Annotated in this window: 218 protein-coding genes, 4 tRNA genes and 3 pseudogenes (1 of these 225 cut by a window edge); 106 read left to right on the top strand and 119 right to left on the bottom strand. The window is 62.0% G+C overall.

Features of this window, described 5'->3' with window-relative positions:
- The 3 genes and pseudogenes from ICI42_RS15815 to ICI42_RS15825 form a co-directional block, all read right to left on the bottom strand.
- Positions 1-448, bottom strand: a pseudogene (locus ICI42_RS15815) (SOS response-associated peptidase); the annotation flags it as partial.
- Between the two features lie 12 nt (positions 449-460).
- Positions 461-634 carry a hypothetical protein gene (locus ICI42_RS15820; protein ID WP_188165575.1) on the bottom strand — a complete coding sequence of 58 codons (174 nt, stop codon included), beginning with the start codon at positions 632-634 and terminating at the stop codon, positions 461-463.
- Complete coding sequence (locus ICI42_RS15825) at positions 631-948, bottom strand: hypothetical protein (protein WP_188165576.1); 318 nt, start codon at positions 946-948, stop codon at positions 631-633. The genes ICI42_RS15820 and ICI42_RS15825 overlap by 4 nt, the downstream gene beginning before the upstream one ends.
- 283 nt (positions 949-1,231) lie before the next feature.
- On the opposite strand from ICI42_RS15825, the gene ICI42_RS15830 reads away from it, so the two are divergent.
- The gene (locus ICI42_RS15830; RefSeq protein WP_188165577.1) at positions 1,232-1,546 is read left to right on the top strand and encodes a hypothetical protein; all 315 of its coding nucleotides are present in this window, start codon (positions 1,232-1,234) and stop codon (positions 1,544-1,546) included.
- On the opposite strand, the gene ICI42_RS15835 is transcribed toward ICI42_RS15830, so the two are convergent.
- From ICI42_RS15835 to ICI42_RS15850, 4 genes are all read right to left on the bottom strand, one after another.
- Complete coding sequence (locus ICI42_RS15835; RefSeq protein ID WP_188165578.1) at positions 1,527-1,784, bottom strand: DUF982 domain-containing protein; 258 nt, start codon at positions 1,782-1,784, stop codon at positions 1,527-1,529. The genes ICI42_RS15830 and ICI42_RS15835 overlap by 20 nt on opposite strands.
- Before the next feature lie 148 nt (positions 1,785-1,932).
- Positions 1,933-2,136 carry a hypothetical protein gene (locus tag ICI42_RS15840; protein ID WP_188165579.1) on the bottom strand — a complete coding sequence of 68 codons (204 nt, stop codon included), beginning with the start codon at positions 2,134-2,136 and terminating at the stop codon, positions 1,933-1,935.
- On the bottom strand, positions 2,133-2,726 hold the full coding sequence (locus ICI42_RS15845) for an SANT/Myb-like DNA-binding domain-containing protein (RefSeq protein WP_188165934.1): 594 nt from the start codon (positions 2,724-2,726) through the stop codon (positions 2,133-2,135). The genes ICI42_RS15840 and ICI42_RS15845 overlap by 4 nt, the downstream gene beginning before the upstream one ends.
- A gap of 231 nt (positions 2,727-2,957) precedes the next feature.
- A complete protein-coding gene (locus ICI42_RS15850) occupies positions 2,958-3,269 on the bottom strand; it encodes a hypothetical protein (RefSeq protein ID WP_188165580.1) in 312 nt (103 codons plus the stop codon).
- Positions 3,270-3,531: 262 nt separating this feature from the next.
- Between ICI42_RS15850 and ICI42_RS15855 the strand changes: the two genes are divergently transcribed.
- Positions 3,532-5,319 carry a right-handed parallel beta-helix repeat-containing protein gene (locus tag ICI42_RS15855; RefSeq protein ID WP_188165581.1) on the top strand — a complete coding sequence of 596 codons (1,788 nt, stop codon included), beginning with the start codon at positions 3,532-3,534 and terminating at the stop codon, positions 5,317-5,319.
- A 324-nt stretch (positions 5,320-5,643) separates the two neighbouring features.
- Here the strand turns inward: ICI42_RS15855 and ICI42_RS15860 are convergent, their stop codons facing one another.
- The 3 genes and pseudogenes from ICI42_RS15860 to ICI42_RS15870 form a co-directional block, all read right to left on the bottom strand.
- Positions 5,644-5,976, bottom strand: a complete 333-nt coding sequence (locus tag ICI42_RS15860) for a hypothetical protein (protein ID WP_188165582.1) — start codon at positions 5,974-5,976, stop codon at positions 5,644-5,646.
- A 197-nt stretch (positions 5,977-6,173) separates the two neighbouring features.
- A pseudogene (locus ICI42_RS15865) lies at positions 6,174-6,433 on the bottom strand (helix-turn-helix transcriptional regulator).
- Positions 6,434-6,568: 135 nt separating this feature from the next.
- Positions 6,569-6,925: a hypothetical protein gene (locus tag ICI42_RS15870; protein WP_188165583.1), complete on the bottom strand. Its 357-nt coding sequence runs from the start codon at positions 6,923-6,925 to the stop codon at positions 6,569-6,571.
- Positions 6,926-7,352: 427 nt separating this feature from the next.
- On the opposite strand from ICI42_RS15870, the gene ICI42_RS15875 reads away from it, so the two are divergent.
- Complete coding sequence (locus ICI42_RS15875) at positions 7,353-8,000, top strand: hypothetical protein (RefSeq protein ID WP_188165584.1); 648 nt, start codon at positions 7,353-7,355, stop codon at positions 7,998-8,000.
- Positions 7,997-8,473: a hypothetical protein gene (locus ICI42_RS15880; protein ID WP_188165585.1), complete on the top strand. Its 477-nt coding sequence runs from the start codon at positions 7,997-7,999 to the stop codon at positions 8,471-8,473. The genes ICI42_RS15875 and ICI42_RS15880 overlap by 4 nt, the downstream gene beginning before the upstream one ends.
- A gap of 355 nt (positions 8,474-8,828) precedes the next feature.
- Here the strand turns inward: ICI42_RS15880 and ICI42_RS15885 are convergent.
- The 3 genes from ICI42_RS15885 to phaC all read right to left on the bottom strand — a co-directional run bounded on the left by ICI42_RS15885 (position 8,829) and on the right by phaC (position 12,298).
- Positions 8,829-8,903 (bottom strand) — tRNA-Glu (locus ICI42_RS15885).
- Between the two features lie 79 nt (positions 8,904-8,982).
- Positions 8,983-10,260, bottom strand: a complete 1,278-nt coding sequence (locus ICI42_RS15890) for a D-Ala-D-Ala carboxypeptidase family metallohydrolase (protein ID WP_188165586.1) — start codon at positions 10,258-10,260, stop codon at positions 8,983-8,985.
- Between the two features lie 208 nt (positions 10,261-10,468).
- A complete protein-coding gene (gene phaC / locus ICI42_RS15895) occupies positions 10,469-12,298 on the bottom strand; it encodes a class I poly(R)-hydroxyalkanoic acid synthase (RefSeq protein WP_188165587.1) in 1,830 nt (609 codons plus the stop codon).
- A 158-nt stretch (positions 12,299-12,456) separates the two neighbouring features.
- On the opposite strand from phaC, the gene ICI42_RS15900 reads away from it, so the two are divergent.
- From ICI42_RS15900 to recJ, 5 genes are all read left to right on the top strand, one after another.
- The gene (locus ICI42_RS15900) at positions 12,457-12,786 is read left to right on the top strand and encodes a hypothetical protein (RefSeq protein WP_230980404.1); all 330 of its coding nucleotides are present in this window, start codon (positions 12,457-12,459) and stop codon (positions 12,784-12,786) included.
- A 63-nt stretch (positions 12,787-12,849) separates the two neighbouring features.
- Positions 12,850-14,067: an LL-diaminopimelate aminotransferase gene (locus ICI42_RS15905; RefSeq protein WP_188165589.1), complete on the top strand. Its 1,218-nt coding sequence runs from the start codon at positions 12,850-12,852 to the stop codon at positions 14,065-14,067.
- 53 nt (positions 14,068-14,120) lie between these two features.
- A complete protein-coding gene (locus tag ICI42_RS15910) occupies positions 14,121-15,434 on the top strand; it encodes a homoserine dehydrogenase (RefSeq protein WP_188165590.1) in 1,314 nt (437 codons plus the stop codon).
- Positions 15,435-15,585: 151 nt separating this feature from the next.
- The gene (gene glpX, locus ICI42_RS15915; RefSeq protein ID WP_188165591.1) at positions 15,586-16,563 is read left to right on the top strand and encodes a class II fructose-bisphosphatase; all 978 of its coding nucleotides are present in this window, start codon (positions 15,586-15,588) and stop codon (positions 16,561-16,563) included.
- A 58-nt stretch (positions 16,564-16,621) separates the two neighbouring features.
- The gene (recJ, locus tag ICI42_RS15920) at positions 16,622-18,415 is read left to right on the top strand and encodes a single-stranded-DNA-specific exonuclease RecJ (protein WP_188165592.1); all 1,794 of its coding nucleotides are present in this window, start codon (positions 16,622-16,624) and stop codon (positions 18,413-18,415) included.
- 50 nt (positions 18,416-18,465) lie between these two features.
- Here recJ and ICI42_RS15925 read toward each other — a convergent pair whose 3' ends face one another.
- The 3 genes from ICI42_RS15925 to ICI42_RS15935 form a co-directional block, all read right to left on the bottom strand.
- Positions 18,466-18,762: a DUF982 domain-containing protein gene (locus ICI42_RS15925; protein ID WP_188165593.1), complete on the bottom strand. Its 297-nt coding sequence runs from the start codon at positions 18,760-18,762 to the stop codon at positions 18,466-18,468.
- Positions 18,763-18,939: 177 nt separating this feature from the next.
- The gene (locus ICI42_RS15930; RefSeq protein WP_188165594.1) at positions 18,940-19,374 is read right to left on the bottom strand and encodes a pseudoazurin; all 435 of its coding nucleotides are present in this window, start codon (positions 19,372-19,374) and stop codon (positions 18,940-18,942) included.
- Positions 19,375-19,473: 99 nt separating this feature from the next.
- A complete protein-coding gene (locus ICI42_RS15935; RefSeq protein ID WP_188165595.1) occupies positions 19,474-20,586 on the bottom strand; it encodes a transporter substrate-binding domain-containing protein in 1,113 nt (370 codons plus the stop codon).
- A gap of 164 nt (positions 20,587-20,750) precedes the next feature.
- Here ICI42_RS15935 and dusA point away from each other — a divergent pair, with 164 nt between their 5' ends.
- Complete coding sequence (dusA, locus tag ICI42_RS15940; protein ID WP_269140782.1) at positions 20,751-21,743, top strand: tRNA dihydrouridine(20/20a) synthase DusA; 993 nt, start codon at positions 20,751-20,753, stop codon at positions 21,741-21,743.
- Positions 21,744-21,772: 29 nt separating this feature from the next.
- Here dusA and ICI42_RS15945 read toward each other — a convergent pair whose 3' ends face one another.
- Together ICI42_RS15945 and ICI42_RS15950 are read right to left on the bottom strand one after the other, a co-directional pair.
- Entirely contained in the window at positions 21,773-22,477 is a 705-nt protein-coding gene (locus tag ICI42_RS15945) for a TIGR02281 family clan AA aspartic protease (RefSeq protein ID WP_188165597.1), read from the bottom strand.
- A gap of 16 nt (positions 22,478-22,493) precedes the next feature.
- A complete protein-coding gene (locus ICI42_RS15950) occupies positions 22,494-22,712 on the bottom strand; it encodes a DUF1289 domain-containing protein (protein ID WP_188165906.1) in 219 nt (72 codons plus the stop codon).
- 159 nt (positions 22,713-22,871) lie between these two features.
- Here ICI42_RS15950 and ICI42_RS15955 point away from each other — a divergent pair, with 159 nt between their 5' ends.
- The gene (locus ICI42_RS15955; protein ID WP_188165598.1) at positions 22,872-23,873 is read left to right on the top strand and encodes a nicotinate-nucleotide--dimethylbenzimidazole phosphoribosyltransferase; all 1,002 of its coding nucleotides are present in this window, start codon (positions 22,872-22,874) and stop codon (positions 23,871-23,873) included.
- Here ICI42_RS15955 and ICI42_RS15960 read toward each other — a convergent pair.
- Positions 23,870-25,390 (bottom strand): sensor histidine kinase, encoded by a 1,521-nt coding sequence (locus tag ICI42_RS15960; RefSeq protein WP_188165599.1) that lies wholly within the window; start codon positions 25,388-25,390, stop codon positions 23,870-23,872. The genes ICI42_RS15955 and ICI42_RS15960 overlap by 4 nt on opposite strands.
- 72 nt (positions 25,391-25,462) lie before the next feature.
- Here ICI42_RS15960 and ICI42_RS15965 point away from each other — a divergent pair, with 72 nt between their 5' ends.
- The 4 genes from ICI42_RS15965 to ICI42_RS15980 all read left to right on the top strand — a co-directional run bounded on the left by ICI42_RS15965 (position 25,463) and on the right by ICI42_RS15980 (position 27,907).
- On the top strand, positions 25,463-26,080 hold the full coding sequence (locus ICI42_RS15965; RefSeq protein ID WP_188165600.1) for a thermonuclease family protein: 618 nt from the start codon (positions 25,463-25,465) through the stop codon (positions 26,078-26,080).
- A complete protein-coding gene (locus ICI42_RS15970; RefSeq protein WP_188165601.1) occupies positions 26,077-26,688 on the top strand; it encodes a glutathione S-transferase in 612 nt (203 codons plus the stop codon). Before ICI42_RS15965 ends, ICI42_RS15970 begins: the two co-directional genes overlap by 4 nt.
- The gene (locus ICI42_RS15975; protein WP_188165602.1) at positions 26,685-27,323 is read left to right on the top strand and encodes a uracil-DNA glycosylase family protein; all 639 of its coding nucleotides are present in this window, start codon (positions 26,685-26,687) and stop codon (positions 27,321-27,323) included. The genes ICI42_RS15970 and ICI42_RS15975 overlap by 4 nt, the downstream gene beginning before the upstream one ends.
- 92 nt (positions 27,324-27,415) lie before the next feature.
- Complete coding sequence (locus ICI42_RS15980) at positions 27,416-27,907, top strand: Lrp/AsnC family transcriptional regulator (protein WP_188165603.1); 492 nt, start codon at positions 27,416-27,418, stop codon at positions 27,905-27,907.
- On the opposite strand, the gene ICI42_RS15985 is transcribed toward ICI42_RS15980, so the two are convergent.
- From ICI42_RS15985 to moaA, 9 genes are all read right to left on the bottom strand, one after another.
- Positions 27,908-28,603 (bottom strand): DNA alkylation repair protein, encoded by a 696-nt coding sequence (locus ICI42_RS15985; protein WP_188165604.1) that lies wholly within the window; start codon positions 28,601-28,603, stop codon positions 27,908-27,910.
- The gene (locus ICI42_RS15990) at positions 28,600-29,472 is read right to left on the bottom strand and encodes an NAD(P)-dependent oxidoreductase (RefSeq protein ID WP_188165605.1); all 873 of its coding nucleotides are present in this window, start codon (positions 29,470-29,472) and stop codon (positions 28,600-28,602) included. Before ICI42_RS15990 ends, ICI42_RS15985 begins: the two co-directional genes overlap by 4 nt.
- Before the next feature lie 61 nt (positions 29,473-29,533).
- Positions 29,534-30,367, bottom strand: a complete 834-nt coding sequence (locus ICI42_RS15995; protein WP_188165606.1) for an ABC transporter permease — start codon at positions 30,365-30,367, stop codon at positions 29,534-29,536.
- Positions 30,364-31,077, bottom strand: coding sequence for an ABC transporter permease (locus tag ICI42_RS16000; RefSeq protein WP_188165607.1), 714 nt, complete (start codon positions 31,075-31,077; stop codon positions 30,364-30,366). Before ICI42_RS16000 ends, ICI42_RS15995 begins: the two co-directional genes overlap by 4 nt.
- 126 nt (positions 31,078-31,203) lie before the next feature.
- Positions 31,204-31,962 (bottom strand): ABC transporter substrate-binding protein, encoded by a 759-nt coding sequence (locus tag ICI42_RS16005; protein ID WP_188165608.1) that lies wholly within the window; start codon positions 31,960-31,962, stop codon positions 31,204-31,206.
- 218 nt (positions 31,963-32,180) lie between these two features.
- Positions 32,181-32,693, bottom strand: a complete 513-nt coding sequence (gene mobB / locus ICI42_RS16010; RefSeq protein ID WP_188165609.1) for a molybdopterin-guanine dinucleotide biosynthesis protein B — start codon at positions 32,691-32,693, stop codon at positions 32,181-32,183.
- Positions 32,690-33,331 (bottom strand): molybdenum cofactor guanylyltransferase MobA, encoded by a 642-nt coding sequence (mobA, locus tag ICI42_RS16015; protein WP_330999186.1) that lies wholly within the window; start codon positions 33,329-33,331, stop codon positions 32,690-32,692. Before mobA ends, mobB begins: the two co-directional genes overlap by 4 nt.
- Before the next feature lie 2 nt (positions 33,332-33,333).
- The gene (locus tag ICI42_RS16020; RefSeq protein WP_188165610.1) at positions 33,334-34,254 is read right to left on the bottom strand and encodes a DMT family transporter; all 921 of its coding nucleotides are present in this window, start codon (positions 34,252-34,254) and stop codon (positions 33,334-33,336) included.
- Between the two features lie 170 nt (positions 34,255-34,424).
- Positions 34,425-35,420, bottom strand: a complete 996-nt coding sequence (gene moaA, locus ICI42_RS16025) for a GTP 3',8-cyclase MoaA (protein ID WP_188165611.1) — start codon at positions 35,418-35,420, stop codon at positions 34,425-34,427.
- A 206-nt stretch (positions 35,421-35,626) separates the two neighbouring features.
- Between moaA and ICI42_RS16030 the strand changes: the two genes are divergently transcribed.
- From ICI42_RS16030 to ICI42_RS16040, 3 genes are all read left to right on the top strand, one after another.
- Positions 35,627-35,977, top strand: a complete 351-nt coding sequence (locus tag ICI42_RS16030; RefSeq protein WP_188165612.1) for a gamma-butyrobetaine hydroxylase-like domain-containing protein — start codon at positions 35,627-35,629, stop codon at positions 35,975-35,977.
- 151 nt (positions 35,978-36,128) lie between these two features.
- Positions 36,129-37,019 carry a protein-methionine-sulfoxide reductase heme-binding subunit MsrQ gene (locus ICI42_RS16035; RefSeq protein WP_188165613.1) on the top strand — a complete coding sequence of 297 codons (891 nt, stop codon included), beginning with the start codon at positions 36,129-36,131 and terminating at the stop codon, positions 37,017-37,019.
- Positions 37,020-37,207: 188 nt separating this feature from the next.
- Positions 37,208-39,079 carry a L,D-transpeptidase family protein gene (locus ICI42_RS16040; protein WP_188165614.1) on the top strand — a complete coding sequence of 624 codons (1,872 nt, stop codon included), beginning with the start codon at positions 37,208-37,210 and terminating at the stop codon, positions 39,077-39,079.
- Positions 39,080-39,093: 14 nt separating this feature from the next.
- Here ICI42_RS16040 and ICI42_RS16045 read toward each other — a convergent pair whose 3' ends face one another.
- The 4 genes from ICI42_RS16045 to ICI42_RS16060 form a co-directional block, all read right to left on the bottom strand.
- Positions 39,094-39,495, bottom strand: coding sequence for a type II toxin-antitoxin system HicB family antitoxin (locus tag ICI42_RS16045; protein WP_188165615.1), 402 nt, complete (start codon positions 39,493-39,495; stop codon positions 39,094-39,096).
- Positions 39,496-39,498: 3 nt separating this feature from the next.
- Positions 39,499-39,687: a type II toxin-antitoxin system HicA family toxin gene (locus ICI42_RS16050; RefSeq protein ID WP_188165616.1), complete on the bottom strand. Its 189-nt coding sequence runs from the start codon at positions 39,685-39,687 to the stop codon at positions 39,499-39,501.
- Between the two features lie 100 nt (positions 39,688-39,787).
- A tRNA-Val gene (locus tag ICI42_RS16055) sits at positions 39,788-39,862 on the bottom strand.
- A gap of 68 nt (positions 39,863-39,930) precedes the next feature.
- A complete protein-coding gene (locus ICI42_RS16060) occupies positions 39,931-40,614 on the bottom strand; it encodes a phosphoglycolate phosphatase (RefSeq protein WP_188165617.1) in 684 nt (227 codons plus the stop codon).
- 150 nt (positions 40,615-40,764) lie between these two features.
- On the opposite strand from ICI42_RS16060, the gene rpiA reads away from it, so the two are divergent.
- The 4 genes from rpiA to ICI42_RS16080 all read left to right on the top strand — a co-directional run bounded on the left by rpiA (position 40,765) and on the right by ICI42_RS16080 (position 45,072).
- Positions 40,765-41,463, top strand: a complete 699-nt coding sequence (rpiA, locus tag ICI42_RS16065; protein ID WP_188165618.1) for a ribose-5-phosphate isomerase RpiA — start codon at positions 40,765-40,767, stop codon at positions 41,461-41,463.
- 18 nt (positions 41,464-41,481) lie between these two features.
- The gene (locus ICI42_RS16070; protein ID WP_188165619.1) at positions 41,482-42,045 is read left to right on the top strand and encodes a DUF2059 domain-containing protein; all 564 of its coding nucleotides are present in this window, start codon (positions 41,482-41,484) and stop codon (positions 42,043-42,045) included.
- 112 nt (positions 42,046-42,157) lie between these two features.
- Entirely contained in the window at positions 42,158-43,552 is a 1,395-nt protein-coding gene (gene gor, locus ICI42_RS16075) for a glutathione-disulfide reductase (RefSeq protein ID WP_188165620.1), read from the top strand.
- A gap of 143 nt (positions 43,553-43,695) precedes the next feature.
- Positions 43,696-45,072, top strand: a complete 1,377-nt coding sequence (locus ICI42_RS16080; protein ID WP_188165621.1) for a class II 3-deoxy-7-phosphoheptulonate synthase — start codon at positions 43,696-43,698, stop codon at positions 45,070-45,072.
- Positions 45,073-45,139: 67 nt separating this feature from the next.
- On the opposite strand, the gene ICI42_RS16085 is transcribed toward ICI42_RS16080, so the two are convergent.
- Genes ICI42_RS16085 through ICI42_RS16095 form a run of 3 tightly spaced genes read right to left on the bottom strand, consistent with a single transcriptional unit; the run spans position 45,140 to position 48,509 of the window.
- Positions 45,140-46,348: an MFS transporter gene (locus ICI42_RS16085; protein ID WP_188165622.1), complete on the bottom strand. Its 1,209-nt coding sequence runs from the start codon at positions 46,346-46,348 to the stop codon at positions 45,140-45,142.
- Positions 46,349-46,351: 3 nt separating this feature from the next.
- A complete protein-coding gene (locus tag ICI42_RS16090) occupies positions 46,352-46,792 on the bottom strand; it encodes a GNAT family N-acetyltransferase (RefSeq protein ID WP_230980405.1) in 441 nt (146 codons plus the stop codon).
- 4 nt (positions 46,793-46,796) lie between these two features.
- The gene (locus tag ICI42_RS16095) at positions 46,797-48,509 is read right to left on the bottom strand and encodes an NAD+ synthase (RefSeq protein ID WP_188165623.1); all 1,713 of its coding nucleotides are present in this window, start codon (positions 48,507-48,509) and stop codon (positions 46,797-46,799) included.
- Positions 48,510-48,682: 173 nt separating this feature from the next.
- Between ICI42_RS16095 and ICI42_RS16100 the strand changes: the two genes are divergently transcribed.
- Together ICI42_RS16100 and ICI42_RS16105 are read left to right on the top strand one after the other, a co-directional pair.
- Complete coding sequence (locus tag ICI42_RS16100) at positions 48,683-49,240, top strand: DUF1003 domain-containing protein (RefSeq protein ID WP_188165624.1); 558 nt, start codon at positions 48,683-48,685, stop codon at positions 49,238-49,240.
- The gene (locus tag ICI42_RS16105) at positions 49,237-49,818 is read left to right on the top strand and encodes a DedA family protein (RefSeq protein WP_188165625.1); all 582 of its coding nucleotides are present in this window, start codon (positions 49,237-49,239) and stop codon (positions 49,816-49,818) included. The genes ICI42_RS16100 and ICI42_RS16105 overlap by 4 nt, the downstream gene beginning before the upstream one ends.
- On the opposite strand, the gene ICI42_RS16110 is transcribed toward ICI42_RS16105, so the two are convergent.
- Both ICI42_RS16110 and ICI42_RS16115 read right to left on the bottom strand, forming a co-directional pair.
- Complete coding sequence (locus ICI42_RS16110; RefSeq protein ID WP_188165626.1) at positions 49,815-50,399, bottom strand: hemerythrin domain-containing protein; 585 nt, start codon at positions 50,397-50,399, stop codon at positions 49,815-49,817. The two genes, ICI42_RS16105 and ICI42_RS16110, sit on opposite strands and share 4 nt — an antisense overlap.
- 11 nt (positions 50,400-50,410) lie before the next feature.
- Positions 50,411-50,770, bottom strand: coding sequence for a diacylglycerol kinase (locus tag ICI42_RS16115; protein WP_188165627.1), 360 nt, complete (start codon positions 50,768-50,770; stop codon positions 50,411-50,413).
- Positions 50,771-51,148: 378 nt separating this feature from the next.
- On the opposite strand from ICI42_RS16115, the gene ICI42_RS16120 reads away from it, so the two are divergent.
- Both ICI42_RS16120 and gltX (ICI42_RS16125) read left to right on the top strand, forming a co-directional pair.
- Positions 51,149-52,951 carry an ABC transporter ATP-binding protein gene (locus ICI42_RS16120; RefSeq protein ID WP_188165628.1) on the top strand — a complete coding sequence of 601 codons (1,803 nt, stop codon included), beginning with the start codon at positions 51,149-51,151 and terminating at the stop codon, positions 52,949-52,951.
- Positions 52,952-53,076: 125 nt separating this feature from the next.
- Entirely contained in the window at positions 53,077-54,450 is a 1,374-nt protein-coding gene (gene gltX, locus ICI42_RS16125; protein WP_188165629.1) for a glutamate--tRNA ligase, read from the top strand.
- A 37-nt stretch (positions 54,451-54,487) separates the two neighbouring features.
- Here gltX (ICI42_RS16125) and ICI42_RS16130 read toward each other — a convergent pair whose 3' ends face one another.
- Together ICI42_RS16130 and ICI42_RS16135 are read right to left on the bottom strand one after the other, a co-directional pair.
- On the bottom strand, positions 54,488-56,812 hold the full coding sequence (locus tag ICI42_RS16130) for an NADP-dependent malic enzyme (protein ID WP_188165630.1): 2,325 nt from the start codon (positions 56,810-56,812) through the stop codon (positions 54,488-54,490).
- 114 nt (positions 56,813-56,926) lie between these two features.
- The gene (locus ICI42_RS16135; RefSeq protein ID WP_188165631.1) at positions 56,927-57,706 is read right to left on the bottom strand and encodes an SDR family oxidoreductase; all 780 of its coding nucleotides are present in this window, start codon (positions 57,704-57,706) and stop codon (positions 56,927-56,929) included.
- A 166-nt stretch (positions 57,707-57,872) separates the two neighbouring features.
- Here ICI42_RS16135 and ICI42_RS16140 point away from each other — a divergent pair, with 166 nt between their 5' ends.
- Complete coding sequence (locus ICI42_RS16140; protein ID WP_188165632.1) at positions 57,873-59,087, top strand: MFS transporter; 1,215 nt, start codon at positions 57,873-57,875, stop codon at positions 59,085-59,087.
- Here ICI42_RS16140 and dgcA read toward each other — a convergent pair.
- Positions 59,057-60,043: an N-acetyl-D-Glu racemase DgcA gene (dgcA, locus tag ICI42_RS16145; RefSeq protein ID WP_188165633.1), complete on the bottom strand. Its 987-nt coding sequence runs from the start codon at positions 60,041-60,043 to the stop codon at positions 59,057-59,059. The genes ICI42_RS16140 and dgcA overlap by 31 nt on opposite strands.
- A 76-nt stretch (positions 60,044-60,119) precedes the next feature.
- Here dgcA and ICI42_RS16150 point away from each other — a divergent pair, with 76 nt between their 5' ends.
- The 4 genes from ICI42_RS16150 to ICI42_RS16165 are packed head-to-tail and all read left to right on the top strand — an operon-like array spanning position 60,120 to position 64,185.
- Entirely contained in the window at positions 60,120-61,307 is a 1,188-nt protein-coding gene (locus tag ICI42_RS16150) for an MlaE family ABC transporter permease (RefSeq protein ID WP_188165634.1), read from the top strand.
- Position 61,308: 1 nt separating this feature from the next.
- Positions 61,309-62,136 carry an ABC transporter ATP-binding protein gene (locus ICI42_RS16155; RefSeq protein ID WP_188165635.1) on the top strand — a complete coding sequence of 276 codons (828 nt, stop codon included), beginning with the start codon at positions 61,309-61,311 and terminating at the stop codon, positions 62,134-62,136.
- A gap of 7 nt (positions 62,137-62,143) precedes the next feature.
- On the top strand, positions 62,144-63,517 hold the full coding sequence (locus ICI42_RS16160; protein WP_188165636.1) for an MlaD family protein: 1,374 nt from the start codon (positions 62,144-62,146) through the stop codon (positions 63,515-63,517).
- A 20-nt stretch (positions 63,518-63,537) separates the two neighbouring features.
- Positions 63,538-64,185, top strand: a complete 648-nt coding sequence (locus tag ICI42_RS16165) for an ABC-type transport auxiliary lipoprotein family protein (protein WP_188165909.1) — start codon at positions 63,538-63,540, stop codon at positions 64,183-64,185.
- A 311-nt stretch (positions 64,186-64,496) separates the two neighbouring features.
- Here ICI42_RS16165 and ICI42_RS16170 read toward each other — a convergent pair whose 3' ends face one another.
- The 5 genes from ICI42_RS16170 to ICI42_RS16190 form a co-directional block, all read right to left on the bottom strand.
- Entirely contained in the window at positions 64,497-65,258 is a 762-nt protein-coding gene (locus tag ICI42_RS16170) for a hypothetical protein (RefSeq protein WP_188165637.1), read from the bottom strand.
- Between the two features lie 942 nt (positions 65,259-66,200).
- Positions 66,201-66,920 carry an AbiU2 domain-containing protein gene (locus ICI42_RS16175; protein ID WP_188165638.1) on the bottom strand — a complete coding sequence of 240 codons (720 nt, stop codon included), beginning with the start codon at positions 66,918-66,920 and terminating at the stop codon, positions 66,201-66,203.
- 26 nt (positions 66,921-66,946) lie between these two features.
- On the bottom strand, positions 66,947-70,759 hold the full coding sequence (locus tag ICI42_RS16180) for a vitamin B12-dependent ribonucleotide reductase (protein ID WP_188165639.1): 3,813 nt from the start codon (positions 70,757-70,759) through the stop codon (positions 66,947-66,949).
- Positions 70,760-71,375: 616 nt separating this feature from the next.
- Positions 71,376-72,917 (bottom strand): inorganic phosphate transporter, encoded by a 1,542-nt coding sequence (locus ICI42_RS16185; RefSeq protein ID WP_188165910.1) that lies wholly within the window; start codon positions 72,915-72,917, stop codon positions 71,376-71,378.
- Between the two features lie 350 nt (positions 72,918-73,267).
- Positions 73,268-73,921 (bottom strand): NUDIX hydrolase, encoded by a 654-nt coding sequence (locus ICI42_RS16190; protein ID WP_407945174.1) that lies wholly within the window; start codon positions 73,919-73,921, stop codon positions 73,268-73,270.
- Positions 73,922-74,141: 220 nt separating this feature from the next.
- Between ICI42_RS16190 and ICI42_RS16195 the strand changes: the two genes are divergently transcribed.
- Positions 74,142-75,281, top strand: a complete 1,140-nt coding sequence (locus ICI42_RS16195) for an HPP family protein (RefSeq protein ID WP_188165912.1) — start codon at positions 74,142-74,144, stop codon at positions 75,279-75,281.
- A gap of 24 nt (positions 75,282-75,305) precedes the next feature.
- Here ICI42_RS16195 and gpt read toward each other — a convergent pair whose 3' ends face one another.
- The 3 genes from gpt to ICI42_RS16210 form a co-directional block, all read right to left on the bottom strand.
- On the bottom strand, positions 75,306-75,803 hold the full coding sequence (gene gpt, locus ICI42_RS16200; protein WP_188165640.1) for a xanthine phosphoribosyltransferase: 498 nt from the start codon (positions 75,801-75,803) through the stop codon (positions 75,306-75,308).
- Between the two features lie 295 nt (positions 75,804-76,098).
- A complete protein-coding gene (locus ICI42_RS16205; RefSeq protein ID WP_188165641.1) occupies positions 76,099-76,926 on the bottom strand; it encodes a universal stress protein in 828 nt (275 codons plus the stop codon).
- A 100-nt stretch (positions 76,927-77,026) separates the two neighbouring features.
- Entirely contained in the window at positions 77,027-77,767 is a 741-nt protein-coding gene (locus tag ICI42_RS16210) for a competence/damage-inducible protein A (RefSeq protein WP_188165642.1), read from the bottom strand.
- A gap of 177 nt (positions 77,768-77,944) precedes the next feature.
- Between ICI42_RS16210 and wrbA the strand changes: the two genes are divergently transcribed.
- Positions 77,945-78,547: an NAD(P)H:quinone oxidoreductase type IV gene (gene wrbA, locus ICI42_RS16215; RefSeq protein ID WP_188165643.1), complete on the top strand. Its 603-nt coding sequence runs from the start codon at positions 77,945-77,947 to the stop codon at positions 78,545-78,547.
- Between the two features lie 75 nt (positions 78,548-78,622).
- Here the strand turns inward: wrbA and ICI42_RS16220 are convergent, their stop codons facing one another.
- Together ICI42_RS16220 and ICI42_RS16225 are read right to left on the bottom strand one after the other, a co-directional pair.
- Positions 78,623-78,868, bottom strand: a complete 246-nt coding sequence (locus ICI42_RS16220; protein ID WP_188165644.1) for a DUF2188 domain-containing protein — start codon at positions 78,866-78,868, stop codon at positions 78,623-78,625.
- 10 nt (positions 78,869-78,878) lie between these two features.
- On the bottom strand, positions 78,879-79,163 hold the full coding sequence (locus ICI42_RS16225; RefSeq protein ID WP_188165645.1) for a DUF982 domain-containing protein: 285 nt from the start codon (positions 79,161-79,163) through the stop codon (positions 78,879-78,881).
- A 366-nt stretch (positions 79,164-79,529) separates the two neighbouring features.
- Between ICI42_RS16225 and ICI42_RS16230 the strand changes: the two genes are divergently transcribed.
- The 3 genes from ICI42_RS16230 to ICI42_RS16240 are packed head-to-tail and all read left to right on the top strand — an operon-like array spanning position 79,530 to position 81,780.
- Positions 79,530-80,384: a VOC family protein gene (locus tag ICI42_RS16230; protein ID WP_188165646.1), complete on the top strand. Its 855-nt coding sequence runs from the start codon at positions 79,530-79,532 to the stop codon at positions 80,382-80,384.
- Positions 80,381-81,214 (top strand): 3-deoxy-8-phosphooctulonate synthase, encoded by an 834-nt coding sequence (gene kdsA / locus ICI42_RS16235; RefSeq protein WP_188165647.1) that lies wholly within the window; start codon positions 80,381-80,383, stop codon positions 81,212-81,214. The genes ICI42_RS16230 and kdsA overlap by 4 nt, the downstream gene beginning before the upstream one ends.
- Positions 81,214-81,780: an AAA family ATPase gene (locus ICI42_RS16240; RefSeq protein WP_188165648.1), complete on the top strand. Its 567-nt coding sequence runs from the start codon at positions 81,214-81,216 to the stop codon at positions 81,778-81,780. Before kdsA ends, ICI42_RS16240 begins: the two co-directional genes overlap by 1 nt.
- A gap of 211 nt (positions 81,781-81,991) precedes the next feature.
- Here ICI42_RS16240 and ICI42_RS16245 read toward each other — a convergent pair whose 3' ends face one another.
- Positions 81,992-82,966 (bottom strand): alpha/beta hydrolase, encoded by a 975-nt coding sequence (locus ICI42_RS16245; protein WP_188165649.1) that lies wholly within the window; start codon positions 82,964-82,966, stop codon positions 81,992-81,994.
- A gap of 195 nt (positions 82,967-83,161) precedes the next feature.
- On the opposite strand from ICI42_RS16245, the gene eno reads away from it, so the two are divergent.
- Entirely contained in the window at positions 83,162-84,436 is a 1,275-nt protein-coding gene (eno, locus tag ICI42_RS16250; protein WP_188165650.1) for a phosphopyruvate hydratase, read from the top strand.
- A gap of 67 nt (positions 84,437-84,503) precedes the next feature.
- On the opposite strand, the gene ICI42_RS23475 is transcribed toward eno, so the two are convergent.
- Positions 84,504-85,286, bottom strand: coding sequence for a GNAT family N-acetyltransferase (locus ICI42_RS23475; protein WP_210317308.1), 783 nt, complete (start codon positions 85,284-85,286; stop codon positions 84,504-84,506).
- Between the two features lie 100 nt (positions 85,287-85,386).
- Here ICI42_RS23475 and ICI42_RS16265 point away from each other — a divergent pair, with 100 nt between their 5' ends.
- The 13 genes from ICI42_RS16265 to lipA all read left to right on the top strand — a co-directional run bounded on the left by ICI42_RS16265 (position 85,387) and on the right by lipA (position 96,925).
- A complete protein-coding gene (locus ICI42_RS16265) occupies positions 85,387-85,737 on the top strand; it encodes an ArsR/SmtB family transcription factor (RefSeq protein ID WP_188165651.1) in 351 nt (116 codons plus the stop codon).
- Positions 85,738-85,778: 41 nt separating this feature from the next.
- Positions 85,779-86,306, top strand: coding sequence for an arsenate reductase ArsC (locus tag ICI42_RS16270; RefSeq protein WP_188165652.1), 528 nt, complete (start codon positions 85,779-85,781; stop codon positions 86,304-86,306).
- Positions 86,306-87,364, top strand: a complete 1,059-nt coding sequence (gene arsB / locus ICI42_RS16275) for an ACR3 family arsenite efflux transporter (protein ID WP_188165653.1) — start codon at positions 86,306-86,308, stop codon at positions 87,362-87,364. Before ICI42_RS16270 ends, arsB begins: the two co-directional genes overlap by 1 nt.
- A gap of 2 nt (positions 87,365-87,366) precedes the next feature.
- Complete coding sequence (gene arsC, locus ICI42_RS16280) at positions 87,367-87,789, top strand: arsenate reductase (glutaredoxin) (protein WP_188165654.1); 423 nt, start codon at positions 87,367-87,369, stop codon at positions 87,787-87,789.
- Positions 87,782-88,489 (top strand): arsenical resistance protein ArsH, encoded by a 708-nt coding sequence (gene arsH, locus ICI42_RS16285; protein WP_188165655.1) that lies wholly within the window; start codon positions 87,782-87,784, stop codon positions 88,487-88,489. Before arsC ends, arsH begins: the two co-directional genes overlap by 8 nt.
- A 118-nt stretch (positions 88,490-88,607) precedes the next feature.
- On the top strand, positions 88,608-88,934 hold the full coding sequence (locus ICI42_RS16290; RefSeq protein ID WP_188165656.1) for an FtsB family cell division protein: 327 nt from the start codon (positions 88,608-88,610) through the stop codon (positions 88,932-88,934).
- A gap of 219 nt (positions 88,935-89,153) precedes the next feature.
- The gene (pdhA, locus tag ICI42_RS16295; protein WP_188165657.1) at positions 89,154-90,203 is read left to right on the top strand and encodes a pyruvate dehydrogenase (acetyl-transferring) E1 component subunit alpha; all 1,050 of its coding nucleotides are present in this window, start codon (positions 89,154-89,156) and stop codon (positions 90,201-90,203) included.
- Between the two features lie 13 nt (positions 90,204-90,216).
- On the top strand, positions 90,217-91,641 hold the full coding sequence (locus ICI42_RS16300) for a pyruvate dehydrogenase complex E1 component subunit beta (protein WP_188165658.1): 1,425 nt from the start codon (positions 90,217-90,219) through the stop codon (positions 91,639-91,641).
- 18 nt (positions 91,642-91,659) lie between these two features.
- Positions 91,660-93,039: a pyruvate dehydrogenase complex dihydrolipoamide acetyltransferase gene (locus tag ICI42_RS16305; protein WP_188165659.1), complete on the top strand. Its 1,380-nt coding sequence runs from the start codon at positions 91,660-91,662 to the stop codon at positions 93,037-93,039.
- Positions 93,040-93,093: 54 nt separating this feature from the next.
- Positions 93,094-93,735, top strand: a complete 642-nt coding sequence (locus ICI42_RS16310) for an SGNH/GDSL hydrolase family protein (protein WP_188165914.1) — start codon at positions 93,094-93,096, stop codon at positions 93,733-93,735.
- A 47-nt stretch (positions 93,736-93,782) separates the two neighbouring features.
- The gene (locus ICI42_RS16315) at positions 93,783-94,406 is read left to right on the top strand and encodes a hypothetical protein (protein WP_188165660.1); all 624 of its coding nucleotides are present in this window, start codon (positions 93,783-93,785) and stop codon (positions 94,404-94,406) included.
- A 3-nt stretch (positions 94,407-94,409) separates the two neighbouring features.
- Positions 94,410-95,855, top strand: a complete 1,446-nt coding sequence (gene lpdA, locus ICI42_RS16320) for a dihydrolipoyl dehydrogenase (protein WP_188165661.1) — start codon at positions 94,410-94,412, stop codon at positions 95,853-95,855.
- A gap of 98 nt (positions 95,856-95,953) precedes the next feature.
- Positions 95,954-96,925, top strand: coding sequence for a lipoyl synthase (lipA, locus tag ICI42_RS16325; RefSeq protein WP_188165662.1), 972 nt, complete (start codon positions 95,954-95,956; stop codon positions 96,923-96,925).
- A gap of 3 nt (positions 96,926-96,928) precedes the next feature.
- Here the strand turns inward: lipA and ICI42_RS16330 are convergent, their stop codons facing one another.
- Together ICI42_RS16330 and ICI42_RS16335 are read right to left on the bottom strand one after the other, a co-directional pair.
- Positions 96,929-97,339 carry a type II toxin-antitoxin system VapC family toxin gene (locus ICI42_RS16330; RefSeq protein ID WP_188165663.1) on the bottom strand — a complete coding sequence of 137 codons (411 nt, stop codon included), beginning with the start codon at positions 97,337-97,339 and terminating at the stop codon, positions 96,929-96,931.
- On the bottom strand, positions 97,336-97,605 hold the full coding sequence (locus ICI42_RS16335) for an antitoxin (RefSeq protein WP_188165664.1): 270 nt from the start codon (positions 97,603-97,605) through the stop codon (positions 97,336-97,338). The genes ICI42_RS16330 and ICI42_RS16335 overlap by 4 nt, the downstream gene beginning before the upstream one ends.
- A gap of 170 nt (positions 97,606-97,775) precedes the next feature.
- On the opposite strand from ICI42_RS16335, the gene ICI42_RS16340 reads away from it, so the two are divergent.
- Positions 97,776-98,237, top strand: coding sequence for a type II toxin-antitoxin system RatA family toxin (locus tag ICI42_RS16340; RefSeq protein ID WP_188165665.1), 462 nt, complete (start codon positions 97,776-97,778; stop codon positions 98,235-98,237).
- A 6-nt stretch (positions 98,238-98,243) separates the two neighbouring features.
- Here the strand turns inward: ICI42_RS16340 and ICI42_RS16345 are convergent, their stop codons facing one another.
- The gene (locus ICI42_RS16345; protein ID WP_188165666.1) at positions 98,244-98,768 is read right to left on the bottom strand and encodes a CinA family protein; all 525 of its coding nucleotides are present in this window, start codon (positions 98,766-98,768) and stop codon (positions 98,244-98,246) included.
- Positions 98,765-99,994, bottom strand: coding sequence for a bifunctional 2-C-methyl-D-erythritol 4-phosphate cytidylyltransferase/2-C-methyl-D-erythritol 2,4-cyclodiphosphate synthase (locus ICI42_RS16350; protein ID WP_188165667.1), 1,230 nt, complete (start codon positions 99,992-99,994; stop codon positions 98,765-98,767). The genes ICI42_RS16345 and ICI42_RS16350 overlap by 4 nt, the downstream gene beginning before the upstream one ends.
- A gap of 186 nt (positions 99,995-100,180) precedes the next feature.
- Here ICI42_RS16350 and dusB point away from each other — a divergent pair, with 186 nt between their 5' ends.
- The 9 genes from dusB to hflX all read left to right on the top strand — a co-directional run bounded on the left by dusB (position 100,181) and on the right by hflX (position 111,653).
- Complete coding sequence (dusB, locus tag ICI42_RS16355) at positions 100,181-101,209, top strand: tRNA dihydrouridine synthase DusB (protein ID WP_188165668.1); 1,029 nt, start codon at positions 100,181-100,183, stop codon at positions 101,207-101,209.
- A complete protein-coding gene (locus ICI42_RS16360) occupies positions 101,206-102,348 on the top strand; it encodes a two-component system sensor histidine kinase NtrB (protein ID WP_230980406.1) in 1,143 nt (380 codons plus the stop codon). Before dusB ends, ICI42_RS16360 begins: the two co-directional genes overlap by 4 nt.
- Positions 102,345-103,802, top strand: coding sequence for a nitrogen regulation protein NR(I) (gene ntrC / locus ICI42_RS16365; protein ID WP_188165669.1), 1,458 nt, complete (start codon positions 102,345-102,347; stop codon positions 103,800-103,802). Before ICI42_RS16360 ends, ntrC begins: the two co-directional genes overlap by 4 nt.
- A gap of 116 nt (positions 103,803-103,918) precedes the next feature.
- Positions 103,919-106,204, top strand: coding sequence for a sensor histidine kinase NtrY-like (locus tag ICI42_RS16370; protein ID WP_188165670.1), 2,286 nt, complete (start codon positions 103,919-103,921; stop codon positions 106,202-106,204).
- Positions 106,194-107,555 (top strand): nitrogen assimilation response regulator NtrX, encoded by a 1,362-nt coding sequence (gene ntrX / locus ICI42_RS16375; protein ID WP_188165671.1) that lies wholly within the window; start codon positions 106,194-106,196, stop codon positions 107,553-107,555. Before ICI42_RS16370 ends, ntrX begins: the two co-directional genes overlap by 11 nt.
- Before the next feature lie 38 nt (positions 107,556-107,593).
- Positions 107,594-108,970 (top strand): Trk system potassium transporter TrkA, encoded by a 1,377-nt coding sequence (trkA, locus tag ICI42_RS16380; RefSeq protein WP_188165672.1) that lies wholly within the window; start codon positions 107,594-107,596, stop codon positions 108,968-108,970.
- Between the two features lie 56 nt (positions 108,971-109,026).
- On the top strand, positions 109,027-109,890 hold the full coding sequence (locus tag ICI42_RS16385) for a D-amino-acid transaminase (RefSeq protein ID WP_188165673.1): 864 nt from the start codon (positions 109,027-109,029) through the stop codon (positions 109,888-109,890).
- A 140-nt stretch (positions 109,891-110,030) separates the two neighbouring features.
- A complete protein-coding gene (gene hfq / locus ICI42_RS16390) occupies positions 110,031-110,273 on the top strand; it encodes an RNA chaperone Hfq (protein ID WP_188165674.1) in 243 nt (80 codons plus the stop codon).
- Between the two features lie 48 nt (positions 110,274-110,321).
- Positions 110,322-111,653, top strand: coding sequence for a GTPase HflX (gene hflX / locus ICI42_RS16395; protein WP_330999191.1), 1,332 nt, complete (start codon positions 110,322-110,324; stop codon positions 111,651-111,653).
- Between the two features lie 10 nt (positions 111,654-111,663).
- Here the strand turns inward: hflX and ICI42_RS16400 are convergent, their stop codons facing one another.
- The 3 genes from ICI42_RS16400 to mazG are packed head-to-tail and all read right to left on the bottom strand — an operon-like array spanning position 111,664 to position 113,262.
- Positions 111,664-112,086 (bottom strand): type II toxin-antitoxin system MqsA family antitoxin, encoded by a 423-nt coding sequence (locus ICI42_RS16400; RefSeq protein WP_188165676.1) that lies wholly within the window; start codon positions 112,084-112,086, stop codon positions 111,664-111,666.
- 2 nt (positions 112,087-112,088) lie between these two features.
- On the bottom strand, positions 112,089-112,394 hold the full coding sequence (locus tag ICI42_RS16405; protein WP_188165677.1) for a type II toxin-antitoxin system MqsR family toxin: 306 nt from the start codon (positions 112,392-112,394) through the stop codon (positions 112,089-112,091).
- Positions 112,395-112,437: 43 nt separating this feature from the next.
- Positions 112,438-113,262 (bottom strand): nucleoside triphosphate pyrophosphohydrolase, encoded by an 825-nt coding sequence (gene mazG, locus ICI42_RS16410; RefSeq protein WP_188165916.1) that lies wholly within the window; start codon positions 113,260-113,262, stop codon positions 112,438-112,440.
- A gap of 115 nt (positions 113,263-113,377) precedes the next feature.
- Here mazG and crcB point away from each other — a divergent pair, with 115 nt between their 5' ends.
- Genes crcB through ICI42_RS16430 form a run of 4 tightly spaced genes read left to right on the top strand, consistent with a single transcriptional unit; the run spans position 113,378 to position 116,221 of the window.
- Entirely contained in the window at positions 113,378-113,755 is a 378-nt protein-coding gene (gene crcB, locus ICI42_RS16415) for a fluoride efflux transporter CrcB (protein ID WP_188165678.1), read from the top strand.
- Between the two features lie 36 nt (positions 113,756-113,791).
- Positions 113,792-114,775: an RluA family pseudouridine synthase gene (locus ICI42_RS16420; RefSeq protein WP_188165679.1), complete on the top strand. Its 984-nt coding sequence runs from the start codon at positions 113,792-113,794 to the stop codon at positions 114,773-114,775.
- Positions 114,772-115,440 carry an HAD-IA family hydrolase gene (locus ICI42_RS16425; RefSeq protein WP_188165680.1) on the top strand — a complete coding sequence of 223 codons (669 nt, stop codon included), beginning with the start codon at positions 114,772-114,774 and terminating at the stop codon, positions 115,438-115,440. The genes ICI42_RS16420 and ICI42_RS16425 overlap by 4 nt, the downstream gene beginning before the upstream one ends.
- Positions 115,433-116,221 (top strand): ATP12 family chaperone protein, encoded by a 789-nt coding sequence (locus ICI42_RS16430; protein ID WP_188165681.1) that lies wholly within the window; start codon positions 115,433-115,435, stop codon positions 116,219-116,221. Before ICI42_RS16425 ends, ICI42_RS16430 begins: the two co-directional genes overlap by 8 nt.
- A gap of 72 nt (positions 116,222-116,293) precedes the next feature.
- Here the strand turns inward: ICI42_RS16430 and ICI42_RS16435 are convergent, their stop codons facing one another.
- The gene (locus ICI42_RS16435) at positions 116,294-116,491 is read right to left on the bottom strand and encodes a DUF2735 domain-containing protein (RefSeq protein WP_188165682.1); all 198 of its coding nucleotides are present in this window, start codon (positions 116,489-116,491) and stop codon (positions 116,294-116,296) included.
- Positions 116,492-116,594: 103 nt separating this feature from the next.
- Complete coding sequence (locus ICI42_RS23975; RefSeq protein WP_269140783.1) at positions 116,595-116,729, bottom strand: hypothetical protein; 135 nt, start codon at positions 116,727-116,729, stop codon at positions 116,595-116,597.
- Positions 116,730-116,885: 156 nt separating this feature from the next.
- Here ICI42_RS23975 and ICI42_RS16440 point away from each other — a divergent pair, with 156 nt between their 5' ends.
- The gene (locus ICI42_RS16440) at positions 116,886-117,926 is read left to right on the top strand and encodes a glutamine synthetase beta-grasp domain-containing protein (protein WP_188165683.1); all 1,041 of its coding nucleotides are present in this window, start codon (positions 116,886-116,888) and stop codon (positions 117,924-117,926) included.
- Between the two features lie 70 nt (positions 117,927-117,996).
- Here the strand turns inward: ICI42_RS16440 and ICI42_RS16445 are convergent, their stop codons facing one another.
- Positions 117,997-119,103: an acyl-CoA dehydrogenase family protein gene (locus tag ICI42_RS16445; protein WP_407945179.1), complete on the bottom strand. Its 1,107-nt coding sequence runs from the start codon at positions 119,101-119,103 to the stop codon at positions 117,997-117,999.
- 229 nt (positions 119,104-119,332) lie between these two features.
- Here ICI42_RS16445 and ICI42_RS16450 point away from each other — a divergent pair, with 229 nt between their 5' ends.
- Positions 119,333-120,025, top strand: coding sequence for a winged helix-turn-helix transcriptional regulator (locus ICI42_RS16450; RefSeq protein ID WP_188165685.1), 693 nt, complete (start codon positions 119,333-119,335; stop codon positions 120,023-120,025).
- Positions 120,026-120,183: 158 nt separating this feature from the next.
- Here the strand turns inward: ICI42_RS16450 and ICI42_RS16455 are convergent, their stop codons facing one another.
- From ICI42_RS16455 to ICI42_RS16465, 3 genes are all read right to left on the bottom strand, one after another.
- Positions 120,184-121,302, bottom strand: a complete 1,119-nt coding sequence (locus ICI42_RS16455; RefSeq protein ID WP_188165686.1) for a PDDEXK family nuclease — start codon at positions 121,300-121,302, stop codon at positions 120,184-120,186.
- Positions 121,303-121,476: 174 nt separating this feature from the next.
- Entirely contained in the window at positions 121,477-122,886 is a 1,410-nt protein-coding gene (gene glnA / locus ICI42_RS16460) for a type I glutamate--ammonia ligase (protein ID WP_188165687.1), read from the bottom strand.
- A 52-nt stretch (positions 122,887-122,938) separates the two neighbouring features.
- Positions 122,939-123,277: a P-II family nitrogen regulator gene (locus tag ICI42_RS16465; protein ID WP_188165688.1), complete on the bottom strand. Its 339-nt coding sequence runs from the start codon at positions 123,275-123,277 to the stop codon at positions 122,939-122,941.
- A 316-nt stretch (positions 123,278-123,593) separates the two neighbouring features.
- Between ICI42_RS16465 and ICI42_RS16470 the strand changes: the two genes are divergently transcribed.
- Positions 123,594-125,096, top strand: coding sequence for an NAD(P)H-hydrate dehydratase (locus tag ICI42_RS16470; protein WP_330999188.1), 1,503 nt, complete (start codon positions 123,594-123,596; stop codon positions 125,094-125,096).
- Here the strand turns inward: ICI42_RS16470 and ICI42_RS16475 are convergent.
- The 3 genes from ICI42_RS16475 to ICI42_RS16485 all read right to left on the bottom strand — a co-directional run bounded on the left by ICI42_RS16475 (position 125,084) and on the right by ICI42_RS16485 (position 128,164).
- Positions 125,084-126,232, bottom strand: coding sequence for a GGDEF domain-containing protein (locus ICI42_RS16475; RefSeq protein ID WP_188165689.1), 1,149 nt, complete (start codon positions 126,230-126,232; stop codon positions 125,084-125,086). The two genes, ICI42_RS16470 and ICI42_RS16475, sit on opposite strands and share 13 nt — an antisense overlap.
- Positions 126,233-126,361: 129 nt before the next feature.
- Entirely contained in the window at positions 126,362-127,177 is an 816-nt protein-coding gene (locus tag ICI42_RS16480) for a DUF72 domain-containing protein (RefSeq protein WP_188165690.1), read from the bottom strand.
- A 231-nt stretch (positions 127,178-127,408) separates the two neighbouring features.
- A complete protein-coding gene (locus ICI42_RS16485; protein WP_188165691.1) occupies positions 127,409-128,164 on the bottom strand; it encodes a hypothetical protein in 756 nt (251 codons plus the stop codon).
- 545 nt (positions 128,165-128,709) lie between these two features.
- Between ICI42_RS16485 and ICI42_RS16490 the strand changes: the two genes are divergently transcribed.
- Entirely contained in the window at positions 128,710-129,081 is a 372-nt protein-coding gene (locus tag ICI42_RS16490) for an endonuclease domain-containing protein (RefSeq protein ID WP_188165692.1), read from the top strand.
- A 156-nt stretch (positions 129,082-129,237) separates the two neighbouring features.
- Here ICI42_RS16490 and ICI42_RS16495 read toward each other — a convergent pair whose 3' ends face one another.
- The 8 genes from ICI42_RS16495 to ICI42_RS16530 form a co-directional block, all read right to left on the bottom strand.
- Complete coding sequence (locus tag ICI42_RS16495) at positions 129,238-129,582, bottom strand: hypothetical protein (RefSeq protein ID WP_188165693.1); 345 nt, start codon at positions 129,580-129,582, stop codon at positions 129,238-129,240.
- A gap of 26 nt (positions 129,583-129,608) precedes the next feature.
- On the bottom strand, positions 129,609-130,970 hold the full coding sequence (locus ICI42_RS16500) for a DUF3800 domain-containing protein (protein WP_188165694.1): 1,362 nt from the start codon (positions 130,968-130,970) through the stop codon (positions 129,609-129,611).
- A gap of 81 nt (positions 130,971-131,051) precedes the next feature.
- Positions 131,052-133,976, bottom strand: coding sequence for an excinuclease ABC subunit UvrA (uvrA, locus tag ICI42_RS16505; RefSeq protein ID WP_188165695.1), 2,925 nt, complete (start codon positions 133,974-133,976; stop codon positions 131,052-131,054).
- 194 nt (positions 133,977-134,170) lie between these two features.
- Positions 134,171-135,376, bottom strand: coding sequence for a molybdopterin molybdotransferase MoeA (locus tag ICI42_RS16510; protein WP_188165696.1), 1,206 nt, complete (start codon positions 135,374-135,376; stop codon positions 134,171-134,173).
- A gap of 7 nt (positions 135,377-135,383) precedes the next feature.
- The gene (gene moaC, locus ICI42_RS16515) at positions 135,384-135,869 is read right to left on the bottom strand and encodes a cyclic pyranopterin monophosphate synthase MoaC (RefSeq protein ID WP_188165697.1); all 486 of its coding nucleotides are present in this window, start codon (positions 135,867-135,869) and stop codon (positions 135,384-135,386) included.
- Positions 135,869-136,681 (bottom strand): indole-3-glycerol phosphate synthase TrpC, encoded by an 813-nt coding sequence (trpC, locus tag ICI42_RS16520; RefSeq protein WP_188165918.1) that lies wholly within the window; start codon positions 136,679-136,681, stop codon positions 135,869-135,871. The genes moaC and trpC overlap by 1 nt, the downstream gene beginning before the upstream one ends.
- Position 136,682: 1 nt before the next feature.
- Positions 136,683-137,693: an anthranilate phosphoribosyltransferase gene (gene trpD / locus ICI42_RS16525; protein WP_188165698.1), complete on the bottom strand. Its 1,011-nt coding sequence runs from the start codon at positions 137,691-137,693 to the stop codon at positions 136,683-136,685.
- Position 137,694: 1 nt separating this feature from the next.
- On the bottom strand, positions 137,695-139,584 hold the full coding sequence (locus ICI42_RS16530; protein ID WP_188165699.1) for a peptidyl-prolyl cis-trans isomerase: 1,890 nt from the start codon (positions 139,582-139,584) through the stop codon (positions 137,695-137,697).
- Between the two features lie 147 nt (positions 139,585-139,731).
- Between ICI42_RS16530 and tpiA the strand changes: the two genes are divergently transcribed.
- From tpiA to ICI42_RS16555, 5 genes are all read left to right on the top strand, one after another.
- Positions 139,732-140,496 (top strand): triose-phosphate isomerase, encoded by a 765-nt coding sequence (gene tpiA / locus ICI42_RS16535; protein ID WP_188165700.1) that lies wholly within the window; start codon positions 139,732-139,734, stop codon positions 140,494-140,496.
- 155 nt (positions 140,497-140,651) lie between these two features.
- Positions 140,652-141,173, top strand: a complete 522-nt coding sequence (gene secG / locus ICI42_RS16540) for a preprotein translocase subunit SecG (RefSeq protein ID WP_188165701.1) — start codon at positions 140,652-140,654, stop codon at positions 141,171-141,173.
- A 223-nt stretch (positions 141,174-141,396) separates the two neighbouring features.
- Positions 141,397-142,557, top strand: coding sequence for a L,D-transpeptidase family protein (locus ICI42_RS16545; protein ID WP_230980408.1), 1,161 nt, complete (start codon positions 141,397-141,399; stop codon positions 142,555-142,557).
- A 174-nt stretch (positions 142,558-142,731) separates the two neighbouring features.
- Complete coding sequence (locus tag ICI42_RS16550) at positions 142,732-144,360, top strand: CTP synthase (protein WP_188165702.1); 1,629 nt, start codon at positions 142,732-142,734, stop codon at positions 144,358-144,360.
- 77 nt (positions 144,361-144,437) lie between these two features.
- Positions 144,438-144,522 (top strand) — tRNA-Leu (locus ICI42_RS16555).
- Positions 144,523-144,552: 30 nt separating this feature from the next.
- Here ICI42_RS16555 and ICI42_RS16560 read toward each other — a convergent pair.
- A complete protein-coding gene (locus ICI42_RS16560) occupies positions 144,553-145,545 on the bottom strand; it encodes an NAD(P)H-binding protein (RefSeq protein ID WP_188165703.1) in 993 nt (330 codons plus the stop codon).
- 99 nt (positions 145,546-145,644) lie between these two features.
- On the opposite strand from ICI42_RS16560, the gene ICI42_RS16565 reads away from it, so the two are divergent.
- Positions 145,645-146,535, top strand: coding sequence for a LysR family transcriptional regulator (locus ICI42_RS16565; protein ID WP_188165704.1), 891 nt, complete (start codon positions 145,645-145,647; stop codon positions 146,533-146,535).
- 23 nt (positions 146,536-146,558) lie between these two features.
- Here the strand turns inward: ICI42_RS16565 and ICI42_RS16570 are convergent, their stop codons facing one another.
- Positions 146,559-148,463 carry an AI-2E family transporter gene (locus ICI42_RS16570; RefSeq protein WP_407945180.1) on the bottom strand — a complete coding sequence of 635 codons (1,905 nt, stop codon included), beginning with the start codon at positions 148,461-148,463 and terminating at the stop codon, positions 146,559-146,561.
- 317 nt (positions 148,464-148,780) lie between these two features.
- On the opposite strand from ICI42_RS16570, the gene ICI42_RS16575 reads away from it, so the two are divergent.
- The 3 genes from ICI42_RS16575 to ade all read left to right on the top strand — a co-directional run bounded on the left by ICI42_RS16575 (position 148,781) and on the right by ade (position 151,788).
- Positions 148,781-149,164, top strand: a complete 384-nt coding sequence (locus tag ICI42_RS16575; protein ID WP_188165705.1) for a hypothetical protein — start codon at positions 148,781-148,783, stop codon at positions 149,162-149,164.
- An 84-nt stretch (positions 149,165-149,248) separates the two neighbouring features.
- Positions 149,249-149,809: a copper chaperone PCu(A)C gene (locus ICI42_RS16580; RefSeq protein WP_188165706.1), complete on the top strand. Its 561-nt coding sequence runs from the start codon at positions 149,249-149,251 to the stop codon at positions 149,807-149,809.
- Between the two features lie 173 nt (positions 149,810-149,982).
- Positions 149,983-151,788, top strand: a complete 1,806-nt coding sequence (ade, locus tag ICI42_RS16585; protein ID WP_230980409.1) for an adenine deaminase — start codon at positions 149,983-149,985, stop codon at positions 151,786-151,788.
- Between the two features lie 61 nt (positions 151,789-151,849).
- Here ade and ICI42_RS16590 read toward each other — a convergent pair whose 3' ends face one another.
- Positions 151,850-152,920, bottom strand: coding sequence for an alpha/beta hydrolase (locus ICI42_RS16590; protein ID WP_330999189.1), 1,071 nt, complete (start codon positions 152,918-152,920; stop codon positions 151,850-151,852).
- 202 nt (positions 152,921-153,122) lie between these two features.
- Positions 153,123-154,604, bottom strand: a complete 1,482-nt coding sequence (locus ICI42_RS16595) for a TrkH family potassium uptake protein (RefSeq protein ID WP_230980410.1) — start codon at positions 154,602-154,604, stop codon at positions 153,123-153,125.
- 187 nt (positions 154,605-154,791) lie between these two features.
- On the opposite strand from ICI42_RS16595, the gene ilvA reads away from it, so the two are divergent.
- Positions 154,792-156,048, top strand: a complete 1,257-nt coding sequence (gene ilvA / locus ICI42_RS16600; protein ID WP_188165709.1) for a threonine ammonia-lyase IlvA — start codon at positions 154,792-154,794, stop codon at positions 156,046-156,048.
- 15 nt (positions 156,049-156,063) lie between these two features.
- Here ilvA and rimO read toward each other — a convergent pair whose 3' ends face one another.
- The 4 genes from rimO to ICI42_RS16620 form a co-directional block, all read right to left on the bottom strand.
- On the bottom strand, positions 156,064-157,383 hold the full coding sequence (rimO, locus tag ICI42_RS16605; protein WP_188165710.1) for a 30S ribosomal protein S12 methylthiotransferase RimO: 1,320 nt from the start codon (positions 157,381-157,383) through the stop codon (positions 156,064-156,066).
- 170 nt (positions 157,384-157,553) lie between these two features.
- Entirely contained in the window at positions 157,554-158,249 is a 696-nt protein-coding gene (locus ICI42_RS16610) for a TerC family protein (RefSeq protein WP_188165711.1), read from the bottom strand.
- 458 nt (positions 158,250-158,707) lie between these two features.
- The gene (locus ICI42_RS16615) at positions 158,708-161,530 is read right to left on the bottom strand and encodes a type I restriction enzyme HsdR N-terminal domain-containing protein (protein ID WP_188165712.1); all 2,823 of its coding nucleotides are present in this window, start codon (positions 161,528-161,530) and stop codon (positions 158,708-158,710) included.
- 358 nt (positions 161,531-161,888) lie between these two features.
- Positions 161,889-161,978, bottom strand: a tRNA-Ser gene (locus ICI42_RS16620).
- A 580-nt stretch (positions 161,979-162,558) separates the two neighbouring features.
- Here ICI42_RS16620 and ICI42_RS16625 point away from each other — a divergent pair.
- The 7 genes from ICI42_RS16625 (at position 162,559) to ICI42_RS16655 (ending at position 170,155) form a co-directional block, all read left to right on the top strand.
- Positions 162,559-163,908: a septal ring lytic transglycosylase RlpA family protein gene (locus ICI42_RS16625; RefSeq protein ID WP_188165713.1), complete on the top strand. Its 1,350-nt coding sequence runs from the start codon at positions 162,559-162,561 to the stop codon at positions 163,906-163,908.
- 94 nt (positions 163,909-164,002) lie between these two features.
- Positions 164,003-165,124, top strand: coding sequence for a D-alanyl-D-alanine carboxypeptidase family protein (locus tag ICI42_RS16630; RefSeq protein ID WP_188165922.1), 1,122 nt, complete (start codon positions 164,003-164,005; stop codon positions 165,122-165,124).
- An 87-nt stretch (positions 165,125-165,211) separates the two neighbouring features.
- Positions 165,212-165,868, top strand: a complete 657-nt coding sequence (tmk, locus tag ICI42_RS16635; protein ID WP_188165714.1) for a dTMP kinase — start codon at positions 165,212-165,214, stop codon at positions 165,866-165,868.
- Positions 165,865-166,920, top strand: a complete 1,056-nt coding sequence (locus tag ICI42_RS16640; RefSeq protein WP_188165923.1) for a DNA polymerase III subunit delta' — start codon at positions 165,865-165,867, stop codon at positions 166,918-166,920. Before tmk ends, ICI42_RS16640 begins: the two co-directional genes overlap by 4 nt.
- Positions 166,921-166,995: 75 nt before the next feature.
- Complete coding sequence (gene metG / locus ICI42_RS16645) at positions 166,996-168,549, top strand: methionine--tRNA ligase (RefSeq protein WP_188165715.1); 1,554 nt, start codon at positions 166,996-166,998, stop codon at positions 168,547-168,549.
- Between the two features lie 6 nt (positions 168,550-168,555).
- Positions 168,556-169,350: a TatD family hydrolase gene (locus ICI42_RS16650; RefSeq protein ID WP_188165716.1), complete on the top strand. Its 795-nt coding sequence runs from the start codon at positions 168,556-168,558 to the stop codon at positions 169,348-169,350.
- Entirely contained in the window at positions 169,343-170,155 is an 813-nt protein-coding gene (locus ICI42_RS16655) for an MBL fold metallo-hydrolase (RefSeq protein ID WP_188165717.1), read from the top strand. The genes ICI42_RS16650 and ICI42_RS16655 overlap by 8 nt, the downstream gene beginning before the upstream one ends.
- Positions 170,156-170,194: 39 nt before the next feature.
- Here the strand turns inward: ICI42_RS16655 and ICI42_RS16660 are convergent, their stop codons facing one another.
- On the bottom strand, positions 170,195-170,950 hold the full coding sequence (locus ICI42_RS16660) for a bestrophin-like domain (RefSeq protein WP_188165718.1): 756 nt from the start codon (positions 170,948-170,950) through the stop codon (positions 170,195-170,197).
- A gap of 190 nt (positions 170,951-171,140) precedes the next feature.
- On the opposite strand from ICI42_RS16660, the gene ICI42_RS16665 reads away from it, so the two are divergent.
- Entirely contained in the window at positions 171,141-172,514 is a 1,374-nt protein-coding gene (locus ICI42_RS16665) for an ISNCY family transposase (protein ID WP_188165719.1), read from the top strand.
- 189 nt (positions 172,515-172,703) lie between these two features.
- Here the strand turns inward: ICI42_RS16665 and ICI42_RS16670 are convergent, their stop codons facing one another.
- Positions 172,704-173,723: a cupin domain-containing protein gene (locus tag ICI42_RS16670; protein WP_188165720.1), complete on the bottom strand. Its 1,020-nt coding sequence runs from the start codon at positions 173,721-173,723 to the stop codon at positions 172,704-172,706.
- A 254-nt stretch (positions 173,724-173,977) separates the two neighbouring features.
- Here ICI42_RS16670 and lexA point away from each other — a divergent pair, with 254 nt between their 5' ends.
- A complete protein-coding gene (gene lexA / locus ICI42_RS16675; protein WP_188165721.1) occupies positions 173,978-174,703 on the top strand; it encodes a transcriptional repressor LexA in 726 nt (241 codons plus the stop codon).
- 74 nt (positions 174,704-174,777) lie between these two features.
- On the opposite strand, the gene ICI42_RS16680 is transcribed toward lexA, so the two are convergent.
- Entirely contained in the window at positions 174,778-177,204 is a 2,427-nt protein-coding gene (locus ICI42_RS16680; protein ID WP_230980411.1) for a ComEC/Rec2 family competence protein, read from the bottom strand.
- Positions 177,205-177,328: 124 nt separating this feature from the next.
- Here ICI42_RS16680 and gltX (ICI42_RS16685) point away from each other — a divergent pair, with 124 nt between their 5' ends.
- A complete protein-coding gene (gene gltX / locus ICI42_RS16685) occupies positions 177,329-178,753 on the top strand; it encodes a glutamate--tRNA ligase (RefSeq protein WP_188165723.1) in 1,425 nt (474 codons plus the stop codon).
- Positions 178,754-178,936: 183 nt separating this feature from the next.
- Positions 178,937-180,226, top strand: coding sequence for a citrate synthase (gene gltA / locus ICI42_RS16690; RefSeq protein WP_188165724.1), 1,290 nt, complete (start codon positions 178,937-178,939; stop codon positions 180,224-180,226).
- Between the two features lie 49 nt (positions 180,227-180,275).
- Here the strand turns inward: gltA and lpxB are convergent, their stop codons facing one another.
- From lpxB to rpsB, 13 genes are all read right to left on the bottom strand, one after another.
- The gene (gene lpxB, locus ICI42_RS16695) at positions 180,276-181,436 is read right to left on the bottom strand and encodes a lipid-A-disaccharide synthase (protein ID WP_188165725.1); all 1,161 of its coding nucleotides are present in this window, start codon (positions 181,434-181,436) and stop codon (positions 180,276-180,278) included.
- Complete coding sequence (locus ICI42_RS16700) at positions 181,433-182,329, bottom strand: LpxI family protein (RefSeq protein WP_188165726.1); 897 nt, start codon at positions 182,327-182,329, stop codon at positions 181,433-181,435. The genes lpxB and ICI42_RS16700 overlap by 4 nt, the downstream gene beginning before the upstream one ends.
- Positions 182,307-183,137, bottom strand: a complete 831-nt coding sequence (gene lpxA / locus ICI42_RS16705; protein WP_188165727.1) for an acyl-ACP--UDP-N-acetylglucosamine O-acyltransferase — start codon at positions 183,135-183,137, stop codon at positions 182,307-182,309. Before lpxA ends, ICI42_RS16700 begins: the two co-directional genes overlap by 23 nt.
- Positions 183,138-183,150: 13 nt before the next feature.
- Positions 183,151-183,618, bottom strand: coding sequence for a 3-hydroxyacyl-ACP dehydratase FabZ (gene fabZ / locus ICI42_RS16710; protein ID WP_188165728.1), 468 nt, complete (start codon positions 183,616-183,618; stop codon positions 183,151-183,153).
- Complete coding sequence (lpxD, locus tag ICI42_RS16715; protein WP_188165729.1) at positions 183,615-184,670, bottom strand: UDP-3-O-(3-hydroxymyristoyl)glucosamine N-acyltransferase; 1,056 nt, start codon at positions 184,668-184,670, stop codon at positions 183,615-183,617. The genes fabZ and lpxD overlap by 4 nt, the downstream gene beginning before the upstream one ends.
- Positions 184,671-184,746: 76 nt before the next feature.
- Positions 184,747-187,107, bottom strand: a complete 2,361-nt coding sequence (bamA, locus tag ICI42_RS16720; RefSeq protein WP_188165730.1) for an outer membrane protein assembly factor BamA — start codon at positions 187,105-187,107, stop codon at positions 184,747-184,749.
- 218 nt (positions 187,108-187,325) lie between these two features.
- Positions 187,326-188,465 carry an RIP metalloprotease RseP gene (gene rseP, locus ICI42_RS16725; protein WP_188165731.1) on the bottom strand — a complete coding sequence of 380 codons (1,140 nt, stop codon included), beginning with the start codon at positions 188,463-188,465 and terminating at the stop codon, positions 187,326-187,328.
- A gap of 84 nt (positions 188,466-188,549) precedes the next feature.
- Positions 188,550-189,380, bottom strand: coding sequence for a phosphatidate cytidylyltransferase (locus ICI42_RS16730; protein WP_188165732.1), 831 nt, complete (start codon positions 189,378-189,380; stop codon positions 188,550-188,552).
- Positions 189,381-189,386: 6 nt separating this feature from the next.
- On the bottom strand, positions 189,387-190,106 hold the full coding sequence (locus ICI42_RS16735; protein ID WP_188165733.1) for an isoprenyl transferase: 720 nt from the start codon (positions 190,104-190,106) through the stop codon (positions 189,387-189,389).
- A gap of 23 nt (positions 190,107-190,129) precedes the next feature.
- Positions 190,130-190,684, bottom strand: coding sequence for a ribosome recycling factor (gene frr, locus ICI42_RS16740; RefSeq protein WP_188165734.1), 555 nt, complete (start codon positions 190,682-190,684; stop codon positions 190,130-190,132).
- A gap of 39 nt (positions 190,685-190,723) precedes the next feature.
- Positions 190,724-191,446 (bottom strand): UMP kinase, encoded by a 723-nt coding sequence (pyrH, locus tag ICI42_RS16745; protein ID WP_188165735.1) that lies wholly within the window; start codon positions 191,444-191,446, stop codon positions 190,724-190,726.
- A gap of 93 nt (positions 191,447-191,539) precedes the next feature.
- Complete coding sequence (gene tsf, locus ICI42_RS16750) at positions 191,540-192,460, bottom strand: translation elongation factor Ts (RefSeq protein ID WP_188165736.1); 921 nt, start codon at positions 192,458-192,460, stop codon at positions 191,540-191,542.
- 117 nt (positions 192,461-192,577) lie between these two features.
- Positions 192,578-193,360 (bottom strand): 30S ribosomal protein S2, encoded by a 783-nt coding sequence (gene rpsB / locus ICI42_RS16755; protein WP_188165737.1) that lies wholly within the window; start codon positions 193,358-193,360, stop codon positions 192,578-192,580.
- 350 nt (positions 193,361-193,710) lie between these two features.
- Between rpsB and chrA the strand changes: the two genes are divergently transcribed.
- Positions 193,711-194,913 (top strand): chromate efflux transporter, encoded by a 1,203-nt coding sequence (gene chrA / locus ICI42_RS16760; protein ID WP_188165738.1) that lies wholly within the window; start codon positions 193,711-193,713, stop codon positions 194,911-194,913.
- Here chrA and ICI42_RS16765 read toward each other — a convergent pair.
- Entirely contained in the window at positions 194,910-195,188 is a 279-nt protein-coding gene (locus ICI42_RS16765) for a DUF4031 domain-containing protein (protein ID WP_188165739.1), read from the bottom strand. The genes chrA and ICI42_RS16765 overlap by 4 nt on opposite strands.
- A 13-nt stretch (positions 195,189-195,201) precedes the next feature.
- Complete coding sequence (locus tag ICI42_RS16770) at positions 195,202-196,032, bottom strand: cell envelope integrity EipB family protein (RefSeq protein ID WP_188165740.1); 831 nt, start codon at positions 196,030-196,032, stop codon at positions 195,202-195,204.
- Between the two features lie 148 nt (positions 196,033-196,180).
- Here ICI42_RS16770 and ICI42_RS16775 point away from each other — a divergent pair, with 148 nt between their 5' ends.
- The 4 genes from ICI42_RS16775 (at position 196,181) to ICI42_RS16790 (ending at position 199,146) form a co-directional block, all read left to right on the top strand.
- Positions 196,181-196,645, top strand: a complete 465-nt coding sequence (locus ICI42_RS16775) for a RidA family protein (RefSeq protein WP_188165741.1) — start codon at positions 196,181-196,183, stop codon at positions 196,643-196,645.
- Positions 196,646-196,649: 4 nt separating this feature from the next.
- Positions 196,650-197,381: a glycerophosphodiester phosphodiesterase gene (locus ICI42_RS16780; protein ID WP_188165742.1), complete on the top strand. Its 732-nt coding sequence runs from the start codon at positions 196,650-196,652 to the stop codon at positions 197,379-197,381.
- Positions 197,382-197,423: 42 nt separating this feature from the next.
- The gene (locus ICI42_RS16785) at positions 197,424-198,656 is read left to right on the top strand and encodes a GNAT family N-acetyltransferase (RefSeq protein ID WP_407945175.1); all 1,233 of its coding nucleotides are present in this window, start codon (positions 197,424-197,426) and stop codon (positions 198,654-198,656) included.
- A gap of 67 nt (positions 198,657-198,723) precedes the next feature.
- Entirely contained in the window at positions 198,724-199,146 is a 423-nt protein-coding gene (locus ICI42_RS16790) for an HIT family protein (protein ID WP_188165744.1), read from the top strand.
- On the opposite strand, the gene ICI42_RS16795 is transcribed toward ICI42_RS16790, so the two are convergent.
- The 5 genes from ICI42_RS16795 to ICI42_RS16815 form a co-directional block, all read right to left on the bottom strand.
- Positions 199,143-199,493: an AzlD domain-containing protein gene (locus ICI42_RS16795; RefSeq protein WP_188165745.1), complete on the bottom strand. Its 351-nt coding sequence runs from the start codon at positions 199,491-199,493 to the stop codon at positions 199,143-199,145. The two genes, ICI42_RS16790 and ICI42_RS16795, sit on opposite strands and share 4 nt — an antisense overlap.
- Positions 199,490-200,236 (bottom strand): AzlC family ABC transporter permease, encoded by a 747-nt coding sequence (locus ICI42_RS16800; RefSeq protein WP_188165746.1) that lies wholly within the window; start codon positions 200,234-200,236, stop codon positions 199,490-199,492. Before ICI42_RS16800 ends, ICI42_RS16795 begins: the two co-directional genes overlap by 4 nt.
- Positions 200,237-200,381: 145 nt before the next feature.
- Positions 200,382-202,862 carry an ATP-dependent Clp protease ATP-binding subunit ClpA gene (gene clpA, locus ICI42_RS16805; protein ID WP_188165747.1) on the bottom strand — a complete coding sequence of 827 codons (2,481 nt, stop codon included), beginning with the start codon at positions 202,860-202,862 and terminating at the stop codon, positions 200,382-200,384.
- Positions 202,863-202,869: 7 nt separating this feature from the next.
- On the bottom strand, positions 202,870-203,199 hold the full coding sequence (clpS, locus tag ICI42_RS16810) for an ATP-dependent Clp protease adapter ClpS (protein WP_188165748.1): 330 nt from the start codon (positions 203,197-203,199) through the stop codon (positions 202,870-202,872).
- 267 nt (positions 203,200-203,466) lie between these two features.
- Positions 203,467-203,796 (bottom strand): phasin family protein, encoded by a 330-nt coding sequence (locus ICI42_RS16815; protein ID WP_188165924.1) that lies wholly within the window; start codon positions 203,794-203,796, stop codon positions 203,467-203,469.
- A gap of 303 nt (positions 203,797-204,099) precedes the next feature.
- On the opposite strand from ICI42_RS16815, the gene ICI42_RS16820 reads away from it, so the two are divergent.
- The gene (locus ICI42_RS16820) at positions 204,100-205,443 is read left to right on the top strand and encodes an SPOR domain-containing protein (RefSeq protein ID WP_188165749.1); all 1,344 of its coding nucleotides are present in this window, start codon (positions 204,100-204,102) and stop codon (positions 205,441-205,443) included.
- Between the two features lie 55 nt (positions 205,444-205,498).
- Here ICI42_RS16820 and ICI42_RS16825 read toward each other — a convergent pair whose 3' ends face one another.
- The 5 genes from ICI42_RS16825 to ICI42_RS23980 form a co-directional block, all read right to left on the bottom strand.
- Positions 205,499-206,194, bottom strand: coding sequence for a DnaJ domain-containing protein (locus ICI42_RS16825; protein ID WP_188165750.1), 696 nt, complete (start codon positions 206,192-206,194; stop codon positions 205,499-205,501).
- Positions 206,191-206,913: a VWA domain-containing protein gene (locus tag ICI42_RS16830; RefSeq protein WP_188165751.1), complete on the bottom strand. Its 723-nt coding sequence runs from the start codon at positions 206,911-206,913 to the stop codon at positions 206,191-206,193. Before ICI42_RS16830 ends, ICI42_RS16825 begins: the two co-directional genes overlap by 4 nt.
- Positions 206,914-206,973: 60 nt before the next feature.
- Positions 206,974-207,411 (bottom strand): DUF1489 family protein, encoded by a 438-nt coding sequence (locus tag ICI42_RS16835; RefSeq protein ID WP_188165752.1) that lies wholly within the window; start codon positions 207,409-207,411, stop codon positions 206,974-206,976.
- Positions 207,412-207,479: 68 nt separating this feature from the next.
- Complete coding sequence (locus ICI42_RS16840) at positions 207,480-208,886, bottom strand: L-serine ammonia-lyase (RefSeq protein ID WP_188165753.1); 1,407 nt, start codon at positions 208,884-208,886, stop codon at positions 207,480-207,482.
- A gap of 162 nt (positions 208,887-209,048) precedes the next feature.
- Positions 209,049-209,180 (bottom strand): hypothetical protein, encoded by a 132-nt coding sequence (locus tag ICI42_RS23980; protein WP_269140784.1) that lies wholly within the window; start codon positions 209,178-209,180, stop codon positions 209,049-209,051.
- A gap of 278 nt (positions 209,181-209,458) precedes the next feature.
- On the opposite strand from ICI42_RS23980, the pseudogene ICI42_RS16845 reads away from it, so the two are divergent.
- Positions 209,459-210,207, top strand: a pseudogene (locus ICI42_RS16845) (DUF599 domain-containing protein).
- Here ICI42_RS16845 and ICI42_RS16850 read toward each other — a convergent pair.
- The 5 genes from ICI42_RS16850 to ICI42_RS16870 all read right to left on the bottom strand — a co-directional run bounded on the left by ICI42_RS16850 (position 210,153) and on the right by ICI42_RS16870 (position 214,102).
- Positions 210,153-210,953, bottom strand: a complete 801-nt coding sequence (locus tag ICI42_RS16850; protein ID WP_188165754.1) for a YdcF family protein — start codon at positions 210,951-210,953, stop codon at positions 210,153-210,155. The pseudogene ICI42_RS16845 and the gene ICI42_RS16850 overlap by 55 nt on opposite strands.
- A gap of 65 nt (positions 210,954-211,018) precedes the next feature.
- On the bottom strand, positions 211,019-212,500 hold the full coding sequence (gene gatA / locus ICI42_RS16855) for an Asp-tRNA(Asn)/Glu-tRNA(Gln) amidotransferase subunit GatA (protein ID WP_188165755.1): 1,482 nt from the start codon (positions 212,498-212,500) through the stop codon (positions 211,019-211,021).
- 12 nt (positions 212,501-212,512) lie between these two features.
- Positions 212,513-212,992, bottom strand: coding sequence for a GNAT family N-acetyltransferase (locus ICI42_RS16860; RefSeq protein ID WP_188165756.1), 480 nt, complete (start codon positions 212,990-212,992; stop codon positions 212,513-212,515).
- 7 nt (positions 212,993-212,999) lie between these two features.
- Positions 213,000-213,287, bottom strand: coding sequence for an Asp-tRNA(Asn)/Glu-tRNA(Gln) amidotransferase subunit GatC (gatC, locus tag ICI42_RS16865; protein WP_188165757.1), 288 nt, complete (start codon positions 213,285-213,287; stop codon positions 213,000-213,002).
- A gap of 107 nt (positions 213,288-213,394) precedes the next feature.
- Positions 213,395-214,102 carry a metal-dependent hydrolase gene (locus tag ICI42_RS16870; protein WP_188165758.1) on the bottom strand — a complete coding sequence of 236 codons (708 nt, stop codon included), beginning with the start codon at positions 214,100-214,102 and terminating at the stop codon, positions 213,395-213,397.
- Positions 214,103-214,177: 75 nt separating this feature from the next.
- On the opposite strand from ICI42_RS16870, the gene ruvX reads away from it, so the two are divergent.
- Together ruvX and ICI42_RS16880 are read left to right on the top strand one after the other, a co-directional pair.
- Positions 214,178-214,663, top strand: coding sequence for a Holliday junction resolvase RuvX (gene ruvX, locus ICI42_RS16875; protein WP_188165759.1), 486 nt, complete (start codon positions 214,178-214,180; stop codon positions 214,661-214,663).
- Between the two features lie 70 nt (positions 214,664-214,733).
- On the top strand, positions 214,734-214,988 hold the full coding sequence (locus ICI42_RS16880) for an energy transducer TonB (RefSeq protein WP_188165760.1): 255 nt from the start codon (positions 214,734-214,736) through the stop codon (positions 214,986-214,988).
- 21 nt (positions 214,989-215,009) lie between these two features.
- Here the strand turns inward: ICI42_RS16880 and ICI42_RS16885 are convergent, their stop codons facing one another.
- Positions 215,010-216,638: an acyl-CoA dehydrogenase family protein gene (locus ICI42_RS16885; protein WP_188165761.1), complete on the bottom strand. Its 1,629-nt coding sequence runs from the start codon at positions 216,636-216,638 to the stop codon at positions 215,010-215,012.
- 164 nt (positions 216,639-216,802) lie between these two features.
- Between ICI42_RS16885 and ICI42_RS16890 the strand changes: the two genes are divergently transcribed.
- From ICI42_RS16890 to dprA, 4 genes are read left to right on the top strand one after another with little or no spacing between them, the layout of a single operon-like run.
- Complete coding sequence (locus ICI42_RS16890) at positions 216,803-217,765, top strand: aspartate carbamoyltransferase catalytic subunit (RefSeq protein WP_188165762.1); 963 nt, start codon at positions 216,803-216,805, stop codon at positions 217,763-217,765.
- Positions 217,762-219,048, top strand: coding sequence for a dihydroorotase (locus tag ICI42_RS16895; RefSeq protein ID WP_188165763.1), 1,287 nt, complete (start codon positions 217,762-217,764; stop codon positions 219,046-219,048). The genes ICI42_RS16890 and ICI42_RS16895 overlap by 4 nt, the downstream gene beginning before the upstream one ends.
- A 39-nt stretch (positions 219,049-219,087) precedes the next feature.
- The gene (gene plsY, locus ICI42_RS16900) at positions 219,088-219,699 is read left to right on the top strand and encodes a glycerol-3-phosphate 1-O-acyltransferase PlsY (RefSeq protein ID WP_188165764.1); all 612 of its coding nucleotides are present in this window, start codon (positions 219,088-219,090) and stop codon (positions 219,697-219,699) included.
- Positions 219,696-220,826 carry a DNA-processing protein DprA gene (gene dprA / locus ICI42_RS16905; RefSeq protein ID WP_188165765.1) on the top strand — a complete coding sequence of 377 codons (1,131 nt, stop codon included), beginning with the start codon at positions 219,696-219,698 and terminating at the stop codon, positions 220,824-220,826. The genes plsY and dprA overlap by 4 nt, the downstream gene beginning before the upstream one ends.
- Here the strand turns inward: dprA and ICI42_RS16910 are convergent.
- Entirely contained in the window at positions 220,803-220,994 is a 192-nt protein-coding gene (locus ICI42_RS16910) for a hypothetical protein (RefSeq protein ID WP_188165766.1), read from the bottom strand. The two genes, dprA and ICI42_RS16910, sit on opposite strands and share 24 nt — an antisense overlap.
- A 290-nt stretch (positions 220,995-221,284) precedes the next feature.
- Between ICI42_RS16910 and topA the strand changes: the two genes are divergently transcribed.
- The 4 genes in view from topA to ICI42_RS16930 are tightly spaced (at most 52 nt apart) and all read left to right on the top strand, a layout consistent with a single transcriptional unit that may run on beyond the window.
- Positions 221,285-223,951 carry a type I DNA topoisomerase gene (topA, locus tag ICI42_RS16915; RefSeq protein WP_188165767.1) on the top strand — a complete coding sequence of 889 codons (2,667 nt, stop codon included), beginning with the start codon at positions 221,285-221,287 and terminating at the stop codon, positions 223,949-223,951.
- Positions 223,952-223,956: 5 nt separating this feature from the next.
- Positions 223,957-226,275, top strand: a complete 2,319-nt coding sequence (gene rnr, locus ICI42_RS16920) for a ribonuclease R (protein ID WP_188165768.1) — start codon at positions 223,957-223,959, stop codon at positions 226,273-226,275.
- Positions 226,275-226,712: a DUF983 domain-containing protein gene (locus tag ICI42_RS16925; RefSeq protein ID WP_188165769.1), complete on the top strand. Its 438-nt coding sequence runs from the start codon at positions 226,275-226,277 to the stop codon at positions 226,710-226,712. Before rnr ends, ICI42_RS16925 begins: the two co-directional genes overlap by 1 nt.
- 52 nt (positions 226,713-226,764) lie before the next feature.
- Positions 226,765-226,939 carry the start of an NUDIX hydrolase gene (locus ICI42_RS16930; RefSeq protein ID WP_188165770.1) on the top strand. Its footprint extends 566 nt past the window's final position, so only the first 175 of its 741 coding nucleotides appear in the window; it begins with the start codon at positions 226,765-226,767; its stop codon lies beyond the right edge, outside the window.

Genomic DNA, 226,939 nt, shown 5'->3' on the forward strand with positions numbered 1-226,939 from the left:
CGAACCAGGCGTTCGGTGTTCGCCCACCCTCAACCTTGGCGCTGGGATTGGGCTCGGCAAAGCTGGTAAGCGGCACGACACATCGATTTTCGATGCCAAGCCAGCGCGACCAATGGCGGGAGGCGGTGTTGCGGACATTGGTCGTGCCGCCGTCCGGCTCCATCTTCAGCAGTTCCTGAAAAGCGGCATCGTCTACGTCCCGACCCTTGGCCCGAAACTTGTCCGCCCGCTTCTTTGTCGCCTCGAACAGAGCTTGGCTGGAGCTGGGAAGCCCCCAGCGAACGCGCGCAAGCTCGCGGACCCCATCCGGCGCGTTGCGGACGATCGGTCCCATCTGGTCGGGGTAGAGATCGAGTGAAGGCTGGATGTTGCCGGCGATGTCGCGGAACGTCTTCGACAGCTGCCGGATAGCCTCCTGTGTGGTCGTGACATTGTACAGATTACACAAACGCCTCTCCCTTCACGCCCGGAATGGTTCGCCCTCGTCGCGGTGCTCGAAACAGAACCAGTGCGGCGCCTCTTTGGCGCGGGCGAAACCGAAGCTGCCCCACTTCGCGCAGCCGTCGTGCTCGCAATAGTGCTCATACAAGCCGGCCGGCGTCGAGTGGGGGAGGGCGTTGGGTTCGTCGCTCATAGGTCGGGCTCGTCGTCTTCGGGTGTCAGCAGTTCCAGCGTCCCCTCCGGTTCCGAGCCATCAACCGAGCAGGCGAGCAGCGCGGCCTTGGTCGCGGCCAGCCAGACGTCGGCAGCGGCAGAATCCTCATCGCTGAGCGCATGCTCCTCGCCCTCTTCGGGAAAGCCGGCATCATCCCACGCCTCCAGGGCGGAGAAACCTTCGGCTGCCGTGAGCGGGTGCATGTCCGCAGCTTTGAAGACTTCAACAGCCGCCGCCATGCCGGCGGCAAGCTGTTCCTCTGTTGCTCCTTTCACATCAAGTAGCAGTTTCATCCTCGCCTCCTATGATGCCATCCGCGGGAGAAGCCGTGTGAGACGGCGGCCCGCGTCAGCAACAGTTCTGTTTTGGTCTCATCCAGCTCCATCGCCAGAGCCATGGCGGCCGCCCATAGATCGCCCCTGGCAGCCGCAATCGCGGCATCAAGGCGCTCTTCGGGCAACAGGTTGTCATCCGCTGCCGGTGAGGCACGGTGGCTGTGCAAAGCTGGTCTTGTCATGTGCTAATCATGCACTCGTCAGATTGACTCCGCAAGACGTTTGTTCTTATTCCGTTCTCATGCCGGAGCAGTACCCATATCGTCGCTATCCCGTCCAGATGCTCTCCAAAGCGGATGAGATCGGGCAGGTGGCCCACATTAGTTGCGGGCTCTGCAATCTGCGCAGAAACTACCTGGCAGGCGATCTGTTGAAGCTGCTCGGGAACGTCTCAATCTTCGATGTGGAGCGGCACATGCGCTGCACGCAGTGTGGCCGCAAGGATTACATGACGGTCAAGTTCGACCTGCCGCCACCGGGCGACCGGGTGAAAATGAAGTTCCGGCGCCTGGTCGAGATCAAGATGGTGCGGAAATTTATCTGGCAGGACGATTGATCAGCACGCCTTCGTCTTCGGCCGCTTTGGCGAAGGCTCGACGCGCGACGATTGACTTCTTCTGGCCTTCCAGAACGGCCATGCAGGCCTTGCGCGCTGCGAGGTGGCTCTTGCAGCCCGAGCTGGGCCAACGGAATAACAGGCACTCCGCAGCCTCCCTTGCTGACGAGACCATCCGGACCTTGCCCGGCCCCTCGATCATCACCGAGACCGGATCATCGAACCATCCATCGTCCATACTCGAACACTCGCACTCAACAAAACTGCGATTCAATGCGCGAGCGTCGGGGAGGTTGCCAACGCATAGGCAGATATGATTTCACGCCAAGCCGACGCAAGCTTCAAGAGATGGAGCGCTGCGTCGGCGAGCCTTTCCTTGCGGGACGTCAATTTCGTCTCTTTTTCCTTCTGCCATTCTCAGCAAGCACAAACCATTCAGGGGCAATGCCGCTTGTCCATGACACCTCCGCCTCTTGGTCGTGCTGCTCTTCAAAGGGCTCTTCCTCAAGGTCTGGATCACCGTCAAACCCATCCAAGATGGTGAGAAGCCTCTCAATCTCAGCTTCAATTGCTGCTCGCTTGAGGTTCATTGATATTCTCGCCAGCAGATTTCAATGCTGCCATCGAGCGCAATAATCGCTCTTCCGATTGCCCCATAATTGTAGTTGCCGTTAATCCAGCCGGCCCCTTTGAAATATCTTTTTGACTTGGCCAAGATATCTAGGTCCCCCATCGTGTACCCAAGCGCGAAACATCTATCGCGTATCTGGTCGATGATTTTCGAACCCGTTGGGGCATAGGGCCGCCTACTGATGGCGATACCATGGTATTTTCTGGCGGCGCTAATCTGCTCAAGCGAGCGAGTAGGAAACGCCTGCTGAAGTTCTTCGCGAGAAGAACCTTTGGCCGAAAGTCGCCGCAATCTTGAGAGCTCGCCGGCGGTGAACATCTCTCGCTTTGGTCTCAGGCCGAGACGCTGGCACCTAAATCGAAGTGCCCAGTAAGTGCGATTAGGCAATTGCTTTCGAAGAAGTGAGTAATCATGTCCAAACTGACGACAGATTTGGTCTTCTTCCGCGGTCCAAACTCGTGCTCCGTTTGGCGCCAAGCCGCGATAGCGTATGGTCCGCCGACCGCGTTCAGCGGACATCGCATGTGAGTTGATTTCGCTCAGATACATCCTGTTCTCCTCAGGTGCTTGAGCCCTCCGCCAATAGACGAAACCAACGATCGGGAAACTTAACAACAAGCTTACGGGCCGATCCCCGCTACCCCCGCTCTTCAGAATAAAAGGTGTGGACTCTTGTTGATAAACCCATGAGCTGTTGACGTAACCTATTCATCTCCGGAGAGACTATGCTGCCAGTGCGCGTGCGGTGAGTGAATTTTTGACTGTAGCCCGAACAGCGTATCAGTCACCGCGACGGCCGCGTCGTTGCTCCAGCAGCGCGGGCAACCATCCGGCCTCGGCCCTCAACAAAGCCTGCCTCTGCTGGATCGCTCTCATCAGCATGGCCACTAGCACCGCCATCGCCAGTTCGTGCGCCTCGTCGATTATTGGGCCTGCAAGGAACTCGTTCAGGTCGAGACGCCGGGGCTTGTCCGGCGCCGCCTTGTCGGTGAGTTGAATGTAGATGCCAGGGGCAGTGGGGAAATCGTCATCGAAAACTAGTTCCCAGGTGCGCTTGGCGTCGGTGGTGAGCAGTGCGGTGAGATCGTTCATCGGGCAACTATGGCGCATGCTCCGCGCACCGGCTACTGGGGTTTTTCCTAGTTCACAACGCCTTGTTGCGCCGGCTGCGGCGTGAATGGATGTGGAAGAAAAACTGCATAGGAAAATATTCGATCAAGGGATTCAGAAAGTTATGAAAATCTAAGCCCCATTTTGTCCACACCATCCGAACCTCGCGTCTAATGGACCCGTCGATAAGGCGAGCCGCCACCTGCGGCAATAATCTAAGGCGGCGTGATGGAAGGACTGAACAATGGCAACGATGATGACTGAAATTTACGATCCCGAAAATCTGGAAAAACCGGTCGGGGTCTTCGGCGATGCAACATACCAACTCGACAGCCTCGACGGCGTCGCATCTGTAGATCTCAGCGGCTTTGATCTGGTCGAAGTGAAACGTTGGAGCGGAAACTCCGACATTTGCCCGGCTCTATACCATCGGGCTGTATCTATGCCCACTCACGGACTTGCGTGGCAGGACGCCACTGGATCGTGGTTCCAACGTGTCGACAGCGTTATCGATGCTAGATCGACGGGAGTGCAGGTCAGTGCCGCTTACACAATCACACTCGGGAATAACAACCGCTTGGCCATTCAGCGCGCTATCGACTATTGCGAGGCCCGGCTTGGTGGCCAGGTTGTTCTGCCAGCGGGTGTAATTCTGGTTTCTTCGTCAAGCAGCATCTGTATCCGAATGAAGTCCCATGTCTGGCTCAGGGGAGTGGGGAAGGACGCGACCATTATAAAGGTTGGGCCTGAGCAGTCCGAGACCGCTCATGTAGTCAACCACTTCGACACCAGGAATTCCAAGATCAGTGATCTTTGTATCGATGGAAACCGTTCGGGTCAAAATCCAGGAATCGGCGGTCACGGGCTTCGAGTTGGAGGGAGTAGTACCAAGATTGGTTGCGATGGTTTGACCGTCCGAGATGTGGAAATTAGAGACTGCTCCTATGGACTAGGGTTTCAAGATGGCGCGATCATGAACGTGCTAATTGACAATTGTTGGATCCATGAGACTTACAGAGATGCAGTAGACATCAAGGATTACCCGTCAACTGTAAACAGCGTCTTCTACCCTAGTCAAAATATTATCATTCGGGATTGTCTAATAGAGCGCTGGGGACTTAGCAGCGCTCTCGACGATCAGAATGGTATCCACACTCGCTCGCAGAAGACGCAGATTTTTGGCAACACGTTCAAGCCAAACGGAGGAGGCTGTGCTATCTATCTTTCTGCTGTTAGTTCGCAAGGACCGACAGGCGCGAAAGACTCCATAGTCCGAGACAACGTCATCTATCTCCCCGATCCTGCGGTGGACGGCGTGAATATGTCGGGCATTAAGTGCTATGCGGACAAATGCAACATTGATGGGAATGTTATTTATTCTGGTCAACGTGGCATTCGCATATCGGGTGACTACTGCACCGTCAGCAACAACAAAATCTTCGATTCGACATCCTCGGGTCTGTTCGCGTCTTCGGATGGTGCTTCTCCCTCGGCTGGCCCTAGAGAGCTTACGGCTGTCGGAAATGTCCTGATCGGGCGGGGCCGGGCTGGACCTCCTGCGGTACCCTTCGCTGGTTCTGGCATCTATCTCTCCTCCGATAGCGGCGCACGCTTTTATGGCGGTTTTATCGAAGGGTGGGGCAATGGCCTCGATGTTGTCGCTGGTACGCTCAATGGGCTCGCCAACAGTGTCAATTTCGGAGCTAACACGAATGCGGCCTCTGGTATTACCGGTGCCGTGCGAATGATCGACTGCAACGGCTACAAGTCAGTTGGATCGTTTCAGTCGTCCACGGTCAGCGTAGACGCTGTCGGATCTCAGACGGTTGTCATGTCTCATGATCTTGCGAGCACGCCCAGCCTTATACGGAGCGATGCTTACGTTTGGGGCAGCGAGACTACATTCCAGGCTGTTGTGCGCCTCATCTCGGTCAACTCGACCACGGCAACCGTGCTGCTGACTGTACTTTCATCCGGCCCAAGTGGAACGGTTGCCCGAGTGGGCGTGACGCTTAGGACGTCGACCTCATAAGGACAGAGCAAAGAAGCTGAGATATGTAACCAAGGAATCGGCCCACGTTTTTCGTGGGCCGAGAGTTCTCCGATGCCGTATTGAACATGCTGTGGCCGGTGCAGTTCTTCGAAGAGATGTGCCGCCTCATGGTGAGTAGATTTCCTAGATTGACCAGAAGCCTTTTTATGCAAGGGCGTTTGGGTGCTGGTGGCTGCCCTCCTTTAGTAACGCCGTATCAGTCACTGCGACGGAGGCGCCGATGCTCCAGCAGCGCAGGCAACGCGTTGGATAGCTGATCCTTGCGAACGAAGCGCAAGTTTCGGCAGAAAGCAGGCGCATTGATCATCGGCAGCCCTTGGCTTTGATGCTCGATTCAATGGCGTTGACCTTGCCCTTTGATACGGCAACCTGGCCTTCTTTGTCGCCGCCGAGCGTGCTGGACATCGGCACGCCGACCAAGAATACACCGACCGCATCGCCTGTGGCAGCTTCGTGCTGTTGTTTGGACAGGCTGGTGAGCGCGTTGCGCTCCTTTATCAGTTCCTGAGCCAGGCCTGCGCAGTCCAGATTGCCATAAGCGGCCATCGGAATGTCTACCGGCACGATTGCATCCGGTCGTTTGGCGCATGCGTTAAGGGCCAGCGCAGCGGCCAGCATCGCAAGATACGGTTTCATGAATTCCCCCCAAGTCCAACCTAGAATTGCGCACTACGGGGAACAACGCAAGGCCGTTGAACTATCCTAACAGCTAGACCGTCTTCACTCGCCATTCCGTTCAGTCACGCAGGCCACGAAGCACCCAAGGCGAACGCCTGGAATTCCCGGAAAGCCGAATAAGCTGCAATCATCATTGTGGTGTTCGGAGGTTGCATTCAGATCGATCTGCGAAACTTCGTCGGCGTCCTGATCCCTTCGAAGTAATTCCGCTTGCCGTCTTCTGGCAGATCGGTGAACGAGGCGTCGAGCTTCAACCTGTCCCAGACGACCCGGCCGTCGATGCGTTTAGGTTTCGGCATCCTCCCATCACGAATCAGTTCATCGAACTTCGATGTCCCCCCCCGATGTACCGCGCCGCGTCTTCCCGGCAAAGCCCGCGCGGCGGATAGGAGAAGCTGTCGCGGACAGGGGACATGTCTGATCTCGATTAAGCAGAAAGGGATACGCTGCCGTCGCTTCTGCGACATCCGTCCCCGTGGCGTGTTTGAGGTCACTTTCTTAGCTGCCGCTCGTCTTCGACTACCTGTTCAGACAGGCGGCTTGGGGAATTTCATTTTAGAGTTTTCAGCCTCGGCGGCAGTGTGGCGATGCGGGACGGGAGCGCGTTGATCTTCGGGGACGGCTTACGTGGACGTTTGTCGAGTGCAGAAAAGACCGCAGTGCCGAGTGCTGTAGTGCGATAACCGATAGCGCCCGTATATGTATTGGCGGTGCCTTTTTCGGCCAAACCCAGTTCCGCGAGCCTATCGACCATTGGCTCTCGGATGCCGGGCATGCCGCTTAGTTTCTCGAAACTGCCGATCGATGCCTTGAACAATATTCTTAGGGCCTTCACTTCGTGCGGCTCTAAGCTCTGGGCAATTATAGCGGCCTGTCGCGTCAAGCGTTCCTTTTCCTGGTCAGCCATGGCTGTTCCTTTAGAAGCCGTTCTTCACAGCGAACCGTGCAGTAAACCCCACGTGCGCGCAAGCGACTTCCCCGGGAGGGGAATGCTTGACGGTTCGATCAAATAAGGTGATGTTGTCCGTGGGCTTAGCAACCCGGACCGCGATAGGCAGACCGTTCGATTGGCGTCGAAAGGCTTGCTGAGGCGCTAGGAGCCTTGGCGGGCTTCGATGCGCATAGGATACGCCTTGGCGGGCGTTCCAACCTGGCTAATATGGCCGGGGGCGAACGCTATGTCCAGAGGGGTAACCCTTAAAATCGTTCGGCCTGTCTCGCGGCAGGTTGCTAACCCCCGGCTGCTGGTCTGCCACCAGCATTGGCGCGGGCGTCCGTAGCAAGACGACGCGCCACCGACCGTAGCAAGTCGGTTTCGAACCGCGAGACTGAAAATGAACATCCATAATCCCGAGGGCATGCAAGTGCCCGATTTCATACCGACCTTCGATAGCGAAGGCGGCTTCATCTTCATCACCATCAAGGAAAGCCACCGGCTGGCGCTCGAAACTACTATCGAGCGGCTTATCAACATGCTTGACGACATGGACCCCGACCCGGACCTGGAGCCGTATCTGGCCGGTTCCTACGGCGACGACCGCGAGGAGGTCTGCGAAGATGAAGGCGCGCAGGACGACCGGGAAGAGGTCAACGAGGACGGCGGCGACATCCAAGACGAAGGCCACGACGAGGAGCCCGACAGGGAGCCGTTCCTAGGCTGGGATGAACAGTGCAGCCAAGGCCGGGGCAACGATGACCCCAACGTGCAGATATTGGAAGGCCGCGCCGACAGCGCCGAAGACGACAATTCGGCGCTGATCTTCACCGGGGAGGGCTATAAAGCCTACAAGAAGGAACTCGTGCGGATCAAGCTCACCAAGCGCGACATGCTCGGAGACCCGCGCGCCGAACGCCTGCATATCATGCCGGACGGCAAGCAGTTCCGCACCATCGTCTATGCCGATCTAATCCCCGAGCTAGATCACCGGGCGCACTATCTGGCCGCCCACGGCCTGATGCCCGGTGGGAGGGCTGGCCGATGAGCACGATTGACCGACATAGGTTCGACGCCTTCCTCCATGCCGTGCTGGAGCCGCTTCCTGATGCGGTGATGCTGGACACGGCGCACAATAGTGAGTTGAGGCGAGCCACCTACAATAAATTCATCTGTATGCGGAGGCGGGTTGATTACTACGAGAGCCTAAGGGCTGCATTCGATTGTACGGTTGCTTGGGACTGGTATCCCGAAGAGGCCCAGCAGTTCGAGCCTCTTCTGGTGCATTTCCCAAGGCGGTCCATCTTGGAGAAGCATTATCACGCAGCGCTTTACGACTGCCTCATGACGCTCGTAGGCGACAAAGTTTGCATCGAGTGGAAGAAGCGCAGGGTTGGGCAGATCGGATACCCCGACAAGAAGGCGGATGTCGAAGCTGCGATTGCGAGAGACGAGGCCTTTTGCCTGGCGCATCCGGTCAGGGCGAAAGGCCGGACACCAAAGGGCGGCGAGCCGTCATGATCCGACATCTTCCCGAGTGCCTTCAACCATCTGCGTTCGATGGCACAAAGCTTCTGCAGGATGTCCAAGAGACCGCCGAAAAACTCGCTCGTCTCATGACGCAAGCGCACGGCGGCAAGTGGCGACTCCTAGTCGATCATGACGCCCATCTTATCATGGTCGTAAGACGAGCGGGCGAATGACCTATCTCAACATGTTCCCGACCTTGAGTCCTGCGCTCGGGCTTCTGGTTCACCGCCTCATAGCGGGCTGACACGATCAACCCCGGCTGCAATCGTGGCCGGGGTATTCCGAACCGATATTTGATGGATATTTGACAAGTTCAGGAAGGATGCAGCTAAGTGCTTGAAAAACCTGGTACGCCCAAGGGGAATCGAACCCCTGTTACCGCCGTGAAAGGGCGGTGTCCTAACCGCTAGACGATGGGCGCGCTCAGGTGAGGCGGGTTATAGTAAGCTTCTTTGACTCGGGCAACCCGTCTTTTGCTGCCTGTGGAAACTTTTTTCGCTTTATCTTTTGCGACGGCAGCGCCAGTTCCAGTCGCGTTCAGGCCCGACGTCGATATGAACCGAATTCGTGTGGCAATAGGTGCCCACGCCGCCACGGCCAGGCATGGCGCGGAAGTAATTCGCCAGTTCCAGCTTGCTAACACCGGGGATCTGAACATCCGCGGCTGCGCAATACATGTGAAGCGAGTTCTTGGCGCCGCGGGCTCGACGATTCCGATCCGGATTGCGATAGCCGGACGTGATAACGACCTTCTTGCCATAGCGTTGTTCTGCTGCCTTCAGAACCCTGACCAGCGACGGCTTGAGGCAGGCCACGTCGACGCTTTCGGTCTGCTTGATGAGCCCATTGGGCGCGAGCCGGGCAAATCCGGCGGCGGATGCGACCTGGAAGGAGCCGTCGTCTTCATCTTCGTGCAGATCGACATCGCTGTCGTCATCGAGGCCGGAACGGCGCTTGATCTCGAACAAAGCCGACTGCCGTACGCCGGGCAAGGTATCCATCGCGCCGGATCCGGGCGATGACAGCGAAGCCATGGCAAGCGCCTTGCCTTTGTCGGTTCTCGTCGAAGCGAGCGTCACGACCGGCTTGGCCTCTTCGGCCTCTGCTGTCACAGGCTTTGGCGTATTTTTCAGGATTTGTTCAGGTTTCGCGGCTGCTTCGGCCACGATAGGATTCGGTTTTTCAGGTGCTTTCGCTGACGCAGGCGTTGAGCGGAAGAGGGAGGCGAAGAAGCCTTTTTTCTTCGGCGGCTCTTGTAAGGTGCCGTTCGTCAGAATCTGCCCTGAGCCTTGCTGCTGTGGCACGGAATCCGCCGTGGCTGCAGCGGCTGTCGCTGTCTGCTTCTCAGGCTTTGCTTCAGCGGTCGTTTCGGTAGTTTGCACTGGTGTTGTGCTTTGCGTTTCGGCTTGTTGCACGGGCGCCGGCTCTTCCGGCTTCTGTTCTTCCGCCGTGACCGCTTCCGCAGCCTTTTCGCCCGGCTGCGTTGCGGGGTTGGTGGCGGGCACATAAGCCATCTGGTCGGGCAGGGCGGTGTCGCCTTCCTTGCTCATCGCCAGCTGATAGCCCTGGGCGGGAATGGCGCTGCCTGCAAGCGTCGCGGAACTTGAAGCACCGGCTTCCACAGTCGGTGCAACCGCGGCATTGAAACCCGGCATGCCAGCCTGAAGGTCGGGATCGGTGGTGGACGTACAGGATGCCAGGAGCACACTCATGAGAGCCGCGGCTATCGCGCGTCGCTCTCCCTTGCCGAGTAGCAATTCGTGTGCCTGCAAAACCATCCCCTTCTCGGCGTCCCAGCCGGTACGTATCCGGCTCCCTTGCGGCGTCGAGACCACCGCTGAATCACGCTCTCTCCGGAGCTCAATTCCGATCCAGTAAGCAAAACCCTTCAGGAACAAGGGAACTAAGAAATGAGAGTGCTTAAGATCGAGGCACCCATTTCGCCCGCTTTTTAGGCGTCGTCAACTCACCGCACATTACAGCGCGTTACACTCTAACCTTGACGTAGGTGCCGGGCGCATCGCCAAGCGTTGCTTCTTTCGCGCCGGGGCTGCGCGCGTCGACGCGGCTGTTATCTTTGGCTTCTATCCAGCTTTGCCAATGGGGCCACCAGGAGCCCGTGGTTTCATCAGCTTTTGCGACCCACTGCTCGAAATCTCCGATCGGTTTGCCGTCGGTCCAGAATTGATACTTCTTGGAGGCCGGCGGGTTCACGACACCAGCTATGTGACCCGACCCCGACATCACGAACTCGACGTCGCCGCCAAAGTACTGGCACCCATAAAAGACCGACTTTGCCGGTGCGATGTGATCTTCCCGCGCCGAAAGATTGTAGACCGGTATCGTCACATCCGACAGCGACACGGTTTTCCCGGCCAGTTCCATCCGTCCCGCGGACAGGTTGTTCTCAAGATAGCAATTGCGCAGATAGAAGGAGTGGTTCGCGGCCGCCATGCGCGTGGAATCGGCATTCCAGTAGAGCAGGTCGAACGGCAGCGGGTCCTTGCCGCGCATGTAGTTGTTAACGACATAAGGCCAGATCAGGTCGCCGGAGCGCAGCATGTTGAAGGCGGTCGCCATCTTGGTGCCGTCGAGATAACCCTTCTGCTTCATCGCTGCTTCGAGCGCGCTGACCTGGTCGGCATCGACGAAAATCTTAAGGTCGCCCGCATAGGAGAAATCGACCTGAGTGGTGAAGAAGGTTGCCGAGCGGATGCGGTTGTCGCCCTCCTGCGCCATCAGGGCCAGAGCCGCGGCAAGTAGCGTGCCGCCGACACAATAGCCAATCGCATTGACCTCGTTTTCGCCCGTCGTTCTCTCGATGGTGTCGAGGCCATATTGCAAGCCTTCGCGTATATACGCTTCCCAATCCTTGCCGCCGTGGCGGCTGTCCGGATTGACCCATGAAATGACGAACACAGTATGTCCCTGTTCTACGGCCCAGCGGATGAAGGACTTCTGCGGGTTAAGATCGAGGATGTAGAATTTGTTGATCCACGGCGGGCAGATCAGCAACGGCCGTTTTAGCACCGTCTCAGTCGTGGGATCGTACTGGATGATTTCGGCGACATCGCTGCGCCCGACCACCTTGCCTGGCGACAGAGCGATGTTCCGGCCGATCTCGAAGGGCGAGTAGTCGGCCTGCCGCAGCTTGAGATCGCCCTTTCCGGCGACGATGTCCTCGGCCAGCATTTTCATGCCGCGCACCAGGTTCTCGCCGTTAGACGAGACCGTTTCACGAAACAGCTCGGGATTGGTCAAAAGGAAATTTGACGGCGAGATCGCGTTGGAAAGCTGCTTCATATAGAAGCCGGCCTTGTGCTTGGTGCTTTCGTCGAGATCGGCGTGCTCGACGAGATCGTTCGCCCAGCGACTGGTTACCAGATAGGCCTGCTTGACGAAGTCGAAGAAGGCGTTGCGGCCCCATTCAGGATCCTGAAAGCGCTTGTCGCCCTTTTCCGGCTTGGCGACGTCCTCTATCGGCTCCGCCGAGTTCACGCGCTGGATGGCATTGCTCCAGACATCCATATAGCCTGAAAACAGCCGGGTCTGCGCCTCCAGAGCGCGCGAGGGCTCTGAGAGCCAATATTCTGTAAGCTTCGAAAAAGTCCGGACCATGTCGGTCACCGGTTCGGAAACGCTGTCGCGCACCTCGCCCTTTTCACGCGGTTCTGCCCAAGCTGCGGCCGCTTTGCCGGCCTGTTCCATCATGCGCGCCATGTTCAGCGCAAAGCGCTCGGGATCCTTGACGAGATATTGCTCGATAGGAGAGGCGGAATCGTCGGAGGGTTTGCTCGAATCAGAATTCTTAGTCATGTTTCGCGCAGAGCCTCCCAGGCGGCCTTTTCTTGACATATTATCGTGGGACGTCCTACCGGTCCAATGCGGTCTACAGTGACCGTCAAGGAATTATTATGACATACCGAACCGCTTTACCCGCACTTTCTGCAATTCGCGTCGCCTCGAGTGCATTATTGCTTGTTGCCGCTCTCGCGCTTACGGGATGCGGGTCCACGCAGATGCAGGATGGCGTCACCGCGCAGAACGCGCTGGACGGTCCTGTCGATACCGGCACCTATCCGAATATGAACATTCCCCCGCGTTCCGCCGCGGCACCGTTCACCGAAGCGGAAAAAACGGCCAAGTTCGCTGAACTCAGGTCCCGCCAGGAGTCGCAGGCGTCGCAGCAGGTCAAGCCGGAAGCAAGCGAGGCCCAGCTGAAGGCGCTGGCCAAGAACCACGCCAAGAACACGCTGAACGTCATCGAGGGCCGGTGCAAGGCTATCGACCCGGCATGTGAATAAGTATATATCGCGCCAGCAAAGCGCCGCCCAATTCCAATGCCTTTCGACTGCGTGGAACCGACCATGGAAGAATTTCATAAAGTCCGACGTCTTCCGCCCTATGTCTTCGAGCAGGTGAACCGGCTCAAGGCCTCTGCCCGGTCGCGGGGCGCCGATATCATCGACCTCGGCATGGGCAACCCGGATCTGCCGACGCCCAAGGCCATCGTCGACAAACTGTGTGAAGTGGTTCGCGACCCGCGCACGCATCGTTATTCGTCGTCGCGTGGCATTCCAGGGCTGCGTCGCGCCCAGGCGAACTATTATGCACGTCGCTTCGGCGTGAAGCTCAACCCGGACACCCAGGTCGTGGCGACACTTGGTTCCAAGGAGGGTTTCGCCAACATGGCGCAGGCGATAACCGCGCCCGGCGATGTGATTCTGTGCCCGAACCCGACTTATCCGATCCATGCTTTCGGCTTCATCATGTCGGGAGGCGTCATCCGCTCTTTGCAAGTCGAGCCGAACGACCAGTTCATTCCAGCGCTTGAACGCGGCTTTCGCCACTCGATCCCCAAGCCGCTGGCGCTGATCCTGAACTATCCATCGAACCCGACCGCTCTGGTCGCATCGCTCGATTTCTACAAGGACGTCGTCGCCTTCGCCAAGAAGAACGACCTCATCATCTTGTCGGATCTTGCCTATTCGGAAATTTATTTCGACGGCAATCCGCCGCCTTCCGTCCTGGAAGTGCCTGGCGCCATCGACGTCACCGTCGAATTCACCTCGATGTCCAAGACCTTCTCCATGCCCGGTTGGCGCATGGGCTTCGCGGTCGGCAACGAAAGGCTTATTTCGGCGCTCACACGCGTCAAATCCTATCTCGACTATGGCGCGTTCACACCCATCCAGGTCGCTGCGACTGCGGCGCTCAATGGCGACGGCTCGGACATCGCCGAGGTTCGCGAGGTTTATCATAAGCGCCGTGACATCATGGTCGATTCCTTCGGTCGCGCCGGATGGGATATCCCACCGCCCGCCGCATCGATGTTTGCTTGGGCGCCGATTCCAGAGGCTTTCCGCCATCTTGGTTCGCTGGAATTCTCCAAATTGCTGATCGAGCATGCGGACGTCGCCGTCGCACCGGGCATCGGTTTCGGCGAGCACGGCGACGATTTCATTCGCCTCGCCTTCGTAGAGAACGAACACCGCATCCGGCAGGCCGCGCGCAACATCAAGCGGTTCCTGCAGACTGCATCGGTGCAGCCCAACAATGTCGTGCCGCTGAAGGTGACCCGCTAGGTAGCGCCGCAGCACGATTTCCGAATACTGAAAACAGAGGGGACGGCACCCATATGGCCGAAGCATTGCGTGTTGGAATCGCCGGTCTCGGCACTGTGGGCGCATCCGTTGCGCGCGTTCTTAAGAGCAAATCGGAGGAACTCACCCGCCAATGCGGCCGCGAGATCGTCATCACAGCAGTCTCCGCGCGCGATCGCAGCCGTGATCGAGGCGTCGATGTTTCGGGCGTCGAGTGGTTCGACGATCCGGTCGCCCTTGCCCAGAACGCCGACATCGACATTTTCGTCGAACTGATAGGCGGAGACGAGGGTGCAGCGCGTGCGTGCGTGCGTGCAGCATTGGAAGCCGGCCGCCATGTCGTCACCGCCAATAAGGCGCTGCTTGCCAAGCACGGCTTGGCGCTTGCCGAAATCGCCGAGAAGAAAGGCGTGCTGCTGAACTATGAAGCGGCCGTGGCGGGTGGCATTCCCGTCATCAAGACGCTGCGGGAATCGCTCGCCGGCAACACTGTTACGCGCGTCTTCGGCATCCTCAACGGCACCTGCAACTACATCCTGACCCGCATGGAAGCAGAGGGTATTTCCTTCGAAGAATGCCTCAAGGATGCGCAGCGGCTCGGCTATGCCGAAGCGGATCCAACCTTCGACATCGAGGGTCACGACACCGCTCACAAGCTTGCGATCCTGACCAGCCTGGCATTCGGCACGAAAATCGCCGCCGGCGACATCTATATGGAAGGCATCAGCAACATTTCGCAGGCGGATATCCGCGCCGCCGAGGAACTGGGCTACCGGATCAAGCTGCTCGGCGTCGCCCAGCGCACCGATAGCGGCATCGAACAGCGTGTTCATCCGACCATGGTTCCGACTGCCTCGGTCATTGCGCAGGTCCATGGCGTGACCAATGCTGTGGCCATCGAGACCGATATTCTCGGCGAGTTGCTGTTGTCGGGTCCCGGGGCGGGCGGCAATGCAACGGCCTCCGCTGTTGTCGGCGACATCGCCGACATTGCCAAGAGCCGCCCTGGCTTCCAGCACGGTCCGGTCTTCGGGCGGCCGGCCAAGGAATTGCGCCCTTACAAGAAGGCACAGATACGGTCTCACGCCGGCGGATATTTCATCCGTCTGACCGTCCATGACCGTATAGGCGCCTTCGCAGCCATTGCGCGGCGCATGGCGGATAACGACATTTCGCTGGAATCCATCGTCCAACGCGCAGACGCCTCCAATGATGCCAGCCAGAAGACGGTCATCCTCGTGACACATGAGACGACGGAGTCCGCTGTGCGCAAGGCCGTCGACGGCGTCACCAAGGATGGGCACTTGGTCGACAAGCCCCAGGTGATCCGGATCGAGCGCGCGGAATAGCATCGCGCCTCGGCTGCGCCTTTTAATCGATTGGATTTGCTTCGCTTTTCGATAAACCGGGCAACGGCACTTGCCGTCGTCATTCGGGTTTGACAAAAGGATGCTAACCCCTTCGGGTAGAGCGCAATCCCTTCTTTCAGGATCCACCAACATGCCGAAAAGCGTACTTGCCGGTCTCGACCGGATACTCACCATGGAGTTGGCCCGCGTAACCGAACGCGCCGCTGTTGCTGCTGCGCGTCTGCGTGGGCGCGGCGACGAAAAGGCGGCCGATCAGGTCGCGGTCGATGCCATGCGGCAGGAACTGAATCGTCTGGCCATTCGCGGTACCGTGGTGATCGGCGAGGGCGAACGCGACGAAGCGCCGATGCTCTATATCGGCGAGAAGGTCGGCACTGGTGAAGGTCCCGCGGTCGATATCGCGCTCGATCCGCTCGAAGGCACCACCATCTGCGCCAAGAACCTGCCGAACTCGCTTGCCGTCATCGCGATTGCCGAGAAGGGCAGCCTTCTTTATGCGCCGGATGTTTACATGGACAAGATTGCCGTCGGTCCGGGCTATCCGGAAGGCATCATCAATCTGGATCTGTCGCCGGCTGAGAACATAGCCGCCGTGGCCAAGGCCAAGGGCGTTCCGGTCAACGAAATCACCGCCTGCATTCTTGATCGTCCTCGCCACGAAGCCTTGATCGATGCGGTGCGTGAGACGGGTGCCGCCATCCGCCTGATCGGCGACGGCGACGTGGCCGGCGTCATCCACACCACCGATCCCGACGAGACGGGAATCGACATCTATCTCGGCACCGGCGGCGCGCCCGAAGGCGTTTTGGCTGCGGCGGCATTGCGCTGCACGGGTGGCCAGATGCAGGGCCGTCTACTGCTCGATTCGCAGGAAAAGATCGACCGCGCGGCGACCATGGGCATCTCCGATCCCAACAAGATCTACACCGTGAACGAGATGGCCAAGGGCGACGTGCTGTTTGCAGCGACCGGTGTGACCGACGGCAACATGCTTGCGGGCGTCAAGTTCTCCAAGGATTCGATCCGGACCCACACGCTGGTGTTGCGCTCCTATTCGCGCACCGTGCGCGAGATCATCGCCCGTCACCAGGACCTCGACAAATTCTGAGCATTCCACAGCCCTGCGCCGCTTGCCTGACCGAGGCGATTGGCGCAGGAGTTTCCCGATGACATCCGAACGCCGCATATTTCTGGGGGTCCGGCGTTCGGCCACTGGCCTGACGTGGGAGCACAGGCTCACGGAGCGCGACGACCGCGTTGCGCTTGCTATGGCCCAAGGGCATGGCGTTCCGGAAATCGTCGCTCGCGTTCTGGCCGGGCGCGGGGTGACGGCGGAAGAGACCGAGCGTTTTCTCGATCCCACCATACGCGATTTGTTGCCAAATCCGTCCAGCCTGACGGACATGGACAAGGCGGCGGAGCGGCTGGCTACAGCGATCCAGCAGCGCGAGCGCGTCGCCATCTTTGGCGACTATGATGTCGACGGCGCCGCTTCATCCGCGTTGATGGCTCTGTTTCTTGATCATTTCGGCGTCCGCAGCGAAATCTATATCCCCGACCGTATATTCGAGGGTTATGGACCGAACCCGGAAGCCATGCGCGAATTGGTCGCGCGCGGCGCCTCGCTGATCGTCACCGTCGACTGCGGCACCAACAGCGCGCCGTCCATCACCGCTGCGCGCGAGGCCGGCGCGGATGTCGTGGTTCTCGATCACCATCAGGTCGGCGGTACGCTCCCTGAGGATGCCGTCGCCGTCGTCAATCCGAACCGGGAGGACGATCTTTCGGGGCAGGGGCATCTTTGCGCGGCGGGGGTGGTGTTCCTGACGCTGGTGCGTACGGCCAGCATACTGCGGCAGCGTATGCCCGATGCGCCGCGCCCCGATCTTCTGCGCTATCTCGATCTGGTCGCGCTCGCCACCGTCTGCGATGTCGTGAAACTGACAGCCGTCAACCGCGCTTTCGTCGTCAAAGGCCTGCAGGTCGTGCGACAACAGGCCAATCCCGGCATTGCGGCACTGGCCCGGGTGTCGCGCATCGGCGAGCCGATCAACACCTTCCATCTCGGCTTCCTGATCGGACCGCGCATCAATGCCGGTGGGCGCATCGGCGACGCCGCGCTGGGCAGCCGGCTGCTAGCCACAGACGATCCGGTTGAAGCGGGAAAGATTGCGGAGACGCTCGACCTGCTCAATCAGGAACGTCAGGCGATGGAGCAGGCGATGCTTGCGCAGGCGCGAGCCGAGGCAGATGTGGAGCTGGCCGGTGGGAAGGGGCCTGCGGTCATCGTTACCGCGAGCCAGGACTGGCATCCCGGTATTGTCGGGCTCATCGCCTCGCGGCTCAAGGATCATGCGCGCCGCCCAGCCTTCGCCATCTCCTTCAATGCCAGCGGCACCGGTTCCGGTTCCGGTCGCTCCATCCCCGGCTTCGATCTCGGCCGGCTGGTTCGCGAAGCCGTCGATATGGGTTTGCTCGTCAAGGGCGGAGGCCATGCCATGGCGGCCGGGATCACCGTCGAGCGGCAGAAACTCGGCGAATTCCGCGCATTCATTGAAGACCGCGCATCGGCCGACGTGTTCAAGTTGCGCGAAGAAGAGGTGCTGAAAATCGATGGGGCGCTGACGGCCGAAGGCGCGACATTGGCGCTGGTCGACTCGCTTGAAAAGGCCGGGCCGTTCGGTTCGGGGCATCCGTCGCCGGTGTTCGTGCTGCCGCGCCACCGCATCCTCGCCGCGCAGCCGGTGGGGACCGGTCATCTGCGGGTTGACCTGCGCTCGGAACTCGGCGGTCGTATCCAGGCCATGGCATTTCGTGTCGGGGATACCCCCCTCGGCGATTTTTTATCCCGAAGTTCTGGAAGGCTGGTGCATATCGCCGGCTCGCTGTCGGCTAACCACTGGAACGGAAACCGCAGCACCCAATTCAGGATTTCGGACGCTGCTGCCGTAGAGCTATGATATTAGCCGTCCATATGGGCCGAAGCGTTAACCAAGGGCGGATAACGCCCTTATTTGATCAGGGCCCCATGTGATGCACGTCCGCCCATCATCATCGGCATCGCCATTTCGCGGTTCAATATTCCGGAGATTCTGGCGAAGCTGACGAACCCTTGTCGGGCGGCTTCGACCTCGATGCTGCCATCCATCGCACCTTGGCAACAGTTTACCGCGCAGCGATAGACCGGTCCTCTACGGCCCTGCGGCCACCGCCGCAAAAATTCGATGGCCTGTGTCACCGAGCTGATTTCCTCGGATTCCTCATCGATTGTCACAAAAACCGGCGACGCAAAGTCGAAACGTTCCATGCTGCTTCCTCCCGTCAGGTAGGGGCTGCTCATCTCCCAGGCGGACCGTCCGAACTACGGACCTGCTTTTTTATGAAGGGAAGCCGTACCAAAAAACACTTCGGCATGATGGCATCGCCTATCAATGCATCAAACGAACGTTGGTTCCACGCAAAGAATAATATTGTGTCCTCCGGTTCAGTCCGATGGCACGGCTGCAAAGAGCGCTTCAAACTTCTTTTTGGCGTTACCGACCTGCTTCACCGCCATGGCGCTGGCCAGATTGGTCGGCTTGCCGACGACAATGAGAGCAACCATCCCCATTCCATAGTGCGGGCTGCATTTGACGCCGTAAACGCCTTCAACATCGAGTTGTACGGTGATCTGTTCGTTCAGCTTCCCTTTGAAGGGTGCCGCCCCGTCCGGTATCATGCCCTTGATGCTCTCGGCGTCATGCAGCCGATCGGTTGGGAGGAAGGTGACGGTATCGCCGGGTTGCGCCTGAATGAAGTCGGGCTGAAACACCATCGCGCCTTTCTCGCCCTTGTTCAGCATCTGGATCTGGTGGTCGGCGGCAAATGCCTGGCCTGCAAGCGACAGGATAGCGGCAGCGGCGATCAATATTCGTTTCATGGGAGCCTCACTTCAGTTGAGGCTTCCCTATATCGTTGTCGCATCTCGGCGGATTTGATCCAGCGCAAGCCGAAGCTTAACTCGATACGGCTCACCGGTTCATGGCGAGTTGCCGAAATATTTCTGCTTGATGATGGCGAGCGTGCCGTCTTCCTGCATCTCGAGCACCTGCAACGTGACTGGCGTGGTCAGATCGCTGTCATAGGGGAAGGCAAAGCCATATTTGTCGGGGTGGAAGATGCTTCCGACAACGGCCATCTTCTGCTCGGGATTGCTATGGTCGTAGTGCTCGAGGATCGGCGCATCGGCGACAATGGCATCGATATGGCCTGCCTTGAGGGCTGGTACCGCGTCCGTCAGGTCGTCATAGGAAATCGAACTGATGCCGAGGTCGCCGATGAAGCGTTCCGCGACACTGCCGGTGAACACACCGACGGTCTTGCCGGGCAGGTCCGCCAGCGAATTGATGTTCTGGGTCAGCGATATGGCTGTCATGACGCTGGTGACGGACGAGGTGACATAGGCGAGGGTGGCGACGCCGCAGATCATCCAGAAAGCGGCTATGAGCCGTCCGTGCCAGCCGAAGAGATTTTTGCGCGTCGTTTTTCCGGAGGTGACCAGCGAGACGACGTGGAACAGGCTTTCCGCGATACCCTCTCGCCATCTCTGTGGAAAGTCCCGGTCAAATCGCCGGTCGAAGAGGGTCAGCGCCAGCGTCGCTAAAAGCACGATGACCAAAAGCGAGGCGTAGCCCCGCAAGTGACCGGCATCCCGCAGCCCGTTGAACAGATCGGAAAACCCGCTGCCAGCGTTGTTTACGACCATGATGCGCAGCCCGGCATCGTACCACGGCTGAGTGTAGGAAATGGTCTCGGCCCGCTCGCGCGTGATGGTCAGATTGGTGACCGCGATGTCGATCTGAGAACTGCGCGTGGCATCCAATAGGCCGCTGATCGTGGGATAGGGCACGTAGCGATAGGCGAGCCCGGTATGGGCTGCGACACTTTCCCAAACATCGATGGCCATGCCGGAAAAGGTGCGATCCTTGCCCGCCATGACAAAAGGCGGGCTGACGTAGACACCGACATTGACGACGCGTCCGCTCTGTTGCGTTGGCGACTGTTCCGCCGGCGCCTGCTGCGCGACAGCGCCCACAGTGCCAAAGCACCAGATCGCGAGTGCCCAAACCAGAACGAGCCAGGAACGTCGCATTTCCGCAGGTTTCCGGCAGAGGCTGGAACTGGTCAAGCGCAAGGGGGCGGGCAAACTGGTGGTCTCCATCGACGATCAATGTCCAAAAGTGGCATAATGCGCATAACAAGTGTAAAGGGACGTCTTCACTGCTGCCCCAACTTTTGACGGATCGCAATAAGCCTTTGTATTCGAAGCAGAAAATTTTCGCCGTCGCGCCCATGATCGATTGGACCGATCGGCATTGTCGGTTTTTTCACCGGCAGTTGACAGCGCGCGCGTTGCTCTACACCGAAATGGTGGTGGCCGATGCGATCCTCCATGGGCCGCGCGACCGGCTGCTTGGCTTCGACGCCTGCGAGCATCCCGTAGCGCTGCAGCTTGGCGGTTCCGATCCGGAAAAGCTTGCCAAGGCGGCTCGCATCGGTGCGGAATACGGCTACAACGAGATCAATCTCAACGTCGGATGCCCCTCCGACCGCGTGCAGTCCGGCACGTTCGGTGCCTGCCTCATGCGCACGCCCGACGTGGTGGGTGCTTGCGTCGCTGCGCTGAAGGCCTCCGTGACGATCCCGGTCACGGTGAAATGCCGCATCGGCGTCGACGATCAGGATCCTGAAACAGCGCTCGATGCCGTGGCGGAAACCGTATTCGCGGCGGGCGCGGATGCCTTGTGGGTGCATGCGAGAAAAGCCTGGCTGCAAGGCCTGAGCCCGAAGGAAAACCGCGAAATTCCGCCGTTGGATTATGATAGGGTACATCGGCTGAAAATGGCGTGCCCCAATAAATTCATAGGGATAAATGGTGGATTTCACACCCTTGATGAGGTGAAGTTGCAGCTATCGGTCATGGATGGGGTGATGATGGGCCGCGCCGCATACCAGACCCCTGCTATACTTGCTGGGGTGGACGCGCTGCTTGCCGATCAAACGCCGCAGGATCTCGATTTTCCCGGATTGATCGACAGCATGGCCGAGTATGCCGATCGTCACGTCGCGTCTGGCGGGCGCCTTGGACATGTGACGCGACACATGGTCGGCTTGTTTCAGGGGCGCCCCGGTGCGCGCCGATACCGCCAGATCTTGTCGATGGAAGCGAACCGCCCCGGCGCCGGATCGGAGGTTCTGCGCGAGGCTTTTGCCGCGGTCGACCTCAGCGTTGCCCAAGAGGCTGCCTGATCTGCCCGCTCGGCGGATGCCGTCGCACATTAGTCTCTCAAGATCATCCGGTCGCCGCGCACATCGAAACCGGACAGGCTGCCGATGAAGTTCATGCCGAGCAGGCTCTGGCCCAACATGCCGGCCTCGGCCACGAGCAAAGGCAGCCGCTCCCGCTCGATCTCACCGACGGCGACCCTGTCGGCGGTGATCCTTGCGGCCTGTGCTCTGCCATTGGCAGTGTAGATAGGGACGTTGTAGTTCAGGGTCTTGGGATCGTAGCCGGCAGCGGCTGCATCCGCCGCCGTCAGGACGGTCGTTGTCGCACCAGTGTCGACCATGGCGCGGATCGTCGTGTCGTTGATCAGCATGCGCGCCTCGAAATGGCCGTTGGGTGCTTTTTCGAGCGTGACGGAAATCCGGCCGTCGCTGTCGGTGACGGAAAGAGGGCTGCCCGGCACAAACCCTGCGGTCAGACGGCTCACGACGTCCTGAAGCTCGTAGCGATATTGATATCCAGCCACCAGCACCAGAATCAGCAACAGCCACAACGCCGCCTGGCGAAGCGTATCGCTCAGGCGCACGCGCCTCGTGAGCATGCCCGCGCCAATGACCACAACCAGTGCGCCGAGATAAACGAAACGTCCGAAATCGTCATTCGCAATTCCGAACACTTCGCCCGAACTATCGTTCACCAAGAGCAGAATCAGGCCTATTCCGAGAATGGCAATAGCGATCCAGAACAGACGGTTCATGCAGCGGTTCCAATGGTCAAAGGCTGTTGTCCCGCGCCATGCGTGCGCGCCGTGTTTCGCGCCGGGGCTTTCGCACGATTCCCGAGAGCCGAGCCGGCAAGGCGTCCATGACGGCGCGTCGCATGTCCGGTGTCATCGAGGTCCACGCGCCGATTTCGTCGCGCGTACGCCCGCACCCGAAGCAATAGCCGGTGGCGTCGTCGATGGCGCAGACCAGTATGCAGGGTGATTCGATGCTCATATCCGTTTCGGTGGAGGTCATTCGGGCACCGCGAGCGGCCTTTACCAGATGGGACAGCTGCGACGAGGATGCAAGCCCGTTTGTGCCGCAGCGATTGTCATCCCGCCTTCCGCCCTTTATGGCCTGTGCAGCAGAATACGAGGCCAATCCGACATGACCAGCGCTCTTCCGTTCGACGATTTCCGCCAGCTCATCGGCAATCTGCCTCATGGTGACCGGGCCAAGGGCGAGGCCGTGCGCGATGTGTTCGCTCGGTCGGAAAAGCCCTCTGGTTCGCTGGGTCGGGTCGAGGATATCGCGGCCTGGCTGGCGGAGTGGAGCGGCAAGGCGCCACCCATCGTTCTGCGTCCGCAGGTGGCCGTATTCGCGGGCAACCATGGCGTCGCACTCGCCAGGAGCATTTCGCCGCGTTCGGTCGAAGCGACCGCGCGCGAGGTCGAGCTGTGCGCGGCCGGCGGTGCGGCGATCAACCAGATCTGTATCGCCAACGACATCGGGTTGAAGGTCTTCGATCTGGCGCTGCATCTCTCTACGGCCGACTTCACTGTCGAGGCGGCGCTGGATGAGCGTGGCTGTGCGGCGACCATGGCCTTCGGCATGGAGGCGATTGCCGGTGGCACCGATCTCATGTGCATCGGCGACATGGGCGTTGGCAACAGTACCGTTGCCGCGGCTCTTTCGGCGGCCGTGTGCGGCGGCAAGGGCAAGGACTGGGTCGGCGAGGGGTCGGGAGCCGACGGCGCCATGCAGGCCCGCAAAGCCGAAGCCGTCGATGCCGCGCTGAAACTCCACGCGGCCCACCTGTCCGACCCTCTCGAAGTGTTGCGCCGCCTGGGTGGACGGGAATTCGCAGCCATTGCGGGGGCAATTCTGGCTGCTCGCATGGAGCGCATTCCCGTGATCCTGGACGGATATGCCACCACCGCCGCTGCCGCTATCCTGCACACAGCCAATCCGACCGCGCTGGATCATTGTCTTCTGGCCCAGATCACGACCGAACCAGGTCATGCCCGTTTGGTGGATGAGTTGGGGCTTGAGCCCTTGTTCGATTTCAACATGGCCCATGGCGAAGCCGCGGGCGCTGCCCTGGCCGCTGGCGTGGTCAAGGCTTCCGCAATGGTCGCTTCGGGACTGGCGGCTGCCCTGCGCCGCTAGAAACGACCGCCGGAGGCGGTTGCCGCCGCGGGGCGATCCGAAGCGTCTTCCATGACGCGCGATGCGGGGAAGATGGCGATGGCTTCGGTGCCCTCGCGCAGCTTCGACTTCAGCTCGAACTCGCCGCCATGAAGCGCCAGAAGCCCTTGTGTGATCGGCAGGCCGAGCCCGGTGCCTTGCTCCGCACTCTTGATGGCGATGCTGCCTTGGCCAAAGGCTGCGAGCACGACCGGAAGCTCTTCCGGGGGGATGCCGGGGCCGTTGTCCTTGACCGAAACATATTGGCCGCCGCCGACCGTCCAGCCCACCCGTACCAGGACGTTTGTGCCGGACGGCGAGAATTTTATCGCGTTTGACAAGAGATTTAGCGTGATCTGCCGAATGGCGCGCTCGTCGGCGAAGAGGTTCGGCAGGAAATGCTCGAAATTCTGCTCGATGCGGATGTCCTTGTTCCGCGCCCGCAGTTCCATCATATGGCAGCAATCCTCCACGACGTTCAGCAGCGCGACCGGTGCTTCATTGAGCTGATAGCGCCCTGCCTCGATGCGCGACAGGTCGAGAATTTCGTTGATGAGTTCTAGGAGATGCTGGCCTGAATCGTGGATGTCCTGCGAGTATTCGCGATAGGACTTGTTCCCCATCTTGCCGAGAACCTCGTTGGCCATCACTTCGGAGAAGCCCAGAATGGCATTGAGCGGCGTGCGCAGTTCGTGGCTCATGGTGGCGAGAAAACGCGATTTTGCCAGATTGGCATCCTCGGCGCGGCGACGGGCCTCGTCTGAAAAGGCTTTCGCGGTCTCGAGCTCGGCCACGAGCGAGTCCATTTCAGACCGCAGCGCCAAAGTCATCAGAGCCGAGCGGCTCATGGTTCTGACGACATAGGCGAAGAAGGGAAGCGCCACGATCAGAAGAAACGCCATTGCGCTCTCTATGGACACGCTGCTTGCGGTACCCGTGACGGCAAAGACTGCGATGGGAATCAGAAAGGTCGCAAACAGCGCGCCGCGATAGGAGGAACTGAGCATGGCGGTCGCCGCCATGGCCACGAGCAACACCACGGCCTTGATGACGGCGAGATCGTCGACCGCGCAGCTTGCGCAGCCCAGCGAGGCATAGAAAGACCAAGCCAATCCGGTCATCAGATGACCCAGAAAAAACTCCATGCGCACGCCGGCCGGGTTCATCTCCGCCGCGGGTAACGCAGACACCCGCTTGGCGATGACGGCGAGAAAACCATAGGCAATAATTGTGAGGGCGGCCCACAGCAGGGTTGCCTGTCCCATGCCCAGCAGGTAGCTGACGACCGCGACCGCAGTCACCAAAAAGGGCACGGATAGAAAACCGCTGACCACAGTGCCGGCATGCTGTTTCAGCAGCTCGCGTTCGAAGGTCGGGTTTTCTGGCTGCTGCAGCAGACGGTCCCGCGTCTTGCGAACGGCGCGCGCGACATCGCTGTTGCGATGGCGTTTGCTCCGATCCACAATGAACTTGTCGGCCGTGTTGGCGCTCAACGGCATGGGGCTTGCGAGACTCTGACTAGGACACAAGCCGCCACGCTAAGGTGCAATCATTAATACACTGTTTGCCACATGAGCAGATTTCGCTTTACCTCGGCGAAGCCCACGAAACGGCGGAGATTTCTCGATTATGCGCTTGCTGCGGCGGTGCTTTTCATGACGGGCGTGGTGGTTTTGCGCCTGAACGAGGCGGCAAAACAGACGCTTGCCGGCGCGGTCGATGTCAACGACGGCGACAGCCTCACGGTGAAGGGTGCGCGCATCCGGCTCTGGGGTCTCGATGCGCCCGAACTGAACCAGATCTGCGCCAGGGACGGACGCGACTATCCCTGCGGGCGCATGGCACGCGAGACGCTCAAAGACATGATCGGCACCGCGTCCATCCGCTGCGAAGGATGGGAACATGACCGCTACGGACGCCTGCTGGCGGAGTGCTGGAACGGCCAGGCCAATCTCAACCGCGATCTGGTACGCAAGGGATGGGCTGTTTCCTATGGAGGGTACGAGGCGGAAGAAGCCGCCGCGCGGCAGGATCTGGCCGGTCTCTGGTCCGGCGATTTTGATCGGCCCCGTGACTGGCGAAGCCATCATGGCGGCATGACGGAAGAGTACCACGGCCTCTATGAGCGCATTGCCAACTGGCTGCGCGGAATTTTCAGAATTTCCAACATGCAAGGAGCAACCACATGAAGCTGTTCGACGGAGGCAAGGCGCCCAATCCGCGCCGGGTGCGCGTGTTCCTGGCGGAAAAAGGCATCGACGTGCCGCTTGTGCCCGTCGACATGGCCGCGATGGAGCACAGGGGCGACAGCGTGTCTTCGCGCAATCCGCTGCAGCGGCTTCCTGTGCTCGAACTCGATGACGGAACGATCCTCACCGAATCGGTGGCGATATGCCGTTATTTCGAGGAACTTCACCCCGAACCCGCTTTGTTCGGTACAGGAGCTTTGGGCAAGGCGCAGGTCGAAATGTGGCAGCGGCGTATGGAGATCAACTTCATGTTCTGCGTCGCCGCCGCTTTCCGCCATGTTCACCCTGCCATGGAGGGATGGGAAGTGCCGCAAATCCCGCAATGGGGCGAGGCCAACAAGCCCAAGGCGCTCGAGTTCCTGCATTTTCTGGATGGCGAACTCTCCAATCGTGAGTTCGTCGCCGGCGACAGCTACACCATTGCCGATATCACTGGCATGATCGCTGTCGATTTCATGAAGCCGGCGCGTATCGTTCTTCCCGAGGATTTGACCCACGTCTGGCGCTGGTACAAAGCCGTCACGGCGCGCCCCAGCGCCAAGGCATGACCGCAAGGCCTGCGCTCGACCGGCTCGCCAACGATATCCGCGCGTGCAGGATTTGCGTTGAGACGCCTCTGGGCAAGCCTCTGCCGCATCAGCCGCGCCCCGTTGTGGTGCCGTCGGCGACGGCGCGCGTTCTGATCGCGGGGCAGGCGCCGGGGACCAAGGTTCACGCAACCGGCCTGCCGTTCAACGACGCGTCCGGCGACCGCTTGCGCGATTGGCTGGGTGTCGGTCGCGAGACCTTCTACGATCCTCGGTACTTTGCCATAGTGCCGATGGGTTTCTGCTTTCCTGGCCAGGATGCCAAGGGCGGCGACCTGCCGCCTCGACGTGAATGTGCGCCGGCTTGGCGCAGGCAACTGGTCGACCTGATGCCGCAAATCGACCTCGTGCTCGCCATCGGGCTTTATGCCCAGGCGTGGCACCTCGGCTCGATGCGCCGCGCATCGCTGACCGACACCGTGGCCGACTGGCGCGCCATCTGGGACGAGACATTCGCGCCCCATGTTCTTGCCCTTCCGCACCCATCCTGGCGCAACACAGGCTGGCTCAAAAAGAATCCTTGGTTTGAAATGGAATTGCTGCCCTTTCTGAAGCTGGAAATCAGGCGTCGCATTGCTGCGATTGCTGAGAACTGAAAATTACGAAATCGCATATCTGAGAGAATTTTTTTCTTGTTACCGCGGCAAATTCGCCGGATTATCGCGAGGATTTTTTCTGGAGCTCATTCATGGATCGTCTCGATCGCAAAATCCTCCGTCTCCTGCAGGAGGACTCGACCCTTGCTGTGGCCGATGTCGCCAAGAAGGTCGGACTGTCCACGACCCCGTGCTGGCGCCGAATCCAAAAGCTGGAAGAGGAAGGCGTCATCAAACGGCGTGTCGCCGTACTCGATCCGGAAAAGATCAATGCGCGCGTAACTGTCTTCGTGTCGATCCGTACCAATTCGCACAGCCACGAATGGCTGCGTCGCTTCTCGGAAGTCATCCAGGAGTTCCAGGAAGTGGTCGAGTTCTATCGCATGAGCGGTGACGTAGACTACCTGCTGCGCGTCGTAGTGCCCGACATCGCGGCCTACGACGCCTTTTACAAGCGGCTCATCGCCAAGATCGAGATTCGTGACGTCTCGTCTTCCTTCGCCATGGAGCAGATCAAGTACACGACCGAGATGCCGCTGGACTACATGATCTTGGACAAGGAATCGGGGTCGAACGCGGCCTGATCAGGCCTTTTTCGACAGCCGCTCCAACATCTTTGCCGACGTCAATTCGCGGACCGCGTCGCTGCCGATCCATCGGGCGGCCTTGCCGGACGAGGCGGCAAGCCTGCGGGCCAGCGTCACTGCCTCTGCATGGCAGGCACGGTTGCGTTTGCCGATATTGCGCAGCGCCCAGTTGACTGCCTTGCGCACGAAATTCCGCTCGTCGCTCGAATGTCGCTCGATGAGCGGAAGCCATCCGATGAAGGTTGCGTCGGGTTCCCGCTTCAGGTGAACCGCCGCACCCGCTATCATGGCAAAGGCGGTTCTGCGGACGAATTCCCGCTCATCCGCTGCGAACTCCTCTATCAGCGACCGGTGCAATTCTGCCTCGACGAAGAGGTCGGCGGCCGTATCGACGATTTCCCAGGAGTTGAACGCATCCGCCCATTGCCGTGCCAGCGCCTCGTTGGTTTGTGCTGGGTCGGCAGTGTAAAGGCCAAGCAGGCGCGCCTCGCGAATGTCGCTGTCCCACAAATGCAGCGCGCGAGCATGGTTGCGCTTCACTGCACGGGCAATCCCCCGCAGGTCCGGGTTGGAAATGCCGAGCGCAGTCTCCGTGCGGATGCCGAAACGCGCCATGCCGACAATGTTTTCTTCCGAGCGCAACGTCTGAAGATGCGCCACGATGTCGGCTGCCGTGGAGGAGGGGCCGATCATTGCCTTTCGAGGCGGGCGAGCAGCGACGACGTATCCCAGCGCTTGCCGCCCATCTTCTGCACGTCCTTGTAGAACTGGTCGATCAGAGCGGTCACCGGCAGGCTGGCGCCATTGCTGTCAGCCTCCTCAAGGCAGATCGCCAGGTCCTTGCGCATCCAGTCGACCGCGAAGCCGAAGTCGTATTTGCCCTGGTTCATGGTCTTGTGGCGGTTTTCCATCTGCCACGATCCAGCGGCGCCTTTGGACAGAACGTCCATCACCTTCTCGATGTCCAGCCCGGCCTTCTTGCCGAAATGGATGGATTCGGCGAGGCCCTGGACCAAGCCTGCAATACAGATCTGGTTCATCATCTTGGTGAGTTGGCCCGCGCCCGAGGGTCCCATCAGGCCGACCATCCGGGCGAAGGCATCGATCACGGGCTTGGCCGTGTCGAACACGGCCTGCTCGCCGCCGACCATGACGGTCAGCACGCCATTTTCCGCACCGGCCTGACCGCCTGAAACCGGCGCGTCGAGGAACTCGAAGCCGGCGGCCTTTGCCGCTGCGGACAACTCACGTGCGACCTCGGCCGAGGCGGTCGTGTTGTCGACGAAGACAGCGCCCTTCTTCATGGCCGAGAACGCGCCGTCCACGCCAATGGTGACGGAGCGAAGGTCATCGTCATTGCCTACGCAGCAGAAGACGAAGTCCTTGCCTTCGGCTGCCTCGGCAGGCGTCAGCGCCATGGCGCCGCCATGCTGGGCGACCCATTGATCGGCTTTTGCGGCGGTGCGGTTGTAGACCGTGACGTCATGGCCGCCCTTGTTCTTGAGATGTGCGGCCATGGGATACCCCATCACGCCAAGTCCGAGGAAAGCAACCGAAGCCATGACTAGATCCTTCCATTTTCAGGTTGGCTCTTGATAATCGATACGGGCAAAAAGGAAAGAGTTAGCGGCGAACCAGGTGCCTGGTGAGACGGCCTTCGATCCGCTCAGTGACGAATCTCAAGACCTCGACGATCAGAAGATAGATGATCGCGGCCCAGATGTAGGTCTGAAAGTCGAAGGTGCGCGAAAATGCCCGCCTGGTTTCGCCCATCAGATCGTACACCGTGATGATGGAGACGATAGCCGAGCCCTTGATCATCAGGATGATCTCGTTGCCGTAAGGCCGCAAGGCGACCAGCATCGCCTGGGGCATTACAATGAGCCGCAAGGTTTTCAGCCGGTCAAGGCCGAGCGCCTTCGATGCCTCCCATTGGCCCTTGCTGACACTCTGGATAGCGCCGCGCAGAATCTCGGCCTGATAGGCTGCGGTGTTGAGGGAGAACGCGAAGATCGCGCAATACCACGCGTCGCGGAAGAAACTCCAGAGCCCTACCGCCTCCAGCTGCGGCCGGAACGAGCCGAGGCCGTAATAGATCAGGAAGGTTTGTGCGAGGAGCGGGGTGCCACGGAAGAAATAGACGTAGCCATAGGCGAAGCCCCCGAGCCAGCGATTGCTCGACATGCGCCCATAGGCGATGGGGACCGAAAGGATTGCTCCGATGACGATCGAGATGAGAACGAGCTGGAGCGTTACCCAAAGACCGGACATGTAGGCCGGGAAGTACCGGTCGAAGAGCGCCGGATTCCAGACTTCAACGAGATATACGACGATCCCTCCAGCAACCGCTCCCCAAAACAGCATGAGCGTCCAGCCGAGAATGCGCGTCGCCGGCCAGCCACGGCGCGCCTCCGGCGGCTTTTCGGCTGCGGCACTGTCCATCGCGACCGCGCTCATTTCGGCGCTCCACGCTGGGCGACGCTGCGTTCGATGGCGTTGATGCCGAAGGACGAGATGATCGCCAGCACCAGATAGACGAGGCAGGCGATGCCGAAGAAGAGGAACTGCTGGTTCGTGACGCGCGCAGCGATGCCGGTCTGGCGCAGGATGTCGGACAGTCCGATCACCGAAACCAGCGCGGTATCCTTCAAGAGGTTCAGCCAGAGATTGGACAGGCCGGGCAGGGCAATGCGGATGATCTGTGGCAGCACCACCAGCCGCATGGTCTGGAAGCCGGTGAGGCCGACAGCGTAGCCGCCTTCATACTGGCCGCGCGGTATGGCGCGAAACGCCGACAGAAACACTTCGCTGGCGTAGGCCGAGAACATCACGCCCAGCGCGATCATACCCGCCAGGAAGGCATTGATTTCGATCGTTGTTTCCTGCCCCAGGGAGCGCATCAGGGCCTGCAGCGCGATCTGCCCGCCATAATAGACCAGGAAGAGGGTGAGAAGCTCAGGAAGCCCACGGAATATGGTGGTGTAGATGTTGCCGGCGAGCCGCAGGGAGGGTTCGCCCGATTGCTTGGCCAGTGCGACGAAGAAGCCGGCGACCAACCCGAACGGCAGTGTCGCCAATGCCAGGCAAACGGTGATCAGGGTGCCAAGGGCAATGTTGTCGCCCCATCCGTCGGGGCCGAAACTCAGGAGCGTCAGGGCGCTGTCCATAAAGTGCCAGGATCCTTCGACCGGCTTGGAGTGTGCTCAGGTGAATGCCACCGTTGCAGGATCAGGTGAAGCTAAAGCGAATGGCGGAAATGTAAATATCCGCCATTCGTTTCCGTTCATGCCGGTTTAGCCGCCGAACACGTCAAACGAGAAGTACTTGTCGTTGACTTCCTTGTATTTTCCATTCGCACGGATGGCGTCCAGCGCCGCATTCAGCTTGTTGACGAGCTCAGTGTCGTCTTTGCGGACGGCAATGCCGATCTTGTCGTCGGACGCGACGGGTCCGCCCTTGATGTCGCAACATGCGCCGTCGGCACCCTTGAGCCAGCCATATTGCGGGCCGAAATCGGCGAGAACGGCATCGAGACGGCCGTTCGACAGATCGGTATAGGCCTCAACCTGCGTCGGGTAGGCTTTCACATCGGCGCCGGGATAGGTTTTTTCAGCGAAGTCGGCAGCGATCGTGCCCTGCTGGACTCCGATGGTCGTGCCGTCAGTCGTCTCGGCGGAGAATTTGGACTCCTTCGGCGCGACGAAGACCAGCGAATTTGTGTAGTAGGGATTGCTGAAAGCAACCTGCTCCTGGCGCTCGGGCGTGATCGACATCGACGCGATGACCGCATCGAACTTCTTCGCCTGCAGCGCGGGGATGATGCCGTCCCAATCCTGGGTGACGAACTCGCACTTCACCTTCATCTCGTCGCAGAGAGCCTTGGCGATGTCGATGTCGAAGCCTTCCAGTTCGCCGCTGGAAGTCAGGTTGTTCATGGGAGGATAGGCACCCTCTGTGCCGATCTTCAGAACTGTCTCCTGCGCCTGTGCCGAACCGGCGGCAAGGGCAAGAACAGCGGTGGCTGCGAGCGCGATACGCGTGAAAGTCCGCATTTTAGTCCTCTCATGTGATGGCGTTGGCATAAATTGCTCTATCCGCCTGACGGCATCGCTGCCGCTTCATGATCTAGATACTCCCATTGTTTCCGCTCAAAAATCAATCACAAAAGAGAATGCCGAAATTGCGCGCATAGCAGGAAATCTCCCTTGGAAACCGATGCTTGCAGGGTAATCTGAAAAAAGAGGATCATCGGTGTGGAGATTTCGCAGCGTTACGTCGACTTTAGTCCCGTCGTGCTTTCAACAAAATTCGCAATCGTGGCGATGTCGTTAAGATCGAATATCGGCACAGCCTCGCCTGATACTGGATGATCTGCAGCAACCGCGACAATATGGGCGTCCTGCTGGGTCAGGGGCATGCGATCTTTCGCACTAAGCCGGCGTGTTTCGATCTTGGCATGAGCCTCGCGCTTGTAGCCTTCGACAAGCACCAGATCGCAGGGCGCCAACCGGGCAAGAATGACGTCCATGGCGGGCTCATTCTCCTGCCGCAACTCATGCATCAGCGCCCATCGCCGGCCGGAGACGATGGCGACTTCGCCGGCACCCGCCGCCCGGTGGCGGAAGCTGTCGGTGCCTTCCTTGTCGATATCGAACTCGTGATGCGCATGCTTGATGGTGGATATCGTCCAGCCACGCCGCGTCAGTTCAGTGACCAGCCGTTCAGTGAGTGTGGTCTTGCCGGAATTCTTCCAACCGGTAATGCCGAGAATGCGCTGGGTCATGCCATGTCGATGTATTGAGCCGCCTCGGTCAGGTCCCGAGGTGTGTTGATGTTGAAGAACGGATCGACAGATTGATCGCCGCAGCGAATAAAATCAAATGAGACAGAGACATATCCGCAGTTCCTTATGAAGGCCATGACGCTTCGGTCCGATTGCGTCTTGAGGAAATGCGCCAGTTTTTTCTCCACGCCAAGTGGCCAGAGGGCGAAGACGGGGTGATGGCGTCCGTTCGAAGCTGCGATAACGAGGTCGTTGTCACGCTGGCGCGCCGCGAGAAGTCTTGCCGTCAGATCGGTTGGAAGAAACGGCGTATCGCAGGTGACGGTCACCAAATCCGAGAAACGGTTCTGGCTGCGCGCCCAGATGATGCCGGCAAGGACCCCCGCCAGCGGACCTTGCCGATCGGGCAGTGTGTCGGCAATGACGGGAACACCCAGCGATGCGAAGAGATCCGGTTCGCCATTGGCGTTCAGCGCAACGACGTCGACCTGCGGAGCAAGTCGGTCGGCCACACGCTGCAACAGAGTCTTGCCGCCCAAATCGAGCAAGCCCTTTTCGCCGCCGCCCATCCGGCTGGCGCGACCGCCTGCGAGAATGACACCCGCAACTCGCCTATGCTCTGGGTTGGCGACGGCCACATCTACACTCCGTCAGGCGCCATGGAGGGGCTGGTGCTTTTTGCGGCCGGAAGCTGGCTGTCCACAGCGCGCTCGCGATAGAGCATGTAAATTCCCGAGGCGATGATGACGATGGAGCCTGCCAGCGTGAACATGTCGGGAATCTCGCCAAACACCGCAAAGCCCAGCGCGATAGCCCATATCAGAGACGTATAACGGAACGGCGCGACAAAAGAGATGTCTCCGCTGCGCATGGCGGCGATGACGCACTGATAGCCGATGATAAGCATTCCGGCGCAAAGCAGCAGCAAAAACACCGTCGATAGCCCCATCGGTCTCCACCCACCCATGGGCTCGATCATGACGGCGCCGAGCAGGCACACGGATGCTGAGGATACGGACGATATAAGCAAAGTTGGAACGGAACCAGGGACTTTTCGGGTCACCAGATCCCTGACGGCGCAGAAGAACACCGACAAAAGCGTCAGCACGGAAAAGCTGTTGAAACCTTCCAGGCCGGGTCGAACGACGATCAACACCCCGATGAATCCCACCGTGATCGCCAGCCAGCGCCGCCAGCCCACTCTGTCGCCGAGAAACAACGCCGCTCCCATGGTCACGGCGAGCGGCAAGGCCTGCAGCACCGCCGAGATGTTGGCGAGCGGAAGATGGGCGATTGCTATCAGAAACGTTCCCGTGGCGCACATTTCGGCCAATGCGCGGACGAAGACCAGCTTGCTGGTTGCCCGCAATGAGACGTTGAACGCTCCGGCCCTCCAGGCCAGCAGCACGATGAAGATCGTGGCGAACAGTCCGCGCACGAACATGATCTGGCCAACGTTGAGCTCGGAGGAGGTGAACTTGGTGATGGTATCGTTTACGACGAAGCCGGCCATGGCCATGGTCATATAGACCGCGGCGCGCGCATTCTCACTCTGTGCCAAGGACTTTTTCCATGTCGCGCTGCTCCCCCGCATATCCGCTGCCCGTCATGAACCTTTGACGCCAGCCGTCAATGGTCCAAAGCCTGGGTCGTATAGGGCCTTGATATGGGAGGGTATCGCAAAACGGCAATGGACGAGCGGTGGGGAGAAAACACCTCGATGATCCGAGGTCAGCCGCCGGTCACGCTCATGTGCCGAGAGACGGAGGGCCGGTTGGTGCGCCGGTCGATGACGAAATCATGGCCTTTCGGCTTGCGGCCGATGGCCTCGTCGATAGCCCGGGAAAGCAGTTCATTGCCTTCCGACGCGCGGAGCGGGCCACGCAGATCGGCCGCGTCGTCCTGACCCAGGCACATATAGAGCGTTCCCGTGCAGGTGATGCGGACACGATTGCAGCTTTCGCAGAAATTATGCGTCATCGGCGTGATGAAGCCCAGCCGACCGCCGGTCTCCGCGACGGTCACATAGCGCGCCGGCCCCCCGGTTTTGAACGGAATGTCGGTCAGCGTGAAGTCGCGTTCGAGCTTGCCCCGCAACAGCGACAAAGGCAGATACTGGTCTGTGCGGTCGCCCTCGATATCGCCCATGGGCATGGTTTCGATGACGGTCATATCCATGCCGCGACCATGCGCCCAGCGCATGATGCCGGGAATCTCAGCATCGTTGAAGTCCTTCAACGCCACCGCGTTGATTTTCACCTTGATGCCCGCCGCCTGGGCTGCGTCGATGCCGGCGATCACCTTGCCGAGGTCGCCCCAGCGTGTGATGGCGCGGAATTTTTCGGGATCGAGCGTGTCGAGCGAGACATTGATGCGCTTGACGCCGCAATCGGCCAGTTCGCTGGCGAAGCGTGCGAGCTGTGAGCCATTGGTGGTGAAGGTCAGTTCCTCCAGCGCACCGGTTTCGAGATGCCTCGACACCTGGCGCACGAGGTGCATGACGTTCTTGCGCACCAGCGGTTCTCCGCCGGTCAGCCGAAGCTTTTTGACGCCTTTTTCGATGAACACGGTGCACAGCCGCTCGAGTTCTTCGAGCGAAAGCAAATCCTTCTTCGGCAGGAACACCATGTCTTCCGCCATGCAATAGGTACAGCGGAAATCGCACCGGTCCGTCACCGACACCCTGAGGTAGTCGATCGAGCGGCCGAATGGGTCGATCATGGTCATGACCAGCGGTTCCGTTCCCTGTTGCGATCCTGCACGCGGCAAGACCGTCCTTGTATCCTTATTTTGTATCTCATGCGCCTGCAATCAAGCTGAATCGATCAAGTCGAAGCAGAACTTTGGCACAGAACACGGTCACGGACCTTCAAACCCTTCTGCGCGAGGCGGCTTGCGGCTACAGTCGCGGTCTCTGGAATCGGAATACAACTATGATCCCTCCCAAGGAATTACGGGTCTCAAAGGACCGCCGCACGCTGACGGTGACTTTTCCTGACCATGCGCCGGTCGAACTGCCGGCAGAATTCTTGCGGGTTCTGTCACCCTCCGCCGAGGTGCAAGGGCATTCTCCCGAGCAACGTGTGACGGTGCCGGGCAAACGCATGGTCTCGATCTTCAAGATCGAACCTGTCGGCAACTACGCAGTTCGCATCACATTCGACGATGGCCACGACACCGGTATTTTTACCTGGAGCTATCTGCATACGCTCTCCCATGAGAAACAGGAGCGCTGGACGAGCTATCTCGATGAACTGGAAGGGAAAGGGCTGTCGCGTGACTGATCGGCATAGGCCAGCCAGCAGTGCGCCGAGCGCGGAGATCGCCTGGAGAGTTCAAAACTATGTGATGCTTTTTGTGCGCAACAAACCGGGCGCGGCTGCCGTATAAGCCTCGTAGGCCTATGTTGAGGCCCAGTGCAGGAGACGTGCCTGAATGAAGCCTTGGACCGACCGCGCCGGAAAGGTCTCGCCGCTGAAAGCGGTGGTGTTTTTTGGAACGCTGGTGCCGATAGCACTGCTGGCTGTTCGTGCCGCCACCGGCGGTTTCCAGGGCGCGCCGGGGCTGGCTGCGCTTGGGCCGCGCCCTTTGACCGAGGCAATCCACCAAACCGGCGATTGGGCCATCCGCTTTCTGATGCTGTCGTTGGCTGTCACACCGCTGCGGCGCATTCTCCAGTTCCCGAAACTAATCAATGTCAGGCGCATGCTCGGCTTGGCGGCGTTGTTTTACGCGCTTGGCCATTTCGCGCTCTACATCACCGACATGAAATTCGACCTTCTGCGGGTGGGTAGCGAAATTCTGCTTCGCATCTATCTCACCATCGGCTTCGTCGCTCTGCTCGGTCTTGTCGTTTTGGGCATGACGTCTACGGATGCGGCCGTCCGCCGACTTGGTGGAAACTGGAACCGCCTGCACAAAATCGTCTACCCCATCGGTATTCTCGCGGTGCTGCATTATTTCATGCAGTCGAAGGCGGATGTTTATCAGGCCACCCTGATTGCCGGATTTTTTGTTTTGTTGATGAGCTATCGCGTCGCGCAGGGGCGCGGCTTCAATCTGCAATCGCCGATCACGCTCGCAATCATTGCCGTCCTTGGCGGGCTGCTCACCGCCGCGCTCGAGTTTGCCTGGTATGCGATTGCCACCGGAGTGCCGCCGCAGCGTGTTTTGGCCGCAAATCTGCAGTTCGCCTTTGCCATCCGCCCGTCATGGTGGGTTCTGGCGACAGGGCTGGCGGTTGCCTTGGCCTGCGCGGCGCGGCCGCTTATTCCCGCGGGGCAGGGGCGCGGGCGCAGGGCCAAGCCGGCGCGTGGCGTTGCCTGATTGGCACAGCACTTAAGTTTCGATCTCGCAAAGATGTGAAATCATTTCGAAACGGTTCTGCGAGAATTTATACAAATTTAACGATGAAGGTATGAATCGATGGCGTGATGCCATGCGTCCGCATCGCGTGCGGACAAAAACCCGTCGACAGGATTGATGCCTGGCTGGCGACGGTTGAGGGGATAGAAATGAACGTTTTCCGCAAGACCTCCGCAGCCCTGCCGCTCGCAGCCCTTGTTGCGAGCCTGACCGTGACCACCGCGCCGGTCCAGGCTCAGGGGCTGTTCGACAAACTGTTCGGCGGCGGCTTGCGGCGTTCCGAGCGCACTGAATTCCCGCCTCCGCCCCCTGCGGCTCAACCACGTCAGGCTGCGCCCAAGAAAGCCGCTGCCGCCAAGCCGGTGAAGATTTCGGCGCCGTCCTATTACACCTATAAGGCCGAGGCGCTGGCCAAGGTGGACTTCTCGCCGCTGGCTGCGAAATCGCAGTCGGCTTCGCTGGAGCCTGTGATGAGCAGTGCATTCCGCGAGGCTCTTTCCGGGCTTGAGGGGTTCGACATGCTGGCGGAGCCGGAAATCGGCAAGGCCGTCGTGGCCTACTACTCGGATCATCCGGAGTTCGTTTGGGTCACTGACGGTGCGCTTAATGCAAAGGCGGCGCAGGCCGCTCAGGTCCTGGGCGACGCGGGCAGCTACGGCCTGGATGCCGCCGATTACAAGGTCCAGTTGCCCGACGCAGGGTTGACTGTCGAGCCCGGCAAGCTGAACGGCCTGATCCGCTATGAGATGGAACTGTCGGCGCGGGTGCTGCGCTATACGCGTGACGCACATGCTGGGGTAATCAATCCCAACAAGCTCTCCGGCTATCACGATTTCCCGGCCAAGCCTCTTGATCTGGCAGGTGTCTTGTCAGCACTCTCGTCGGGGGAAGACACGGCTGCCTTGCTCGAAGCCCAGCATCCGCAAAGCCCCGAATACAAGGCGCTCCGCACCGAGTTGGCAGCACTCCACGCCAGCGAAGAAAACGAGATCGTCGTCGACGCCAAGCTGCTTTTGAAGCCCGGCGAGACGAGCCCCGAACTGCCCAAGCTGCTGCAACTGATCAATCGCGATCTCGACGACCAGATGCGCAGCGAGTTCGGCGACCTGCTCTCCCGGTTGTCGACCACCGAAACCTACACCGACGAGCTCATTCCGCTGATGAAGGCGGTTCAGAAGCGCGAGGGGCTGAAGCAGGACGGCGTGATCGGGCCGCGTACAGTCGCCATGCTGGCGGGTACGTCCAAGGCCGACCGCATCGGCAAGGTAGTCGTGGCGCTGGAACAGTTGCGCTGGCATCCCTCCGAACTGGGCGACACCCGCGTTTTCATCAACCAGCCGGCCTTCACCGCAGCCTATATCGAAGGCGGCCAGGAGAAGCTGAAGACGCGCACGGTGATCGGCGCCAAGGGCACCCAGACCACTTTCTTCTTCGATAAGATCAAGCAGGTCGACTACAATCCCTATTGGGGTGTGCCGCAGTCGATCATCGTCAACGAGATGTTGCCGCGCCTGCGCAACGACCCCGGCTATCTGGATCGTGCCGGCTATGAGGTGGTCGATGCCAAGGGCAAGCGCGTTCCGTCTTCGGCGATCAACTGGAGCCAGTATGGCGGAAAGGTGCCCTTCGGCGTCCGGCAGGCGCCAAGCGAAGCAAACGCGCTGGGCGAGTTGAAAATACTGTTCCCCAACAAGCATGCCATCTACATGCACGACACGCCGCAGAAAGCGCTGTTCGATCGCGACATGCGCGCCTTCAGCCATGGTTGCGTGCGGCTTGCCGATCCGCGCGGCATGGCAGCGGCCGTTCTCGGCACGTCTGTCGACTACATCGCCGACAAGCTGAAGAAGGGACACTCCACCGAGAAGGTCAATCGCGACATTCCGGTTTATGTGGCCTACTTCACCGCATGGCCGCTGGCCGACGGCAGGATGGAGTATTTCACCGACGTCTACGACCGCGACAGCCGCGTCCTTGAGGCGATGAAACGCACCGTGGAGGTGAGGGCGCCCAGCAGCTGATTCTGCTGGTTGGGTCAGGCCGCTTCGGAATTGATCGCTTTCTTCGCTGCCTGAGCCAAAAATCCGGACCGAGTATAACCGTGTGCCGCGGCGAAAGCGTCTATTTCAGTCAGAATGTCTTTCGGCAGGGTGATGTTGATACGCACCGATTGGCGTGGCTCGGTTCTGACGGCAACGAGAATGGCGACGGCAGAGCGATTCTGCTCGTTGTTCATTACCTGCTCCAACGTCGAAGGTTCGGGCAAAGCCTCTCCGTCTTCGATCAAGCCGTCGATATGCAAAGCCAAGGCCTCTTCTGCCATGCGCCTTGCGTCGTCGAGATCGATGCCGGCCGTGATGGCACCCGGAAAATCGGGGAAAGAGACCCCGAAATCACTATGGGCTTCTTTATGAATCAAACCGATATATTGACGCATCTGCTACCTCAACTTGAGCCCGGATTGCATTTCGATGCTTTTGAGAGTCCCAATAGGAACATCGCGTTTGGGATGAGGAACGGTCACCCGGCCAGGTTTATGAGGATGTTTGAACTGAACATGGCTACCTTTCCGGGCTACTTCGCGCCAACCGTCCTTTTCCAAAAATGAAATGATTTCGGCGCTCTTCATATGTGTATTTATACACATAAACGCAATTTGGGGCAACGAGCGGCTGGCGCCGAACAGCACAAGCTGGCTTGAAAGGTTATCTCGGAGAGTGAATAGAAAATGGTGGGCGATATAGGGATTGAACCTATGACCCCACCCGTGTGAAGGGTGTGCTCTCCCGCTGAGCTAATCGCCCGTCGCAGCCTTATCGGCCGAACGCGCCGCGATATAAGATAGGGCGGCGCGTTAAGTCAAGGATGACCGTCAGCGATTTGCTGCGGCGATCAATCTTTCTGCCAGGTCGACGGTCAGTTCGTCGAAATGGGAGATAACAGCGGACGGCTCGAACTCACGCACATGCCGGTCGGTATAGCCGAAGTCGACGGCGACGACCGGAATGCCGGCAGCCTTCGCCGTGTCGATGTCGGTTTGCGAATCGCCGATCATCACGGCGCGTGTCGGGTCGCCGCCGGCCAGGGCAATCGTCTCGGTCAGGTGGCGCGGGTCGGGCTTGCGGAAGCCGAACGTGTCCGGTCCGGTAATCGCTGCGAAACGCGGCCCGAGGCCGAGCGCGGCTATCAGGCTGATGGCGAGTTTTTCGTATTTGTTGGTGCAGACCGCAAGCAGATAACCTGCCTCGGTGAAGCGGTCCATGGCAGCGATGACGCCGGGATAGGGCTGCGACTTGCCCGGAATGTTCGCCGAATAGTGGTCGAGGAACACCGAGAGCAGACGGTCGTGCTCGATTGCGTCGAGGATCCGCTTCTGGGCATTGTAGGCGCGTTCGATCATCACCTTGCCGCCATGACCGACGAATCGGCGAAATGCAGCATCGTCGACCCGGGACAATCCGCCGGCCACCAGGCTTTCGTTGAGGCTCTCCAAAAGGTCGGGGGCGGTGTCGACGAGCGTGCCGTCGAGGTCGAAGACGATGATGGGTTTTTTCATGAAAAGCGTGCCCGTTGTTGAGGTGACGTTGCGATAACCCGTGCGGACAGACGAGGCAAGGCGACCGGCCGTGACGTGGGATAAAGCCTTTGACCCAACCGGCAAAAATGCTAGAGCCAGCCAGTTTCCGGTTCTCAGGCGATTTTCTTCATGGATGCAAGAGCCCTCAAGATAGAGGCGGCGCGAGCCGCGCTCGATCATGTCGAACATGGCATGCGACTCGGAATCGGCACCGGTTCCACCGCGGAGGAATTCGTCCGCCTGCTGGCCGAGAAGGTTGCTGCGGGCATGGAGATCGTCGGTGTGCCGACCTCCGAACGCACGGCTTCATTGTGCCGCGAGCTTTCCGTGCCGCTGTCGACGCTGGAAGAAACCCCCGAACTCGACCTGACCATCGACGGCGCCGACGAGATCGATCCCGCGCTGTCGCTCATCAAGGGCGGCGGTGGCGCATTGCTGCGTGAAAAGATCGTCGCCGCAGCGTCTGCCAAGATGATCGTGATCGCCGACGCCACCAAGCTCGTCGACACGCTGGGCCGGTTTCCATTGCCCATCGAGGTCAATCCGTTCGGTCTCGCGTCCACGCGTATCGCCATCGGCGCCGCGGCCGAAAAGCTCGGCCTTTCTGGCGCCATCGTACTGCGTGAGCGAGAAGGGAAAACCTTCGTCACCGATGGGGGCCATTTCATCCTGGATGCATCTTTTGGCCGCATTCCCGATCCAAGAGCGCTGTCAGATGCGCTGCATGCCATTCCAGGCGTTGTCGAGCACGGGCTTTTTCTCGGTCTCGCATCGCTTGCAGTCATTGCCGGTTCCGATGGTATAAGAACCGTCGTTCCGGCTCGCTAACAGGGGAGACCTTCCACAATGATCCTGACCACCAGGCTGCGCCGCTTTTCAACCATGGCGACAGCGTCCGCCTTCCTCGCCATCGCATCCGTCGCCCAGGCGCAGGAAGTGTCGGAGACCCACCTGAAGGCGGCGCAGGCCGCCATCTCAGCAATTCATGCGACCGATTCCTTCGACATGATCCTGCCGCAAGCAGCCGGCGCTCTGAAGGAGCAACTCATTCAGCAGAGCCCGGACCTCGACGCTCTCATCACCCAGACGGTCGATGAAAAGACGCTGGCTCTGGCCTCGCGCCGCGCCGATCTCGAAAAAGAAGCCGCGCTGGTCTATGCGCGGTCCTTCACCGAGCCGCAGCTCAAGGCAATCGCCGCCTTCTACAACTCGGAAGCGGGCAAGAAGCTGCTTTCGGATGGTCCGATTGTCTCGCGTGAGATCGTAAAGGCCGCCGACATCTGGCAGAACGGCATCGCGCGGGATCTGGCCGAGCAGGTCGGCGAAACGCTGCGCGCACAAGCTCCGAATTCTCCGGCCGCCAATGCAGCAAGCGGCGCAACGCCGGCCGTTCCCGCGACGCCGAACTGAGCGGTCCAACTCACTGATCCACTGAATAAAAGAATAGCCCGGTACAGCCGGGCTTTTCTTTGTCCGTCCCAGCGCATAACTGAATACCGTCTTTCTTCCAGGAGCATTCCGTATGACCCAATACGACTATGACCTCTTCGTCATTGGGGGCGGCTCTGGCGGTGTAAGGGCATCGCGCGTGGCGGCGGCTTTGGGAAAGCGGGTCGCGGTCGCCGAAGAATTCCGCTTTGGCGGCACCTGCGTTATCAGGGGCTGCGTGCCCAAGAAGCTCTATGTCTATGCTTCGCAGTTTCACGAACAGTTCAGGGACGCGGTAGGCTACGGCTGGTCGGTGCCCGAGACCTCGTTCGACTGGAAAAAGCTGGTCGAGGCCAAGGAACGCGAAATCACTCGCCTTGAGGGCATCTATAAGCGCAATGTCGAGGCATCGAGCGCGATCGCATTCGACACCAGAGCCACGCTCGTCGATGCGCATACGATCCGGTTGGAAGTCGATGGACGGTTGGTGACCGCCGATCAGATTTTGATCGCCACCGGCGGCCGGCCCAGCGACCGGCCTGCGCTTCCGGGCTATGAGCACTGCATCACCTCGAACGAAGCCTTCGATCTGCCTGAACTGCCCAAGGCCATCGTTGTCGAGGGCGGGGGCTACATCGCCGTCGAGTTTGCCAACATCTTTCACGGTCTCGGCGTAACCACCACGCTGGTCTATCGAGGTCATGAAATCCTCAATCGTTTCGACATGGACCTGCGCAAGGCCCTGCATGAGGAGATGGAGAAGAAAGGCATCCGCATCGTCTGCCATGCGGTGAGCAAGCAGGTGGTCAAGCGCGGCGATGGGCGTCTGGAGGTCCACCTCAACACCGACGAGGTTCTCATTGCCGATCAGGTCATGCAGGCTGTCGGCCGCCGACCCAACACCGAGGACCTTGGCCTTGAAGACGCCGGCGTAAAACTCGACGAGGCGACCGGTGCAATCTTGGTCGACGATTATTCCCAGACCAATGTCGAGAATATCTGGGCCATCGGCGACGTCACCAACCGCGTCCAGCTGACCCCGGTGGCGATCCACGAGGCGATGTGCCTGATTGAGACCATCTTCAAGAACAACCCAACCAAGCCGGACTACGATACCATCCCGACGGCCGTCTTTTCCCAGCCCGAGATCGGCACAGTCGGCCTGTCCGAGGACGATGCGGCGCACAAATATCCCAATCTCGAAATCTACCGCACCAGCTTTCGGCCGATGCGAAACATCCTGGCCGGGCGTGATGAGCGCATGCTGATGAAGCTGGTCGTCGATGCCGATACCCGCAAGGTCATCGGTGCGCATGTGCTCGGACCCGACGCGGGCGAGATGGCGCAGCTTCTCGGCATTTCGGTCAAGGCCGGGCTGACGAAGGACGATTTCGACGCGACCATGGCGGTTCACCCGAGCGCTGCGGAGGAACTGGTAACGCTCTACAAGCCAACCTATCTGGTGAAGGACGGAAACCGCATCGGCTGACTGTGCTTTCCCCGTCTGGCGTCGGCTGCGTTCCGGGGGTGGTATAGATCAGTAGCTTCGTGTATGGGAGCCGCGTTCCCCGCACGATTGCGGGCAATCAGTTGCGGACAAAAGGATCCGTACTTTCAAGTTAGGTTACGAACATGACGAAATGGTCACCGAATTCCTGGAGAGGCATGCCCATCCAGCAGGTGCCGGCCTTTCCGGACGCGGCAGCGCTTGCCGAAACCGAGGCTCGTCTCGCGACCTTTCCGCCGCTTGTTTTTGCAGGTGAGGCGCGCAAGCTGAAGAAACAGCTTGCTGCCGTGGCCAATGGCGAAGCCTTCCTGCTCCAGGGCGGGGATTGCGCGGAGAGCTTTGCGGAACATGGCGCGGACAACATCCGCGACTTCTTCCGCGTGTTCCTGCAGATGTCGGTCGTGCTCACCTTCGCCGGGTCGCAGCCCGTGGTGAAGGTCGGCCGCATCGCCGGTCAGTTCGCCAAGCCGCGCTCGTCCGACAATGAGACCAAGGGCGACGTGACCCTGCCGTCCTATCGCGGCGACATCATCAACGGCATCGACTTCGACGAGAAGTCGCGTGTGCCTGATCCCGCGCGTCAGGAAATGGCCTACCGGCAATCGGCAGCCACGCTCAACCTCCTGCGCGCCTTCGCCCAGGGTGGCTATGCCAGCCTTGAGAACGTGCACAAGTGGATGCTCGGCTTCGTTTCCAACAGCCCGCAGGGCGAACGCTACGAGGTGCTGGCCAACCGCATCACCGAGACGATGGACTTCATGCGGGCCGTAGGCATCACCTCGGAGCACAATTACGCGCTGCGCGAGACCGATTTCTACACCAGCCACGAAGCTCTCCTGCTCGGTTACGAAGAGGCGTTGACCCGCGTCGATTCGACTTCGGGCGATTGGTACGCAACCTCGGGCCACATGATCTGGATCGGCGACCGCACCCGCCAGCCCGACCATGCGCATATCGAATACTGCCGCGGCATCAAGAACCCGCTCGGCCTGAAATGCGGCCCGTCGCTGTCGCCGGATGGTCTGTTGCAACTGATCGATCTGCTCAACCCCGAAAACGAGCCGGGCCGTCTGACCCTGATCGCACGCTTCGGCTCCGACAAGGTCGCCGACCATCTGCCCAAGCTGATCCGCGCGGTGCAGAAGGAAGGCCGCAAGGTGGTCTGGTCCTGCGATCCGATGCACGGCAACACCATCACGGCCGCAGGCTACAAGACACGTCCGTTCGACCGGATCATGAGCGAAGTGAAGAGCTTCTTCGAAATCCATCGCGCGGAAGGGTCTCACCCCGGCGGCGTCCATGTCGAGATGACCGGCAAGAACGTCACCGAATGCACCGGCGGCGCCCGCGCCATCCGCGACGAGGAACTGCAGGACCGCTACCACACCCACTGCGATCCCCGCCTCAATGCGGATCAGGCGATCGATCTGGCGTTCCTGGTGTCCGACCTGCTCAAGAAGAGCGTGCCGGCCCAGGACAAGAAGACTGCCGACGCAGCCTGAAGCTTTGCGAATTGGCGATCGAAGAAAGGCGTCGGAGCGATCCGGCGCCTTTCTTGTCAATCCTTGGTCAGACTGCCGCGCGCGCTTCGACGCGGCGCGTGACGTAGAACAGCACGCCCGAGATCAGAACGCAGTAGAGGCCCATGGCGACGATCTGCGCCGGGTAGGGCACTCCGGCATCGATCAGGACGCCGGTCAGGCCAGGGCCTGCCGCCGAGGCAAAAACCGTTGCCGAGACGATCAGCGCACGGATCGAGCCTAGATGCTTCAGGCCATAGATTTCCGGCCAGACCGCGCCGAACAGCGTCGTGGTCAGGCCGTTGGAGATGCCGAGGAAGATCATGAAGGCGGCAACCGCCCACTGCGCCTCGACCAGTCCGAGGACGAAACACGCCGCTCCCAAAGGCAACAGTACGTAAGGAAACAGCGCGACGCCGGAGAAGCGGTCGATCAACTGGCCCGAAACGAGCGTAAAACCCGAATTCACAAGGGCGGTCAGCGCAAAGGACGCGGCAAACAGTTCCAACGACCAGCCACGCAACTCCACCAGATAGACCTGATGGAAGAACACGGTGGTGACGATGAAGCCCGGTGCCATCACGCCCATCATGGCGAGGTAGAAAACCGGGTCGCGCACGACTTCCCTGCGCGTCCAGTCTCGCGCATCGACGATCCGGCGCGGCGGCTCGGATGCACTGGGCTGGCGGTCGATCCTCACCAGCATGGCGATGACGGGCAGGGCGGCGAAGACCAGTATGCCGGCGGCAAGCAGCCAGCCGTTTCGCCAGCCGATTGCGGCTACGATGGAGACGAAGCAGAACGGCAACACGGCATCGCCCGCATTGTGACCGAGGATGATGAAGGACAGCGCGCGGCCGCGCTGGGCCGAAAACCACCGGGCGGCAGCCGTATAGGCGACATGAACCATCATGCCTTGGCCGAACAGGCGCAGGAGGTAGATAGCGATCAGCAGCGTTACGAGATGCTGCGACAGCGCCATGGCCAAAGCCGCCACACCGAGCATCGGCACCACCAGCAGGACAACATTGCGCACAGTCCTGCGGTCGACGATCTGGCCGAAGGTGGGGAGCGTGAAGGCGCTCGCCAGCGTGGCCACCATATACACCGTGCCGAAACCCCCATGGCTCAGGCCATATTCCTCGCGGATATGGCCGGCAGAGAGCGAAATGAAGGAGGTTTGGCCAAAGGTCGAACCGAGCGTCAGCAGAAAGCCGCCCGCGATCCATCGACCGTTCTCGCGGACAAATCCCAGCATCTGCTATCCCTGGCTCTGCGCGCTTGGCAGCTGCCTCATGCGCTTCATATGCATACCGTCGGCCACGCGCTTGAAGCCGAATTTCTCGTATAAACTATGCGCATCGGCGGTGTTGAGGCTGACCGACGGGACTTTCGCGATTGTCGGGTGGTTCAGCAAAGCCTCGACCAGTGCCACGCCGAAACCATGCCCGCGGTGCTCCGGCCAGACCAGAATGTCGGAGATATGCGCGAACAGCGCATGATCGGTGATCGCCCGGCCGAAAGCCACCTGCTTGCCATTGAGGTAACCCGCTACGCAAAGCGAGTTCTCGAAAGCCACGCGGTCCAGTTCCAGCGTTCGACCTGCTCCCCAGTAAGTTTCGCGCATCAGCCGGCTGGTTTCGGCGATGTCGATGCGCGCCGGATCGAAGCTGATTTCCAACCGTTCTTCTTTCAAAGACAAGGGCTTATCCCCTGTCTCTGAACCTGTTTGTGATCGGATAGCGACGATCGCGGCCGAAATTCTTGCGCGTGATCTTCACCCCCGGTGCTGCCTGGCGGCGCTTGTATTCGGCGATGTAGAGGAGATGTTCGATGCGATGCACAGTCGCCTCGTCATGGCCACGCGCTACGATCTCTTCCGTCCCCATCTCGCCCTCCACCAGGCATTCGAGGATATCGTCCAGCACCGGATAGGGCGGCAGAGAATCTTGGTCGGTCTGGTTCTCGCGCAACTCTGCCGAAGGCGCCTTGTCGATGATGTTGGTGGGGATGACGATTCCCGATGGGCCGAGCGCACCCGCAGGCACATTGGCGTTGCGCCAGCGCGACAGCGCGTAGACCTGCATCTTGTAGAGGTCCTTGATCGGATTGAATCCGCCATTCATGTCGCCATACAGCGTGGCGTAGCCCACCGACATCTCCGACTTGTTGCCGGTGGTCACCACCATCGACCCGAACTTGTTGGAAATCGCCATGAGGATGGTGCCGCGCGCGCGGCTCTGCAGATTTTCCTCGGTAATGCCCTGCTCGGTGCCTTCGAAAAGCGGCTCCAGCGCCTTCATGAAGCCGTCCACCGGCTCGAAGATCGGCACGATGTCGTAGCGGCAGCCCAGCGCCTTGGCGCAATCCTCGGCATCCTTGAACGAATCCTTGGAGGTGTAGCGGTATGGCATCATCACGGCCCGCAACCGCTCTTCGCCCAGGGCATCGACGGCAAGGGCCGCGCAGATCGCCGAATCGATGCCGCCCGACAGGCCGAGCACGACGTTCTTGAAACCGTTCTTGTTGACGTAGTCCCGCAGCCCGAGAAGACAGGCGCGATAGTCGGCCTCTTCCTTTTCAGGAATGCGCGACATTGGCCCGTCCGTGCAGTCCCAGCCATCAAAGTCTTCTGCTTGCGCGCCTTCGGCGGCGCGGCGGCGCTTCCAGGTGGTCAGCGCCACCGTCTCCTCGAACTGGCTCATTTGGAAAGCCAGCGACTTGTCGGCGGAAATCGCGAATGACGCGCCGTCGAAGACCAGTTCGTCCTGCCCGCCCAGCATGTTTGCGTAAAGCATCGGCAGTCCGGTCTCGATCACCTGCCTGATCGCGACCTGATGCCTTATGTCGACCTTGCCGCGATAATAGGGCGAGCCGTTGGGCACCAGCAGGATTTCCGCGCCGCTCTCGCTCAGCGTTTCGCAGACGCCGAGCTCGCCCCAGATGTCCTCGCAGATCGGGATGCCCAGCCGCACGCCACGATAGTTGACAGGTCCCGGCATGTCCGGGCCGGGCTGGAACACGCGCTTCTCGTCGAATTCGCCATAGTTTGGCAGATCGATCTTGTAGCGTTCGGCGATGACCTTGCCGCCATCGGCCACGATGACGGCGTTGTGGATCCCGCTCTTGCGCTTGAGCGGCACGCCAATAATGATCCCGGGACCGCCATCCGCCGTGTCGCTAGCGATGCTGTCGGCCGCATCCTCGCAGGCTTTCAGGAATGCCGGCTTGAGCACGAGGTCTTCGGGTGGATAGCCGGCCAGAAACAGTTCGGTGAACAAAACGAGATCCGCGCCCTGGCGCGCGGCATCCGCGCGCGCTTCCCGCGCCTTGGCAAGATTGCCGGCGATGTCGCCCACGGTCGGGTTGAGCTGGGCGACCGCGATGCGGAGGATATCAGGATCGGACTTTTTCATCATTTCTGGGGTTTAGCGCGAGGCCGGCGATGGAGCAACACGGTTCGTTTGTGCCACTGCGTTCCAGCGAATGTTCAGGCCTTCAGGATGTGATGGTTGGTACCATGCAGCCGTTTTGGTGGCTGTCTTGCAGGTCTCTCCGTATAAGGTAGCATCGCTGCGGGAGGGACGAGTTCATGGCCAAGACAGTAGAGGATCTTGCGGAACGCTGGTTGACCCGGCGCCCGGATAGTCTCAGCGAACTGGACCAGAAGGTGTTGCAGAGTGCAATCGATCGCCACGCGGTCACGCAGAACGTCAACGACCACCTCGATAAATCCGAGAGCAAGGGTCAACGGCTTGCCGATGTCATTGCGCGTGTTGGCGGCTCCTGGAGCTTCATCATCACGTTTCTGGTATTCCTGCTGATCTGGACGGTCGGAAACGTCTACCTTCTTGCCGGCGATGCCTTCGATCCCTATCCCTTCATTTTCCTCAACCTGATCCTCTCCATGCTCGCGGCGCTTCAGGCGCCGGTGATCATGATGTCGCAGAACCGCCAGGCCGAACGGGATCGTGTCGACGCTTCTCACGACTATGCGGTCAACCTGAAATCCGAGATTGAAATCATGGCCTTGCACGAAAAATTTGATGAGTTGCGGCGCCAGGAAATTATCGCAATGCGGGAGGAGTTCGCCAGAATAGCCGCGCAGCTCGACCGCATCGAAAAGCAGGGCGGGAAGACCAGCGCATGACCGACACGCTGCATTTCCTCATCGAGCGCTATGGTTTGATCGTCGTCTTCATCGGCTGCATCGCCGAAGGCGAAAGCGTCGCCATCATCGGCGGCTTTTTCGCTCACCAGCATGTGTTGCATACGGCGGCGGTCTATATCGCCGCTTTCATGGGTGCCTTTATCGGCGATACCGGATTCTTCGTGCTTGGCCGACGCTTTTCCGATCACCCGCGCGTGCTTGCGATGCGCGAACGCCCCGGCTTCAGCCATGCCTACGAGATGGTCAGGAAGCACCCGGACTTGTTCGTGCTGTCCAACCGTTTCATCTACGGCATGCGGCTGGTGGGCGGTGTCGCTGCCGGGCTCTCCGGCATCGCTGTCTGGCGTTTTTTGGTGTTCAACGCGGCGTCATCGGCTGCATGGGCGGCACTGTTTGTGACGCTCGGCTATTTCTTCGGCCTTGGCGCGGAACAGATCCTCGGCAAGGCGCTGCTGCGGCATGAAAAGCTGTTCATCGGTCTCGGTATCGGACTTGTCGTGGCTGTTATCGCGGCCATTGCGGCGCACAAGCTGGCGAAGCGCCAGAAGATTGCCTAGGCGGAGGTGAGCGCGTCGTCGCCGCGATCGAGCATCAGCGGGATGATCAGGTCTTCCTCATCAGTGAGATGCCGGGTCAGCATCGCCACCAGCCGCTCGTTCTCCAGGGCATAGGCATCGGCGGCGAAACGCTGTCGGTCTTCGCTCTCCTGCAGGGCGCGGATGAAGCCATTGGCGGTTTCGGCATTGCGTTCCAGCGCCTCGTGAATGCTGTGATGGTCGGCATCCAGAATCTCGAACCCGCGCTTAAGCCGGCTTTCGGCTCGGGCGAAGGCCGGGAAATAATGATGATCCTCGACATTGTGATGCCCATCCAAATCTCCCAGGAAGCGGTTGAGACGGGGTGCGAACCAGCGGGCGAAATCCGGAGCGCTCAGCCGTTCTTCCCGGTAGTCGGCTATGCCGCCGGTCAAGAGCGTGCCGAACTCGCGGAACATGTCGTGCCGCTGCAGCCAGAACGAAGCCATGCCGCCGATATTGTCGTGCTGCACCCACTCGCTGCGCGGATAGCGCGCCAAAAGCCATTTCAGATCGTCTGGTAGCCCAAGACGGCGCTCAAGCTCGGTTTTGACAGGGGCCATGCTTCTTCCGTTCATATCGGGCCGCCGACGATACGCTCGATGACAGCGATAGCCCAGACCGCGCCGGCAATCAGGATCGTGATCAGCACGGCCAGGGAACCGCAGTCCTTGGACAACTGGATCTCCGGATGGAACTCGCTGGAGACCGCGTCGCAGGCCGCTTCGATAGCCGTGTTCAGCACCTCTACCAACATCAGGAGCAGGATCACGCCGATGAGCAGGGCATAGCTGCGCCAGGAGGTGGCGACGAACCAGCCGACCGGAATCGCCGCCAGCAGCAGAACCACCTCCTGCTGGAACGCCGCTTCGCTGCCCAGCAACCTGCGAAACGCACGCGCCGAATTCCTGAACGCACCGATAAGCCTCAGCATTCGCAATCCTCGTCTCTCTGGGTGGCGAGCTTTAGCGCAAGATCGCCATACAGGAACAGACAGGAAGAGCTTTATTCATTCATGGCCATCCCGAAAATTTTCTACATGCCGGCCCACGCTTGTTCAGTTTCTTGCCGGTCGGGGTTGGCTTCGACCGTCCTATAGGCTATAGCGATTTTCCATCGTGTCTCCAGAAAGGGAGGTTTGCATGCCAGTACCCGCATCGTCTCCCATGGTTCAGACCGCGAAGTTTTATCGCGCCCTTTGAACCCCGCGCCTGACCGTCAGGCGCTCTGAACCGCGACACGATTTTTCCAACTTTGTCGCTTTCCGATCCTTCCCAAGGGATGACGCTGTTTTTTCGCGTCTTTGTTCGTCATGTCACGTTTTCGCTTTGTCTTGCGCGGTGGCGCATTCCGTTCCGTCCTCGGCTTCACGATGCAGCATTGGCAGTTGCAGCCGCTGCGCCTCACCTTCATCGTCGTCCTTGTTTTGACGTCCACGCTGGCCGACGTGCTCACGCCGCTCTATTCCGGGCGCCTGGTGGACGCCGTCGCCTCGGGAACGGCAAGCGATCCGGCAAACTGGAACAGCGCGCTCGCAGCGTTTGTAACGATGCTGCTGCTGTCGCTGTCGGCCGTCGTGGTGCGCCATCTGGCGTTCCAGGCGATCGTCACGCTGACGCTGCGGATGATGAAGGACATCGGTGCCGATGCCTTCCACCGCATCCAGCGCTTTTCGACCGACTGGCACGCCAACAGCTTCGCCGGCTCGACCGTTCGCAAGGTGACGCGCGGCATGTGGGCGCTCGACCTGCTCAACGACACGATCCTGATCGCGCTTCTGCCGTCCTTCGTGATGCTGATCGGCTCGACGCTGCTGTTGGGTTGGCACTGGCCGATGATGGGCCTGATCGTCGCGATAGGGTCGCTCGCCTATGTCGCGCTGACCGTCACCTTGTCCCTGGGCTATGTCGCGCCGGCCGCCAGCCTCGCCAATGCCTGGGACACCAAGCTCGGCGGCGCCATGGCCGATGCGGTCAGCTGCAGCGCGGTGGTCAAGGGCTTCGGCGCCGAGCATCGCGAGGATGCGCGGCTCGGCAAGGTCATCGACAAGTGGAGCAAACGCACGCGCCGCACATGGACGCGCGGCACCATAAACGGCACGGTTCAGGGCGTGACGCTGCTTGTCCTGCGCATGGCGGTGATCGGTTTCGCGCTGTTCCTCTGGTCGTCCGGCCAGGCGAGCGCGGGCGACATCACCTTCGTGCTGACATCGCTGTTCGTCCTGCAGGGCTATCTGCGCGATGTCGGCATGCACATCCGCAACCTCCAGCGTTCGGTGAACGACATGGAGGAACTGGTGGACCTGCATGCCCAGCATCTGGGCGTCGCCGACAAGCCTGGTGCAGCGGAGATCGATATTCGCGACGGGGCGATCGAGTTCCAGAATGTGACTTTCCATTACGGAAATCACCTTCAGCCGCTCTATCGCGACTTCTCGGTGTCGATCCCGGCAGGCCAGCGCGTCGGTCTCGTGGGTCATTCCGGATCGGGCAAGACGACCTTCGTCAAGCTCATCCAGAGGCTCTACGATGTCAGCGGTGGCCGGATCACGATCGACGGCCAAAACATCGCCGATGCCACGCAGTCCTCGCTGCGCTCGCAGGTCGCCATCGTGCAGCAGGAGCCCATCCTGTTCCACCGGTCGCTGGCGGAGAACATCGCCTATGGCCGGCCGGATGCGACGATGGCTCAGATCGAGCATGCCGCGAAGCTTGCCAGCGCGCATGACTTCATCATGCGGCTGCCCAAGGGCTACGCCACGCTGGTCGGCGAGCGGGGGGTGAAGCTGTCGGGCGGCGAGCGTCAGCGCGTCGCCATCGCGCGGGCGTTCCTCGCGGATGCGCCGATCCTGATTCTGGACGAGGCGACCTCGAGCCTGGATTCTGAATCGGAGGTGCTGATCCAGCAGGCTATGGAGCGGCTGATGGTCGGCCGCACCACGCTGGTCATCGCCCACCGCCTGTCGACGGTGCGGTCGCTCGACCGGCTTCTGGTCTTCGACCGTGGTCGTGTCGTGGAGGAGGGCACTCACGCCGAACTGGTGCGGCGCAATGGCGGCATCTACCGGCGCCTGTTCGAGCGGCAGGCGCTGGAATTGACCCAGGGCCTGGCCTGATTGCGGGCCTGAAAGAGGCGGCGGCGCGTCCGCCGCCTTTTTTTCGCTGCTTCCGGCTTTTATAGCCGGCCCGGGCTTTGGAAGCCTCCCTTGTCAACTGAGAAAGCATCGGCTACGGCCCGACCATGACAGTAACCGTTCGTTTCGCCCCGTCGCCCACCGGCCGCATCCATATCGGCAATGCCCGCACCGCTCTGTTCAACTGGCTGTTCGCGCTCAAAAACAAGGGCCGCTTCATCCAGCGCTTCGACGACACCGACGTCGAGCGGTCGAAGCAGGAATATGCCGACGGAATCCTCTACGACATCCACTGGCTGGGTATCTTCCCGGATGCCACCGAGTATCAATCCAGGCGTTTCGACCTTTATGCCGACGCGATGGAGCGGCTGAAGGCGGCGGGAGTGCTCTATCCCTGCTACGAGACGCCCGAAGAGCTCGACCTGCGCCGCAAGGTGCGGCGGACGCGCGGCCTGCCGCCCGTCTACGGCCGCGAAGCGCTCAAGCTCACCGCCGACGAGCGCGCGGAACTCGAAAGCGAGGGTCGCAAGCCGCATTGGCGCTTCCTGCTGCCCAATTTCACCGCCGACCCGTTCGAGACCGAGCGCACCGAGATCACCTGGAACGACCTCATTCGCGGCGAAGAGACCGTCGATCTCGCCTCGCTGTCGGATCCGGTTCTGGTTCGCGCCGACGGCACCTATCTCTACACGCTGCCTTCGGTGGTCGACGACATCGATATGGGCGTCAGCCACATCATCCGGGGCGACGATCATGTCACCAACACCGGCGTGCAGATCGCCTTGTTCAAGGCGCTGGGCGCCGAACCGCCGGTCTTCGGTCATCACAATCTTCTGACCACCACATCGGGCGAGGGACTGTCCAAGCGCACCGGTGCGCTCTCCATCGAAAGCCTGCGCAGCGAAGGCATCGAGCCGATGGCGGTCGCATCGCTGGCGGTTCTGGTCGGCACCTCCGAGAACGTCTCCGCAATGGCATCGATGGACGAGCTTGCGGAAAAGTTCGAGCCTGCTTCGACGTCGAAATCCGCCTCGAAATTCGACCCCGACGAACTCGTCGTGCTCAACAAGGCGCTGCTGCACGCCATGCCCTTCGAGGCGGTGCGTGACCGGCTTGCCGCACTCGGCATTTCGGACGAACGGGCGGAAGCCTTCTGGCTGGCCGTGCGCGGCAATCTCGAGAAAGTCTCGGATGCCGCCATCTGGTGGCGTATCCTGCGCGACGGACCTGACGAACTGCCGGCCCTGCCGATCGACGACCGCATCTTTCTGCGCGATGCCTTCGACTTGCTGCCGGAAGAGCCCTGGAACGGCTCTGTCTGGCGGGATTGGACCGGTAAGGTCAAGGAAGCCACCGGCCGCAAGGGCAAGGCGCTGTTCATGCCATTGAGGCTTGCGCTCACCGGGCGGGAGCAGGGGCCGGAGCTCGCCGATCTCCTGCCGCTTCTCGGTCGGGAAGGAACATTGGCCCGGCGCCCTTGATAGCGGGAGTCCCGATGCGAATTTCCGCCTGACGAGGTCAGGCGGTTTCGATGAGCGTCGCCTGCGCCTTATGCGCGGCTTCCGCCACTGCGAGCGCGGTCATGTTGACCACGCCGCGCGAGGTGACCGACGGGGTCAGGATATGAGCGGGCTTGTCTGTGCCGAGCAGGATCGGTCCGACATGCAGCGCATCCAGCATCGTCCGCAGCGCCGTCAATGTGATGTTGGCTGCGTCGAGGCTCGGAAACACCAGCAGATTGGCCTCGCCCGTCAGCCGCGAATGCGGATAGACCCGCTGGCGGAGCGCTTCAGACAGTGCGGAATCGGCATGCATTTCTCCGTCGCATTCCAGGTCGGGCACGCGGCTTGCGAGAATCTGGGCGGCCTTGCGCATCTTTTGCGCGCTTTCGGCATCGCGCGATCCGAAGTCGGAATAAGACAGAAGCGCTGCCTTGGGCTCGATGCCGAAGCGGCGGATTTCCTCGGCCGCGAGGATTGTCATCTCCGCGATTTCCTCGGCACTCGGATCGATCGTCACATAGGTGTCGGTCAGAAACAGCACGCCGCGCTGCGAGATCAGCATCGACAGGGTGGAGAGGTCGTGATCGGTAATATGCGGACGCGGGCCGATGATCAGGTTCACCTGCCGCAGATGCCGGGCGAAGCGGCCTTCGAGGCCGCAGATCATGGCCTCCGCCTCACCGCGTTTCACCGCGAGCGCAGCGATTACGGTGTTGTCGGTGCGCACCATGTTGCGGGCGGCTTCGGGCGTGACACCGCGTCGTCCGCCGAGTTCAATCAGCAGGTCGACATAGACGCGGTAGCGTGGATCGTCCTCCGGGTTGATGAAGTCGAAATCGGTGCCGCGCCGGATGCGCAGGCCATAGCGCTCGAGACGCGCATCGATGACCTGCGGGCGGCCGATCAGGATCGGTTGGGCGATGCCTTCCTCCAGCACCACCTGGGCCGCGCGCAGCACGCGCTCATCCTCGCCATCGGCATAGACGACGCGTTTCGCCGATGCCGCCTTCGCCGTCGAGAAGATCGGCTTCATGATCAGGCCGGAGCGGAACACGAATCGCGTCAGCTTTTCGACATAGGCCGCCATGTCGGCGATCGGGCGGTTTGCTACGCCGGTTTCACAGGCTGCCTTGGCGACGGCCGGCGCAATGCGCAGGATGAGGCGTGGGTCGAAGGGCGAGGGGATCAGGAAATCCGGCCCGAAGATTGGCGTCTCGCCCGAATAGGCTCGCGCGGCGACATCCGATGGTTCCTCGCGTGCAAGGGCTGCGATTGCGCGTACCGCCGCCATCTTCATGTCTTCGTTGATGGCGCGCGCGCCGCAGTCGAGCGCACCGCGGAAAATATACGGGAAGCAGAGGACGTTGTTGACCTGATTGGGAAAATCGGAGCGTCCGGTGCAGATCATCGCGTCGGGCCGCGCCGCACGCGCTGCCTCCGGCATGATCTCGGGATTTGGGTTGGCGAGCGCGAGGATCAGAGGCTTGTCGGCCATGAGATGCAGCAAGTCGGGCTTCAGTACACCCGCAGCCGACAGGCCGAGGAAGACGTCTGCGCCGCCGATCACATCGGCCAGCGTGCGCGCCTCGGTATCCTTGACGTAAGGGTCCTTCCAGCGGTCCATCTCGTCGACGCGGCCCTTATAGGCGACGCCGAAACGGTCGGTGACCCAGATGTTGCCGATCTCGGCGCCGAGCGAGACGAGCAGGTTGAGGCAGGCGAGAGCGGCCGCGCCGGCGCCGGAGGTCACGATCTTGACCTTGCTTATGTCCTTGCCGGCCAACTCCAGCGCGTTGAGGACGGCGGCGGCAACGATGATGGCTGTGCCGTGCTGGTCGTCATGGAACACCGGAATGCCCATGCGCGCCTTGAGCTGTTCCTCGACCTCGAAGCACTCGGGCGCTTTGATGTCCTCGAGATTGATGCCGCCGAAAGTCGGCTCCAGGGCTGCGACGGTTTCGACCATGCGGTGGATCTCGGGGGCGTCGATCTCGATGTCGAAGACGTCGATGCCGGCAAATTTCTTGAACAGGACGGCCTTGCCTTCCATCACCGGCTTGGAAGCGAGCGGTCCGATATTCCCGAGACCCAGGACGGCCGACCCGTTGGAGACGACGCCGACGAGGTTGGCTCGGGCCGTGTAATCGGCAGCGGTGTCCGGATCGTCGCGAATCGCAAGGCACGGCGCGGCGACGCCGGGCGAGTAGGCAAGAGCAAGGTCGCGCTGGTTGCCGAGCGGCTTCGTCGCCTGAATCTCCAGCTTTCCCGGAGTCGGGTATTTGTGGAAGAACAGAGCCGCCTCGTCGAAGTCGGCTTTCTTGTCTGTCTCGGGTGTATTCATCGCACGTATGTCCTTGTCCTGCCGGACCGGTCGGCAGCGGCCGACTTTTGTCCCAGAGCGCCTGAGCTATCAAGCGGTCTGGCGAGAGTTTGCGAAGCGTCGGGAGCCGCCGCGTCAGAATGCGCTCACATAGTGTCCGCCGTCGATGGGGATGTTCTGGCCGGTAAGGTATCCGGCATGAACCGAGCAGAAGAATGCGCAGATCTGGCCGAACTCCTCAGAGGTGCCGAGCCTGCCGGCGGGAATGTCCGCGCTGATCCGCTTCTTGCGCGCTTCGGCCTCCTCCGGTGTCTCGACGCTTCCCGGCTTGTGGGGGCCGCGCAGGCGGTCGGTGTCGATCTTCCCCGGCAGCAATTGGTTGATCGTCACGTTCTTGTCGGCGACGGTTCGGGCAACGCCGGCGAGGAAGGCGGTCAGGCCCGCGCGTGCGCCCGACGAAAGGTCGAGGCCCGGGATCGGCTGATAGACCGAGAGCGAGGTGATGTTGACGATCCTGCCGAAACGCCGCTCCGCCATGCCGTCGATGACGGCTTTGATCAGTTCGATCGGCGTCACCATGTTCTGGGTAACGCCCTGCAGGATTGCCGCGCGGTCGAGTTCGCGGAAATCGCGGAAGGGCGGGCCGCCATTGTTGTTGACCAATATGTCGGGCTGCGGACAGGCGGCGAGCAACGCTTCCTGGATCTCGGGTCGCGAGATATCGCCCGCGACCTCGTTCACGGCAACGCCATAGGTCTTGCGAAGCTCTTTCGCGGTCACCGCCAGCACTTCGGCGCTGCGCGCGTTCAGCGTCAGGTCGCAGCCGGCTTCCGCCAATGCCGCGGCACATCCCTTGCCGATGCCCTTGCTCGAGGCGCAGACGATCGCTTTTTTGCCGCGAATACCCAGGTCCATGATCACGCTCCCTTGTTTCCGCCGACCCTAACGAACAGGCATACGGACTGGCAACCTCGCACTGTCGAAGTCGTTTGAAATTATCCGTTGGACCAACGGCTTATCAGCCAAACCCATGCGTGATACAGCACCTTGAGGCGCAGGAATCGCGCCGTGAATCCGGGTCATGTCGCTTCCGCCGCTAACAGCCGAACAGATGGTCAGGCCGCGCGCTTTCGAGCTGCGGATGTCCTTCATCTATGCCGCCGGATTTCTCTCTGGCGGTATCCATTTGCCCTATCTTCCGCTGTGGCTTGAAGCCAATGGGCTCGGACCGGAGCAGATCGCCGTGATCCTGGGCGCCCCGATCTTCCTGCGCGGATTCACGACATCGCTGATCACCGCCTTCGCCGATCGTGCGAGGGATCGCGCCAATGTCATGATCGTCCTGGCCGGCGGGTCGCTTATCGTGTCGCTGGGCTATTTTCTCGATCATTCCTATCTGACGGTCCTGATCGTCTCGCTGCTGCTGGCGATCTTCATGACGCCGCATGCCACCGTCACCGATTCTCTGGCGCTGTCGGGCGTTCGGCGTTTCCGTTCGAATTACACCAGCATGCGGATTTGGGGCTCTATCGCCTATTTCTGCGCCAATTTCGTCGGCGGGCTCATCCTTGCCGTTGCCGGGGTTGGGTCGGTGCCGATCATGATTTCGTTGACATTTGTCGCATGGCTCGCCGCGACTTTGTTCGCACCCCGGCTGGGGCCGCCGCGAAAAGCCATGCCTGTGCCCGATGTCTCTTTGCAAAAGGTTGACGACGCCCTGTTCGAGCCGCGTTTGCTGCTGCTGGTCATCGCGGCCGGCCTTATCGTCGGCAGCCACGGCTTTCTCTATGCCTTCAGCTCGATCTACTGGAGGTCGATCGGTCTAAGCTCTCCCATGATCGGCGCGCTCTGGACCTCGGCGGTGGTCGCGGAAGTGGGCATGTTTCTCGCGTTCAACCGTGTCTTCGGGCGGCGCAGCGTTGGAATGATGCTTGCGGTGTCGGCGGCCATGTCGATTGTGCGCTGGTGCCTTTATCCGCTCGTCCTTCCGCTCGGCCTGGGCACTGTCGGCTTCTTCCTCGCCCAGTCGCTGCATGCCTTCACCGTTGGCCTGATGCTCATCAGCTTGCAGAAACTGATCGCTGAGAGCATCGCCGAAGAGAAGACGGGCAGGGCGCAGGCCGTCGCGTATTTCGCCAATGGCATGGCGATGGCCGCTGTCACGCTCATCTCCGGCCCGCTCTACCAGCGTTTCGAGCAGAACGGCTTTTATGTCATGGCAGGGGTGTCAGCCATCGCGCTGGGGATGGTGCTTTACAGCCGACGCTATCCCCACAAAGCCGGCAAGGGCGGATAGACCAGGGACCCCTCGTAACGAAGCCCGGGCTCCCGGTCCCGCGCCAGAAGCAGCGGCCCGTCGAGATCGACGAATTCCGCATCTTGCGCAAGAAGCACAGCCGGCGCCATGGCGAGCGAAGTGCCGACCATGCAGCCGACCATGATCTGAAATCCGAGTTCGCGCGCCCTTTTATGCAGGACAAGCGCTTCGGTGAGGCCGCCTGTCTTGTCCAGCTTGATGTTCACCGCATCGTAGCGGCCGACCAGCGCCTCCAGCGTCGCGCTGTCATGAACGCTCTCGTCTGCGCAGATCGGCACCGGATGCGGGATTTCGCCCAGCATTGCATCGGAGCCGGCAGGCAGCGGCTGCTCGATCAGCGCGACGCCCAGTTCGGCCGCAGCCTGCACGTTTTCCATCAACGTCTCAGCCGTCCATCCCTCGTTCGCGTCCAGGATGATTCGGGCATTGGGCGCCGCTTGGGAAACGGCGCGGATGCGCTCGATGTCTTCCGCGCCGCCGCCAATCTTGACCTTCAGCAGAGGACGGGATGCGTTGTCGCGTGCCTGCGCTGCCATCGTCTCCGGTGCGCCCAACGAAAGCGTATATGCCGTGGTGAGCGGCCTCAGTGCACCCAGGCCCGCAAGGTCCTGAACGCTTTTGCCCGTCATCTTGGCTTCGAGGTCCCAGAGTGCGCAGTCGACGGCGTTGCGCGCCGCGCCCGCAGGCATGAGCCTCAGCAACTCCTGTCTCGTCGCGCCCTGACAAATTGCCTCGCTGGCCGACGCCAGGCTCTGCCGAACGCTGTCCAGGGTCTCGCCATAGCGGCGATAGGGAACACATTCGCCCCGGCCCGAAAAGCCGTCTTGCGTGATGGTGCAGGCCAGAACCTCGGCTTCGGTCTTGGAACCGCGCGAGATCGTAAACGTTCCTGCGATTGGAAAGCGCTCCGCTTCGACCGAAATGCAACGCGCCATAATTATTCGCTCCTTTCAACCCGGCTGGGTTGCGAGCTAAATCGACACCTCGCACCGGGCAGTTTAAGAGTGAATCATGTTGACCATCGGCAAGCGTGACGCAAGCGGCGCGGGCGCATCTGAAAGCAATCACCGTCCCGCCGTCACGGCGGAAGAGCGCGATGGTGTGCTCGAATGCGCTTTTACCGGCATCTGGACCACGCGCACCGTCTCGCTGGTGGATGCCGATATGCGTGGCATCGAGGCTGGTAATACCGGCAAACGCGTCAATCTCGACCTCGCCGGCATCGAGAAGATGGATACGGCCGGCGCCTGGCTGATCGACCGCATGGCCCAGTCGATGGAAACCAAGGGCGCCGAGATCACCATTTCCGGCAAGAGCGAGGTCGCCGACATCCTGTTGAACGCCATTGCCGAGGCGACGCGCGGCGGCGAACAGAAGATCGAGGACGTTCAGCCCAACCTGCTCATCCGTTTCTTGGAAGCCATCGGCCGCGGCGTCTACGAGATGCGCGACGATTTTCTCGCCGCCATGAATATTCTGGGCTCGACCATCAGCGGCGCGCAGATGAAGCTTGGCCGCGGCTATTCCATCAATCCCGCTGCGATCTTCAACCAGATCGACCGCATGGGCGTCGGCGCCATTCCCGTGGTCACGCTGATGTCGGCCATCGTCGGCGCGATTGTGGCGCAGCAGGGCGCCTTCCAGCTCTCCTATTTCGGCGCCGATATCTTCGTCGTCGATCTCGTCGGCGTGCTCGTCCTGCGCGAAATGGGCGTGCTGCTCACCGCGATCATGATTGCCGGCCGCTCCGGCAGCGCCATCACCGCCGAGATCGGCTCGATGAAGATGCGTGAGGAGATCGACGCGCTGAAGGTAATCGGCCTCAACCCGATCGGCGTGCTGGTCTTTCCGCGTCTCGTGGCGCTGATGGTGGCGCTGCCATGCCTTACCATCCTGGCCAATTTCGCAGCCCTTGGCGGCGGCATGGTCACGACATGGGCCTATTCGGACATTCCGCCCGCGGCATTTCTGGACCGGCTGCAAACCGCCATCGACTTCAGCACGCTCGCCGCAGGCCTCATCAAGGCGCCGTTCATGGCCTTGATCATCGGCACCATCGCGTCGGTGGAGGGCATGAAGGTCGGCGGCAGCGCGGAATCGCTGGGCAAGCAGGTCACAAGCTCCGTGGTCAAATCCATCTTCGTCGTCATCGTTCTCGACGGCTTGTTCGCCATGTTCTACGCGGCTATCGACTTCTGACATGACGGACACCCTCGAAGCCATCAGAGAACTGGACGCCACCGACGCCGAGAGCGACGAGATCGTGCTGTCGGCCCGTGATGTCACCGTCGCGTTCGGCGACAAGGTCATTCTCGACAAACTGTCGCTCGACATCACGCGCGGCGAGATCCTCGGCTTCGTGGGCGCGTCGGGCGCCGGCAAGTCGGTCCTCCTGCGCACGGTGCTCGGCCTGAACAAGAAGCAGTCGGGAACGATCAAGCTGTTCGGCATCGACACCGACAAGGCGAGCGATACCGACAGGCTCAAGATCGACATGCGGCTCGGCGTTCTCTTCCAGCACGGCGCGCTGTTTTCCGCGCTGACCGTTCTGGAAAACGTCCAGGTGCCGATGCGCGAATATCTCGACATGCCGAAACAGCTGATGGACGAGCTGGCCTTGCTCAAGATCGAGCTGGTCGGGCTTCCCGCCGATGCGGCGCAGAAATTTCCGTCCGAATTGTCGGGCGGCATGATCAAGCGCGCAGCCCTTGCCCGGGCGCTGGCGCTCGACCCCGACATCGTTTTCCTCGACGAGCCGACCTCCGGCCTCGACCCCATCGGAGCGGCCGACTTCGACGAACTCGTCGCCAAGCTCCGCGATACGATGGGGCTGACCGTGTATATGGTGACCCACGACCTCGACAGCCTGTTCTCCGTCTGCGACCGTGTCGCGGTGCTGGGCAAGAAAAAGGTGCTGGTGGAGGGGACGATCGAAGACATGCTCAAGAGCGAAGAACCTTGGGTGAAATCCTATTTTCGCGGAAAACGCGCGCGCCAGCTCGATCTTTCTGGACGCGAGAAGGCCTGATTGAACGATGGAAACACGCGCCAACTACGTCATCGTCGGTATCTTCACGCTGGTCGCCGTGCTCGCCGCCTTCGGCTTCGTCTATTGGAGCGCGGCGATCGGCGACCGCGGCGAGATCACGCAATTGCGGATCAGGATCCCGGGTTCGGCATCGGGCCTCGGCCGCGGCAGCTTCGTGATGTTCAACGGCGTGAAGGTCGGCGACGTGCGCCGTGTCTATATCGATGTCAACAACCCCGCAGTGGCGATTGCCGACACCGAGGTCGACGCCTCGACGCCGATCACCAAATCGACCCAGGCCGATATCGGCCTCGCCGGCCTCACCGGCCAGGCGAATATCGAGATGAAGGGGGCCAGCACCAACGAGCCCAACCTGCTCGCCGAGGCCGAGGCCAACGGCACCATCGCCGAGATCACCGCCAACCCCTCGGCGGTCACGAACCTGCTGCAGATGGCGCAGAACATCTTCACCCGCGCCGACAATGTGGTCACGCAGCTGGAGAGCTTCACCACCGACGTGCGCGGTCCGCTGACCGAAACGGCCAAGAACGCGCAGACCTTCTCCGATGCCTTGGCCCGCAATGCCGACGGAATCGACAAGTTTCTCGCCAGCGTCAGCGCGCTTTCAGAGGAACTCGCCGGCGTTTCCGGCAAGCTGGACGGTACGCTCAGCGCGGCCGAGGATATCCTGAATGCCGTGGACAAGGACAAGATCGCGTCGATCGTCACCAATGTCGACGCCTTCACGCAGGAGCTGAGCCAGTCGAGCCAGCAGCTGCAGGACATCATGACCGGCGTCAACCGGACGGTTGCGACGGTCAACCAGTTCGCGCAGCAATCGCAGCAGACGCTCGCCAAGGTCGACGGCATTCTCGACGGCGTGGACGCAAACACGGTGCGCGATTCGCTCAACAGCATTCGCGAGGCCAGCGAAGGCGCCAACAAGGCCGTCGCCGATGTCAGCAAGGTGACCGAGAAGATCGGCGACCGCGCCGACGATGTCGACCAGATCATCTCCGACGCGCAGCAACTGGCCGGCCGGCTCAACCAGGCCTCGACGCGGGTCGACGGCATCCTGGTCAAGGTCGACAATCTGCTCGGCTCGGGGCAGGCGGACGGGCTGATCGCCGATGCGCGCTCGACCTTGCTGGCATACAAGCAGGTCGCCGATACGCTGAACTCGCGCATGGCGACGATCACAGACGGGCTGGCGCGCTTCTCCGGCCAGGGGCTGCGCGACGTCGAGGCGCTGGTGCAGGACAGCCGGCGTTCGATCACACGCATCGAAAACGCGATTTCGGACCTGGAACGCAATCCGCAGCGGATCATTACCGGCGGTGACGGCGCGGTTCGCGAATATGACGGGCGGGCACGCCGTTGAGTGGGGGGACAGCCTTGACCATGACAGATGACGAGCATGCCGCCACTGCGCGGCAGCTGAGGCGCGGGGGATATCGGGTGAAGCGTTTTGCCGTTCTTGCCTTGCTGGCGGCCGGATTGTCGGGCTGCGCGCTGCTGCCCGGCGGGGGGCCGGCGCCGCTCGACACCTATGAGCTGACCGCACCCCGCCTCGACGCCACCAGCCAGCGCAGCCGCCGGCAGATTCTCATCGCCGAACCTTCCGCGCTCAAGGCGCTCGATGGCGAGCGGATCGTCATCCGCTCCGCGCCCGGCTCGATCGAATATCTCTCCGGTGCGCAATGGGCCGACCGGCTGCCGCGCATCGTCCAGGCCCGGCTTGCCGAGACGTTCCAGCGCTCCGGCCGCTTCTCCGGCGTGGGCCTGCCCGGCGACGGGCTGGCGATCGACTATCAGGTCATCACCGAACTGCGCACCTTCGGCGTCGATGTCCGGGGCGGCACGCATGCCCAGGTCGAGCTGTTCGTGCGCATCCTCGACGACCGCAACGGCACGGTTCGCGCCTCCCGCCTGTTCACCGCAAGCGCGCCTGTCGGCGGCACCTCGAACAATGCCTATGTCGCGGCCATCGACACGGCGTTCGGCACCGCATCGGCCGAAATCGTCGCCTGGACCGACGGGCTGATCTGAGGGCAGGCATAGAGCGACCCCGGCTGACGTTTGACGGGGCGTTCGTCCTTCGAGGCTCGCCCTTCGAGGATTTTGACCCGATCTGCAGCGTCTTGCAGGCTCGCGCCTCGGGATGAGGGCGGTCGGCGCGGTTTTGGGAGTGCGGTGGTGAGCCGTTGAACCGCCCGCTCCGCATCTCCCGGATTTGTCCAACTCCGCTGAAACTTTGCTGACAGAAACGTCGGACCGCGCACAATCGGCCAACGGTTTTGGCGCGCGCAGGCGTGGCTGCGCGGCAGCGGACACAGCTGTTCTGTCGAGACGACGGCCGGTCATGAACTGTCGGGGTGCTCCAGCGTCCACAGCGCCAGGCCGTGCACATCGTCCAGCGTGCGGTCGACCTCGCGGGCATGGCGCAAGCCCCGTGCCCGCAAGCCCGGCGGCGGCCCGCCGCGCAGCGGCGACAGGCGATGAAACGCCCCACGCCGCCGCCGTTGCCGCCAGCGCACGAAGCGTCGGGCCTGGCGCGGCAGGTCGTCGAGCGCGCGGCCAAGCGCCGCGAGCCTGAGCCGCAGGCGGTCGGCATCGAGCGGATCGTCTGGCTCCGGCACCGGTCGGGCCGGGACAAGCGAGGGCGCGTCAAGCCCAAAACCGAAGCCGCGAATGCGCGGCACGACGGTCGGGCGCGACGGCTTGTGACGGGGCAGGCGCAGCGGATCGAGCAGCGGCAACGCCATGGACTGGGGCGCGGGGCGGGGCGGCAGGGCTCCTTTCGGCATCACGATGCCGGTGCCGCCGGGCGCGCGCAGGAAGGCGGAATGTTGCTGCGAAGGTCCAAGACGCGGGCGCGGCGGTGGCACGATCATGCCGCGCGCGGCGAGAATGATCAGCCGCCGCGCTGCCGCCTCTGCGGGACGCAGCAGCCGGAGAATGGCGCGATGCAGATGGCGCGGCAGGGTGTTTTGGCCAACATCAATGCCGGCGGCACGTTGGCTTTCGCCAACCGTAACCGTCATGCCGGCCATGGCGACGAGCAGGGCGAGCAGGCGCTTGAGCGCTGCCTGATGCTTGTCGATCGCCCCTGCCCAATCCATCGCCGCCTCCTTTCGTTTGTTCGACGCGGTGGGAGTGTAGAGCGGGGGGTGGGGAGTGTGGATAAACTTTTGCGATTTGGCACTCTTCCTTCTCCCCTTGCGGGAGAAGGTGTCGCCCTCGGACTTGCGCAGCAAGGACGAGATCAGGCGACGGATGAGGGGTGCTGGACGGAGCGAGAGGCTGGAGAGTATCCGCCGCCAGCCTTTCGGTTCATCACCCGTCCTCCATCGCCTCGTTTCTTCCAACACCCCTCATCCGCCCCTTCGGGGCACCTTCTCCCGCAAGGGGAGAAGGGGGGCGCCCCTTTCTGCCTTCGCAGGTGTATCTCGTAAGTCACGGAATGGATTCCCGGGTTTCCGCTTTCGCTGCGCTCGGCTCCACCCGAGAATGACGAAGGCGCGGGGGTGGCAGATGTCAATCGCCAGCGTCGGAGCTTGGCCGAGCCAACCCCACCTTCGTCATTCCTGGGCAAGCGAGGCGAAGCCGAGTGCGACCCGGGAATCCATTCCGTGACGCGTCAGACACGCGACGAAGGCAGAACAAGGCGCCCGCTATATCCCCCCACCAAGAGGGAGATAAGGCCGGCATCGACGTCGCCGATTCTTGCGGGAAATGAACTCGGTCTGCGATACCATCAACGCATTCGTACGAGACAGGAATTTGCAGCCTTGGCGGTAGTGCGCCGTCAGCGCCGACGTCCCCTTCTCCCCTTGCGGGAGAAGGTGCCCCGAAGGGGAGGATGAGGGGTGCTGGAAGAAACGAGGCGGCGATGGGAGGAAGGGGAAGCTTGGGTTAGCGCGGGCAATCTCAAGACGCTCACTCCGTCCATCACCCCTCATCCGACCTCGCTCTCGCTGCGCTCGGCTCGGCCACCTTCTCCCGCAAGGGGAGAAGGCAGGGTGCCAAGCTTGGGACGGTCAGAGCTTATCCATACGCCAAAGTTATTTCCGTTTTCGTTGATACCGCAGATTCGAACCCTGCGGCTTCAGCCACTCAGGAAAGACATAGTCGGATTCTCTAAAGTCTCCTGCGCTCAGTCTTTTTCGTTGCTCGTCTTTGGCATCTCGACCTCGCCTCAGTTGATGCAACAAATTAAATGCAGCGTCATTACCTATCTCGAGCAGAGCGAGATCGCCCTCGCGATAATCCATGCAGATAGGGCGCAGCACTTCATGAATGGCAACTATTGCAGCCGTCACTCCAAGCCTCGTAGCCGGCTCAAGTGGGGGAGAAATTTCAGTATATCTGCCAAGATCATTGTGCGCGATGAAACGGTTTCGCCAGTCTCTGCTGAATTGCGAAGCCGATATTGCATCCGAGACAGCTTCAACCACGGCCTCCTTACAGCTCGACCGAACCAAAAATGGCAATCGCTGAACGGTAAGGTTCTCCTTTTTTCCGCTTTGGGGAGGGTCGGTTAGTCTACATATGCCAAGTAAAACATGATTGAAAAATATATCCTGGACATTTCGGAAGAAGTATCCGCCCGATTCGTTCAGAAGTGAAATACGCTCCTTATTGCCATAAAGCGTTTCATATTGATCCCAAACAGAACTTAAGTGCCAAGTCTCTTGGAGTAAGTGATGGAAAATGACACCAAGTTCATCGCCCATCACTTTTTTATAGTCAGCAAGCGCTTCAGAACTAGTGCGCTCAGTCAACGCTTACTCCCTATTATAGGCAAACCTCAGCTGCACCCGCTCGTAGCGCCGCAGGTGTCGCACTTCTCGCAGGTGCCGTTCCGCACCATGGTGAAGTTGTGGCATTCCGAGCATTCGTTGCCGGTGTAGCCCTGCATCAGCGACTGCTGGCGGCGGGAGGCGGAGAGTTTCTTGGCATCCGCGGCGTCCTTGGCGGCGGCGTCGGTGAAGAGGGCCGCGGCGGGCGTCGCGTCCTCGACCGCCGGAGCGGCCTCGGTTTCGCGGGCGGTTTCCTCATAGTCGCGCTTGAAGGCGGTGGCGCCGTCGGAGACTTCCGAAACCACAGGCTTCAGGCTTGCCGACGAGATCGGCCGGACATTGCCCGAGAACGCCGTCGGCGCGCTGCGGGCAGGGGTCGCCGAGCCGCCGGCGAAGCCCTTGGGTTCCGAGCCCGAGACGACCTTGAGCGGGGAGGCGCCGCGCGTCAGGCCCTTGGAGAAGGGCGACGCGTTGCCTTCGGTGATGCCCTTGCCCAGCGAGGTGTTGGAGAAGTCTGACGTGTCGACATGGGCGAGGTCGTTGCGGCCGAGATAGGAGACCGCCAGTTCGCGGAAGACATAGTCGAGGATCGAGGTGGCGTTCTTGATGGCATCGTTGCCGATGACCATGCCGGCCGGCTCGAACTTGGTGAAGGTGAAGGCCTCGACATATTCGTCCAGCGGCACGCCATATTGCAGGCCGAGTGAGATCGAGATGGCGAAGTTGTTCATCATCGCGCGGAAGGCGGCACCCTCCTTGTGCATGTCGATGAAGATCTCGCCGATGCGGCCATCGTCGAACTCGCCGGTGCGGAGATAGACCTTGTGCCCGCCCACAACGGCCTTCTGGGTATAACCCTTGCGGCGGTTAGGCAGCTTTTCGCGCTCGCGGTAGAGACGTTCCACCACGCGCTCGACGATCTTTTCGGTGACCTGCACGGCTTTCGCAGCGGCGGGGGCGGCGATCAGGGCCTCGACGGCCTCGTCTTCATCCTCCGCATCGTCGGCTAGCAGCGAGGCGTTGAGCGGCTGCGACAGCTTGGAGCCGTCGCGGTAGAGCGCGTTGGCCTTCAGCGCGAGCTTCCACGAGAGCATATAGGCCGACTTGCAGTCCTCGACGGTCGCCTCGTTGGGCATGTTGATGGTCTTGGAGATGGCGCCCGAGATGAAGGGCTGGGCAGCGGCCATCATCTGGATGTGGCTGTCGACCGACAGATAGCGCTTGCCGATCTTGCCGCAGGGGTTGGCGCAGTCGAACACCGGCAGATGCTCGGGCTTCAGGAAGGGCGCGCCTTCCAGCGTCATCGCACCGCAGACATGGATGTTGGCGGCTTCGATGTCCTTTTTGGAGAAGCCCAGGGCGGGCAGCATCTCGAAGGAGAAATCGTCGAGCTGCGCATCGGTCAGCCCAAGCGCCTGCTTGCAGAACTCCTCGCCCAGCGTCCACTTGTTGAAGACGAACTTGATGTCGAAGGCGGATTTGAGCGCGGCGTTGACGGCGGCGATCTTCTCGTCGGTGAAGCCTTTGGCCTTCAGCGAGCCGGGATTGATGCCCGGCGCCTGGTTGAGATTGCCGTGGCCGACCGCATAGGCGTCGATCTCGGCGATCTGGCTTTCGGTGTAGCCCAGCGTGCGCAGGGCTTCCGGCACGGCTGCGTTGATGATCTTGAAATAGCCGCCGCCGGCGAGCTTCTTGAACTTCACCATGGCGAAGTCGGGCTCGATGCCGGTGGTGTCGCAATCCATGACCAGGCCGATCGTGCCGGTGGGCGCGATGACGGTGGCCTGGGCGTTGCGATAGCCATGCTCCTCGCCGAGCTCGATGGCGCGGTCCCAGGCAGCCCTGGCGTGGTCGGCAAGGGCGGGCTGCTTGAGGTCGGAGGCAACCAGCGGAACCGGGTTGACCGCCAGCTTCTCGTAGCCGTCCTTGTCGCCATAGGCGGCGCGGCGATGGTTGCGCATGACGCGCAGCATGTTGGACGCGTTGCGGTCGTAGTCGGGGAAGGCGCCGAGCTCGCCGGCCATTTCGGCCGAGGTTGCATAGGCGACGCCAGTCATGATCGCGGTCAGCGCCGCACAGATGGCGCGGCCTTCGGCGGAGTCGTACGGAATGCCCGAGGTCATCAGCAGGCCGCCGATATTGGCGTAGCCGAGGCCCAGCGTGCGGTATTCGTAAGACAGCCTGGCGATTTCCTTGGACGGGAACTGCGCCATCATCACCGAGATTTCCAGCACCATGGTCCAGAGGCGGACGGTGTGCTCATAGGCTGCGATGTCGATGTCGCCGGCCTTCTGGCCCGGAGCTGCGTCAAGTTCCTTGCCCGTCTGGCGATAGGGCAGCAGGTTGATCGAGGCGAGGTTGCAGGCCGTGTCGTCGAGGAACATGTATTCCGAGCACGGGTTGGACGCGCGGATCGCACCCGCCGAGGCGCAGGTGTGCCAGTCGTTCATGGTGGTGTTGAAGTGCAGGCCCGGATCGGCCGACGCCCAGGCGGCGTAGCCGATCTTCTCCCACAGGTCGCGGGCCTTGAGCGTCTTCATGACCTTGCCGTCCTTGCGGGCGGTGAGGTGCCAGTCGGCATCCTGCTCGACGGCGCGCAGGAAGTCGTCCTTCAGCGAGACCGAGTTGTTGGAGTTCTGGCCCGATACGGTGAGATAGGCTTCCGAATCCCAGTCGGTGTCGTAGGTCTTGAAGTCGAGCGCGGTGTAGCCCTGGCGGGCGAACTGGATGACGCGCTTGATGTAGTTTTCGGGCACCGAATTCTTCTTGGCGGCCTTGATCTCGCGCTTGAGCGCGGAGTTCATCGCCGGGTCGAAGCGGTCGTCATCCTCGCCTTCGGAGTTGACGCAGGCCTTCATGATGGCGGCCATGTGCTGCTTGACGATCTTGGAGCCGGTGACCAGCGAGGCGACCTTCTGCTCCTCCTTCACCTTCCAGTCGATATATTGCTCGATATCGGGGTGGTCGATGTCGACCACGACCATCTTGGCCGCACGGCGGGTGGTGCCGCCCGATTTGATGGCGCCGGCGGCGCGGTCGCCGATCTTGAGGAACGACATCAGGCCCGACGAGCGTCCGCCGCCCGACAGCTTTTCGCCTTCGCCGCGCAGATAGGAGAAGTTCGAGCCGGTGCCCGAGCCGTATTTGAACAGGCGCGCCTCACGCACCCAGAGGTCCATGATGCCGCCTTCGTTGACGAGGTCGTCGGCGACGCCCTGGATGAAGCAGGCATGCGGCTGGGGATGCTCGTAGGACGACTTCGACTTGGTCAGCTTGCCGGTGAAGGGGTCGACGTAGAAATGGCCCTGGCCGGGACCGTCGATGCCATAAGCCCAGTGCAGGCCGGTGTTGAACCATTGCGGCGAGTTCGGCGCGACGCGCTGGGTGGCCAGCATGTAGGCAAGCTCATCGCGGAAGGCGAGCGCGTCTTCCTCGGAATCGAAATACTTGCCCTTCCAGCCCCAATAGGTCCAGGTGCCGGCCAGGCGATCGAAGACCTGGCGGGCGTCGCGCTCCGAACCGTAGCGCTCGGCCTCGGGCAGCTTGGCAAGCTCGGCCTCGTCGGCCACGGAGCGCCACAGGAAGGAGGGGACATCGTTTTCCTCGACCTTCTTCAGGCGCGCTGGAACGCCGGCTTTGCGGAAATATTTCTGGGCGAGGATGTCGGCTGCGACCTGGGAGAACTGCACCGGCACGTCGATGTCGTCGAGCCGGAAGACGATGGAGCCGTCGGGATTCTTGATCTCGCTGAGTGCCTTGCGGAACTCGATCTCCGCATAACGCGACTGACCCGCCTTGGTGAAACGCCGTTCGATCCGCATCGTCTCGTCCTCTTCCTCGATCTATATGTAGCGTCTCGCCAGGGGAACTAACCCATTTCGTGCGCGCGACGCCGTTCCGCATTTCCTGGCCGCCGCAAAGACGGCCGAGCCTTGTTCCGCGAACCCTTCTCCGGAGTGCCGCACGCCCTGAAAGGCGCAGCAGCGGGCCGGAGCGAGCCCTCGCTGGGTGCATGATCCAACGCTTGATTGGTGAGTCATTGCCCGTAAGCCAACTCACAGTATCTAGCGAAGACCCTAGCCGCAAACACTAAATATAGTGTTACCCGAAAAATTTACACCAACGCGAATCGACTCTGCTGCCAACTCCCGACATGCGAAAACAGCGCTGCCCACCGCTCGGGTGAGCGGGTGCAATGCGACGGGAACGCGCGTAATCGGGGAGAAACAACAGTCCGGGCCAAGCCCGAACACATGCTTCACAAGCATGCCGAACCATAAAACGCTCAGAGCCAGTGAGTCGTCAAGAGTTCGTTCGTGAGGTTTTTATGAACCCCAACATCTTGTGTGCTGGAAGTGTGGATAACGGGGAGAAGCAGAATCGCTGTGGACAGTGGCGGATAAGACGCAGCCGGCTAATATCGCTTTCGCAGGCCTGTCAAAGCAGGACGCTGCTCGCCCAGAACACAAGCGCCGAGAACAGTGCGGCGGCCGGCACCGTTGCGAACCACGCGGCGACGATGGTGCGCACATGGGCGCGGCGGACGAGCCGGCGGCGGATCACCTCCTGCTGTGAATTGGCCTTGCCGGACTTCTGCTTGCGCGGCTTGGGGGCGTCCTCGTCTTCACCGTCAACAGCGTTCTCGCGCAGCCGCTTGCGCTCGATGTAGTTGCGACGCTGCTGCGAATTGGCGGTATACCATTCGCGGAAGAAGCCCACGCCGAACACGCCGCCGACTGCGATGTGGGTCGTGCTGACCGGCAGGCCGAGCCACGACGCCACCAAAACGGTGAAGGCGGTGGCAAGCGCCACGCTGAAGGCGCGCATCGGGTTGAGCCGCGTGATCTGCTCGCCGACCATGCGGATCAGGCGCGGGCCGTAAAGCAGCAAACCGACGGAAATGCCCATGGCGCCGATCACCATCACCCAGACCGGGATGTTGAGGGTATCCGTCTGTATGTTGCGCTCGACCAGCGCATGCACGATCGCGGCGAGCGGGCCGACGGCGTTGGACACGTCGTTGGCGCCATGCGCGAAGGAGAGAAGGGCGGCGGCGGCCACGAGCGGGATGCGGAACAGCACCTTCAGCGACTGATTTCGGTTTTCCAGGCCGATCGACTGCATCTTTACCAGGCGATGCGCGACGATCCAGGCAAGCACGAAGGTGGCGGCGCCCACGGCAACCGAGACGAGCGACGCCCCGTCGCCTGCGAAATTCATGCCGAGCAATGTGAGATAGGCAGCGAAACTGCCGGCCATCAAAGCGATGAGCAAGGGCACGTTGCGGCGGGCGGCTGCGATCTTGTCGTCCTGGTAGACGATGGACGATTCGATGAAGGCCAGAAACAGGGCCGCCATGGCGCCGCCGATGAGCGGCGAAGCGGCCCAGCCAAAGGCGATGGTGCCGATGGTGAGCCAGTCGACCGCGCCTATACCGGCCGCGGCCAGCCCGGCGCCCAGTACAGCGCCGACGAGGGAATGGGTGGTGGACACCGGCGCGCCGATCCAGGTGGAGAAATGCACCCAGAGCGAGGCGGAGATGAGCGCCGCCATCATCATATGGACGAGCAACGCCGGTTCATCGATCAGGGCAGGGGGGATAATGCCGGCCGAAATCGTCGCAACGACGTTCCAGCCGGCGATCAGTGCTCCGGCGCTTTCGAAAATGGCAGCCATGATCAGCGCGCTGCCCATGGTGATGGCTTTGGCGCCGACCGCGGGACCGACATTGTTGGCGACGTCGTTGGCGCCGATGTTCAACGCCATGTAGCCGCCGATCGCGGCGGCCGCGACGATGACGACCGCGCCGGGCGCTCCCGACACCGTCAGCGCGGCATAGACCACTGCGAGCGCCAGGAACAGCAACGCAATGCCGGGCGCGACCAGCGACCGCGCGACGAAGATCGAGGCTTCCTCGACGTCGGAGAACTTTTCGAGGTCCTTGTCGAGCGTGGTTTTACGGGACTTCCGGTCGGCCATGGTGTCGTCAGTGGCCGGCTGAGGCGGTGATTTGGCCGCAAGGTTGGCGATGCTGCCCCTGACTGTCCTGCCGGACATCTCTCCCCGTAAAACGGGGAGAGAGCCGCCATCCTCGACCCTTGGCGAAGATCGTGATGAGGGCAGTCTTCTCCCCGTCAATGGGGAGAATGTCCCGGCAGGGGGATGAGGGGCGGTTCAGACGCCTGGATGGGAAAATAGGTCCCGAGGCGGCGGAGGCATGTCCATATCCAGAATCAGAAAACGCCAGACGGCCCATAGTGCAAAACTCCAAGGCGAGCACACCGCACGAAAGCGGAGCTTAGCCGCCTTTCATGACATGCGTTTGGCGCTCAGGCGGCGACTTCGTTCGTCGCGGGAGCCTGGAAGGTTCTGATCAACGCGCCGAGATCGGGCTCGGCAACGAGCCGACCGGCCACCTGGGGCGAAAACCAGCGCCGCTTGCGGCTTTTCTCTTCCGGCCATTTTTCGGCGACACCGGTGACCTGCATCGGGAAGACGCGGACCTCGCACAGCCATTGCTCGCCCGAATCGCGTGCCTTGCGGTAGTAGAAACTGCCGGCTTCGCTGGGCAGGATCTTGCCAGACAGGCCGGCTTCCTCGGCGGCTTCGCGCCTGGCGGCTTCGCAGAGCGGTTCGCTGCCTTCCGGCCAGCCCTTGGGCAGCACCCAGCGGCCGGTGCCGCGGCTGGTGATGAGCATCACCTCGAGGCCGTTTTCACCGGCGCGCCAAGGAAGAGCGGCCACCTGCACGCGGCAAGGCATTCCGCCGAAAAGGCGGCGAATCCGATCATGGATGCGCTTGCGTGCGGGAAGGCCGAGCATCGGTGGCGTGGTCCTTTCGAAGTCGTTTGCCGTCTCACTTTTATTACGGTTAATCGTCCGTAATAAAAGTAAAAGTTTTATAAAAGCCCGACTTGGCATGTCAAAATTAAACGCAGGGAAGCGTCGAAAGCCATTTTGTGGGCGAAAATCATCCGAAAGCAACAGGAAGCCAATCCGAAAACGCCTTCGGCCCTCCGATATAGGCACTTTTCCGGGAAGTGAAAGGGCTGATTCGGGATAGCGCTCGTCCGTCGGCCGACGCGCTGCCCGCTCACGAAAAATATGGACTGGCCAGCCCGGCACGATCTATCAGACTGTCCGGTCCCGCATGCGGTCAGGGGATGCGGGGGGCGCCAGGATGGCGGAAAGGGCAAGCCTCATGGTGCGCAAACAGATCGAGCGGCTTTTGCCGAAGGCCGGCCTTGTCAGCGCCCAGGAACGGGTTCGCTCGGCGACGGGGGCTTTGCTCGGCCTTCTGGCCACGGGACTGCTCGCCACGCTCGTGGCTGGCGAGATGTCCTGGCCGCTCGCGCTGATCGCGCCGATGGGCGCGTCCGCCGTGCTGCTGTTTGCCGTTCCGTCCAGTCCGCTCGCCCAGCCTTGGTCCATCCTTGGCGGAAACACGGTCGCAGCCCTTGTCGGCGTCAGCATGGCAAAGCTTGTCGACGACCCTTATATCGCCTCGGCGCTTGCCGCCGGCATCGCCATTGCCCTGATGATGAGCCTGCGCTGCCTGCATCCCCCCAGCGGCGCCATCGCCCTGACCGCGGTGCTGGGCGGCCAGGCCGTCCACGACCTCGGTTATGGCTTCGTGCTTTGGCCGGTGCTCGGCAATTCCGTGCTTCTGCTTTTGGCCGCACTCGTCTTCAACAACCTGACCGGACGGCGCTATCCGCATGCGGCCAAGCCTGCCCTGTCCTCTCACGGCACCGCCGATCCGCCGCCCTCGGCGCGGGTCGGCTTCAATCGCGCCGATCTCGACGCAGTGCTGGACGAGTACGACCAGGTGCTGGACATCGACCGCGACGATCTCGAAGCGATCCTGAAGCGCACGGAACTGCGCTCGTTTCGCCGGCGTTCCGGCCAGACCGATTGCGGGCAGGTCATGTCGCGCGATGTGATCGGCGTCGCACCCGACGACCCACTGGCGGAGGCGCACCATTTGCTGAGGACGCATCACATCAAGGCCCTGCCGGTGACCGACGACAATGCGCGCGTCATTGGCATCGTCACGCAGACCGACATTCTGAGCCGCGCCGACTGGCTGCGGGGGCGGCCGGTGATCGGGTTCCGGCGCCGGCTGGAGCGGGCGTTTTCCGGCGCCAGCGCGCCGAACGGCACGGTCAAGGACATCATGACCAGCCCGGTCAGAACCGTGCGGCCGCAAGACTGGATCTCGGAAGCGATCGTGCTGTTTGCCGAGGAGGAGCTTCACCACTTGCCGGTGACGAACGAGGACGGACGGCTGGTCGGAATTTTGTCGCAGTCCGACGTGCTCGTGGCCATGCTGGCGGAGGGGTGAGGGCTGGAGTGTCAGCCGCCCGTGTCAGCCGCCCTGGTGGTCGGAAATCGGCTTCTGGTAGGTGAACCCCATGTCCCAGGGGAAATAGATCCAGGTGTCCTGCGACACCTCGGTGACATAGGTGTCGACCAGCGGCCGGCCCTTCGGCTTGGCGTAGACGGTGGCGAAATGGGCCTTGGGCATCATGGCGCGGACGATGGCCGCCGTCTTGCCGGTATCGGTGAGGTCATCGACGATCAAAATGCCTTCGCCGTCGTTTTCCAGCATGGAGGGCGTGACGTCCTTCAGGACCTCGAGTTGTCCCTGCGCCTTGTAGTCGTGATAGGAGGCGACGCAGACCGTCTCGATCATGCGGATGCCGAGTTCGCGGCAGATGATGGCGGCAGGCACCAGCCCGCCGCGCGTGATGCAGACGATGCCGCGCCATTCGATGCCGAGCCCTGCCAGCCGCCAGGCAAGCGCGCGCGCGTCGCGGTGGAACTGATCCCAGGATACGGGAAAGGCTTTTTCGGGCAGGGACACGTAGGCGCACTCCGATGCAGGCGCGGCTTTCCGGGGTAAACTCCGGCGCGCGGTTGCGAATGCAGCCGGAATTAGCCGGAAAGGCCAGGGTTTGGCAAGCGGGCGGCTGGACGTGGCGCGGGATAGGTCATCGCAGGTGCTTTCCATCGCCGCCGATCCCGGTCTAAAATCTGATTCTGGCCTGGCCCACGCCTCCTCCCTCCATCGGGGCAGGACAGAGGGGGCAACATGGATGAGCGCAGGTAATTTGCAAAAGAGGCGGTCGCCCCCCATGGGCGGATTGCGAAGCCGAAGCTCAGCGCGACAAAAAGACCGCGGTTTCGCCGGACTGCAGCACGTTGCGGGTGACGCCGCCGAACAAAAGCTCCCGCAGCCAGGAATGGCTGTAGGCGCCCATCACCAGAAGGTCGGCGCCGCTTTCGGCGATGTGATGGCGGATCGCCTCGTCGACATGGCGGCCGCCGGAGCGGCGGGTGGCGATGGTGACGGTCGCGCCATGGCGTTCGAGCGCCGCAGCCAACTGGCTGGCCGAGAGCGTGCCGCTCTCTTCGACCGGATCGACGACGAGGATGCGCGTCTCGCGCGCCTGGCTGATGAAGGGCAGGGCATCGAAGGCGGCGCGAGCGGCTTCCTTGCTGTTGTTCCAGGCGATCAGCACGCGCGCGTAGGACGCCAGCAGCGGTCCCGAATGCGGCACCACCAGGACCGGGCGGCCGGCCTCGTAGATAAGGCTGTCGACATCAGCCTGAAAACCGTCGCTGTCGTCGGAGCTGTTGCGCGCGGCGATGACGAGATCGGCGCAGCGGGCGCTGTCGACGCCCGACAGGGAGCTGTCGCCGGCAAAGCTTTCGAAACTGCGAAACTCGTGGGAAATGCCGGTGCGTTCGAGCCGCGCGAGAAACGCCGCCTTGATGTGGGCCGCGCGCTCGGCAGCGATCTTGACGTTGACCTCGATCATCTCGGTGTCCGGGAAACCGCCGGCCGAGGCATAGGGCACCGGCAGCGCTTCGGAATGGACGCCGACCAGATGGGCCTCGTGGTCTTCGGCGAGCGGCAGGGCGACGTCGAGAACGCGCTGGATATCCTTGTCGGTCTGGACGACGGCAACGATGGTCTTGAACATGGCAAGCCTCCGAACTGTCTGTCTCTAACAACACGCAAACCCGGATTCGGGTTTCTCCGTGCGGCGAGCGATGGGTCGCGGGTGCGCTCGGTCCGGCATTTTACGCCGCTTTGGCTAGCTCCGCCACCATGCTCTCGACCGCGATGCGCGCGGGCTCCAGCGCCTCCTGCGAGCGGGCGCGCACCACCAGTTCGGTCCAGTAGGTGCCGTCGGCATATTTCGGATAGGAGCCGATCACCGTATCGGGATGCTCCTTCTGGATCGCGGCGAGCGGCCCGCCGATGGTGCCCTCGCCGAACGGGCAATGCACGGTCGCCGACAGCATCTTCGTGCCGGTGCGCAAGGTCGGCACGACATTGTCGAGCATGGCCTGGAAGATCGACGGGACGCCGGCCATGACATGCACGTTCTCGACGCGGAAGCCGGGCGCCGTGGAAATCGGGTTGTCGATATGCGCCGCGCCGCGCGGCATGCGCGCCATGCGCTTGCGGGCCTCGCTGAACTCCATGCCGCGCGCGGCATAATTCGCCTCGAGCATGGCATAGGCGCGGTCATCATAGTCGCAGGGCAGGCCGAATGCCTTGGCCACCGAATCGGCGGTGATGTCGTCATGCGTCGGGCCGATGCCGCCGGTGGTGAAGAGATAATCGTAGCGGACGCGCAGCGCGTTGATGGCGGCGACGATCTCGTCCTCCTCGTCCGGAACGATGCGGACCTCCTTGAGGTCGACGCCGATCATGGTCATGACATCGGCGAGGTGGCCGATGTTCTTGTCCTTGGTGCGGCCGGAAAGGATCTCGTCGCCGATGATCAACATCGCGGCGGTGACGATTTGTGCCATGACAGTGCTCCGGAACGGGGAAGGCTGGAATAGCGCGCGGCGCGACCCGCCGCAACAGTCATCGGATTGTGAACGATGTGTAACGCATTGGAACGCTTCCATTGAACGACGAGACGGTTACATTGGCCGTCGATGCGCCAAGCATGGCCGCGACCGAATTCGAATGGAGACAAATCGATGACCAAGATTCTCGTGCTTTATTATTCCAGCTGGGGCCACATGGAACAGATGGCCAAGGCCGCTGCCGAAGGCGCGCGCGAAGCCGGCGCCGACGTGACCATCAAGCGCGTGCCGGAACTGGTTCCGGAATCGGTCGCGAAAGAGGCCTACTACAAGCTCGACCAGGACGCGCCGGTGATCACCGACCCGAACGAACTGGCCGACTATGACGGCATCATCATCGGCAGCGCCACCCGCTACGGCACGATGGCCTCGCAGATGAAGAATTTCCTCGACCAGACCGGCGGCCTTTGGGCCAAGGGCGCTCTGCTCGACAAGGTCGGTTCGGTGATGATGTCGACCGCGACCCAGCACGGCGGCGCGGAACTCGCTTTGATCAATGCGCAGGTCTTCCTGCAGCATCAGGGCATGATCGTCGTTCCGTTGTCCTATGCCTATCAGGGCCAGATGGGCAACGACGTGGTTCGCGGCGGCGCGCCTTACGGCATGACCACCACCTCGGACGGCGACGGCTCGCGCCAGCCTTCGGCTCAGGAACTGGAAGGCGCCAAGTTCCAGGGCAAGCGCACGGCCGAGATCGCCAAGCGCCTGCACGGCTGATCAGTCCTACCCAACGCAAACAAAAACGGGCGGCCGCACGGCCGCCCGTTTTGCGTTGGCTGAACCAGGTAAAAATCAGTCCTTGTCGGACACTTCGGTCTGCGGGCGGTCGTCGCCGCGAGCGACTTCGCCATGCCACTTGCCGGCGGAATCTTCGTATTCGATGCCGCGCGCGACATCCGGGACCTGCTGCTCACCGGCAGCCGTCTCCGCCGCGCGACGTGCGTGGTCGTGGGTTGGGAACGTCTCGGAAAATGTTTCGCCGACCTTGTAGGCCCAGCCGCCATCGTGCTCGACGATTTCATAAATGACTTTGCTCACAAATTTCTCCTTATGCTCGCGCGGAGCTGGGTTCACTGGGTTGGGACCGACCGGCAAGCAACCCGGCTTCCCGGGCGGCTTCTATAAGCGCCATGCGTGCATCCTCGGCGGATCGATGCCCATCCAGAACTTTGAGGCATGTTTCTACAGCATCCCGATGCCGCGCGCCACGCTGGCTCGGCCACAGAGAGGTGAGGCTGTTCAAAGCCTGGCTGGCGTCACGAATATGAACGTCGCGTTTGATGGACGGAATGTGCAGGACTACGGGTTGTGAAAATGACTTGTCTTCGCTCATGGGCGAAGAACGCAGCGCCACCTGTTTGGTTGCGTCGATGACGCGACGCGTCCGTTAAACGGCCGAGAGGGGCGAAGCTCTTAAGCGGCTCAGAATGGCAGTGCCGCGACCAGCAGCGAACCCAGACCAAGCGCGGCGGCAACCCCGACACATGCTGTACAATACCGCTCCCAAAAGCGGGGCTCGCGATCCCAATTGTAACGCATGACGCAACTAACCCTTAGATTCGACACGGTTTTCTAACAGAAGCAAAGGCGGGTTGGCAATTCTTGACCTGTGACGCGGTGCAACACCGCCATGCTGCACATGCAAAGCAAAAGGTCTACCGGTTGAAACGCGGCCTGAATTAGGGCAAGGCCTCCTATCATGGCTATCACGACTTCTCCGCGTCCCCTCGATCATCTGGTCCTGCCCACGGCCACAGCCGCCAGCGCGCGAAACCGGCTCGAGCAACTCGGCTTCACCGTCGCCCCCGACGGCATTCATCCGTTCGGAACACAGAATTGCTGCGTCTATTTCGCGGACGGCACCTTCATCGAACCGCTTGCGGTGGTGGACCAGGCGCTTGCCGATGCGGCGATATCCTGCGGCAATGTTTTCGTCGGCCGGGACCGCAGCTATCGTGCCCGCAATGGCGATGAGGGTCTGAGCGCGCTGGTCTTGGCGACCGAAAACGCCGATGCCGATCATGTCGAATTCGCAGGCGCGGGCATCTCGGCCGGCGACCGGCTCGATTTCTCGCGGCCTTTCATCGACGCCGAGGGCGCTCGCGACACCGCCTCGTTCCGCCTGGCCTTCGCGGCGGAGGCCGGCTCGCCCGACAGTTTCGTTTTTTCCTGCGAGCGCGTGAATGCGCCGAAGGTCGACCGCAGCGCCTTGCAGGCGCATGCCAATGGCGTGACACGGATACGAAGAGTTCTGGCAACCGCGCAGCACCCTGAAGCCTCCGCCGCCTTCCTGGCGCAGGCAGCGCGCAGCGCGGTCAAAAACGACCATGGCAGGACGACGGTCGACCTCGCCAATGCCGTTATAGACGTGTCGTCAACGCTGGACCAGGAAGGTTTCCGCTTTGCGGGAATCGTATTCGGCGTCGCCGATATCGAAACCACCGCGGAGCTTTTCAGCCGCAATGCGGTCGAATTCCAGACGCAAGAAAAAACCTTGCGAATCGCCGCGGCCGACGGCCAAGGCGTTCCGTTCCATTTTGAGGCAGATCGATGAGCAAGCCGAATCCCACCGTCAGCGTTGGCGCAACGCAGTTCTCCAACACCGCGCCGCTCGCCCTGATCGCGGGTCCGTGCCAGTTGGAGACCCGCCAGCACGCTTTCGACATGGCCGGCGCGCTGAAGGAGATGTGCGGCAAGCTGGGCATCGGGCTGGTCTACAAGTCGAGCTTCGACAAGGCCAACCGGACGTCGCTCTCGGGCAAGCGCGGTGCGGGACTGGAGGCGGCGCTGCCGATCTTCGCCGACATCCGCAAGGAGTTCGGCCTGCCGGTGCTGACAGACGTGCACACCGAAGAGCAATGCGCTGTCGTCGGCGAGGTGGTGGATGTCCTGCAGATTCCCGCCTTCCTCAGCCGCCAGACCGATCTTTTGATCGCCGCCGCCAACACCGGCAAGGTGGTCAACGTCAAGAAGGGCCAGTTCCTGGCGCCGTGGGACATGAAGAACGTCGTCGCCAAGGTGACGGATTCGGGCAATGCCAATGTGATGGTGACCGAGCGCGGCGCCTCCTTCGGCTACAACACGCTGGTCTCCGACATGCGCGCGCTGCCGATCCTGGCGGAACTCGGCGCGCCGGTGATCTTCGATGCGACCCATTCGGTGCAGCAGCCGGGCGGGCAGGGCGGTTCCACCGGCGGCGAACGCCGCTTCGTCGAAACGCTGGCGCGTGCGGCGGTGGCCGTGGGCGTGGCCGGCGTGTTCATCGAAACGCACCAGGACCCCGACAACGCTCCTTCCGACGGGCCCAACATGGTGCCGCTGAAAGACCTGCCGGCTTTGCTGGAAAAACTCATGGCCTTCGACCGGATCGCGAAAGGCACCTGATGGGCGTCGTCATCCATCTCAATGGATGGCCGGGCAGCGGCAAGCTGACGATTGCCCGGGAACTCGCCGCGCGGCTGGACGCAAGGGTGATCGACAGCCACACCTTGCTCAACCCTTCCGAGGCGCTCTATGAACGCCACGACCTCGCCTATGGGACGCTGCGCCGCGAAGTTCGCGAGCTGATCTTCAGCCATTTGCGGCGAATGGACCAGCGCGTTCCGCTGATCTTCACCGACGCGCTGTCGGATGACGCCTGGGATACGAAGATGTTCGACGAGTACCGCGCGCTTGCCACCGCGCGCCGGGCGCGCCTGGTGTCGGTGGTGCTGCAATGCTCCGAGGAAGAGAATGAGCGGCGGCTGGTCTCGCAAGGCCGCGCCGCGCAGCAGAAGCTGACGCGCATCAGCACGTTGCGGCACCTGCGCGAAAACTATCGCCTGCTGCGGCCGGCTGAGGTGGAGTGCTACACGCTCGACGTCAGCGTGATGACGGTGGATGACGCAGCCGGCTGGATCGTGTCGAGCGCGGGCCTTTCGCAGCCGGAACGGCGTATGAGCGGCGGGTAGTGATTGCTCACCGCAATCGCTGTGATTGATGCCCCCTCATCCGGCCCTTCGGGCCACCTTCTCCCCGCTGGGGAGAAGGGACTGGCGCTGTGCCCACCGCTTTCCTCTCCCCAGCGGGGAGAGGGTGGCCGAGCGTAGCGGAGGCCGGGTGAGGGGGAAATATCTGTGTGATAGCCGCCATAGGGCAAAGCGACTGTCAGTGAAGACAATCCTACTGCTCCACGCCCTCAGACAAAATAAAATCCGCGACTGCCGGCACCACGCCGGGCGCGAGAGGCAATGCGGGATCGGCGTAGGTCGCGACATTGGCGGCGGGGTCGTCGGTCGCGACCGCCTTCAGCACGTGGTTGGCATCAGGCAGAAGCCGAAGCACCGCCTGCGCATTGGCGTCCTTCAGCGAGTAGGCGTCTTCGGTGCTGACCTGCAGGTCGCGCTCGCCTTGCACGATCAGCGCCGGCCCCTTGTAATCCGACATCATGCGAGCGGGATCGTGCGCAAACAGATCGATCCAGAAGCGCTGCAAATGCGGCGCGAAGAACGCTGCGACGTTCGGTGTCAGGTTTGAGACGTCAACAGTCCTGCCCGCATCGAGATCGTCGATGACACCGTCGGTCTGGTTGAGGATCGAGGCATTGGCCGGGTTCTTGCGCAACTGTTCGCGCAGCACTTCGGCCAATGGCCTGCCGGGCACCGCCAGCAGGACCACGCCGCATATGTCGGGAGCATGCCGTGCCGCGGCAAGCGCGATCAGCCCGCCCTCGCTGTGGCCGACGATCCAGACGCAAGCCGCGCCGGTTTCGCGGCGGATTTCGGCAATCCAGTTCAGCGTATCGCCGGCATAGGCGCGGATGGACACGTCGTAGGGGTCTGGAACGGCATCTCTGCTGCCGCCAAGGCCGCGCTTGTCCGTGCGCACTGTGGCGATGCCTCGCGCAGCGAGACCTTCCGCCAGCAGCCGGTAGGTGGAGGCCCGGACGCCGAACGCGCTGTTGCCGTCGCGGTCTGTCGGCCCGGAACCCGGCACGATCAGCGCTATCGGTGGGCGCTGCACAGTTTCCGGCGCCAGCATGGTTCCGCGAAGCGGCCCGCGCGGGCCTTGGGTCTCGACCTCGGAGGCAATGGGGCCGGCAAAGGCGGTAAGGCTTGCTCCAAGCGTGAGGCCGAGAGCCAGGAGTGGGATGCGCATGCGGTCTATCCGGCTTGAGTTCGCCCTCCCATACCAATCGCCGACGCGCGATACCATGGCAGGAAAGCGACGTCTTGTCGTTCCGGGACGACTATTTGATGTCGCGACATTGCGTTTTTCGCTGCTTTGGCTAAGACGGGCGCGCAATTCCAACCGATCCGCAATCTGCGCCCAAGCCTCCGGGGGATGCCTCACATGACAGCAATCATCGATATCGTCGGCCGCGAAATTCTCGACAGCCGTGGCAATCCAACCGTCGAGGTGGACGTCGTCCTCGAAGACGGCTCCATGGGCCGCGCGGCGGTTCCTTCCGGCGCCTCGACCGGCGCGCATGAAGCGGTCGAGCTTCGCGACGGCGGCTCGCGCTATCTCGGCAAGGGCGTCGAGCGCGCCGTCGAAGCCGTCAACGGCGAAATCTTCGAAGCCATCGGCGGCATGGAAGCCGAGAACCAGATCCATATCGACCAGACCATGATCGAGCTGGACGGCACACCCAACAAGAGCCGGCTCGGCGCCAACGCCATCCTCGGCGTGTCGCTGGCGGTGGCAAAGGCCGCCGCCGAAGCGTCCGGCCTGCCGCTCTACCGCTATCTCGGCGGCCCGAACGCCCGCGTCCTGCCGGTGCCGATGATGAACATCATCAATGGCGGCATGCATGCCGACAACCCGATCGACTTCCAGGAATTCATGATCATGCCGGTGGGCGCGCCGACGCTGCGCGATGCCGTGCGCTGGGGTTCGGAAATCTTCCACACGCTGAAGAAGGGCCTGAAGGACGCCGGCCACAACACCAATGTCGGCGACGAGGGCGGCTTTGCGCCGAACCTGATGAGCGCCCAGGCAGCGCTCGACTTCGTCATGGCCTCGATCGAAAAGGCGGGCTACACGCCGGGCGAGGATGTCTATATCGCGCTCGATTGCGCCTCGACCGAGTTCTTCAAGGACGGCAGCTACGTCTATGAAGGCGAGAAGCAGACCCGCGCCCCGAAGGCCCAGGCCGAATATCTCGCCAAGCTGATCGCCGACTACCCCATCATCTCCATCGAAGACGGCATGGCCGAGGACGATTGGGAAGGATGGAAGTACCTCACCGACATCGCCGGCTCGAAGTGCCAGCTGGTCGGCGACGACCTGTTCGTCACCAACTCCGCCCGTCTGCGCGACGGCATCAAGATGGGCGTCGCCAACTCGATCCTGGTCAAGGTCAACCAGATCGGTTCGCTGACCGAGACGCTGGACGCGGTCGAGACCGCTCACAAAGCGAGCTACACCGCGGTGATGTCGCACCGTTCGGGCGAGACCGAGGATTCCACCATCGCCGACCTCGCGGTCGCCACCAACTGCGGCCAGATCAAGACCGGCTCGCTGGCGCGCTCGGACCGCACCGCCAAGTACAACCAGCTCATCCGCATCGAAGAAGAGCTGGGCAAGCAGGCGCGCTATGCCGGGACGTCGATCCTGAAGGCGTAAGACGCCAAGGCGAGATTGAACGGAAAAGGCGGGGAGAGATCCCCGCCTTTTTGTTTTTCCTTTGTTCTCAAGGCTTCTCTGGTTTCGCGCCAATGAGTTTCGCCAGGTATTTCGATCTTGATCCGTCCCAGCCGCAGCGAATGCAATGATCTCGAACAAACATGTGTTCGCAGTTGTCATAGCCATAGAGATGGTGTGAGCAGTCAGGACATAGGGACGCCATCTTCGAAGACGAGGACAAGAACTGACTGCCGCATTCATCGCAAACGGTGGCGGTCGGCCCGCTCGGCGTGGAGCAGGCGGCATTGTCCAGCTTCAGATACACACTATCCACCCATCGCCCGGCGATCTCAAAGGTGCGCTCGGCGCGGCCGGTTTCGCCGAATCCAAGGCGGGCGAGTAGGGCCAGCGAAGCCGTATTGCGCGGGTCGACATCGGCGATGACAGACGGCAGGCGGTGCACCGTGAAGGCGCGATCGAGGATCGACCGCAACGCCTCCGTGGCGAAACCCTGTCCCCAGACGTCGGGGTGAAACAAATAGCCGATTTCGGGAAAACGGTAGAGGCCGGCCTTGCCGATCACCCGGCCGTCGTGCTCGACGATGAAATCCTCACCTTCGTCGGGCTCGATGTCGATCATCCGCCCCAGCCATTCCCGCGTCATGTCGAGCGATGCGTGCGGCTCGGTCGACCAGTAGGCCATTGCCCTGGCATCAGACAGGAGAAGATGCAGCGGCTCTAGGTCGGTCTCTCTGGCGTGTCGCAGCTTAAGACGCGGTGTGCGTATCTCGGTCATGAGCGGAGGCGTAACATGGTGTTCACGCCCGGAAAAGCGTTTGGCAGCCGGCATGAGCCGCGCTGCGTTGTCAAAAGAATCTCCAGCGTTAGCTTATGGCGAATTCCGGCAATTCGGCTATTGACCAAATCAATATATCCATTATTCTGGATATATGGAATCAAATGATGCTATCGCGGCTCTGGCAGCCCTCGCACAGCCGACCAGGCTGGAAACGTTCCGGCTGCTGGTGCGGCACGAGCCGGAAGGCATCGCCGCCGGCGAATTGGCTCGGATGCTCGATGTGCCGCAGAACACGATGTCTGCGCATCTCGCGACCTTGGCGCGGGCAGGGCTGGTGAGTCATGAGCGCCAGAGCCGGTCGATCATCTACAGGGCCGATCTCGATGGGTTTCGCGCGCTGACCTTGTTCATGATCAAGGATTGCTGCGGTGGGCGTTCGGAACTCTGCGCGCCGCTGGTCGCCGAGCTGACGCCGTGCTGCGCGCCAAAGGCGATGTGCTGATGGATCATCCACTGTCTTCAAGTTAACCACGGAAGAAATCCATGACCGAGAGAGTCTACAACGTGCTGTTTTTATGCACGGGCAATTCCGCACGGTCCATCCTGGGCGAGGCGATCCTCAACCATGAGGGGCAAGGCCGTTTCCGCGCCTTCTCGGCCGGCAGCCATCCGAAAGGCGAAGTCAATCCGCTCGCCTTGAACGAATTGCGGGCTCTTGGCTATGACACACGGGACCTGTCGTCAAAAAGCTGGGAAGCATTCGCCGAGCCGGATTCGCCGCAGATGGACTTCATCTTCACCGTTTGCGACTCGGCGGCGGGCGAAGCCTGTCCGGTCTGGCTTGGCCACCCCATGACGGCGCATTGGGGGATCGAGGACCCGGCTGCCGTCGAGGGTTCCGAAGTCGAACGGCAGCGCGCCTTCGCGCAGGCCGCGCGCTTTCTCAAGAACCGTATCTCGGCCTTCCTCAACCTTCCGCTCGCCACCATCGACCGCATGGCCCTGGCGCAGCGCCTGCGCCAGATCGGCGCCTCGGAAGGCTCGACGCAGCTTGCGGAGAAGACCAGCTGATGTCCGTCTTTGAACGTTACCTCACCGTCTGGGTGATGCTGTGCATCGTCGTCGGCATCGCGCTCGGGCATCTCATGCCGGGTGTCTTCCAGGCCGTCGGCAGCGCCGAAATTGCCAAGGTGAACATCCCCGTCGCGCTGCTGATCTGGCTGATGGTCATTCCGATGCTGCTCCGGATCGATTTCGGCGCGCTGTCGAAGGTCGGCCAGTATTGGCGCGGCATCGGCGTGACGCTGTTCATCAACTGGGCGGTCAAGCCCTTCTCCATGGCGCTGCTGGCGTGGCTGTTCATCGGCTGGCTGTTCCGGCCGATGTTGCCCGCCGACCAGATCGATTCCTACATTGCCGGCCTGATCATCCTGGCGGCGGCACCGTGCACGGCGATGGTGTTCGTCTGGTCGAACCTGACCAAGGGCGAGCCGCATTTCACGCTCAGCCAGGTCGCGCTCAACGACGCGATCATGATCGTGGCTTTCGCGCCGATCGTCGGTCTGCTGCTGGGGCTCTCCGCGATCACCGTGCCGTGGGATACGCTGATGATCTCTGTGGCGCTTTACATCCTGGTTCCCGTGGCGATTGCACAACTGCTGCGCCGCAGTTTGATGGCGAACGGGGATTCGCGCCCGTTGGACAGGCTGATAGCAACCCTCCAGCCGATCTCGCTGGTCGCGCTGTTGGCGACGCTGGTGCTCCTGTTCGGCTTCCAGGGCGACCAGATTATCGCCCAGCCCACGATCATCGCGCTGCTCGCTGTGCCGATCCTGATCCAGGTCTATTTCAACTCGGGTCTCGCCTATCTGCTCAACCGGATATCGGGCGAGCAGCATTGCGTGGCCGGACCCTCCGCCCTGATCGGCGCGAGCAATTTCTTCGAGCTCGCGGTCGCCGCCGCCATCAGCCTGTTCGGCTTCCAATCGGGCGCCGCCCTTGCAACCGTCGTGGGCGTGCTCATCGAAGTGCCGGTGATGCTGTCCGTGGTCTGGATCGTGAACCGTTCGAAGCGCTGGTACGAGGCCGGCATTTCCGTTTCCAAAACCCCCGCCAGCGAGAGGGCGTGAGCATGAACGTGACCATTTTTCACAATCCGGAGTGCGGCACGTCGCGCAACACCTTGGCGATGATCCGCAACGCCGGCATCGAACCCACCGTGGTCGAGTATCTGAAAACGCCACCGGCCCGCACAGCGCTTGAGAGCATGATCGCGGATGCCGGGTTGAGCGTGCGCGAGGCGATCCGCGAAAAGGGCACGCCGTATGAAGCGCTGGGGCTCGGCGATCCTTCGCTGACCGACGAGCAATTGCTCGACGCGATGATGGAGCATCCCATCCTGATCAACCGTCCCTTCGTCGTCACGCCTCTGGGCACGCGACTGTGCCGCCCGTCCGAAGTGGTGCTCGACATCCTGCCCGATACGCACAGGGGAGCTTTTGTGAAAGAAGACGGCGAACGGGTGCTGGACGAAAAAGGCGAGCGCATTGTCTGATCTGCCCGCCGCAAGCCGCGAGCATTTGGCGCAACCGGATTTCGGCGCGCTGCGGCCCGCCTTTTCCAGCCATAGACCGCGCATCCTCATCCTCTATGGCTCCCTGCGGGAGGTGTCATACAGCCGGCTGCTGGCGGAGGAAGCGCGGCGTCTGCTGGAGCATTTCGGCTGCGAGGTCAGGCTGTTCGATCCGAAAAGCCTGCCGCTGCCGGACGATGCACCAGCCTCCCATCCCAAAGTGCAGGAGTTGCGGGAATTGTCGCAATGGTCGGAAGGGCAGGTCTGGGTCAGTCCCGAACGTCATGGCGCCATGACCGGCATCATGAAGGCGCAGATCGACTGGATCCCCCTTGCGCTCGGCGCGGTGCGCCCGACGCAGGGCAAGACTTTGGCCGTCATGCAGGTATCGGGCGGTTCCCAGTCGTTCAACGCCGTCAACCAGATGCGTATCCTCGGCCGCTGGATGCGGATGATCACCATCCCCAACCAGTCGTCCGTGGCCAAGGCCTTCCAGGAATTCGGGACGGACGGCAGGATGAAGCCCTCGGCTTATTACGACCGTGTTGTCGACGTCTGCGAGGAACTGGTGAAGTTCACCTTGCTGACACGCGACGCGTCACCGTATCTGACGGACCGCTACAGCGAGCGGAAGGAAGATGCAGCCAGGCTTGAGAAGCATATCGGACTGCGATCCATCTGAGGCGCGAAAGCAAATAGGCGCGGTGTTTTATGCGCTTCGGCAGGGTCCTTGCCTCGCTCCGTAACCGTCCATTAAGCACAATTCTGCGACAAAGGCGGGCGAAAGGAATCCGACCGCCATGTGGACACGCCAGCACAAACCGAGACATACGGGCAAGCTCATCGTACCGACCCTGTGCGTGGCATTCCTGTCCTATTTCGGATTCCATGCCTATAATGGCCAGTACGGCATCTATGCGAAGTATCGCTATGAGGAGCAGGCGGTCTCGCTGCAGAAGCAGCTCGACCTTCGCCGCGCCGAGCGAATGGAGATCGAGCGCCGGGTGCAGCTGGTCCATGACGGCAGCATGCAGCGGGATATGCTGGACGAGCAGGCGCGGCGCGCGCTGAACGTCTCCAAGCCCGATGAGGTCACCATCATGCGTACAGGGCGTACCCCTTATTGATGAAAATGCTGCACGGCACAGTCGAAATGGTGCAAAGCAGCAATTAACCTGAAAGCGGTTAACCGGCAATATTTGTAACGATTAGAGCGTCTTAACTGCATGTCAGCCATGCGTTTTTTCGCATGGATTAGGTGTCTGCGCCGTGTTAGCGTCAAGGCAATGGTGGGGAGGTTTCATCTCCTCCAATGTCCGCCAAGAGACGTCAACAGGGAGTGATGCATGGCTACCGCAGCCCGAAAAGCGCCTGCCAAATCCAAAGCCAAATCAGATACCAAACTCAGTTCGGCGCTGTCCGCGCCCGCTCCGCTCGATTTCGACAAGAGCCAGGAACTCGACGCCTATCGCGGCATGCTGCTCATCCGCCGCTTCGAGGAAAAGGCCGGCCAGCTCTATGGCATGGGCTTCATCGGCGGCTTCTGCCATCTCTACATCGGCCAGGAGGCTGTCGTCACCGGCCTCGAAATGTCACTAAAAGACGGCGATCAGATGATCACCGCCTATCGCGACCACGGTCACATGCTCGCCATGGACATGTCGCCACGCGGCGTGATGGCTGAGCTGACCGGACGCAGGGGCGGCTATTCCAAGGGGAAGGGCGGCTCCATGCACATGTTCTCCAAGGAAAAGAACTTCTATGGCGGCCACGGCATCGTCGGCGCGCAGGTGTCGCTCGGCACCGGTCTCGCCTTCGCCAACCGCTACCGCGAAAACGACAATGTCTGCCTCACCTTCTTCGGCGACGGCGCGGCCAACCAGGGCCAGGTCTATGAGAGCTTCAACATGGCGGCGCTCTGGAAGCTGCCGGTGATCTATGTGATCGAGAACAACCGCTACGCCATGGGCACGGCGGTGTCGCGCGCTTCGGCCGAGACCGATTTCTCCCATCGCGGCCTGTCCTTCAAGATCCCCGGCATCCAGGTCGACGGCATGGATGTACGCGCGGTCAAGGCCGCCGGCGACATGGCGGTGGAATGGTGCCGCTCGGGCCAGGGCCCGATGATCCTCGAAATGCAGACCTATCGCTATCGCGGCCACTCGATGTCCGATCCGGCCAAGTATCGTTCCAAGGACGAAGTGCAGAAAATGCGCTCCGAGCACGACCCGATCGAGCAGGTCAAGGCGCGGCTGATCGAGAAGAACTGGGCAAGCGAAGACGAGCTCAAGGCCATCGACAAGGAAGTGCGCGACATCGTCGCCGATGCGGCCGATTTCGCGCAGACAGATCCGGAGCCGGATGCATCCGAACTCTGGACAGATATCGTCCACTAAGGGAGGGCCGACCATGCCGATCGAAATTCTCATGCCCGCCCTTTCGCCGACCATGGAGGAGGGCAACCTCTCCAAGTGGCTGAAGAAAGAGGGCGATACCGTCACCGCCGGCGATGTCATCGCTGAAATCGAGACCGACAAGGCGACCATGGAAGTGGAAGCCGTCGACGAAGGCACGATGGGCAAGATCCTGATTGCCGAAGGCACCGAGGGCGTGAAGGTCAACACGCCGATTGCGGTGCTGCTGCAGGAAGGCGAGAGCGCCGATGCAGCGGCGGCACCCAGCGAAAGCAAGCAGGCCGAGGCGCCAAAGGCAGCCGAGGCGCCGGCTTCCGACGCCGCCGGCGGCAAGGCGCGCGAAGCTGCCGATGAGCCGACCGCCAAGGCCGACAACAAGGTCGCCGCTGCGCCGAAGACCGAGGTGGCCGCCGATCCCGACATTCCGGCTGGCACCGAGATGGTGTCGACCACCGTCCGCGAGGCGTTGCGCGACGCCATGGCCGAGGAAATGCGCCGTGACCAGGACGTGTTCGTCATGGGCGAGGAGGTTGCCGAATACCAGGGCGCCTACAAGATCACGCAAGGGTTGCTGCAGGAATTCGGCGCCAAGCGCGTGGTCGACACCCCGATCACCGAACACGGCTTCACCGGCGTCGGCGTCGGCGCTGCCATGGCCGGCCTGAAGCCCATCGTCGAATTCATGACCTTCAACTTCGCCATGCAGGCGATCGACCAGATCATCAATTCGGCGGCCAAGACGCTCTATATGTCGGGCGGCCAGATGGGCGCGCCGATCGTGTTCCGCGGCCCCAACGGTGCCGCGGCGCGCGTCGCCGCCCAGCACAGCCAGGACTATGCGGCTTGGTACAGCCACATCCCCGGCCTCAAGGTCGTCATGCCCTATACGGCAGCCGACGCGAAGGGCCTGCTCAAGGCTGCTATCCGCGACCCCAACCCGGTCATCTTCCTTGAGAACGAAATCCTCTACGGCCACTCCTTCGACGTGCCGAAGCTGGACGATTTCGTACTGCCCATCGGCAAGGCGCGCATTCATAAGACCGGCAAGGACGTCACCATCGTCTCCTTCGGCATCGGCATGACCTATGCGGTCAAGGCGGAAGCCGAGTTGCGCGAGATGGGCATCGACGTCGAGATCATCGACCTGCGCACGATCCGCCCGATGGACCTCGATACGGTCATCGCCTCGGTGAAGAAGACCAACCGCCTCGTGGTGGTGGAAGAAGGCTATCCGCAGAGCTCGGTCGGCGACTTCATCGCCAACCAGGTGTCGCAGCGCGCCTTCGACTTCCTCGACGCACCCGTCATCACCATCGCCGGCAAGGACGTTCCGATGCCCTATGCGGCGAATCTGGAAAAGCTGGCGTTGCCGAATGTCGGCGAGGTCGTCGCGGCGGTCAAAGCCGTCACCTATCGCTGACGCGGACGGGAGGATCTCATGCCGATCAACATCACGATGCCGGCCCTCTCTCCGACGATGGAAGAGGGCAATCTCGCCAAATGGCTGGTCAAGGAAGGCGACAAGGTCGCACCCGGCGATGTGATCGCCGAGATCGAGACCGACAAGGCGACGATGGAAGTGGAAGCCGTCGATGAGGGCACGGTCGCCAGGCTGGTCGTTCCGGCCGGCACCGAAGGCGTCAAGGTCAATGCGCTGATCGCCATCCTGGCTGGCGAGGGCGAGGACGCCTCCGCTGCCGCCAAGGGCGGTGATGCGCTTGCGAAGACCGAAGCCAAGGCGGAAAAGCCTGCCGAAGCCCCTGCGAAGGCAGAGGCTCCGGCTCAAAACGAACCTGCCAAGGTGGAAGCTGCGCCTGCGCCCAAGACGGAAGCCGTTCCTGAAAAGGCTGACGGCAGCCGCACCTTCGCCTCGCCGCTCGCCCGCCGCATCGCCAAGGATGCCGGCGTCGACCTTTCCGCTCTGACGGGTTCCGGTCCGCATGGCCGCATCGTCAAATCGGACGTCGATGCCGCCGTCTCCGGCGGCGGCGCAAAGCCTGCGCCTGCCGGCAAGGCAGCGCCGGCACCGGCAACCGCTCCCGCCGCGGCCCCCGCTCTGGCCAAGGGCGGCTCCGACGACGCCGTGCTGAAGCTGTTCGAGGAAGGCTCCTACGAGCTCAAGCCGCATGACGGCATGCGCAAGACGATTGCCGCGCGGCTCACTGAGTCGCACCAGACGGTTCCGTCCTACTTCGTCTCGATGGATTGCGAGATCGACGCGCTGATGAAACTGCGTGGCGAAATCAACGCCTCGGCGCCGACGACCAAGACGGACAAGGGCGAGGTTCCCGCCTTCAAGCTGTCGGTCAACGACTTCGTCATCAAGGCGATGGCGCTGGCGCTGCGCGACGTGCCGCTGGCGAATGCCTCGTGGACCTCGACCGCACGCGTCATCCACAAGCATTCGGATGTCGGCGTGGCCGTAGCGATACCCGACGGGCTGATCACCCCGATCATCCGCAAGGCCGAGCAGAAGACGCTGTCCGCCATCTCCAACCAGATGAAGGACCTGGCCAAGCGCGCCCGCGACAAGAAGCTGAAGCCCGAGGAATTCCAGGGCGGCACGACGGCCGTGTCCAACCTCGGCATGTTCGGGGTGTCGAACTTCACCTCGATCATCAACCCGCCGCACGCTTCGATCGTGTCGATCGGCGCGGGCATCGAAAAGCCGGTGGTGAAGAACGGTGAGATCAAGGTCGGCACGGTGATGACGGCGACCTTCGCCTTCGACCACCGCGTCATCGACGGTGCGCTGGGCGCGGAGCTTGCCTCCGCCTTCAAGCGCTACATCGAAAACCCGATGGCGATGCTGGTCTAATGCCCAAAAGCCCTTCCTCGTGGAAGGGCTTTTTCCTGCGAAAAAGGCATGCCGATGAAAACGGTTCTCTGTTACGGCGACTCGCTGACCTGGGGCTACGATCCGTCCACGGGCGGCGGGCGCCATGCGCTGGAAGACCGCTGGCCGACCGTGCTGCAGAAGGCGCTGGGCGAGCGCGTCCATGTCATCACTGAGGGGCTGAACGGTCGCACCACCGCTTTCGACGATCATCTCGCCGGTTCCGACCGCAACGGCGCGCGTGTGCTGCCGACGATTCTGAGCAGCCATGCGCCGATCGACCTCGTCGTCATCATGCTCGGCACCAACGACATGAAGTCCAACATTGCCGGCAAGGCGATCTTCGCCCGCAAGGGGATGGAGCGGCTGGTGACCATCATCCGCAACCACGACTATCCCGGCGATGCCGAGGTGCCTGACATTTTGCTGGTCGCTCCGCCGGTGCTGAAGCCCACGGGCAATGCGATCTTTGCCGAGACGTTCGCCGGTGGTGCGGAAGCCTCGATAGAGCTCGCGAACCATTATGAGGAACTGGCAGACGAGGTGGGCTGCGGCTTCTTCGATGCGGGCTCGGTGGCCGAAGCGTCGCCGCTCGATGGCGTGCATCTCGACGCCGAAAACACCCGCCGCATCGGCGAAGCGCTGGCTTCGGGCGTGCGCGTGATGCTGGAACTGTAATGTCTGATCCGGTGCCAACAGGTCGCCGGTCGGCAAGGGAGAGGTGGATGTCGCACGCAGCGTCGCACAGTGCAAAGATAGGCCTTGCCGCCGGGCTGGCTTTGCTGCTGGCCGGATGCCAGTCTTTGCCGCCTCCCGGCGCGGATTGGCGGGACGATTCCAAGCCTTTCGTCACCGTGGAAAAAGTGCCGGGCTCGAAAATCGGCGTGCTGCGCAAGCCGTTCCGTATGTCCCCGCTCGGCTACACGCCCGACAAGCTCAGCCAGTTCAAGGCTGGACTTTCGGGTCAGACCATCCAGGCGTGGAATGGCGGGCACGGTACGCAGGTGGAATATCTGGCCGCTAACGGTCGCTCGTATCTCTGGTATCCCGGCAACGACAAGGTGGTCGTGGGAAGCTGGAGCGTGCGCAATCGCGACCAGAAGACGATTGGCGGCGGCAGCTACCAGATACCCGAAATCTGCTACACCTATTCCAAAGCGACCTACAATCCGGTGACGGGAGAAAGCGGCGGCGAACTGGAATGCAGCCCGCTGAGCACCTTCTCGATCTACATCAACGAAATGGCCCCTGGCGACCCGTTCCGGCTCGCCTCCGGCTCCGTGCCATTTCCCCTCGACAAGCGATCGACCACGCTTGACGCTCTCTATGCCAAGAAATCTGGAGGCTGATCCATGGCCAACGCCTACGACGTCATCATCATCGGCTCAGGGCCGGGCGGCTATATCGCCGCCATCCGCGCAGCGCAGCTGGGCCTCAAGACCGCGATCGTGGAGCGCGAGCATCTGGCCGGCATCTGCTCCAACTGGGGCTGCATCCCGACCAAGGCGCTGCTGCGTTCGGCCGAGATCCTGCATTTCGCTGAACACGCCAAGAATTATGGCCTGACCCTCGAGGGCACGGTGAAACCGGACCTCAAGGCCGTGGTGGGGCGCTCGCGCGGCATTGCCGAGCGGATGAATGGCGGCGTCGGCTTCCTGATGAAGAAGAATAAGGTCGACATCATCTGGGGCGAGGCAAAGCTGACCAAGGCCAATGAGATCGTCGTCACCAAGACGACCAAGCCGCCGATGCAGCCGCAGGCGCCTTTGCCCAAGAACGCGCTGGGCGAGGGCACCTACACCGCCAAGCATATCGTCATCGCCACCGGCGCGCGGCCGCGTGCGCTGCCCGGCATCGAGCCGGACGGCAAGCTGATCTGGACCTATTTCGAGGCGCTGGTGCCGCAGGAGATGCCGAAGTCGCTTCTGGTGATGGGCTCCGGCGCGATCGGCATCGAATTCGCGTCGTTCTACCGCACCATGGGTGTCGATGTGACGGTCGTCGAGGTGTTGCCGCAGGTCATGCCGGTGGAAGACGCCGAGATTTCGGCCTTCGCCAAGAAGCAGTTCGACAAGCAGGGCATGAAGATTTTGCTCGAAGCCAAAGTGACCAAGGTCGAGAAGGCAGCGAACTCCATCACCGCTCACGTCCAGACCAAGGACGGCAAGATGCAAACCATCACCGCCGACCGGATGATTTCGGCCGTGGGCGTGCAGGGCAACATCGAAAACATCGGCCTGGAAGCGCTGGGCATCAAGACCGAGCGGGGCTGCATCGTCATCGACGGCTACGGCAAGACCAATGTGCCGGGCGTCTATGCCATCGGCGATGTCGCGGGCCCTCCCATGCTGGCGCACAAGGCCGAGCACGAGGCTGTCATCTGCATCGAGAAGATCGCCGGCCTGCCGAATGTGCATGCGATGGACAAGCTCAAGATCCCCGGCTGTACCTATTGCAACCCGCAGGTGGCGTCTGTCGGCCTCACCGAGGCGAAGGCCAAGGAGGCCGGTTTCGAGGTGCGCGTCGGCCGCTTCCCCTTCGTGGCCAACGGCAAGGCGATTGCGCTGGGCGAAGACCAGGGCATGGTCAAGACCGTGTTCGACAAGAAGACCGGACAGTTGCTCGGCGCGCATATGGTGGGAGCCGAGGTGACCGAACTGATTCAGGGCTTCGTCGTCGCCATGAACCTGGAGACGACAGAGGAAGAGCTGATGCACACAATCTTCCCGCATCCGACCCTTTCGGAAATGATGAAGGAAAGCGTTCTCGACGCCTATGGCCGCGCGCTGAACGCATGATAGCCATTCGTCGCGCGGTCTTTTGACGGCAGCGGCGATGCATTATATGCCTTGAAATCAAAGGTCGCCTTTGGCGGTGACCGCAATAGGAACTGCTGATGGTCACCGTTCTCGACCTCGTCAACAACAGGCCCAAGGCGCGCCACCCCGAAAAGGCCCACCGGCCCGATCAGGAAGTGCTGCGCAAGCCGGACTGGATCCGCGTCAAGGCGCCGACCTCCAAGGGCTATGCCGAAACGCGCGAGATCGTGAAATCGCACAAGCTGGTGACGGTCTGCGAAGAGGCTGGGTGCCCGAATATCGGCGAGTGCTGGGACAAGAAGCACGCCACCTTCATGATCATGGGCGAGATCTGCACCCGTGCCTGCGCCTTCTGCAACGTCGCCACCGGCATTCCGACCAAGCTGGATGCCAACGAGCCCGACAGCGTGGCCAAGGCAGTCAAGCAGATGGGTCTGCAGCACGTCGTCATCACCTCGGTCGACCGCGACGACCTGAAGGATGGCGGTGCCGAGCATTTCGCTGAGGTGATCCGCGCAATCCGCGCCGCAACGCCGCAGACCACCATCGAGATCCTGACGCCCGATTTCCTGCGCAAGGACGGCGCGCTCGAAATCGTCGTGGCTGCCAAGCCCGACGTGTTCAACCACAATCTCGAAACCGTGCCGTCCAACTACCTGACGGTAAGGCCCGGCGCACGCTACTTCCACTCAATCCGTTTGCTGCAGCGGGTCAAGGAACTCGACCCATCCATCTTCACCAAGTCCGGCATCATGGTAGGCCTCGGCGAGGAGAGGCACGAGGTGCTGCAACTGATGGACGACCTGCGCACCGCCAATGTCGACTTCATGACCATCGGCCAGTATCTGCAGCCGACCAAAAAACACCACCCGGTCAAGCGCTTCGTTACGCCCGAAGAATTCGAATCCTACGCAACCGTCGGCAAGACCAAGGGCTTCCTGCTGGTCGCATCCAGCCCGCTGACGCGCTCCTCGCACCATGCCGGCGACGACTTCGCCAAGCTGCGCGCTGCCCGCGAGGCCAAGCTGGGGTTGGTGGCCGCAGAGTAGGCGCTACTGCTCGGCCCAGTTCTCGACTGTGAGCAATTCGCGCGGAATTTGTGCGAAAGCTCTATCGGCGGTTACAAGCGTTGCTTCTAGGGACCGAGCATGCGCGGCGATCATCATATCGAGAGCGGAAAGAGATATTCCCTTCGACTGGCATGCGGCGCGCAACTCGCCGTAACTCGCGGCGGCCTTTCGGCCCCAATCCAAGGTCGCCACACGCAACAGCAACTGGTTGACCCGCTCGGCCAGCGCCGATGGGTGGCCGCGCTTTGCGAGGCCATAGAGAAGCTCGCCTTCGGTAACAGTGGAAATCGCCAGAGCATCCATCGGAACTGCGATCAGCCTTTCAAGAATTCGCGGATTGTCGCCGCGAATGATATGGCTGACGATGTTGGTGTCGAGGAGATAGCGGGTCATTCAGCATCGTTCGCGAACGGGTCGCGGTCTTCATCCACACCCCCGGCGCGGTCTTCCGAACCCATGAAGTCAGATGGGATGTCGGCATTCGCGTAAAGAGCGAACAGACCGTCCCAACTGTCGGGTCGCTTCGACAAGATGACGTCACCGCTTTGCGGGTCCCGCCGAATGAAGACATCCTCGCCTTCAAAGCGGAATTCGGCCGGCAGCCGCACAGCCTGGCTGCGGCCAGTCATAAAAATCTTCGCTGTCTTCTGGGCCGTCATGTCGCCCTCCGTATCCATTGAGGCCTGCTCGAAAGATAGAACCGGCAACGATACATATCAAGATAGCTATCATAAGGCAGCAAACTGTTGCATTCCGTATGAAACATTGAGACGGCTTTGCGGTATCACCCCACTTGCCCTTCGCGGCCTGGCACATTAACTCGATTTCCATGCCGCAGTTCGAAACCCGCCGTCAGGTTCCCCATTCGCCGCAGAAGATGTTCGCCCTGGTGGCGGATGTCGAAAGCTACCCGCAGTTCCTGCCGCTGTGCGAGGGGCTGGTGGTGCGGCAGCGCCGCGAGCGCGAGGGTCGCGAGATGCTCGTGGCCGACATGACTGTGGGCTACAAGGCGATCCGCGAGACGTTCAGCACGCAGGTGATGCTCAACCATGCCGAAGAGGCGATCGACGTCAAATATCTCGACGGCCCGTTCCGTTATCTCGACAATCGCTGGCGCTTCGAGCCAGGCCCGGATGGCGGCTGCGCGGTGCATTTCTTCATCGATTACGAGTTCAAGAGCCGCATTCTCGGCGCGCTGATGGGGTCGATGTTCGACCGCGCCTTCCGCATGTTCGCCGAGGCCTTCGAAAAGCGCGCCGACCACATCTACGGTCGCCCGCCTGCGGCGTAAGGCAGTTCAGGTCTCCCGGCTAAGCGCCCTCAGCCCCATCTGCAGCGCATGCCGCACCGTCTCGCGGCGGATGAAGTCGCGGCCTCGGTTCTCAAAAATGCGTTTCTCGGCGATTGCCGCCTTGCCTGAAAGGGCGAGGCCGAACCAGACGAGACCGACCGGCTTTTCCGCCGATCCGCCGTCGGGACCGGCAATACCGGTGACCGCCAGCGTAATGCCCGCGCGCGAATGAGCAAGCGCGCCGGCCGCCATCTCCAGCGCCGTCTGTTCCGAAACCGCGCCATAGGCGTCCAGCGTCGCACCGGAGACGCCCAGCATCTCCTGCTTGGCGTCGTTGGAATAGGTGACGAAGCCGCGATCCACCATGGAGGAAGAGCCGGGGATGTCGGTCATCGCCGCGATGATCAGGCCGCCGGTGCAGCTTTCGGCAGTTGCCGCCAGGATGTTGTGGGCGGCACACGCTTTCAGGAATCGGTCGGCGAGATCGCCGATTTCGGTTGCTTTGACTTCTCCGACGCCCGGTTCTTTCATTCCGGCAGTTCTCCTGGATAGATGACGCTGGCGGTGGCGATGGCTGCAATGCCTTCGCTCCGCCCGACGAAACCGAGCTTCTCGTTGGTCGTCGCCTTCACGGAAACCCGGTCGTCGGAAACGCGCAACATGGCCGCAAGTTTCGCCGTCATCTCGGCGCGGTGAGGTCCGACGCGCGGCGCCTCGCAGATCAGCGTGATGTCGGCATTGGCAATGCGGCCGCCGCGCTCGCGCACGATCCTGGCTGCGTGCTCGACGAAGATGTGCGAGGACGCGCCCTTCCATTGCGGGTCGGACGGCGGGAAATGCGTGCCGATGTCGCCCGCTCCGCAGGTGGCGAGCAGCGCATCCGTCAGTGCATGCAGTGCCACGTCGGCATCGGAATGGCCATTGAGCTTCTTGTCGTGCGGGATGGCGACACCGCACAGCGTGACATGGTCACCGTCCTCGAAGGAGTGGACGTCGTAGCCATTTCCGGTGCGCACATCGGGGAAGAAAGGTGTGCTGCCCGAAAGGCGTTCGTCGGCCATGGCGATATCCCTTGCCCAGGTAAGTTTGACATTGTCGGGGGAACCCAGCACCAGCCGCACCGGGATTTTCGCCCATTCGGCAATCGCCGAATCGTCGGTGAAATCGCTGCGCCCGGCTTCGAAGGCGCGTTGATGCGCCTCGAAGATCGGCGCGAAGGGGAAACCCTGCGGCGTCTGGGCCGAATGCAGCCCGGCGCGCGGCACCGTATGGGCCACCGTCTTGTCGTAGGCTTCCTGCTTGAGTGTGTCGGACACCGGCAGCGAGGGCAGGGAGCCGCAATTGTCTGCGATGCCGTCAATGGTGCGGTCGATGACCCCGGTGTCTACGAAGGGGCGCACCCCGTCGTGGATCAGGACGGCGTGAGGGCGATGCGTGGCCAGCGCCAGCAAAGCCAGCCGGGTCGAATCCTGCCGCGTCGCGCCGCCGACCACGGGGATGATCTGGTTGCCGAAATTGGCCGCGGCCTTTTCGTACAGTTCGGTGTCGTCGGGATGAATGGCAATGACGATGCGGCCAATGCGGGGATGTTCAGCAAAGACCTTCAACGTGTGCCAGATGACCGCCTTGCCGCCGATGCGCCTGTATTGCTTGGGGCCTTCGCCCTGGCCGGCGCGCTCGCCACGCCCCGCGGCCACGATGACTGCGGCATATTCTCGGGACGCTTTGACGGCTTGTTGAAGCGGTGTATTAGTCATGTCGCCCGTCTACAGCATCGCTTTGCAAAGCGGAATGAAATTTGAGTGGGCGCGAAACGCCTATATCTGACGCAATTGCATAGGAAAAACCGGCCGTCGAGGCAAATGCCATGCATTTCACGGTTGCCTAAAATCTGAATGCTGTCTAGAGATTGTGCAAACAGTGGGTTTGCTTCGTTTTTGTGCATGATTGCGACTTCCACCCTTGCGGAACCGCTTATGATCGGCGGCATACCGATCCGCAACCGAGTTTTCCTCGCTCCAATGTCGGGTATCACCGACGAAGCGATGCGTAAACGCGCCTATCGTCATGGAGCAGGCCTCGTCGTGTCGGAGATGGTGGCGAGCGGCGAACTGTCGAAGGGACGCGAGGGCTCGAACCTGCGCATTCGCCATTCCGGCCTTCCCGTTCACATGGTGCAGCTTGCCGGACGCGAGGCGGCCCACATGGCCGAAGGCGCAAAGATCGCAGCAGGCGAGGGCGCCGATATCATCGACATCAACATGGGGTGCCCGGCGAAGAAGGTCACCGGCGGATATGCCGGATCGGCGCTGATGCTGAATCTCGATCACGCGCTGACGCTGATCGAGGCGGTTGTCGAGGCCGTCGACGTACCAGTTACGGTCAAGATGCGACTCGGTTGGGACGAGGGCGCGCTGAATGCGCCCACCCTCGCGCGGCGGGCGGAGGACGCAGGTGTCAAGATGGTCACCGTGCACGGCCGCACGCGCTGCCAGTTCTATCAGGGCAAGGCTGACTGGAAGGCGATTGCAAGGGTCAAGCAGGCCGTGTCGATACCGGTGGTGGCCAATGGCGACGTCAACTCCTTGGACGATGCCAAGACGGTGCTGGAGCTATCCGGCGCGGATGCGGTGATGGTCGGACGGGCACATTACGGCGCACCCTGGGCTGCCGGGCAGATCGCGGGAGAAGCGATGGGACTGGGCGCCGAAGCGATGCCTGACACGCCCGAGGCGCTGGCCGACTATGTGGTCGAGCACTATGAGGACATGCTGTCGCTCTACGGCATCGAAAGCGGATTGCGCCAGGCGCGCAAGCATCTGGGCTGGTATCTCGACCGCCACGCCGGCGGCGGCAGCGAGGATCTTCGCAAGTCTGTTATGACCGGCAAGACGCCTGCCGAGGTGGTCGCGGCCCTGAAAATCGCGCTGATAGAAGGCGCTGCAACCCACACAGAAAGGCGCGCAGCATGAAGCAGCCGTCCGGCAAGCCGATGGACGGGTCGGCCGCGGCCGCGCAGATCGTGCTCAACACGATCCGCCGGCCCGTCATCATGATCGATTTCGACGGGTTCATCACCTTCGCCAATGCCGATGCTGAAGACTTCTTCCGCTCCAGCGCCGCCATGCTGTCGCGCAACCAGCTGTCGCGCTTCGTGCCGTTCGGCAGCCCGATCCTGGTGTTGATCGAACAGGTTCGCGAGCGCCGGTCGCCGGTCAACGAGTACCGCGTCGACCTGTCGTCGCCCCGGCTCGGCATTGAAAAGGTGGTCGATATCTATGCAGCACCGGTGACCGAGATGCCAGGTTCGGTGGTGGTGATGTTCCAGGAACGCTCGATGGCGGACAAGATCGACCGCCAGATGACGCATCGGGGTGCTGCGCGCTCCGTCACCGGCCTTGCCGCCATGCTGGCGCATGAAATCAAGAACCCGCTGTCGGGCATTCGCGGCGCCGCCCAGCTTCTCGAACTCAACGCCTCCGACGAGGACCGCTCGCTCACACGGCTGATCACCGACGAGACCGACCGCATCGTCTCGCTGGTCGACCGTATGGAAGTGTTTTCCGACGAGCGGCCCATCGACCGCTACCCCGTCAACATCCATGTCGTGCTCGACCATGTGAAGGCAATCGCCAAGAACGGCTTTGCCAGCCACATCAAGTTCATCGAGGAATACGACCCCTCGCTGCCGCCGGTCTACGCCAACCGCGACCAGCTGATCCAGATCTTCCTCAATCTGGTGAAGAACGCCGCCGAGGCCATCGGCCACGATCCGGCCGGCGAAATCACCTTGTCGACGGCCTTCCGTCCCGGCATCCGCATGTCGGTTCCCGGCGGCCAGGACCGTGTGTCGCTGCCGCTTGAATTCTGCGTCAAGGACAATGGCTCCGGCGTATCCGAAGACCTGCTGCCGATCCTGTTCGACCCCTTCATCACCACCAAGCCGAACGGCTCCGGCCTCGGCCTGGCGCTGGTGGCCAAGATTGTCGGCGAGCATGGCGGTGTCATCGAATGCGATTCCACGCCGCGCGGCACGTCGTTCCGCATCCTCATGCCGGCGTGGAAAGAAGCACCCGGATCACATGACGACATTCATGGAGACTTGAAATGAGCACTCGCGGACACATTCTGGTGGCCGATGACGACGCGGCCATCCGCACGGTGCTCAACCAGGCGCTGTCGCGCGTCGGGCATGAAGTGCGCGTCACCTCCAACGCAGCCACGCTGTGGCGCTGGGTGGCGGCGGGCGAGGGCGATCTCGTCATCACCGACGTGGTGATGCCGGATGAAAACGCCTTCGACATGCTGCCGCGCATCAAGAAGGCGCGGCCCGAACTGCCGGTCATCGTCATGTCGGCGCAGAACACCTTCATGACCGCCATTCGCGCGTCAGAGCATGGCGCCTACGAATATCTGCCAAAACCCTTCGACCTGACCGAGCTGCTCAACATCGTCAATCGCGCTTTGTCCGAGCCGCGCCGGCCGAAGATCGAGCAGCGGCCCGAGGACCAGCCCGAATCCATGCCACTGGTGGGCCGCTCGGCCGCCATGCAGGACATCTATCGCATGCTGGCCCGCATGATGCAGACCGATTTGACGGTGATGATCACCGGCGAGTCGGGGACCGGCAAAGAGCTGGTGGCGCGTGCGCTGCATGAATATGGACGCCGCCGCAACGGTCCCTTCGTCGCCATCAACATGGCCGCCATTCCGCGCGACCTGATCGAATCGGAGCTGTTCGGCCACGAGAAGGGCGCCTTCACCGGTGCGCAGAACCGTTCGACCGGCCGTTTCGAGCAGGCCGAGGGCGGCACCCTATTCCTCGACGAGATCGGCGACATGCCGATGGAAGCGCAGACCCGGCTGTTGCGCGTCCTCCAACAGGGCGAATACACCACCGTTGGCGGCCGCACCCCGATCAAGACCGATGTGCGCATCGTCGCCGCCACCAACAAGGATTTGCGGACGCTGATCAACCAGGGCCTCTTCCGCGAGGATTTGTTCTATCGTATCAATGTAGTACCGCTGCGTCTTCCACCGCTGCGCGAACGTTCTGAGGATGTGCCGGATCTCGTCAGGCATTTCTTCAAGGTCGGCGAGGGCGAAGGGCTGCAGACCAAGCGCATCTCGTCCGGCGGCATCGAGCTGATGAAGCGCTACCCCTGGCCGGGCAATGTGCGCGAGCTGGAAAACCTCATCCGGCGGCTTGCCGCACTCTATCCGCAGGACGAAATTTCCTCTGAAATCATCGAGACCGAGCTGAAGACCGGCGAGCAGGTCTCGGTGCCGGGCGGCAATCTGATCCCCGACGACCTGTCCATCGGGCAGGCGGTCGAGCATTTCCTGCAGCGCTATTTCGCGACTTTTGGCGACGACCTGCCGCCGCCGGGGCTCTATCAGCGCATCCTCGCCGAGGTCGAATATCCGCTGGTCTTGGCATCGATGACGGCGACGCGCGGCAACCAGATCAAGGCGGCGGAACTGCTGGGCCTGAACCGCAACACGCTGCGCAAGAAGATCCGCGAACTCGGCGTCAACGTCTATCGCGGCGCCCGCCAGGGGTGAAATAACGGGGAATTGTCTCTGGCAAAGCGGCAGAAAGTTTTCCACCGCGCCACATTTGTTGCATAATCGCCACAATGCGTTGCATAGCTACCACGCATTAAGCGCTGAAAGGCAACATGGCGATTCCAGCATTATCCTCAGTCGAGACGCTTTACGCGGCCAACCGGCCACAGGACGGCCGGCGGCTCCTGGCGCTTCCGGGCGTCATCGCCATCGTTCTGGCGCTGGTCTCGGCCGCGGCGTCCTTCGCTATTCTGGTCGGCGCCACGCCGCTTCCACCCACCGCGAACACGACATGGTCGCTGATCGCCATCAATGCGCTGTTCGTCTTCGTGCTCGTCGCTCTGGTCCTGCGCGAAGTGCATCGCATCGTCATGGCTCGCCGCAAGGGCAAGGCGGCGTCGCGGCTGCATGTGCGAATCGTCGCCATGTTCGCGCTGGTCGCGGCCATTCCGGCGCTGCTCATCGCCATCGTCGCGGCAATCACGCTGAATGTCGGCCTCGACCGCTGGTTCGAGATCCGCACCAAGACCATCGTCAACTCGTCGCTGTCGATCGCCGAGGCCTATGTCGCGGAGAATGCGCGCAATCTCCAAGGCACCACTTTGTCGATGGCCAACGACCTCGACAACAACCGCACGCTCTACGGCCTCGACCGCACCGGCTTTCTCGAACTGATGTCACGTCAGGCGCAGTTCAGGGGATTGGCGCATGCGGCGCTGATCCGGCCGGACGGTTCGTTCGTCATGAGCGCGCAGACGGGCGCGGATTTCGCCATGCCCGAGCCGCCGTCCAACGCGGTGGAGACCGCCTCCGACGGCCGGCCGGTGCTGATCGAGCCTAAGACGCGCAACATCGTCGGCGCGATCATCAAGCTTCGTGAGCTCGATGACATGTATCTCTACACCATCCGGCTGGTGGACCCGGAAGTGATCCGCGCGCGCCAGATCGTGACGGCCAACACTGACGAATATCGCGGCATGGAGGCCAACCGGCGCACCTCGCAAGTGGCCTTCGCACTGCCCTATGCGTCGCTGACGCTGATCATCGTGCTGTCGGCGATCTGGACCGGCATCGCGGTGGCCGACCGTCTGGTGCGTCCGATCCGGCAGCTCATCGGCGCCGCCGACGAGGTTTCTACGGGAAATCTCGACGTGTCGGTGCCGGTCAGGCCTTCGGACGGCGACGTCGCGAACCTGGCCGATACGTTCAACAACATGCTGATGCAGCTCAAATCGCAGCGCAACGAAATCCTGCATTCCAAGGATGTCGCGGACGAGCGCCGGCGGTTCTCCGAGGCGGTGCTGGCGGGTGTCACGGCCGGCGTCATCGGCGTCGATCCGCACGGTTCGATCACCATCGTCAACCCGTCCGCCGAGCACATGCTGGCCATCTCGGGCAAGGATGTGATGGGCGAGAACCTGTCCATCGTGCTGCCGCATGTCGGCCGCGTGTTCGAGATCGGCCGCAAGTCGGGCCGGCCGGTCTATCGCGAGCAAGTCACCTTCTATCGCAGCGGGGCGGAACGCACCTTCAACGTGCAGGTCACGGTCGAGCAGGAAGAGCACCCCGCCGAGGAAACCTCCTATGTCGTCACCGTCGACGACATCACCGACCTCGTGCAGGCGCAGCGTTCGTCGGCCTGGGCGGATGTGGCGCGCCGCATCGCGCATGAAATCAAGAACCCGCTGACGCCGATCCAGCTTTCGGCCGAGCGCATCCGTCGCCGCTACGGCAAGGTCATCACCGAAGACCGCGAGGTGTTCGATCAGTGCACGGAGACCATCATCCGGCAGGTCGGCGACATCGGCCGCATGGTCGACGAATTCTCCGCTTTCGCCCGCATGCCCAAGCCTGAGATGCGCTCCGTCGATCTGCGCGAACCGCTGCGCGAGGCATCGTTCCTGATCGAGGTCAGCCGCTCCGATATCGCTTTCGAGCGCGATTTTCCCTCGACGCCGCTCAAGGGCACCTATGACAGCCGGCTATTGGCGCAGGCGTTCGGCAACGTCATCAAGAACGCCGCAGAGGCGATCGACGGCGCGGACCGCGAGGACGGGACTACCGGCACGATCCGCGTCCGCGCCACCCAGCAGGGCGGCATGATCCGCATCGATGTGATGGACAACGGCAAAGGTCTGCCGCGCGAGAATCGCCAACGGCTGCTCGAGCCCTATATGACCACGCGAGAGAAAGGCACGGGTCTCGGTCTCGCCATCGTGAAGAAGATTGTCGAGGATCATGGCGGCAGGCTCGAGCTGCATGACGCGCCCGCCGATTTCCATGGCGGCCGTGGCGCCATGGTCAGCGTGATCCTGCCGGCTTCGGAAGACACCACGCTCGCGTCGGCCGGACAGCAAGCGGAAGAGAACACAACGGAAAAGGTCGCAAATGGCATCTGATATTCTCATCGTCGACGACCAGCAGGACATCCGCGAACTCGTTGCAGGCATCCTCAGCGACGAGGGCCACGAAACCCGCATCGCCCACGACGCCGATTCGGCGCTGGCTTCGATCGCGGACCGCGTGCCCCGGCTGGTATTCCTCGACATCTGGCTGCAGGGCTCGCGATTGGACGGTCTGGCGCTGCTCGACCAGATCAAGACCATGCATCCCAGCCTGCCGGTGGTGATGATCTCGGGTCACGGCAATGTCGAGACGGCGGTCTCGGCCATTCGCCGCGGCGCCTACGACTTCATCGAAAAACCGTTCAAGGCCGACCGGCTGATCCTGATCGCCGAGCGAGCGCTGGAAACCTCGAAGCTCAAGCGCGAGGTCTCCGATCTCAAGCTGCGCAGCGGCGAGACCTTCGACCTGATCGGCATGTCGTCGGCGATGACGCAACTGCGCCAGACCATCGACCGTGTCGCGCCGACCAACAGCCGCGTCATGATCATCGGGCCTTCCGGTTCCGGCAAGGAACTCGCCGCGCGCGCGATCCACGCGCTGTCGGCGCGCAAGACGGGCCCGTTCGTCACGCTGAACGCGGCGACGATCACGCCGGAGCGCATGGAGATCGAGCTGTTCGGCACCGAATCGAATGGCGGCGAGCGTAAGGTCGGGGCGCTGGAGGAAGCGCACAAAGGCATCCTGTATCTCGATGAAATCGCCGATATGCCGCGTGAGACGCAGAACAAGATCCTGCGTGTGCTGGTCGACCAGCAGTTCGAGCGCGTCGGCGGCACCAAGCGGGTCAAGGTCGACGTGCGCATCATCTCGTCCACCGCGCAGAATCTCGAGGCGATGATTGCCGAAGGGCGATTCCGCGAGGACCTCTACCACCGTCTCGCCGTGGTGCCGGTGATGGTGCCCGGGCTTGCCGAACGCCGCGAGGACATTCCCTATCTCGTCGACAATTTCATGCGCCAGATGGGCAGGCAGGCAGGCATCAAGCCGCGCCGCATCGCCGACGACGCCATGGCGGTGCTGCAGGCGCACAATTGGCCCGGCAATGTCCGCCAGCTTCGCAACAACATCGAGCGCCTGATGATTCTGGCGCGCGGCGGCGAAGCAGACCAGCCGATCACCGCCGACCTGCTGCCGTCCGAAATCGGCGATATGATGCCACGGACGCCCAACCAGTCGGACCAGCACATCATGGCATTGCCGCTGCGCGAGGCGCGCGAGATGTTCGAAAAGGAATATCTCATCGCCCAGATCAACCGCTTTGGCGGCAACATCTCGAAAACCGCCGAGTTTATTGGTATGGAGCGGTCCGCGCTTCACAGGAAGCTCAAGTCCCTCGGCGTCTAGGATCGGTCCTGGCGCCCCTCCGCAGGTAAGAAGTATCAATGCGTGTCATCATCTGCGGAGCCGGACAGGTCGGATACGGCATCGCCGAGCGGCTTACAGCCGAAAAGAACGACGTGTCGATCATCGACACCGCGCCCGAGCTGATTCACGCCGTGCGCGACTCACTCGATGTGCGCGGCTTCATCGGCCATGGCGCGCATCCGGACGTGCTGGAGGCCGCGGGCGCCGAAAACGCGGATATGATCATCGCCGTCACCTTGTACGACGAGGTCAACATCGTTGCCTGCGAGGTGGCGCATGCGCTGTTCAATGTGCCGATGAAGATTGCCCGCATTCGCGCGCAATCCTATCTGCGGCCGCATTACCAGGACCTGTTCTCGCGCGACCATCTGCCGATCGACGTCATCATTTCGCCGGAGCTCGAAGTCGGCGACATGGTTCTGCGACGCATTTCCTTCCCCGGCGCAACCGATGTGGTGCGTTTCGCCGAGGACAAGATCCTCATGGTGGCGATCGAGTGCCGGGATGACTGCCCGGTCATCAATACGCCGCTGTCGCAACTGTCCGAACTGTTCCCAGACCTTCCGGCAACAGTGGTCGGGGTCAACCGCGCCGGCAAGGTGTTCGTGCCGCATTCCGCCGACCAGTTGATGGCAGGCGATCTCGCCTATGTCGTCAGCTCGAAGGATCAGGTGCGGCGCACGCTCGGCCTGTTCGGCCATGACGAGCAGGAGGCAAACCGCATCGTTATCGCCGGTGGCGGCAATATCGGCCTCTATGTCGCCCGCACGCTGGAGCAGCGGCAGAGCCGCACGACGGTGAAGATGATCGAGGCCAATCGGGAGAGGGCGGTGAAAACCGCCGACGAGCTGCGCAAGACCGTGGTCCTGCATGGCAGCGCGCTCGACCAGCGGCTGTTGTCGGAGGCCCATGCGGAAGATGCCGATCTGATGCTGGCTTTGACCAACAACGACCAGGTCAACATTCTGTCCAGCGTCATGGCCAAGAGCATGGGCTGCAAGTCCAATCTCGCGCTGATCAACAATCCCGCCTATCACGACCTCGGCCGCACGCTCGGCATCGATGCACACGTCAATCCGGGGCAGGTGACGGTGTCGCGCATCCTGCAGCATGTCCGCCGGGGCCGCATCCGCGCCGTCCATTCGATCCAGAAAGGGGCCGCAGAGATCATCGAAGCGGAGGCGCTGGAGACCTCGCCGCTGGTCGGCACGTCGCTGCGCGACCTCGACCTGCCCGACGGCATGCGCATCGGCGCGATCTACCGCGACGGAGCCGTGATCAAGCCGAACGGAAATGTCCGCATCAAGCCCAAGGACCGGGTGGTGATCTTCGCGCTCAACCGGGCGGTCAAGCAGGTCGAACAGATGTTCCGTGTCAGCCTGGAGTTCTTCTAGCCGGGAATTGAAGACAGGCGCGAACCATGGCGCGCCGGACGATGAGGGAAAGAAAGATGCCGCGCATTGCCTATGTGAACGGACGCTATGTCGCTCATGCCGACGCCGCCGTGCATATCGAGGACCGGGGCTACCAGCTTGGCGACGGCATCTATGAGGTCTGCGAGATAGCGCACGGCCAGGTCGTCGACATGACACGGCATCTCGACCGGCTGGAGCGTTCGCTGCGCGAGCTGTCGATGCGCGCGCCGATGTCGCGCAAGGCGCTTTCCGTCGTGCTGCGCGAGGTCATCAACCGCAACCGCGTGCGCGACGGCATGGTCTATCTGCAGGTCACGCGCGGCGTGGCTCCGCGCGATCACGCCTTTCCGTCCGACTCGGTACAGCCGGCGCTGGTGGTCACCGCCAAGCGGATGGACCGCGCGGCCGGCAGCCGCCGCGCGGACACCGGCGTGAAGGTCATCACCGTGCCGGACAACCGCTGGGACCGCGTCGACATCAAGACGACGGGGCTTTTGCCCAATGTCATGGCCAAGCAGAAAGCCAAGGAGGCCGGCGCCTACGAGGCATGGTTCGTCGACGCGAAAGGCGAGGTGACGGAGGGCGCTTCGACCAATGCCTGGATCGTCACCAAGGACGGCATGTTGGTCACCCGCGCAGCCGAGCACGGCATTCTGCGCGGCGTCACCCGCACCACGGTTCTGGATGTGGCGAAGCAGCTCGGCCTCAAGGTCGAGGAGCGCGGCTTCAGCGTCGAGGAGGCCAAGGCAGCGCGCGAAGCCTTCCTGACATCGGCCACCAGCCTGGTCACGCCGATCGTCGCCATCGACGGTACGACGGTGGCCAACGGACATCCCGGCTCGGTAGCACTTTCCTTGCGTCAGGCTTTTTTTGACGTTGCGGAAAAGACTCCGGCCTGATAACCGCTGAAGGGAATAGGCTTAACGAGGGTCTAATTCGACTTGCCGCACGACGCGGCAAGGGGGTGGTTTGCGTTCTTGACATGTGCCGATTTCTTTGGCGCATTGGGGGCGCAACCGGGATCGGCGAAAGAAAAACAATGGCGGAACGATCGCAAAATCTTCAGGACCTGTTCCTGAATTCAGTACGCAAGACCAAGAATCCTCTGACGATTTTCCTGATTAACGGCGTGAAATTGACGGGAGTGGTAACCTCCTTCGACAATTTCTGTGTGTTGCTTCGCCGTGACGGACATTCGCAACTTGTCTACAAGCATGCCATCTCCACGATCATGCCGAGCCAACCGGTTCAGATGTTCGATGGCGAGGAAAGCCAGGGCTGATTGACGCGCGAAGATAAGGCGGCGCCCGACAAGGGCGACTCCGGCGGAATAGCAAGCAGCAAGACCGGCGCCACCAAGGCGGTGGTCATCGTGCCTGTGCTGACCCGCTATCAGCAGCGGAAAGAAGACGAGTCGAGCCGGCCGCGTTTGGCGCGGTCGTCCGATGCGCGCCGCGAGGAGGCTTTGGGCCTTGCGCTCGCCATCGATCTCGATCCCGTCCACACGGCTGTCGTGACCATCAACGACCCGCGCCCGTCGACGCTTCTCGGCGCCGGCAAGGTCGAAGAATTCGCCACCATCGTCAAGGACACGCATGCCGAGCTGGTGATCGTCGATCACCCGCTGACGCCGGTGCAGCAGCGCAATCTCGAAAAGGAACTCAACGCCAAGGTGCTCGACCGCACCGGGCTGATCCTCGAGATTTTCGGGCGACGCGCCCGCACCAAGGAAGGTACACTGCAGGTCGACCTGGCCCATCTGAACTATCAGAAGGGCCGCCTGGTCCGGAGCTGGACCCACCTGGAACGCCAGCGCGGCGGTGCCGGCTTTCTCGGCGGTCCCGGCGAAACCCAGATCGAGGCCGACCGCCGCATCCTGCAGGACAAGATCGTCAAGCTGAAGCGCGAGCTGGAGACGGTGCGGCGCACGCGCGACCTGCATCGCGCCAAGCGGCGCAAGGTGCCGTTTCCCGTGGTTGCCATCGTCGGCTACACCAATGCCGGCAAGTCGACCCTGTTTAACCGGCTGACCGGCGCCGGCGTGCTGGCCGAAAACATGCTGTTCGCAACGCTCGACCCGACGCTGCGCCGGGTGCGCCTGCCGCATGGCACGCCGATCATCCTGTCCGACACGGTGGGCTTCATCTCCGACCTGCCGACGCATCTGGTCGCTGCCTTCCGCGCCACGCTGGAAGAGGTGGTGGAAGCCGATCTGGTGCTGCATCTGCGCGACATTTCCGATCCCGACACCGCCGCCCAGGCCGAGGATGTCGAGCGCATCCTGTCCGACCTCGGCGTCGACGCGACCGATGCCGAACATGTCATCGAGGTCTGGAACAAGATCGACCTGCTCGACGACGGCAACCGCGAACGTCTTCTCGACGAGGCGGGCAGCGCGAAGCACGCGCCTGTCGCCGTTTCGGCGGTCACCGGCGAGGGGCTTCCGGCACTGACCGCACTGATCGAACAGCGGGTCTCAGGCGAGCTGGAAACGATCGAGCTTTCGCTGTCGCCTGACCAGCTTGGCCAGCTCGACTGGCTCTATCGCAACGGCGAAGTCGTCTCACGCACCGACAACGAGGACGGCAGCGTCAGCCTGTCGCTCATGGCCACCAAGAGCGCGCGCGAGGAAATCGAAGCAAAGGTCATCGGCAAGCGATAGCGTGGTTTTGTTATCCGCGTAGATCGTCGACCAATTCCGGATGCTGATCGAGAAGCCGCAGCAGTTGGCTGGTCGGTCCGCTGGGCTCGACCAGGCCGCGCTCATATTTGTCGAACGCATTCTCGCCGACCTTCAGCAGTCCGCCAGCTTCGCGCTGTGACAGTTTCAGCTTTTTACGAACCCGGCGGATAGTGGATGGCGACGGGATGCCTTCGATATCTTCTTTCAAGGACCGCAGAGCGTCATCCGTGATGGCCATGTCATTGCCAACATGGATACCCTCATCGCCATGCTCGGGGTAGTAGCCGGGGAGGTCGACAGTCACGGACTTGCCCTTATACGTAACCACGAAAGGTCGAACCCCGCGGCGCAGGGTCTCTCCCGATTCCGGGGAGATCATGGTATTTGGAAGAGGATCTTTACTCTGGGCCATCGTCATTTCTCCTTGAACGACATCACCCTGAACTCGGTAATGATGTCCGCCTGGAATTTCACGTAGAGGATCAAGTCGCGGGCCGGAACATGGTAGACATCCTGCCAGACGCGATGATCGGAAAAAGTCGTCATCGACTTGAAGAACATCGACCGCTCGATACTTGCGATTGTCACGATCACTGCGTGCCGGTCGAATCCCAGCCCGATTGCGTCCCGAAGAGCTGATGACGTCATCGCAAGCGTCTCTGCCGATCCGAGAACGGTACGGATCGCGTCAAGATCGTAAGTTGGACGCCTTTTCTCCATCGGCTAAATAGTGCCACCATTAAGGTGGCGAAGCAAGAGCAGCCTAGTCCCCCGCCTTGGCCTTCTGCCAGAGCGCTTCCATCTCCTCCAGCGTCGCGGCTTCGAGCGTGCCGCCGCTGTCGACAACGGCTTTTTCCACTGCATGGAAGCGGCGGCGGAACTTGTCGTTGGTGCCGGCCAAGGCAGCCTCGGAATCGAGTTTGAGATGGCGTCCGAGATTGACCAGCGCAAACAGCACGTCGCCGAATTCGTCCTTGATCGACGCCGAGTCGCCCTTGGCCATGGCTTCGCGCATCTCGGCGATTTCCTCTTCGATCTTGTCGAGGATGGGAGCGGCTTCGCCCCAGTCGAAACCCACCTTCGCGGCCTTTTCCTGAAGCTTCAGAGCGCGGGTGAGAGCCGGCAGGTTGACCGGCACGCTGTCCAGAAATCCCTTGCCGTGGTCTTCAGGATCGAGCCCGCGTGCAAGGCGTGCCGCGCGCTTTTCGGCGCGTTCTTCTGCCTTGATCCGGTCCCACATGCCCTTGGCCATACCAGCGCCGCGCGCCGTCTCGTCGCCAAAGACATGCGGATGACGGCGGATCATCTTTTTTGTGATCGCTTCCACAACATCGCCGAACGCAAAATCACCGGCCTCTTCAGCCATCTGCGCGTGGTAGACGACCTGGAGCAGCAAGTCGCCGAGTTCGTCGCGCAGATCGTCGCGGTCGCCGCGCGCAATCGCGTCGGCCACCTCATAGGCCTCCTCGATCGTGTAGGGCGCGATGCTCTTGAAATCCTGCTCTATATCCCACGGACAACCGCTCTGCTTGTCGCGCAGCGCGGCCATGATCTCGATCAGGCGGGAAATGTCTTTGGAAGGCTTCATCGCCGGATAGTACATCCAGACGGGGTCGGCGCGCCTGCCGGACGGCGGCGTTGTCCACAGGGTTGTTGGCGCGCAAAGCCGTTGACGCGGGCGGATGACGGGAGCAGGAAGAGCCATGCTCAACATTGCTTTCGTCGCTGTCGGCGGCGCCATAGGCGCTACGCTTCGTCATCTCATCAACGGCCTTGCGCTCAGGCTGCTCGGCCCCGGCTTTCCATGGGGCACCATGGCGGTCAACATCGTCGGCGCTTTCGTCATGGGCGTGTTCATCGAGATGCTGACGCGGCGCTTCGGCGCGTCGAACGAGTTGCGCTTGTTCGTAGCCACCGGCATTCTCGGCGGCTTCACCACCTTCTCGTCCTTTTCGCTCGATTTTGCCGTTTTGTGGGAACGCGGCGCGGCTCTTCCGGCGCTCGGCTATGCGCTGGCGAGCGTGATCGGCTCCATATTGGCGCTGTTTTTGGGATTGTGGCTCGCAAGAGCGGTCGCATGATGCTATCTGGCCGGTTTGAGAGAACAGGCGAATACGATGGCAGGCGTCGAACAGATCAAGGTTGAACCCGGTGAATCCGGCATGCGGCTCGACCGCTGGTTCAAGACGCATTTTCCGGGGCTGGGCTTCGGGCATTTGCAGAAGCTGCTGCGCTCCGGCCAGATCCGCGTCGATGGCGGCCGGGTGAAGGCCGACACGCGCGTCGAGCCTGGTCAGCTCGTCCGCATCCCGCCGCTGGAAGTGGACAAGAAGGGCGCCGATCAGATGACCGGCCACAGCATCCGCCACCAGGACGACGCCGACGTCCTGGCCAAGATGCTGATCTATGAAGATCCCAAGGTGTTCGTCTTCAACAAGCCCGCCGGCCTCGCCGTGCAGGGCGGTTCCGGCGTGTCGCGCCATGTCGACGACATGCTCGAAGCCTGGCGCTCCAAGAAGGGCGAGAAACCGCGCCTGGTGCATCGGCTTGACCGCGATACATCGGGCGTCCTGGTCGTGGCGCGGACGCGTCTGGCGGCGATGAAGCTTGCCGAATCCTTCCGTCACCGCGAGACCAAGAAGACCTATTGGGCGCTGGTGAAGGGTGTACCGCCCAAGCGCGAGGACAAGATTTCGACCTGGCTGATCAAGGAATCGACCATCGACGGCGACCGTATGCGTGTGGCCGATCACGGCGAGAAGGGCTCGGATCACGCCGTCACCTATTACCGCGTCATCGAGCAGGCCGCCCGCACCATGACCTGGCTGGAGATGGAGCCCTATACCGGCCGCACCCACCAGCTTCGCGTCCATGCCGCCCATATCGGCTGCCCGATCATCGGCGACCCAAAATATTTCGAGGCCGACACCAATTGGGATTTCCCCGGCGGTCTGCAGAACCGGCTGCACCTGCATGCCAGGCGCATCGTCATTCCGCATCCCGACAAGGGCACGATCGACGTCACCGCGCCGATGCCGCCGCATATGCGCCAGAGCTGGAACCTGATCGGCTTCGACGAGGCGAACGCGGAGCCGGAATGAAGCTCGTTCTTTTCGATTGCGACGGTACGCTGGTCGACAGCGCCGGGATCATCCATGACTGCATGGTCTCGACCTTCCGCGAAGCCGGCCTGCGCGAGCCGGACATGGCCGAGACAAAGGGCGTTATCGGCCTGACGCTGAACCTTGCCATTGCGCGCCTGCTGCAGCGCGCGCTTGATCCTGAGATCGAGCATCTGACGGCGCGCTACAAGTACAATTTCCAGGCGCATCGCCTGCTGCCGGGTTTCCACGAGCCGCTCTATGACGGCATCGCGCCGCTGCTCGAAAGCCTTGCGCGCCGCGATGACATCCTGGTCGGCATGGTGACGGGCAAATCGCGCCGCGGCGTGCAATCCGTGTTCGCCACGCATGGCTTCGGCAGCCAGTTCATCGCCGTCCGCACCGCCGACGATTGCCCGTCCAAGCCGCACCCGGCGATGGTTCTGGAATGCTGCGCTGATACCGGCATCGATCCGGCATCGACAATCGTGGTCGGCGACGCCATTTATGACATGCAGATGGCACGCAGCGCCGGTGCTAAGGCGCTCGGCGTCGCCTGGGGCTATCACCACGCCGAGGGCCTGACGGCCGCCGGCGCCCACGCAATCCTGCATGCGCCTGCCGATCTGGCGGCCCATCTCGGAGAGGAGACCCGATATGCGTGACATTCTCACCGATCTCGACGCCGGCTTCGTGTCCGATCCCGATCCGGTGCGCCGCGCGCAGATCCAGATGCGCACGCCGCTGCCCAAGCGCTTCTACAAAGAGGCCGGGGTGGCCGAGACCGAGCACGGCTTCGCCGTCCAGCTCGACGGCCGGCCGGTGCGCACGCCGGGCAGGGCGGTTCTCGCGCTGCCGACCCACGCCGCCGCCACGCTGGTCGCGCAAGAATTCGCCGCGCAGGCCGAGCACATCGATCCTGTATCGATGCCGGTGCTGCGGCTGGTCAACACGGCCATAGACGGCGTCGCCGACGACCCGCAGGCAGTGCTGGAAGATATTCTGCGCTTCGCCTCCACCGACATGCTCTGCTACCGCGCCGACAGCCCGGAACGGCTGGTGCAGCGGCAGAACGACATCTGGGACCCCGTGCTTGACTGGGCGCGCTCAGCGCTCGGCGCGCGTCTGGTTCTGGCCGAAGGCGTCATGCATGTCGAGCAGCCCCGCGAATCGATCGCAGCACTCGGCGTCCATCTGTCCCTGCGCCAGGAGCCGCTGCGACTGGCCGCGCTTCACCTCATGACCAGCCTGACCGGCTCGGCGCTTCTGGCGCTGGCGGTGGATTTCGGCGAACTGACGGGCGACGAAGCGTGGCTGGCCGGCCATGTCGACGAAGACTGGCAGATCGAGCAATGGGGTCATGACGCCGAGGCGGTGGCGCGCCGGGCCGCCCGCAAGCGCGACATGATGGCGGCCGTCGCCCTCCTGGAAGCGCTCAAGGCTTGAGATCAGAAATCCGGCAATAAAAAACGGCCCTGGGGGTCTCCCGGGCCGTTCACAGGCAAGCGTATGGTACAGTCAGTGGCTGCGGCTGGGATCGTCCTTGTCGAGCGCTGCCTCGTGATACCATCCGTCGATATCCACGAAATCAGCCGAGCGGCGGACGAGCAGGTCCGTGACCGGAAGGCACTGGCCCTGGAAACGATCGGCGGTTGGACGCGTCCGCTTCGGGAACGCGAAAATCTTGGCCGACTCTCTCTGAATGTTTGCAGTCATGTCGGTTCTCTCGGTTCGGTGACGTTAAGTCTGTGTACCTTGAATCCGATATAGGGCATGCACGTTATTTGTGCAATATGCCTTAAAAATTATCAGTTTATGCCTATTTTTTAGACTCGACTTTATCTGCTGAATCCTCAGGCAATATTGGGCTAATTTTTGGGCAGGATGTTTTTGCAGAATCGGATTCCGCCTTGTCGGTAAAACGCCGCACATCGATTACGGTTGCATTTTTCATCGATTTTCCAAAAGCTTATAGGAATAGAGCCGAAATCTCGCGGTGTTTTTCCAGACTGGCACGCTCATTGCTTAACAAGGGAGGGGTCGGTCCACTGAGACCGGCATACGCGTCCAGCGTGTCCAATTTCTTTGAACTGGTTTACGAGAGGCCGGCATGACTAAGTACAAACTCGAATATATCTGGCTCGACGGGTACACCCCGGTTCCGAATCTGCGCGGCAAGACGCAGATCAAGGACTACGATGAGTTCCCGACGCTGGAGCAGCTTCCTCTCTGGGGTTTCGACGGCTCGTCCACGATGCAGGCCGAAGGCCGTAGCTCTGACTGCGTGCTGAAGCCGGTTGCGATCTATCCCGATCCGGCCCGCACCAACGGCGCCCTGGTGATGTGCGAAGTGATGATGCCCGATGGCGTCACGCCGCATTCGTCCAACGCCCGCGCGACCATCCTTGACGATGAAGACGCCTGGTTCGGCTTCGAGCAGGAATATTTCTTCTACCAGAACGGCCGCCCGCTCGGCTTCCCCGAGCAGGGCTATCCAGCGCCGCAGGGTCCGTACTACACCGGCGTCGGCTACTCCAATGTGGGTGACGTTGCTCGCGAGATCGTCGAGGAACATCTCGACCTCTGCCTCGCCGCCGGCATCAACCACGAAGGCATCAACGCCGAAGTGGCCAAGGGCCAGTGGGAATTCCAGATCTTCGGCAAGGGCTCCAAGAAGGCCGCCGACCAGATCTGGATGGCCCGCTACCTGTTGCAGCGCCTGACCGAGAAATACGGCATCGACATCGAGTATCACTGCAAGCCGCTCGGCGACACCGATTGGAACGGTTCGGGCATGCACTGCAACTTCTCGACCAAATATATGCGCGAAGTCGGCGGCAAGGCCTATTTCGAAGCGCTGATGGCGCAGTTCGAAAAGAACCTCCACGCCCATATCGATGTCTACGGCCCCGACAACGACAAGCGCCTGACCGGCAAGCACGAGACCGCCCCGTGGAACAAGTTCTCCTATGGCGTTGCCGACCGTGGCGCCTCGATCCGCGTTCCGCACTCCTTCGTCAAGAATGACTACAAGGGCTATCTGGAAGACCGTCGTCCGAACTCGCAGGGCGACCCCTACCAGATCGCTTCGCAGGTCCTGAAGACGATCTCGGAAGTTTCGACGGAAGCTTTCGCCAAGGCCGCTGCGTAAGCGCACCGCGAGCTAGATAAAAAGCCCGCCGGGACTTTCCCTGGCGGGCTTTTCTTTTGTCCGCAAACGCTCAGAAAATGTTTGCCGTCGGCAGCCCGAGCGCGGTGGCTCCCGCATATTCCGACTGCGGGCCGGACTGCATCGGATGGTAGCGCGCGCCCTGAATGTCGCGGAACCGGCGCTCCAGGCCCTGGTCGCGATAAAAACCCGCGCCTCCGGCCAGTTCCATTGCAAGCTCCACGGCCTTGATCGCGTTCTCCGCCACCAAATTCCGCCCGATCATCACCTCGTTGACCGTGTCGGCCGATGGCGCGTTGCGCTCCACGGTGTCGAGCATCCATCCATGGGCCAGTTGCGCGGCGCGCAGGGCGGTGTCCATCCGCCCGGCAAGCGTCAGCGTGTGCTGCGTTTGGCGCTTCTTCCTGGCAAGCTCGATGGCGATGTCACGTGCGCTCTCGGCGACGCCGAGATAGGCGGCGTAGATCAGCGGAAAGGCAACTGTCGCAATGACCTGGAACAGTGGATGCCATTCGCCGGCGGTGCGGGTGACGGCTACGCTGGTGTCCGGAACGAAGAGGCCTTCGATCAGCACGTCGTTCGAGCCTGTGCCGCGCATGCCCAGCGTGTGCCAGGTGTCGAGCACCTTCACCTCCGGTGCCTTCATCGAAACCGGGAAATGGATCACCATGTCCGGCCCGCCGTCGCCCTTGACCACGGCCGTCGTCATCAGCACGTCGCCAGCTTCGGCGCCGGAGGTGAAAACCTTGCGCGCGGTGATGCTGTAGCCGTTCTCAACCTTGACGGCCCAGCCGGAGCCGCCGATCCAGTCGGACCCGCCGCTCGACAAGAGAACGATGCGGTCATTGGCGATCCGCTTCAGCAACGGCTCGACGGCCGCGACTTTCTGATGCCGCCACCGCCATGCGGGAATCGCCACCTGATGGGTGTGCATGGCAAAGGCCAGAGCGGTCGATCCGCAATGGTGGGCGATCTCACGCAGCATGCCCGCCAGGTGCCGGACATCGGCGCCGCCGCCGCCCAGCTCAACCGGCACGCCGGCCTCGATCAGCCCGGCCTTTTTGAGATCGGCATAATTGTCAGCGACGAAACGGTCATTGTCGTCATGCGACGCGGCGCGGTCGGCGAAATTCGGCCCAAGCGCGCGGACGACAGTCATCAGATCGTGGCCGGGTGTATCGGCCGTTTCCGTCAACAACGGATTGGTCATGGTCTCCTCCTTCTGGGATCGTGATGCAGGCAGGTTGGCGCAATCCTCACATCGCTTCCAGTTCACGAACTGTACTGGTCGTGCCCTGTCGGCGCTGGCATCCCCCAATCGAGCTGCTTGGCAGGGAGGCTCCAGAGGCGTATCCTTACTCTGCACGATGTCTGAGGAGGACATGGCGATGGAGGAGCGCGGAGGCTACGGTCAGTTCTGCCCGGTCTCCATGGCTGCGGAAGTTCTGTGCACGCGCTGGACGGCTCTGGTGATCCGCGAGCTTCTCTGCGGCACGACACGTTTCAATGATCTTCGCCGCGGCGTACCGCGAATGTCGCCGGCGCTCCTTTCGAAGCGGCTGAAGGACCTCGAGAAGGCCGGCATCATCGTCGCCGTGCCGCGCGGCACAGGTGCGGTCGAATACCATCTGTCGCCGGCCGGCGAAGATCTGCGACCGATCATCATGAGCCTGGGCTTCTGGGGCCAGCGCTGGGTGGAATCCGAACTTTCCCTGAAAAACCTCGATCCGTCTCTGCTGATGTGGGACATGCGTCGCAACCTGAACCCGGAGCCGTTGCCGCCCGGACGCTGCACGATTCAGTTTCAGTACCCGGAACTGCCGGATTCGCGGCAGAATTGGTGGATGGTCATCGACGGCGGCGAGGTCGATCTGTGCGGCTTCGATCCCGGTTATGAGATCGACCTTCTCGTGCGCAGTTCGCTGAAGACCATGACCGCGATCTGGATGGGTTTCGTGAAAATCCCGCAGGAGCTTTCAGCCGGCCGCCTGGAACTTGAGGGCGATCGGCAGGTGGCGGGCGCCATGCAAAAATGGCTTTCGCTCAGCCCCTTCGCGCCGGAGCCGAGACGAGTGGCTTGAGGCCGGGCGGAGCTTGTTGAGCGTCGTAATTTTCAAAAAAATTTTGAGAAGAAAGAAATTTATAATAAAATATTCATCGCACAAAAATCGCAGTATGTTTCCCAAAAATTCTAATTAAAGAAGTATTTAATAAATAAATTAATAACATAAAATTTTGTTTAACTATAAATTTTTTCTTTAATATCCTTAGCAATATTTGTAAAGGATTCAAAAAAATCTGGTTCGAGAATATCTTTGATTTCAAACGACGGCCAGCTGGTGAGTTTTTTTGTAGAGCGGAGCGTAGATGTTGGCATGGCATGTAACTTATCAATTAATATCTGCCGTGACTGCTCCGTTGTAAACGCTTTTGTGTTTGCTAGATAACTTAAGGCTGTCTCAATTCTGCCTGAACTTCGACGTATAAAGAAAGGCCAAGCCGGCCTTGCATCAGGCTGAGGCACATTGGCGAAAACCGAATCCTGGCTCTCTGTCAGCCCAACGACAAATCCATTTTGCCTAAACCAAGACATAATTTGCATTGCCCCTGCTCGATAAGGCTCGCCAAACTTTGCTGCCAACATTTCGAGCCATTCCGTTTCAGAGATTGAAGCTTTGGGCTCCGTGACAGCTTTTGCAAGAATTGCTCTTTCGGTCTGTCCAACCAATTTTGGAACCAAAGTTCGCACACCGGTACTGCTGGTAAATTGCTCGATCTCAACTGCCAGAACTTCAGCAGGACGCATCTGCTCATTCAAAAATTCGACGATTCTGGCAAGTTCCTTTGGAATTCGGTCAGCTACGAAAAGCATCCTAACGCGTCCGGATTTTAGATTCGCTTCAACCGCTCGCCAAAACGTCTCTGGATCGGTTCCATCAAGAAAATCGGATAACGCACTATCTGGCTGCAACCCTGCATGAGTAGCTGTCCGGTGAAAAGCTTCTATCAAACGCTCAATAGGCCAGTACGCTACGCCGTTTGCTGCATAGTCCAACATTTGCGCGACAACCTCACGTCTTGATCGCGTATCGCTTGCCTGTTTCACTTCCACAAGAACTGGGACGCCTTGGCGGTCCAGGAACAGGTGGTCGAGCGACCATCGTCGTGAGTTGTCATCGGAATCCGGTACAGGCTGTTCGCGCTGGACAAGGAGAAGTCGCCCCTCGGGACCTGAAGCGGACCTTAGGAGACTGGGATGATCTGCAAGCAGCCGCTGAAACAAGTCCTCGGAACTGTAGGCTGTGCGCGTCAACTCGGTGAGCGAGTTGTCTGGGCCAATAATAAATATATTAGTCATTTCACCGCACCTCCAAAGTCAATCCGACGTTCACAACGCTACCTTGCTTGTCGCGAGCAGTCATTATTTCGGTGTAGCAACCCAAACGAAACGAGAAAGGTTGGAATAGAGCGTCAAAAAAAACCCGGCGGATTGCTCAGCCGGGGTTTTGTTCGTCAACATCCCAACGGTCGATCAGACCGAATAATACATGTCGTATTCGACGGGATGCGGGGTCATTTCGAACCGCATGACCTCGGCCATCTTCAACTCGATATAGGCGTCGATCTGGTCGTCGTCGAACACGCCGCCGGCCTTCAGGAAGCCACGGTCCTTGTCGAGGTTCTGCAAGGCTTCGCGCAACGAACCGGACACGGTCGGGATTTTCTTGAGTTCCTTCGGCGGCAGGTCGTAGAGATCCTTGTCCATCGGCTGGCCGGGGTGGATCTTGTTCTTGATGCCGTCGAGGCCGGCCATCAAGAGCGCTGCGAAAGCGAGATACGGGTTCGCGCCCGGATCGGGGAAGCGGACCTCGACACGCTTGGCCTTCGGGTTCGTTCCGAACGGAATGCGGCACGAAGCCGAGCGATTGCGCGCGGAATAGGCAAGCAGGACCGGAGCTTCGTATCCGGGCACCAGACGCTTGTAGGAGTTGGTCAGCGGGTTGGTGAAGGCGTTGACCGCCTTGGCATGCTTGATCACGCCGCCGATGAAATACAGGCAGCTTTCCGACAGGCCGGCATATTCGTTGCCTGCGAAGGTCGGCTTGCCGTCTTTCCAGATCGACATATGCACGTGCATGCCCGAACCGTTGTCGCCGAAAATCGGCTTCGGCATGAAGGTGGCCGTCTTGCCATAGGCGTTGGCGACCTGGTGCACGACATATTTGTAGAGCAGCATCTTGTCGGCGTTGCGTGTCAGCGCGTCGAACTTCACGCCGAGCTCATGCTGGGCGGCGGCCACCTCGTGGTGATGCTTTTCCACGCGCACGCCCATTTCGGTGAGCACGGTCAGCATTTCAGAACGCATGTCTTGGCAGCTGTCGATCGGCGGAACCGGGAAATAACCGCCCTTGACGCGCGGACGGTGGCCGAGGTTCCCGGTCTCATAGTCGGTGTCGTCGTTGGACGGCAGTTCCGTCGAGTCCAGCTTGAAGCCCGTGTTGTACGGGTCGGCTTTGTACTTGACGTCGTCGAACACGAAGAACTCGGCTTCCGGGCCGACGAAAATGGTATCGCCGATGCCTTCCGCCTTCATATAGGCTTCGGCCTTCTTCGCGGTGCCGCGCGGGTCGCGATTATACGCTTCGCCGGAGACCGGATCGAGAATGTCGCACAGGATGACCATGGTTGACTGCGCAAAGAACGGATCCATGTGGACAGTCTCAGGGTCGGGCATCAGCACCATGTCGGATTCGTTGATCGCCTTCCAACCGGCGATCGAGGAGCCGTCGAACATGACGCCGTCGGCGAACATGTCCTCGTCGACCTCGGCGATATCCATCGTCACATGCTGAAGCTTGCCCTTGGGATCGGTGAAGCGCAGGTCAACGAACTTCACGTCGTTGTCCTTGATCTGCTTCAGGATGTCTTTGGCTGTCGTCATATTTTTCGTCCCTAGTGTGGTGATGCTGTCAGTCTACCGAATGGAACCGCGCTTAGATAGCGTCGATGCCTGTCTCTCCGGTACGAATGCGCACGACTTCTTCGATATTCGACACAAAAATTTTGCCGTCGCCGATACGGCCGGTCTGCGCTGCCTTGCGAATCGCATCGATGGCCGCCTCGACGCCTTCGTCGCCCAGCACCACCTCGATCTTCACCTTGGGCAGGAAGTCGACGACATATTCAGCGCCACGGTACAGTTCGGTATGGCCCTTCTGCCGACCGAACCCCTTGGCCTCGGTTACGGTGATGCCTTGGAGGCCGGCTTCTTGCAGAGCTTCCTTCACTTCATCGAGCTTGAACGGCTTGATGATCGCTTCGATCTTTTTCATGCGGTTGAATGCCTCCTCGTCGGTTCTGGCGGGCCCGCCGACCCTGCTGACCGGAGTTAAGCAGGAACCGTGCCAGTTGCCCAGCCCCGCAATGGCATCGCTCGAAACCGGCGAATTTCGGCGCAGACTGGATGTTTACCACCGGCATGACTGCGTTATGGCGCGGTTTGATGCAGTTCGCGACGATGCACATTGCTTGATCTGATTAATTTATAATCATTATGCCTATTATCTAGGCTGATAGTGCCGCTTTCGCGGCTCTGGACCTTGCCGCCACTTTGGATAGAGTCTGGCGCTAAGGCGGCAGGAGAGTTGTGTGCGGGAAGTTTTGACACCAAGTGAAATGGCGGAAGCCGACCGTCGAACCATCGCCGAAGGCAACATAAGCGGCATCGAGTTGATGCGCGCGGCCGGCTCGGCCATAACAGCCGAAATCCTCGCGCGTTATCCCTGCCCATTGGCCCATATCCTGTGCGGGCCTGGCAACAATGGCGGCGACGGCTATGTCGTCGCGCGGCTGCTGGCTCAGGCCGGCGTGCCAGTGAAAATCTGGGCAAGTGCGCCGCCACGCGAGAGCTCCGACGCTGCGATTGCCGCTGCGGAGGCCGAGGCGATCGCCGCCCCGCTTGCCGAGCTGAGCGTCGAGCCGGGCGCTCTGGTGGTCGATGCGCTGTATGGAGCAGGTCTCTCAAAGCCCTTGGGTTCATTGGAAGAAGCGGCGTTTGCCAAATTACACGATGCCGGAGCGATCATCGTCGCCGTCGACCTTCCGTCCGGCGTGTCCGGCGACAGCGGCGCTGTCCTCGGCGCTGCGCCGACGGCCACCTTGACGGTGACCTTCGCGCGGAAAAAACCGGCGCATCTGCTGCTGCCCGGAAAGGTCCTTTGCGGCGAAGTCGTGGTCGCCGATATCGGCATTCCAGACCAGATCGTCGAGGGGCTGAACGTGGCCTGCTTCGAGAATGATGTAAGGCTTTGGGGAGCTCAGTTCCCAAAGGCGGCGGTCGATGCGCACAAATACCGGCGCGGACATGTCGGCGTCTTTTCCGCCGGCCCCTCGGCTACGGGAGCTGCGCGCCTGTCGGCCATGGCTGCGGCAAGGGCAGGGGCAGGCGCCGTCACGCTTTTGTCGCCGGCAAACGCGCTTGCCATCAACGCCGCTCATCTGACCTCGATCATCCTGCGGCGGTCGGATGGACTGCCGGAGGCGGTCGAGTTCTTGGAGGCCCGCAAGCCCGACGCGCTTGTCTACGGGCCTGGGCTCGGTCCGCACCCGGAGACGGGACGCTTCGCGGTCCACCTGCTCAACGCAGCGCGCGGACTGGTCGGCCATATCGTGCTGGACGCCGACGGGCTGACGGCCTCAGCGCCGTTCGCAGCTGAGCTGTTCGCAGCCGCCCGCGAGAAAGATGCGTCCAGCCTCGTGCTGACGCCGCATGAAGGCGAGTTCGGCCGCCTCTTTCCAGCCATAGCCGCGGACAAGAGCCTGTCCAAGCTCGAAAAATCGCGAAAGGCCGCGGCGGAGGCCAACGCGATCGTCCTCTACAAGGGGGCGGACACCGTGGTGGCGGCGCCTGACGGTCGCGCGTCCATCAGCACCAACGGCACGCCCTTGCTGGCGACGGCAGGCTCAGGCGATGTGCTGTCCGGCATCGTCGCAGCCCTTCTGGCGCAGAAGATGCCGCCCTTCGAAGCGGCGAGCGCTGCCGTCTGGCTGCATGCGGAGGCTGCGCGGCGTTTCGGTCCAGGGCTGATCGCCGAGGACCTGCCCATGGCGTTGTTGCCAGCGTTGCGCGCGCTGGACGCTCAGCTGGCCTGACGCTGACCCGTTGTGGCGATCCGGTTCCTGCCGGCACGCTTGGCGCTGTAAAGCTCCTGGTCGGCGGCGTTTAGCACGCGGTCGAACGGGGCGCCGTCCTTGCTACCGAAGGCAATGCCGGCGCTCACGGTGCAGTACAGCGCCGACGTTTCCGCCGGGATGACCGTATGGGCGAGCGCGCTGCGGATATGCTCGGCGATTTTGAAAGCCTTCTCCGGCTTGATGCCGGTCAGCACAAGAGCAAACTCTTCGCCGCCAAGACGCGCCGGCACGTCGAGAGGCCGGCGGTCGCTCGCCAGAATGCGGGCGAAGACCCGCAGCACGTCGTCGCCGGCAGCGTGGCCATGCGCGTCGTTGATCGATTTGAAGTTGTCGAGGTCGAACACGATGACGGCCGTCTGTTCGCCGATGGGCGCATGGAACCGTTCGAACAGCGCGCGACGGTTGGGCAGGCCGGTGAGCGAGTCGGTGAAGGCCTCGAGGCGATGGCGTCGCGTCAGGCGCGTCTGGTTGAGCGTGAGCGACAGCGCGCCGATGCCGGTGAGGCAGGCGGTGACGACGATCAGGCTGAGGTTCTCCGCCCAGTTGTTGGGAGCCGCGCCCAGCACCAGCCGGCCGTCCATCGCAAGGACCACGCCGCAGAGCAGGAAGGACAGCGCGGTCACGGCGTACAAGGCGGCCAGCGCGAGAAGGAGCGCGGGCATCTCGCGCCGGCCCTTCCAGTATTCGCGCGCCGTGGCCAGGAGCAGGAGGGTCGCCGCGGCATTCTCGGCGATGAGGGCGAGGCCGTCATAACCGAAGGCCAGCGGCACGAGGCAGGCGCCGATCGCGACGGCGGCGGAGAGGACGACCGTCTTGCGCGGGAAATTATTGGTGCGGAACTGCCGGGCGGCGCCGAACAGGATGGCGAAGCTGGCCTGCAGGGCGGTCAGCCCGATAGCCAGCAGCAGCAGGTTCGGCGCGGCGACATAGGCGGCGTAAAGGAAGACGTAGAACACGATGAGCAGGGCGCTGACGGCCCATTTCAACAACAGGCCTTCCTTGCGCATGGTGAGCCACGAGCCGAACATGGTGATCGCCAGGCAGACGCCTGAGAAGCCGATGGCCAGGAGCAGCGAACCATAGTCGAGCGACATGCGAACCCTATTGCGCACAAGCCCGCACTCAAACGCCAGGCAGGCCGCAGTGTGGCTCAAAGGGGTGTCGATATCGTTACACTGCCGTCATAAAATACCTCATAACGCTTGCCGCGCCAAGATGCCGCCCTAAGAAGCCGCGACGCGCTTCATGAGCGCCTGGGCGCCGAAGGGGGCGCGCACCTTGCCCTCCGAGATGAAGTAGACGAAGACGTCGCGCGGCTGAACCTTCGCCGTCGTGTCCGGATCCGCGTAGCGCAGATCGTCGGGAGCCTTGCCCGCGGCCCATTGCTCGGCGCGGGCCGCCCATGCGTCCAGACCCTTGTCGGTATAGCAATCCGGATTGTCGTCGGAACCGGTCTGCAGCCTGAGATAGACGAAATCGCCGGTGACATCGGCAATGCCGGGATAGGTGGCATGGTCGGCATAGACCAGCGTGACCTTGTATTTGCGCAGCAGGGCGGGGAATTCCGGCACGACAAAACTGTCGTTGCGCACCTCGACCGCATGGCGCAGTTTGACCCCGTCCTGCTTTTCGGGCAGCAGCTTCAAAAAGGCCTCGAAATCCTCGGCGTCGAATTTCTTGGTTGGCATGAACTGCCACAGGATCGGGCCGAGCTTGTCGCCCAAGGCGGCCACGCCCGACTCGAGAAACCGCGCCATGGACTCGCCGGCCTCGCCGAGCACGCGGCGGTTGGTGATGAAGCGGTTGCCCTTGAGCGAAAAGACGAAGTTTTCGGGCGTCTCGCTCGCCCATTTGACGAAAGTCGGCTCCTTGAAGGACGAATAATAGGTGCCGTTGACCTCGATGGTCGGCACCTGGCGGGCGGCGAATTCGAGCTGTTTCTTCTTGGCCAGCTTTTCGGGATAGAAGGACGTGTCCCAGGGCTCGAAGGTCCAGCCGCCCATGCCGGCCCGAATGGCGCCGCTTGCGGATTTGGTCATGATCTTCTCCCGATTTTTTGTCGCGATGGATGTCTTCGACCCCGAAACCGGTTCCACTTTCGGGAGACATGCAGCGACCGCGAAAATGCTCGGCCCGGCCGGCTTTGTCCATCGCCCGAAAAACGCTGCTGACAAAATAGTCGGACCGCGCATAATCGGCCAACATTTTTGGCGCGCGCGAGCGTGGCTGCGCGGCGGCGGACAAAGCTGTCCTGTCGAAAGACTTGTAGGTCATGAACTGTCGGGGTGCTCCAGGGTCCAGAGCGCCAGCCCGTGCACATCGTCCAGGGTGCGGTCGACCTCCCGGGCGTGGCGCGAGCCCGGTGCCCGAGCGCCGGGCGGCGGCCCGCCGCGCAGCGGCGACAGGCGATGAAACGCGCCGCGCCGCCGCCGTTGCCGCCAGCGCACGAAGCGTCGGGCCTGGCGCGGCAGATCGTCGAGCGCGCGGCCGAGCGCTGCGAGCCTGAGCCGCAGGCGGTCGGCATCGAGCGGATCGTCGGGTTCCGGGGTCGGGCGGGCCGGGACAAGCGAGGGCGTATCAAGGCCAAAGCCGCGAATGCGCGGCACGATGGCGGGCCGCGAGGGCTTGTGGCGGGGCAGGCGCAAGGGATCGAGCAGCGGCAGCGCCATGGATTGGGGCGCGGGGCGGGGCGGCATGGCTCCTTTCGGCATCACGATGCCGGTGCCGCCGGGCGCGCGCAGGAAGGCGGAGTGTTGCTGCGATGCGCGAACAGGCGAGTGCTGGTGCGGCACAATCATGCCGCGCGCGGCGAGGACAATCAGCCGCCGCGCTGCCGCCTCGGCGGGACGCAGCAGCCGGAGAATGGCGCGATGCAGATGGCGCGGCAGGGTGTTTTGGCCAACATCCGTGCCAGCCGTGCGCTGGCTTTCGCCAGCCGCAACCGTCATGCCGGCCATGGCGACGAGCAAAGCGAGCAGGCGCTTCAACGCCGCCTGATGCTTGTCGATCGCCCCTGCCCAATCCATCGCCGCCTCCTTTCGATTTTCCAAGGCGGTTGGAGTGTAGAGCGGGTGCGGAGAGTGTGGATAAACTTTTGCGATTTGTCACTCTTCCTTCTCCCCTTGCGGGGTGAAGAGCGGTCGGCGAAGCCGCTCAATCGACAACGATTTGTCGATTGATCGATGAACGCCCGGAGCCCTGGCGTTAGTGCATCGTCAGCGCCGACGCCCCCTTCTCCCCTTGCGGGAGAAGGTGCCCCGAAGGGGCGGATGAGGGGTGCTGGAAGAAACGAGGCGATGGAGGACGGGGAGGCCAGGGGTATTAGCGCGCAATACGCAGCCTCTCACTCCGTCCAACACCCCTCATCCGTCGCCTGTCTTTCGCTCTCTGCGTTCGCTCAAGGGCGACACCTTCTCCCGCAAGGGGAGAAGGGGCGCGCTCCTTTCTGCCTCCGCAGGTGTATCTCGTCGATTGATCGGCTTCGCCGACCGCTCTTCACCCCGCAGGGGGAGAAGGAAGAGGCGCGGGTTCAGCCTCTTTTCTTCTGAAAACGCGGCGGTAAAATCCCGTCATGCCGCATCAGCCTGTTCCGCCTGAAAAGCGCCGGTTCGCCAAAACGCTTCGGCGCGACATGACCGAAGCCGAGGAGCGGCTGTGGCAGGAATTGCGCGGGCGGCGGCTGAACGGCATCAAGGTGCGGCGGCAGGTTCCGGTCGGGCGATACGTCGCCGATTTTCTTTGTGCGGAGGCGATGCTGATCATCGAGATCGACGGCTCCCAGCACGCGGATTCCGATCACGACCGCCGACGTTCCGCCGACCTGCAAGCCCAAGGCTTCCGCGTATTGAGGTTCTGGAACGACGAGGTGCTGCGGGAAATGAACTCGGTCTGCGATACCATCATCGCCTTTATACGCGACCGAACTTTGCAGCCCTGGCGCTAGTGCGTCGTCAGCGCCGACGCCCCCTTCTCCCCCTGCGGGAGAAGGTGCCCCGAAGGGGCGGATGAGGGGTGTTGGAAGACACGAGGCGATGGAGGACGGGGACGCTCGGTGCATTGACGCGCGCAATACGCAGCCTCGCACTTCGTCCAACACCCCTCATCCGACCTCGCTCTCGCTGCGCTCGGCTCGGCCACCTTCTCCCGCAAGGGGAGAAGGGATGGCGTTACATGCTCGCCACCGGAATTCAAAGTCATGGCGGTAGTGCGTCGTCAGCGCCGACGCGCCATCTCCCCCATGTGGGATGGCGCTGGCATCGACGTCGCCGCTACGGATTTTACCGATCCAATCCTCGTAGAACTGTTCGTTTTTGAGCACGTGGTTTTCCAGCACGCGCAAAATCTCCTGGTCTGCTTCGGCGATTAGAAAATCGACTTCATCCAGCCGCTCCGTGCAATGGTCTTCGAGGGTCTTCCACCGTTCGTCTTGCGAACAGGGCGGCAAGTCAGTGCCGATCCCTCAATATTAAATCAGTCCCCTGCAAGATTTACAAGCATATCACGAATAGATTCCTCATCAATGATTTCTATCTCAAGACGTATAGGAGCATAACTATCCCACGGAAATTCTTGTATCCCTTTTAGACCGTTTCTTTCCCACCACTTAAAGGCCCACCACGCAAAAAGGTCTGCCCCCTGGATCGGCATATAATCTTCATCTTTCACCATTTCTGGCAGCGAGCCACCTGTTGGTATATTATTTAATTCTATATTCCGCCAAACCCTTCGGATAACCTTATCGTGCGTTGTGCTATCAAGAAACAGCCGTGACCTTCCGGGAAATTTTTTTGCGGCCCAAAAATGCACACGGTGGCTCGCAAGATCATACGGCTTCGCCAGACCCTTATTCGCCTTTGATTCTCGCGTAAGTCGCCTTAAGGCTTCGATGTCTACGACGCATAAAAAAACGACACGGACATGTTTCTCGATTAGTCTATATAGTGCTTGAGTTTTTACCCAGCCTGGGTCCCTGTCCTTGTGGCCATCGCGACTCATTTTGAATGCAGGGTCTATCCCAAATCGTTCTAGGTAAAATTTCCATTTTCTTGAGAAACGTGCCCATTCACTCTCGTGTGCCGCTAAAGCTGCCATCAGAAAATGTCTTCCGTTTTCACTTTCGTCAGCAAATACGTGAATTGGTCTGTCTAAGTCGGGAATAATTACACCCATGTTATTGGGATGCGACGGCGAGTCACCACGGTTCTCGACGCCCTCTCTCCCGTCGCTTGTCGATGCAGAGATATCAGCAGCCGAAATCTCAAACTTGCGGACTGAATTCGCGTCATTTTTACTAACCGCATTTGCAGGCAAGGGAAGTCGGACGTCTTCGAATTCACCCCTGTAAAATTCATCAAAAATGAATGTTCTTGCACACTCGCCTATATCTGACGCCCAGTATGCGAGGTCGCGAACGTGATATTCGTATGGATAACGAAACTTTCTAATTGCATCCGCTGCCTCAGCAAGGGCCTGATCAAAACTTGGAATTGGTTGTCCGCTTCCTTCGGATTGTAGTTGTCGCAGTCGTGCTTGACTTGGTTTCGGGTGCTCCCAAAGATGACGAATACCATGCGCGATATGGGCAGGAAGCATCTTAAAAAGATCAAGAAGATTTGAAGTCGGGGGAGGGGGTTCTTTTTTAGAATTATATATTAGAAATTTGAAGTATATCTCGGTGGCTGTTGCATTAAGGAGAAGCATCGGGATTGTTACATGAGGATCGGCAACCGCGCTGGGATCATAATTGTTAGGCTCAAGAGAGATGTGCGCACGCCGCAGTTGCTCGGCATAAAGAAGCATCTTCCGAGGACTGTATTCGGCTACCCCAGCCATTCGGTCCGCCATCCTTTGTCAGAAGCCTAACAACGCCAAATAACAATTAGTAAGGTGCAACAAGCGCCTTTCTATCAATACCTACTCCGCAGCCTCCCGTTTCCCCCGCGGCCGGCGCTCCAAAAGCTCCTTCAAGAACTGACCGGTGTAGCTGCGTTTTTCGCGGACGATGTCTTCCGGCGTGCCGGAGGCGACGAGTTCGCCGCCGCCGTCGCCGCCTTCGGGGCCGAGGTCGAGCACCCAGTCTGCCGTCTTGATGACTTCGAGATTGTGCTCGATGACGACGACCGTGTTGCCCTGGTCGACCAGTTCGTGGAGGACTTCGAGCAGCTTGGCGACGTCGTGGAAATGCAGGCCGGTGGTCGGCTCGTCGAGGATGTAGAGCGTCTTGCCGGTGGCCTTGCGCGACAGCTCCTTGGCGAGCTTGATGCGCTGCGCCTCGCCGCCCGACAGCGTGTTGGCCTGCTGGCCGATATGGATGTAGCCGAGGCCGACATCCCTGAGCGTCTGCAGCTTGTCGCGCACGCCGGGAACGGCGGCGAAGAAGTCGACGCCTTCCTCCACCGTCATGTCGAGCACATCGGCGATGGACTTGCCCTTGAAGGTGACGTCCAGCGTCTCGCGGTTGTAGCGCTTGCCGTGGCAGACGTCGCAGGTGACGTAGACGTCGGGCAAAAAGTGCATCTCGATCTTGATGACGCCGTCGCCCTGGCAGGCCTCGCAGCGGCCGCCCTTGACGTTGAAGGAGAAGCGGCCGGGCTGGTAGCCGCGCGCCTTGGCCTCGGGCAGGTTGGCGAACCAGTCGCGGATCGGCGTGAAGGCGCCGGTGTAGGTGGCCGGATTGGAGCGCGGCGTGCGGCCGATGGGCGACTGGTCGATGTCGATGACCTTGTCGAGGAATTCGAGGCCTTCGATCCGGTCGTGATCGGCGGGATGCTCGCGGCTGCCCATGATGCGGCGCGAGGCGGCCTTGAACAGGGTTTCGATCAGGAAGGTTGATTTGCCGCCGCCCGACACGCCGGTGACGGCGGTAAACGTGCCGAGCGGGATTTCGCCGGTGACGTTTTTGAGGTTGTTGCCGCGCGCGCCGACGATTTTGATGCGGCGGTTCTTCTTCAGCGCGCGCCGTTCGGCGGGAACCGCGACTTCGAGGTCGCCGGAGAGGTAGCGGCCGGTGAGCGAGGCGGGGTTGGCGATGACCTCGCCGGGCGTGCCTTGCGCGATGATGCGGCCGCCATGGATGCCCGCGGCGGGGCCGATGTCGACGACATAGTCGGCGGTCAGGATGGCGTCCTCGTCATGCTCGACGACGATGACCGTGTTGCCGAGGTCGCGCAGATGGCGCAGCGTGTCGAGCAGGCGGGCATTGTCGCGCTGGTGCAGGCCGATGGAGGGCTCGTCCAGCACATAGAGCACGCCGGTCAGGCCGGAGCCGATCTGCGAGGCGAGGCGGATGCGCTGGCTCTCGCCGCCCGACAGCGTGCCGGAATTGCGCGACAAAGCGAGGTAGTCGAGGCCGACATCGTTGAGGAAGCGCAGCCGCTCGCGGATCTCCTTGAGGATGCGGAAGGCGATCTCGTTCTGCTTGGCGTTGAGCTGCTCGGGCAGCGTGTCGAACCAGGCATTGGCCTTGCGGATCGACAGCTCGGTGACCTGGCCGATATGGCGGCCGCCGATCTTGACCGCCAGCGCCTCGGGCTTGAGGCGGTAGCCGTTGCAGGCCGGGCAGGGCGTGGCCGACATGAAGCGCTCGATCTCCTCGCGCATCCAGGCGGATTCGGTCTCCTTCCAGCGGCGCTCGAGATTGGGGATGACCCCCTCGAAGCTCTTGGTGGTCTTGTAGGAGCGCAGGCCGTCATCGTAGTTGAAGGCGACCTCGCGGCTGCCGGTGCCGCGCAGGATGGCGTTCTTGGCGTCGTCGGACAGGTCCTTGAACTTGTCGCCGAGCTTGAAGCCATAGACGCGGCCCAAGCCTTCCAGCGTCTGCGAATAATAGGGCGAGGTCGACTTGGCCCAGGGCGCAATCGCGCCGTCGCGCAGCGAGACGGACTCGTCGGGCACGATCATGTTGGGGTCGATGGCGCGCTGGTTGCCGAGGCCGTCGCAGGTCGGGCAGGCGCCGAACGGGTTGTTGAAGGAAAACAGCCGCGGCTCGATCTCGGGGATGGTGAAGCCGGACACCGGGCAGGCGAATTTCTCAGAGAAAAGAATGCGTTCGTGGGTTTCGTTCGCGGATTTGTTGGCCGAGCCGCCTTCGGAGGTCTCGTCGGCGGGCAGCGGCTTGTCGGCGAATTCGGCCACCGCCAGGCCGTCGGCGAGGCGCAGCGCGGTTTCCATCGAATCGGCCAGGCGGGTGGCGATGTCGCCGCGCACGACGATGCGGTCGACCACGACGTCGATGTCGTGCTTGTACTTCTTGTCGAGCGCGGGAACCTCGGCGATCTCGTAGAAGGTGCCGTCGACCTTGACGCGCTGGAAGCCCTTCTTCTGGAGCTCGGCGAGTTCCTTGCGGTACTCGCCCTTGCGGCCGCGCACCATCGGCGCGAGGATGAACAGGCGGGTGCCTTCGTCCAGAGCAAGCACGCGGTCGACCATCTGGCTGACCGTCTGGCTCTCGATGGGCAGGCCGGTGGCGGGCGAATAGGGCACGCCGACCCGCGCATAGAGCAGGCGCATATAGTCGTAGATCTCGGTGACGGTGCCGACCGTCGAGCGCGGGTTCTTGGAGGTGGTCTTCTGCTCGATGGAGATGGCGGGCGACAGGCCGTCGATCTGGTCGACATCCGGCTTCTGCATCATTTCCAGGAACTGGCGCGCATAGGCCGACAGCGATTCGACGTAGCGCCGCTGGCCCTCGGCATAGATGGTGTCGAAGGCGAGCGACGACTTGCCCGAGCCCGACAGGCCGGTCATCACGATCAGCTTGTCGCGGGGCAGGTCGAGATCGACGTTCTTGAGGTTGTGCTCACGCGCACCGCGAATGGAAATGTATTTATGGTCGGCCATGGCCGGTCCGCCGCCTTGTCTCACTGGATGAAGGATGTGCCGACTTGGGATCCGGCCACCCGACATGTAGGTAATTTTGCCGCGCCGTCGAGGGAGGCAGTCGGAAAACGTTTAAGCGCCTTTGCGCTCCGCGGGCAAGCGAAAAAGGAACAAAGGCCGAACGCGCTCCTGACACCACGCTGTCAGGTGACATGTCAGCGCAGCATCAGCACCTGGCAGGCGTCGCCGGCTTCCGCGGCGGGCGCGAAGGGCGGGCGCACGATGGCGCAATTGGCCTCCGACAGGGTGCGCAGCATCGAGGAGTCCTGGACGTCGAACGGCGTGGCGACGAGGCCGCCCGGCGTCTCCACAGCCCTGGCGCGCACATAGTCCTGGCGCGAATCGTTTTCCTTCATCGCAGCGCCAAGCCGGGCTTCGCGCAGCGGCGGCGCATAGGCGCGACCGCCCAGCTTGGCCAGAAGCGGCTTGATGAACAGGGTGGTGCAGATCAGGCTGGCGACGGGGTTGCCGGGCAGGCCGATGCAGCGGATGTCGCCAAGCCTGCCGAACATCAGCGGCTTGCCCGGCCGCATGGCAATCTTCCAGAAGGCGAGGTTCACGCCCATGCCTGTCAGCACGTCGTGGATGAAATCATGGTCGCCGACGGATGCGCCGCCGAGCGTGACGATGACATCGGCGCCGGCGTCGCGCGCCGTGGCGATCAGGGCTGCGATGGCATCCTCGCGGTCGGGGGCGATGCCGAGGTCGAGCACGCGTGCGCCAGCCTCGCGGGCCAGGGCTGCAACGCCATAGGCGTTGGAGGAAATGATCTGGTCGGGGCCGGGGGTGCTGCCCGGCAACAGCAACTCGTCGCCGGTGGCGATGATGGCCAAAAGCGGGGCGCGCACCACCTCGACCGTGGGATGGTTGGCGGACGCGGCGAGCGACAGGGCCGCAGCGTCCAGCAGACGGCCCTTGTCGAGCAGACGATCGCCGTCCTTGAAGTCGAGGCCGCTGTAGCGGATGTGACGGCCGGCGGCGACGGTTTCGAACACCTCGATCTTTCCGTCACCGAGATCCCTGACGTTCTCCTGGATGGCGATGGTGTCGGCGCCGGGCGGAACGGGTGCGCCGGTGAAGATGCGCACGGCCTGGCCCGGCCCGACAGAACCGGCGAACTGCCTGCCGGCCGGCGCGACGCCGATCACATCGAGCTGCGCGGGGACATTGGCGACATCACCGGCCTGGACGGCGTAACCGTCCATCGCCGAGGCATCGAAGGGCGGTTGCGTGCGCAGCGCATGGAGCGGCGCGGCGAGGATGCGACCGGCCGCATCGTGCAAGGCGACCGTCTCCGAGCCGCGCGGTTCGGCACCGTCGAGCAGATGAGCAAGGGCTGCGTCGACCGGTGTCAAAGCCATGGTGTCCTCACTCCGCGCGAAAATCGCCTGATTTGCCGCCGGTCTTTTCGATCAGCCGGATGCCCGAAATCACCATGGCGCGGTCGACCGCCTTGGCCATGTCGTAGATGGTCAGGCAGGCGACCGATGCCGCCGTCAGCGCTTCCATCTCCACGCCAGTCCTGCCGGAGACCCGCGCCAGCGCTGTGACACGCAAGCCGGGCAGGCTTTCATCGGCTTCGATATCGACCGAGACCTTGTTGAGCAGCAGGGGGTGGCAGAGCGGGATCAGTTCATGGGTGCGCTTGGCGGCCATGATTCCGGCAATGCGCGCCGTGGCGAGAACATCGCCCTTCCTGGCGTTGCCTGACAGAATCAGCGACAGCGTTTCGGGCAGCATGGTGACGGTGCCTTCGGCGACGGCCGTACGCACGGTCTCCGCCTTGTCGCCGACATCGACCATATGGGCTTCGCCCCTGGCGTCGAGATGGGTGAGGGCGGGCGGCTTGCTCATCACGCCGCCACGTCAGCCGGGCCGAACAACAGGGCCTGCGTGGCGGCCGTTACGTCGTCCTTGCGCATCAGGCTCTCGCCGACGAGAAACGTGCCGATGCCGCTCTTTTCCAGCCGCAAGCAGTCGTCATGGGTGAAGACACCGCTTTCGCCGACCAAGAGCCGGTCGGCAGGCACCATCTTTGCAAGGCGCTCGGAGGTTTCGAGACTGACTTCGAAAGTGCGCAGATTGCGGTTGTTGATGCCGAGCAGCTTCGAGGTGAGCTTCAGCGCGCGCTCGGTCTCTTCTTCGTCATGGACTTCGATCAGCACATCCATGCCGAGTTCGAAGGCGGTTTCCTCCAACCGATGCGCGAGATCGTCGTCGACGCTGGCCATGATGATGAGAATGGCATCCGCCCCCCAGGCGCGCGCTTCATAGACCTGATAGGTGTCGAACAGGAAATCCTTGCGCAGAGCGGGCAGGGTGCAGGCCTTGCGGGCCGCGGTGAGGAATTCCGGCGCGCCCTGAAACGACGGGGCATCGGTCAACACGGAAAGACAGGCAGCTCCACCGGCTTCATAGGCCGCTGCCAAGGCGGGCGGGTCGAAATCCGGACGGATCAGGCCCTTGGAGGGGCTGGCCTTCTTGATCTCGGCAATCAGGGCGAACTGCCCGGCATCCCGCTTTGCCTGCAATGCGCGTTGGAAACCGCGCGGCGCGCCCATGTCGAGCGCCCGCGCCTTGATGTCGGCAAGCGGGATCGCAGCCTTGGCGGCGGCGATTTCCTCGCGCTTATAGGCTTCGATGCGGCTGAGAATGTCGGCCATGATCCTATCCGTTCGATGCCGCCACCAGCCTGCCGAGCACGGAGAGCGCCTGGCCGCTGTCGATGGATTGTGTTGCGAGCGCAATGCCTTCGGGCAAATCCTTCGCCTTGCCGGCGATGTGGATGCCGGCGCCGGCATTCATCAGCACCGTGTCGCGATAGGCTCCCGGCACGCCCGAGAGAACGTCGCGCAACGCCTTGGCATTGAACGCCGCGTCGCCGCCGCGCAGATCGTCCTTGCTGTGGCGCCCAAGCCCGAACTCTTCCGGTGTCAGCGTGAAGCTGCGCACCGCGCCATTGGCGATTTCCGCAACGGAGGTTTCGCCCGTCGTGGTGATCTCGTCAAAGCCGTCGCCATGCACGACCCAGGAATGATCGGCACCCAATGTCTTGAGGGTTTCGGCGACCGGCAGCACCCATTCCGGAGCAAAGACCCCGACCATCTGGCGGGTGACGCCGGCGGGATTGGAAAGCGGGCCGAGAATATTGAAGATGGTGCGGGTGCCGAGTTCGACCCGGGTCGGGCCGACATGCTTCATGGCAGGATGATGCGCCGGCGCGAACATGAAGCCGATGCCGGCTTCCTCGATGCAGCGGCCGATCGCCTCTGGCGCCAGGTCGATATTGATGCCGAGGCTGGTCAGAACATCCGCCGCGCCTGTCTGCGAGGACAGGCCGCGATTGCCATGCTTGGCCACGACGACGCCGGCGCCCGCCGCCACAAGGGCCGAGGCGCTGGAAATGTTGACGCTGTGCGAATTGTCGCCGCCGGTGCCGACGATATCGATGGCGCCCGCCGGAGCCGTGACGCGCAGCATTTTCTCGCGCATGGTGGCGACCGCGCCGGAGATTTCCTCCACACTTTCGCCGCGGACGCGCAGCGCCATGAGGAAGCCGCCGATCTGGCCGGGAGTGGCATTGCCCGACATGATGATGTCGAAAGCCTCGCGCGCCTCCTCGAAGGTGAGGGACGAACCGCCTGCGGCCTTGGCGATGTAGGGTTTCAGCGTGCTCATGTCAGAAGGCCAACGCCTGATCGATGGCGGCCTGATTGGTGCTCACCGAATACTTACTGCTCAGCTTGGCGATGAGCTGGTCGAGCAAGTCGGACGACATGCCGGAGGTGAACGTGTTGCGGGCGGCTTCCGGCAGGCTGCTGGCGTCCGCGCCGGCCGGCTCGAACACCTCGGTGACCTTGAACAGGATGCGGTTGCCATCCGTCGGCGCGGCGAAGGTTCCGACGGCGTTCTGCGCGACGTCGAATACGGCTGCGACTCCGTCCTGCCCGAAATCGGCATCGTCGGCGCCACGCTTCAGGCCGCGCTTGGTCTGCTTCTCCGACTTCACCTCAGCGGCGATGTCGTCGAGGCTGGCGCCGCCTTCGACCCGCTTCTGCAACTCGGTAGCCTTTTCGGTGAGAAGCCGGGTGGTTTCCTGCGCGGTCCAATCGGCAACGACCTTCTCACGGACTTCGTCCAGGGTGCGGTCGCGGGCAGGGGTCGTGCCATCGAGTTCGTAGAACACGTAGCCATTGCTGCCGACATTGATCGCCGGGTTTTCCGTGCCGACCTCGGCGTCGAACACCGCCTGGATGAGATCGCGCGAAGATGGCAAGGTGTTGATGACGTTGCCGGCCACGTCGAGCGCGTTGCGGTCGATGGCGTCGATCGTGGTGATCTTCAGCTTCAGTCTGTCGGCGGCTTCCTGCATCGACTCGCCGCCGGCGCGCGCGTCCTCATAAGAATCATGCACGTCGAGCAGGACGCGGTTGGCTTCCGCCAGAGCGAGATCGCGGCGGATTTCCTCCTTGACCGCGTCGAAGGGCTTCACCTGCTCGGGGTTGATCGCGGTGACGCGCAGCAGGACCGGGCCGAACATGCCCTGGACGACATCGCTGACCTGGTTGACCTGAAGGCCGAATGCCGTGTCGGCGACGCCCTGATCGGGCACGCTGTCCTTGGTCACGGTGCCGAGCGCAACGTCGGCAGGGGTCTTGCCCTGTTCGGCGACGAGCTGGTCGAAGGTTTTTCCACCGGCGAGCGCATCATGCGCTGTCTTGGCGGCATCTGCGTTCGGGAACACCAGCTGCTCGACGGTACGCGTCTCGGGCGTGGTGAACTGCGCCTTGTTGGCGTCGTAGTCGGCGCGGACCTGATCGTCGGCCACGGCGGTCAGATCGACGATGTCTTCCGGCTCCAGCTTGATGTAGCGGAACTTGCGGTATTCGGGGGCGGCGTAGCGCTGCTTGTTTTGTTCGAACCATGCGGACAGCACTTCTTCCGAGGGCGCGGCCACCGGCTGCACCAGCGATTCCGGCAGAACCACGAATTCGGCGGTGCGGTCTTCGCCCTGATAGAGCGCGGCGGCGCGCAGGAAGGTGTCGGGCGCGCGGAAGCCGTCGGAGACCGCCTCGACGATCTGCTGGCGCTTGGCATCCTGCGAGCGGGTGCGCAGATAGTCTTCGGAGCGCATGCCGATCTGGCCCAGGATGTAGTCGAAGGCCTGGCGGTTGAACCGCCCATCCTGGCCGCGGAAGGTGGGGTCTTCGCTGACGAGAAGGGCGAGACGGTCCTTCGACAGACCGAGATTGAGTTCGCGCGCCTGTTCGTCGAGCACGGCGCCGCCGATCAGCTGGGCCAGGACCTGCTGGTCGACGCCGAAGCTGCGGGCCTGGTCGCGCGTCAGCTGCTGGCCGAACTGCTGCGAATAGAGATTGACCTGCCGGTTGTAGGCGAGACGGTAATCCGTTGCCGAAACCTCGGTGCCGCCGACCGTTATGACATTCTGGTTGCCGAAGCCGCCGAGCATCGATCCGGAGATGCCCCAGACGCCGAAGCTCAGCACGAGAAGCAGAAGAAGGATCTTGGCGACCCATGTACCGGCGGCGCGTCTAAGCGATTCGAGCATCGTGTCTTCCTGTTTCGGCGCGGTTTTGCCCGCACTTTTGCATGGTGAAAGCGCAATAGCGTCCTTATCGGCCACTGTCGATTGCTTTGTGGCGCCATTTTGGTAGGGAGGGCCCGTTCGATTGTCACATCAATGGGAAGAGATCGCATGACGCCCGGAATTCGCCCGCTTGTCGCTGGAAACTGGAAGATGAACGGCACATCGGCGTCGCTGAACGAATTGCTGGCGATCGGAAACGGCTTCATGGCCGGGCTGGACGCCAAGGCCGACGCGCTGATCTGCGTTCCGGCGACGCTTCTGGCGCGCGCGGCCGACACGCTCGAGAGCACGCCGGTCAAGGCGGGCGGCGAGGACTGCCACGCGAAAGAAAACGGCGCCCATACCGGCGACATTTCGGCAGAGATGCTCAAGGACGCCGGCGCGAGCTCCGTCATTGTCGGCCATTCCGAACGCCGGACCGACCATGGCGAGACCGATGCCGTCGTTCACGCCAAGGCGGAAGCCGCATGGCGGGCCGGGCTGACAGCCGTCATCTGCATCGGCGAAACCCGCGCCGAACGCGAAGGCGGTGCGACGCTCGACATCTTGTCGCGGCAGATCGAGGGCTCGGTGCCGCAGGCGGCGACACCCGAAACCACCGTCATCGCCTATGAGCCGGTGTGGGCCATCGGCACCGGGCTGACGCCGACGGTGGACGACGTGGCCGAGGCGCATGCCCATATCCGCAAGCAGCTGGCTGCGAAGCTGGGCGAAAGCGCCTCGAAAATGCGCATTCTCTATGGCGGCTCGGTGAAGCCTTCCAACGCCAGCGAGCTTCTGTCGATCGCCAATGTCGACGGCGCGCTGGTCGGCGGCGCGAGCCTCAAGGCGGTGGATTTTCTCGGCATCGCCGAGGCCTATCGGTCGATGTGATCACCCGCCTCGCGGTTGCATTGGTTCGGCCGCTTCCCATATTCGGCGAGCCGAGGCTTGGAAATGCCTCAAAACCATTGTAATGAGCCGCCTTTGAAAGCCGGGCGTCAGCTCGAACCGCCCGCCGCAGCCCGTTCAAGATCCCAGGAAGCGCTATGCAAACCATCCTTATCGTCGTTCACTTGATGATCGTGCTCGCACTCGTGGGCGTGGTGCTCGTGCAGCGGTCCGAAGGCGGTGGTCTGGGCATCGGCGGCGGATCGGGCTTCATGACGACGCGCGGCGCAGCCAACGCGCTGACCCGGGCGACGGCTGTTCTGGCGCTGGCCTTCTTCATCACCTCGCTCGGCCTGTCGCTGATGGCGCGCCACAGCGAGCGTCCGATCGACATTCTCGACCGCATCCCGGCAGGACAGCCCGGCAGCGGCGGCGGCGTGCTCGATCAGCTCGGCGGCTCCGGCACAACGGCGCCGGCAGCACCCGCGCAGCCGGCTCCGCCTTCGGGCGACGGCGCATCCGTTCCGAGCGCTCCGGCGGCAACCGCGCCCGCCGCACCGGCGACCGAAACCCCGGCGGCGCCGGTTACTCCCGAACCGGCAACGCCGGCGCCCGCGGCTCCGTCCGATGCGACCCCGGCTCCCGCAGCACCCGCCGCGCCGCAGGTTCCGAACAACTAGTAGAGCTCCAAGCTTTGCCTGGACTTTCCAGACAAACTCTAACATTCAGGCTTTGTTAACTTTCAGTTTGCCGCGTTTCTGTTGTTCTTCGAACACAGGCGCGGCAAATTTGTTTTGATCACGAAGATTCGACGGGGCCGGACCGGCCCCGCATCTTGAGCAGCGCCGTAACAATCGCTTATAGACAATCTCTCGACTGCGCCTGTCCTCGAGGACCTGCGCCATGTCTCAGGCAACTTCGGAATTCCGGGATATCGTCACCATGCAGCTTCGCCGCTTCATTCTCATCGGTCTTTGCTCGGTGTTCTGCACCGCAAGCGCTGCCCTTGCCGCAACGCCAGCGGGCGTCGTCGGCAATGCGCCGTCCACGGCTGCGACCAGCCATGTCATCGCCATCGCCGCCAAGAGCGACGCAGCCCAGCTGAAGGCCTTGCTGCGCAAGAAGAGCCCGACCGCCGAGGAGCAGAAGCAGATCAAGCAGTTGCAGGCCAAGATCGCCGCCGACCGCGCCGCGTCGCTGGAAAAGCAGCGCCAGGCCAAGCTGGAGATGATGCGCGCCGCCGCCAGGGAGCGGGCGCAGAAGGAACGCGAGACGTTCTTTGCCCGCAAGGCGGCGCCGGCTGAAAAGCCCGCCAAGGTCGTCGTGCAGGCGCCGGTGCGCAAGGTTCCCGTCGCGGTCGCAGCACCCGTGCAGCAGCCGCAGCCGATGCCGGCCGATGTGATGGCGTTCGCCTCGCAAGGCAACAACGGTGAATTGCGCAGCGAGCAGGTGACAGCCGCGGCGCCGCAGCGCGTCGGCCTGTTCGGCGGCCTCTTCGGCGCCAGCCAGCCGGTCGTGCGCGACGCCATGCTGCCGCAGACCCGCGCGCTGGACGGCGTGCTGGAGCAGCGCGAGGCGCAGCGCGGCAAGTTCAAGGTCAAGTCGGAATTCGAGCCGCAGGTCGTCGCCTTCACCGGCTATCGCCCCGGCCAGATCGTCGTCGACACCTCCTCGCGCTTCCTCTACCTCATCGAATCGTCGGGCACCGCGCGCCGCTACGCCATCGCCGTCGGCCGCGAAGGCCTCGAGTTCAAGGGCCGCGCCACGGTCGGCGACAAGCAGGAATGGCCGCGCTGGTTCCCCACCGCCGACATGCAGAAGCGCGAGCCGTCCAAATACGGCCGCTACAAGGACGGCATGAATGGCGGCCCGGACAACCCGCTCGGCGCGCGTGCGATCTATCTCTACCAGGGCAAGACCGACACCCACATCCGCATCCACGGCACCAACCAGCCGCAGACCATCGGCACCAACTCGTCGAATGGCTGCTTCCGCATGGTCAACGACCATGTGATGGACCTGTACCGCCGCGTGCCGATGGGCGCGGAAGTCATCGTCCTGTAAAGACCTCACAGGAAATGCTCGAAAGGCCGGCGCGTGCCGGCCTTTTTGTTTGCGCGGACGGGCGTACCTATCTAAGCGACGACCAACACAAAAAATGCGCCATCTTGGGAAAAAGCCGACGCGGCGGTTTTTTCTCTGGCGGAATCGATTTGGCCGCGATAAGCGATAACTCCCATGGCGCGATATGTATTCATCACCGGCGGCGTGGTTTCTTCTCTTGGAAAAGGCATTGCCGCAGCGGCCCTTGGGGCTCTTCTGCAGGCACGCGGCTATCGCGTGCGCATCCGCAAGCTCGATCCGTATCTGAATGTCGATCCCGGCACGATGTCGCCTTACCAGCATGGTGAGGTGTTCGTGACGGACGATGGAGCGGAAACCGACCTCGATCTCGGACATTACGAACGGTTCACCGGCCGCTCTGCCAATCAGAGCGACAACATCACCACCGGCCGAATCTACAAGAACATCATCGAGCGCGAACGGCGCGGCGACTATCTCGGCGCGACCGTGCAGGTGATTCCGCACGTCACCGACGAGATCAAGAACTTCGTGCTCGACGGCAATGACGACTTCGATTTCGTGCTGTGCGAGATCGGCGGCACGGTGGGCGACATCGAGGCGATGCCGTTCCTCGAATCGATTCGCCAGATCGGCAACGAGCTGCCGCGCGGCCAGTGCGTCTATATCCACCTGACGCTGATGCCCTACATTCCTACGGCGGGCGAGCTGAAGACCAAGCCGACGCAGCATTCGGTCAAGGAACTGCGCTCGATCGGTATCGCGCCGGACATCCTTCTGGTCCGCGCCGACCGCCAAATTCCCAAGGAAGAGCGCCGCAAGCTGTCGCTGTTCTGCAATGTGCGCGAATCGGCCGTCATCCAGGCGCTCGACGTGGCGCATATCTATGACGTGCCGATGGCCTATCACAGCGAAGGGCTGGATTCGGAGGTTCTGGCAGCCTTCGGCATCGACCCGGCGCCCAAGCCGCGCATGGAGCGCTGGCAGGAGATTTCCAGCCGCATCCACAATCCCGAGGGCGAAGTCACCATCGCCATCGTCGGCAAATATACCGGCCTCAAGGACGCCTACAAATCGCTGATGGAAGCCCTGTCGCATGGCGGCATGGCCAACAAGGTGAAGGTCAAGCTGGAGTGGATCGAATCGGAAATCTTCGAGAAGGAGGATCCGTCTCCCTATCTCGAGAAGGTCCACGGCATCCTGGTGCCGGGGGGGTTCGGCGAGCGCGGCTCAGAAGGCAAGATACTGGCGGCGAAATTCGCCCGCGAGCGCAAGGTGCCGTATTTCGGCATCTGCTTCGGCATGCAGATGGCCTGCATCGAAGCGGCCCGCTCGCTGGCCGGCGTGACCGAGGCGTCTTCGACCGAGTTCGGCCCCGCCACGGAACCGGTGGTCGGCCTGATGACCGAATGGCTGAAGGGCAACATGCTGGAGAAGCGCCGCGAAACCGGCGACCTCGGCGGCACGATGCGTCTGGGCGCGTACCAGGCCAGCCTGAAAGCCGGCTCGCGCATCGCCGACATCTATGGCGATACCGACATTTCCGAACGCCACCGCCACCGCTACGAGGTCAATATCGACTATAAGGAGCGGCTGGAGGCGTGCGGACTGGTGTTTGCCGGCATGTCGCCCGACGGCGTTCTACCCGAGACCGTGGAATATCCCGACCATCCCTGGTTCATCGGCGTGCAGTATCATCCCGAGCTCAAGAGCCGCCCGTTCGAACCGCACCCGCTGTTTGCCAGCTTCATCGGCGCTGCGATGGAACAGAGCCGTCTGGTGTGATCCACGACTTGTCGGGCGGGGCAACACGATCCGTGTTGACTTTGCCCGGCAGCCGATGGGATATGCCAGCGTCTCTTCGGGGCTTGGCGGAATTGGTAGACGCAAGAGACTTAAAATCTCTCGGGCTTGCCCGTACCGGTTCGATTCCGGTAGCCCCGACCACACCTATTCCGACATTCCACGTCGCCAGGTTCAGGCCAAAACCGGTCCGGTGAGCTGCATGGCGGGTTTCGGAAGGCATCCCATCTCGATGAGGCTTGTTTTGACCGCTTCATTCAGCGGCGTTCTGGGTTCGCGTCCGATCAGTTCGACCAGCCTGGAATTGTCGAGGCGCACCGGATAACGCCAGTAGGGCGCCAACTCCGCCGCCTCGCGCGGAAAACTCGCGAAAGGCGCAGCAAGCCGCATCAGCCACCATGGAAACCCGTAAGAGCGGAGCCGGCTGCCGCAGGCATTGCGGATCGCTTCCACCATCGTCTTGCCGCTGTCGTCGACGTAGCCTTCGAATTGCAGCCGTTCGAAGCGTCCCAGGCGTGTGGGGTTGTCGACAAGCTGTGCGAAAGCCTCGGCGAGGTCCGGGAGATAGGCCCAACTGTGGCCGCTGCCGCGTGCAGGATCAACGATGCGCCGCACCGGCTTTCCCGGTGAAACCATGGCCTGTGCGAACCAGCTGGCGCGAGCACCGGGTCCGAAGAAATCGCCGGCCCGCAAGATGAGCGAGGGCACCTCCGGTGCGGCCTGTTCCAGGCGCTGTTCAAGCGCGACACGGATCTGGCCCTTGCGGCTGTTCGGATGCTGCGCGCTGTCTGCCGAGATCACCGGGGTGGCCTTGGGATCGAAATTGTAGATTGTGCCGGGAAGCACGATGCGCGCGCCGCCCGCCGATTTGGCAGCCGCGATGGTGTTGTCGATCATGGGAAGGACGAGCTTGTCCCAATTCATATAGTTCGGCGGGTTGACCGCATGGACGACGATCGTCGCACCCGCGACGGCCCTGATGACATCGTCGCGCTCCATGGCGTCGCCCGCGACCCAATGAACCTGTGCAGGGCCTTGGTTTTGGGCTTTGGCTGTGTCGCGGACCATGCCGCTGACATGCCAGCCATGGCGGACAAGGGCCGTGGCGATGCTGCTGCCGATACCGCCGGTTGCCCCAAGCACGAGAGCTGTCTTGTTCTGTTCCATTGATCTGGTCCTCGTCTCAATCGTTCGATGAGAGGAAGATGGGGCCAATGCAGGTGAAAGATAATTGCAAATTATCCGACAGATGCTAGTCATAAATTTATGAGCAGACCGGTTGAATGGGACGATCAGCGCATCTTTCTCGCGGTCCTTGACGAGGGCAGCCTGTCGGCCGCTGCGCGGCGTCTGGGATTGTCGCATCCCACGGTGCGCAGCCGCATCGAGGCGCTGGAGCAGAGCCTTGCAACCGTCCTGTTCACGCGTTCGGTGAATGGATTGACGCCGACCGAAACCGCCGAGGCGTTGCGCGCGCCGGCCCGCGCCATGGCGGTTGCATCCGAGCTTTTCATCCGCCAGGCATCGGCCCCGAGCGGAGAGGTCGCAGGCGTCGTCCGGATCAGCGTCTCGGATGCCATGGGGATCGAGGTGGTGCCGGCGATGCTCAAGCCCTTGCGCGACGCTCATCCCGGCATCCGCATCGAGCTGTCGCTGAGCAACGCGCCGGCGGACCTGTTGGCCCAGGAGGTCGATATCGCCGTGCGAACCGTCGCTCCGAAGCAGGAGGCGCTGCGGGCCAAGAAAGTTGCCGCGATCCCGCTCGGCCTGTTCGCCTCGCGCTCTTATGTCGAGCGGCGCGGCAGCCCGGCCGGTCTGGACGACATGGTGGACCACGATGTCATCGGGCCGGACCGACACCGCGGTGACCTCGCCTTTGCGGAGCGGCTCGGCCCGGGTTTTGCACCTGCGCGTTTGGCCGTCAGGACCGACAGCCATCCCGCGCAGCTCGCCGCGGCCCGGGCAGGGCTCGGCATTGCCGTGGCGCAGGTGCCGTTGGGGGAAAGCGATGCAGGGCTGGTCCGCATCATCCCTGACCTCGATGTCGCAGTTCTCGAGACATGGATCGTCACGCATGAGAACCTGGCGAAGGTTCCGCGTGTGCGGACGGTCTTCGATTCCCTTGCCGCCTCGTTCGAGACCTTCGGGAAACGGTGAAGCTTTTTGCTTCGTGAGTTCTGTCAGGCCGCCGCGAGCTTTGCGCGGCCATGCGGGGATCGCGACAGCCTGCGCGTGATGACCTTCAGGTCGACTGCTTCGGCCACCGTCAGCGCCGATCTCACGGTTTCGGTCAGCGACGACGAGACGAAATCGGCGTTGGTATCTTCTGCTGCAATGATCGGGCTGTCCTGGCCATTGGCCATGGGGATGAAGAGCCCCACGCGCGTGCCTGGCCTGAATCGCTTGACACGCCGGACGATCTGGCGCGCCTGGGATTTCGAATTCCCGTTGAGGAAAGCGATGACAATCGTCTCGACCTGATCGGCCGGAAGCAAAGCGGACATCCGGCCGGAAAACAGCGTGTGCTGGGCCTTCGAAACCTCGGCGCCCTCGACCTCGAGCACTTGCGCAAGCATCATCGCCGCCGCGTCGTCCATCGCACCGCGCCCGCCGACACACAGAACCGTGCGGCCCTTGCCATCCGGAAAATCGGTTTCATCCGAGGGAGCGGCCGCATCCTCTTCCTCCTCGTTTTCCTCTTCATCCGCGATGTCGGAGAGGTTGTCGACGAGGGTTTCGGCGCTGGACGAAAACAGCGTCATCTGCGTTTCGGACATGACGCCGCGCTGCCGGTCGGTCTCACCCAGCAACAGCGCGGGAATGCCGACCTTCTCATAGTAGTCGACGAGAAATTCCTCCTTCAGGAATTCCTCGGCATTGTCGGTCGCTTCGTCGGGATCGCCGGACAGAAGCCGCTGATAGAGCTTTTCCCTTGGCTCCAGCACCGGCTCGTTGCCGAGCAGAACATCGAGGAAGCCGAACTGTGGAACATGTTTCCCGAGCACGACCAGGCAGACCGTCAGCGGCGTCGACAGCATCAGCCCCAGGGGACCCCACAGCCACGACCAGAAGATCGCCGAGATGATGATGGCGAGCGGCGAAAGGCCGGTTTGGGAGCCGTAGAGCCAGGGCTCGACCACATTGTTGCTGACGAGTTCGGTGACGAGGAACAGTGCTGCGACCCAAAAGACGAGGGACCAGCCGGGCGATATGGCCAAAGCGAGGAACAGGGGCAGGACCATGCCGATGACCGGACCGATATAGGGCACGAAGCGCAGGACAAGCGTCAGCAGCCCCCACAGAATCGCGTTGGGGATTCCCAGGAACCAGAGCCCGAGGGTGATGGGGAAGGCGTAGAGGCTGTTGACCACCAATTGCATCAGCAGATATTTGCCGACGCGCTTGCCTGCATCCTGCAAGGCGGCGGTGGTGCGGTGAAGGTCGCCCAGGCCGACCAGCCGGATGAACCGGTCGCGCAGCCCCTCTCGCTCGATCAACATGAAGATGACGAGCACGATCACCAGGCCGGCGGTCGCGAACGGTTTGATGAGCGGCAGAATGAGATTGCCGAGCGTCTCGATCGGGTTGGCGCGGTCGACGATCTCCACGGGCAGAGGTTGACGTTCTATTGGCGCGGGAACCGCCTCCGGCGCAGGCTGCATCTGGCTTTGGACGGCGCGCGTCTCGATCTCCGCGCCGACCCGCTCGACCGCGCTGTTGAGGCGTTTCAGCCATTCGCTGCCGGCGCCGGCCTCGGTGAAGGACTGGACCTTCTGCGTGATGTTGCGCTGGTAGGTCGGGATGTTCTGGGCGAGGTTGGCGACCTGGGTGGCAACGATGAAGCTGAACACAGTGATTGTGAAGAACGCCATGGCCACGGTGACGATCACGGCCGCGATTTTCGGCACCGAGCGCCGCCGCAGGAACGAGACGATGGGCGCGATGGCGAAGGTCAGCAGCAGCGCCAGCGCGAGCGGTACGAAGATATCCTCGCCGATGCGCAGGATGGCCACGACGGCGATGATGGTCAAAACGGCGAAGCCCGACAGTTTCGTCCTCGCGATCGCGTCGTTGCGCGAGGCCAGCTGATCCTCGGATGTCTTGTCGATGGTGGGAAATCGCGTATCCACAGCCGCCCTCTATCCAAGGATCGGACCAGATGAAAAGTTGCCGTCAAAGGTCTCTGGCCGTCCACCAGAACACAACTGTCATCTATTCGTTCCGCTGGGTCGGCGTGGGGAAACAGTTTCTTTCTTCCCAGGCAAAACGGCTGCGAAAAGGCGCAGCCGGCAGCGGCGCGGGCAGGGTGCAAGCTCGATGAACGGCCTATGTCAATTTGTCTCCATCGCACGCCTTTCTTTTTCGACGGGGCGCACCTATGGTCCGCGCCGGAGGCCTGTCCGTGTCGAAATCCCTCATGAAATCCCGCCTATGGGTCGCGATCTTCGCGGCATGCGCGATTCTTGTGCAGGCTTTGGTCGCGGTGCCGGCAGCGGCGTCGATGGCCGCTTCTCCAACGCTCGACGCGTTCGGCAACGCGCTGTGCCTGCCAAGCGCTGCGATGGACAAGAGCACGCCGTCCAGCGACCATAAGACGCTTCCGGACTGCTGCACCTTCGGCTGCATGGCGGCTGCATTTGTTCTGGCGTCGCCGGAAGACGGCGGGGCCTGGCTGCGACGCCCGCTGGACCGCGTCGAAGAGCCGGTCGCGATGTCGAGGGCGCCGCTTGTCTCGGCTCCCGAGCACGATCCCGGACGGCCGCGCGCGCCTCCCGCGGTGGGTTGAAGACGTCCGGCGGCCAGACCGCCGAAGCTTTCAATTCACACCCGCCGACTGTGCGCGGGTCCCTATCGCTTATGGAGCATATCTATGCTGTCTTCTTTTCGCCGGGCTGCGCGCCCGTCCGCATCCGCCACGTTCCTTCATCGCTTCCGGTCCCTCGAGGAGCGCATCGGCGTCGTCGGTTTCACCCTGATGCTCGTGGTGGCCATGGCCCAGCCGCTGTGGGCGCATGGGTTCAAGATCGGGTCGCTGGAAATCGCCCATCCCTGGTCGCGCGCGACGCCGGCCGGCGCCAAGGTGGCCACCGGCTATCTGGTCATCAAAAACCACGGAACCGAGGCGGATCGTCTCGTCTCCGCGACCGGCGAGATCGCCGGCAAGACCGAAATCCACGAAATGGCTGTCGACGCCAATGGCGTGATGACCATGCGGCCGCTTTCGGCGGGGCTGGAGATTCCCGCCGGCGGCCAGGCTGAGCTCAAGCCGGGCTCGTTCCACATGATGTTCATGGACCTGAAGCGTCCGGCCGAGGAAGGCGTCAAGTTCAAGGGCACGCTGACCTTCGAGAAAGCCGGCACCGTCGATGTCGAATTCGCCGTCGACGCGATGGGGGGTGCCGCGGACGATCATTCCGGACATGGCGGCTAAAACGGGCCTGTGATGGGCCTTTGAGTCGCGACGATGCCGGGTGGGCGGAAGGCACGCCCGGCATCGTCTGCGCGGACGGTGGGTCTTAAAAGCGCACTTTGCGGCCGCTTCATCGTCCTGCCTCTGGAAAACGCCGTCAGGGCTTGGCACAGTCTCCAAAACAGGAGATGCCGATGCCCGACCGCAGCAACAGCCCAAAACCCTGGACCGAGATGGCGACGACGCTGGTCGACGTTGCCACCGGCCGCAAGAAGGCCGATCTGGTAGTGCGCAACGGCCGCTGGGTGAATGTGCATTCCGGCGAGATCATCGACGGTACCGATCTGGCCGTCATAGGCGGACGCTTCGCCTATTGCGGCCCGGACGCCAGCCACGCCATCGGCCAGGACACGCAAGTGATCGACGCCGGCGGGCGCTATCTGGTGCCGGGCCTGTGCGACGGCCACATGCATGTCGAAAGCGGAATGGTCACCGTCACCGAATTTTCCCGCGCGGTGATCCCGCATGGCACGACCTCGATGTTCATCGACCCGCATGAGATCGCCAATGTGCTCGGCCTGCCCGGCGTGCGGCTGATGCATGACGAGGCGCTGGCGATGCCGATCAACGTGCATGTGCAGATGCCGTCCTGCGTGCCGTCAGCACCCGGGCTGGAGAATGCCGGCGCGGTGCTGACGGTCGAAGACGTCGCCGAAGCGATGACCTGGCCCAACATCATCGGACTGGGCGAGGTGATGAATTTTCCCGGCGTCGCCAACAACGATCCGACCATGTCCGGCGAAATCGCCGCGACGGTGCGGGCCGGCAAGACGGTGGGCGGACATTATGCCTCGCGCGATCTCGGCCTGCCGTTCCACGGCTATGTCGCCGGCGGCCCGGAGGACGATCACGAAGGCACCTGCGTGGAGGACGCGATTGCCCGCGTCCGCCAGGGCATGAAGGCAATGCTGAGACTGGGCTCGGCCTGGTACGACGTCGCCACCCAGATCAAGGCGGTGACCGAAAGCGGGCTCGATCCGCGCAACTTCATCCTCTGCACCGACGACAGCCATTCCGGAACGCTGGTGCAGCAGGGCCATATGGACCGCGTGGTGCGCCACGCCATCCAGCAGGGGCTGAAGCCGGTGACGGCGATCCAGATGGCAACGATCAACACCGCCCAGCATTTCCGGCTGGAGCGCGAGATCGGCTCCATCGCGCCCGGCCGGCGGGCGGACTTCCTGATCGTTTCAGACCTGGCGGGGATGACGGTCGATGAGGTCTATGCGCGCGGGGTGAAGCTCGCGGAGCAGGGCAGGCTGGTGGCCGACATTCCGGCTTATGCCTATCCCGACAGCGCCAAGAACACGGTCAAGCTGGGCAAGCACTTGTCGGCGGAGGATTTCGACATCGCGGCCCCTAAGGGCAAGAACGAGATGCGCGTGCGCGTCATCGGCGTCATCGAGAACCAGGCGCCGACGCGGGCGCTGGAAGCCGACCTGCCGGTCGAGAACGGGCTGGTGGCGATGGACCGCAAGGGCGACGTCTGCCAGATCGCGCTGGTCGAGCGGCATCGCGGCACCGGCGGGGTGACCAACGCCTTCGTCTCGGGCTTCGGCTATCTCAAGGACTGCGCCATGGCCTCGACCGTGGCGCATGACAGCCACCACATGATCGTGGTCGGCACCAACAAATCAGACATGGCGCTGGCGGCAAACCGGCTGGGCGAGGTGGGCGGCGGCGTGGTGCTGTTTTCGGAGGGCAAGGAACTGGCGCTGGTGGAAATGCCGATCGCCGGGCTGATGTCGGACGAGCGCGCCGAGATCGTGGCGGAAAAGGCGGAGAAACTGACCAAGGCGATGAGCGACATGGGCTGCACTCTGAACAACGCCTATATGCAGCACTCGCTGCTGGCGCTGGTGGTCATCCCAGAACTGCGGATTTCCGATGTCGGACTGGTCGATGTGCGGACGTTTGAGAAGGTCGATCTGTTCGTGTGAGGGGGTGCGCTGCCTGCCTTCTCCCTGTGCAGGAGAAGGGAAAGGCGCGGGCGGTAAGAAGCTACTGCAGCAGCTTGATCCGGTCGGTGATGTCACGGTCGGTGGCGAAGCCATCGTCCTCGCGCAGCCGCTGGCCGAGCAAGCGGATCAGCGCGGGATTGTCGGCGAATTTGTTGTGGTTGAACGGATCGCTGCCGGTTTCCGTCGACAGATCGATCACCTGCACGCCGTAGCGGGCAAGGTCGGCGGCATCGCGATAGCCGCCCAGGCGAGGCCCTGCGCCGGCCAGGAGACCGGACAGCTTCAAGGCGCGGTCGTCGGCCGACAAGAGCAGCACGAAAGGCTTGGTCGGCTTGCCGTAGCGGCGCATCTGGCTCTTGAACACGTCGACATCGATGTCGGGCGAGGCGAGCACGACGTCGCCGAGCTTGCCGCCGAGGTCGCGGTCGCCAGTGATGGCGAGCTGGCGCAGCGTCTCCATCGTCACCCAGGTTCCCATTGAATGGGCGATGATGTCGATGCGCCGCGCCCCGGACTGGGCGAGCATGCGCAGCGTCACTTCGAGCTGGTCGCGCGCCACGCTGGCGCTTTCGCGGTCGTAGACATAGCCGCTGGTGGTGCCGCCCGATGCCCAGGAAAACAGCACCGGCGTGCCGGTATAGCCGGAATCGTGTACCACCTGCGTGACGCGGTAAACGGCGCTATCGAAGCCGGTGTTGTAGCCATGCACGAAGACCATGACGCGTTCGCCACGGGCGGCGATGTCAGCGTTGATGGCCTGCATGAATTTCGGCTGGGTGTCGTAGGCCGTCACATTGGTGGCGGTGAAGAACTTGGCCTGATCGGCCGAATCGCGCCGGCCACGCTGCTCGATCTGTCCGCTTTTGTGCACCAGAGGCACCGTGACGTTGGCCATGGCGTAGTTGAGCGTCGCAGAGCGATCGCCCGCAAACACCTGCTTCTGGTCCTCAGCCGCGCCGCGCGTGGTGGTGATGAAGATGGCGTGAGCGCCGGCGATCTGGGTGACCGGTGCGGCGACGACGGCGCTTGTCAGCAATTCCTGGGCCGGCTGATTGATGCAACCTGCGAGAAACAAGGACAGAAGGGCAACTGCATATTTGGGCGAGGGCACGGCAAATCTTCCGGTAGGCGATACGGATACAAACTGTCGGGACACCCTTCCCCATAGGGTGAAGGTGGCAGAAGTAAGTCTTTGCCACCGCATTTGCTGCGCTGCGGCATCAAGCTTTGGTCAGTGTTGCGCGAATGCAGCATGCTCTCATGCGCAATTGCAATTGTGCCGAAACCGGCTCGTATCTCCGTGAAAAACCGCCTTATCGAACCCAGAAGGCAGGCGTGAAAATCACCAGAACGGCGAGGATTTCCAGGCGGCCGAGCAGCATGGCGGCGGTACAAATCCACTTTGCCGCGTTGGGCAGCGAGGAAAAATTGCCGGCTGGGCCGATGATCGGGCCGAGACCGGGGCCGACATTGGTGAGCGAGGTGAGGGCGCCGCTGAGGGCGGTGATGAAATCAAGCCCGGTGGCGCCGAGAAGCATTGCCGTGATCGCCCAGAGCACCAGAAATGCGGCGATGAACAGGATGACGGCGCGCTGCATGTCGTCGCCGATGGTGCGGTCGCCATAGCGTACGGGGGTGACGGTGTTCGGGTAGATCAGCCGGCGCAGGCCGTTTGCCAGGAGCTCGAACAGGATGAGGAAGCGATAGGCCTTGATACCGCCGGTCGTCGACCCCGAACAGCCGCCCAGAAAGGTCGCGACGAAGAAGCAGACCACCGCGAATGGCCCCCACAGCGAATAGTCGTCACTGGCGAAGCCCGACGTGGTGATGATGGAGATGAGATTAAAGGCCGAATGCGTCACCGCCTGCAAGAAGGGCGTACCGTTCGCTACGGTGAGGTAGATCGCGATTACCAGCGAGAAGACGAGGCAATAGCCGCCATAGACCCTGATCTGCGGATCGCGTAGCGCATCGACATGGCCGCGCAGGACGAACAGGATCATGATGGAGAACGGCAGGCCGCCGATCAGCATGAAGACGATGCCGGTCCAGAGGATTGCCATGTTGTCGGCATAGTAGCCGAAGGAGGAATCATGGGTGGAGAAGCCGCCCGTCGCCACCGTGGACATGGCGTGGTTGACGGCGTCGAAGCCGTTCATACCGGCCATTGCGTAGCAAAGCGCGCAGGTGAAAACGAGCGTGGAATAGATGCCGATCAAGCTGAGCGTGAATATCTGGAAGCGCTCGAAGGGCCGGTCTTCGATGTCCGAGGATTCGATCTTGAAATAAGAGACGCCGCCGATGTTGAGGAACGGCAGCAGGAACAGGCCGAGCGCGATGACGCCCAGACCGCCCATGAAGGACAGGAGCGAGCGCCACATCAGGATGCCGGGAGGAGCCTGGTCGAGCCCGCTGATGACGGTGGAGCCGGTGGTGGTGATGCCCGAGACCGATTCGAACACCGCATCGGTCAGGCTGAGATCGAGTGAGGAGATCATGAACGGCACGGCGCCGGCGACCGCCAGCGTCATCCACAGCATGTTGACCAGCAGGAAGCCGAAGCGGGTGCTGACGGGGGGCGGGCGCCCTTGCGTGGCAAGCGCTACGGCCAGCGCGAGCCCGCCCATCAGCACGGCGGAAAAGGCGAAGGCCTGCCAGTCGTCATTGTCGTAAAACAGGTCGACCGCCGCCGGGATGAGCATGGCCACCGACAGGTAGATCGCAAAGATTGCAGCGACGTGGATTGCGGCGCGGACGGTCAGCCTGTTCACAATCACCCCAGAAGTTCGCGACATCAGCCAAATGCCGAAGAAATGGCGCATTGCCGACGGGCGGCGGTGGCTTCCCGCTGCCCGATATGCAATAGCGCAGCGAAGTTCTTTCGCAAACCCCGCGCGACCGTTCACACACGGCGTTTTTCGGGTGGTAGCCACAACGGATGCCGGCCGCTTTGTCCATGCCGGCAACATTTGGAGCGCACCGATGACAGGTTTCACCGACAGGGTTCACGACGCCGCCGATGCGGTACGCGGCCTGTTTCCGCCTACGCCGCTGCAGCAGAACGATTACCTCTCGCGCAAGACCGGCGCGAAAATCCTGCTCAAGCGCGAGGATCTGACACCGGTGCGATCCTACAAGATCCGCGGCGCGTTCAACTTCTTCCGCAAGAGCATCTCCAGCGGCGAAAAGGCCGACCTGTTCGTCTGCGCGTCCGCCGGCAACCACGCCCAGGGTTTCGCCTTCGTCTGCCGCACCTTCGGCAAGAAGGGCGTGGTCTTCATGCCGGTGACGACGCCACAGCAGAAGATCGACAAGACGCGCCTGTTCGGCGGCGAGTTCGTCGAGATCAAGCTGTTCGGCGACTTTTTCGACGAATGCTATCGCGCTTCCATCGAGTTCGCCGAAAGCTCTGGCGGGCACATGGTGCCGCCTTTCGACCACAAGGACATCATCGAGGGGCAGGCGACCGTGGCCGCCGAAATCCTCGAGCAGATGCCGGACGGCAAGACGCCCGACATGGTGATCCTGCCGGTCGGCGGCGGCGGCCTTTCGGCGGGCGTCACGCGCTATTTCGCCGACATGGAGCGGCAATCCCGCTTCGTCTTCTGCGAACCCGTCGGGGGACCGAGCCTGAAGGAGAGCCTGCTTGCCGGCAAGCGGGTAAAACTACCCAAGGTGGACAATTTCGTCGATGGCGCGGCTGTGGCCGAGATCGGCCGCGAGCCGTTCCGGCATCTCAAGGATTTTCCCGCCGATTCGGTGCGGCTGATCCCTGAAAACCGCCTCTGCGCCACGATGATCGAGATGCTCAATGTCGAGGGCGTGGTGCTGGAACCCGCCGGCGGACTGGCGATCGATGCGCTGAAGGATTTTCCGCGCAAGGAGATCAAGGGCAAGACCATCGTGCTGGTCGTATCGGGCGGCAATTTCGATTTCGAACGCCTGCCGGATGTGAAGGAGCGCGCGCTGCGCTTCGAGGGGCTGAAGAAGTATTTCGTCATCCGCCTGCCGCAGCGGCCCGGCGCGCTGCGCGACTTTCTCGAACTGTTCGGACCCGACGACGACATCGCACGCTTCGAATATCTCAAGAAGTCGGCGCGCAATTTCGGCTCGGTGCTGATCGGCATCGAAACCAAGGAGCGCCGCAACTTCGACCTGCTGCGGGCCAAGTTCGATGTAGAGGGCGTCCAGTATCAGGATATTACCGACAACGAGACGATTGCCGGGCTGGTGATCTAGGGTGGCGACCCCAAACTACACCGCGTCGCCATAGAGATCGTAGGCGTCGGCGCGGCCGACCTTGACGGTGACGATGTCGCCGACGCGCAGCGGACGCCGCGACTGGATATGGACGTTGCCGTCGATCTCGGGCGCGTCATATTTGGTGCGGCCCTTGGCGGACAGGCCATTCGCCTCGTCGATGATGACGGGAAGGCGCTTGCCGACCTTCTTCTGCAGGATCCCGGCCGAAACCTTCTGCTGGCGCTGCATGAAGCGGTGCCAGCGCGATTCCTTGACCTCCTGCGGCACTTCGGGCAGGCCGAGCGCGTTGGAACGCGCGCCCTGCACCGGCTCGTATTTGAAGCAGCCGGCGCGCTCGATTTTGGCTTCGTCCAGCCAGTCGAGCAGCATCTCGAAATCCTCGTCCGTCTCGCCGGGGAAGCCGACGATGAAGGTCGAGCGGATGGCGAGATCCGGGCAGATGGCGCGCCAGGAATGGATGCGTTCCAGCGCTTTTTCGCCATGGGCGGGACGGCGCATGTTCCTCAGCACCGCGGGCGAGGCATGCTGGAAGGGGATGTCGAGATAGGGCAGTATCTTGCCGTCTGCCATCAGCGGAATGACGTCGGCGACATGCGGGTAGGGGTAGACATAGTGCATGCGCACCCACATGCCCAACTCGCCAAGCTCGCGCGACAGGTCGAAGAACTTGGCGCGGACCTCGCGGTCCTTCCACAGGCTCGGCTGGTACTTGATGTCGATGCCGTAGGCACTGGTGTCCTGCGAGATGACCAGCAGTTCCTTGACGCCGGCATTGGCGAGCTTTTCAGCCTCGCGCAACACGTCCGCCGCCGGACGCGAGACCAGGTCGCCGCGCAGATCGGGGATGATGCAGAAGGTGCAGCGGTTGTTGCAACCCTCTGAAATCTTGAGATAGGCGTAGTGACGCGGCGTCAGCTTCACGCCCTGGGGCGGGATCAGGTCGATATAGGGTTCGTGGGCGGCTGGCACCGCCTCGTGCACGGCTGCCATGACGCTTTCATAGGCCTGGGGGCCGGTGATGGCGAGCACGTTGGGGTGCTTTTCACGGATCAGCTCGGGCGTGGCGCCCATGCAGCCGGTGACGATGACCTTGCCGTTTTCCGACATGGCCTGGCCGATGGCGTTCAGCGATTCGTCGCGGGCGGAATCGAGGAAGCCGCAGGTGTTGACCACGACGAGATCGGCGCCGTCGTGCTTGCGGGCGATTTCATAGCCTTCGGCGCGCAGGCGCGTGATGATGCGCTCGGAATCGACCAGTGCCTTGGGGCAGCCAAGGCTGACGAAGCTGACGCGGGGTGCGGCTGAAGACATCGGTTTATCCAATAAGCAAGGGCCGGAAACCTAAGCTGCCGGCCCGAAATTCGCTGTGTCTGAGTGCGCCTGAGCGCCGAGTTGGGCGGGCTTTAGCACATTTCGGATTTCAGGCAAACACGGCCCGTCCTCAAAATGAAAGGGGCGCCGCAGCGCCCCGATCCGCAAACTCAGTGAGCCGGGCCATGCGCCCCGAAGCCCCATTGGGCGAAGACGCCGAACTGATCCGGCCATTGCTGCACGGCACCGTCGAGCATCATCTTGACGGCGACGTAGAGGATGATGACGAGGCCGATATAGGCGATCCAGCGATATTTGTGCAGCAGGTTGGCGACGAAGGAGGCCGCGAAGCCCATCAGCGCGATCGACAGCGCAAGGCCGATGATCAGCACCGTGGGGTGGCCTTTCGCGGCACCCGCGACAGCCAGCACGTTGTCGAGCGACATGGAGACGTCGGCGATGACGATCTGCCAGGCGGCCTGGGCGAAGGTCTTGCGCGGCGCCTTGGCAGCGACCTGGCCATCGGCATTGAGATCGGAATCCGCGAGCGCTTCGGTGCCTTCATGCTCGTCGTCGTGGCTGACGCTCAACTCGCGCCACATCTTCCAGCACACCCAGAGCAGAAGCAGACCGCCGGCAACCAGCAGCATCGGCCCGAGCTGCAGCAGCCACTGCGTGATCAGCGCGAAGCCGATGCGCAGCACGGTGGCGGCGATGATGCCGATCAGGATGGCTTTCTTGCGCAGATCGGCGGGAAGTCCCGCGGCCGCCATGCCGATGACGATGGCGTTGTCGCCGGCGAGCACCAGATCGATGGCCATGACCTGGAGAAGTGCGATGAAACCCGAATATGTGAAGATTTCCATATCTGCCGTCTTTCCCCTGTGCCGGTGCGAAATCGAAGCTTTGAGCGGCTAATACCGCATCCTCAAGCCCGGTCAACCGCTGTTCGGCTGTGATCCGCAAGTTTGGGCGGGAAGGGGGCGGGGATGGAGCCAGGACGCGCGCTGCGTGTGGCGCGCAAGAGGCAAGCTATGTCTGCGCGAAGGCTCACAAGATCGGAGGGTGGCGAGAGCGAATGGCTGAAAGGGGGGTGGGACTGGCGGGTTTGCGGCGGCAGAAGTGACAAAGCGGCCATTCAAGCGATCACAGCACTTCGCCGCAACGTGCCTAGTCACGGACGTTCAGGCAGACCTTTGTCTTTGCCCAGAAGCAGACATTGCCGTGAAGCTTAGCGAAGGGCCTGCTGTGTGACAGCATTTCGGCTGTTTCAATGAAGCTCGGATGATAGCCCTGCTCCTCGCGAGGCAGATAACGTTGAAGACTATCGCCACTGCCCTGACGGCACCTCCGAGAACACGCTTTTCAAATCTTCTTTCAGCATACTCATCGCGCCTGATACGACCGCACTTTCATCGGGCAGTTTGCCGAAGGTCTGGTCTCTGCCCTGTAGATCCGGAACAATGCTACCGCCCCACGTAATGACGCGGCCATTGAAGTAGCGCCCAAACTGCTTGAGGAGTTCGTCGGTCCGCTGCACGTACCGCTCAATGGCTTCATCGCTGTTATGATTAGGACGCTCGTCACTGAACGTGACATCCGCTCCTGCCTCGTCAAAGGTTCTTACTGGCCAGCGCAGTGTGTTGAGCACGACACTCTCGTAGCCCTGTGAACTGTGGAGCTTAGCAACGATTTCCATCCGTAGGGGCATAATGCAAAGTGTAGGCAGATGTTGTCGAATCGCCGGAATGGAGTGAGTCACGACTTCTTCATAGGCGATCTGCCGTCGGCGGTAGTACGCGTCCAGCGTTTGACCAAAGCGCTTTTGGTCGTCCGGATCACGGAGATTTAGTTTATCGAGGCTGTCCCACCACTGCTCGATTTTGGTGACGCCTTGGCTTCGTAGCCAACGCAGATCGGCGAGGAGTTCATCAATGGTAAAGGTTTGACCTTTTTGAAGGCTGCTCCCCGTCACCAGCTTGCCGGCTTCCGGCTCCAGAACCTTGATCGCTTGGTCGAACTGAATAGGATCGATCGAGAAACCATACCGACGGACGAGATGGCGAAGGCGACCGTAAGAGCGCTCCTCCAACCATACGGTACCGCCAATCAAGTTCCGCTTGTCGATGAGTTCATCGACCGCATTTCTAACACGCTCTACGCCCAGCAACCGCCCAACCTCCGGACCGAAGCCCATTCGACGAAGGGCGTGACCGTATATCCGCGGCGCACGCTCCCAGTTAACAGCGTCTACAGTCTTTGCCGCGTCTGCGGCGCCTTTCGCATCGAAGAAGGCATAGCCAATATCGTCTGGACCGAGGGTCGCGACCACCCCAAGCGTCTCGACCGGCTGCCCTGCGATCAACTCCCGTAAGCGCGGAGCGATCGGTCCGAGATGTGATGCAATCAAGTTTTCTGTTGTACTTTGAATATCGCGAGCCATCCGAAGGCCGTCGGCCGTCGGGATTTCGCCGGTGAACGGTCGATCAAAGCCTGCGAACCGTAGGCTCTGAATCGCGAGGTGAAGATTCTGCCGCGCGATTGCCTGCCACGCCGCACCACGAGCGTCTGGACTCGGCGCGTTGGACACGAGAAGGAGCGCGAACTGCGACGAGGGATCGAACGACAGTTCATCCAACCGTGCTTGATCAACTGACGGGCCGTTGCTCCAGAACTGCACGGCGCGCAGATGGTCCGCCAGCGCCTCGTGAGGAAGTTCAACATTTGTGCCCCGGATACTTATTGCCTCCTGTTCGACAAGCCTACGGAGCGTGCCACCCGGATCGGGGCGTCCCATCGCGAACTCGTGAGCCCGCGAAATGTCCAGCGGGCCTCCGACAGTTGCGGCCGCAATCTCTCCGAGCAACTTGCGATCAAACGCTCGGTCGACGGGATCGGAGTCGGCGAGGATCTGCTTCAGCCAACCTTCAAAAAGCGCCGACAGGTCGGTCGGGTAAGAGCGAACGGTCGTGTAGTGCATAAGTACCAGATCAGCGACCAAGGGAACTTCGGCGAGCCGAATGATGTGCCTCGGGGCGCCGGAAAATACGTGCTGGACGCCCTCCGATATTCGCGAGCGCAGTCTTGCCAGATTATGCAGTTCGTCTAGGCTATATGGTGTCAGGGTCAGCAAAGGCAGGCCCAGCGAAGCTGGAGCTACGCCGGAGCGGGACATCACGTAAACACGTATTTTGGGATAGCCGTCCAGCAAGGCGCGCAGCTGCGCCTCCAGCCAAGACCGCATAGATTGCTTGATCCGCTCGAAACCGTCCACGATCACGAGCAGCCCTTCGCTACGGGCTATCTCCCGAAGCCTCGCTTCACTGAACCCCGCCTTATAGGGCTCAATACGATTGGTGAGAAACGCTTCGAGTAGCTGTTTAGACTGCACAAGGTCTGGCGCAAACACGTCGATCGGCAGTTGCTGCGTTGAATCTGTCCAACGACGTTCGATTGCCTCGCACAGGAGCGAGCAGGCAAGCACGGTCTTTCCGTATCCGGAGAAGGCCGTGACGATCGCCCCGCGCCCACCGAGATCGAGTAGCCCCAAGCTGCCGTGTTCGCGCTGGGTGTTCTCGTTGCTCAATCTGCGTTCGATAGCTTTCGTAGCAAGCTGTGACGCCCGCTCGTGTACCGCGCGTTCATAGTCCCCAAGATCGCGGAGCAGAATATCGAACTGCTTTTGCCCAAGTTGCCGGCAATGGCTGCGCAGCGCTTCAGGCGACAGAAGCGCTTCAAGCGTTCCACGATGCTGGGCGAGGTCGGCAACGACGCAGGAGAAAATGCGTTCGCTTTCACTTGTCTGCTGAAGTTGCCATACCTCAAGCTGTTCGCCATTGGTGAGCAAGAGCACCGGTGCGCGAAGGTTCTGCGCATAGGACTCGCCCTGCTCCTTACCATCGTCGAGCGGTTCGTTTGGATGCTTGCTTTCAACGACGATCAGTGATGTCGCACGACTGAATGGCTTTTCGGCGTAGACCACGAAGTCGGCCTCAGGCTTACGCCCCGGACGCTGTTTGCGACCTTCTTGGAAGGCTACTGCAACCTTGGAGTCGATATGTAGTGGGTTATGCCCAAGAGCCTCTAGAAGAGGCAGCACGAACCAAATCTCGACCGTCGCCTCATTTGACGCAACACGGTCAGCCACTGTGGACCAGAATTGCTCTGCGGAATTCGACAGAAGAGGCCTCTTGCTTTGACAGTGGATCAAACTAGGACATGAATGAGTAAATAGCAAAGCCGGTGCGGTAAGCTATTCGATCCCCGAAGCCCAAAAGCGGTCGGTCTAGAGCAGCCCACGTTCAAGCGAATCCTAGATGCTTTTCGAATGGCGAGGTTCGAACTGCGGGCAAACCAAGCGCGAACGACCACGTTGGGGCCGGATCCAGACAGGGGCCATCTTCGTGACAAATCGATGATGGCGAACAGTCGGCGTAGTATCAGTATCGTCTGTGCCAACGGCAACCGGCGGCGGCATCGCGTCAGCTAGGGCAGTTGGCTGGACATGGCGGAAGAGGTGGGATTCGAACCCACGGTACGGTCTCCCGCACGCCGGTTTTCAAGACCGGTTCCTTAAACCACTCGGACACTCTTCCATCTAGTTGTTTTCGAAGCGTTTTCTGGTTTCTCGTTGCCGAGAAAACAGCGAATTGCGACGCTCTTTGCAACTATTCCGGCGTTCAACTTGCGCTTATCACTGCTTGCAACGCGACGTCAAGTTTTCGGCGGCATTGGTCCGCATTCCCGGCACCGCATGTGAAAAGAGACCCATGGCGATGCCGGGCGATGCGTGCCCAGGACGCTCGCCCGCACGCGTCGGATTGACCAGCCGCAGCAGCTGCGAGACTTGGGTGTACCTGGCTCGGCCCGCAGCGTGGCGAAAGGCTGCGCGGCAACGGGCGATGGGCAGGGCCGGAAAGGCAATCCGGCAGGGGCGCGCGGCGTCGACGCAGCCGCGAAACGGCAGCGCGGGGCCCAACCATTGATCTCCGGCGTAAAACGCGACATGGTTAGGTCACATTGTTGCCGGTTTCGCGTCATAGTCGCTTAATCGCCTGATAAGCAATTCCTGTGCACAAAGGGTGTGGGGCCCGTACAGGATGTGTTTCGAAAAGCAGGTTCCGCCTGTGTTGTGCGTAGCGGTTTGTGAATGAAATTGTCTGGGGACGAACGATAATGCAGTCTTCGACGCGGTCGCCGCTCGGTCGAGCGGCCAAGCTTGGTATTCTTGCCGTCTGTTCCGCATTGCTGGCGAGTTGTGCCTCGCCGCAGCCCAAGGCCACCGCGAAGAAGCGCTCCAAGGAATATTTCGCCGAATCCGTCTATGGCGTGAAGGCGAGCCCCCGCGTCGCCTATGGCAAGTCGAACCTTCCGCGCGGCGGCGGACGCGACCAGACCGGCAAGCCCTACCAGGTCCGGGGCAAGTGGTATTACCCCAAGGAAGACAAGAAGTACTCGAAGGTCGGCGGCGCCTCCTGGTATGGCGACGCCTTTCACGGCCGCCTGACGGCGAACGGCGAAATCTACGACATGACGCATTTGACCGCCGCGCATCCGACCATGCCGCTGCCGAGCTATGCCCGGGTGACCAATATGAAGAACGGCGCCTCGGTGATCGTCCGCGTCAACGACCGCGGTCCTTATTCCGACGGACGCATCATCGACCTTTCCCACCGTGCAGCCAACATGCTGGACTACGCCCATCACGGCATCACCCAGGTCAAGGTCGACTATGTCGGCCGCGCGCCGCTCGAGGGCAGGGACGACCAGTTCCTGCTGGCGTCGTATCGCCCCGGCAGCGTCGACGGCCGCAAACCCGATCCGTTGTCGGACGGCCTGCCGACCGGCGTGATGATCGCCATGAACGGCCCGACGCCGAGCGCGCCGGTGCGTGCGCCGATACCGGCGGCAGCACCGACGATGGTCGCATCTGCCTCGTTCCCGACAGTTGTGCCGTCGCTGCGGCCGCAGGCGCCGGAGGCGGTGTTGCCTGAGCGGGCTCCTGCCATGGCGATTGCGCCGGCCAACACGCTGGATGGCCAGCTTCAGAATTTGCAGGCCGCGCCGAGCGCCGGCTATGGCGAGATCACGCTGCCCGACATCGGCCCGATCGTGCCGCAGCGCCCGGACTCCGGCGAGACCGTGCAGATGGCGCTGGCCAAGATGTCTTACGCCGACGAGCGCATCCAGAGTGCTGCGCAGGCCTTCGCAGCGCTCGACGGCAATGCGATGTCGTCCGATGACGTCGCCAAATCCTGGAAGCGTCTCAACGGTCAGACCATTGCCGCAAAACCATCGGCGCAGCAGCCCTATGTGGCGGCCGGAACCTTCTCCGACACGGATGAAGCCAAGCGTGTCGCGCGCGAGCTTTCAGCCTATGGCAGGATCGTGACCGATAGAACGACGGAAGGCGACACGCAGTGGACGTCCGTCAGCGTCTATCCCGACGGACGCGAAACCACGGACGGCCTGCTGGAGCGCGCATGGTCGCATGGCGCGCCGGACGCCATTGTCGTACGCGATTGACGGCAGCATTGGTCTGCCGCCTGGGGAGGCAGTTCATATGACGCTCGGAGCCAACCGCTGGAAATTCTGCGCCCTGGCGCTTGTGTCGCTAGCGATGGCGTTTTGCCTGTCCGTCGGTTCGGCTTCGGCGCAGCTCTTCGAGACCAAGGCCGAGCAGGTCTACATGATCGACGCAGAGACGGGCGCGGTGCTGTTCTCCAAGGATGCCGACAAGCCGGTGCCGCCGGCATCGCTCGCCAAGCTGATGACCATGGAGGTCGTGTTCAACGCCATCAAGGCGGGACGCTACGGGCTGGATGACACCTTCGTGGTCAGCGAAAACGCCTGGCGCAAGGGCGGGGCGGGTTCGGGCGGTTCGACCATGTTCGCCAAGGTCAAATCCGCGATCCGGCTGGAAGACCTGATGCAGGGCGTGGTCGTGCAATCGGCGAACGACGCCTGCATCACCATTGCCGAAGGCATGGCGGGCTCGGAAGAGAATTTTGCCCTGCAGATGACCGAACGCGCCCGGCAACTGGGCCTGCAGACCTCCGTGTTCAAGAATTCGACCGGCCTGCCCGCCGAAGGGCAGTTGGTGACGATGAAGGAACTGACCCTGTTGGGGCGGCACATCTGGCAGTCCTATCCGGAATTCTACAGGATCTATTCGCAGCGCGATTTCACCTGGAACAAGATTTTCCAGCGCAACCGCAATCCGCTTCTGGCCATGGATATCGGCGCCGACGGCATGAAGACCGGCTTCACCGAAGACTCCGGCTACGCCATCGTAGGCTCCGTCAGCCGCGACGGCCGCCGCATCTTCGCGGCGATGAGCGGCATGAAGACCGACAAGGAACGGGCCGAGGAGGCGCGCAAGCTGCTCGACTGGGGCATGCGGTCTTTCGAAAAGCGCCAGCTGTTCGAAAGGGGCGAGGTCGTCGGCAAGGCCAGCGTCTACGGCGGCGACAAGCCGGCCATCGACCTGCGCGCGGATTCGCCGGTCTTCGTGTTCTCGCCCATCGTCAATCGCGACCGGATGACGGCGCATGTGATTTATGACGGGCCGCTGAGCGCACCGATCGAGCAGGGGACGCAGGTCGGGCGGCTGGAAGTGCGGATCGGCGACACGGTGAGCCAGGAGCAGCCGCTCTTCGCGGCGGAAAGCGTCGGCGTCGGCTCGCTGCACAGCAGAGCGCTCGATGCCGTCAAGGAGATCGCCGTCGGGTGGCTGCGCTGAGCGATGTTTGCCCAGAGAGCGGCGGTGGACCTTTGTAACGCATCCGCATAAGACGGAACCGACGAACAACGGCAGAGGCTCGGACGGTTGCGGCGCGGCTTTTTCATCACATTCGAGGGCGGAGAGGGGGCGGGCAAGTCCACCCAGATCCAGCGCCTTGCCAAAGCGCTGCAGGACAAGGGACACGACGTCGTCGTGACCCGCGAACCGGGCGGATCGCCTGGCGCGGAAGCGGTGCGGCATGTCATCCTGTCGGGCGCGGCGGAGCCGCTGGGCCCGGAGATGGAAGCGCTCTTGTTCACCGCCGCCCGCTCCGACCATGTCGAGCAGCTGATCCGGCCGGCCGTGGAGCGCGGCGCCATCGTGTTGTGCGACCGGTTTCTCGATTCCTCGCGTGTCTACCAGGGCATCACCGGCAACCTCGATCCGCAATTCATGGCTGGTGTCGAACGGGTCGCGATCAACGGGATGATGCCGGACCTGACCATAATCCTCGATATCGATCCGGCGGTAGGCCTGCGCCGCGCCGCTGCGCGCCGTGGCGCCGATGTGGCCGACCGATTCGAGAAGGAGACGGTCGACATTCACCGCAAACGGCGCGAGGCCTTCCTCGATATCGCCAGCCGCGAAGCAGAACGCTGCATTGTCGTCGACGCCTCGGCGGAGCCGGATGCGGTGGAAACCGCCATTGCCGGCGCGGTGTTCGCCGCCATCGATGCGGCGGAAGAAAGGGCTGTCATCTGATGTTCGAACGCATGGCCCCGGAACAGCACGACACGCTGGACGGCGTGCCCGAGCCGTCGGAAAATCCCAGCCTGCACGGACACCGTGCTGCCGCTTCGATGCTGGCGGCGGCCTATCGCGCGGGAAAGCTGCCGCATGCCGTGATCCTGGCGGGGCCGCAGGGCATCGGCAAAGCCACCTTCGCGTTTCACGTCGCGCAGTATCTGCTCAAGCACCCGGACCCGAACAGCGCGCCCTCCGCGTTTACCGAGATCGATCCGGGTTCCGCGCTGTTTCGCCAGGTGGCGCAAGGCGCGCACCCCGCCGTCCTGCATCTGACCCGTCCGCAGAATGAAAAAACCAAGGGGTTCAAGACCGTCCTGACCGTTGACGAGATCCGCAAGGTGTCGCGGTTTCTGTCGATGACCTCGCATGACGGCGGCTACCGGGTCGTCATCGTCGACCCCGCCGACGACATGAACACCAATGCGGCCAATGCCTTGCTGAAGAATCTGGAAGAACCGCCTTCACGAACGCTGTTCATTCTCATCGTTCATGCGCCCGGCAGCCTGCTGCCGACTATCCGCTCGCGCTGCCAGACGATCCGCATGGCGCCGCTGGGCGAGGCCGACCTCGTGGCGGCGCTCGACGCGGCCGGACAGCCCGCTCCGTACGAAGAGGCCGCGCGCCGGACGCTTCTGGACAAGGCTTCCGGCAGCGCCCGCCACGCAATCCTTCTGACCCAATATGGCGGTATCGAAATCGCCGAGGCGCTTGATGCGCTCGTGGCCGCTCCGGCTATGGATGTCGGCGGCGCGCACCGCTTGGCCGGCGCGGTCAACGGCCGCGATTCGGCTGTGCAGTTCGAGATCTTCAATCGCCGCGCCCTCGACATTCTTTCCAATGCGGCAGGCGCCGCCGCCTCGGCCGGGGAGGGTTCGCGCGCCAGCCGTCTCGCCGAGCTGTGGCAGGACGCAAAGGACCGGACCGCGGAAACCGAGACATACAATCTCGACAAGAAGCAGCACGTGCTGTCGATGATCGGCCGGCTGCATCAGGCGATGCATGGCTGAACGTCTCCGGTGAGGTAGCAATCGCTGCTGCGATGCGCTATCTGACCGCCATACTTCAGTCAAAAGACGGCTCTCATGTCCCGCGAAAAATTCTATATCACCACAGCCATTTCCTATCCGAACGGCAAGCCGCATATCGGCCATGCCTACGAGCTCATCGCCACCGATGCGCTGGCACGTTTCCAGCGGCTCGACGGCAAGGACGTGTTTTTCCTCACCGGCACCGACGAGCACGGCATCAAGATGCTGCAGACGGCGCGCAAGGAAGGCGTTTCGCCGCGCGAGCTGGCTGACAGAAACTCGGCTGAATTCAAGCGGATGGCGGAGGCGCTGAACGCTTCGAACGACGATTTCATCCGCACCACGGAAGAGCGCCACAAGACCAGCAGCCAGGCCATCTGGAAGGCCATGGCCGCCAATGGCGACATCTACAAGGGTGGCTATGCGGGTTGGTATTCGGTTCGCGACGAAGCCTATTACGGCGAGGAAGAGACCGAGGTTCGCCCAGATAATGTGCGTTACGGTCCGCAGGGAACGCCGGTGGAGTGGGTCGAGGAAGAGAGCTACTTCTTCCGCTTGTCCGCCTATGGCGACAAGCTGCTTGCGCTCTACGAAAGCCAGCCGGATTTCGTCGGCCCGAGCGAGCGCCGCAACGAGGTGATGAGCTTCGTCAAATCAGGCCTCAAGGACCTGTCCATCTCGCGCACGACCTTCGACTGGGGCATTCCGGTGCCCGGAGACGAAAAACACGTCATGTATGTTTGGGTCGACGCGCTGACAAACTACATCACCGCTTGCGGCTATCCCGATGAAACTGCTGAACGTTGGTCCTATTGGCCGGCAGACGCGCATATCATCGGCAAGGACATTACGCGCTTTCACGCGGTGTACTGGCCGGCCTTCCTGATGTCTGCCGGCATCCCGCTGCCCAAGCGCGTCTTCAGTCACGGCTTCCTGTTCAACCGCGGGGAGAAGATGTCGAAGTCGGTCGGCAATGTGGTCGATCCCTTCACCATGATCGAACACTATGGGCTCGACCAGGTGCGCTATTTCTTCCTGCGCGAAGTGCCGTTCGGACAGGATGGCAGCTACAGCCACGAGGCTATCGTCAATCGCACCAATGCCGATCTTGCCAACGATCTCGGCAATCTTGCGCAGCGCTCGCTGTCGATGATCGCCAAGAACTGCGGCGGAGTGGTGCCGACACGCGGCGCACTGAGCGAAGCCGATACGGCGATCCTCAACCAGGCAGAAGCGGCTCTGGCGACGGCACGAAAGGCCATGGGCGAACAGGCCCTGCATGTGGCGCTGGCGGCGATCTTCGCCGTGGTCGCCGACGCCAACCGCTATTTCGCCGGTCAGGAGCCCTGGGCGCTGAAAAAGACCGATCCGGCGCGCATGGAAACCGTGCTGTGGACCACCGCGGAGGTGATCCGTCGCGTCGCGCTGTTGTGCCAACCCTTCATTCCGGGATCGGCGGAAAAGCTGCTCGACCTGCTGTCGGTGGATGCATCGGACCGGGATTTCGTCGCGGTTTCCGAGGGCAAGGCTTTGGTTCCGGGCACCGCGTTGCCGGCGCCGCAGGGCGTGTTACCGCGCTATGTCGAACAGGGCACCGCGGAAGGCTGACCGGGCATGCTTGTCGACAGCCATTGCCACCTCGATTTTCCGGATTTCGAGGCTGAACGAGCCGATGTGATCGCGCGTGCGGTGGCAGCCGGCGTGGGCAGGATGGTCACCATTTCCACCCGCGTCCGCCGCTTTCCCGACATCCTCAAGATCGCGGAAAGCTTCGACGAGGTTTACTGCTCAGTCGGTACGCATCCGCACAACGCGCATGAGGAACTCGATATCACCGCCGACCAGCTCGTCGCCCTTGCCGAGCATCCCAAGGTGGTGGCGATCGGCGAGGCGGGACTGGATTATTTCTACGACCACGCCCCCAGGGAGGCGCAGGCGCAAGGCCTGCGCACGCATATCGAGGCGGCCCGGCGCACCGGCCTGCCGCTCGTCATCCATGCCCGCAACGCCGACGACGATATGGCCGATATTCTCGAGGACGAGACAGGGAAGGGGCCCTTCCCGTTCATCCTGCACTGCTTTTCCTCCGGCGCGGAGCTGGCGCGGCGCGGCGTGGCTTTGGGCGGCTACGTCTCGTTTTCGGGCATTCTGACCTTCAAGAACTCATCCGAACTGCGGGGGATCGCAAAGACCGTGCCGACGGATCGTCTGCTGGTCGAGACGGACGCGCCGTATCTGGCGCCGATGCCGCATCGCGGAAAGCGCAACGAGCCGGCTTTCGTGGCCAACACAGCACAGGTTCTGGCCGAGACGATCGGCTTAGGCGCCGACGAGATCGCCAGGATCACGACGGACAATGTTTTCCGGCTGTTTAAGAAGATGCCGCGACCGGCGGATGTCGATGGCTGACCTGCTGCGCTTTACCATCCTCGGCTGCGGCTCTTCGCCGGGCGTGCCGCGCATCACCGGCGATTGGGGCGCCTGCGATCCCGACAATCCGAAGAACCGCCGCATGCGGGCTTCGGTGCTTGTCGAGCGGATCAAGCCGTCGGGCGCCACGACGCGCGTGGTCATCGATACCGGCCCGGATTTTCGCGAGCAGATGCTGATGGCGCGGGTTCCGCTGCTCGACGCGGTGATCTACACGCATCCGCATGCCGACCACATCCATGGTATCGACGATCTGCGCGGCTATGTGCTCGAACAGCGTCGGCTGCTGGACATATACGCGGATGCCGCCACGCTGACGCGGCTGCGCGAAGGCTTCGGCTATTGCTTCGAGACGCCGGAAGGAAGCTCCTATCCGCCGATTCTGCGCGCGCATCTGATCGATCATCAAAAGCCGGTTGTGATCGAAGGCGAGGGCGGTCCCCTGGCCTTTCAGCCGCTGCCCCAGGTGCATGGCGAGACCCTTTCGCTCGGCTTCCGCATCGGCGACCTCGCCTATTGCTCGGATGTCTCTGACTTTCCCGAGGCTACGGCGGCACGGTTGACCGGCCTGACGGTGTTGATCGTCGACGCGCTGCAATACCGCACCCACATCAGCCATTTCTCGCTGGCCGAGGCGCTGGAATGGATCGAACGGCTGAAGCCCCGGCGCGCTTTGCTCACCCACATGCATGTCCCACTCGACTACGAGACGGTGCTGCGCGAGACGCCGGCCCATGTCGAACCGGCCTATGACGGAATGGTGCTGGAAATGGCTATCAACTGACTTCGACTTGCGAATTCAAATCATTGATATCGTTTGATTTTATGACTTCATCTCCTGATAGGCGCGGTGAAGCGGGTCTGGCGAGACCTGGATCGCGCCGCGAAACGGGACATTCATATCCAGGATAAGATAGATCGTTCCGGCAATGAGCACGGCAGACAGGACGAAACTGCCGACGATGATCCCGTTCCTGGGCGCCAAGAAGCCGTGGCTGCCAAAAATCAGCATCAGCCACGCCACCAGCATGACGATCATCGGCGATGGTATCTTGCCCTCGGACTGTTCTAGCAGCGTCCAGCGCAATTCGATGACGCGCGACAGATGCTGCCGTGCGTCTTGCATCAACGCGATCTGGTCATTGTTCGGCGACGTCAATCCACGCAACTGTACGCCGATTTCGACAAGGAGATGTTCGGACAGACGATTGGAGATGGGCCGGTCTCCGCCATCGGGCGTCGTATCGTTCACGATCCGGGTTACGTAGGTGATCAGAGGTTCGCGCGCTGGCTCCGTTTCCGGGCCGTAGTTGCGCAAGGCTCTGTCGAGCAGGATGATCTGCATGGCATAGTCGTGGACGTTCCGGTCGATGGCCTCATAGGTGTTCTTGGCCGAGTTGATCATCAGGCCGAGCACCAGCGACGTCATGACAGTGAAGAAGCCGGCGATCAGACGCACGGTTGAAACCGTGTCGTCCTGCCAGAGACGCTGCGGCAAGCGACGATGGTAGAACAGCACGCCAAGCGACGCCGCTGCCAGCAAACAGAACACCAAAATGCCGAACAGGGCTTCATACATAGGGCAAGCCTTCGCTTCTCATATAGAGGAAGCCTAGCAAACTGCTGGTCGGGTATCCAGAACGAGAGATGTCAGTTCCATAATCTATCTTATGCGATTTGAACATGTAGCCGCAAAGTTAAAGTGTCCTGTTTCTGCAAAGTTGGAATGTCACACTCCCCGGGCCTGAACGATGCCTGGGAGATTGCAGATGGGATTGATAGCGATGAGCGAGCGCGATCTTCAGCGGACCGAGGTTTTGTCGAGGGTGATTGCCGGTCGGATGACAATAGTCTCGGCGGCATGTGTGCTGGATCTCAGCACACGGCAAGTCCGCCGGTTGTTGAACAGGATACAAACCGGCGGCGCAGCCTCGATCCGTCATAGGTCGATTGGCCGGCCGTCCAACAACCGGATCAGCGACGGGGTTCGCGATTATGCAATGACTCTGGTTCGCGAACGCTATGCGGATTTCGGGCCGACATTGGCGACGGAGAAGCTGGCCGAGCGCGATGGACTGCGTGTATCGCGCGAGACGGTGCGCAGCTGGATGGCTGATGCCGGCCTCTGGCTGTCGCGCAAGCAGCGGCGGACGTTTCATCAGCCGCGGTTGCGGCGAGAAGCCTATGGCGAACTGGTGCAGATCGACGGCTCGGAGCATCGCTGGTTCGAGGATCGCGGACCGTCTTGCTCGCTGCTGGTGTTTGTCGACGATGCGACCGGCAGGTTGATGCAGTTGCGCTTTGTGCGCTCGGAAAGTGCCTTCACCTACTTTGAGGCGCTCAAGCTCTATCTGCAGGCGCATGGTGCTCCCGTCGCTTTTTATTCCGACAGGCATTCGGTGTTTCGGGTGGCGAAGAAGGATGCCAAAGGCGGTCAGAGCGTGACCCAGTTCGGGCGTGCGCTTTGCGAGCTAAACATCGAGATTCTCTGTGCAAATTCGAGCCAGGCCAAGGGTCGGGTCGAGCGCATGAACCGGACGTTGCAGGATCGCCTGGTCAAGGAACTCAGGCTTTCTGGCATCGACAGCATGGAGGCGGGCAATGCGTTCTTGTCAGGCTTCGTGGAGGACTACAACGCGCGCTTTGCGATCGTCCCTGCCCGTCCCGTCGATCTGCACCGGCCGCTGAATTTGGCGCCGGATCGGTTGACTGAGATCCTGTGCAAGCGCGAGCAGCGCTATGTCGGAGCGCAGCTGACGTTTTCGTTCGAACGCAAGCGGATCATGCTGGAGGAGACCGAGGTGACGCGTGGTCTGGTTGGCCGCTATGTCGAGACCTATGCCTATGCGGACGGTCGGCTGGATGTGCGATGGAAGGGACATTCCCTGCCCTATCAGGTATTCGACAAGGACCAGCGGGTGACGCATGCGGCGATCACCGAGAACAAGCGGCTCGGTGATGTCCTGGCGTATATCAGGGAGCGCCAGGACGAGCGCCCGGCGCCTGAGGTGAAGACCAACAGCGATAAGAATGGATACATCAAACGTGCTCGTGGACCCGGTCGTCGGAAAGACTTCACGAACGATCCGGTTGTGATTGCGCGGCGGCAGAAAGCACTGTCGCGACAGCAGGCTGCGGAGTGAGGCGTCTCAAAGCTAAAGCCGAAGAGGGTGTCAATCACCCGCCCCGATCTGATCTTGCAAGCGGGATCAGCCGCTCAGATCGGGGCAGGCGGACATTTCTACTTTGCAAACAGGCGGACATTCCAACTCCCACGCCACAATGTATGTAGCCAGGGTGGGTTCAAGGATGAAGTGCGACTTGCATGCGTCCTATTTTTCCTCGCCTTCTCCATCCCAATACCGACGAACACCTGCCATGTCGAAAATGTCGTTCTCGCTGCGCAATGCGCGGACCATGATCTTGTTGGAATCCGGATAGACGCAAACCTCGCTCGGGTTGTGCTCGCCGATCATCAGATAGCGGCATGGACCGGTGCCGCTGTTGAGAAACGAATGGCCGATCTTCTCACCGGCGGGAAAGCAGACATAGTCGCCGGGCTTCATATCGTAACGTTCGTCGCCGTAAAGCAGCGCCACCTCGCCTTCGAGGATCAGCGCATGCTCTTCCTCCAGCATGTGATAGTGCCGGGGCGCGAGCCGCATGCCCGGCGATGGCGCTTCAATGAGGATGCCGACGTGGTAGTCCTTGCCGACGGCCGCATATGTCAGATGCCGGGAGTGTCCGCCGAATTTTGGACCTTCACCTTCTACCCGCCACTCGACGTCGTCGCCGGCAATCGGCGGCTTGGGTCGTTCTGGTGGCTCGGGAGCATAGCGTTCGGTGTCGGCCGGAACCGCGTACTCAGACAACCCCGTCTCTTCGCCTTCCCAATAGCTTCGGGTCGCCGCGAGATCGAACAAGGCGCGTCGTCCGAGCGATCGCACCAAAACCTTGTTGGAATCGGTGTAGACTACGACGTCACGCGGATTGCGCTGGCCGACGATGACATAGCGGCAAGCGGCCTCGCCCTCGTTGATCAGGCAATGTCCCGCCTTCTGCCGGGCCGGGAAGCAGACATAATCGCCCGCCTTCATCGAATAGCTCTCGTCGCCGATGCGAACGGTGAGTGCGCCGTCGAGAATGAAAAGATGCTCTTCCTCGAAGATGTGATAGTGCGCCGGCGAGCTTTGCTTGCCGGGCGGCAGTTCCTCAAGGGCCACGCCGACCCGGTAGCCGTCCCCAAGCGCGGCTGCGCTCAAATGTTTGTAGCGCACCCCGAAGCGTGGAACGTCCGACCATTCGGTCCAGGCAATATCCGCGGTCGCGATCGGCTTCTGCTGCTTCGTCATGACAATGACCTCCAGCCACTCATGCCTGCAGGGAAGGCTAAAAAGGATGTCGGCGCAACCCCGATGCCGCTATAAGCCTAGATGAGGCGCCCACCCGTCCTAACGCCGCGGATGCCTCTCGAGTGCCCTCTTCCGATCCCAGGCCGACGCGTTTTCCAGTATCCGCATTCACGGAATTTAAACCGGTTGCGGAACACACATGGAACAGATAGTGTTTGTTCTGGTTTTGTTTTTCCGATTCCGGTGAGGCTGTTATGCTGACGCGCAAACAACACGAGCTTTTGCTCTTCATCCATGAGCGCATGAAGGAAAGCGGCATCCCGCCCTCGTTCGACGAGATGAAGGAGGCGCTCGACCTGGCTTCCAAATCTGGCATTCACCGCCTGATCACCGCGCTGGAAGAGCGCGGTTTCATTCGCAGGCTTCCCAATCGCGCGCGCGCTCTGGAAGTTCTGCGCCTTCCCGAGTCGATCGCGCCGGGGCTTGGCGCGCCGAAGAAATTCTCGCCAAGCGTCATTCAGGGCAGCCTCGGCCGTGCGCCCGTCGAGCAGAAGCCCAGCCGCAGCTTTGCCGCGCAGAACGACGACGATGCGTCCGCGGCGGTGTCGATCCCTGTCATGGGGCGGATCGCGGCGGGCGTTCCCATCGAGGCAATCCAGCACAAGACCCATTCTATCTCCGTGCCGCCGGATATGATCATGGGTGGCGAGCACTATGCGCTCGAGGTCAAGGGCGACTCGATGATCGAGGCCGGGATATTCGACGGCGACACGGTCATCATCAAGAGCGCGGATACCTGCAGCCCCGGCGAGATCGTTGTGGCGCTGGTCGACGACGAAGAGGCGACGCTGAAGCGGTTTCGCCGCAAGGGCGCGTCCATCGCGCTCGAGGCCGCCAACCCGGCCTATGAGACCCGCATCTTCGGCCCCGATCGCGTCAAGGTCCAGGGCAAGCTGGTCGGGCTCATCCGTCGATACTGAGTGCAGGCGCGGTGCAAGCCGCGCGTCTGCGCGCTTCGGAGACGTTGGACAGCTCACGCGTTGCATTGGATGCCTTATGGAGACGGAACGTCCCCGGATGCTTTCGAATTCTCGGTTTGCCCTTCCCGCCGCTCCGGCCTGACATAGGGCGGCAAGCCCCTCGCCTCGCGTGAATACAGGCGCTGGGCATGCCATGGCCGATAGGGCTGCTCAATGGCGTGGTCGATGCGGAGCATGTCAGCGGAAGAACCGGTCCAGCCGAACAGCGGCGGATAGATCGCAGCGCTTCCAAGGCGGGCGAGATCGCGCTTGGTGACGACCATCGTCTTGCCGTTCCGACAGCTGTCGAACGTTGCGTCGTCCACGATCAGGATCGCGGCCTTGCCGCAATAGGCTTTCGCCGCATCGCCGGTCGCGGCATGGATGACTTGCCAAGTGCCGGAGCGTACGGCGCAGACGTCGCCGGCGCAGGAAAACCCTTCCAGGGCATTTCCGTCGAGCGACGCGGCGGAGACAGGCCGTAGGACGGTGTTCGTGCCAAAGGCGTATTTCCAAGTGTCGACCGTGAAGCTGCCGGCGCGCGGCCTGTTGACGGCGATAGCTTCGTTGCCGTTCTTATCTTCGGCCGGGATGGCGACCAGACGGGCGTCCTCGGAAATCAAGGCGAGCGGCTGCGTGGCAAAGGGTATGACGGCGATGCCGCCGATGGCGAATGGCAGCGCCAGCACGCGCAACCGCGTCGTCAGCATGGTCGCGGCAACGAGCGCTGCGGTCATCAGCAGGGCCGACCAGACCGGGATGGTTCCGACGGCATCGATCGGGGATCGTTCAGAGAACCAGTGCGACATCGCAATCACGGCGGTCAGCGCGTAGCCCATGACCGAGAGGAACGGGCCGTCGAGGCCGAACGGCATGGCAAGCGCGGCCCCCACCGCACACGGCATGACGATCACCGAGACGATGGGCATGATGGCCAGGTTCGCAAAAAGGCTGAGCGGCGCGACGCGCTGGAAATGCCAGACGCCGTAGACGGCGGTGGCCAGACCGGCGATCAGCGATGTCGCGGCAAGGGCACCGAGCACAACGAGGCTGCGCCGCCACAGCCAACCGTAGACACTGCTTTGCCGGACTGGTCGGCGTTTCCCGTCCTTTCGGTTGCGTTCGCTCCAGAAGGCATAGGCGCCGACAAGAGCCGCTGTGGCGGCAAAAGACATCTGGAAGCTCGGTCCCATGACCTCGTGCGGCGACAGGACGAGCACCACGATCGCCGAAATGGCGAGATTGCGCATCGTCAATGCCGCGCGGTCGCACAGCACCGCGATCAGCATCACCGCCAGCATGATGTAGCTGCGCTGGGCAGCGACCTCCCCGCCGGAAATGCCGAGATAGCCGGTGGTCGCCACCAGTGCGACCGCGGCGGCGTATTTCTTGGTGTTGTGCCGCGATGCCCAGGCGGGAAACAGCGCAAGGCAGGCGCGCATCAGGCCCATCACAGTGCCGGCGACCAGCGCCATGTGCAGGCCGGAAATCGAGATGACATGATAGATGCCGGTGCGCCGCATGGCTTCGTTGATGTTTTCGGGGATGCCGCCGCGCGTGCCGACCATCAGCGCCGCGGCAATGGCTCCTTCCGGACCGCCGATTCGCTTACGGATGTGCTTGGCGATAGCTTCGCGGGCACCGCCGAGCCAAAGGCCGATTGCCTCGGCTGTGGTCGGCGGTTCGGCTGGCTGCGATACCGTTCTCTCCACCGCGCTGAGGAAAAAGCCCGATGCGCCGATGCCGTCGAAATAGCTCTGGAACGAAAAATCGTAGCTGCCCGGACGGACGGGGCCGGATGGCGGCATGAGCCGGGCGATGCCTGAGACCGTTTCGCCGGTCTTCAGCGCATCGGGGATTTGGCGCGCCGTCACGCGGACACGCTCGGGCGCATAGCGCAGCGTCGGCCTGCTGGTGGAAAGCACGTCGAGCGTCAGGCGAACGCGGCCTTGTGCGGTTTCCTCGACCGAGGCCACGCGACCTTCGAGACGGGTGGAGATGGTGCTGCCCAGCATTTTTGTATCGAGCCGCCACGTTTCCAGCTTGGCCAGGCAAGCGCCCGCGAGGAGCAGGAACAGCGACAGGGTGGCGAGGTGCGCACGCCGATGATTGCGTGTCGCGAACACAGCCCCGCAGGCCGCGAGGGTGAGCAACAGCATCGGCATGGCGTTCGGCTCGCCTGCCATGCCGAAATAGACGATCGCGCCGGCCGCCAGATGGACAGGCACGAGCAGAAATCCCAGCCCGCGCTCGAATTCCAGTTCCCACAAGGCTGCGATGGTCAGCGGCCGGGCGGGCAGCGCCTTGCGGAAGAGCTGCCTGATACGAGGCGGCCCGATGTCGGGGGCGGTTTCTTCTCTCGTGAAGCGTTGAAGGGGTTGGGCAGGCTCGAACACCATCACCCGTTCGCCTGCCAGGAGAACGGCTTCGTCAGTCGCGGCACCCGTCTCACCGCCGGCCATGTGGCTGCCCCGCCCCTTGCACCCCGAGCCTATCATGCTACATCAGCGCCAACGAAACGTCATGTGCCCCGGCCTTCCGTCCTATTCGGCCCGGCGCCGACACAGCCTGTCTCTGGAATTTCCAATGTCCGACACAATCGTCACCCGTTTTGCCCCCTCGCCCACAGGCTATCTGCACATCGGTGGCGCGCGTACGGCGCTGTTCAACTGGCTGTATGCCCGGCACACCGGCGGCAGCATGCTGTTGCGCATCGAGGATACCGACCGCGAACGCTCGACCGATGCCGCGACCGCCGCGATCCTCGACGGCTTGAGCTGGCTTGGACTGACCAGCGACGGCGAGCCGATCTCGCAGTTCGAGCGTGCCCCGCGCCATCGCGAGGTCGCCGAGGAACTGGTTCGCCTGGGCAAGGCCTATTACTGCTATGCGACGCCGGCAGAGCTGGAGGAGATGCGCGCGACGGCACGCGCCGAGGGCCGGCCGCCGCGCTATGATGGCCGCTGGCGCGACCGCGACCCGTCGGAGGCGCCGGCGGGCGCCAAAGGTGCGATTCGCATCAAGGCGCCGACCGAGGGTGAAACCATCGTTCACGACAAGGTGCAGGGAGACGTGCGGTTTCCCAACAAGGATCTGGACGATTTCATCATCCTGCGGTCGGACGGCAACCCGACCTATATGCATGCGGTGGTGGTCGACGACCACGACATGGGCGTGACGCACATCATCCGCGGCGACGACCACCTGACCAATGCCGCGCGCCAGACCGTTATCTACCGGGCGATGGGTTGGGACGTACCGGTGATGGCGCATATCCCGCTGATCCATGGCGCGGACGGCGCAAAGCTCTCCAAGCGTCACGGTGCGCTCGGCGTCGATGCCTATCGCGCCATGGGCTATCTGCCCAAGGCGCTGCTGAACTATCTCGCGCGTCTCGGCTGGAGCCATGGCGACGACGAGATCATGAGCATCGAAGACATGATCGCCTGGTTCGAGATCGAGGATGTCAACAAGGGCGCTGCCCGGTTCGATTTCCAGAAACTCGAGGCGCTCAACGGCGTGCATATGCGGGCAATGGCTGACGCGGAGCTGGTGGCAGCGCTGATCGACACCCTGCCCTACATCGAAAACGGCAAGGCACTGCTCGAGAAGATCGACGAGGCCGGCCGTGCGAAGCTTCTGGCCGCGATGCCGGGGTTGAAGGAGCGCGCCAAGACTTTGGTGGAGCTTGCCGACAGTGCTGCTTATCTGTTCGTGATGCGCCCGCTTCCTCTGGATGAGAAGGCGACGGCGCTGCTCGCAGGGCCTGCGAAGGATGTGCTGAAAGGCGCGCATGCGGCGCTCGCCTCGCTTTCCGAAAGCTGGGACGCGGCTTCGACCGAAGCGGCTGTAAAGGCCTACGCCGGAGAACAGAATCTGAAGTTGGGCGCGGTCGCGCAACCCTTGAGAGCGGCTTTGACGGGCCGCAGCACGTCTCCCGGGGTGTTCGACGTGCTGGCCGTTTTGGGACGCGAGGAAAGCCTGGCGCGCATTTCCGATCAAATCGATTAGGTCAGCATCACTTTCCTAAATTCGGATTGAAATGAACGGGGTGCAGTGCAACATTGCGGCGGCATTTCACACGGTCATATATCCCGCGCTGGAGGCACTGTTGCGCATGCCAGTGACGCCTTGTGCAAGAATTTGAAAGTCGGCCGTCGTTCAGATGGCGCAGAAAAACTTAGGGAGTTTGCGATGACGGAATCCAACGCGAAACTGGAATTGAACGGAAAAACGCACGAATTGAAGATTCGCAGCGGATCTGTCGGCCCGGATGTCATCGACATCGCTTCTCTATACGCGACGACCGGCGCCTTCACCTACGATCCCGGCTTCACTTCCACGGCAAGCTGCGAGTCGGAAATCACCTATATCGACGGCGACGCAGGCGTGCTTCTGCACCGCGGCTACCCGATTGACCAACTCGCCGAGCATGGCGATTTCCTCGAGGTCTGCTACCTGCTTCTGTATGGCGACCTGCCGACCAAGGCGCAGAAGGAAGATTTCGACTATCGCGTGACCCGCCACACCATGGTGCATGAGCAGATGGCGTGGTTCTTCCGCGGCTTCCGCCGCGACGCCCACCCGATGGCCGTCATGTGCGGCGTGGTCGGCGCGCTGTCGGCCTTCTATCACGATTCGACCGACATCTCCGATCCGCACCAGCGCATGGTCGCATCGATCCGGCTGATCGCCAAGATGCCGACAATTGCCGCGATGGCCTACAAATACCACATCGGCCAGCCATTCGTTTATCCGAAGAACGAGCTCGGTTACGCCTCGAACTTCCTGCATATGTGCTTTGCGGTGCCGTGCGAGGAGTACAAGGTCAACCCGGTGCTGGCACGCGCGATGGAACGCATCTTCATCCTGCATGCCGACCACGAGCAGAATGCGTCGACCTCGACGGTGCGGCTTGCCGGCTCATCGGGCGCCAACCCGTTTGCCTGCATCGCTGCCGGCATTGCCTGCCTCTGGGGCCCTGCCCATGGCGGCGCGAACGAGGCGGCGCTCAACATGCTGGCGGAGATCGGCTCCGTCGACCGCATTCCGGAATATATCGCCAAGGCAAAGGACAAGGACGATCCGTTCCGGCTGATGGGCTTCGGACACCGCGTCTACAAGAACTACGATCCGCGCGCCAAGATCATGCAGAAGACCACGCATGAGGTGCTCGGCGAACTCGGCATCAAGGACGATCCGATGCTCGATGTGGCCATGGAACTCGAAAAGATCGCCCTGACCGACAGCTACTTCATCGAAAAGAAGCTGTATCCGAACATCGACTTCTATTCGGGCATCACCTTGAAGGCGCTGGGCTTCCCCACCACCATGTTCACCGTGCTGTTCGCGCTTGCGCGCACCGTCGGCTGGATCGCGCAGTGGAAGGAAATGATCGAGGACCCGCGCCAGAAGATCGGCCGTCCGCGCCAGCTCTACACCGGTGCGACCGAGCGGGACTACATCGCCATCGCCAAGCGCTGAGCGTCTTTACGGAATCGAAAGCTCCGGAGCCTCGCGCTCCGGAGCTTTTTTATTGTGCTATGTGCCTGAGAACCACGTCGGCTGCGAGCTCGCCGGACGGACGGTCCGTCTGCATCCGGCTACGGATTTCGGCAAAACCCTGCCTTTGCCAGGCCCGCAATTCGGTGTCCTGGAACAGCGCTTCCATATGCCGGGCCATGGAGTTGGGCCGGGCATATCGGTCGTAGAATTCCGGAACCACCGGTGCGTCGGCAATGAGGTTGGGCAGCGACGCGCTCCAGATTTTCACCAGCCCCTGCATCATGCGCATCAGCGGGTCCAACTTGTAGCAAGATATCATCGGCACCCCGGCCAAGGCCAGTTCGAGCGACACCGTGCCGGAGGCAATCAGCGCCGCATCCGCCTCGCCGAACGCCCTGCCCTTATCGGCCAGGTCGGTGGTGATTTCCGGTTTCTGCTCCCAACCGGAGACGGCTTCGGATACCAGTTGTTCGACATGCGGAACCGTGGGCAACAGCAGCCGCAGGCGATGCCCGCGCGCCTTGAGCAATGAGACGGCCTCGCCGAAGGGGCCGATGAGATGCCGGACCTCGCTGCGGCGGGAGCCGGGCAACAGAAGCAGGTTCTTCACACGGTCGGGCGAAAGATCGCGAGGCACGGCCTGCCTCTCCCGTGCCGCTTGGATCGTCGGCTCGGTCGACAGGCGATGTCCGACAAACGTTCCCTTGGGGCCGTTCAGCGCTTCGAGCGCTTTCGGTTCGAACGGCAGGATGCAGAGAATTTCGTCGACATAAGGCTTCATCGCGGGCGCCCTGCTCTCCCGCCACGCCCAGACGCTGGGGCAGACATAATGGACGATGGGGATGGACGGAGCGAGCGCACGAACCTTTTTGGCGACACGCAGGGAAAAATCCGGGCTGTCGATGGTGACGAGACAGTCGGGCTTCTCTGAGGCCACGAAGCGGGCGGTCTCGCCGATGCGGCGCATCAGCCGAGGCAAATCCCGCACGATGGCGCTCAGCCCCATGAGTGCGATATCACTGGCATTGAACAGCGAGTGCAGACCGAGCGCCTGCAGATGCCGCCCGCCGACGCCGACGATTTCGACATCGCGGCCTGCGATCGCTTTGAGGGACTCGATGAGGTTGGCGCCCAGCAGGTCGCCGGATTCTTCGCCGGCGACAACGGCGATTTTCAGCGGTCTGGTCATGGAAGCTCCTCGCGACGCAGCCCGAGAACGAACATGCCGTAGCGGTCCGCTTTTTCAATCACCGAAGCGCTGTCGAGCACGATCGACCGATTGGCTTCGACGACGACGCCGGCCAGGCCGGCGGCATGCGCCGACTCGATGGTTTCGGGCCCTATGGTCGGAAGATCGACACGCAATTCCTGCTGTGGCTTGGCGCATTTGACCAGAACGCCGCGCTGCCGCCCGGCAAGCCGGCCATGGCCGCGCAGGCCCTTCACGCGGTCCAGCAGGCCGGCAGTGCCTTCGATGCCTTCCAGCGCGATGACGCGCGAGCCAATGGCAACAGCCGCTTGCCCGATATCGAGCCGGCCGATGGTTTTGGCCGCAACAAAGGCCGCTTCAATGTCCGGCCAATCGCTTTTTCGCGGGCCGGTTTTCGTCAGCACCATCTGGCTTGCCAAGATATCGGGTACGATGTCCTGCGCGCCGACAATAGTGATGCCGCGTGCTTCGAACCCCTTGATGACGATGCGCAACAGCCCGTCGTCGCCCCGTGTCAGCGCTTTCAGGAGTTCGGGAAGCACTCTGAGCAGCCCAAGATTGATCTTGATGGCGCTCAACTTAGGTCGCCGCCTGATTTCGCCCGCCATGACGAGATGCGTCACACCATGGCGTTGCAGGACGGTGACGAGATTGCCGATGCGTTCGAGCGCGAGCGTCTCATGTTCGAACTGGCTGAGCTCATCGAGATGGGCCGTAACCTCACCCTCGACGATCAGGATGAAAGGGGCTTTTCCCTTTGCGCTCAGGCTTTTGGCGACTTCCACCGGCAGCATGCCGCCGCCGGCAATGATCCCGACCTTGCTGCCGGCTGGAAGACGTTCGTCTGTCTCAGGCGTCGTCTGTGTCGTCATCGACAACAGCTTTGAGCGGAGGCATCGCATAATGCCGCTTGCCGCGCGAACTCATGAATTCGATGATCTTCATCGCCGTCGGCGAATCCGCGAACTCGACCCGGGCCTTGTCGACATTCTCGGCGATGGTGTGCGAACGGTCGAAAATGAAGCGGTATGCACGGCGAAGTGTGTGGATGTCGGAGCGCTCAAGTCCCGAGCGCTTGAGCCCGATGATGTTGAGGCCACGCAGGCTGGCGCGGTTGCCCACCGCGATGGCATAGGGAATGACATCGCCGACCACGGCCGAGCAGCCGCCGATGAAGGCATTGTCGCCGATGCGCACGAACTGGTGGACAGCGGTCAATCCGCCGATGTTGACGTTGTTGCCGATCTCGACATGGCCACCCAGCGTCGCGCCATTGGCGAATGTGACGTTGTTGCCGACGACGCAATCATGCGCGATGTGAGCGTAAGCAAGAAAATTGCCGTTCGCGCCGATGGCGGTATGGCCACGGCTCGTATCGGTTCCGGTATGCATGGTGACGCCTTCACGGATCGTGCAGTTGGCGCCGATATCCAGCGTCGTCTTGCCACCCTTGTGCTTGCCGTTCTGGGGCGGCGCACCGAGAATAGCCATCGGGTAGACCTTGCAGCCTTCGCCGATCGTCGTTCCGCCCATGACCGAGACATGACCGAACAGTTCGACATTGTCTTTGATGCGTACGTCTGGGCCGATGTGACAGAACGGTCCGATACGGACGCCAGCGCCGATTTCCGCGCCGGCTTCGACCACCGCCGAAGGATGGATTACTGTTTCGGTATTCATACCCATGTCCATCTCAGTCTTTTGCGGCCATCATGGCTGCGACTTCCGCCTCGGCAACCAGCGCGCCGTCCACATGGGCTTCGCATGCGAATTTCAGCAGATTGCCTCGCCTCTTCATCTTCTTGACGTGAATACGCATCTGGTCGCCGGGCACAACCGGCTTGCGGAATTTGGCATTGTCGATGGTCATTAGATAGACGAGCGACGGACCGTCATTGAGCGCCTTGCGGATGCAGATGGCGCCGGCGGTCTGCGCCATCGCCTCGATGATCAGAACGCCGGGCATCACCGGCTGGTCTGGGAAATGGCCTTGGAAATGCGGCTCATTGATGGTGACGTTTTTGATGCCGATGGCCGAATCGTCGCCGTCGATCTCGATGATGCGGTCGACCAGCAGGAAGGGATAGCGGTGCGGCAACAGCTTCATCATCTCCATGATGTCGGCGACGCCAAGCGTCGAATCCGCTGTCTGCTCCGTCATTCCTCTGTACCTTTCTTACGCGGCCGGGCCACCAGCCGTCTGATCATGGCCACCTCACGCATCATCGATGACATGGGCTGAGCCGGATATCCCGCCCACACTTCGCCGGCCGGGACATCGTTCATAAAACCGCTGCGGGCGGCGAGCTGCGCGCCGGCGCCGATGGTCAGATGATCCGCAAGGCCGACAGCGCCACCCATCTGGACGTTGTCCCCTACCGTGACCGAGCCGGAAATACCAGTATGTGCTGCTATAAGGCAATTCCGGCCGATCTTCACGTTGTGCGCGATCTGGACGAGATTGTCGATTTTCGTGTTCTCGCCGATGACCGTATCGCCGAGCGCGCCACGGTCGATCGCCGTGTTGGCGCCGATCTCGACATTATCCTGGATAATCACGCGGCCGATCTGCGGCATGCGCTCGGGGCCGCGCGGGCCGCCGACGAAGCCGAAGCCGTCCTGCCCGATGCGCGCGCCGGCGTGAATGATGACGTCATTGCCCAGAAGCGCGTATTGAACGGTGCTCTGAGGCCCGATGTAGCAATTGCGGCCGATCTGGACGGAACCGCCGATCACCGCATGGGCTGCGACGATGGTCCCCTCGCCGATCGCCACATGCGCGCCGATGACCGCTCCGGGCTCGATCACGGCACCTTGCTCAATGGACGCACTCGGGTCGACATGCGCGGAGGAAGAGACACCGGTCGACTTGGTTATCGGCACCGGCTTGGCGGCATCGGGAAAGAGGATGCGCCCGATCATGGCGAATGCCTGCTGCGGCCGCCGGACAACCAGGGCGGCTGTGTTTGCAGGCACGCGGTCGGCAAGCTCGGCGGTGCACAGAACAGCGGCGGCGGTTACGGTGGACAGCGGTGCGGCGTTGCGCTTGCCCTCCACGAAGACGAGGGCTTCGGCGCCACCGTCGGACAAGGATGCAATCGTTGAGATGATTATGCCGGCGTGAGCGTCATTGAGCAGCGACGCACCGGTCAGGCTCGCGACCTCGCCCACCGTCAAGCGGCGGGACGGCACGAAAAATACCGGATCCGTCATAAGAAAATTATATCCAGTTTACGCCTGGCCAAAAAGACTTCCGGGCCGAACCGGCCCGGAAGATGCGATCCGCAGCTTAGAAGCGGGTCGATATGCCGAAGTTGAACTCCTGCGTGTCGTCGCTGTCTTCCTTGGAAACCGGAACAGCATAGTCGATACGGAGCGGACCGAAGGGAGATGCCCACAGAAGGCCGACGCCGACAGAGGCGCGCCACTTGGAGTCGGTACCCAACACGCTGTCGCCGGCATCAACCCTGATTTCACTTCCATACAAGGTTGCAGCATCAGCAAAGACCGCGCCACGAAGACCGAAGCTTTCCGGAACGATCGGAACCGGAAACTGCGCTTCGACCGAAGCGTTGAAGTAGGTCGTGCCGCCAAGATGTGTATCGTCAGACGCACCCGGATCGTAGGGACCAAAGCCATTCTGCTTGAAGCCACGAATCATGCGGCTGTTCGCCTGGAACTGGTCGAACACACGAAGACCGTCGTCGCCAAAGCCCACTACATGACCGGCACCACCGGAGACGAGACCGACGACGTCGAGTTCCTCGGACAGCGTCTTGTAGTACGTTGCGCGTCCGGTGAACTTTGCAAACTTGGCATCGCCGCCCAGGCCGGCAACTTCAACATTGAAGTTGGCATAGATGCCGTCATGCGGGCTCTTCATGTCGTCGATGGTGTTGTACACCAAGGTTCCGCTGACGGACGACTTGATCCAAGGGCTGATTTTCGCAGCATCGACGATAGCGAATGAAGGGTTGCAGTTTGGGTCTGCAGTACAATCCTCAGAAATCTCATACTCTTCACGCGACAGGTTGTACGCGAGCTGCGTCGAGATGTTTTCGGTGATCGGCAGACCGAAACGGATCGTACCGCCGGTCACGTCGCTGTCATAGGTATCGTATTCGCGGGTACGGCGATACACGTCGAAGCCGGCCGCGACGCGGTAGCCAAGGAAATAAGGCTCGGTGAAGGAGAGGCCGAAGTCGCGCGAGTTTTCGCCACCGCCGGCGGAGACGCGGATGAACTGGCCGCGGCCGAGGAAGTTGCGCTCGGTGATCGAACCTTCGACGGTCGCACCGGCATTCTCGCCACCGGTCGAATAACCGGCGCCAATCGAGAATTCACCCGTCGACTTTTCGACGACATCGACGACCAGCACGACCTGATCGGGCTGCGAACCCGGCGCCGTGGAGACCTGGACGCTCTCGAAGAAGTTCAGCGCTTCAAGACGTTTCTTGGCGCGCTGGATCAGAACCTGGTTGAACGCATCGCCTTCGGCAATGTCGAACTCACGACGGATGACGAAGTCGCGCGTACGCTCGTTGCCGCGGATTTCGATGCGCTCGACATAGGCGCGCTGACCCTGGTCGATGGTGTAGACAACGGAGATCGTGTGGTTTTCGAAATTGCGGTCGCCACGCGGGGTGACCTGGGCGAATGCGTAGCCCATGCCGGCCGCACGCTCGGTCAGAGCCACGATGCTGTCTTCGACGTCCTTGGCGCTGTAGACGCTACCCTTGGTCGTTTCGACAAGCGACTGCAACTGAGTCGGGTCCAGCTCCGGAATGGTGCTTTCGACGCTCACATCGCCGAAGGTATAACGCTGACCTTCATCAATGGTGAAGTTGATGGTGTATTGGTTGGTGGCCGGGTCGAGAACGCCCTCAGCCGAGATCACCTGGAAATCCGCATAGCCGCGGTTGAAGTAGAAGCGACGAAGAGCCTCTTCGTCGGCGCGCAGGCGGTCGGCATCATAGATGTCGTCGCGCATCAGGAACGACAGGAAGTTCGAGCGCTTGGTGCTGATGACGTCGGACAGCCGACGGTCGCTATACGCGCTGTTCCCCTCGAAATTGATCGAAGCGATCTTTGTGCGGTCGCCTTCCGTGATGGTATAGACGACATTGACGCGGTTTTCGCCGAGATCCATGACCTGGGTGGTGACGGTGACATCGTCACGGCCGACACGGCTGTAGGCGCTCTTGATCGCCTCGATATCGGCATCCATCGCCGCTTGCGAGAAACCGCCACGGGGCTTGAGCTGGACGGCCGCTGCGAGCTGCGCGTCCTTGACCTTCTTGTTGCCCTGGAAAATGACCTGATTGACGACCTGGTACTCGGAAACCTGAACGACCAGCGAGGAGCCGACCTGGTTGACGCGGACATCCGAGAACAGGCCCGTGCCGAAGAGCGCCTTCACGGCTTCGTCGATGTCGGTCGCGCTGAACTGGCGGCCCGGCTTGATCGCGATGTAGTTGCGGACGGTTTCAGCGTCGACGCGCTGATTGCCGCGCACTTCGATCCGGCTGACCACGGCTGCCTCTGCAGCCGAAACGGCAACAAACTGAAGCATCGCTGAGCCTGGAACGATCAGCGCGGCTGACAAAGCTGCCGCAGACACGGCGCTCTTGAATTTAAATGCTGCCTTCATCGGGCTTTATAACCTTTTCTCGAAGTCCCCACGGCGAGAAAACCGGACGTCGCGGTAAATTCCCATTCCGTATTAACCGGATTTTCCCTACACGCAAGACTTCTGGTTAATTTGTATTTACTTAGCTCGCCAGCGTGACATTCGCGTCACGCATATTGCCCGTCATGGTAAACGGGCGGTCAACAGTGGTGGTCGCCGGTAGAAATTCCTTAATGATTTCAGCACCCAAAAAGGTCATTCCAGAACACGAAAGCCATGAAGGCCAGCACCGCGACGAAGCCGACACGATAGACCGCCTCCATGGCGCGTTCCGATACCGGCCTGCCTTTCACAGCCTCGATTGCATAAAAGAGCAGGTGCCCGCCATCAAGCGGGGGAATCGGTAAAAGATTGAGAAATCCAATGCCAACTGACAGCAGAGCCGCTAGTTGGATCAGACTCTCGAACCCGATCTTCGCCGCCTGCCCCGCCATGCCGGCAATTTTTACCGGACCGCCGAGTTGACACTTGTCTTCACGGCCAAAGGCGAAGCGCTGAAGAAATTGCCCAGTTCGTGCAATGACATAGCCGGTGTCGTTGACAGCTTGAACGAGCGCCTCGCCAGGCGAATAGGTGATAAGCCGGGGTTGGCCGACCTCTTCATTGCTGACCACGCCTATCACGGCAACCTTGACGGTGTTGCCGAGACCGTCCTGCTGGTCGGCGAGTTCGGGGGTGGCGGTCAGCGTCACGTCCCGGCCATCGCGCGACATGACGAAAACCAACGGGTCCCCGCCCCTTGCCGAAACGATGCGCTGAACATCGGAGAAGGTGGTGACCGGACGCCCGTCGACGCTGACGAAGCGATCCCCGGGCTCTATACCCGCGATTGCCGCAGGGCTGTCCGGGCGAACCTCCGCTACGACGGGATCCATGACGTAGCGACCGTAGACGCCGAAGAAGACGGCAAAGACTGCGATCGTCAGGATGAAATTGAACAGCGGGCCAGCAATCACCGTCGCGGCCCGTTTCCAAACCGGCTGGGTGTGGAAGGCGACCTTGCGATCTTCGGCGGAAAGCTGGGCTTCGGCGGCGGCGTCCGGCGTGCTCGTCGCATTCATGTCGCCGACGAATTTGACATAGCCGCCGAGCGGAATCGCACTGAGCTTCCAGCGTGTGCCATGGCGATCGTTGAAACCGACAATCTCCGGCCCGAAGCCGATCGAGAACGCCTTGACACCGATGCCGCACCAGCGGCCAACGAGATAATGACCCATTTCGTGCACGAAGACGACGACCGTCAGCACGAACAGGAAGGGTATGATCGTGCCGATCAGGATCCCATCCGTACTCAGGAAGCTGGGAAGATAGTCAGTCAAATCGTGCCCTCGAACTTCGGCGTCGCCGCCAGCTTCCCTTGAAACCCGGCTAAACCGTGGCGTGCCCGAAAGGGCCTTTTAAGTTCAAACCGGAAACAGCGCTTGCGAAGGTGACCCCGCCTCGCCCGCTGCCCAGCCGATGAGGTACAGTGCGAGGGCTGCGACCACAAGCCCGTCCACACGGTCCATAACGCCTCCGTGACCGGGAATCAGCCAGCCCGAGTCTTTTGCGCCATGACGGCGCTTCACCCAGGATTCGAACAGGTCGCCCGCCTGGGAGACGATGGACAGCAGGAAGGCTGCGAGCGCCAGGAGCGGAAGGTTTCCCGTACCGGCAATCAGGACAACGACAATCCCGGCGATCACAGCACCCGCTGCGCCGCCCATCGCCCCGCTGCGGGTCTTCCCCGGCGAGATCGAGGGCGCGAGTTTCGGGCCGCCCACGGCCTTGCCGACGAAATAGGCCGAGATGTCCGTCGACCAGACGACCGCGAACAGAAAGATGATGGCAAGGAAGCCCGAAAAATTATCTCCGCGCAACAGAGCCAAAGGCGCGGCGGACAGCATAGCGTAGACGAGACCGGAGAACTCCCACCATGACGCCTTGCGCCACAGGGTGACAATCGTCAGCAGGACAGCCAGCGCCACGCCAAGTCCGATCAGCGTCAGCGCTTCGACGCCGGCGAGCAGGCAAACGAGAAAGATGGCGAGCAACACCTCCGGCAGGATGCCCAGCCCGCCCTCGCTCCAACGACGAGGCGTGGAGCGGCGCGACATCTGCGTCCATTCGAAGAAGACGCAAGCGCCGATGACCGCGCTCAACAGACGGAACCAAGGACCGCCGAGCCATGTCAGGATGAGGACCACGATTGCCAGGACGATAGCGGAGATCGTGCGAACCTGGAGGTTGCTCATGCCGGGTTACGACGCAACATCGCGGTCGACCAGGCCGCCGAAGCGCCGGTCCCGGCTGGTGTATTCGCTGATTGCCTCAAGCAGTTGCTCGCGTCCGAAATCGGGCCAGTAGCACGGCATGAAGACGAGTTCGGTGTAGGCCAATTGCCAGAGCAGGAAGTTCGAAAGCCGAACCTCGCCGCTGGTCCGGATCAGCAGGTCGGGGTCGGGTATGTCGATCGTATCCAGGAAGCCTTCGAAGCGCTCCGGCGTGAGTTCGGCGGCCGTAAAGCGGCCGTCCGCGATAGCCTGGGCGGCTTTCGCGGCCGCGCGGGCGATTTCGTCGCGACCGCCATAGTTAAAGGCGATCACCAGCGTCATCGCCGAATTCCGCGCCGTCAGCGTTTCCGCTTCCTCCAGCAATCCGCGAATGTCGGCTTTCAGGTTGTGGCGGTCGCCGATGATCTTCACGCGCACGCCGCTGTTATGCAGTTCGGCGAGGTCGCGCCTGATGAAAATCTTCAAAAGGCTCATCAGGTCGGTGACTTCGGTCTGCGGCCGCGACCAGTTTTCCGAGGAGAAGGCGTAGACGGTGACCCATTTCACGCCGAGATCGCCCGCGGAGCGCACCGTCCGGCGCAGCGCATCCACACCCGCCTTGTGGCCAGCAGCGCGCGGCAGGCCGCGCGCTTTCGCCCAGCGGCCATTGCCGTCCATGATGATCGCAATGTGAGTGGGCGTGGTCATATCCAGCCTTCGGCTAGGCAATCCTAGACTTGCATGATCTCGGTTTCTTTGCCGGCAAGCAAGCCGTCGATAGCGGTGATCGTCTCATCCGTGAGCTTCTGCACACGGTCGGACTGAACACGCTGATCGTCCTGGCTGATGTCGCCGTCCTTTTCCGCTTTCTTGAGCGCGTCCATGCCATCGCGGCGCACGTGACGGACGGCCACGCGGGCATTCTCGGCATAGGTGTGGGCAATCTTGACCAGTTCCTTGCGGCGCTGTTCGTTCAGTTCCGGCAAGGGAATGCGCAAGGTCGTGCCGTCGACGATGGGGTTGAAGCCGAGATTGGATTCGCGAATGGCCCGATCGACGGCGCTGACCATCGACTTGTCCCACACCGAGACCGAAATCATGCGCGGCTCGGGGACCGAGACGTTGGCAACCTGGTTGATCGGCATCGCCGAGCCATAAGCCTGGACGGTCACGGCATCGAGAAGGTTGCTCGACGCGCGTCCTGTGCGCAAGGAAGCCAAATCGGTCTTGAATGCGTTGATGGCGCCGTCCATGCGGCGCTGAAGGTCTTTGTAGTCCGTGCTCATCTGGCCTCCTTGCCCGCCTTGCGGCGGAGTCTTTTCAGATCAGGCATCCGCCACGACAGTGCAGCGGCCGCCACCTTTCAAAATCTCGCCGAACCCGCCTTTTTCATGGATCGAATAGACGATTATCGGGATGTTGTTTTCGCGCGCAAGAGCAATGGCCGCCGTGTCCATGATGGACAGGCCCCTGCTGAGAACTTCCTGGTGCGAAATGCGCTCGTAGCGCGTCGCAGTCGGATCCTTCTTTGGATCGGCGGAATAGACGCCATCCACCTGGGTGCCCTTGAACAGCGCATCTGCGCCTATTTCGGCCGCTCTGAGAGCGGCTGCGGAATCGGTGGTGAAGAACGGGTTTCCTGTGCCGCCGGCGAAGATCACGACCTTGCCTTCGTCCATGTAGGCGGTGGCCTTGCGCTGGGAAAAGCCTTCGCACAACTCCGGCATGGCGATAGCCGACAGCACGACGGCATCGACCCCGAGCTTGGTCAGGGAGGTGCGAAGCGCGAGTGAATTGATGACGGTCGCCAGCATGCCCATATGGTCGCCGGTCACGCGGTCGCCGCCCTTGGAGGCCACGGCCACGCCGCGGAAGATGTTGCCGCCGCCGATGACGACGCCGACCTCGACACCTAGCGCCCGCGCCTCGGCGATGTCGGAGGCGATGCGGTCGACCACCGAAACATCGATGCCGAAATGCTGTTCGCCCATCAAGGCTTCGCCTGACGCTTTCAGCAGGACGCGCCTGTAGAGTGGCTTGGCCGTCATGTATTTTCCCCGTATGCGGTAGTCGAAGCCCGGATACACGAAGGGCGCCGCGTTGTCACGCAGCGCCCTTCAGTATTCCCAGAAAGGACCAGCTTACTGCTTGACGGCAGCGGCCACTTCGGCGGCGAAGTCGGACTCTTCCTTCTCGATGCCCTCACCCAGCGCGAAACGGATATAGCCGGTGATCTTCGCAGGAGCGCCGATCTGCTTTTCCGCATCCTTGAGCGCTGCCTCGACCGTCAGGTCGGGGTTGAGCACGAAAGCCTGCTTCAACAGCACGACTTCCTCGTAGAACTTGCGCAGACGGCCTTCGACCATCTTTTCGATGATGTTTTCCGGCTTGCCCGACTGGCGGGCCTGGTCGGAGAAGATCGCCTTTTCGCGCTCCACGGCCGATGCGTCGACTTCGTCGGGCGTCAGGGCCAGCGGGTTGGTGGCTGCGACATGCATGGCAACCTGGCGCGCAAAGGCGCCGGCGGCTTCCGCATTGCCAGCGGTCTCGATGGCGACCAGAACGCCGAGCTTGCCGAGGCCGTCGGCCACAGCGTTGTGCACATAGCTGGCAACCGCGCCTTGGGAGACCGACAGCTTGGACGAGCGGCGGAAGCTGAGGTTCTCGCCGATGGTGCCGACGGCGTCCTTGATGGTCTCGGTCACGGTCTTGTCGGAATGCGGATACTTCGCTGCCGCAACGGCTTCCGTGTCGCCATAAGCCAGAGCGACCTTGGCGATATTGGTGACGATCTCCTGGAAGGCAGCGTTGCGCGCCACGAAATCGGTCTCGGAGTTGACTTCGACGACGACCGCTTCGCGAACGCCGGAGTCGACACCGATCAAGCCTTCGGCAGCGGTACGGCCGGCCTTCTTGTCGGCCTTGGAGATGCCCTTCTTGCGCAGCCAGTCGACCGCAGCTTCCATGTCGCCGCCGGTCTCGGTCAGAGCCGCCTTGCAATCCATCATGCCCGCGCCCGAAAGTTCGCGGAGTTCTTTCACCTGTGCAGCCGTAATCGTCATATTAGCCTCTTTGTCTTGAAACACGCGGGCGCACCACCGGGATTGCGATGGTGCGCCTGACGCTGGCGCAGACGCGCCTGAAACAGTGGTAAAAGGCCGGAGACCGGCCTTTTTTAACTAAGCCTGGGGCGCTTCGCTGGCCGGCTCTTCGCCCAGAGCGGGCTCGACCGGAGCTTCGGCCGATGCGCCGACGTCGACGCCGAGCGCGCCCTGCTGACGAGCGATGCCGTCGATGGCAGCCTTGGCAATCAGGTCGCAATAGAGCTGGATGGCGCGGGCCGCGTCATCGTTGCCCGGGATCGGATAGTCGATCTTGTCCGGGTCGCAGTTCGAATCGATGATCGCGACGACCGGGATGCCGAGACGCTTGGCTTCGAGGATCGCGATCGCTTCCTTGTTGGTGTCGATCACGAACATCAGGTCCGGGGTCGAGCCCATGTCCTTGATGCCGCCGAGAGCCTTGTCCAGCTTCTCGCGCTCGCGGTCGAGGTTCAGGCGCTCCTTCTTGGTGAAGCCCTGGGCTTCGCCGGCGAGCATCTCGTCTAGCTTGCGCAGACGGGCGATCGAGTTCGAGATCGTCTTCCAGTTGGTCAGCATGCCGCCGAGCCAACGCGAGTTGACGTAATACTGAGCCGAACGCTGGGCAGCGTCAGCGACGATGTCAGAAGCCTGACGCTTGGTGCCGACGAACAGGACGCGGCCGCCGCGAGCGACGGTATCGGAAACCTGCTTGAGCGCCTGGTTCAGGAGCGGAACCGTCTGGCTGAGGTCGATGATGTGGATGTTGTTGCGGGCGCCATAAATGTATGTCGCCATCTTCGGGTTCCAGCGGTGGGTCTGGTGGCCGAAGTGAACACCAGCTTCCAAGAGCTGGCGCATGCTGAAATCAGGCAGTGCCATTCGTTATTTTCCTTTCCGGTTGGCCTCCACGGATTTTGACGGTTCGGGCCAAAGCCCTTGCGCCACCGGAGGTCTTGGCCGGATTTCTCCCGGAAAAGACCCATATCCGTGTGTGGAATGCTGCGGCACATACACGGGTCGCTGGTCGAAAGCAACACAAAGCGGTAAAGATGCAGAGCGAGACTTGCTGCCTTGTAGCGGTTGCGGGGTCAGAGGACTGCAACTCCTTGCACCGGGTTCGATTCCGGGTGAGGCCTCCAGCCGCTCTTGCCCTCCCACATCAAACCGTCATGAAATTGAGATAACAGCGCCGGCAAACCGCCGAATTTCCAGAGCCGGACAAGCCTTTCATGCCCGAATCCAAGAGCCCGCACCGAGGAACTCCTGTCGAAGTTTTCTTTGCTTTCTTCAAGCTCGGCTTCATCTCCTTCGGCGGTCCCATCGCGCATCTCGGCTATTTCCGCGACGAATTCGTCGGCCGGCGCAAATGGATCGACGACAAAGCCTATGCCGAACTCGTCGCGCTGTGCCAGTTCCTGCCGGGGCCCGCTTCCAGCCAGGTCGGATTTTCCCTCGGCCTGTTCCGGACTGGCACACTTGTCGGCGGATTGTCGGCATGTCTCGCCTTCACGCTGCCGTCGGCCATTCTCATGGCAGCACTCGGGCTCGGGGCCGCGAGCTTCAGCGGCGAAACGGCGGATGCCCTGCTGCATGGCTTGAAACTGGTTGCGGCGGCAATCGTCGCGCAAGCGGTCTGGGGCATGGCGAAAAGCCTCACACCGGACCTGCCGCGCATCGGGATCGGTGCGGCAGCACTCCTCCTGGCTTCCCTGTTGGCAGGTGCCGCCGGCCAACTCGGCGCCATCGTGCTGGGAGCAATTGCCGGCATGTTCCTCTGCGCAGGGCATACCCCGCTTGCCCGCGAGGGCCGGTTCGTCCCGGTGTCGAAGCGGTCCGCATGGATTGCGCTGACGCTTGCAGCCCTGCTGTTCATCGGCTTGCCGGTTTTGGCGCAGCTCGCAATGTCGCCGTTCCCGGCCTTCTTCGAGGCCTTCTATCGCTCCGGCGCGCTGGTGTTCGGAGGCGGTCACGTCGTGTTGCCGCTGCTCGAAGCTTCGGTTGTAGCGCCGGGTTGGGTCAGCGCGGATAGTTTTCTCGCCGGATATGGCCTGGCGCAGGCCATGCCTGGCCCGCTGTTCACCTTCGCCGCCTATCTGGGCGCCGCAGCCGTGCAGCCGCTGGGCGGAATCGTTGCGGCCTGCCTCGCGCTGATGGGCATCTTTTTGCCCGGCCTGCTTCTGGTCTACGGCGCCCTTCCCTTCGCAGCCGACCTTCAAGCGAGGCCGAAAGCAGATGCGGCGATTCGCGGCGCCAACGCCGCCGTCGTCGGTATTCTCGCGGCGGCTCTATACGATCCGGTGCTGCAGGCGGCAGTGTTGAGCTGGCAGGACGCAGCGATAGCCGTCGCGGGCTTCTGTCTGCTGGTCTACGCGCGTATCCCGTCCTGGGCCGTGGTCGTCGTGTTGCCGTTGGCCTCGCTGGCGCTATCCTAACGCGGCTTCTTGCCGCCTCGGACCCGCACCCGGCGAAAGATCTCGACGATTTCCTGCCGGCTGCTTTCCACGGCACCCAGCCGGACCGCGCGGTCACGCTCCAGGCCGGTAATGTCGTAATGCGGCGCCGAGGTCTTTGGCGGTCCCTGGTAGGACGAGCGCTTTATGCCGAGTTGTGCCGCAAAGCGGTGCAATTCAACCTCGTCGTCGGCCAGAAGATGACACCAGCGCCGCCCGGCGAAATGCCAGATGGCAGCATCGACATAAACCGCCATGTCGGACTTCAGGCTACTGGTCGCATGTCTCGCCGGCGGGCGGGTTGTCGAAAACGGTCAGGTTGACCAGTTTGCCGGTGATGGAGAAATCGCCATAGTCCATCGTCATATCGCGGGTCAGGCCGTTCTCATGCAGCTTGAAGCTGATGCGATAGGTCGGAACTTCCTCGCCGCCCTCGCCTTCCGGATTGAAGTAGGCGATATCGACCGGCCAATACTTGTCCTTGGACAGGCCGGCCAGGGCTGAAACCTCCGGGTCGGAGCTCGCCGTTTCGGCTTTCTTACCCACGATCACCGTCGTCGTCATGATCTTGTCGGCATCTTCCGAGCCATCGAACAGCGTCGTCTCGTAGAAGGTCTCGCCCTTCTCCGCATTGTCGATGAGTTCAACCAGGTGCTGCGTCGGAAACTGCGTCGCCGCCAAATCCAGTTTCTCGGTCTCGGGTTTGTCGATGGACACTTTGAGACCGTTACCCTCGCTCGTCGCGGTCCCCTTCACTTCACGTTCGAGCTGCTGGTCGACGAAGGATTTCGTGGCGAAGGAGAAGGATTTGCCGCCGGCTTCCTCGAAGGTCGTCGTCTGCTGGTCGGTGACCCGAGACGATTCGCCATTTTCGATGTTGGTGACGAAGCGGAATTTGACGGTATAGCCCTCGCAGGCCGAGCCGTTGAATTCATAGACCATGCGGCCGCTCAGCGACGTGATTCCCGACCGGTCAGAGGCTTCATCGAGCGCTACGTCATAAACCGCGCGGTGCGGGACGAGCACCGGCGTGGCCGACGCGTAGCCGACTGCGGATGCCGATGAGGCCAGGGCGAGAACTGCTAGGCGCACAACGCGCATGGGGATGCTCCGGACGTTTGGCCGGTCAGGCCGCTTGAAATGATGGTCCACGTTAAAAAAAGTCATGGCGGAAGCGAGGCAAACATAGCAGTTTCGACACTGCGTTCGCCTTCGCAGACGCACACTACGTCGAAACTAGGAAAAGATCATGAGCGACACAATCGAAAAGCGGCTTGCCGGGCTCGGCGTTACCTTGCCTGTCGCAGCAGCACCGGCGGCCAATTACGTGCCGTTCATGCAGAGCGGTTCGCTGCTGTTCACCGCCGGCCAGCTTCCGCTCAAGGATGGCAAGCTGCTCGCGACCGGTCTTCTCGGCCAAGATGTCGACGTGGCTGCCGGACAGGAAGCTGCCAGGCAATGTGCGATCAACATTCTGGCGCAGGCGAAAGCGGCGCTCGGCGATCTCGAGAAAATCGTGCGTCTCGTGAAGATAACGGTTTTCGTGGCTTCGGCACCCGGCTTTACCGAGCAACACCTTGTCGCCAATGGCGCCTCCGATTTCCTGGTTGCCGCCCTGGGCGATGTTGGCAAGCATGCACGCGCTGCGGTCGGCGTCGCCTCGCTGCCTTTGAACGCCGCCGTCGAGATCGAAGCCATTTTCGAGACCGAGTAACGCCATGACCCCCGCTCCCTCCTGGCTGACCGCGCGGCCCATCGCCCATCGCGGCTATCACGACCTCAACAAGACGCGGTGGGAAAACACGCTGTCGGCCTTCTCCGCCGCCGTGGACAACAACTTCGCCATCGAGTGCGACGTCCACCTCTCGTCGGACGGTGTGCCAGTGGTGTTCCACGATGACGATCTGAAGCGCCTTGCCGGCGTCGAAGGCTATGTCTGGCAGCGCACCGCGGCGGAAATGGGTGCATTGCGCATCGGCGGCACCGATGACCACGCCCCCACGCTCGACGAAATGCTCGCCTTCGTGTCTGGCCGCGTCCCGTTGGTCATCGAACTCAAGGGCACTCCCGGCAAGGATGACGGGCTGGTGGCTGCGGTGGGCGAAAGACTGGCGCGCTATGACGGACCGGCCGCCATCATGTCCTTCGATCATTGGCTGATCCGCGATTTCGCCAGCAAGGCGCCCGGCATTCCCGCCGGTCTGACGGCATGGGGCGACAAGAACCATGAGTTGGAAGCGCATTTTTCCATGCTGGCGCACGGGATCTCGTTCGTCTCCTATGGCGTGGTGCACCTTCCCAACCGCTTCGTCTCCTTCGTGCGCGACAAGCTCTCTATGCCGGTGATCACCTGGACGGTGCGAGATCACGCGGCGGTCAGAACGACCTTCGACTATGCCGACCAGATGACGTTCGAGGGATTCGATCCCGATTCCGCACCGACCGCCTGATGGGTGCTTGTATCGCCACAGTCTGAGGCTAGATATTCGGCTATGGCAAAACGCATGGACGATGACGGAGCGGGCGAGGAATTTACGATCCGCGTCGTCTCCGGTATGGATAATTTCGGGAGCGACGAATGGAAATCGCTTTCCGGAACTTCTAAAGCCAATTTAGCAATTCCGTATAACCCGTTCGTTTCGCACGAGTTTCTGTCGATTGTAGAAGAATCGGGTTGCGCATCGTCGAAGTCAGGTTGGCAGCCGCAGCACCTTCGTCTGGAAGACAGCCGAGGACGTCTTTTGGGCGCCGCCTTCTGTTATGCGAAGTCGCACAGCCAGGGCGAGTATGTCTTCGACCATGGCTGGGCCGATGCCTTCGAACGGGCCGGCGGCCGATATTATCCCAAGTTGCAATGCGCCGTGCCGTTCACGCCGGCGACCGGGCCGCGCCTGCTGGTCGCGCAAGGCATGGATAGAGCTTCCGTGCAGGCAGCGCTCGCGCAAGGGCTTGCCACCTTGACGGACCGGCTGAGCCTGTCTTCGGCCCATGTGACCTTTGCGACCCTGGAAGAGGCCGAGGTGCTCGAGCAATGCGGCTATCTGCACCGCAACGATCAGCAATTTCATTTCTTCAACGAGGGCTTTTCAAGCTACGAGGATTTCCTCGACACGCTCGCCTCACGCAAGCGCAAGAACCTGCGCAAGGAGCGCCGCGAAGCGCTTGAGCCCGGCATCTCCATCGAATGGCTGACGGGCAAGGATCTGACCGAGCGTGTCTGGGACGATTTCTACGCCTTCTACATGGACACGGGCGCACGCAAGTGGGGCCGGCCCTATCTCAACCGAACCTTCTTCTCACTGATCGGCGAACGCATGGCCGACGACACGCTGCTGGTCATGGCCAAGCGCAACGGGCGCTACATCGCCGGCGCCATCAATTTCATCGGCTCGGACACGCTGTACGGTCGCAACTGGGGCTGTATCGAAGATCACCCCTTCCTGCATTTCGAGGTCTGCTACCATCAGGCCATCGACTTCGCCATCGACCGAAAGCTTAAGGTGGTGGAGGCCGGGGCGCAGGGGGAACACAAGCTGGCGCGCGGCTATCGGCCGGTAACCACCCATTCGGCGCACTACATCTCCCATCCCGGTCTGCGGCACGCCATCGACGACTATCTGCGCCGCGAGCGCCTTGAGGTCGCGCGCGCGGCCGAGTATCTCGAAGAGCATGGCCCCTTCCGCAAGGGAGAGAGAACCGACGCCGACGCCCGCGACGACGATTGACCGGCACGTCGAGCGACATGCACAATTGCCCAACACGATTCATTGCCCACGAAATCCGGGGACCGATATGGCAGACTACGATCAGAACAATGTTTTCGCCAAAATCCTGCGCGGCGAACTGCCTGCCCACAAACTCTACGAAGATGACGACACATTCGTTCTGATGGACATCATGCCGCGCGGCGACGGCCATTGCCTGGTCCTGCCCAAGAAGCCGTCACGCAACCTGCTGGATGTCGACGCCGACAGTCTGGCGGCGGTGGCGCGAACCACGCAGAAAATGGCGATTGCGGTGAAATCGGCCTTTTCGGCCGATGGCGTGACCGTCCAACAGTTCAACGAGACGGCAGGCGGCCAGGTCGTGTTCCACCTGCATGTGCATGTGATCCCCCGCTTTGAAGGCGTCTCGCTCAAGCCGCATACCGGCCAGATGGAAAAGCCGGACATTCTGGCGGCGAATGCCGAGAAGATCAGGGCTGCTTTGGGTTAGAAACCCAGGACTATACCGATTTCGAGCACGCCTATTGCCACCGCGATCCCCAACAGCACGTGGCGGCCCAACCCCAGAAAGGCGGCAAAACCGGATGCCATGGCGGCCAGTCGCAGGAGCAGGCCGGTGTTGGCCAGTTCTCCGCTTGGAAAGACGACGAGATTGCCGATGACGGCGGCGACCAATGCGGTGGCTACACAGCGCACCAGCACCAGAGCATCCGATTCGTCGGAAATCCGGCCGCCGAAATAAACGCCGAGAAAGCGCCATGTGTCGGTCGCGAGCCAGCCGCCGACAAGGATGAACAGGAACGGCCACCACCAGGCATCAATGGACTGGAATGTCACGCGGCGGCCCTCGCCTGTCTCTTGCGATGAAACAGATAGGCGATGCCGCCGCCGACGGTCCCGGCGATCAACAGATCAAAGCCTGGAACGACCAGATGCAACAACGGTCCCAGCACGATGCCGACGACCATCGCGACATGGCTCGCCCGTTCGCGTGCCGAGCCCCACAGCGACAAAAGGAAATAGATCGGCGTGATCAGGAACAGTGCGGCTGCGACCGCCGGCGGCAATTCATCGGCCACGGCGTAGACGACAGCGACGACGCCCATATTGACGACCACCAGCGTCCAGCCGAGCCCGCCATAGAACACAGTGCGCATGTCGCGCGGAACGCGCCTGAACCGCTCCATGGCGAGCACCCAGGACGTCACCGCGACGCAGTGGGATAGCAGATAGAGCACCCAGGAGCGCGTTTTCGGCGTCCGCATCTCCGGCACAAGGGCTACGACCATCGGCATCAGCCTGACGGACGACAATGCCACGGCGAAGGCCGCGGCCGGCAGCGACGCACCAGCGACGATGTTGCCGATCAGAACGACATTGGCGGGCAGCGCCCAGACCGTCCCCACCATGAACACGGCTTGCAACAGGCTGATGCCGGATTCTTTCGCCAGCCCACCAAAACCGATGAAGGCGCTGCTGAGGATCAGGCCCGGCACGGAGAAGGCCGTGGCCATACCGCGCAGGAGCCAATACAGGGAACGCCGGCCGGAGCCTGCTTTATCGTCTGAAGTCTCGGACATAGCAGCCGATTACCACAAGGTGCGGGACGTAGCGACGCGCAATCTGGCCGTCATTCCATGCCAGCCACGATCATCGCTTGCGCCACGCCATAAACGAAAACGGGCCCGCTTTCGCAGGCCCGTCTTTGCGCGTTTCCGGGCTCTATCAGCCCTTGCGCGGAAGTTGCGGAACAAGGCTGCGCTTGCTTCCGCCTTCCTTGCCCTTGGGCTCGGTGGTCTTTCGCTTGGGCGTGGCGGCAGCTTTCTTGGCAACAGGCTTTTTCGCCTTTGCCTTGCGCGCCGCCGGCTTCACCGGTTCTTCCTTCTTCGGCTTGACCGGAGCCTCGTCGGCCAGCGACTCGAGCTTCAGGCCGGTATCGCCGGTCTCCTTCTTCTCGACGGTGACGCGCACCGTGCCGCCCTTCTTGAGCTTGCCGAAGAGCACCTCGTCGGCCAGCGGCTTCTTGATGTGCTCCTGGATGACCCGGCCCAGCGGACGCGCGCCCATGCGCTCGTCATAACCACGGTCGGCAAGCCAGGCGATGGCCTCGGGTGCGAGGTCGAAGGTTACGCCGCGTTCGGAAAGCTGCGCCTCCAGCTGCATCACGAACTTCTCGACCACCTGGTGGATGACCGGGATCGGCAACGAGCCGAACGGGATGATCGCGTCGAGACGGTTGCGGAACTCCGGCGTGAACAGGCGGTTGATTGCCTCCACGTCGTCGCCTTCGCGCTTGGACGAGCCGAAGCCGATCGCCGCCCTCTGCATGTCGGACGCGCCCGCATTCGTGGTCATGATCAGGATCACGTTGCGGAAGTCGATCTGCTTGCCGTTGTGGTCGGTCAGCTTGCCGTGGTCCATGACCTGCAACAGGATGTTGAACAGATCCGGATGCGCCTTTTCCACCTCATCGAGCAACAGCACGCAATGCGGATGCTGGTCGACGCCATCGGTCAACAGGCCGCCCTGGTCGAAGCCGACATAGCCGGGAGGCGCACCGATCAGACGGCTGACGGTGTGACGCTCCATATATTCCGACATGTCGAAGCGGATCAGCTCGACGCCGAGCGAAGCCGCGAGCTGCTTGGCAACCTCGGTCTTGCCGACGCCCGTCGGGCCGGAGAACAGGTAGGAGCCAATCGGCTTCTCCGGTTCACGAAGTCCGGCCCGCGCCAGCTTGATCGCAGCGGACAGCGCGGTGATCGCCGTATCCTGACCGTAAACGACGCGGCGCAGTTCCGTCTCGAGACCGGCCAGCACCTTCTCGTCGTCGGCGGAAACGGTCTTCGGCGGAATGCGCGCCATGGTGGCGATGGTGGCTTCGATCTCCTTGATGCCGATCGTCTTCTTGCGCTTGCCTTCCGGCAACAGCATCTGCGACGCACCGGTTTCGTCGATCACGTCGATCGCCTTGTCCGGGAGCTTGCGGTCATTGATGTAGCGTGCGGACAGTTCGACCGCCGCCTTGATGGCATCGGGCGTGAACTTCACCTTGTGGAAGTCTTCATAATAAGGCCGCAGACCCATCATGATCTCGACCGCATCGTCGATGGAAGGCTCGTTGACGTCGATCTTCTGGAAGCGACGGACAAGCGCCCTGTCCTTTTCAAAGAACTGGCGGAACTCCTTGTAGGTGGTCGAGCCGATGCAGCGGATCGCACCCGACGACAGCGCCGGCTTGAGCAGGTTGGACGCATCCATCGCCCCGCCCGAGGTGGCGCCCGCGCCGATGACGGTGTGGATCTCATCGATGAACAGGACGGCGCCCGGATAATCCTCGAGCTCCTTGACGACCTGCTTCAGCCGTTCCTCGAAATCGCCGCGATAGCGCGTGCCTGCCAGCAGCGTGCCCATGTCGAGCGAGAAGATGGTGGCGTCCAGCAGGACTTCCGGGACATCGCCCTCCACGATCCGCTTGGCCAGGCCTTCGGCAATCGCCGTCTTGCCCACGCCGGGGTCGCCGACATAGAGCGGGTTGTTCTTCGAGCGCCTGCACAGCACCTGGATGGTGCGGTTGATCTCAGACTCGCGCCCGATCAGCGGATCGATCTTGCCGGTGCGCGCCTTGACGTTGAGGTTGACGCAGTAGGCCGTCAACGCGTCCTGCTGCTTCTTCTTGCCGCCATCCTCGCCATTAGCCTCGGGGCCGGCGCTGCCATTGCTTTCTTCCTCGGCGCCGCGCGGCGACCGGCTTTCGGAAGCGCCGGGGCGCTTGGCAATGCCATGGGAGATGTAGTTGACCGCGTCGTAACGGGTCATCTGCTGCTCCTGCAGGAAATAGGCGGCATGACTTTCGCGCTCGGCGAAGATCGCGACGAGCACATTGGCGCCGGACACTTCCTCGCGTCCGGAAGACTGCACATGGATCACCGCGCGCTGGATGACGCGCTGGAAGCCGGCCGTGGGCTTGGAGTCCTCGTCATAGCCGGTGATCAGATTGTCGAGTTCCGTGTCGATATAGGTCAGGACGGTCTGGCGAAGCTCGTCCAGTTCGACGTTGCAGGCCCGCATGACGGCCGCGGCTTCCTGATCGTCGATCAGCGCGAGCAGAAGATGCTCGAGCGTCGCATATTCGTGATGACGCTCATTGGCGAACGTCAGCGCCTGGTGAAGCGCCTTTTCTAGGCCTTGGGAGAAAGCCGGCATTCGAACCTCACTTCTTCTCCATCACGCATTGCAGCGGATGTTGATTTTGACGGGCGAAATCCATGACCTGGGACACTTTGGTCTCGGCCACTTCGAACGTGTAGATGCCGCATTCCCCAACACCGTGGTTGTGTACGTGCAGCATGATGCGTGTTGCGGCTTCACGGTCCTTCTGGAAAAAGCGTTCGAGTATGTGAATCACAAACTCCATGGGCGTGTAGTCGTCGTTAAGGATCAAGACGCGATAGAGGCTAGGTTTTTTCGTTTTGGTTTTGGTGCGCGTGATAACAGCCGTACCGCGACCCGGCCCGTTGTCCTTGTTGTCGCCGCCCTGCATTTTCGACATCTTCAAAGCGTGCCACCCGCCAGTCACTTAGCTTCACCTCTACGCCGCGTCTGGCGTCCTTCATCATGTAGGTGCCCAGCTTCGGATTTTAAGCCCTTCTGTCGCGGTGACAATACGGCGTGTGGCTAAGCCCCTTCCCGATTGTGTGTGCGGACGAAAAAAACATTCCGAAACGCAACAAACCCGACTGCGAGCGACGCAGCCGGGTTTGTTGCCCGGATCGGTTCGATCCTGAGCACGTCGAAATCGGAATCCTGGCTATTTGGCCTTGGCAACGAACGACTCGAAGGGCTTGTAGGCTTCCTTGGCAAGGCTGGTGTAGAGCTCGCCGAATTTGCTCGCTTCAGCGACGAGGCTTTCATAGCTCTGCTTTATATAGTCGGACTGGATAGCGATGACGTTTTCAATGGATTTTGCCGTCGATAGCTTTTCGAAGGCGGCGGTGCCGGCCTCAAAACTCTTTTTCGTATAATCGCTCGCCTCGGTGGCAATCGCCTGTGCCCCTTTGGAAAATGAGGTCAAGCTCATCATGCCGGTATCGACGAATTCTTTTCCGTATTTGCTGAAATCTTCATAAGTCTGGGACATATCCGCATCCTTTGTTCCGCTACGGCCAAAAAGGTCAAAAAGCATTGTGCAACGCATAAAAGACTATGGTGCGGCGCACAAACTGTCAATCTTTCGCCTCATTTCGATAACGGCTCGGCGCAGCGCCCCATGGTTAACCGCCTTTAACGAAAATTCGAATAAACCTTCGCCCAAATGGTGAACGCGCCGGTTACCATAAACGGATTGGTAACGACGCATCCCTAAAGTCGGTCCCGATGAGGCAGGAACCTTTGCCGTCTCCGGGTCCAACAACAAAACAAGGGTGTAACGGTGCGTCAGGCGTTGTCGAAAACTACGATCAAATCCGGTTTCTTCTCGTTCCGATCTCTCGCGATCGTTGTGGCAACGGCTGTCGGCGTGTGTGCCCCCGCCGCCGCATGGGCCAATTCGAAATATGCCGCCATCGTCATCGACGCGCGCACGGGTCAGACCCTGTATTCTTCCAGTGCAGACGAAGCGCGGTTCCCGGCGTCGCTGACCAAGATGATGACGCTGTACCTCACCTTTGAGGCCTTGGCTGCCGGCAAGATCAACAAGTCGAGCCCCGTCACCTATTCCGCCAAGGCGGCGGCCGAATCGCCGACGAAGCTCGGCGTGCGCGCCGGCGGCTCCGTCTCGGTCGAGACAGCTATCCTGTCGCTGGTTACCCGCTCGGCCAACGATTCCGCCACCGCGCTCGGCGAGATGCTTGCCGGCTCTGAGCAGAATTTTGCCCGCGCCATGACTGCTAAGGCGCGCAGCCTCGGCATGGCGGGCACAGTGTTCCAGAACGCCCATGGCCTACCCAATCCGGCTCAAAAGACGACCGCGCGCGACATGGCCAAGCTCGGCATCGCTCTGCGCGAGCATTTCCCGCAATATTACGCGTATTTTTCCACCCGTTCGTTCAAATACGGCAAGCAGACTATCCCCAACCACAACCGCCTGCTTGGACGTGTCAAGGGCGTCGACGGCATCAAGACGGGCTACACCCGCGCTTCCGGCTTCAACCTCGTCTCCTCGGTTTCGGAAGGCAATCGCCGGATCGTCGCTGTCGTGATGGGCGGTACCAGCGGTGCCGCGCGCGACAACCAGATGGCCGACCTGATCGCAGCGTATCTGCCCAAGGCGTCTACATCCGGCGGCGGCGCGCTCATCGCCCGGTCGGGTGCTGGAACTGCGACGGCTGCGATTGCCAGCGTCATGCTGCCCCACAGAAACGTGCCCACGCCCGATAGCCGCCCCGGCAGCGTCGAAGCCGTTCTCGCCCAGGCTCCGATGCCGGTTGCGCCGGTCCGCCGTCCCGCGAAATCAGTGCCGACGGCCGAGGCTGTCATCCAGGCCTATGCAGCGCCCGTTTCAGAAGAATCGGTCGATCCGGTCAGCACCGGCTCCATCCCCACCGGCTGGTCGGTCCAGGTCGCCTCGTCGCCGAGTGCCGCCGAAGCTCAGGCTTTGCTCGACGCCACCAACCGGCAGGCATCGGCCGTGCTGGCCTCGGCGGCCGGCTACACGGTGCCGTTCGTGAAGGACGGCGTGACCTACTACCGCGCCCGGTTCGGCGGCTTCTCGTCGAAGGATGCGGCGTGGAACGCCTGCACCGCGCTCAAGAAGCAGAAGATCGCTTGCTATGCCACCCAGCAATAGGCGTGGCGGAACCGCTGAAGTGCAGTCTCCAGGAATGTTGTGTGTCGAGGGAGAGTTAGTCGTGATCGGAGAGAAGGATATCCTTAGCCTCGTTGATGCGGGACGCAAGGAAAGACGAACCGCCGAGGTCGGGATGCAGGCGCTGCATCAGGCGTCTATGCGCCTTTCGGATGTCCGCCGTGGCGGCCCCCGTTTCAAGACCAAGGATCTTGTAGGCCTCCTCCTTAGTCATGGCGCCAGAACTTGGCGGAACACCCTGCCGGTTGCCGTCGTCAGGCTTCGCGTGTTCTCTCCAGAGGGGAAAACGGCCGTCAAGATAGGTCTCAAGTAACTGCCGGCTGTCATGGTCGGAGAAAAGCTCGCTATAGAGTTTGACCAGATCCTGCTCGCCGAGTTCGGCGAGCGTCTTGCCTTCCTGGTGTCCCGCGAGAACGAAGCCGTCGAGACCGCCGCTGTCGTGATCCAACTCCATTTCCAACGCAGCCGTGCGTACCGTTGACCGCCGCCCCGGCGTTCTGGCCGCAGCACGCTTCCGGCCCTGAGACGTGTACCATCCTATAGCGAGGGTGAGGATGCCGCCGCCAATGGCGGCGCGGCCGGTCAGCAGCAGAATGGCGCCGACGGCGCCGAGCACAATTGGACCTGCCGAAGGCAACACCCTGGCGAGCTTTGCCGCATCCAGCCGCAGGAAAAAATAGATCAGCGCCAAAAGCGCGATCACGGCAGCAAGAAGCGCCAGCACCACCGTCATGTCCCTCCCCGCAGATGCTCGATCAGCAGACGATCCTCCTGCCGGTCCCGCGCTTGAAGCGCCGGCAAGCCGCCAGTTGCAAAGACCGCGATAGACGAGAGAAGGCGCGCCAGATGGTCGGCGGCGTTGCGGTCGAACCGGAACCACGCGCCTTTGGACAGGCGAGCGACCTCCTTCATCGCGCGGCCGGCGACATCGTCCCGTCCCTCCTGAAACACGAAGACGGGCGTGCCGAGCAAACCAAGTTGCCCGGCCTTGTCGGCGAGATCGTCGACGCTCTCTTCCACCGCATCGCCGATATAGACAAGGGCGCTGACCTTCGAGCGGGCGGTTTCCTTCAACGTATGGGACAGAACCTTGCCGATCTGGGTGTGGCCGGCGCGGCAGTCGATGGAACTCATCAATTTCTTGAGAGCGCCGGTGTCGGTGACGAATTTCGACGCGCGGCATTCGCCGAAGCCACGGAAATAGACGAGTTGAACGTTGAGCCCGCCCGTACGACCGACGGCATCGAACATCTCGCCCTGCAAATTGCAGGCAAGGTCCCAGGTTGGCTGGCGGCTCATGGTTGCGTCAAGCGCCAGGACCAGCCGTCCGCCGCCCTGTTGCTTGGTTGCCATGGCCCGCGCCTGGCGCACGAAGGCGTCGACAGCCTTCGAATCCGATCGCTCGACGGGTTTGCCGGTGTCTGTTCCGGTGGAAACTGATTTGCCGCTCATAAGCGAAGAAGATGTGCTGTCGCCGAGGCTCTTGCAACCCCGCCGCGATGCTGCATCAGGTCACAGCAGCCCAAGTTCCGCGAGTTCCTTGCGCAATTGCGCCGGCACGGCGGCGAGGCCGCTGCTGGTGTCGCCGATATCCAACGGAGCATCTTCGGGCTTCAAATAGCGCCATCCCTGGAAGGCGCGACGCGGCTGCCAATCGGTGCGGACAACCGTCGGTTCGAGCACGAGGTGACAACGACCGATGCCCTCGCTGTCGGTGAACGGACGAATGTCGATGATTCTCTGGCGGCACTGAACATTCGCCTTGATGACCCAGTAGAGCGAGCCGCCATCGGTGATTTCAGCTGCGCGGGTCGGCACCATGCGGGTGGTGTGATATTGTTCGACCGGCTCGCCATTGCGGCGTTTCTCGTCGAGCCGGAAGGCAATCCACTCTTCCAGATCCTCGACGCTGTCGCAGCCGACGCACAATTTCAACATGTTCAAGGCCATGACGACGAGGTTGTAAACCGCTGGTGCCGAGCGTCAATGCCGGAGAGAGTTATGCACAGCGGCTGTGCTCAGCATTCGACCACATTGACGGCGAGCCCGCCCAGGCTGGTTTCCTTGTATTTCTCGTTCATGTCGACGCCGGTCTGACGCATGGTTTCGACGGCGGCATCGAGCGGCACGAAATGCGTGCCGTCGCCCTTGATGGCCAGCGATGCGGCCGTCACGGCCTTGACCGCGCCCAGCGCGTTGCGTTCGATGCACGGCACCTGGACGAGGCCGCCAATGGGGTCGCACGTCATGCCGAGATGGTGTTCGAGCGCGATTTCAGCCGCGTTCTCGACCTGCGCAGGTGTGCCGCCCATCACGGCGCAGAGGCCTGCGGCCGCCATGGCCGAAGCCGAGCCGACTTCGCCCTGGCAGCCGACTTCGGCGCCCGAGATCGAGGCGTTTGTCTTGATGATGCCGCCAATGGCGGCCGCCGTCAGCATGAAGTCGCGGATCGAGTCCTTGTCGGCCTCGACGTGAAAATGCAGCCAGTAGCGCATGACAGCCGGCACAACGCCCGCGGCGCCGTTGGTGGGGGCGGTGACCACCTTGCCGCCCGCCGCGTTCTCCTCGTTCACCGCCATGGCGTAGATCGACAGCCAGTCATTGGCCAAAAGCGGATTCGGCCGGTTGAGCCGCGATTCGTCCTGCAGCCGCTCATGCAGATGCTTGGCGCGCCGCTTCACCTTCAACCCGCCGGGCATGATGCCCTCCTGCGCGAGACCGCGATCGATGCACGAGCGCATGGCCCCCCATATCGCATCGAGCCGTTCATCGAGTTCAGCCCGGCTGACGAAGGTCTCCTCGTTGGCGCGTTTCATCTCGGCAATCGACAGTCCGGATTTGCTCGCCATCGCAAGCATCTCGGCTGCGTTGCGGAACGGATAAGGCACCCGCTTTCCACCGTCAGGGGACGGGCCGGCCTTCCCCTTCATGCGCTGCAACTCTTCCTCCGACACCACGAAGCCGCCGCCGACGGAATAATAGATCCGCTTCAGCAGCAGCCGGCCGTCCGCGTCGTAGGCATAAAACGCCATACCGTTGGCATGACCCGAAAGCGGCGTCTTCCTGTCCAGCACGAGATCGCTGTCGGGATCGAAGCCATAGCTTGGGCCGTTCTTTGGCGAGACGCGTTTCTCGCGGCGTATCCTGGCGATGATCCCCTCCACGGCATCGGGGTCGATGCCGACGGGCGTATGTCCATCCAGCCCGAGTATGACGGCCTGATCGGAGCCGTGGCCGATTCCGGTATAGGCAAGCGAGCCATGCAAGCTCGCGCCAACTCTCGCAACCTTCGCGCCTGCGGGCCGCGGCCAGTCGTCGGAGGCGACTTCATCGAGAAACCGGGCAGCCGCGGTCATCGGCCCCATCGTGTGGGAACTCGATGGGCCGATACCGATCTTGAAAAGGTCGAAGACAGACAAAAACACGCAATGGCCTCCTGGCTGTGGCCCTCCATCATCGGGTGACAACGATCGGCACGCTGTTCGGCGAACGACAGATATGAGCAGGTCGCGACATCATCGCAAGGCCGTAACGCAAAAGCGCGGGCCGATGACCCGCGCTTGCAGAAACACCTGGGAAGGAGCCGGTTACTTCGCTGCGAGCAATGCCGCCGTATCGGAACCGCTGCTGATCAGCCAGGCGAGCAGGAGGAAGCCTGCAAATCCAAGCATCGCCTTGGCCGTAACACCCCAGCACGACTTGTTGACGCCATCATCCATGATTTATGCGCGAGCCCTGTTCTTTATGATCGTGAACGCAACAGATGGGAGGAAAGTTGCTGTCCTCTGTTGCCGCTCAGTAGCGTTTAATCGCCCTCTTCGCAATTGCAAAAAGTGGCGAAATCGCGGCATTTTCGGATGTCCGCATGTGGAGAACTATCCGCCCTTTAACGGAATCAACGTGTTGTGATAGGATTCTGATTTATCAGATCGTAAGAGGTATGGCATCTTTACGGCGCCGTCTCTCTGTCACCTCGATCCAGCACCGTGGGTTCATCATGTCGGTCGGCACCATGCCCCTCTCCCTCGGCGACTATGTTGCGCTGGTTTTGTTTCTGATTGCCTGGCAGTGTCACTCGCTGGCGGTGGGAGCGCGCTGTTCAAGCGCAGGTCGCTGACCCAGGCGATGAACCTGCAGCGCGGCATATGGCTCGAAACCATGGCGCGGCGCGAGGTGCGCATCGTCGACACCAGCATTATGAGCGGACTGCAGCAGGGCACGGCATTTTTCGCCTCGAGCTCGCTCATCGCGCTGGGCGGGTGCTTTGCGCTTCTGGGAGCATCCGACAACGTGCTCGGCCTGCTCACCGATCTTGCCATTACCGAGGCTCCGTCGCGCCGGCTCTTCGAAATCAAGGTGATCGGGCTGATCCTGATCCTGGCCTATTCGTTCTTCAAGTTCGGCTGGGCCTATCGGCTCTTCAACTATTGCACGATCCTGCTGGGGGCAGTGCCGATCGTACATAGCGCCGGTCCGCTCGACGCAGCCACGATCGCCGCGATTTCCCGCGTCACGCGCATGAACGTGCTTGCCGGCAAGCATTTCAACGCCGGCCTGCGCGGGGTGTTCTTTTCGATCGGTTATCTCGGCTGGTTCATCGGGCCGCAGTTTCTGCTTTTGACAACGGCGCTCTTGCTGTTCGTCCTGGTGCGGCGCCAGTTCTTCTCGGCCGCGCGCCTTGCGGTCATCGATCAGCCGTCGGAAGGGCCTGGAAACGGCTCATCTATCCGGCCTGACAGCCAGTAGGCCAAAAGTCCGATCCACTCGCGCATGCCCAGCGTAACGTTTTGGATGGAATCGATGGCGTTGTCGGCAAAGACGCCGACGCCTTCCTCGCCCGATGTGCGGTAGTCCGTCGGCCATGGCGTGACCTTGAAGCCGGCCTTCTCGAATAGCGCCATGGAGCGCGGCATGTGGAAGGCCGATGTCACCAGAAGCCAGGTGTCTTGAGGCTGCGGCGCGACCAGTTGCTTGCTGAACTCGGCGTTCTCATAGGTGTTGCGCGAGCGGTTCTCCAGCACGAGCCGGCCCCGTTCCACGCCGAGCGCCTCGAGCAGGCGCGGCGCGGTGTCGGCATCGCCCTCCCCGTCAAGCACCATCGAGCCGTTGCCGCCAGAGACAACGACCTTCGCTTCGGGATAGCGGCGGGCGAGGATGGCGGTTTCAACGAAGCGGTCACCACCGCTGTTGAGCTCATAGCCGCCACGGGCGAGATTGATTGCACCCTCGAAGCCGCCGCCGAGCACGATGATGCCGGCAATGGCGGCCGGCGGCTCAGGGCGCTGGTAGCGGTCTTCGAGCGGCGTCATCAGCATCGCGCCGAGGGACGTCCAGACGCCGAGAACGAGAATCAGCAAAGCGACCGTGGCGCAGCTCATAAACACACGGCGGCGACCCAACAGGCCGGCAACGACGCCGATGAACAGAAGCAGGATGACGAAATTCAGCGGCTGGGCAAAAAACCAGAAGATTTTCGACAGATAGAAGAACATTCACTCTCCGCAGATTGTCGGCGGCTCCGGCAGGCTGCTACCGGCTGCCGCCAAGCTGAAAGAGCTTACCACCACTTTTCCGGCGTGAAGCGGCCCGCCGCCTGCTCGATCACGCCTGCGGTCTGGAACAGCGTCTCTTCGTCGAACGGACGGCCGATCAGTTGCAGGCCGAGGGGCAGGCCGCGCGCGTCGAGGCCGGCGGGAACGGCAATGCCGGGCAGGCCCGCCATGTTCACCGTCACAGTGAAGATGTCGTTGAGATACATCTTCACTGGATCGGCCGCCATGTCCTGGTCGGCGACGCCGAACGCGGCCGAAGGCGTGGCCGGGGTCAAAATCACGTCGATGCCGTTGGCAAAGGCTTGCTCGAAATCGCGTTTGATCAGCGTACGCACCTTCTGCGCCTGCAGGTAATAGGCGTCGTAATAGCCGGCCGACAGCACATAGGTGCCGATCATGATGCGGCGCTTCACCTCGCGTCCGAAGCCGGCGGCGCGGGTGTTCTCGTACATGTCGGCAATATCCTTGCCCGGCACGCGCAGGCCGTAGCGGACGCCATCATAGCGGGCGAGGTTGGACGAGGCTTCCGCCGGCGCCACGATGTAGTAGGCCGGCAGCGCATATTTGGTGTGCGGCAGGGAGATGTCGACGATCTCCGCGCCAGCATCCCTAAGCCAGGCGATGCCCTTCTGCCACAGCGCTTCGATTTCCTCAGGCATGCCCTCGACGCGGTATTCCTTCGGGATGCCGATCTTCATGCCCTTCACAGAGCGCCCGATGGCCGCTTCGTAATCCGGTACCGCCATGTCGACGGAGGTGGTGTCCTTGGCATCTACCGAAGCCATGGATTTCAGCATGATCGCGGCATCTCGCACGTCGCGGGCAATCGGTCCCGCCTGATCGAGCGAAGAGGCGAAAGCCACCGTGCCCCAACGCGAGACGCGGCCATAGGTCGGCTTGATGCCGACTGTGCCGGTGAAGGCGGCAGGCTGGCGGATCGATCCGCCGGTATCGGTCGCCGTCGCGCCGGCGCACAGCCGGGCCGAGACAGCGGCAGCCGAGCCGCCTGACGAGCCGCCGGGCACCAGATCGGCATTCGAACCCTTGGCGCGCCAGGGGTTGATCACCGGGCCGTAATAGGAGGTCTCGTTGGACGAGCCCATGGCGAACTCGTCCATGTTGAGCTTGCCGAGCATGACGGCGCCGTCGGCCCAGAGGTTGGCTGTGACGGTCGATTCGTAACGCGGCTTGAAGCCGTCGAGAATGTGGCTGCAGGCCTGGGTGTGGACGCCTTCCGTGGCGAACAGATCCTTCACCCCCAGCGGGATGCCTTCCAATGCACCGCCCTCGCCCCGCGCCAGCTTTTCGTCGGAAGCAGCGGCCATGGCCCGCGCCTTGTCGTGCGTGACGGCGATATAGGCGTTGAACGCCGGATTGGCCGCATCGATGGCGGTCAGATAGGCATCGGTGAGTTCGCTTGCGCTGAACGCCTTGGACTTCAGCTGGTCGCGCGCCTCGGCGATTGTCAGGGCTGTCAGGTCGGTCATGGTGAAATCCTGTCAGTGCGCCGCGACTGCGAGGCGCTTTTCGTAAAATGCACTAAAGCCTGAATCCGGATAGTCGAGCACGGCGCCGCAGCGAGTGAAGCCGGAGCGTTCATAAAGCCGCCAGGCATCGCCAAAACCATCGCCCATCCCGGTCTCGAGCACGAGACGGTCAAGCTTCTTCTGTTTCGCCAGTTCCGTGATCGCGTCGAGCAACGCGGTTCCAACCTTCTGGCCTCGCACCGCGGGCAGCGTATACATGCGCTTGACCTCGCCGAGCGTTCCTCCGTGGAGCTTCAACGCCCCGCAACCGACCGCTTTTCTGTCCTCGTCGCGGGCAACGAATACAATCGTGTCCGATCCCGCCATCTGCTCCACGGTCATCTTGAACTGGAACTCGACCGGCGAGAGCGGCAGCAAATGCGCGTTGAGGAGCGCCACCAGCTCGCGCACATCATCCTGCAGCGGTGTCTCGATAGCAACCGTGACCGACATCGCCGGCCTATTCCACGACCTTGGGGACGAGGAAAAAGTTCTCGTCGGTCGCCGGCGCGTTGGCGACGATATCGGCTGTCTTGCTGCCATCGGTGACGACGTCCTGGCGCTTCTTCATCGCCACTGGCGTCACCGACGTCATCGGCTCGACGCCGCTGACGTCGACTTCATTGAGCTGTTCGACAAAGCCCAGGATAGCGTTGAGTTCGCCGGTCATGCGCTGCGCATCGTCCTCGCTCACCGCGATGCGGGCGAGATGCGCGACGCGCTTGACGGTTTGAATATCTACGGACATCGAAAACTCCGGATCGCCGGGAAACAAGACAGAGCCGGGCTATACAAGACGCGCCGCGCAACAATCAACATCAAGTTGATTTTTCAATCCGATGTTGATTGCTCTTCTTAGAACTCGATGCTTCCGCCGACTTCCGGCAAAGCCACCTTAATGCCCGTGCCTTCCATCGCGTCGACAAATTTTTCCGCCGTCTGGTCGATGATCGGAAACGAGCCGAAGTGGCACGGAATGACCGTCTTGAACTTGAAGAAGCGCTGGCAGGCGAGCGCGGCCACCGCGCCGCCCATGGTGAAGCGGTCGCCGATCGGAACGATGCCGATCTCGGGTTGATGCAGTTCGTTGATCAGCGCCATGTCGGAGAAGATGTCGGTGTCGCCCATGTGGTAGAGCGTCGGCGCGTCGGAAAAATGCAGGACCAACCCGCCCGGATTGCCGAGATAGACGTTGGTTCCGTCATCCAACTCGCTGGATGAGGAATGCAGGGCCTGGACGAAGGTGGTCGTGAAGCCGCCGCAATCGACCGTGCCGCCGATATTGCCGGGATTGATCTGTTTGTCGCTGACGCCCTGGCCGACGAGGAACATGCACAGCTCGAAATTCGCCACCAGCATCGCGCCGGTCTTCTTCAGGATTGCAGCGGCATCGCCGACATGGTCGCTATGACCATGGGTGAGAAGCACATGGGTGACGCCCTCGGCCGCAGTTTCCCACGGCTTGTTCCATGATGGATTGCCGCTCAGGAATGGGTCGATGATGATCTTCGCGTCCGCTGTTTCGATGCCGAAGCAGGAATGGCCGTACCAGGTGAGTTTCATGTTGGAGAGGTCTCCTCGCTTTTTTGCAGGGCAGAAGATAGAACGCGGCGGCGTCATGTCAAAAGGGAAAGCCGCGTGCCCGTTCTACAGCTTCCGGAATTGCCTGCCTTGCTCGGCAAAGGCAAGACGCTTGCCGGCATCGATCTCGGCGAAAAGACCATCGGTCTCGCCGTATCCGACCGATCCTTGTCTTATGCGCATCCACGCACGGTGATCAACCGGCGGAAGTTCACGCTCGACGCAGCAGCGCTTCTGGCCGCGCTCAAGAAGGAAGACTGCGCCGCTGTGGTGATCGGCCTGCCGCTCAACATGGACGGCTCCGAAGGGCCGAGCGCGCAGCGGTCGCGCGCCTTCGTGCGCAACATGGCCAATCTCAGCGACCTGCCCTTTCTGTTCTGGGACGAGCGTTTGTCGACCGTCGCCGCCGAACGCGCGCTTCTCGAAATGGACGTTTCGCGCCGCAAGCGCGACACCCGCATCGACTCGGCTGCGGCTGCCTTCATCCTGCAGGGGGTTCTGGACCGTCTGCATGCGATGGGGTCGTCCGTCGAAGATAGATAGTCGAAATGCCCTGTCTTCGACCATTGGCAAATACATGATTCCCGCATAGCCTGCTCTCAATGGGGCAGACATGAAGATTTTCACGATCGCTGGAGCGTTGGCGTTGGGGATACTTGCCGGTTGCGGGTCCATGCCACCGGGGCGGGCAGAAGTTGCAGTAAAGACTGATTCCGCCGGCAAGATTGACGACGTGCGGATTATCAAGGCCACCAATGATAATTACCGCTTTATCAGCGGCGTAAAGCGAGAGGCAAAACGCGCCGTCCGGCGATTGGAGCCGGCGGGCGCGAATAAAACCTTCATCGTTCCGATTGTGATCGAATAAAGCGTCGCTATCGCCGCCGGATCAATTCAGCGGCGGGTAGAGCGTGTCGATGATCAGCCGCGAATCGTGGCGGGCGTCGAGCATGCCATAGGTGCCGCGCCACTGGCCGGCCAGCCTCGTCTCTATGAAGGCATCGGCGATGCGCCCTGCCCCCATACGGCGGAGTTCCGCTGCCGCTGCCGAGATGGCGAGCTGTTCGGTCAGGATTCTCGCCGATCCGGCGTCGGAATCGGCAACTTGCATGGCGGCGCGCAGCACGCTCATCGTGCCGCGACCGCTGGCGCCCAGATCCTTGTCGATGCCGGCAAGCACATCCTCGAACAGTCCCGGCGCACGGCTCAGAACCCGCAACACGTCGAGCGCCATGACATTGCCCGAGCCTTCCCAGATCGCATTGACCGGGGCCTCGCGGTAGTAGCGCGCGAGATTGCCTTCCTCGACATAACCGTTACCGCCGATGCACTCCATCGCTTCATAGAGCAGGCTCGGGGCGATCTTGCAGACCCAGTATTTGACGACCGGCGTCATGGCGCGGGCGAAGGCCGCTTCGGCGCGGTCGCCGGCGGCCTCGTCGAAGGACCGCGCCAGGCGGAAGGCCAGCGCAGTGGCTCCCGCCACATCAAGCGCCATATCGGCCAGCACACGCTGCATCAGCGGCTGGTCGACCAGCTTGGCACCGAATGCCTCGCGATGGCGGGTATGGTGCACCGCCTCCGCCAGACCGGCGCGCATCAAGGCTGCGGAGGCGACCGCGCAGTCCAGCCGCGTCAGCGTCACCATGTCCATGATCGTCTTGACGCCCTCGCCCGGCTCCCCGACGATCTCGCCGATAGCGCCCGCGAACTCCACCTCGGACGAGGCATTGGAGCGGTTGCCGAGCTTGTCCTTGAGCCGCTGGAACTTCAGCCCGTTGAGCGTGCCATCGCCGAGGATACGCGGCACCAGGAAACAGGACAGGCCTTCGCCCGTCTGTCCGAGCATCAGGAACGCGTCCGACATCGGCGCCGACATGAACCATTTATGGCCGGTGAGGCGATAGAAATTGCCGCCCGCCCTTTCCGCTTTGGTGACGTTGGAGCGGACGTCGGTGCCGCCCTGTTTTTCCGTCATGCCCATGCCGAGCGTCAGCCCGGTCTTGTCCACGGGTGGTTTCTGGGACTGGTCATATTTGCGCGTGGTCACCCGCGGCGCCCATTCGCGAAACAGTTTCGTATTGGCCATCAGCGCGGCAAGCGACGCGCTGGTCATGGTGATTGGGCAGAGGTGGCCGCTTTCGAGCTGCGCGGTGAGATAAAACCGCGCCGCCCTCACCTGGTGCCGGCGGCCGATTTCGTTTTCGCCGTTCTCCCAGACGGACGAATGCAGGCCACTCGTGATCGAGCGGCGCATCAACGCGTGATAGGCGGGGTGAAACTCGACGACATCGATGCGGCGACCCTGGCGGTCGTGGGTCCTGAGCTTCGGCACCTCGGTGTTGGCCAGCCGCGCCAGTTCCTGCGCCTCCGGCGTGTAGACGAAGCGGCCGAGGCCGTCGAGCTCGCGGCGCACCGGTTCGGAAAAGGTCTCGGCGATCTGGATCAGCATCGGATCGCCGCGCCAGGCATTCGACCCCGTCAAAGGCGGGGACTGGTTGGTTACGTCCTGCGTCACGCCATATCCTTGCTGCAGCGTTTCGAGCCGTCGAATCCGAGGCTGTTTCAACGGTTATAGAGCATGGTTCCCGCGCGAGGCGATGAAAATCCCGTGCGAAGTCCAGTTCAGCTGTGGAAGGCGCTTGCGAGCGGCAGGCCTGCGGCCTATAGCAGCGCCTTGAGATGACCGAAGCCCAGTCCCTGCCGCTCTATCCGCACCGCCACCTGCTTGGCATCAGGGGGCTATCCCCCGTCGATATCGAGCTTCTTCTCGACCGGGCCGATGCGGCGGTCTCCATTTCGCGACAGTCGGAGAAAAAAGTCTCCACTTTGCGCGGGCGCACCCAGATCAACCTGTTCTACGAATCCTCCACTCGAACGCAGTCGTCGTTCGAGCTGGCCGGCAAGCGCCTCGGCGCGGATGTCATGAACATGTCGGTGGCGAGCTCTTCGGTGAAGAAGGGCGAGACGCTGATCGACACGGCCATGACGCTGAATGCGATGCGGCCCGATATCCTGATCATCCGCCACCAGTCGGCGGGCGCGGCCGCCCTGCTCGCCCAGAAGGTCGGCTGTTCGGTCGTCAATGCGGGCGACGGCGCACATGAGCACCCCACCCAGGCTCTGCTCGACGCCCTGACCATCCGCCGCGCCAAGGGCCGGATCGGCGGCCTGACGGTGGCGATCTGCGGCGACATCCTGCATTCGCGCGTGGCGCGTTCCAATATCCTTCTGCTCAACGCTCTGGGCGCCCGGGTGCGGGTCGTCGCGCCCTCCACGCTGCTGCCGTCGGGCATCGCCGACATGAGCGTCGAGGTCTGCCCGACCATGGCGGAAGGTCTCAAGGGTGCCGACGTCGTGATGATGCTGCGCCTGCAGCGCGAGCGCATGGCCGGCGCTTTCGTGCCTTCGGTGCGCGAATATTTCCACTATTTCGGCCTCGATGCGAAGAAGCTTCAGGTCGCAAAGGAAGACGCGCTCGTGATGCATCCCGGCCCGATGAACCGTGGCGTCGAGATCGCCTCCGAAATCGCCGACGGTCCGCAAAGCGTGATTCAGGAACAGGTCGAGATGGGTGTCGCTGTCCGCATGGCGGTGATGGAAGCGCTGCTCGACCCGCGCCGAAACCAGGACCAGACGGCATGAGCATCACCGTTTTCGAACGCGCGCGCATTGTCGATCCCTCGCGCGGGCTGGACGAGGTCGGCACCGTCATCGTCGATGGCGGCACAGTTGTTGCGGCGGGCGCTTCGGCGCTGAACCAGGGCACGCCGGACGGTGCTGTGGTGATCGACTGCACAGGCAAGACCATTATTCCCGGCCTGATCGATGCCCGCGTTTTCATCGGCGAGCCGGGCGGCGAACATCGCGAAACCATTGCCTCGGCGAGCGCCGCGGCGGCGGCCGGGGGCGTGACCTCGCTGGTGATGATGCCCGACACCGATCCGGTGATCGACAATGTCGCATTGGTCGAATTCGTGCTGCGGACGGCGCGCGACACCGCCCAGGTCAATATCTTCCCTGCCGCTGCCATCACAAAAGGGCTCGACGGCCACGAGATGACCGAATTCGGCCTGCTGCGCGAAGCCGGTGCCGTTGCCTTCACCGACGGCCGGCACACCATTGGCAGCGCCATGGTCATGCGCCGCGCGCTCACCTATGCGCGCGATTTCGGCGCCGTCATCATGCACGAAACGCAGGATGCGGACCTTGCCTCATCGGGTGTGATGAACGAAGGGCTCTACGCAAGCTGGCTCGGCCTCTCCGGCATTCCGCGCGAGGCCGAACTGATTCCGCTGCAGCGAGACATCGCGCTCGCAAGGCTGACGCGCGGCAACTACCACGCCGCAAAGATATCAACCGCGATGTCTGCCGCCGCAGTTGCAAAGGCCAAGGCCGACGGCGTCAAAGTAACCGCCGGCGTGTCGGTGAACAGTCTGGCGCTGAACGAGCACGATGTCGGAGAATACCGCACCTTCTTCCGGCTTGCGCCGCCGCTGCGCGCGGAAGAGGACCGTCTGGCGATGGTCGATGCGCTCAGGGACGGCACCATCGACATCGTCGTCTCCTCGCACGATCCGCAGGACGTCGACACCAAGCGCCTGCCCTTTTCCGATGCCGCCGCCGGCGCGGTCGGGCTGGAAACGCTTCTGGGCGTGGTGCTGCGGCATCACCACAACGACGAAGTTCCCCTGCTTCGGCTGATCGACGCGGTTTCCAGCGCCCCGGCACGTCTGTTCGGCCTGCCTGGCGGAACGCTGAAGCCCCGCGCTGCCGCCGATCTCGCTGTTGTCGATCTCGACGAGCCCTGGGTGGTTCGGGAGCAAGATTTGCGGTCCCGCTCCAAGAACAGCTGTTTCGAAGGCGCCCGCCTGCAAGGCAGGGTCTTGCAAACGCTCGTGGGCGGACGCACAGTATTTCAGGCCTGAATTGGGGCAGGCCGGAAGCCTACGGGGACTAAGACTTTGATGCCGGACGAGATTTTTCCGACTGCGACGCATATCCTGGTCGCAGCTCTGGTGCTTGGATATGTGCTGGGCTCCATCCCCTTCGGCCTTTTGATCACCCGCGCGGCAGGCCTTGGAGACGTTCGCAACATCGGCTCCGGCAACATCGGCGCGACCAATGTCCTGCGCACCGGCAACAAGAAGCTGGCCGCTGCGACGCTGATCCTCGACATGCTGAAAGGCACGGTCGCGGTGCTGGTAGCTCTGCAATGGGGCGTCGAGCCCGCGCTCGCCGCCGGTCTCGGCGCCTTCATCGGCCATCTCTATCCGGTCTGGCTCAAATTCAAAGGCGGCAAGGGTGTCGCCACCTATCTTGGTGTGCTGATCGGCCTGTATTGGCCGGTGGCGCTGCTGTTCGCCGTGATCTGGCTGCTGGTCGCCTTCATCAGCCGCTATTCGTCGCTGTCGGCTCTGTGTGCCGCGATTGCCGTTCCGGTATCGCTCTATATCCTCGGTGAGCCGCGCATTGCAGGGCTGTTCACGGTCATGACCGTGATCGTTTTCATCAAGCACCGCGCCAACATCTCCCGTCTCATGGCGGGAACCGAAAGCCGGATCGGCTCAAAGGGATGAAGCAAGCCGGCGCCGGTCCCCGCCTGACAGATCGGCAACGGATCAACTGGCTTCGGCTCATCCGCACGCCCAATGTCGGGCCGGCGAGTTTTCGCGATCTGGTCAACCGATTCGGCTCGGCGGAAGCGGCTATCGCGATGCTGCCGGAACTGATGCTGTCGGGCGGCGCAAAGCGCGTCGTGACAATCCCCTCGGTGGACGACGCTGAGCGCGAGATCGAAGCCTTGCACCGCTTCGGCGGCCGTTTCGTCGCCATCGGCGAACCCGACTATCCGCCGGTCGTGCGCAACATGGACCATCCGCCGCCGCTGCTCTCGGTGAAGGGCGACACCTCCGTCTTTGCATTGCCAGCCATCGCCATCGTCGGCGCCAGAAATGCCTCGCTGGCCGGCATCAAGTTTGCGAGGAAGCTCGCCTATGACCTTGGCTCCGCTGGATATAGCGTCGTGTCGGGCCTTGCGCGCGGCATCGACACCGCCGCACATCAAGGCAGCCTCGCCACCGGAACCGTCGCAGTGCTGGCTGGCGGTCTCGACTGCATCTATCCGCCGGAGAATGCCGGGCTTTTCGATGAGATCGTCGCCCGCGGCGCCGCCGTCAGCGAAATGCCTTTCGGCTGGAAGCCGCGCGCCCAGGATTTCCCGCGCCGCAACCGCATCGTCGCCGGCATGTCGCTCGGTTTGATCGTCGTTGAAGCGGCGGACCGGTCCGGGTCGTTGATCAGCGCGCGCCTCGCCAACGAGATGGGGCGGCTGGTCTTCGCTGTGCCAGGCTCTCCCCTCGACCCAAGGGCCGCCGGCACCAATCGCCTGCTCAAGGACGGCGCCATCCTCGTCACCGAGGTTGCCGATGTACTCGACGCCTTGCGGCCGATCGCAAAAAAAGGCGTGTCAACGATGACGCTGGAAGAGCCGCCGGATTTCGGATCCGTGCCCTTGCCAGCCGAGGACGACAGGAGCCGGGTGATCGAGGCGCTCGGACCGACGCCGACGGGCGTGGACGAGATCATTCGTCATACGGAACTGCATCCGGCTCAGGTCTTCATGATTCTGCTTGAGCTCGATCTGGCGGGGCGTCTCGAACGTCATGCCGGCGGGTCGGTGTCACTTCTTGCGGGGCTGGACTGATGCCGATTCGCTGCGGACGACCTCGCCAGCTTCGATGAACGCCATCTCAATATAATATGCGAGCATCGGACAGCGTTCTTTTTCGGCCATCATGCGCAACTGGCCGAGCATCGAGTGCACATATTCAAGTGTTGCGATCTTCCTCTGTCCAGTAGCCGTCTGATGCATGCAAGAATGCCTTCCTTGTCCTGCTAGCGCTTTCGAAAAAGATGCTGATTTGTCCGGAGGCTGCGCCGTAAAATCACAAACTTGATCACGGGTCGCAGCTTAAGATATTTATCCTAGATTGCAATATTTCCTAAAAAGAAATCTATGGTTGTAGTCAGCTGAAAAGGTCGATTTCGCCGCCGCCCCTTGACCGATTGAAAAAGCACGGCCATTTGACGGGCGAACGATATCAATAAAAGGCGTGCAGAAAGTCTGATCTGGACTGTAACCGCCGGAAATCATGAGTACCCATGGACGTTGTCGTCGTAGAATCGCCGGCCAAAGCCAAGACGATCAACAAATATCTCGGCAAGAACTATAAGGTTCTGGCATCGTTCGGCCATGTCCGCGACCTCCCGGCGAAAGACGGCTCCGTGCGCCCCGATGAGGACTTTGCGATGTCCTGGGCGGTCGATGGCGCCTCCTCCAAGCGCCTCGCCGATATTTCCAAGGCGGTAAAAGAGGCCGACGGCCTGATCCTCGCCACCGATCCGGATCGCGAAGGCGAGGCGATTTCCTGGCACGTTCTGGAGGTGCTCAAGCAAAAGCGCGTGCTCAAGGACAAGCCGGTCAGTCGCGTGGTGTTCAACGCCATCACCAAGCAGTCGGTGCTCGAGGCCATGGCCAACCCGCGCCAGATCGACGTCGCACTCGTCGATGCCTATCTGGCCCGTCGCGCGCTGGATTATCTCGTCGGCTTCACCCTGTCGCCGGTCCTGTGGCGCAAGCTGCCGGGCGCGCGTTCAGCCGGTCGTGTGCAGTCGGTAGCGCTTCGCCTGGTCTGCGACCGTGAAGCTGAGATCGAGCGTTTCATCGCCGTCGAATACTGGCAGATCGCTGCCATCCTGGGCACGCCGCGCGCCGAGCAGTTCGAGGCGAAGCTGACGGCGTTCGAAGGCAAGAGGCTGCAGAGGCTCGACATTTCGTCGAAAGCTCAGGCCGATGACATCCGGTCGATGCTGGAAGGCGCGTCATTCAGCACCGCATCGGTCGAGGCCAAGCCGGCCAAGCGCAACCCCGGACCGCCCTTCACCACCTCGACGCTGCAACAGGCCGCGTCTTCGCGCCTCGGTTTCTCCGCGAACCGCACCATGCAGGTTGCGCAGAGGCTCTATGAAGGTCTCGACATCGGCGGCGAGACGGCCGGTCTCATCACCTATATGCGTACCGACGGCGTGCAGATGGCGCCCGAGGCGATATCGGCTGCCCGTGCGACCATCGGCAAGGAATTCGGCGACAAGTATCTGCCCGAAAAGCCGCGCTATTATTCGGCGAAGGCCAAGAACGCGCAGGAAGCCCACGAAGCGATCCGCCCGACCGACTTCTCGCGGCTGCCGTCCGACGTCAGCAAATATCTCGATGCCGACCAGGCCCGGCTCTACGAGATGATCTGGAAGCGCGCCATCGCCAGCCAGATGCAGCCTGCGGAATTCGAGCGCACGACGGTGGAGATCGAGGCGACCAACGGTGGCCGCCATGCCAATCTGCGTGCCGTCGGTTCGGTGATGCGTTTCGACGGCTTCATCGCCGCCTACACGGATCACAAGGAAGAGGATTCGGAGGACGAGGAAAACAAGCGCCTCCCCGAAATCCGCTCCGGCGAGACGATGAAGCGCGAGGCGATCAACGCCACCCAACATACGACGGAGCCGCCGCCCCGCTATTCGGAAGCATCGCTGATCAAGAAGATGGAAGAGCTCGGCATCGGCCGCCCTTCGACTTATGCATCGACGCTGAAGACGCTTGAGGACCGCGAATACGTCACAGTCGACAAGCGCAGGCTGACGCCGCAGGCCAAGGGTCGGTTGGTCACAGCCTTCCTGGAGGGATTCTTCGAGCGTTATGTCGAATATGACTTCACGGCAGCTCTTGAAGAGCGGCTGGACGAGATTTCCGACGGCAAGCTCGCTTACCGCGAGGTACTGCGCGATTTCTGGAACGACTTCTCCAAAGCCGTGGAGAACATCAAGGAACTTCGCGTCACCGAGGTGCTGGACGCGCTCAACGAAGAACTCGCACCGCTGGTCTTTCCTGAACGCGAAGATGGCTCGAATCCGCGCATCTGTCCGAAATGCGGCACGGGCAACCTGTCGCTGAAGCTCGGCAAATATGGCGCTTTCGTCGGCTGCTCGAACTATCCCGATTGCGGCTTTACCCGTCAGCTCGGCGGCGACGGCACCAACGGCAACGGCGATGCGGCAGGGCTTGAAGACGGCACCAAGGCGCTGGGCGTCGACCCCTATACCAAGGAAGAGATCACCCTGCGCAGCGGCCGTTTCGGTCCTTATGTCCAGCGCGGCGAAGGCAAGGAAGCCAAGCGTTCCAGCCTGCCGAAGGGCTGGACCACGGATTCGATCGACCATGAGAAGGCGCTTGCGCTGCTTTCTCTTCCGCGCGATGTCGGCAAGCACCCCGAAAGCGGCAAGATGATCTCCGCCGGACTCGGGCGGTATGGGCCCTTCGTCCTGTGCGACGGCACTTATGCCAATCTCGAGAGCATCGAGGATGTGTTTTCGATCGGCCTGAACCGCGCCGTGACGGTGCTTGCGGAAAAGCAGTCCAAGGGCAAGGGCGCCCGCACAGCCGCCGCGGCCCTCAAGGAGTTCGGCGACCATCCCGATGGCGGCGGCAAGATCGTCGTGCGCGACGGCAAATACGGTCCATACGTCAATTTTGGCAAGGTCAATGCGACGCTGCCGAAGGGCAAGGACCCCGCCACGATCACGCTTGAGGAAGCCCTGGCGCTGATTGCCGAAAAGCAGGGCAAGGATGGCGGCACGACGAAGAAGAAACCGGCGAAGTCAGCCAGCACTGCCAGGAAGCCGGCAAAGTCGGCCAGCGCGGCGAAGTCTGCTCCGGCAAAGGCGAAGTCTGCTCCGGCAAAGAAGCAGCCCTCCCCGGCGAAGAAAAAAGGCTGACCAGCGTGGCGCGGAAAATTCCCGGAACCAAGACCGGCAAAAGCCGCGCCGGCGGAGCCGAAGGCGGCACGTCCTATCGTCCGTCCCGTGACGATATCCTGCGATACGTTGCCGAAAATCCGGATCGCGCCGGCAAGCGCGAGATCATCAAGGCCTTTGGGCTGAAAGGCGACGACCGGCCCTGGCTGAAAGACACGCTGCGCGAGTTGCAGGATGAAGGTCTGCTGGCCGGCAATCGTAAGCGGCTGACGCGCCCGGGCGCGCTTGCCCATGTCGCCGTACTCGATATTTTCGGGCGCGACGACGAAGGCACGCTTCTTGCCCGGCCCTCCGAACAAGCCGACGGCCCGCTGGTCGCAATCCGCATCCGCAAGACCGACGCGGCGACCGCGCCCGGCGTCGGTGACCGCGTTTTGGCCAAGACGTTTCCGGCCGAGGACTATCTCGGCGAGCCCGACCAGCCCGCCTATACGGCGCGGGTGATGAAGGTGTTCGAGCATCGCAAGGACACGACCTTGGGTGTGTTCCGCATCCTCGAAGACGGCACGTACCGCATCGAGCCGGTCGAGCGGCGTCAGCCGGAACTGGTGATCGAAAAGGATTTCCGCAACGGCGCCGAACCGGGCGACCTGGTCGAGGTCGAGGCGGGCAATTCCAGCCGTTACGGCCTGCCACGCGGCAAGGTTATCTCGGTTCTCGGCTCCCTGACCAATGAAAAGGCGGTCTCAATGATCGCCATTCACGCCCATGACATTCCCTATGTCTGGCCGCAGGAGACCCTTGAGGAAGCCGAGCGCGTCGAGCCTGCAAGCCTGCGGGGTCGCGAGGATTGGCGCGACCTTCCGCTTATCACTATCGACCCGGCGGATGCCAAGGACCACGACGACGCGGTCTTTGCCGAGCCGGATTCGGACGAGAACAACCAGGGCGGCATCATCGCCACTGTGGCCATCGCCGATGTCGCAGCGTATGTCACGCCCGGCTCCGCCCTCGACCGCGAGGCGCTTCGGCGCGGCAATTCCGTCTATTTCCCCGACCGCGTCGTACCGATGCTGCCGGAGCGGATTTCCAACGATCTGTGCTCGCTGAAGGAACTGGTGGACCGTCCCGCGCTGGCCGTGAGGATGACGTTCTCCGCCGAGGGCCGGAAAATCCGGCACTCGTTCCACCGCATCATGATGAAGTCGGCGGCAAAGCTTTCCTACCAGCAGGCCCAGGCGGCAATCGACGGCGTGCCGGACGACAAGACCGATCCGATCCTCGACACAATCCTGAAGCCGCTATGGGCGGCCTATGATTTGCTCAAGCGGGGCCGCCAGGCGCGCGAACCGCTGGAACTCGATCTGCCCGAGCGCAAGATTTTGCTCAAGCCGGACGGCACCGTGGATCGCGTCATCGTCCCCGAGCGCCTGGATGCGCACAAGCTGATCGAAGAGTTCATGATCCAGGCCAATGTGGCGGCCGCTGAAACGCTTGAAAACAAGAAGCAGCGGCTGATCTACCGCATTCACGACGTTCCCTCGCTGTCCAAGCAGGAATCGCTGCGCGAATTCCTGCAGACCATCGGCCTGTCGCTGGCGCGTGGCGCCCAGATACGGGCAGGCCAGTTCAACGGCATTCTCGAGCGGGTGCGCGGCGCGGATAACGAACAGCTCGTCAATGAAGTCGTTCTGCGCTCGCAGAGCCAGGCCGAGTACAATCCGGACAATATCGGCCATTTCGGCCTGAATCTCCGGCGCTATGCGCATTTCACCTCGCCGATCCGCCGCTATGCCGACCTCATCGTCCACCGTGCGCTGATCTCGGCGCTCGGCCTCGGCTCCGATGGGCTTACGCAGGTGGAGGAAGACAGGCTCGAAGAGATTTCCGGTCTCATTTCCCAGAGCGAGCGCCGCGCGATGGCGGCGGAGCGCGACACCGTCGACCGCCTGACGGCCGGCTATCTCGCCGAGCGTGTCAACGAGGCGTTCGACGGGCGCATCTCCGGTGTCACCAAGTCGGGTCTGTTCGTGATGCTGCCGCAGTTCGGCGCCGACGGCTTCATTCCTATTTCGACATTGGGCGACGATTATTTCGTGTTCGATGAGGCAGCGCGTGCGCTGTTCGGCGAGCGCAGCGGAAAAGGCTACCAGCTCGCCGACAGCGTTCAGGTCAAGCTGGTCGAAATTGCGCCGCTTGCGGGCGCTATCCGCTTCGAGATGTTGAGCGAACCCAAGCCCCTGCCCGGCTCGAAACGGTCGTTCCACAAGTCCAAGGGCCAGAAGAGCCGCTCGCGGGCGTCGCAACCACGGCGCGGCGGAAGCGGGCACAAGCGGAGGTCGTGATGGAGCAGCAGGTTTTCGGCGGCGAAGCACCGGTGGCGCGACCCAAACGCCAGGTATGGGAAGCGATCAAATGCGGAATTCTGGGCAAATGTCCGCGCTGCGGCGAAGGCCGTCTGTTCCAGTCCTTCGTCAAGACCGTGGATGAATGCGAGGTCTGCGGCGAGCAGATCCATCACCATCGCGCCGACGATCTTCCCGCCTATCTGGTCGTGCTTGTCGTCGGCCACATCGTCGTCGGGGCTTTCATGGCCATCGAAGCCGTCAGCACCATGTCCATGTGGTCGCATCTGGCCATCTGGGTGCCGCTGACGATCATATCGTCGCTTGTCCTGCTCCGTCCTTGCAAAGGCGCTGTCGTTGGACTGCAATGGGCGCTGTATATGCACGGCTTCGGTGACGAAGAGGAGCGTTTGGAAACGCATCCTGAACTACAGTAGACGCGGCATGCCGCAGAGCTTCGCTCGACGTGAATTAAATTGAGGTTTGTCCATGGAAGGCATGACGCGCACCGAACTCGACAAGGTCGAGAACAAGGATTTTGCGCTCAAGAAGGGCAAGGCTCTGCGTCCCCGAGATGCTGCCACCCTGATTCTGCTTGACCGTCATGCCGATGGCGACGTGCGTGTGCTGATGGGCAAACGCCATGAGAGACACGCTTTCATGC

The organism is Oryzicola mucosus (assembly GCF_014534685.1).
GTDB classification, from domain to species: domain Bacteria; phylum Pseudomonadota; class Alphaproteobacteria; order Rhizobiales; family Rhizobiaceae; genus Oryzicola; species Oryzicola mucosus.

Coding starts and splice junctions, on each gene's coding strand:
- ICI42_RS16420 (WP_188165679.1), top strand. CDS start 113,792: ATGGCAGGCGTCGAACAGATCAAGGTTGAACCCGGTGAATCCGGCATG.
- ICI42_RS16165 (WP_188165909.1), top strand. CDS start 63,538: ATGACAGATGACGAGCATGCCGCCACTGCGCGGCAGCTGAGGCGCGGG.
- ICI42_RS16560 (WP_188165703.1), bottom strand. CDS start 145,545: ATGGAACAGAACAAGACAGCTCTCGTGCTTGGGGCAACCGGCGGTATC.
- ICI42_RS16735 (WP_188165733.1), bottom strand. CDS start 190,106: ATGACCACGCCCACTCACATTGCGATCATCATGGACGGCAATGGCCGC.
- glpX (WP_188165591.1), top strand. CDS start 15,586: ATGCCGAAAAGCGTACTTGCCGGTCTCGACCGGATACTCACCATGGAG.
- ICI42_RS16315 (WP_188165660.1), top strand. CDS start 93,783: ATGTCGCACGCAGCGTCGCACAGTGCAAAGATAGGCCTTGCCGCCGGG.
- ICI42_RS23980 (WP_269140784.1), bottom strand. CDS start 209,180: ATGGATGATGGCGTCAACAAGTCGTGCTGGGGTGTTACGGCCAAGGCG.
- ICI42_RS16350 (WP_188165667.1), bottom strand. CDS start 99,994: ATGACTAATACACCGCTTCAACAAGCCGTCAAAGCGTCCCGAGAATAT.
- ICI42_RS16580 (WP_188165706.1), top strand. CDS start 149,249: ATGCTGTCTTCTTTTCGCCGGGCTGCGCGCCCGTCCGCATCCGCCACG.
- ICI42_RS16370 (WP_188165670.1), top strand. CDS start 103,919: ATGGCGATTCCAGCATTATCCTCAGTCGAGACGCTTTACGCGGCCAAC.
- ICI42_RS16830 (WP_188165751.1), bottom strand. CDS start 206,913: ATGAGCGGCAAATCAGTTTCCACCGGAACAGACACCGGCAAACCCGTC.
- frr (WP_188165734.1), bottom strand. CDS start 190,684: ATGAGCACGGACTACAAAGACCTTCAGCGCCGCATGGACGGCGCCATC.
- ICI42_RS15905 (WP_188165589.1), top strand. CDS start 12,850: ATGGAAGAATTTCATAAAGTCCGACGTCTTCCGCCCTATGTCTTCGAG.
- ICI42_RS16835 (WP_188165752.1), bottom strand. CDS start 207,411: ATGGCCTTGAACATGTTGAAATTGTGCGTCGGCTGCGACAGCGTCGAG.
- dgcA (WP_188165633.1), bottom strand. CDS start 60,043: ATGGCGCGTTGCATTTCGGTCGAAGCGGAGCGCTTTCCAATCGCAGGA.
- ICI42_RS15890 (WP_188165586.1), bottom strand. CDS start 10,260: ATGGTTTTGCAGGCACACGAATTGCTACTCGGCAAGGGAGAGCGACGC.
- ICI42_RS16180 (WP_188165639.1), bottom strand. CDS start 70,759: ATGCGGATCGAACGGCGTTTCACCAAGGCGGGTCAGTCGCGTTATGCG.
- ICI42_RS15960 (WP_188165599.1), bottom strand. CDS start 25,390: ATGCCGTTGAGCGCCAACACGGCCGACAAGTTCATTGTGGATCGGAGC.
- ICI42_RS16105 (WP_188165625.1), top strand. CDS start 49,237: ATGACCGACACGCTGCATTTCCTCATCGAGCGCTATGGTTTGATCGTC.
- topA (WP_188165767.1), top strand. CDS start 221,285: ATGGACGTTGTCGTCGTAGAATCGCCGGCCAAAGCCAAGACGATCAAC.
- dprA (WP_188165765.1), top strand. CDS start 219,696: ATGAAGCAAGCCGGCGCCGGTCCCCGCCTGACAGATCGGCAACGGATC.
- hfq (WP_188165674.1), top strand. CDS start 110,031: ATGGCGGAACGATCGCAAAATCTTCAGGACCTGTTCCTGAATTCAGTA.
- ICI42_RS16870 (WP_188165758.1), bottom strand. CDS start 214,102: ATGAAACTCACCTGGTACGGCCATTCCTGCTTCGGCATCGAAACAGCG.
- ICI42_RS16800 (WP_188165746.1), bottom strand. CDS start 200,236: ATGTCCGAGACTTCAGACGATAAAGCAGGCTCCGGCCGGCGTTCCCTG.
- ICI42_RS16330 (WP_188165663.1), bottom strand. CDS start 97,339: ATGACCCGCTATCTCCTCGACACCAACATCGTCAGCCATATCATTCGC.
- ICI42_RS15985 (WP_188165604.1), bottom strand. CDS start 28,603: ATGATCGGCCCCTCCTCCACGGCAGCCGACATCGTGGCGCATCTTCAG.
- ICI42_RS16305 (WP_188165659.1), top strand. CDS start 91,660: ATGCCGATCAACATCACGATGCCGGCCCTCTCTCCGACGATGGAAGAG.
- ICI42_RS16780 (WP_188165742.1), top strand. CDS start 196,650: ATGACCCCCGCTCCCTCCTGGCTGACCGCGCGGCCCATCGCCCATCGC.
- ICI42_RS16850 (WP_188165754.1), bottom strand. CDS start 210,953: ATGTTCTTCTATCTGTCGAAAATCTTCTGGTTTTTTGCCCAGCCGCTG.
- arsC (WP_188165654.1), top strand. CDS start 87,367: ATGAACGTGACCATTTTTCACAATCCGGAGTGCGGCACGTCGCGCAAC.
- ICI42_RS16595 (WP_230980410.1), bottom strand. CDS start 154,604: ATGTCGCGAACTTCTGGGGTGATTGTGAACAGGCTGACCGTCCGCGCC.
- ntrX (WP_188165671.1), top strand. CDS start 106,194: ATGGCATCTGATATTCTCATCGTCGACGACCAGCAGGACATCCGCGAA.
- ICI42_RS16530 (WP_188165699.1), bottom strand. CDS start 139,584: ATGCTCGAATCGCTTAGACGCGCCGCCGGTACATGGGTCGCCAAGATC.
- ICI42_RS16625 (WP_188165713.1), top strand. CDS start 162,559: ATGCAGTCTTCGACGCGGTCGCCGCTCGGTCGAGCGGCCAAGCTTGGT.
- ICI42_RS16340 (WP_188165665.1), top strand. CDS start 97,776: ATGCCGCAGTTCGAAACCCGCCGTCAGGTTCCCCATTCGCCGCAGAAG.
- bamA (WP_188165730.1), bottom strand. CDS start 187,107: ATGAAGGCAGCATTTAAATTCAAGAGCGCCGTGTCTGCGGCAGCTTTG.
- lipA (WP_188165662.1), top strand. CDS start 95,954: ATGGTCACCGTTCTCGACCTCGTCAACAACAGGCCCAAGGCGCGCCAC.
- ICI42_RS16510 (WP_188165696.1), bottom strand. CDS start 135,376: ATGGCTTTGACACCGGTCGACGCAGCCCTTGCTCATCTGCTCGACGGT.
- ICI42_RS16230 (WP_188165646.1), top strand. CDS start 79,530: ATGGCTATCACGACTTCTCCGCGTCCCCTCGATCATCTGGTCCTGCCC.
- ICI42_RS15850 (WP_188165580.1), bottom strand. CDS start 3,269: ATGAACGATCTCACCGCACTGCTCACCACCGACGCCAAGCGCACCTGG.
- gatA (WP_188165755.1), bottom strand. CDS start 212,500: ATGACCGACCTGACAGCCCTGACAATCGCCGAGGCGCGCGACCAGCTG.
- eno (WP_188165650.1), top strand. CDS start 83,162: ATGACAGCAATCATCGATATCGTCGGCCGCGAAATTCTCGACAGCCGT.
- ntrC (WP_188165669.1), top strand. CDS start 102,345: ATGAGCACTCGCGGACACATTCTGGTGGCCGATGACGACGCGGCCATC.
- ICI42_RS16120 (WP_188165628.1), top strand. CDS start 51,149: ATGTCACGTTTTCGCTTTGTCTTGCGCGGTGGCGCATTCCGTTCCGTC.
- ICI42_RS16110 (WP_188165626.1), bottom strand. CDS start 50,399: ATGGCCCCTGTCAAAACCGAGCTTGAGCGCCGTCTTGGGCTACCAGAC.
- ICI42_RS16480 (WP_188165690.1), bottom strand. CDS start 127,177: ATGACCAAATCCGCAAGCGGCGCCATTCGGGCCGGCATGGGCGGCTGG.
- ICI42_RS16225 (WP_188165645.1), bottom strand. CDS start 79,163: ATGAGCGAAGACAAGTCATTTTCACAACCCGTAGTCCTGCACATTCCG.
- ICI42_RS16160 (WP_188165636.1), top strand. CDS start 62,144: ATGGAAACACGCGCCAACTACGTCATCGTCGGTATCTTCACGCTGGTC.
- ICI42_RS15965 (WP_188165600.1), top strand. CDS start 25,463: ATGAGCAGATTTCGCTTTACCTCGGCGAAGCCCACGAAACGGCGGAGA.
- ICI42_RS16035 (WP_188165613.1), top strand. CDS start 36,129: ATGAAGCCTTGGACCGACCGCGCCGGAAAGGTCTCGCCGCTGAAAGCG.
- ICI42_RS16140 (WP_188165632.1), top strand. CDS start 57,873: ATGTCGCTTCCGCCGCTAACAGCCGAACAGATGGTCAGGCCGCGCGCT.
- ICI42_RS16095 (WP_188165623.1), bottom strand. CDS start 48,509: ATGATGAAAAAGTCCGATCCTGATATCCTCCGCATCGCGGTCGCCCAG.
- ICI42_RS16345 (WP_188165666.1), bottom strand. CDS start 98,768: ATGAAAGAACCGGGCGTCGGAGAAGTCAAAGCAACCGAAATCGGCGAT.
- ICI42_RS16775 (WP_188165741.1), top strand. CDS start 196,181: ATGAGCGACACAATCGAAAAGCGGCTTGCCGGGCTCGGCGTTACCTTG.
- ICI42_RS16925 (WP_188165769.1), top strand. CDS start 226,275: ATGGAGCAGCAGGTTTTCGGCGGCGAAGCACCGGTGGCGCGACCCAAA.
- lexA (WP_188165721.1), top strand. CDS start 173,978: ATGCTGACGCGCAAACAACACGAGCTTTTGCTCTTCATCCATGAGCGC.
- ICI42_RS16045 (WP_188165615.1), bottom strand. CDS start 39,495: ATGCGTCAATATATCGGTTTGATTCATAAAGAAGCCCATAGTGATTTC.
- ICI42_RS16240 (WP_188165648.1), top strand. CDS start 81,214: ATGGGCGTCGTCATCCATCTCAATGGATGGCCGGGCAGCGGCAAGCTG.
- gltA (WP_188165724.1), top strand. CDS start 178,937: ATGACGGAATCCAACGCGAAACTGGAATTGAACGGAAAAACGCACGAA.
- mobB (WP_188165609.1), bottom strand. CDS start 32,693: ATGACCCAGCGCATTCTCGGCATTACCGGTTGGAAGAATTCCGGCAAG.
- ICI42_RS16005 (WP_188165608.1), bottom strand. CDS start 31,962: ATGCGGACTTTCACGCGTATCGCGCTCGCAGCCACCGCTGTTCTTGCC.
- ICI42_RS16030 (WP_188165612.1), top strand. CDS start 35,627: ATGATCCCTCCCAAGGAATTACGGGTCTCAAAGGACCGCCGCACGCTG.
- kdsA (WP_188165647.1), top strand. CDS start 80,381: ATGAGCAAGCCGAATCCCACCGTCAGCGTTGGCGCAACGCAGTTCTCC.
- ICI42_RS16815 (WP_188165924.1), bottom strand. CDS start 203,796: ATGTCCCAGACTTATGAAGATTTCAGCAAATACGGAAAAGAATTCGTC.
- lpdA (WP_188165661.1), top strand. CDS start 94,410: ATGGCCAACGCCTACGACGTCATCATCATCGGCTCAGGGCCGGGCGGC.
- ICI42_RS16040 (WP_188165614.1), top strand. CDS start 37,208: ATGAACGTTTTCCGCAAGACCTCCGCAGCCCTGCCGCTCGCAGCCCTT.
- ICI42_RS16310 (WP_188165914.1), top strand. CDS start 93,094: ATGAAAACGGTTCTCTGTTACGGCGACTCGCTGACCTGGGGCTACGAT.
- uvrA (WP_188165695.1), bottom strand. CDS start 133,976: ATGGCCGACCATAAATACATTTCCATTCGCGGTGCGCGTGAGCACAAC.
- recJ (WP_188165592.1), top strand. CDS start 16,622: ATGACATCCGAACGCCGCATATTTCTGGGGGTCCGGCGTTCGGCCACT.
- ICI42_RS16765 (WP_188165739.1), bottom strand. CDS start 195,188: ATGGCGGTTTATGTCGATGCTGCCATCTGGCATTTCGCCGGGCGGCGC.
- ICI42_RS15860 (WP_188165582.1), bottom strand. CDS start 5,976: ATGAAACCGTATCTTGCGATGCTGGCCGCTGCGCTGGCCCTTAACGCA.
- dusB (WP_188165668.1), top strand. CDS start 100,181: ATGATTGCGACTTCCACCCTTGCGGAACCGCTTATGATCGGCGGCATA.
- ICI42_RS15855 (WP_188165581.1), top strand. CDS start 3,532: ATGGCAACGATGATGACTGAAATTTACGATCCCGAAAATCTGGAAAAA.
- trpD (WP_188165698.1), bottom strand. CDS start 137,693: ATGAGCACGCTGAAACCCTACATCGCCAAGGCCGCAGGCGGTTCGTCC.
- ICI42_RS16245 (WP_188165649.1), bottom strand. CDS start 82,966: ATGCGCATCCCACTCCTGGCTCTCGGCCTCACGCTTGGAGCAAGCCTT.
- ICI42_RS16485 (WP_188165691.1), bottom strand. CDS start 128,164: ATGGATTGGGCAGGGGCGATCGACAAGCATCAGGCGGCGTTGAAGCGC.
- pyrH (WP_188165735.1), bottom strand. CDS start 191,446: ATGACGGCCAAGCCACTCTACAGGCGCGTCCTGCTGAAAGCGTCAGGC.
- ICI42_RS15975 (WP_188165602.1), top strand. CDS start 26,685: ATGACCGCAAGGCCTGCGCTCGACCGGCTCGCCAACGATATCCGCGCG.
- ICI42_RS15825 (WP_188165576.1), bottom strand. CDS start 948: ATGAAACTGCTACTTGATGTGAAAGGAGCAACAGAGGAACAGCTTGCC.
- ICI42_RS16155 (WP_188165635.1), top strand. CDS start 61,309: ATGACGGACACCCTCGAAGCCATCAGAGAACTGGACGCCACCGACGCC.
- ICI42_RS16150 (WP_188165634.1), top strand. CDS start 60,120: ATGTTGACCATCGGCAAGCGTGACGCAAGCGGCGCGGGCGCATCTGAA.
- ICI42_RS16385 (WP_188165673.1), top strand. CDS start 109,027: ATGCCGCGCATTGCCTATGTGAACGGACGCTATGTCGCTCATGCCGAC.
- ICI42_RS16440 (WP_188165683.1), top strand. CDS start 116,886: ATGACTAAGTACAAACTCGAATATATCTGGCTCGACGGGTACACCCCG.
- ICI42_RS16185 (WP_188165910.1), bottom strand. CDS start 72,917: ATGGCCGACCGGAAGTCCCGTAAAACCACGCTCGACAAGGACCTCGAA.
- ICI42_RS15990 (WP_188165605.1), bottom strand. CDS start 29,472: ATGGCTTCGGTTGCTTTCCTCGGACTTGGCGTGATGGGGTATCCCATG.
- ICI42_RS16680 (WP_230980411.1), bottom strand. CDS start 177,204: ATGGCCGGCGGTGAGACGGGTGCCGCGACTGACGAAGCCGTTCTCCTG.
- ICI42_RS15945 (WP_188165597.1), bottom strand. CDS start 22,477: ATGAACCGTCTGTTCTGGATCGCTATTGCCATTCTCGGAATAGGCCTG.
- ICI42_RS15955 (WP_188165598.1), top strand. CDS start 22,872: ATGACCAGCGCTCTTCCGTTCGACGATTTCCGCCAGCTCATCGGCAAT.
- ICI42_RS16430 (WP_188165681.1), top strand. CDS start 115,433: ATGCGTGACATTCTCACCGATCTCGACGCCGGCTTCGTGTCCGATCCC.
- rpiA (WP_188165618.1), top strand. CDS start 40,765: ATGGATGCAAGAGCCCTCAAGATAGAGGCGGCGCGAGCCGCGCTCGAT.
- ICI42_RS16655 (WP_188165717.1), top strand. CDS start 169,343: ATGGCTGACCTGCTGCGCTTTACCATCCTCGGCTGCGGCTCTTCGCCG.
- ICI42_RS16455 (WP_188165686.1), bottom strand. CDS start 121,302: ATGACTAATATATTTATTATTGGCCCAGACAACTCGCTCACCGAGTTG.
- ICI42_RS16545 (WP_230980408.1), top strand. CDS start 141,397: ATGTCTCAGGCAACTTCGGAATTCCGGGATATCGTCACCATGCAGCTT.
- plsY (WP_188165764.1), top strand. CDS start 219,088: ATGCCGGACGAGATTTTTCCGACTGCGACGCATATCCTGGTCGCAGCT.
- ICI42_RS16425 (WP_188165680.1), top strand. CDS start 114,772: ATGAAGCTCGTTCTTTTCGATTGCGACGGTACGCTGGTCGACAGCGCC.
- ilvA (WP_188165709.1), top strand. CDS start 154,792: ATGACAGGTTTCACCGACAGGGTTCACGACGCCGCCGATGCGGTACGC.
- ICI42_RS16210 (WP_188165642.1), bottom strand. CDS start 77,767: ATGGCACAAATCGTCACCGCCGCGATGTTGATCATCGGCGACGAGATC.
- ICI42_RS15910 (WP_188165590.1), top strand. CDS start 14,121: ATGGCCGAAGCATTGCGTGTTGGAATCGCCGGTCTCGGCACTGTGGGC.
- ICI42_RS16565 (WP_188165704.1), top strand. CDS start 145,645: ATGAGCAGACCGGTTGAATGGGACGATCAGCGCATCTTTCTCGCGGTC.
- crcB (WP_188165678.1), top strand. CDS start 113,378: ATGCTCAACATTGCTTTCGTCGCTGTCGGCGGCGCCATAGGCGCTACG.
- ICI42_RS16465 (WP_188165688.1), bottom strand. CDS start 123,277: ATGAAAAAGATCGAAGCGATCATCAAGCCGTTCAAGCTCGATGAAGTG.
- ICI42_RS16490 (WP_188165692.1), top strand. CDS start 128,710: ATGCCGCATCAGCCTGTTCCGCCTGAAAAGCGCCGGTTCGCCAAAACG.
- rimO (WP_188165710.1), bottom strand. CDS start 157,383: ATGTCTTCAGCCGCACCCCGCGTCAGCTTCGTCAGCCTTGGCTGCCCC.
- moaC (WP_188165697.1), bottom strand. CDS start 135,869: ATGAGCAAGCCGCCCGCCCTCACCCATCTCGACGCCAGGGGCGAAGCC.
- clpS (WP_188165748.1), bottom strand. CDS start 203,199: ATGCAGGGCGGCGACAACAAGGACAACGGGCCGGGTCGCGGTACGGCT.
- ICI42_RS16080 (WP_188165621.1), top strand. CDS start 43,696: ATGACGAAATGGTCACCGAATTCCTGGAGAGGCATGCCCATCCAGCAG.
- ICI42_RS16860 (WP_188165756.1), bottom strand. CDS start 212,992: ATGTCGGTCACGGTTGCTATCGAGACACCGCTGCAGGATGATGTGCGC.
- ICI42_RS16335 (WP_188165664.1), bottom strand. CDS start 97,605: ATGACGGCCCAGAAGACAGCGAAGATTTTTATGACTGGCCGCAGCCAG.
- ICI42_RS16000 (WP_188165607.1), bottom strand. CDS start 31,077: ATGGACAGCGCCCTGACGCTCCTGAGTTTCGGCCCCGACGGATGGGGC.
- ICI42_RS16050 (WP_188165616.1), bottom strand. CDS start 39,687: ATGAAGAGCGCCGAAATCATTTCATTTTTGGAAAAGGACGGTTGGCGC.
- ICI42_RS16880 (WP_188165760.1), top strand. CDS start 214,734: ATGAAGATTTTCACGATCGCTGGAGCGTTGGCGTTGGGGATACTTGCC.
- ICI42_RS16085 (WP_188165622.1), bottom strand. CDS start 46,348: ATGCTGGGATTTGTCCGCGAGAACGGTCGATGGATCGCGGGCGGCTTT.
- fabZ (WP_188165728.1), bottom strand. CDS start 183,618: ATGACGGAGCAGACAGCGGATTCGACGCTTGGCGTCGCCGACATCATG.
- gltX (WP_188165629.1), top strand. CDS start 53,077: ATGACAGTAACCGTTCGTTTCGCCCCGTCGCCCACCGGCCGCATCCAT.
- wrbA (WP_188165643.1), top strand. CDS start 77,945: ATGACCAAGATTCTCGTGCTTTATTATTCCAGCTGGGGCCACATGGAA.
- ICI42_RS16770 (WP_188165740.1), bottom strand. CDS start 196,032: ATGCGCGTTGTGCGCCTAGCAGTTCTCGCCCTGGCCTCATCGGCATCC.
- gatC (WP_188165757.1), bottom strand. CDS start 213,287: ATGTCCGTAGATATTCAAACCGTCAAGCGCGTCGCGCATCTCGCCCGC.
- ICI42_RS15980 (WP_188165603.1), top strand. CDS start 27,416: ATGGATCGTCTCGATCGCAAAATCCTCCGTCTCCTGCAGGAGGACTCG.
- pdhA (WP_188165657.1), top strand. CDS start 89,154: ATGGCTACCGCAGCCCGAAAAGCGCCTGCCAAATCCAAAGCCAAATCA.
- tsf (WP_188165736.1), bottom strand. CDS start 192,460: ATGACGATTACGGCTGCACAGGTGAAAGAACTCCGCGAACTTTCGGGC.
- ICI42_RS16785 (WP_407945175.1), top strand. CDS start 197,424: ATGGCAAAACGCATGGACGATGACGGAGCGGGCGAGGAATTTACGATC.
- ICI42_RS16435 (WP_188165682.1), bottom strand. CDS start 116,491: ATGACTGCAAACATTCAGAGAGAGTCGGCCAAGATTTTCGCGTTCCCG.
- ICI42_RS16890 (WP_188165762.1), top strand. CDS start 216,803: ATGACCGAAGCCCAGTCCCTGCCGCTCTATCCGCACCGCCACCTGCTT.
- ICI42_RS16475 (WP_188165689.1), bottom strand. CDS start 126,232: ATGTCGCTCGACTATGGTTCGCTGCTCCTGGCCATCGGCTTCTCAGGC.
- ICI42_RS16910 (WP_188165766.1), bottom strand. CDS start 220,994: ATGCATCAGACGGCTACTGGACAGAGGAAGATCGCAACACTTGAATAT.
- trkA (WP_188165672.1), top strand. CDS start 107,594: ATGCGTGTCATCATCTGCGGAGCCGGACAGGTCGGATACGGCATCGCC.
- arsB (WP_188165653.1), top strand. CDS start 86,306: ATGTCCGTCTTTGAACGTTACCTCACCGTCTGGGTGATGCTGTGCATC.
- ICI42_RS16270 (WP_188165652.1), top strand. CDS start 85,779: ATGACCGAGAGAGTCTACAACGTGCTGTTTTTATGCACGGGCAATTCC.
- ICI42_RS16665 (WP_188165719.1), top strand. CDS start 171,141: ATGGGATTGATAGCGATGAGCGAGCGCGATCTTCAGCGGACCGAGGTT.
- ICI42_RS15995 (WP_188165606.1), bottom strand. CDS start 30,367: ATGAGCGCGGTCGCGATGGACAGTGCCGCAGCCGAAAAGCCGCCGGAG.
- gor (WP_188165620.1), top strand. CDS start 42,158: ATGACCCAATACGACTATGACCTCTTCGTCATTGGGGGCGGCTCTGGC.
- ICI42_RS16130 (WP_188165630.1), bottom strand. CDS start 56,812: ATGAATACACCCGAGACAGACAAGAAAGCCGACTTCGACGAGGCGGCT.
- moaA (WP_188165611.1), bottom strand. CDS start 35,420: ATGACCATGATCGACCCATTCGGCCGCTCGATCGACTACCTCAGGGTG.
- rpsB (WP_188165737.1), bottom strand. CDS start 193,360: ATGGCACTGCCTGATTTCAGCATGCGCCAGCTCTTGGAAGCTGGTGTT.
- glnA (WP_188165687.1), bottom strand. CDS start 122,886: ATGACGACAGCCAAAGACATCCTGAAGCAGATCAAGGACAACGACGTG.
- clpA (WP_188165747.1), bottom strand. CDS start 202,862: ATGCCGGCTTTCTCCCAAGGCCTAGAAAAGGCGCTTCACCAGGCGCTG.
- ICI42_RS16115 (WP_188165627.1), bottom strand. CDS start 50,770: ATGCTGAGGCTTATCGGTGCGTTCAGGAATTCGGCGCGTGCGTTTCGC.
- ICI42_RS15930 (WP_188165594.1), bottom strand. CDS start 19,374: ATGAAACGAATATTGATCGCCGCTGCCGCTATCCTGTCGCTTGCAGGC.
- ICI42_RS16630 (WP_188165922.1), top strand. CDS start 164,003: ATGGCGTTTTGCCTGTCCGTCGGTTCGGCTTCGGCGCAGCTCTTCGAG.
- ICI42_RS16300 (WP_188165658.1), top strand. CDS start 90,217: ATGCCGATCGAAATTCTCATGCCCGCCCTTTCGCCGACCATGGAGGAG.
- ICI42_RS16500 (WP_188165694.1), bottom strand. CDS start 130,970: ATGGCTGGGGTAGCCGAATACAGTCCTCGGAAGATGCTTCTTTATGCC.
- ICI42_RS15880 (WP_188165585.1), top strand. CDS start 7,997: ATGAGCACGATTGACCGACATAGGTTCGACGCCTTCCTCCATGCCGTG.
- ICI42_RS16550 (WP_188165702.1), top strand. CDS start 142,732: ATGGCGCGATATGTATTCATCACCGGCGGCGTGGTTTCTTCTCTTGGA.
- ICI42_RS16610 (WP_188165711.1), bottom strand. CDS start 158,249: ATGGAAATCTTCACATATTCGGGTTTCATCGCACTTCTCCAGGTCATG.
- ICI42_RS16290 (WP_188165656.1), top strand. CDS start 88,608: ATGTGGACACGCCAGCACAAACCGAGACATACGGGCAAGCTCATCGTA.
- ICI42_RS16405 (WP_188165677.1), bottom strand. CDS start 112,394: ATGGAGAAAAGGCGTCCAACTTACGATCTTGACGCGATCCGTACCGTT.
- lpxD (WP_188165729.1), bottom strand. CDS start 184,670: ATGACGGATCCGGTATTTTTCGTGCCGTCCCGCCGCTTGACGGTGGGC.
- ICI42_RS15870 (WP_188165583.1), bottom strand. CDS start 6,925: ATGGCTGACCAGGAAAAGGAACGCTTGACGCGACAGGCCGCTATAATT.
- lpxA (WP_188165727.1), bottom strand. CDS start 183,137: ATGAATACCGAAACAGTAATCCATCCTTCGGCGGTGGTCGAAGCCGGC.
- ICI42_RS15925 (WP_188165593.1), bottom strand. CDS start 18,762: ATGGAACGTTTCGACTTTGCGTCGCCGGTTTTTGTGACAATCGATGAG.
- ICI42_RS15970 (WP_188165601.1), top strand. CDS start 26,077: ATGAAGCTGTTCGACGGAGGCAAGGCGCCCAATCCGCGCCGGGTGCGC.
- tpiA (WP_188165700.1), top strand. CDS start 139,732: ATGACGCCCGGAATTCGCCCGCTTGTCGCTGGAAACTGGAAGATGAAC.
- ICI42_RS15875 (WP_188165584.1), top strand. CDS start 7,353: ATGAACATCCATAATCCCGAGGGCATGCAAGTGCCCGATTTCATACCG.
- mazG (WP_188165916.1), bottom strand. CDS start 113,262: ATGAAGCCTTCCAAAGACATTTCCCGCCTGATCGAGATCATGGCCGCG.
- ICI42_RS16700 (WP_188165726.1), bottom strand. CDS start 182,329: ATGACGACACAGACGACGCCTGAGACAGACGAACGTCTTCCAGCCGGC.
- ICI42_RS16360 (WP_230980406.1), top strand. CDS start 101,206: ATGAAGCAGCCGTCCGGCAAGCCGATGGACGGGTCGGCCGCGGCCGCG.
- ICI42_RS15845 (WP_188165934.1), bottom strand. CDS start 2,726: ATGTATCTGAGCGAAATCAACTCACATGCGATGTCCGCTGAACGCGGT.
- chrA (WP_188165738.1), top strand. CDS start 193,711: ATGCCCGAATCCAAGAGCCCGCACCGAGGAACTCCTGTCGAAGTTTTC.
- metG (WP_188165715.1), top strand. CDS start 166,996: ATGTCCCGCGAAAAATTCTATATCACCACAGCCATTTCCTATCCGAAC.
- ICI42_RS16205 (WP_188165641.1), bottom strand. CDS start 76,926: ATGTTCAAGACCATCGTTGCCGTCGTCCAGACCGACAAGGATATCCAG.
- ICI42_RS16265 (WP_188165651.1), top strand. CDS start 85,387: ATGGAATCAAATGATGCTATCGCGGCTCTGGCAGCCCTCGCACAGCCG.
- ICI42_RS16070 (WP_188165619.1), top strand. CDS start 41,482: ATGATCCTGACCACCAGGCTGCGCCGCTTTTCAACCATGGCGACAGCG.
- ICI42_RS16790 (WP_188165744.1), top strand. CDS start 198,724: ATGGCAGACTACGATCAGAACAATGTTTTCGCCAAAATCCTGCGCGGC.
- ICI42_RS16895 (WP_188165763.1), top strand. CDS start 217,762: ATGAGCATCACCGTTTTCGAACGCGCGCGCATTGTCGATCCCTCGCGC.
- ICI42_RS16730 (WP_188165732.1), bottom strand. CDS start 189,380: ATGAGCAACCTCCAGGTTCGCACGATCTCCGCTATCGTCCTGGCAATC.
- ICI42_RS16445 (WP_407945179.1), bottom strand. CDS start 119,103: ATGACTGTCGTCCGCGCGCTTGGGCCGAATTTCGCCGACCGCGCCGCG.
- lpxB (WP_188165725.1), bottom strand. CDS start 181,436: ATGACCAGACCGCTGAAAATCGCCGTTGTCGCCGGCGAAGAATCCGGC.
- ICI42_RS15935 (WP_188165595.1), bottom strand. CDS start 20,586: ATGCGACGTTCCTGGCTCGTTCTGGTTTGGGCACTCGCGATCTGGTGC.
- ICI42_RS15835 (WP_188165578.1), bottom strand. CDS start 1,784: ATGGACGATGGATGGTTCGATGATCCGGTCTCGGTGATGATCGAGGGG.
- ade (WP_230980409.1), top strand. CDS start 149,983: ATGCCCGACCGCAGCAACAGCCCAAAACCCTGGACCGAGATGGCGACG.
- gltX (WP_188165723.1), top strand. CDS start 177,329: ATGTCCGACACAATCGTCACCCGTTTTGCCCCCTCGCCCACAGGCTAT.
- ICI42_RS23475 (WP_210317308.1), bottom strand. CDS start 85,286: ATGCCGGCTGCCAAACGCTTTTCCGGGCGTGAACACCATGTTACGCCT.
- ICI42_RS16100 (WP_188165624.1), top strand. CDS start 48,683: ATGGCCAAGACAGTAGAGGATCTTGCGGAACGCTGGTTGACCCGGCGC.
- ICI42_RS15830 (WP_188165577.1), top strand. CDS start 1,232: ATGCCGGAGCAGTACCCATATCGTCGCTATCCCGTCCAGATGCTCTCC.
- ICI42_RS16660 (WP_188165718.1), bottom strand. CDS start 170,950: ATGTATGAAGCCCTGTTCGGCATTTTGGTGTTCTGTTTGCTGGCAGCG.
- ICI42_RS16825 (WP_188165750.1), bottom strand. CDS start 206,194: ATGACGGTGGTGCTGGCGCTTCTTGCTGCCGTGATCGCGCTTTTGGCG.
- ICI42_RS16450 (WP_188165685.1), top strand. CDS start 119,333: ATGGAGGAGCGCGGAGGCTACGGTCAGTTCTGCCCGGTCTCCATGGCT.
- secG (WP_188165701.1), top strand. CDS start 140,652: ATGCAAACCATCCTTATCGTCGTTCACTTGATGATCGTGCTCGCACTC.
- ICI42_RS15820 (WP_188165575.1), bottom strand. CDS start 634: ATGAGCGACGAACCCAACGCCCTCCCCCACTCGACGCCGGCCGGCTTG.
- ICI42_RS23975 (WP_269140783.1), bottom strand. CDS start 116,729: ATGAAAAATGCAACCGTAATCGATGTGCGGCGTTTTACCGACAAGGCG.
- ICI42_RS16400 (WP_188165676.1), bottom strand. CDS start 112,086: ATGGCCCAGAGTAAAGATCCTCTTCCAAATACCATGATCTCCCCGGAA.
- ICI42_RS16170 (WP_188165637.1), bottom strand. CDS start 65,258: ATGGATTGGGCAGGGGCGATCGACAAGCATCAGGCAGCGCTCAAGCGC.
- ICI42_RS16650 (WP_188165716.1), top strand. CDS start 168,556: ATGCTTGTCGACAGCCATTGCCACCTCGATTTTCCGGATTTCGAGGCT.
- ICI42_RS16135 (WP_188165631.1), bottom strand. CDS start 57,706: ATGGACCTGGGTATTCGCGGCAAAAAAGCGATCGTCTGCGCCTCGAGC.
- phaC (WP_188165587.1), bottom strand. CDS start 12,298: ATGACTAAGAATTCTGATTCGAGCAAACCCTCCGACGATTCCGCCTCT.
- ICI42_RS15840 (WP_188165579.1), bottom strand. CDS start 2,136: ATGAACCTCAAGCGAGCAGCAATTGAAGCTGAGATTGAGAGGCTTCTC.
- ICI42_RS16060 (WP_188165617.1), bottom strand. CDS start 40,614: ATGAAAAAACCCATCATCGTCTTCGACCTCGACGGCACGCTCGTCGAC.
- ICI42_RS16670 (WP_188165720.1), bottom strand. CDS start 173,723: ATGACGAAGCAGCAGAAGCCGATCGCGACCGCGGATATTGCCTGGACC.